We start from the raw sequence: 223,877 nt of genomic DNA, 5'->3' as shown, positions 1-223,877 counted from the left end.
TCTCGACGGCGACGTCGACGCCGTGGGAGTCGGCGAACGCCGCGAGGTCGGCCCAGTACTCCTCGGCGACGCCCCACTGGTACTCGTGGGCGTCGGCGTGTACGCTCGGCCACGGCGCCGTAATCCAGTTCGGCACCTCGTCGTTCGGGCCGCCCGCCGGGAGCCCGGAGAACGCCGTCACGGTGTTCACGTCGAGCTGGGCGGCGAGCTCGACGGCTTCGCGGAGTTCGGTGTCCGCGCGGTCGGCGGTGTCGTCGTCCGGGTGGAGCGGATTGTTGTGCGTCGCCAGCGCGGACACCGACAGGCCGTGTTCGTCGAGCGTGTCGCGGAGCGCCGCCCGTGCGTCCGGGTCGTGGAGGTGTCGCTCACGCGGGAGGTGCGCGTCGCCGGGGTGGCCGCCGCAGCCGAGTTCGACGGCGTCGACGCCGATGCCGGCGAGGTACTCCAGGGTGTCCTCGAGCGGTTCGTCATGGAACGGAACGGTGAGTACGCCGACGTTCATTGGTCGAGTGTCACGGCGGAACCGGCGTCCGCCGACCGGTAAATCGCGTCGATGACGCGCTGGACGTCGAGCGCCTGTTCGACCGTGTTTCGCGCGGGCGCCTCGCCGGCCCGAACCCCCTCGAAGAACCGGGCGAGTTCGCGTCGGTGCGTCGGTTCGTCGCGCGTCTCGACGGCGGTGTCGGTGAAGTGCGGGTCGCCGACGTCGGCGACCTCGTGGATGGTGAGATCGCCCGCGTGCCGGTCGAGGGTCGCTCCGCCGTCGGTGCCTTGCACGACGAAGTCGTGTTCGGGCGGCCGGTTCGTCGCCCAGGCGACTTCGAGCGAGACGGTCTGTCCGTCGGCGGTCCGGACGAACGCCGTGACGGAGTCGTCGACGTCGAACTGGCTCTCCTCGCCGTCTTCGCCCCACATGTCGAGGTAGGTGTAGTCCGCGCGACTCCCGAACGCCGACCGGGTCTGGCCCGAAACCTCGACGAGGTCCGGGAAGTCGAGGAAGTGAAGCGCGAGGTCGATGGCGTGGACGCCGATGTCGATGAGCGACCCGCCGCCCGACAGCTCTTTCGTCGTGAACCAGCCGCCGCGCCCGGGGACGCCGCGACGCCGGACGAAGTTCGCCTCGACGTGCGTCACGTCGCCGAACCGGCCCCGCTCCTGGTAGCCCTTGAACACCTCGACGGCCGGCAGGAACCGGTTGTTGAACCCGACCATGCAGAAGCCGTCCGCGTCGCGGGCGGCCGCGGCGATGCGTTCCGCGCTGTCGAGCCTGTGCGCCAGCGGCTTCTCACAGAGCACGTCGACGCCGGTTTCGAGCGCCTCGACGACGTACTGCTCGTGGAACTTGTTCGGCGTCGTCACGATGACCGCGTCGATGCCCTCGTCGGACAGTCCGGCGTACGTCTCGAACGTCGGCACGTCGTACTCCGCGGCGAACGCGTCGCGCGCGCTCTCGGCGACGTCGACGCCGCCGACGAGCGTCTCGCCGAGGTCGCGGACGTAGTCGGCGTGATGCGTGCCGATGCCGCCGAGCCCGACGATTCCGACGCGGACCGTGTCAGCTTTACCCATACGCCGACCACGTGAAGACGGATGTAGTAAGTTTTCATTCGTCACCGAGTTGCGCGTCCGGGAGCCGCTGCCGTCGCCGTCTCACTCGACCGTACCGACCGACTTGCCGAGGGATGCACACACCAATTCCACTTGTTCTAATTCAACCATAATTGTTTTAGGTTCCACCTGCGTTGTTCTCTGCGATGCCACGGACACGACTACCGCACGACGCGAAGGCCGGGCCCACGAAGCCGGAGGTGCGGGCCGTCCTTCGCGACAAACTCGCCCTCGGCCCCGACGACCACTTCGTGGAAGTCGGCTCCTGCACGGGCGCCGTCACGGCCGACGCCGCACGCGACGCGGGCCGCGTCACCGCGCTCGAACGACACGCAGACCGCGCCGACGTGACCCGGAAGAACCTCGCCGCGAACGGGCTCGAAGACGCGGTCACGGTCCGCACCGCCGAGGCGCCGGACGGCCTCCCGGACGACGCCGACGCCCTGTTCCTCGGCGGCAGCCGGAACTACGAGGGGGTCCTCGACCACGCGGTCGAAACCGGCGTCGACCGCGTCGTGATGAACGTCTCCCGGCTCGAAGTCGCCGGCGCCGCAGTCGAGGCGTTCCGCGAACGCGACCTCATGGACGAAGTCGTCCAGTTCCAGGTCAGCCACGGCTACGAACTCGCCGGCGCGACGTCGTTCGACTCGGACAACCCCGTCTACATGCTCGGCGGCGGAACCGGCGACGAGGACGCGGAGGAAACCGCATGACGCTGTACGGCGTCGGTCTCGGCCCTGGACGGCCCGACCTCGTCACTGTTCGCGGCAAGCGGGTTCTCGAAGCGGCGAGCGTCGTCTACTCGCCGGGCCGCCTCTCGCGGTCCGTCGCGACGCAGCACGTCCCCGAAGAGCGCATCGGCGACCTCGACTTCCCGATGACCCGCGACCGCGAGGAACTCCGCGCCGCGTGGAAGGAGGCGGCCGCGGAAGTCGCCCCGCTCGCCGCGGCGGACGACGTCGCGTTCGTCACCCTCGGGGACCCGAACGTCTACTCGACGTTCGGACACCTCCGCCGGACGCTCGACACGTTCCACCCCGACGTCGACGTCGAGGTCGTCCCGGGCGTGAGCGCGGTCACCGCGTTCACCGCGGCGCTCGGCGTCGAAGTCGACGCGGGCGCCGGGCTCGCGCTCCGGGAAGCCGCGAACGGCGACGCTCCGACCGGGCCGGACCGCATGGTCCTGTTCAAGGTGACCGACGCGCCGGCGACGCACGACGGCCTCGTCGACGCGGGCTACGACGTCACGTACGGCCGCCGGCTGTTCATGGAGCAGGGCGAGACGCTCGTCACTGACGACCCCGCCGACGTCGCGGACCGTGACTACTACACGCTCGCCTACGCCGAACGGCGGACGCTGGAGAAGGACCGCCCGACCGCGTTCACCCGCTCGGAGACAGAGGTGCGCGCCGATGACTGAGAGCGGCGCGACGGACCCGCAGGACGCCATCGACGCGGCGGCCGCGGAACGCGGACGCGGCCGCGACCCCCGCGTCTACGAGCACACCGCCGGCGACGTCCAGGACGGCGTCCCGTTCATCGGCGCCGGCCCCGGCGACCCCGGCCTCCTCACGGTGACCGGGAAGGAACTCGTCGAGGCGGCCGACCTCGTCGTGCACGCGGGGTCGCTCGTGAACAGCGACCTCATCGAGCGGTACTGCGCGGACGCGGAAACCGTCTCCTCTGTCGGCAAGGACCTGGAGGAACTGATTCCGCTGATGCGTGACGCTCACGAGGACGGCCGGACCGTCGCCCGCCTCCACAGCGGCGACCCGGCCATCTACGGGGCGGCGCTCGAACAGATGGACGCCCTCGAACACGAAGGCGTCCCGACGTACGTCGTCCCGGGCGTCACCTCGGCGTTCGCCGCGAGCGCGACGCTCCGGACGCAACTCACGCTCAACGGCACCGCGGACCACGTCGCCTTCACCCGGCCGCAGGGGAAGACCCTCGACCCGGCGGACGACCACATCTCCGAGTTCGTGGAGATGGGGGACGTGACGACCTGCATCTACCTCGGGACGCACGCCGTCCCCGACGTGATGGACCGACTCCGCGAGGACGGCCACGACCCGGACACCCCGGTGACCGTCGTCTACCACGCGTCGTGGCCGGACGAGGACGTCATCGAGGGCACCATCGACACCATCGGCGAGGCGGTCGAGGACGCCGGCTACCGCGCCTCAGCGCTCGTCATCATCGGCGAGGCGGGCGCGGGCACGGGCTACGAGCGCTCGTACCTCTACGGCGACTGGGCGAACCGCGGCGCCGACTCGAACGACGACCCAAAGGAGGCTGACGACTGACATGAGCACCGACAACGACGACGCAGGCGCGCACTGTTCGACGCCCGACTCCGACGGCGAGGTCGCCGAGGAGATAGCCATCGTCTCGTTCGGCCGGAAGATGGACACGGCCGAAGAAATCGTGGACGGCATCGGCGACCGCTACGCGTCCATCGACGTTCTGGAGTACCACGGCGAGGTCTTCGCCGAGCACTGGGGCGAGTACGACTGCTTCGTCGGCCTGATGGCCAGCGGCATCGCGATGCGGAAGACCGCGCCGCTGCTCGACGACAAGTGGGACGACCCCGCGGTCGTCGTGGTCGACGAGGAACTCACGTGGGCGATTCCGCTCACGGGCGGCCACCACGGCGCGAACCAGGTCGCCCGGGACCTCGCGTCGATGGGCGCGGTGCCCGCGATGACCACCGCGTCCGAGGCGGCCGGCAAACAGGGCGTCGAGGAGCGCGCGAAAGCCCTCGACACCCACGTCGTCAACGGCGACTCGACGGTCGCGACGAACCTCGCGGTGCTCGACGACGACCTCGGCCCGGTCGCCCGCCTCGACGGCCCGAAGGCGGTGCTGGCCGCCGACGACGTCACCGTCCTGAAGCGCAACGAGGCGGACGGCGTCGTCCTCGGGACGGGGAGCGTCTCCGGCGCCAAGAAGGAGCAGTTCCTCGACGCGTGGGAGTCCGTACTCGACGACACCGACTACGGCGTCGACGACGTGGAGTTCGTCGCCACCGGCACCCGCAAGGAGGACGAGGACGGCCTGCTCGAAGCCGCCGACGAACTCGGCGTCGGTGTCGTCGCCTTCGAGAAGGACACCCTGGAGGAGTTCGAGGGACCGACGCCGTCGCGGTCGAAGGAGCTCATCGGCTGGCCCGGAATCTCCGAGGCGTCGGCCATCGCCGGCGGCCGCGACCACGAACTGCTGGTGGAGAAGGAGCGGTACGACGACGCCGTGACCGTGGCGGTGGGACGATGAGCAGCGAGGCCGAACGGAGCGAGGCCTCGGAAGATGCGAGCGGTGCAACCGCGAGCAGCGAGGCCGAACGGAGCGAGGCCTCGGAAGATGCGAGCGGTGCAACCGCGAGCAGCGAGGCCGAACGGAGCGAGGCCTCGGAAGATGCGAGCGGTGCAACCGCGAGCAGCGAGGCCGAACGGAGCGAGGCCTCGGAAGATGCGAGCGGTGCAACCGCGAGCAGCGAGGCCGAACGGAGCGAGGCCCCGGAAGATGCGAGCGGTTCAACCGCGAGCAGCGAGGCCGAACCGGGCGCCGACGCCGTCGACGCAAGCGACTACGGCACCCTCTACGTCGTCGGCATCGGTCCCGGCCTCCCGGGCGGGATGACCCAGCGCGCGAAAGACGTCATCCGGACCGCGGACTGCGTCGTCGCGTCGAATCTCTACCAGGAGTTCCTCCGCCGGGACGGCACGCTTCCGCCGGAAGACTCCGACGACCGCCCCGACCAGGAGCTGGTCCGCTCGACGATGGGGCGTCAGGTCGAACTCGCGCGCGAGGCGTTCGAGCGCGTCCGCGACGGCGAGGACGTCGCGCACGTCTCCGGCGGCGACCCGAACGTCTACGGGAAGTCCGACCTGGTCTACCTGATGGCGGAGGAGGACGAGGCGTACGACGTCCCCATCGAAATCGTGCCCGGCGTCACCGCGGCGCTCGGCGGGGCGGCGAACCTCGGCGCGCCGCTCTCGAACGACTTCTGCACCGTCTCGCTGTCCGACAAGTGGCGCGGCTGGGCGGAGATCGAGGAGAAACTCCGCGCGGCGGCCATCAGCGGGTTCGTCGTCTTCCTCTACAACTGCTGGCGCGACTACGAGCGCGCAATCGAGGTGCTGCGCGAGGAGCGCGCGGACCACGTGCCCGTCGCCATCATCAACGACGCCGGCCGCGGCGAGGCCGGCCGCAACCGCGACGGCGAGACGAACACCATCACCACGCTCGGCGAAGCCACCGAACACGGCGACGAGGTCGGCGGGATGGGCGCGTCCATCCTCGTCGGCAACAGCGAGACGGCGGTCTGGGAGAACGACCACGGCGAACACCTCGTCACCCCGCGCGGCGGGCGTGACGTGGACGACTTCTAAGGACAATGAGCACTGACGACACCACCACGACGGACGAATCGGCTTCCGAGTGCGGCGCGACCACCGAGCGCAGTTCGGAGAGCGCGTGCGGCACGACGGCCGCCACGACCGACGACGCGAGCGACGCGTCGAAATGCGGAGGGTCGACCGACTCCGCGGACACCGGCTCCTCGTCGGATTCGGGGTGCGGCTCCGCCGCGGCCTCGAAGAAGGAGACGACCGAGGAGAACGTCGGCGCGTCCGCCGACGACTTCGACGCGGACCCCGGGACGCTCACGACGGTCGGGCTCGGCCCCGGCCGCCCGGAAGGCATGACCCAGCGCGCGAAGGCCGCGCTGCTGGACGCCGACCACATCGTCGGCTACACGACCTACACCGAACTCCTCCCCGACGAGGTCATCGAGCAGGCGGACGACGTCTACAACACGCCGATGTGCGGCGAGGTCTCCCGGACCGAGGAGGCGGTCGACCGGACGCTCGCCGGGAACGACGTCGCCATCATCGGCAGCGGCGACCCGAACGTCTACGCGCTGTCGGGGCTGGCGCTCGAAATCATCGAGTCGAAGGGCGCGACCGCGTCCGCGCTCGACTTCGAGGTCGTGCCCGGCGTCCCCGCCGCGCAGTCCTGCGGCGCCCGGCTCGGCGCCCCCCTCGTGAACGACTCCGTGAGCGTCTCGCTTTCGGACCACCTGACGCCGATGCCGGAGATTGAGTCCCGGCTTCACGCCGTCGCGAGCGAGTCGTTCACCATCACCATCTACAATCCGTGGAGCCGCAAGCGCCGCGAGAACTTCCAGAAGGCCTGCGAAATCCTGCTCACCCACCGCGACGAGGACACGCCGGTCGGCATCGTCCACGGCGCGAGCCGCGACGACGAAGCCGTCGAAATCACGACGCTCGGCGAACTGGAGGCGTACGGCGAAACGGACCTCGTGGACATGACGACGACCGTCGTCGTCGGCAACGAGGAGACGTACGTCTGGGACGGCCGGATGGTCACGCCCCGCGGCTACGAGAGCAAGTACGACTACTGATGTACCGAGTCACAATCGACCGCGAGGCGTGCGACGGCGTGTTCGCCTGCCTGACGCGCGACCCGCGGTTCGTCGAGGACGACGACGGCGTCGCGACGCTCGACCCGACGGCGGACCCGGTCCCGCCCGCGGACGCGGACGGCGGCACCGTCCGAACCGACTCGGAGACGGTCGTCGGGACGTTCGAGGACTCGCTCGTCGACGACGCGCGGCAGGCCGCCGAAGCCTGCCCCTTCGACGCCATCACCGTCGAAGAACTCGGGGGTGAGAACGCGTGAGCACCGAGCCCGTGACGCCGGACTCCCTCATCGCGAACCACCCCGAGACCGCGTACTTCTGGGGGCACGTCGCCGGCGCGGGCCGTCTGCGCGAGAACTCCGTCACCGTCGAGACGACCGACGAAGCCGCCGCCGAACGCCTCGTCGCCATCGCGGACGGCGGTGACGTCGACCACCGAAGCACCGAGCGCCGGTACGCGCACGACACGTCGATTACGCGCTCGGCGGACGAGTACACGGTCCAGGTCTTCGGCGACCTCGCGCGGCGCGCGGCCGCCGCGTTCGGGCTCCCGCTGGACGGCGAGGCCGGCGGCTACCGGTTCGACTCGTTCGACGGCCACGAGCGCCAACTCCTCCGCGGTCTCGTGGAGTCGAGCGGCACGGTCTGTTTCAAGTCGTCGTCCGGCACCGTCGGCGTGTCCTTCGTGCACCCCGACCGCCGGCTCCTCGAACGGATCCGGACGCTGCTCGCCGACGTCCCGGTGGACGCCCCGGCCGACGAGGTCTCGGAGGCGTCCTCGGGGTACTGGTTCGGCGTCGCCGACGAGGCGGTGCCCGAACTCGGTCCGTGGCTCTACGAGGGGGCGGCGGAGTCCGGGCTGTTCGCGCCGTCCAGGCGCCGGAAGCTCCGTCGGAGCCTCGAAGAAGCAGCCGGCTCGGAGGCGTGGTGCCGATGAGTCAGGCGGATACGGCTGCGGTCGAGGGGGGCGACGAAGCCGTGTTGCTGGTCGGGCACGGCTCGCGCCGCGAGAAGTCGAACGACCAGGTCCGGGAGCTCGCCGCGGCGCTCGAAACCCGGCTCGGACTCCCGGTCGACGCCGGGTTCCTCGAACTCGCGGACCCCTCGATTCCGGACGCCATCGCGGGGCTCGCGCCGTCGGTGTCGTCCATCGCGGTCGTCCACCTCTCGCTGTTCGCCGCGAGCCACGTGAAAAACGACGTGCCCGCGGCGCTCCAGCGCGCCCGCGAGAACTACCCGGACGTCTCGTTCGACAACGGCGCGCACCTCGGCGTTCACCCGGCCATCGTCGACCTGCTAGACGACCGCGCGGCGTCCGTCGAAGCCGACCTCGGCGTGGACCGAGAGCAAGACGACGTCGCGGTCGTGCTCTGCGCACGCGGGTCGAGCGACCCGGACGCCAACGCCGACGTCCACAAACTCGCTCGCCTGCTCTACGAGGGCCGCGCGTTCTCGCGGGTCGAAGCGACGTTCATCGGGGTCACGGAGCCGACGCTCTCCGAGACCCTGCACGACGTCGCCAAACACCGGCCGGACGGCGTGGTCGTCGTCCCCTACATGCTCGGCGACGGCGTGCTCACGGGCCGCATCCGAGCGGGCGCGGCCGAGTTCGACGCGGACTACCCCTACGTCGACGCCGCCTGCGGTGACCCGCTCGGCACGGACTCCCGGCTCCTGGACGTGCTCGGCGACCGCTGGCAGGAGGCCCGCACGGACAGCGTCGAGATGTCGTGTGACACCTGCAAGTACAAGGTGGAACTCGACGGCTACGAGGAGGACGTCGGCGGCGCGAAAGCGATGCTGCGGGCGCTGAACCACGAGGAGGCGCACGCCGACCGCGACGACGTCGCGGACGACCCGCACGCCCACGACGCCCCCGAAAAGCACGTCGCGGTCTGCACGAACCAGACCTGTGCGGCCGACGGCGCGCCCGCCGTCCTCGAACGCCTCCGGCAGAGCGCCCGCGACTCCGACGACTGCGACGTCCGCGTCACCCGGACGTCCTGCCTCGGGCAGTGTGGGGACGGCCCGAACGTCGCCGTCTACCCGGACGGCGTCTGGTACCAGCGCGTCGACGCCGACGACGCCGACCGCATCGTCTCGTCCCACCTCGACCGGGACCGCATCGTCGCCGACATCGACTCCCAACTCCTATGAGCTGTCACGAACTCGAAGCCCTCCGACTGGGGCTGATGAACGTCCTCGGAACCGACGACCGCAGCGCCCGCGAACACGCCGAAAAGGAACTGGAGGGGCACCTCGACGGCCCCATCGAGGGGCTGGCGACCGCCGAGAGTCTCTCGGCGCTCCGCAGACACCTCGACGCCGCGCTCGTCGACCTCGAAGAAGAGGTGGCTTCGGCAGACGAGTCGGCCCCCGGCTACGACTACCTCCGCGGCCGCCTCGTCGCAGTCCGCGACGCCGAGCGGTCACTCGCCCGGCTCGCAGACCACGGCGACTCCTTCCTCGACGACCTCGGCGAGACCCACCACTCGCTCCACGACGCCTTCCCGGCCGATGAGTGAGGTCGGCCTGGGCGGCGTCACACCGGCGGGGTCCCGCCAACTCGGCCGCCGGTCGAGCGTCTGTTTCGCGGGCGAGACCGTCGTCGTCGGCTGCGCCGACGGCAGCGTGCGCGCGTTCGACTCGTCCCTCGACGAGCTGTGGCGCGACGACGACCTCGCGGGGAGCGTCGTCGCACTCACCGATTTCGCGGGCGGCGTCCTCGCCGGCGAACGCGGCGCGAACGGCACGCTCACCTACTACGTCGACGGCGCGGTGCGGTGGCGGTACCGGACCGCGGCCGACCTCGGGGCTCCGCAGCAGGACACCCGGTTCTTCCTCCCGTTCGTCGCGGACGCCGCGGCGACCGGTGACCGCGTGTACGTCGCGTCACGCCGCTACGAGCGCGGCGACGACGGCAACAGGACGTTCGTGAGCGTCGTGTACGCGTTCGACGACGCGGGGGACGTCCAGTGGCGACACCGAACTGACGCGTCGCCGATTTCGCTGGCCGTCGACGACGGCCGCGTCGCCGTCGCGTACAACCGATGCCCCGGAACCCACCGGGACGGCCTCGCCGTGCTGGACGCGGAGACGGGCGAAGTGTCCCGACGCTGGGACCCGCCCGGTGACGGACAACGCCGGGTCGGAGACGTCGCGTTCCTGGACGGCCGACTCGCCGTCGCCAGCCACGCCGACTACCGCGGCTACGTCCTCGGCGGCGACGGCGTCGAGTGGTCGGTCGACCTCGCCCGGCCGGTCGAACGGGGCGACGAACGGGTGTACGCGTATCCGAACCACGTTCGCGCCACCGCCGACGGCGTCGTCTTCGTCACCGGGAACACGTTCCCGGAGGACGGCCGCGAAACCGACCGCCGCCACCCGAACGAACACACCGCGGTCGGGTTCGACGCCGACGGAAACCGACGCTGGCGGTCCTCCGTCGGCGGGTTCGCTCACGCCGTCGCGGCGGACGGCCACCGGGTAGTCGTGCCGGCCGCCCAGCACTTCCGCGACCGCGACCCGGGGCGACACGGATTCGACGTCTACGGCGTGCAGAGCGGCCCGGAGTCGAGCGAACGAACTCCGGGAGTCGTGACCGCAGTCGCGGTAGACGCGAACAGAATCGCGGCTGTCGAGGAACCGGTGGCGTACCACGACGGCGACGTCGAACACGGCGCCTACCGGCTTCGACTCGCAGAAACGTAGCGGTCGCTTTTCACAGAATCGTCAGGCGAGCAGGTGGACGGCGAACCCGAACACCACGACGCTCGCGACGAGTTCGACGGTGGCGTGGACCGCGTGGCCGCGGCGTTTCGCGAACGAGAAGACGCCGCCGAGCCCGAGTCCGACGAGCAGCATCGAGGCCGTGAGCGCGAGCGCGTACACGCCGACGCTGACGCCCGTGGCGCCGAGCCCCGCGGTCGGAAGTACGACGGAGACCAGCGCGAGCATACTCACGGGCGGTGAGAGGGCGAAGAGAGACCCGACGATGCCGGTCCGGAGGTAGTCCCGGGTGGTGTCGTGGTCGTGGCCGTGGACGTGCGTGTGCGCGTACGCGATGGTCCGCGAGACCGGCCCGGACGCACCGGCGGGCGTCGGATGCGGCGGGAGGCCGCGGAGCCGACGGGTCCCGGTGGTCGCGAGGAGCAGGGCGACCGCGACGAGGACGGTTCCCGCGAACAGCGTTCCGACGGTGTCGACCACCCCCGCCGCGGGCACGGCGGTGCGGTCGATGGCCGTGAGCAGGCCGACCCACGCGACGACCACGAGCACGTGTCCGAGGGCGAAACTCCCGCCGACGAACCCGGCGTGCCGCCAGCCGTCGGCGTCGTCCGTGAGCGCCGAGATGCCGGCGGCGTGGTCGGGTTCGAATCCGTGGGTGACGCCGAGGACCGCTGCGGCGGCGAACACACCCGCTTCGGAGCCCACCCCGAAGCCGGCCATCAGGCTCCACCTCCGGTGGTTTCGCGGACGGCGTCGGCGACTCGGTCGGGCGTGAGCGCATCGAGAGGAATGCGTTCGCCGTCCGCGGCGGCGACGACGTCCTCGACGAGGCTGGACCGGCCGCCCGTTCCGGGGTCCACGACGAGCACGTGCGCACCGTGGTCGGCGAGCGCGCGAGCGGCCGCCCGGGTGTCCGCGGTCGGCTGGTCGCTCCCGGCGTTCGCGCGGCCGTCCGTGACGACGACGACCACGCTCGCCGACGGGTCGGCGCGCGACAGGACGTCCGACGCGGCGCGAAGCCCCGCGGGAAGCGGCGTCCGGTCCCCCGTCGGGAGGGACTTGAGGTGGCGGGCCGCGTGGTCGACGTCGTCCGTCGGCGGGAGAACGACGTCGGCGTCGGTCCCCGCGAACGTGACGACGGAGACGGCGTCGCGGCGCTCGTAGGCGTCCTGCAGGAGGTCGAGCGCGACGCCTTTCGCAGCGCGCAGGGGACCGCGCATCGACGCGCTGGCGTCGACGGCGAAGACGACGAGCGCGGCGTCCGCACCGGACCGCACCGAACGCCTGAGGTCGCGTGACTCGACGCGGTCGCTTCCCCGGAGCGCTGCGGCGCGAACCGACGCCGCCGCGTCGACGCCGCCGCCCGAATCGGCTCGCTCCGTCCGGACCTGAACGCCCCGTCCACCGGCTGTCGGCCCGGCGTCGGCGCGACCACCGCCGCCGGCACGGTCCGCGGTCACGTCCAGTTCGGGAGCGCGACCGGACGCGGGGTCAGCGGAGTCGGCGACCGACTGCCCGGGAACGAGCGGCGCCGCTTCCTCGTCGTCTCCGCCGCCCCCGGATTCGTCGGCACCGCCGTCTCCCTTCTCCGCGGTCGAACTGGACGCGGCACCCCCGTCAGAACCCGGAGGCTCCGGCGCCTCACCAGACACGTCCTCGCCGTCGCCCGGTGGGCCTCCACGGTGTTCGTCGTCCCGCTCCTCGCCGTTCTCTTCCTCGCCGCTGCGTTCCTGGCTGTCGCGTCTCGCGGAATCCGCTTCGGGACCGGCCTCCGACGACTCCGTCTCTCCCTCGGGTGAGTCCCCGGGGCTCTCCTCCGCCTCGTCGCTGTTTTCGTTCCCCCCGTGGTCCTCGTTCTGCCGGTCGTCGTCGAAGTGGTCGTCGAGCAGTTCGTCGGCGTCCGGCTCGTCTTCGAACGGCCGGGTTTTGAGGCGGTGGGGGAGCGCGAGCGCCGCCGCGCGGCGGACGTCGGACTCGGCGACGGTGGGCCGGCCGTCGAGCGCTGCGAGTGTGCGCGCGGCGCGGGCGGTGGCGATGTCGGCGCGGTGTCCCTCGACGCCGGCGTCCCGACAGAGTTCCGCGACGTCTCGGCCGAGCGAGTCGGGGAGGGTCACGTCGTCGAGGAGGGCACGGGCGTCGGAAACGCGGTCGCGGATTCGGTCGGTTTCCGCGGCGTGGTCGCCGTCGAAGCCGTCGAGCGCCCGTCGAACGATTTCGAGTCGGTCGTCGAGGTCGGCCGTTCCGGCGACCTCCGCCTGGAGGGCGAACCGGTCGCGGAACTGGGGGCGGAGATCGCCCTCCTCCGGGTTCATCGTGCCGATGAGCGTGAACTCCGCCGGGTGAGTGACGCTGACGCCGTCGCGTTCGACGCGGTTGACGCCGGAGGCGGCGGCGTCCAGGAGGACGTCGACGAGGTGGTCGTCGAGCAGGTTCACTTCGTCGACGTAGAGGAAGCCGCGGTTCGCCCGCGCGAGTAAACCCGGGTTGAATTCGGCGGTCCCGGCGAGCGCGTCGGTGACGGAGAGCGAGCCGACGACGCGGTCGCGGGACGCGCCGAGCGGGAGCGTTACGAAGGGGACGGGTCGCTGTTCCACCGACGGATTCTCCCGGCTCTGGCACTCCTCGCACTGCCGGTCGGGGGCGTCGGGGGGACAGCCGTACGGACAGTCCGCGACCGCTCGCTGTTCGGGGAGGAGGTCGACGAGCGCCCGGGCCGTCGTCGACTTCGCCGTTCCCTTCTCGCCGCGGACGAGCAGGCCGTCGAGTTCGTCGTTCACGGCCAGCGCCGTGAGCGCCCGTTTCAGGCGGTGTTGGCCGACGACGGCGGGAAACGGAACGTCGCTCCGCCGGGACGGCGACAGTTTTTTCCCACCAGATAACTCAACCATAGTTGTAATAGAACAATGGAGGTTTAATAGATTTGTGACTACACTCGCCCTGTACACAGCGACGGAGAACGAACTGGGGGCCATCCAGGCTGCCGGCGAGCGGGTCGACGCCGACCTCGTCGTCCGCTCGGAGAGCGACCTCGAAGAAGCGGCCGACGTCGAGTCGTTCGTCGACGCCGCCGAGGACGCGAGCGCGGCCGTACTCTGGCTCCACGGCGCCGAGGACAGCATGCCCGGCTACGACCGCGTGACCGACCGACTCGACGCCGCAGGCGTCCCGCTCGTGGTGAAATCCACGGGTGACGCCTACGCCGTCGAGGACACGACCGCCGACGACGAGACGCGACGGACGGTATCGGACTACCTCGAACACGGCGGTGTCGCGAACATCGCGAACTGCGTCCGGTTTCTCACCGCGCAGTACTCGACGGACTCCCCCGACTACGACGACCCCGTCGCGCTCCCCACTGAAGGCGTCTACCACCCGGACCACCCGGGCGTCGAGTACGACGAACTCCGCGCCACGTTCGACCCGGAGGCGCCGACGGTCGCCGTCTGGTTCTACGAGTCCCACTGGACGCACGAGAACACCCGGTACGTGGACGCGGTCGTCCGCGCGCTCGAATCCGAAGGCGCGAACGCGCTCCCCGTCTTCTGTAACCCCGCGACCGACGCGGACGAACAGGAGGACGCCGAGTGGGTGACCGACGAGTGGCTCACCGACGCCGACGGCGACGCTGTCGTCGACGCCGTCCTCTCCTCGTTCATGTTCTCGCTCTCCATGGACGAGCGCGGCCGGTCCGCCAGCGACGAGGGCGAGAGCGCCGAAGACGTCTTCCTCGACCGCCTCGGCGTCCCGGTGTTACAGACCGTCACGACGATGCGCTCGCGCTCCCGGTACGAGTCGAGCGACACCGGCGTCATGGGGTTCGAACTCGCGCTCTCGGTCGCGCTCCCGGAGTTCGACGGGAACGTCATCACCCACCCCATCTCCGGGAAGGAGCGGATGGACGACGACGCCGGCATCGGCTCCGCGCCGAAGCAGCACTTCCCCATCGACGACCGCGTCGAACACGCGGTGCGCCTCGCGGTCAACTGGGCGCGCCTCCGCCACCTCGACAACGACGAGAAGAACGTCGCGGTCGTCCTCCACAACTACCCGCCGAGCGACGACGGCATCGGCACCGCGTTCGGCCTGGACACGCCCGAGAGCACCGTCAACCTCCTCGACGAACTCGACGAGAGAGGCTACGACCTCGGCGGGGCGGCTCCGTCGGACGGCCAGTCACTCATCGAGACGCTGACGAGTCAGTTGACGCTCGACGACCGCTGGGTCGCCCCGGAGGACGTCCGCGAGAAGAGCGTCGACGTCGTCTCGCCGGACGCGTACGACGAGTGGTGGCGCGACGCCGACCCGGGCTTCCGGGAGAACGTCGTCGCGGAGTGGGGAGACCCTCCGGACCGGCCGTTCGCGATTCCCGGCGCCGAGTTCGGGAACGTCCTCGTGACGGTCCAGCCGCCTCGAGGGTTCGGGATGGACCCGGAGAAGGTGTACCACGACTCCGACCTGCAGCCCCCGCACGACTACTACGCGTTCTACGCGTGGCTCCGCAACGACTTCGACGCTGACGCGGTCGTCCACCTCGGCACCCACGGGAGCCTGGAGTGGCTCCCCGGGAAGACCGTCGGGCTCGATTCGGAGAGCGCGCCGGACGCGCTCGTCGGCGACCTCCCGAACGTCTACCCGTACATCATCAACAACCCCGGCGAGGGGACGCAGGCGAAGCGCCGCTCGTACGCCGCCGTCGTCGACTACCTGACTCCGGTGATGCGGAACGCGGGTACGTACGACGAACTCGCCGAACTGGAGGAGCTCGCGTCGCGCTACCGTGAAGCCGGGACCGGTGCCGGCGCGGAGAGCGAAGAGCACCTCGCGGACCGCATCCGCGAGGCCGTCGACGACCTCGACCTCGCCGTGGAACTCGGCGTCGAAGGTGAGATTTCCGAGAGAGCGGACGTCCGCGGCCCGGACAGCGAGGCGCCACGCGCCTCGGGGAACGCGAGCGAGGAGCGAAGCGACTCGCGAGACGAGGTCGGTTCGACGCTCGCGGAGGGCGACGTGTCGGGCGACGACGTCTCCGTCGACGAACTGGTGGAGCGCGTCCACGAGTACGTGACGGACGTGAAGACGACGCAGATACGCCTCGGGCTGCACACGATGGGCGAGCCGCCGGCGGGCGAACGGCTCGTCGAGTACCTCGTCGCGCTCACGCGCCTCGAGAACCCCGGCGCGCCCTCCCTCCGCGAGAGCGTCGCCGGCGTGCTCGGCGTCGACTACGAGACGATGCTCGACGCGCCCGGCGAGTACGACGACCAGTTGGGCATGACGTACGCCGAGGCCGCCGACGAGGTGTACGAGACGAGCGTCGAACTCGTGGAGACGCTCGCGGACTACGGGTTCGACCTCGCCGCCTCCGAGGTCGAGGGCGGCCCGGACGACGAGGTGAACATGAACCTGCTCGTCGTCGACGTCGACACGCTCGGCGACTCGAAGGCGGAGTCGGGCGCCCACGGCGACCTCCGCGACGTCCTCCGGTTCATCTGCGAGGAAGCCGCCCCGCGGGTGTTCGACGCCGAGACCGAAATCCCGCAGACCGCGGACGCGCTGAACGGCGAGTACGTCGAACCGGGCGGCAGCGGCGCGCCCACCCGGGGCGGCGTCGACCTCCTCCCGACGGGACGCAACTTCTACACGCTCGACCCGCGGAAGGTGCCCGCGAAGACCGCGTGGGACGTCGGCAAGGAGGTCGCCGACGGCGTCGCCGAGCGCCACCGCGAGGACGAGGGCGACTACCCCGAGGAGGTCGGCGTGGTCGCGTGGGGCACCCCAACGGTCCGCACGCGCGGCGAGACCATCGCGCAGGTGGTCGGACTGATGGGCGTCCGACCCGTCTGGACCGACGCGGGCCGCGTCGACGACGTGGAGCCGATTCCGCTCGACGAACTCGGCCGGCCGCGCATCGACGTGACGACGCGCGTCTCCGGGCTGTTCCGGGACGCGTTCCCGCAGGCCGCCGGCGTGATTCACGACGCCGTCGACGCGCTCGTCGAACTCGACGAACCGCACGAGCTGAACTACGTGAAGAAACACGTCGAGGAGGAGGCGGACGAGCTCGACGCGGACGGCGTGGAGAGCCCCGAGGAAGCGGCGAAACACCGCGTGTTCACGACGCGACCCGGCGGGTACGGTGCCGGGACGAACAAGGCCGTCGACGAGGGGAACTGGGACGAGCGCTCGGACCTCGCCGACGTCTACGTCCAGTGGGGCGGCTACGCCATAGGCTCTCGGGGGCGCGTCTCCGACGCTCACGACGCCTTCGAGCGGCGCCTCGGGAACGTCGACGCCACGGTCAAAATCGAGGACACGATGGAGCAAGACGAGTTCGACTCCTCGGACTGGTACGCCTTCCACGGCGGCTTCATCACCGCCGTCGCGGACGCCGCGGGCGAGGAGCCGGCGTCGTACGTCGGCGACTCCTCGGACCCGGATAACGTCGACGTCTACACGAACGAGGAGAAGGTGCGGAAGGCGATGCGCGCCCGCGTCCTCAACCCGGACTGGCTCGACTCCATGGAGGAGCACGGCTACAAGGGCGCCGGCGACCTCTCGACGACGGTCGACGTCGTCCTCGGCTGGGACGCCACGGCGGGCGTCGTCTCCGACACGCTGTGGGCGGACGTCGCGGAGAAGTTCGCGTTCGACGACGACCGCCAGGAGTGGATGCGAGACGTCAATCCCTGGGCGCTCGACTCCATCACCGATACGCTCCTCGAGGCCATCGAGCGCGGCCTCTGGGACGCCGAGGACGGCGTCGAACAGCGGCTCCGGGACCTGAACCTCACAGTCGACGGGGACCTGGAGGCCAGAGCGAGTCCGGCCGAGGCCGCGACGCCCGAGGAGGTGCGTTCGGATGACGACTGAGGAGTTCGCGGAGTACGCGGACCTCGGCGCGACCACGAGCGAGGCGATGGACATCGCGGAGACCAGCATGGACCGCGTCCGCGAACTCGTCCCCGACGAGACGCTCGCGGACCGGATTCGGCAGAAGTCGGTGCACGCGACCGGCGACCCGGAGTTCCAGCACCTCGTTCGGTTCACCGGCGCCGACGACTCCGAACCGGTACGGGCGGGCGCCCGCGCGGTCCTCGATAGCGCGCCCATCGTGACCGACATCACGATGGTGCGGGCCGGAATCACCGGCCGCGGCCACGACTGCGAGGTCCGGAAGGCCATCGGGAACGGCGCCGACCTCGCCGCCGAAACGGGGATGACGCGGACGGCCGCGTCGGTCCTCGAACTCGACAAGCGCGGCGTGTACGACGGCGCGGTAGCCGCCGTCGGGAACGCGCCGACAGCCGCGCTCGCGCTCGCCGACTGCATCGAGGACGGGACGCGGCCAGCGGTCGTCGTCGCCACCCCGGTCGGGTTCGTGAAGGCCGCAGAGAGCCGGACGCGCCTGCGGTCGGTCGCGGCCGAACACGGCGTCCCCGCGATCACGAACGTCGGCCGACGCGGCGGGAGCGGTCTCGCCGCGGGGCTGACGAACGAGCTCGTCCACGTCGCGAGCGACGTCCGGGACGGGGAGGTGTCGCTCGACACCGCCGAAGCGGCGACCGACGACCCCGTCGGCGATGAGGTGGCGCGGTGAGCGATGAGTACGACCTCGACGCCGGGCCCGACCCGGCCGAGTTCGCCGCGCGGAACCCCGAAGCCCGGCGCGTCGACGACCCCGTCTACGCCGTCGGCATCGGCCCGGGGAACCGGGAGTTCCTGACGCCGCGCGGCGCGCGAGCCATCGAGGAGGCGGACGTCGTGGTCGGGTTCGAGACGGTCGTGGAGTTCGTCTCAGCGACGACCGACGCGGACCTCCTGACGTGCGGCTACCGCGACGAGGGCGAGACGCTCTCCCGGTTCGCGGACCGCGTCGCGGCCGGAGCGCGGGGCACCGCCGTCCTGATGGGCGACCCGAACCACTCCGGCTACCAGTTCCTCGGCAAGGTGGAGCGAGCCGTCGACCGGCCCGTGCGACTGGTTCCGGGCGTCTCGTCGCTCCAGGTGGCCGCGAGCCGCGCACGGACGCCGATGGAGGACACCGAGTTCGTCACGCTCCACAAGAGCGGCGACCTCTCCGACGACCTCGAACGGCTCCGCGCGGCGGCGGGCGACCGCCACCTCCTCGTCCTCCCGCGGCCGTTCGACCTGATGCCGGGGGACGTCGCCCGGGACCTGCTGGACGCCGGCGCGGCCCCGGACCTGACGGCGCTCGTTCTGGAGCGGCTGACGCACGACGACGAAGCGGTCACGACGACGACGCTCGAGTCGCTCGCCGAACACGCCGGCGAGGAGACGCCGTTCTCGGACCTCTCGGTACTCGCGGTGCGTCGGACCTAGCTCCGACCGGACGTTTTCGCAGAATTTCTCGGGAACAGCGCGGTTCCGTGGACGCGTCAGTCCTGCCGACGGTACTCGGGTTTCTTACAGGTGTTCGTCGCCGCGGCCGTCGGTCGCGACTGCGGCGGCGTCCGCCGTGAGCGACTGTTCGAAGGTGTCCGCCGCGGCTCCGTTCTCGGCGAGGACGCGCTGTTTCGCCAGTTCGGCGGCAGCGGCGTTCGTGAGCTGTGGGTGGTCGCCGAGTGGGGCCGCGTAGTCGAGGTTGCCGCGGTCGAGTTCGAGCCGGTCCGGGATGTCGTCGCTCGTCGCCTGACTCCCGACGACGAACAGCGGGAGGACGACGGCGCGGTCGGCGTCGACGTTGTACCGGAGGCACTCGACGGCGGGGTTCTGGACGACGTAGCTCGTCGTGACTTCCCCGTAGGCGCCGTGTCCGCGGAGGCGGCCGGCGTGGTACTCGGCGACCTGGCGGTGGTAGGGCTGTGAGCTACTCCCGAGGGCGACCAGTGCGAGCGCCTGCGGTTCCGTGGTGCTGGCTTCCTCGGCGCGGTCGCGGAGCGCGGCGGTGACCGCGGGGCTCCGACCGACGGGTTCGCCGTAGTGGACGGCCGCGTCGATGCGGTCGAGCGCCGCGGGGACGTCGACGGTGGTCTGGCGGTCGTGTGCGGCGACCATCGGGACGGCGAACACGCGGTCCGCCCGGACGTCCGCGAGCTGGTCGCGGAGGTCGTACTGTGCTTCGTGCCCGTAGTAGCACGTGTGAATCTCGTCGACGCTGCCGCGGCGGGCGAGTCGGTCGGCGTGCGTCGGTAGCGTCTCGCGGGCGTGGGGTGTGTCCCGGCTGAGCAGGACGAGCGCGTCGCGTGTCATTGTAGTAAATCTGAGTTTATCTATTTCAACTCAGCCTGAGTTATGCCGTTGGACGGGAAGCTCAAATACTTTTCGCTGGGGCCGACGAAGGACAACCAGAGGCGTCCACAACACCTCTAAATTAAAGTGGGCTTGTGTTGTCTGGGCTGCTGTGACACGCACTCCCCGGACGCTCTTCGCGCTCGCCGCCGGGACGACCCGGACGGCGGGCATCGACGGCATCAGCGCGGCCGGCGCGGACCCGGCGCTGCTGTCTCACACGCCGAGCGCCGACGCCGAGATTTTCGAGTACGGCCACCCCGTCCGGTCCCCCGTCGTCCCCGTCAGCCCGACGGGCTGCCCGACTCCGGCGGTCGTCACTCGCGCCGTCCGCGACTGCCTCGGCTTCGACAGCATCGTCGTCGACGCCGGGCTCGCGGAACCGACGGGCGCACCCACCGTCGACGTCGACGCCGCGCCCGGCGCGGACGTCCGCGAAGCCGTCGCAGTGGCCGACGCCGAACGGACGTTCGCGAACGCTCGTCGGCTCGGCACCGAACTCCCGGTCGACCGCCTCGTCCTCGGCGAAACGATTCCCGGCGGCACGACCACCGCGATGGGCGTCCTCGCCGCTCTCGGTGAGCGACGCGAGGTCTCCTCGTCGCTCCCGGAGAACCCGCTCGCACTCAAGCGCGACGTCGTCCGGGCGGGACTCGAAGCGAGCGGCCTCGACCCCGGCGGTCTCGCCGGCCAGCCGACCGAAGCGGTACGGCGGATGGGCGACCCCGTCCTCGCGACCCTCTCCGGACTCGCCGTCGGCGCGCTCGAAGCCGACACCGACGTGGTGCTGGCGGGCGGCACGCAGCTCGCCGCCGTGGCGGCGCTCGTCCGACACGCCGGCCGGAACGACTCGCTCGCACTCGCCACGACGTCCTTCGTCGCCGACGACGAGTCGGCCGGAATCCGCGACCTCGCCGCCGACCTGGCGCTCGACCTCACCGTGACCGACCCCGGATTCGAGGCGAACGAATCCCACCCCGCGATGGCCGCGTACCGCGCCGGCGAAGCGAAGGAGGGCGTCGGCATGGGGGGTGCGCTCGCGCTCGCTGACGAGGCGGGCGTCGAGATGGCGGCGGTTCGAGACGCGCTGGTTTCGGTCTACGACCGCGTCACCGAGACCGCAGAGGAACCCCGATGAGAGGCGTCGTTCTGGGCGGCACGGCGTCCGGCGTCGGCAAGACCGTCGCGACGCTCGCCGTGCTCCGCGCGCTCGACGACGCCGGCTACGACCCCCAGCCCGCGAAGGCCGGCCCGGACTTCATCGACCCGAGCCACCACGAAGCGGTCGTCGAGAAACCGTCGCGGACGCTCGACACGTGGCTCGTCGGCGAGGAGGGAACGCGGCGGAACTACTACGCCGGCGAGGGCGACGTCTGCGTCGTGGAGGGGATGATGGGGCTCTACGACGGGACGGTCGCCAGCACCGCCGGCGTGGCCGAGGCGCTCGACGTGCCCGTCGTGCTCGTCGTCGACGCGAGCGCCGGCATGCAGAGCGTCGCGGCGACGGCGCTCGGGTTCCGCGAGTACGCCGAGGCCGCCGGCTTCGACGTGGACGTCGTCGGCGTCCTCGCCCAACAGACTCACGGCGGCCGCCACGAGCGGGGCATCCGCGACGCGCTCCCCGAGTCGCTCGACTACCTCGGACGCATCCCGCCGATGGGGGAACTGGAGATACCCGACCGCCACCTCGGCCTCCACATGGGCGACGAGTCGCCGCTCGACCGGGACACGCTGAAATCGGCCGCAGAACACGTCGCGGTGGAGCGGCTGGTGGACGCCGCCCGAGAGCCGCCTCGCCCGGCCCCGGTCGACGCGCGAGCGCGCACCGAAAAGCGGGTCGCTGTCGCGGCCGACGCGGCGTTCTGCTTCGAGTACCCCGCGACCCGAGACCGCCTCGGGGACCGCGCGGCGGTGGTGACGTTCTCGCCGGTCGCGGGCGACGACCTCCCCGACTGCGACGGCGTCTACCTGCCCGGCGGCTACCCGGAACTGCACGCCGAGGCGCTCGCCGACTCGCCGGCGCTCGACGCGCTCGGCGACCGCGCCGCGGACGGTCTCCCCGTCCTGGGCGAGTGCGGCGGACTGATGGCGCTCTCCGAGTCGCTGACGACGAGCGACGGCGAACGCCACGGGATGGCCGGCGTCCTCCCCGCGGACGTGACGATGCGAGAGCGGTACCAGGCGCTCGACCACGTCGAACTCGTCGCCCGCGAGGACACGCTCACCGCCGACGCGGACGGGTCGCTCCGCGGCCACGAGTTCCACTACTCATCCGCGGACGTCGGCACCGACGCGCGGTTCGCGTTCGACGTCGAACGCGGGAGCGGCATCACCGGCGACGCGGACGGCCTGACCGAGTACGACACCCTCGGCACGTACGCGCACCTCCACGCCGAGAGCGGCGCCTTCGACGCATTCCTCGACAGACTATGAGCGAGAACACGGAGCCAACCGACCGACACGCACAGCCCCCCGGAGCGGGAGAGACGCCCACGGCCCGCGACATCGAACCCGACGCCCCCGACGAGTTCGGACTGGTCCAGGTCTGGTGGGGCGACGGGAAGGGGAAGACGACCGCCGCCATGGGGATGGGGTTCCGGGCCGCCGGCCACGGCTACCGCGTCCACATGCTCCAGTTCATGAAAGGCGGCGCCGCGAGCGTCGAGAACGTCCGCGGCGAGTACAACGCCATCGCGGCCATGCCGGGGTTCACGTACGAGAACTCGGGCCACTACGGCTGGCACGGGTTCCTCGACGGCTCCGACGAGGAGGAACACGAAGCCCGAGCGAAGGGCGGTCTCGCCCGCGCACGAGACCTGCTCGACGCCGCACGCGACGTCGACGGCCCGCTCGACCCGGACGCGCCGGCCGACGACGGCGTCCACATGCTCATCCTCGACGAACTCCTCTACGCCGCCAACCGCGGCCTCGTCGCCGCCGAAGACGTCGTCGCGCTCGTCGAGGACAAGCCGCCGAACCTCGAACTCGTGCTCACCGGCGGCCACGAGGAACCGACGTTCGTCACGGAGCGGGCCGACCTCGTGAGCGAGGTCCGCAAGCAACGCCACCCGATGGACGACGGCCAGCGCGCGCGCACCGGCACGGAGTTTTGAGCCGTGAGCGCTCGCACCATCCTCGTCGCGGGCACGGCGTCCCACGTCGGCAAGAGCACGGTCGCCACCGGCCTCTGCCGTCACCTCGCCGACCGCGGCGTCTCCGTCGCGCCGTTCAAGGCCCAGAACATGAGCAACAACGCCCGCGCGGTTCCGGACGGCGAGGGTGGCTGGGGGGAGATCGGCGTCTCGCAGTACGTCCAGGCGCGCGCCGCCCGCGTCCGGCCGACGACCGACTCGAACCCCGTGCTACTGAAGCCGCGAGGGGACGCCGAGAGCCAGCTCGTCGTCGACGGGCGAGCGGTCGGCCACTTCGACGCGGCGGACTACTACGAGACGCACTGGGAGACCGCCCGGGAAGCGGCCGAAGACGCCTACGAGCGACTCGCAGAGCAGCACGACGTCGTCGTCGCGGAGGGCGCGGGGAGCATCGCGGAGATCAACCTCCGGCACCGCGACCTCGCGAACCTCGAAACCGCGCGGTTCGCCGACGCCGACGTCCTCCTGGTCGCCGACATCGAGCGCGGCGGCGTGTTCGCCAGCCTCTACGGGACGCTCGAACTGCTGCCGGCGGACGTCCGCGAACGGGTGGTCGGCTGCGTCGTCACGAAGTTCCGTGGGGACGCATCCCTGCTCGACCCCGGTATCGCGGAGTTCGAAGACCGGACGGCCGTCCCGATTCTCGGCGTCGTCCCCCACGACGACCCGGGGTTACCTGAGGAGGACAGCCTCTCGCTGCCCGACGCGGACGGCAGCGAAGGCGGAGTCATCGGGGGCGGAGACGGCGTTCCGGCCGAGCGAACCGTGACCGTCGGCGTCGTGCGGCTGCCGCGCATCTCGAACTTCACGGACGTCGCGCCGCTCGCCCGCATCCCCGGAGTACGCGTGACGTACGTCCCACCGGACGGGTCGCTCGCGGACGCTGACGCCGTGGTACTCCCCGGCACGAAAAACACGGTCGACGACCTCCGCGCACTCCGAGAAGCCGGATTCGGCGCCGAACTTCGCTCCTTCTCGGGGCCGGTAGTCGGACTGTGCGGCGGCTACCAGTTGCTCGGCGACCGAATCACGGACGCGGACGTCGAGTCCACGACCGACGTCGACGCCGTGGAAGGGTTCGGTCTCCTCCCGGTGGAGACGCGCTTCCGCGAGGACAAGCGCGTCGAGTCCGTCACGCGGGAACTCGACGGTTGCGGGCCGCTCGCGGGGGCGTCCGGCACGGTGTCAGGCTACGAAATCCACATGGGTCGGACGACCGTCCACGGAGTTCCCCAGCCCGTCGGCCCCGAAAGCGCCGGCACCGACCGCGTCCTCGGAACGTACCTCCACGGCCTGTTCGAGAACGCTACCGCCCGGGAGGCGTTCGTCGACGCGGCGTATCGCCACGCCGGAATAGAGCGGCCGTCCACCGACACGACGCGGCGGTCGCCGTACGACGCGGCGGCCGAACTCCTCAGAGAGCACGTCGACCTCGCAGCGCTGGACGTAGGTTCGGAGGCCTGACCACCGCTCGCCGACGTCGGCGCAGACGTCCACGTCGACCAAACCGGTGAGCGGACGCAACTGGACGCACCTATTCTGTATCGCAGTATTCGGTGTATCACCTGGCGGCGACTAAACACGGTGCCACCGGAGCCAGCCGCCCACCAAGTCTACCGGTGGGACGACACGCCGGAGTCGCGGACGGCTCGTGTCCGCACCTTATTTGAGGAGGGACGGTGAGTTCACCCCATGACTGGCGCCCGCACAGGCCCGCTCTCCGACGTCCTCCGCCGCCCCCTCCGCGATGCGAGCGACACGGCCCTCCTGGCCTCCGCGTCACCGCTCGTCCTCCGCGAAGCAGTACTGGCGCTCGCAGCCCTCGACGACCCGACGCCGACACGGCTGCTCGGAACGGGGGACGCGCTCGACGCGCTCGTCGACGACTTCGCCGCCGCGACGCGAGCGGCCGACCTCCGAGCGAACGACGGACTCGAACTCCGGCGCGTGGACGACGCGACGCTCCCGTCCGTCGTCGTCGCGGACGAGACGGTGACGACCGTCGCGGCGCTCCCCGGCGGCGAGGACGTCGCCCTGGAGTCCGACGACGGCGGCGCGGTGGCCCGCGCGCGCGACGCGCTGGAAGCGGCGGCTCGCGGCGCCGACCCGTACGAGTTCAGCGCACCCGCGTACGCGGCGATGCTCGACCGGCTCGGCCGCGACGTCGACGAGGGCGCCCGCGCCGACGCGGAAGCCGTGCTGGACGCCGACGTCAGGATTCGGCGGTCCGCCGGCGACCTCGACGAGGTGGACCTGTTCATCCTGCTGGCCGCCCGCAACGACGCGCAGCTGTACACGCTGTCCGGGTGGGCCGAGGCGGTCGGTATCGCCAGCCGCGCGACCATCTCGGTCAGGAAGCGGCGCCTCGAGGACAGCGGGCTCGTCGCCACCGAGAAAGTCCCGACTGACGTCGGGCGGCCGCGGCAGCAGTTGACGCTCGGCGACGACGACCTCCGCGACGCCACGCCGACGGACGTCGTCCGGACCGCCCGCGGCGTCCTCGGCCGGCCCGACCCGTAGGGGCTGTTTCGTTACGAAACTCCTTTGACCCCGGTTGGGGTACCGTCCGTCCGAGTGTCCCGTCCGCCGAACCTGTTCCGTCTTGCGATACTCCACGTCGGCCTGCTGCTCGCCAGGGCCGGCCTCGTCGACCGCGAGCGCGCCGTGGAGACGACCGACCTCGCGTGGCCGCGCATCGTCACCGGCGTCGCGCGGATGTCGAAGAACGCCGTCGACGTCGCGATGGTCGGCATCGCGGTCGGCACCACCGCCGTCGCCGGCGTCGGCCTCGCCGGGCCGTTCTGGGGGCTCGCGTTCGCCGTCGGCGGCGGCGTCGCCGGCGGCACCATCGCGCTCGTCTCTCAGCGGCACGGCGCCGACGCCGACGAGGGACTCGGCCTCGCCGTCCGGTCGAGCACGCTGCTGGTCGTCGCGCTGAGCCTTCCGATTACCGCCGCCTTCTGGCTGTTCCCCCGCGAACTCGTGTCGCTTCTCACCGACGACGCCGCCACCATCCGGTACGGCGCTTCGTACCTCCGGGTGGTCGGGTTCGGCGTCCCGTTCGCCGGGCTGAACCTCGTCGGCAGCCGAATCCTCGTCGGCGTCGACGACGCCTACACGGCGATGCAGATTCGGGCGAGCGGCGCCGTGTTGAACGTCGCGCTGAACGCCGTGTTCCTGTTCGGGTTCGGCTGGGGCGTCTCCGGCGCCGCACTCGGCACCGTGCTGTCGAACGTCGCCCCGACAGCGGCGTTCGCCGTCGGCATCTCACTGGGCCGGCTCCCGGGCGTGACGTCGTTCCCGGTCCGCGTCGACCCGTTCGGGAGCTTCGTCGACCGCGGCACGCTCGCCGACCTCGTCAACATCGGGCTCCCGGTCGGCGCGCGGAACCTCGTCTGGACGGCCGCCGAGTTCCCGATGCTCGGCATCCTCGCCATCTTCGGGACGAACACGGTCGCCTCGTTCGTCATCGCGCGCCGCATCTGGGGCGTCATGAACACGCCGGGCTGGGGGTTCGGCCTGGCGTCGTCGAGCCTCGTCGGGCAGGCGCTCGGCCGCGGCGACGAGGAGGAGGCCGAGGCGTACGGCCGCGACATCATCCGGTTCGCCGTCGCGGTCTACCTCGTCTCCGCGGCGCTCATCGCCGTGTTCGCCGACGAACTGGTCGTGTTGTTCATGGGCGGTTCGTCCAGCGCCGCGGTGCCGCTGGCGACGAACCTCGTGTACGCCGCCTGCGTCGCGGTCGTCTTCCAGGGCGTCTCCGGCGCCAGCATCGGCCCGCTCGACGCCAGCGGCGACACCCGGACGCCGTTCGTCAGCCAGTTCCTCGGCATGTTCTGCGGGTCGATTCCGCTCGCGTACCTGGGCGCGACGACGGCGCTCGGCCACTGGGGCATCTACCTCGCGTTCCTCGCGGAGACGACGGTGCCGGCAGCCATCAACTACTGGCGGTTCCGCAGCGACCACTGGAAGGAAATCAGTCGCGCCTACCGACCGGATTCCTCGCCGGCCGGGTGAGCGCCGATGCTGCAGCCCGTCGCTACTCCAGTCTGTTCGGCGAGTCGGGGAGCGCCTCGAAGTCCGACCGGTCGTGCGCGAGCGTCAGCGTCGCGTCCTCCCGGCGCTTCAGGTCCCGAATCGCCCGCGCCGACTCCAGGGCGGCCTCGGTGTCCCACGCGAACGGCGGCTGGAGGTCCTCGGCGAGCGCCTGCTGCGTGAACGCGAGGTCGCCGCCGAGAATCACGGTCCCGAACTCCGGCAGTTCGACCTTCACGGACTGGTGGCCGGCGGAGTGGCCGGGCGTCGGGATGCACTCGACGGTGCCGTCGCCGAACACGTCGAAGCGGCCGGACAGCGCCGTCACGTCGTAGTCGGGTGACCGGAGGACGCCGAAGTCGCCTTCGAGGTAGAGCCGCCGCTGAATCGGGTCGGCCGGCCACCACGCGTACTCCAGTTCGTCCTGCTGGACGAGGAACTCGGACTCCGGGAAGTCGGCGACGCCGCCGGCGTGATCGAGGTGGAGGTGCGTGAGGACGACGTAGTCGACGTCGCCCGGGTCGTAGCCGAGGTCCGCCACCTGCCGGACGGCGCGCTGGTCGGCGGTCATCTCGATGTCGTCGGCCGCGAACTCCGACATGTGCGGCGCGCCGTAGGCGCCGTACTCCGCCGGGTCCTGGAGCATCTCGTGGCTCGTCCCGGTGTCCACGAGCACCGTCCCGTCCGGGTGGTCGACGAGGTAGAACGGGGTGAGCGACGGGTACGTTTCGCCGGGCCGTTCGAGCCGCATCATCGAACTGTACTCGTACTCCCAGTCGGCCGCGTTCATCGCGTACAGTGCGGGTCCCGCCATCGCCCGCCAGTTCGGCGAAGACCCGGAAAAGTGAACTGGCGGCGTCACCCCGGGCTTCCGGTTGCTGAACGTTTTTGCGGCGACGCGCCGAGCGGTGAAGTGAGAATGTCTGATTCAGTCGACCTCGAGTTCGTCCCGCTCGGCGACACCGGCCTGCAGACGAGCGAACTGCAGTTCGGCACCTGGCGGTTCGGCAAGGAGACCGAAGCCGGGAACGTCGAAATCGGCGAGGAGCGAGCCCACGAGCTGCTCGACGCCTACGACGCGGCGGGCGGCCGATACATCGACACCGCCGACGTGTACGGCGGCGGGAAGAGCGAGGAGTGGATCGGCGACTGGCTCGCCGACCGCGACCGCGAACGGTACACGGTCGCCTCGAAGATCTACTGGCAGATCCGCGACGGCGACCCGAACAGCCGCGGCACGAACCGGAAGAACGTCCGCGACCGCATCGACGCCCTCCTCGACCGGCTCGGCACCGACTACGTCGACGTCCTCTACATCCACCGCTGGGACGACGAGACGCCTGCCCGCGAGATGATGAAGACGCTGAACGGCCTCGTCGAGGACGGCAAGGTCCACTACCTCGGAGCGTCCACACACCGGCCGAACGCCTGGAAGGTCGCGAAGGCGAACGAGATCGCGCGCCGGGAGGGCTGGGAGCCGTTCACCGTCGCGCAGCCGCGGTACAACCTCGTCGACCGCGAGGTCGAGGGGGACTACCTCGAGATGACGCGGTCGTACGGCATGGCGGTCTGCCCGTGGAGCCCGCTCGGCCAGGGATTCCTCACCGGGAAGTACACCCGCGAGGACGGCCTGACCGGCGAGTCCCGCGCCTCGGAGTCGTCGCGGTTCGAGGAGGCGTACCTCACCGCGGAGAACTTCGACGTCCACGACGAACTGGACGCGGTCGCCGACGAGGTCGACGCCTCGCCCGCGCAGACGGCGCTCGCGTGGCTGATGCACCGCGACGGCGTCACCGCACCCATCGTCGGCGCGCGGACCGTCGAGCAGCTCGAAGAGAACCTCGCGGCCGCCGAAATCGACCTGACGGACGAGCAGGTCGACCGGCTGACGGCGGCGAAAGGCGGCCCGTACGCCGACATCTGAGGCCGCGCCCGGAGCCGCACGCCGGAGCCGCACGTCCGGTCGCCGGTCGTCGTCTCCGGCCGGAACGAGAGCGTGATTCGTCGCTGACAGTTCTTTTCGATGGACAGGTTTCTGAAGTATCGACGGGAGCCGCTGAATCCGGCGGAGTGAGGCCGTACCTTCATTATACTGGTTGCCAATGCGTTGACCAGAAGTGAACAATGCAGTCAGGGCCTCCTTCCGCGGCGGATCTGTACGTCGAGAACAGGACGAACCAGACACAGTCGGTGTCCGTGAGTTGCCGGACGGACACGGGGGTCGTCTTCACTGAGGAGGCGGACATCGACGCCGGGAAGTCCGCGCGGTGGTCGACCGAGACGACGAAGCCGTTCCAGGTCGGGATTCGAGTGCAGCAGGGCCCGAAAGGCTCAGAGCGGTTCTCCCCGGACCGACTGGACGGCGACGTCACCGCGACCATCTCCCGGACCGGCATCTCGTTCTCCACGGACGACGGCGGCCAGTCCGGCGGCGCGTCCGGGTTCGGCGGCGGGACGCAGAACACCGGTCGCTCAGGCGACTCCCGCGGTTCCCGCCGCTCTCGGACCTCCGGCGCTTCCGGGCGCTCGGGGGACTCCCGGGACGCCGGGGAGTCAGCGCGGTCGCAGCGGAGCCAGAACCGCGGATCGACCGGCGACCGGAGCGGGTCGTCCGCCTCGTCGTCGGAGTCCGGGTTCCGCAGCGAACCGCACGACGGCGGAAGCGACGACGAGCCCCGCGGAACCGGAGGGCGCGACAGAGACGACCGGTCGTCGCGTCAGGACGGCGACACCCGCGGTAGCAGCGGCAGCGACGGGCGCGGGTCCGGGAGCGACGACCGGCGCGACTCCGACCGGGAGTCGTCGGCGCCGGAGTCGGCGGGCGACCGCGGAAGCGACGACGCCGACGACCGCTCGCGGGAGCGCGGGCCGAGCGGCGACGAGATCTACTGCCGGAGCTGCGGCGAAATCATCAAGCAGAACGCCGAAATCTGCCCGAAGTGCGGCGTCCGCAACGCCGCCCAGAACATGCGGTCGGGGCGCAGCGGCGCCGGGTCGTCCGGCCAGCGCGGCGGCCAGCAGCGCCGGTCCGGCGGGTCGCGGCGGCAGTCCGCGGGCGCGAACGGCCAGTCGGCGTCGCGGCAACCGCAGCAGCAACAGCAGCAGACGCAGTCGGAGCCGTCGGGGACGTGGCGGTACGGCGTGATGTTCAGCGCGGGCCTGTGGCTGCTCGCCGGGGCGCTGCTCGCCGCCACGGCGCTGCTGTTCCAGAGTAGCGGCCTGTCGGGGATGACGCAGTCGCTCGGCCTCGCGGCGCTCATTCCGCCGGTACAGCTCCTCGGCTGGGTGGTGCTGCCGCTGTCGCTGTACTTCGACCTGAAGTACGTCGACTACCACGTCGACGACTGGCCGCTCAGCGGCCGCCTGTACATCGCCGCCGCCCTGATTCTGCCGGTGATGACGCAGATTCTGGGCGCGGTCGCGCTGTTCGTCGGCGGCGCCGGCCAACTCATCGGCGTCGTCATCCCGCTCATCCTGGTCGGCATCTGCGTCCGGCACCTCCGGACGCGGAGCCGCCTCATCGACTGACGGCTGAAACTCCCTCGCGTTAGTCGGCCGCACGAGGGGAGCCGGTTCGTTTCAGACTTACTGGACGTCCGTGAACGTCGTCCACACCTTCTGTTTGGACTCGTCGTACGGCTGGCTGGAGCCGCTGTTCAGGTTCCGGTAGTGAATCAGGCCCTCCAGCAGTAGGATGAACAGGTACGTCCCGACGGTGCTGAACGCGAGCACGATGTTGAACAGGTGTCGGAGCGGCCGCTGGTACTTCCACGAGTCGATGATGGAGAAGATGAGGCCGTAGCTCTGCTGTCCGGTCTGCTGCTGTTGCATCTGGGCGCCGCCGGCGTTACCGTGCCCTCCTTGACCAGCTCCCTGCCCGGCGTGTCCGCCGTGGTTCCCGCCGCCCTGCCCGGAGTCGGTCGGCTGTCGAACGCCGCACTCGGGGCAGATTTCTGCGCGCTCCTTGATGACTTCCCCGCAGTCGATGCAGTAGACCTCGTTCGGCCCTGGCTGAGATGGCATCGTACGCGAATACAAGTCGGATACCGTAACAGTACTGGAAAATTACAGGACAGGGTCGGTGAAACAGTCCGCCGCCGGCGCGCCGGTGGCCGGGAAAAGCGCCTTACCGCTCCCGGCCGACTGAGAGGGCATGGTGGTCCCGCTACACATGGGGTGGCGAAACGTCCTGTTCGCGAACTGGCCGGTCGACCCGGAGACGGTTCGGCCGCACGTCCCGGAGGCGCTCGCGCTGGACACGTTCGACGGCGACGCGTGGCTGTCGGTCGTCCCGTTCACGAACGTCGACGTCAGACCGGACGCGGCGCCGCCCGGAACCGGGCTACCGCTCCCGGAGTTGAACCTCCGGACGTACGTCAGCGACCGCGGTGGGGACGGCGGCGGAGACGACGGAGACCGCGACGGAGGCGACGCGGACGGCCGGCCCGGCGTCTACTTCTTCAGCCTCGACGCGCAGGGCATCTTGAGCGTGCTCGGCGCCCGCGCCTTCCACTACCTCCCGTACTACTACGCCAGAATCAGCCTCTCCGCGGCGGACGGCGGCGTCGAATTCCGGAGCCGACGCGTCCACCCCGGCGCCCGGCCCGTCCAGTTCCGCGCGACCTACGGGCCGACCGGCGAGCAGTTCCGCGCCGACGACGGGTCGCTCGCCGAGTTCCTCACCGAGCGGTACCGGTACTACACGGAGGACACCGCGGGCGCGATTCGGTACGCGGACATCGACCACGAACCCTGGGCGCTGTTCGACGCCGACGCGACGTTCGAGACGAACACGCTGTTCCGCGCGAACTGCTTCGACCCGCCGGAGTCGGAGCCGGTTCACTTCTACAGCCCCGGCGTCGACGTCGTCGCGTCGAAGAGCAAGCGCCGCTGAGCGGTCGCCGCAGTCTACGCCGCGTCGCCGTCTTCGGCTTCGACGGCCACGCCGCCGCCACTTCTGTCAGCACCCTCCGCGTCGCCGTCCGCGTCGTCGACGTCGCGCCAGTAGAACGACGGCCCGAGGAAGGTGTAGCCGAGCGCGAGGAACAGCAGCGCGAACGCGAACACGGCGCCCGGGCGGCCCGTGAGCAGGACGGCGAGCGCCTGCACGGCGCCCATGACTACCGCGTCCTGCGCGTGCAGGTCGGGGTAGCGGACCGGCGTCACCATCCCGGCGGCCAGGACGGCGCCGAGGGCGACGAGCACCGCCGGCGTCCCGAGGTGGGTCAGCACCGCGGCGGCGACGACCGTGGCCGCGAGCGTCGTCTGGACGCCGTGGGTCGTCTTCTCGCCCTCGTCTTCGACGTTGTAGACGCCGAGTCTGACGACGGCCATCGCGACGAACGCCGCGGCGACCGCGAGCGTCGCGGCGAACCGGAGCGGCGCGTCGGCCCACGGCCACCGCTCGGTTCCGGCGACGGCGACGACGAGCGCCGGGGCGACGCCGAAACTCGCGACGTCCGCGAGCGAATCCAGGTGCGGGCCGACCGCGGTGCCGCCGTACCGCCGGGCGAGGACGCCGTCGAGGCCGTCGGCGATGGCGGCGAGCAGCACGAGGCGTGCCGCCAGCGTCGGCGACACCGCGGCGGCGACGGCCGCGAGCGTCCCGACGGCGGCGTTGCCGACCGTAACCGCGTCCGCGACGCCGAGGCGAGTGAGGAACCGCGGCCGCTCGCTCATACCCGTACGGTCGACACACCGGACTTTACGTCTTTACATCCCCGGAGCGGCGCCGCGGCGACTCCGCGACCCGGGAGCGACGGTCGGCGGTCGACTCGGCGGCCGCAGAGCCGTCCGTGAGTTGCCTCGGGTGGCTTTTCCGCGTCGGCGCATAGTTCTGTGGCTCCCCGCGAACTCGTTCGCGTCCCCAAACGTCATCGGGTGCCGCCGAGACGCCGAGGCATGGAGAAGACGGTGTTCAGACGCGAGAATCGCGGCGACGACGCGGTGGCCGCGACCGCGGTCCGCCCCGGCACGACGACCACGACCAGGTCCAGCTCGACGGCGTCGTCGGCCCCGGCGAGACGCCGCGCGAGCAGGCCGAGCGGGTGCTGCACTTCGCCGAACGGTTCCTGCGGGAGTACTGCGACGGCGAGCTCTCGGACGTCACCATGATTCGGCACTTCGTCAGCGACGACGCGCTCCCGGAGGCCGAAGCGGAAATCGGCGCGGCGTGCCGCGAGTACTTCGCGCCGCCGGAACTCCCGGCGACGGTGATGGTCGGCGTCAGCGACGTCGTCGGCGGCGACCGCGACGTCAAAATCGAGATGGAGGCGACGGTGCCGCACGACCGCGACGGCCACGACGTCGACGTCGTCGAACTCCCGCCGCCGCCCGGCTCCGTCTGACTGAGACGCGCCCGGCGGACGGCTCAGGCCGGCGGCGAATCCGGAACCGCGGCCCATAAGCCCGCGCGGTGCCGACCCCCGGACATGGACAGACGCCGCTTTCTCGCGGGCGCCGGCGCCGCTGCGTCTGCGTCGCTCGCGGGCTGTCTGAATCTGACGCCCAACCCGGACGGCTACGACGTCGGCATGACCGCGCAGGCGTTCATGCCGTACAAGGTGTCCGTCAGCGTCGGCGACACCGTCGTCTGGAAGAACACGTCGACGCGGGCGCACTCCGTCACCGCCTACGGCGACGGGATTCCGGACGACGCCGAGTACTTCGCGACCGGCGGCTTCGACACCGAGCAGGCCGCCCGCGACGCGTGGGACGGCAAACGCGGCGCGATTACGACCGGGCAGACGTACAGCCACACGTTCGAAGTCGCCGGGACCTACCAGTACTTCTGCATCCCGCACGAGCAGGCCGGCATGCAGGGCGTCGTCGTCGTCGAAGAGTGAGGTACCGTCGGCTGTCTCGGCGGCGTCGCGCGACAAAAACGGGAGAACGAATCGTGAGCCGCGGAGCGGCGCGTCGACGCGCTACTCTTCGACGTCGACGTCCTCGTCGGCGACGTCGACTGCGGCTTCCTCCTCGGCGGCGACCTCTTCGGGGCGCGCTTCGAGGCTGAGCTTCTTCACTTCGACGCGGCGGAGCGGGTAGATCTGCTTCGCCTCGCCGTAGATGGCGGAGCTGAGCCGCCCTTCGACGACCGAGTCGACGAGCTGCTCGAAGGTGCGCTCCTCGGCGGCCTCCTCCACGAGGTCGATCATGACCGAGCGGATGGCCTGCTCCTGGCTGCGGTCGGCCTTCTTCGTCGTGAACGCGACCGGCTGGATGCGGACGCGGTAGTCGTCGGTCGTCAGCACCGTGATGGTGAGGTCGACCTTCGAGGCGCCGCGGCGGACGAGCGAACGCAGGTAGTCGCGCGTCAGCTCGTACTGCGTGAACTCCGTGTACGCGGAGTCCGAGCCGACGTCCGTGATCTTGAACGTCAGCTTCGTGTTGTTCTGTCCCTGGTCGCCGGTGAGTTCGCCGAGCGTCGTCTCGACGGTCCGTCCGATGACCTGATTCGGTTCCTCTGCCATGGTCTCACCCAGCTCCTCGCGGTCGAACTGCTCGGGGGCGAGCACTGTGTACCAGCGCTTGCCCTGTCGCTGTCGTGAGACTGAACGTTCACTCATTGTGTGTTGGTGTAGCTGCGTGCGGTTTCGATGACGTCCGTCGCCACTGCCACGTTCACGAGGTAGTCGTCGGTCGACGCCTGCAGGCCGCCGGTGCGCTCCCGGCTGATGCGGGTCTCGACGCGGTCGGCGTCCGCTTCGGTGTCGACGTCGGCGGTGTTGTCCGGGCTGACCGCGGCCGCGACGGTCGCGGCCGCGTCGGCGTCGCGGTGACGGGTCTCCACGACCGCGGAGCGTCGCTGCTCCCCGGTCACGGCTGCACCGCCTCCCTGAACGCCTGAACGAACGCCTGGACGTCGCCGTCGAACCGGGCGTCGCCGCGCCGACCATCGCCGGTCGCGTCGCCGCCGGTCGCGTCGGCCGCCGCCGCGAGCGCCGCGCTCACGTCGGCGTCGGGTGCTGCTGCGGCGGCGGCCGCGCCGCCGACCGCGTCGTCGCCAGCGCCGTCCGCCTCGTCGCCGCCGCCGTCTGCGACGCGGGCGACGACGAGCGCGACCGGCTCCGGCGACCGGTAGTCGCGAGCCAGCCGCGCCGCCGTCGCGAGCGCCGGCACCGCCGTCGGCTCCACGTCGACCCGGACGACGAACACGCCGTCGTAGCGGCCCGTCGTCGGGTCGTCGAGGAAGCCGTGGGCGGTGCCGGCGTGCGTCCGCCAGCACTCCAGCGCGTCAGCGCGCGCCGCGTCGGCACCGAGCGCCAGCGACACGCCGACGCCGGGCCGCTCCCGGGCGACGGCGTCCAGGACGTCCGCGTAGCCGCCGAGCGTCTCGAACGGCCCGGTCGGCGTCGCGTACGGCCGGAGCGCGCGTTCGACGGCCTCGGTCGCCCGCGGCGGCGCCTCGGCGGTCGCGTCCAGCGCCACCGTCGAAGCCAGCCGCCGATGCGCGTCGTCGTCCGGCTCGACCGGGAAGCCGAGGTCGGCGAGCAGCGCCCGCGCCGCCTCCGGGTCGCCGGAGCACGGCAGGCGGAGCAGCGTCGACGACGCGAGCCCGTCCGCGACGTCCGCGGTCGGAACCGCGACGCCCGGCCGGCGCCGAACGGCGCCGCGGCGCTCCGCCTCCTCCAGCAGCGCGCCGCTGCCCGCGCCGCCCGGAACCGCCTCCGCGGCGACGACGCCGGCCAACCCGACGACCGGGTCCGGCTCGGCGCCGAGCGCGTCGACGACCGACGCGGCGACGACCGACAGCGGCCGGTCCTCGCCGCGGACGGACTGCGCGTCCGGCGCGTCCCAGCCGAGCGCCACCGCGGTCCCGTCGCCGGCCGGCACCGACCCGTCGCGTGTGGTGCGGACGTGGAACGGCGTGCCGCGGTCGCGAAGCGCCCGCGCCAGCAGGCCCGCCGCCGCGAGCGCGTCCCCCGTCGGGCGCGCGCACAGCCGAACGAAGCCCGCGGTCGACAGCGCAGACGCTACCCGCTCCGGGTCTGCGTCCGCGCGGCCGGGCTGCGTCGACGACATATCGGTGTGGTCCTCGTGATTCGTGGGTCGTCTGTGGTTACTGCTCGTCGAGCAGGTCGACGGCGACGTCGTAGCTGTACGTGAAGTCCTCGTCGAGCTCGTCGCCCCGGTAGTAGTTCACCAGGCGGCGAATCTTCGACTCGGTGTTCTGGAGCGCGCGCTTGTTCTGCGCGTCCTGCGGATTCTCCTCCATGTGCTCGCGGAGCCGCACCGCGCGCTCGAAGAGATTCCGGAGGTCCTCCGGAATCTCCGGAGCAGCGTCGTGCTCCTCCAGAATCTCGGTGACCTTCTTGCCGGTCGCGAGCTTCACGTCCGGGACAGGCGTGCCTTTCACGCCCTCGTCGCGAAGCTTCAGACCGATCTGGCTGGGGTCGTGCCCCTGCTCTGCGAGTTCGACGACGCGCTCCTCCACCGCGTCCGCGTCGACGTCACTCCACTCCGGGGGTTCGTCTGCCGCCGGGTTGTCCGAACCGGACGACCCGCGGCGGCGTGTATGCATTCGTGCCATCGTTCTGAGATTGGAACAAGGGCCGCAGAAGCGAGCGAGCCGCCGCCAGTCACACCGACGCCGACGCGGATTCGCCGCGCTGCGCCGCTGACCGACGGGGGCACCTCCGCAATCCCAAGCCCGAACGGGCGAGTCAGATTTGCGGCCGTGCTGTTCCCAACGACCAATCGTCGCGGCGCGCAGTAAACCGTTTCGGGTTCGCCGTCGACCCGGGCCGTGCGCCCGCGTGCCGAACCGCCCCCCGAGTCGAAGGGCTTATCTATCGAACCGCGGTACGTCGATGTGCAGCGCGGGCTCGTAGATCAGTGGTAGATCACTCCCTTGGCATGGGAGAGGCCCCGGGTTCAAATCCCGGCGAGTCCACTCGTATTTTAGCGCGTGTGGAGTGACTTCGCCCCTCCGTTTTTCAGTCGCTTCAAGCCTCAACAGCGCCGAATACGTTTTTCGGGCCCGAATTCCGCGAAGCGATTAGATGCCGAGTCGGACTGCGCATCGGCGCCTTCGTTCGATTCGCCCGAGGGAAGGCGCCGGGGGCACTGACTAGTGCCGACAGCGACGCCATCCCGTGGCTCGTCTGTGAATCCTATCACCTCTGGTTACTCGTGGGGACGTGGAATCACCAGTATCGGGTGAAATAGCGGGTTTGACAGATTTACCGGGGAATCGAACGGCCGAAATCAGTCTTTGTGGTATTCCAGTAGGTAGTAGACGCTGATTCCGACAGGGACTAACAGTGCGGCCTGGCCCCTGACGTACATTCCGTTGATGAGCGCAACGAGACTTCCGACAAGGAAACTGATGACATATGACCAGTCCCCCATCTCAGATGTGCTTTTCAGGTAGTTACCCAACTGATTGTCCAGCGTTACGAATATGACACCGGATGATAACACGGGGAGCGTACGAAAAACGAGCCCGAACCACCACAAGCCCACCCCGCGGCGTACATTTAGGATTTCGGTGCCGATGTGGCCAATCAGTACCACGCTGGTGAGGAGCGCTGAGACTGTCGCAGCCTGTGCTTTCCACGACTCGTCATACTCCAAGTGTACTCGATAGACGTACGCCACGAGTACAATAAGAGGAATCAGCGTTTTGACGACGACGGGCTTCCGAACTGAACATAGTGTGAACTCCGTACCAGGGAGAAATCAGTGGCGGGTCGAGTCCGAATTTCGTCACCGTCGGGACAGCTCAAATTTCCAACTATTTCCGTCGGGTACCCGGTTCACCTGACGGCTCCGGTTCACTTCCGGGACTCCTCTCCCGCTGGCACGTCGGCGACCATCGTGTGGCGGACCGTCTCGAAGCCGAGTCGTTCGTAGAAGGCGCGGGCGCGGTCGTTGTCGACGTCGACGTCGAGCGTGAGTTCGGCGCAGCCGCGTTCGCGCGCCCGGGCGGTCGCTTGTTCGACCAGTTCGTCTGCGAGACCGGTGCCGCGGCGGGATTCGTCGACGTAGATGTCGCAGATGAGGAGGCGGTCGGGGCGGTCGAAGACGGTCGGCGCCTCGTCGACGTCGGTCGTGATGAAACCGACGGGGTCCGCCTGACTGTCCGCCGGGTCCGCGCGGTCTGGGGCGTCGTCGACGGCGACCCAGGCTTCGAACTGGTCGGAGTCGTGGCGGTCGGGCCGGTGGTCGAGTTCCTCCGCGACGACGTCCGCGTCGCTGTCGAGCGCGAACTCGTCGACGGTGGCTTCGAGTTCGCGTTTGTACGGGAGCCAGAGCGCCTCGATGAATCGGCGGATCGCTGGCTCGTCGCCGGGGAGTCGGCGGATGTCCATGCCGGGCAGTGCTCGGCGGGTGACTTCGGGGTGACGCTTTCACGTGTCCGTCGAAACGTACGGACCCGAACCGGAATCACACGGCGAGGCTCCCGGTCCGATTCGACGGAGTCGTCGCTGGCGGCGCCGAGCCGGTCAAAAGATTCGAGCGGCGGCGCCGCGGTGGAGTCCGGTTCGCCGTGGTGTATGTCAGGTCCAACAACCAATGCGGCCTCCGGGCGGCACCGGATGCATAACTGCACCGACCCTCCGTAAAAACAGTTACCGGGCCAACACTTGCCAGCGCCGGACCGAGTCGAGGGGCGAGGCGCAGACGGAGGCTCGCTCCGAGTCGTCCCTGCGTTCTCACCGGGCGTCGTCGAACAGGCCGGGCGCCACGAAGGCCACGACGAGAATCAGGGCGGAGACGACGACCAGCAGCGCCGGCCCGAGATGCGGGTCTGCGCCGACGGCGCCGGCGACGGCGCGAGCGACGGGGTCGGTTTTCGTCTCGACGGCTTCGCCGGCGACGCCGGCCGCGCCGGCGGCGATTCCGGCGGTGACGACGGCGGGCGCGCCGCCGGCTTTGGCGGCGCGCTTCGTTCTTTCGAGGGCATCGGGTGCGGGCACGGCCCTCACTGCGATATTCTTCCCACAAAAGCGTTCCCCGTCTACGCGGAACTCTGCTACCGGTACGTCCACCCACGTGCTCTGCACTGCTGGCTCTGCGCCCCGACGTGCCGCTCGCCACGCGGCGCTTTCCGCGTTCCGCCGAGTGATTTTTCGGCGTCACCGTCGTCGAGTCGGGTAGTGGACGTCGCGATACTCACCGTCGGCGACGAACTGCTCGCCGGCGACACGGAGAACACGAACGCGTCGTGGTTGGCGCGCCAACTCACGGAGCGCGGCGCGTCGGTGACCCGCATCCTGGTGGTGCCGGACGACACCGACGTCATCGTCGAGTACCTGCGCGAGTGGCGCGACCGGTTCGACGCAGTCGTCGCGACCGGCGGGCTCGGCGGGACGCACGACGACGTGACGATGCGCGCCGTCGCGGAGGCGTTCGACGTCGAACTGACGGTGCAGGGGTCGGTGCTGACGGACGTCACGGAGACGGCGCGGGCGTACGCCGAATCCAACCCCGACGTCGTCGACGAGTACGACCTCGACCTGGACCTCGAAGCGTGGGCGGCGCTGCCCGACGGCGCTCGGCCGCTCGACAACCCCGCGGGGCTCGCGCCGGGCTGTGTAGTCGGGGACGTCTACGTGCTGCCCGGAGTGCCCGAGGAGATGCGGGCAGTGTTCGACGGGGTCGCAGACGAGTTCGGCGGCGACGTCACGTCGACAGCGCTGTACACGCCGGCGCCGGAGGGGGCGCTGACGGAGCAGCTCTCGGCGGCGAACGACCGGTTCGACGTCGCAATCGGGAGTTATCCGTCGCCGGCCGACCAGCCGACGCGCGTCAAAGTCACCGGGACCGACGCCGACGAGGTTGCCGCAGCGGCCGCGTGGCTGCGCAGCGAACTCGACGTGATCGAGCAGGTCGGCGAGTAGCCGAATATCACTGGTGAGACCCAACGGGCGAATTCTTTTATTTGTCCGCGTCGACTGTACTACGTATGGACGCTGGGGACCGCGGACAATCCGAGGTCATCGGCGTTGTTCTTCTCTTCGGGCTGGTCATCGCCACGGCGGCGACTGTGACGCTCCTGGGCGGGATGGCGATTCAGGACGCGACACAGGAGGTGACGATGGAGCAGGCGGTCCTGGAGATGCGACAGGCCGACTCGCGGATGAGCCGCGTCGCGTACGGTCGGCAGGGGGGGCAGGTCGTCATCTTCGGTGAATCGGACTCGCCGGTGCGCGTCAGGAAGGGGTCGTCCGTCACGATCACCGTCAACGACCGCGCTACGTGCCGCGTGGAGATTACGATGGGGAGCATCGTCAAAACCGTCGAAGGCAGCGGCAAGGTCGCGTACGAAGGTGGCGGCGTGTGGCGGAAACGGAACGGGGACGTCAGCATGGTGTCTCCGCCGGCGCTCCAGTACAAAAACGGCACCATCACGTTCCCGATGGTGTCGCTCGCGAACGTGTCTATCGGCGAAGTTGACTCCCTGAAGGTCACGAAGAACGTCTCGGCTTCGCGGGCCCGCACCAGACAGATCAGGCAGACGTTCGCACAGCCCCCGTGCAATCCGCCGAGGAATCTGACGCTAACCGTTCACAGCCAGTTCTACAAAGGCTGGGGGAAGTACCTCAACGAGCGGATGTCCGACGACGTCACCTACGACCACGCGAATCGGAGCGTCACCGTCTCGCTCGTCCGGATGGGCGGCACCTGGGCAGCAGGAGACTCACAGGTGCAGGTCGACCGGAACTTCACGGCGTCCGTGAAAGTGCTCGGCACCGAACTGAACGGACGGATCTACGATTACATCCAGCATACGCCGATCACGATGTCGGTCATCGTCGACGGTGACCGCGTGACCCCGTGGGCGCCGAACGCCGGCGAGAGCGTGCCGTGGGCGATTCGCCACAACGTTAACGACCCTGACGCACCTGAACAATACACGTACCAGTTCTCGGGGAGCGCCGGCGCGAACGTGACGGTCGCGGCGACCTCGTGGTACGGTGAAGACTACGAGGAGGCCGACAACACGACGACTCGGAACGGTTACACCTACAGGCAGTTGCGCCCCACCGACACTTCAGGGAAGTGGATCACAGTGAACTCCTCGCAGGAGGGGGACGGCAACCTCGTCATTCTGACGGACGGCGAAAAGCTGCCGACCTGGGCGGAGGCCGCGGGGTACCAGCGGAACATCACCGAGATTATCGGTCAGGAGCGACTGTACGACGAGAACGGGTCGAAGCACGTTCAGCTGTCCGAGACGCAGGCGCTGTTCATCTACGAGCTGTCGACGGAGAACGCGAACCCGGACGACGCACGCGGCTCGGGCGACCCCGACTACAACGACGCCGTCGTGCTGTTCGAACTGGAGCGGGCCGACGAAGCGGAGAACAACTTCTTCGTGCACGTCACGGTCAGCCAGGTCCGCATCAACGACGGCGGCTAACCGCCCCCGGAAGCCACTGTCTCAGAGGAAGTCGACGACGATGGTGGTTCGCCTGACGACGACGCGGTCGGTGGTGCAGGTGAAGCTGTCGCCAGACCGGGTCCAGCCGCGCTCGGTTAGCGTCCGTCCCCACGCGTCCGCGTTCGCACCGACGGTGACCGAGACGGAGTCCGCGGAAGCGGTTTCGCCGGCGAACGGGTACAGCAGATCCGTCCCCCGGCCGTCAGCCTGAATCAGCACCGACCCCTGGCTGGATCGCCCGGAGGCGCTCCCGGCCGTCACGGTCACGAACGAGACGACCGCCTGCCGATCCGTACAGCGGAACCGCGGCCTGGCCGGCACGGTTGCGCCGCCGCGTCGCTGTTCTCGGATGACGGCACCAGCGGCGTACAGAACCGTGGTGTCGCCGACCGAGTACGCGATCGCACCGACCCGGTCGTCGTACACGACGGTGCCACCGCCGGCGTCGGCGACTGTGACTGTCAGACGCGGGCCCTCGTCGATCCACAGCGTTCCGCCGGCGAGGCGCACCTCGCCGTTCCGAGCGGGTGCGTCGCCGCGCTGAATGTCGTTGAGGCTCTCCGCGAGCGCGACGAACGCCCGCTCGGCGTTCTGCTCGATTTCGTGCTGCTGGTACTGCCGGGCGCTGTCCAATCCAGCGGTGTAGACCACGCCGATGGAGGCGACGACCACCGAAAACGCGAGGACGTACCCGATGAGCTCGGAGACTGCGCGGTCGTCTGCGGACAGCCAGCCGCTGAGTCGACGACGCATCAGACGCCCTCCAGCCGGAGCGTTCCGTCGTACACGATTCGGATTCGGCCGCCCGACACGGTTGACTCCGTCACCGGGAGCGCTGGCGTGACACTCACCGTCAGCGAAACCTCTGGGTCGTCCATGCGAAACGCGAGACACGGCGGCGACGCGCAGACCGCGGCGTCGCTGGTGAGCGTGACCCGGTAGCTACCGCCGACGACGCGGGCCGTGTGGTCCGTCAGAAGCGTGACGGTCGTCGACTCACCTGTCGCTGCCAGCGACGCCGCTCGTTCCAGTTCGAACGCGAGCCGCTGCCCGATCGTCGACAGCTGTGACTCTGCAGCCCGGTGTCGTTGCTCCGCGAGTGCCCCCGATGCGGCGATGACGAGACCCGTCATCAGCACCGCGGTGATCGTGATCGTCAGCGCGTGCGAAACAGTAACTGAGACGCCGCGGCGGTCGTCACGGAGGTGCGCGCGCTCCGAATCTCGACGCCGCATCAGGCCACCCCCGGACCCTGTCTCGCAGTGACCGGCGTCGTTCCGTTGATCGTCTGCCGCTCCAGTTGCTGCTCCGTCGGACTGCCGGTCCCGACGCCGTCGAGGAAGTACGCGGTCCCGCCTTTCAGGTAGACGATTTCGGCGTTGCCGTCACCGTCGACGTCTTCGACCGCGATCGGCGCTTTGTCGACCCCGCCGACGAGCGACACCGAGTTCCCGGCCGCGTCGATCAGTTTGAGGTTGTTGCTGCCACCGACGAACGGTATTCGGGCCTCACCGTTGTTGTCGAAGTCGTGAGGGCGACCGACGCCCGGTCCGTAGTTCTGGCCGACGCCCCCGTTGGTGATTTTCACGCCGACGGTTCCGTCGTCGTCGAGGTAGCGGAGCTGCTGGCTCCCATCGACGTAGACGAACTCCGGGGCGTCGTCGCCGTCGATGTCCCCCGGGCCGGAGACCGCTGAGACGCCGTTGTTCGAGTCTTGCAGCACCTCGAACGGCCCGGCGTCGCCAGTGACGCGATAGACGCGGTTGCCGCCGTCTCCAACGTAGAACACCGATGGTCCGCTGCCGTGCCACGTCCCCACCGCGAGCCGCGTGTCCACGGTTTCTGCGGTTCCAACCCCGGTGAGCGTCGCGGACTCGTTCGCCGCGTCGACCACGCGGACCGCGCCGTCCGAGTCCACGTACGGCACTTCCACCCGGGAATCCCCGTCGAGGTCGACGTCGGCTGCGCCGATAACCGGCACGTCAGTCACGTTGTACCAGCGGACCCGGCCCTCGTGGCTCGTCAGCGTTCCCAGCCGAGCGGTTGCGGTGTCGTTCACGAAGACGAGTCCGCGGCCGGTCAGCGCGGGCGACGGAACCGACGCGGGAACCGGCTCGGAGCGAATCGTCGTCGTGTACGTGAGTTGTGGCGTGGTGTACCGAACGTCGAGGTAGGCAGCCTCCACGTGCGGCACGACGTACGGGGACGCGTACGGGCTGTTGAATCGGCCGGACTGGATGGTTCCGTTCACCGCCAATCGGTACGTTCCCTCCGCACGAGCCGACTCCGGACCCGTCCGGTCGAACGAGAGTTCGTACGGTTCGTCGAGTGCATCCTGTGGTACCGGAACCGAACACGGTGCGCCGACGACGCTGCCGTTCTCGAGCGAGACGGTGACGCCGGAGCTGTTGGTTCTTCGCGCCTGTGAGAGGGCGCAGGTGTCAGTGACGCCCGTGGCGTCACGCGTCTGCACGTACGCCTGATTCGCAGACTGGTCCCAGTAGAAGTCGAGGTACCACTCGTCGTCCGGGTCGGTGGCGGAGACCGTGAACGTGGCCGTCTGTGAAGCGTTGTGCGTCGGGAACTCGAAGACAGTGACAGTCCCGTCGGTTTCGGTGACGTCGGTCGCGAGCGTCCAACTCGCGTCTGTGCCGGACGCCGGGTCGAACTCCGTCTCCGGGTTCTCGTCGACGAGGAGCCCCCCGCGTCCCCGGGTCCGATTCAACGACACCGAGACGCCTGCGGGCCGATTACTGCCGACCGATTTGTACAGGTAGCCCTCGTACGTGCCGAGTGCGTCGACGAGCGCCGGCTCGCGCAGGTACACTTCCCCCTCGACCGACTCCTCCGCGACCGCGCCCTGGAGGACTGCGACGTCGCTCCGGACGCTGCTGACGAACGTCTCGGCGCCCGTCGTCGTCGAGAGCCCGGCCCGCGGTGCGACGTTCGCCGTGAACAAGCCGGCGTTCAACACCGAGACCAGTCCGAGGAAGATGATGGCGATGGTGATCGCGCCGACGAGCATCAGCTGGCCGCGGTCCGCTTCGTCGACCACCATCACCACACCACCACCTTCACGGTCACGACGTTGTACACCGGGCCGTCGAGGTCCCCGGCGAAGTACCGGTCGTCGCTGAGACTCCCGAGTCGTGCCGAGTTTTCGTCCGGGACCAGTGTGCCGTTCGCCGCCAGCCGGGTCTGGTACTGGTAGTCGTACAGCGTCACTGTCAGCGACGCGACCGCGGCGTTGCTCGTCGGTTGGCCTCGCTTGATGAGCGGGTACGTCGTCGTCTCGGTCGGGTTAGACACGTCACGGGCTTCCAGGTACACGTTGACGACGTATCCGTTCTGGGTGAACGACTCGTTCAGGAGCCTGCCGAACCGGCCGGGTGGCGTGTCGAACTTGTATCCGAGGCCGCGCCGAACAGTCACTCCTGCAGGAGCCTTGAACGACCCGGTGCCGTTGTAGCCGGACGTGTTCCAGTACCGCATGACACGTGAGATAGCGCGGTCGTCGTTCGCCGCGCGCAACACGTCGCCGACGCGGGTGCCGAGATGAGCGGTGACGTCGCGGTCGACGGTGCCGGCCGTCGTCGGCGTCAACACGATCGCCTGATACGCCAGCAGTACGCCGATCACGACCAGCAACGCGGCCATGACGCCTTCGAGGGTGTGTGCCTGACCCCGCGACCGGCCGCCGAACAGCCCGCTGTTTCCGTCACCGGTCGGCCCGCGACGCGTCACCAGACCCGCACCTCCAGTTCACACGCCGGATCACAGCCCGTGCCGACGACGATGCGCCGAGCGATGACGACCGGGGCGTCACCGTACCGATGCCCCATCGTCTCCCCGCGTCCCTGTAGCGTCACGTTCACGTGAGAGAACGGCGGGAGCCCGTACCGTTCGCGGAGTTCGTCCGCGGACGTCTCGCTGAAAAACTCCGTCGTCGCTGTGGTGTTGAGTCGGACCCCCGGTCCGGTTATCTCCTCTTGTACCTGGTCAGCGACGCGCTGTGCGCCGACTGTTTCAGCGGTCGACACCGGCGTCTGGAACGGAGAGAACACGGCCGGGAACAACGCGAACACGAACGCGAGCGTGAGCAGGAACACACCGACGCCGATGGCGTAATCCAGCGTCGTCTGCGCGCGCTCGTCGCCGCCGCAGTTCATGCGACGACCACCCAGACACCGAGCGCGACCGTCAACAGCACGACGACGTACTTGACGCCGGAGATGATGTCCGCGCTCCGGATGTAGCCCGCGATGAACCCGGATATCATTGCCTGCAGCGTGACCGCGTGGAAGAACAGCACCGAGAGCTGTTTGACGTCGACGCCGCCGGCGAAGCCGCCGCTCGCGAGGCCGCCGCCGCCGACGCCGCTGGTCGCCCCGCCGCCGCCCGCCTGCGCCGTCAGCCCGGCCATCACGTCGAGGAACTTCACCTTCAGAATCGCCATGACGGCGAGCAGCGTCAGGTACGTCATCAGGATGATGGCGACCTGCATCCGGGTGCGCGACCGGCGTTCGCGCTCGATGTCGTCTTGGTTCTCCGACGCCTGCGCGGCCGTCGTCAGCACGTCCGTAATCTGGCTGGACGCCTCCTGCGCCTCCGAGATGAGCTTCACGGTGCGGGCGAGCCGCGGAATGTGGTACTTGTTGTTGAACTCGACGAGCGCCTCCCGGAGGCTCATCCCGTAGTTCACCTTCGCGTACATCACGTCGAACTCGTCGGCGAGGCTCCCCGAGGACGTCTCCGCGACCGTCTCGATGGATTCGAGCAGCGTCTGCCCGGTGTCGTTGGCCGACGAGAGCTTCCGGAGGTTCTCCGAGAGCTTCCCGGTGATGCCGGCGCGCCGCCGCTCGTTCCACTCGTGGAACGCCGCCAGCGGCACCAGCGTCACGTACACCGGAACGTACACCCACATGAACGTCCCCCACACCGGGTTCGCGACGAAGCCGTCCCACGACAGCGGCGCCGCGCCGGACGCCACCGCGAAGCCGACGAGCACCAGCGCGGCCGGCGCCGTCAGCGCCAGCGTGTACAGCGGATGCTCCCGGAAGAACAGGTGCGGCGCGCCGAGCAGCTCCTTCGTCTTGTGCGTCCCTTCGCGGTCGTGGATGCGGTCGAACAGGCCGAACCGACCGGTGAACGACTCGACGAGCCCGAGGTGGAACAGCCCCTGCTGCTGGGACTGCGTGAACTGCTCGTCGACGTCCTGCGGCGACAGGTAGCCGTTGCCGACCTCGTCCTGTTTCACCGTCGAGACGAGCACGAGGAAGCCGACGCCGATGAGCGGCGTCAACAGGTACACCGTCCCGAACAGCAGCCGCGTCTGGCTCTGCCCCAGCATCGACATGATGACGAGGATGATGATGAGCAGAAGCGGGAACAGCGACAGCGTCATGTACATCTCCCCGAACAGCTCCAGCGTCTCCAGCGTGAGCTCCTGCTGCTGTTTCGCGGTGCGGAGGTGCTTCTCCTTTTTGTCCTTCAGGAACGCCTCCATGTCGCCGCCGGAGTTGATGATGGAGAGCATGTCCGTCAGGAACTGGCTGAGTTCGTCCGACGGCGTCTCCACGGCCTGCTCGCGCACCGCGTTCCGGTAGTCGGTGCCGAAGTACTGCGTCTCCTGGACGATGCTCTGGAACTCCCGCGCGACTTCGCCGTACGTGTCGTCGGCCTTCGCCATCGACTCCAGGATTTCGAGCTGGTTCAGCCCGCCGACCGACAGCGCGTACATGAACGAGACGGAGTCCGCGAGCAGCATGTTTATCTCGCGCTCCCGGGTGTTCGCCCGCTGGTACGGGATGCCGGCGAGCGTCCCGAACCCGAGGCCGAAGCCGATGCTGCCGAACACGACGCCGCTGACCAGCACGGCCGCGGGAACCGTCAGGCTCCGCAGCAGCGCGGCGGCCTCCGGCGACGGCACCGGAATCCCGAGGCCGATTCCTTCGGCGGACAGGATGCCGAACGCGAACAGCGCCCAGCCGAACAGCGCGCCGACGACCCACAGCGCCCCGCCGACGAGGACGCCGACGCCGAGCGCCCGCGACAGGTACAGCTCGACCGGCTGCCCCATCCGCGCCTCCGTCAGCTTCTCCTCGACGTTCGCGACGAAGTCGCCGTCCTCGTCGAACAGCCGTGTGAACAGCGGGTAGAACGCGTCCGCGAACCGCTGCGTGTCGGCGAAGCTGCTGTTTGCGTCGAGACTCATCTACTCGTCCTCGCGCTCGCTTCCGTCCTCGTCCTCGGGGTGTTCGACCTCTCCGAAGCCCCACTCGTCGATTTCGCCAGGGTCGGCGTCGACGTCGTCGGAGTCGCCGCGTTCGTCGGACGCGTCGCCTCCGGAGGTCGGGCCGCCGTCCGCCGTCGCGGTGTCGTCACCGCCGACGTCGCCCGCCCCGCCGTCACCGAACTCGTCGACCGCGTCGAACGCGTCCTCGGGGGCTGCATCCGCGTCGCCGCCCGAGTTCGCGTCGCTGTCGGCGTCCGTGGTGCCACCTGAGTCCGCGTCGCTGCCGAGAGCCGGGTCGTCGCCGGCGTCCGTGGCGGCGTCGGTGTCGCTGCCGGCGTCGACGCCGGCGCCTTCGTCCGCGGGGTCGACGCCGCGGTCCGCCCCGGCCGAATCGTCGGAGTCGGTCCCGGAGCCGGCGGTCGACGCGCCGGTTTCGGCCGCGAGGTCCTCGCCGGCGCCCGGCTCGGCCTCCACGTCGCCCTCGGGCTCGACCGACAGCAGCGCCTCGGCGACGCTGTCCGGCATCTCGCCGCGGTACCGGTCGAGCAGGTCGTCGGCCTCCGAGAGGATGCGGTCGGTCTGTTCGAGCATCGTCTCGTCCGCCTCCGGCCGCGGCACCATCTCCTCTTTCTCCTGGTCGACGTCGATGAGCACGGACTCCATCTCCCGGAGGTCTTCGAGGCTCGCCTCCAGGCCGCCGTTCGCCATCAGCGCCAGAATCGTCTCCGGGTCGTTTATGAACGCCTGCAGCGTCGCCGCGACCTCCGTGTACGTGTTGAGCCCGCGGTCGATGAGGTACGCGAGCACCGCGCGGCGCTTCAACAGCTCCTCGTCGAGTTTCTCGCGGCTCCACCCGCGGTCGAACATGATCTCCTGCAGCGTGTTCGAGTCCCCCATCTTCAGGAACTCGTCCGTCTCCGCCTGCCACTGGTAGACGTCCTGAACGTTGATTTCGTCGTTCTCGGCGTCGTAGTGGTTGATTTCGGTGATGGACTTGTTCCGCCGCACCTTCTTCCCTTTCACCCGGGTCGCCGTCTGGATGGAGACGAGGTCCAGCGCCGTGAACATCGTCTTCGAGACGTTGATGGGGTCGGTCGTGAACCGCTTCAGCACCTCGCCGACGTTGTCGGCGTGGAACGTCGTGTACGTCGTGTGCCCCGTCGACATGACCTGGAACAGCGTCCGGCCCTCCTCGCCGCGCACCTCGCCCATCACGATGTAGTCGGGGCGCTGACGCAGCGCGGCCTCCAGCAGGTCGAACTCGTCGATGTCGCCCTTGTCGTCGTCGCTGAACGACGGCCGCGTCACCGACGCGATCCAGTTCCGCTGGGGCAGTTCGACCTCCCGGGTGTCCTCGATAGAGACGATTTTCGAGTTGCTCGGGATGAACAGCGAGACGGCGTTCAGGCTCGTGGTCTTCCCGGAGGCGGTGCCGCCGGCGAAGATGAGGCTCTTGTTGTTCTCGATGCAGAGCCACAGGAACGCCATCTCGTCGAGGCTGAACGTCGACCAGTTGATGAGGTCGATTGGCGTGAACGGGACGTCCTTGAACTGCCGAATCGTGTAGTTCGTCCCGTGGTCGGACACCTCCGTGCCGAGCGTCAACTGGGCGCGCGACCCGTCCGGAAGCGTCGCGTCGACCTGCGGCCGGCGCTTCGAGATACCCTTCCCGGAGCGCTGGGCGAGCTTCACGACGAAGTCGTCAAGTTCGGTCTCCTCGTGGTAGATGTTCGTGATGATCTGCTCGTAGTCCGAGTGGTAGACGAACACCGGGCTGTTGTAGCCGTCACACGAGATGTCCTCGACGTTGATGTCGTGTTTGATGCCGTCGATGCGCTCGTAGCCGATGAAGTCGCGTTCGAGGTAGTACAGCAGTTTCCTGACCGTGTACGCCGTCAGCGTGTCCGGGTCCTCCGCGACGACGGCCGGTTCGGGCCGCGCCGCGATGCCGTCGAGCCCTTCTTCGAGCCGCGGCTCTTCGAAGCCGAGCGCCTGAATCACGCGCCACGCGGCGCCGTCGCTCTCCTCGATACCGAGCGCGTCGGCCACCTGGTTTCCGAGCTGGCCGTCCCGTTCGCGCTCGTAGAGGTCGTACCGTTCGAGCAGGTCGTACGTCTCCTCGCGAATCGTCTCGCGGCGGTGCCCCTCGTCGGAGGCGACCGCGCCCTCGTCGGCGTACTTGATGGCGGCGCGAAGCTTCCCCTCCATGAACTCGGTGAGCTCGTCTTCGATCTCGTTGAGGTGGGGTTCGACGACGTAGTACTTCGTCTCGTTCTCCTTCGTGGAGTGGAACAGGATGACGAACGAGTACGGCTCGTTCACCCAGTACCGCTCGATCTCCTCGAAGTGCTGTTTCTTGCGGAGCGGCACGGACTTCTCCAGGTCGTACCGGTTCGTCACCGTCGTCTCGCCGGTCTCGTCGGAGAAGAAGTCGTCCTCGTCCAACTCCGGGTTGACGTCGACGGTGCGCTCGTCGACGACGTCGTCGAGTTCGGCGGCGCGGTCGCCGAGTCGGCTCACCACGTTCTCGGTGCCCGACGGGTCGAACCCGAGCGCCTCGGCCTTGTCCGCGTCGGTGAACTCGAGCGGCTCGTCCTCGTCGTCGGTCGGCGGATCGCCGTCCTCGTCGAGGAACTCCTGCCGCCGGTAGTCAGCCCAGCCGTAGATGTCCTTGATGACCGGCGTCTCGTCGTAGCCGATGAGCGGCGACTGAGCGGTGACGGATGCGGCGGCGCCGGCGGCTTCGGCGAGCCTGTCGGGGAGGTCCGCGAGCGGGAAGCCGAGGTGCGCCTCCGAGTCGACGCCGACGGCGTCGAGGTCCTCGTCGGTCACCGCCCGCGTCCCGCCGCCGACCGGTTCGTCGCCCGCGGCGTCGGCTGTCGGGGCACGGTCGCCGTCGCCCCGCTGTCCGGCGTCGATGCTGACGCGGTCGGCGAGGTCGTCCGCCGCGTCCGACTGTCCGTGTTCGCGGAGATACTCCACCCAGGTGTACTCGCCGACGACGTCGTTCGGGTCGTCCCCCCGACCCTCAGTCGCGTCGTCGTACCCGGTCGACGACGGTGCCTCCGCGTCGTCGGTTGCCATTACCGAACTACACTCCCGGTACGACGTTAAAGGCTTTCCCCAAGTATCACAGCAGAGAACGGGATTCCGCGGCGAGAAACGTCAAATCGTCCGAATCTCGGCTGAACCAACAGTTCTGAGACGCGGCGACCGAACCGCGCATCAGGTCGGTCCGAGGGCTGATTCCGCCGAGTCGACGCCGGCCGCGGTAGCCCATCGTCCCCACGTCGGTTCGGCGGTCGCTCCGCTCACCGGCTCACTGCACGGGCGTGACGGGATTCGAACCACGGTCGGAGCAGAGCTCCTCCCTGATTAGAATCCCGCCATTCCGGTTCGCTCACTACGTTCGCTGCACGGGCGTGACGGGATTCGAACCCGCGGTCTAGCGGTTAGGAACCGCTCGCCGTATCCGCTTGGCCACACGCCCCGGTCGAGGATGTGCGACCCGCAGTCAAAAACGGTCCGGAGCCCCGGCCGGTCAGTTGTTCTCGGTCGCCGTCTCGGTGGACGTCGTCTCGGAGTCCGACTCGCTCGGCGACACCGTCTCCTCGACGGTCTCGTTCGCGCCTTCCTGCATGTCCTGCAGCTCCTCTTCGATCTCTTCGCGGCCCTTCTTGAATTCGCCCATCGCCTGGCCGGTCGACCGTGCGAGCTTCGGAATCTTGTTCGCGCCGAACAGCAGCACGAGCACGAGGAGAATGATGAGCATCTCCGGCCCGCCGGGGATCGCGCCGAACAGGGGTACTGTGGTGAGCATCTCTACTCTCGGGTTACCCGGTGGCAATTATAGGCTTTTTGGACCGCTTAGAGTGACAATAACAACTCCAGTCCGGACGATAGCCTCCACGAGTGCCACAGCATCGGTCTGCCCCGTAGATTCCCGCGCTGCAGGACGCGGGTCCCCGGTGTATCCGACGACCGACGCCACCGCCCGGAAGTGTCGTCCGAGTGTTTCGTTCGGTCCCGCCTGCACGGCGTCGATTCCGGGTGCCACTGCTCGGGGCGTCGCGCTTCATGGCCCCGAGACCGTCCGGGGCACTCGTCTCCCCGTTCAGTCCGGATTCATACGAGCCGAAAAGAACTATGTCGCGTCGACCGTGTACACGGCGTATGGCGAGTGTTGAGTACTGGGTCAGCACGGTCCTGTCCCGCCCGAGGGAGGTGGGGACGCTGCTGGTCACTCTCGGGATACTCGGCGGCGTGGCGCTGAACTCCTCTGACGCGAGGGACGCCGTCGCCGTCGTCGTGGGCGCGGTCGGCGTGGCGGCCGCGACGGTGGTCCTCGGTCAGCCGTTCCGAGTCGAGTGGCACTACTGGTTCGGCGGGACGGTTCTCGCCGGCGCGGTAATCCTCGTCGTCGACGCCGAACGGAACGCCTGAGTGACCGGCTTTCGCCACCAGAGACGCACGAACCGCGTTCAGTCGGCGGACGAGCGCAGAATCGTGATGGTGACGGTCGAGCCGCGCGGCTCGGCCGAGCGGGTGTCGAGGGTCCCGTCGCACCGCCGAACGATCCAGTTCACCATCCACAGACCGAGGCCGCTGCTGTGTTTGAGTTGCGTCTCCTCGCCCTCGAGCAGGACGTCGACCTCCTCCGCCGGGATTCCCGGGCCGTTGTCGGTGACCGTGACGACGGCGTCCGTCGGCGTCTCGGTCACGGTGACGGACACCTCCGGTTTCCGGTCGTTGTGGACGACGGCGTTCTCGACGATCTGCTGGACCGCGTATCCGATGAGCGGGTGCGCCTCGACGACGAGGTCGTCCGGGGCCTCGACCGTGAACTCGGCGTCGCGGGCGCCGTCTCTGTTGGAGGTCGCGACCGCGTCGACCGCGTCGCGGACGCGGTCCGCGAGGTCGACCCGTTCGCGCTCGCCGGTCGTTCCGCGAATCGCGCGTTCGGCGGCGCGGGCCTTGTCGGCGAGGTCGATGACGTGTTCACAGCGCGTCTCGATGGTTTCGAGGTGGTCGTCTCCGTCCTCGGTCCGGTCTTCGACCAGCGCGGCGTAGCCCTGAATCACGTTGATGTCGGTCCGGATGTCGTGGCGAAGCACCCGGTTCAGGACGCTGAGCGACTCCGCGAGCTGCTCGGCTTTCGCCCGCTCGGTCGCCAGCGCGCGGCGCTGCCGGTCGGCCTTCGCGACGTGGACGCCGACGAACGACCCGACGATGAAGCCGCCGTTGAGCCAGCCGACGACGGTCGTCATGGTCGGGACGGTGTGCGCGCCGACGAGCACCTCGTAGTACTCCTCGGCGAGCGCCGCGGTCGCGAAGACGACCGCCCCGAACAGCGCGTACGTGACGATGGTGCTGACCTCCGAAGGAACGAGGTGTCTGACCTCCGAAGGAACGAGGTGTCTGACCTCCGAAGGAACGAGGTGTCTGCGGTGTATCCACCGCGTCGTCCAGGCCGCGATGAGCGCCGTTCCGAGCGGCCCGAGCGCTCAGTAGACGAGCGGCGCGCCGCTCACGACGTCGCCGTCGACGATGACGAGCACGCTCACGGCGAGCAGGCCGGCGGCGACCCCGAGATAGACGACTAGCCGTCCGCGGAGCCCGTCGACTCCGGCGTCGTCGGCCCCGACGGGCCCGAACGGAGTGACGGCGTCGCTGCCAGCGGTATCGCTACCGGCGGCGTCGCTGCCTGCCGCACCGCCGTCGGACGTTCGGGTGGCGACGTCGTCGGTCATCGTCCGGTCATCCTCGAAGCCTGCGCACCCGACAGGGAAAGCAATTTGGACGGTTCCCGGTCGGCGGCGCCGTTCGGCGACCGGGACACCAGCGTTTTTACCGGCGGTGGCGTCACCCGAGGTATGAGTGATTACGACGCCGGCAGCGACACCGGCGCGGACGGCGCCGACACGGAGGGCCGCCGGAAGTACGACCCCGACGGCACGCACGCCTTCCCGGACGACCGCGTGAACGAGGTGCTCGTCGCCATCGACGACGACCCGGAGATTCACACGTATCTGCGGGCGCAGAACGTCAACGCCGTCGAGCGGAAGGGCTACAACGACCACGGCGCGAAGCACATCGAAATCGTCCGGAACCGCGCGCTCCGGCTGTACGACCTGCTGAAACGCGGCGGCGTCGACTTCAACGGCGCGGCCCAGCAGGGGCTCGACGAGGCGGACGAGGCGGTCATCGTCGCGCTCGCCGCGACGCTGCACGACATCGGCCACGTCGTCCACCGCGACGAGCACGCCTACTACTCGATTCCGCTCGCCGCCGACCTGCTCGACCGGTTCCTTGAACAGTTCGACTTCTACGGCGTCGACGAGCGCGTCCGCGTGAAAGCGGAGGTGCTGCACGCCATCCTCTGTCACCACACCGAGGAGACGCCGCTGACCCGCGAGGCCGGCGTCATCCGCGTCGCCGACGCGCTCGACATGGAGCACGGCCGGTCGCGGATGCCCTACGAGAAGGGGGGCCGCGGCATCAACACGCTCTCGTCGCAGGCCATCCGGAACGTCGAACTCAAACCCGGCGACGAAGCCGACGGCGAAGGCGAACCGGTGCCGGTGCTCGTCGACATCGAGATGGTGAACGCCGCCGGCGTCTACCAGGTCGACAGCCTCCTGAAGGCGAAGCTCCGCGACTCGCTCATCGAGGAGTTCGTCCGCATCGTCGCCATCAACACGAAGGCCGACGACCAGCTCGTCGAACGAATCGAACTGTAACCGTCGCCGACGAGTCGCCGACCCGCCGCCGCCCACACCGACCCGCGTTCCGCCGACGGCCGCTCTGCGTCGAAGGCGTCTCCTCGCCTCCGCTTCGGCGTGTACGGAGGCCGCTCGGGGCTGGTCGCGTTCAGCAAGACTGATTAGCGCGACCCGGGTTTTTCGAGGCATGACTGACCACTTCGACGTGGTTATCGCCGGTGCCGGTCCCGCGGGCGCCCAGTGCGCCCGAGACCTCGCGGACCGCGACTACGACGTCCTCGTCTTGGAGACGGAGAACGAAGACGAGTTCCCGCGGCAGAGCAACAAGTCCACGGCCGGGACGTTCCCGTCGATGATGGGCGCGTTCGGCGTCCCCGACGACGTCGTGATGAACTTCACGGACAGCGTCGTCCTCGAGTCGCCGAACGACCACTTCGTCCAGGAGCAGCCCGGCGCCGTACTGGAGTTCGCCGACTTCAAGCGCTTCCTCGTCCGGGACGGCCGCGAGAACGGCGCCGAGTACCGGTTCGACTCGCGGGCGACCGCGCCCGTCACCGACGACGACGGCGCCGTCGTCGGCGTCCGCTACAACGGCGACGAGGAGGTCCGGGCGGACGTCGTCGTCGACGCGACCGGGCCCGCGGCGCCGCTCGCGAAGCAGGTCGGCGTCAGCGACCTCGAACGGGAGAACCAGGCCATCGGCATCGAGTGGGAGATGGAGGGCGTCGACGTCGACCACCCGGAGTACGCCGACCTGACGGACGGCATGATGCTGCGGCTCGACCACGACCTCGCGCCGGGCGGCTACTCGTGGATCTTCCACACCGGCGGCGACACCGCGAAGGTCGGGCTCTGCTACATCCAGAACGAGAAGTACCACTCGAACACGGACGGCATGAGCATCGACGACTACCTCGAACACTGGCTGGAGACCGACCCGCGGTTCGCGGACGCCGAGAAACTGGCCGGGAAACAGCACCGCGGCTCCGCGCACATCCAGCCGCCCGGCGAACTGTCGACGGCCGGCTTCATGGCCATCGGCGACACCGTCCCGAGCATCGACCCGCTGTGGGGCGAAGGCATCCACAAGGGCATGAAGTCCGCCCGCGCCGCCGCCGTCACCGCGGACCGCTGTCTCACCGGCGGCGTCGACACGTCCGCCGCCGAGATGTCGGTGTACGACGACCTCTGGCACAGCGAAGTCGCGCCCGACACCTCGATTCGGCTCCTCATGACGCATCTGCTGTACTACGCGCCGAACGACCGGTACGACCGGTTCATGCACGACATCAACCGGATGGACCTGTCGACGCTCGCTGACGCGAACGGCGGCAGCCTGCTCGCGATGTCGAAACTCCTCCACCTCGGCGACCTCCCGATGCTCCGGAACTTCGTCCGCGACCACCCCGACATCGTCAAGGGCGCGCTCTCCGACGCCGGCCCGCTGTCGTTCCGCCCCTCGTAGCCGTCGACCGACCGCTCGGCCGGTGATACGCGGCGGTACAAATCGCTCCCGTATCCGTCTCACAGCACAGTCGATTGTCTCGAAGCCGACCGTCTCACAGCACGGTCGACCGTTTCGGGACGGTTAGTCGTCCCCGACGTCGGCGGCGACGACGGCGTCCGCCCGGGACGCGCGCTGGAACACCAGCCAGAAGACGCCGGAGGCGACGACGATGAACGCGGCGGCGGTGTAGAAGGCGGCGGAGGTGGAGACGTAGTCGATGATGAGGCCGATGCCGACCGGGCCCGCGACCTGCCCGACCTTCCACGAGATGCTGCGGAGGCTCATCGCGGAGGCGACGGCGTCGTAGTGTTCGCCCTCCTCGACGAACAGCGACATCGACGCGGGGAGCCGGATGCTGTCGGCGACGCCGAGCACCATGTAGGCCGCGAACAGCGTGAAGAAGGCGCCGCCAAGCACCTGGTCGCCGCCGAAGACGTGCAGCCTGTACGGGTCGATCGCGCCTTCGAACCGGTAGCTCGCCGGAATCATCGCGGTTCCGAGGCCGTACAGCAGCGCGCCGACCACGACGAAGTACTCCTTCCGGCCGACCCGGTCGGCGAGTTCGCCGACGTACCCCTGCGTGAGCGCCTTCGTCAGTTTGCCGCCGGCGAGAATCCAGCCGATGGCGAACGTCGTGAGCCCGAACTCGGTGCGCGCCAGGATGGGGAGAAAGATGATGACCGCCATCTTCCCGACCGAGAACGCGAGCCGGAACAGCACGAGCGACCGAATCATCGGGAGGTCCAGCAGGTCACGGAGCGTGTCGAGGCCGCCGCTCTCCTCGCGGTCGGCGCCGCCGCCGGGGTCGTCGCGGAGGAACAGGTAGACGAGGACGAACGCGACGATGGTGACGCCGGTGAGGACGACGTACGTGAACGTGAACCCCTCGGCGTACAGCAGGTAGCCGCCGACGAGGTCGCCGGCGAGACTGGAGATGGCGGCGACCTGGTTGTACGAGCCGAGCCACCGGCCGTTCTCGCCGTCGGGCGCGATGGTGCCGACGACGGTCGACCCGGTTATCCAGAGGATGGAGGCGCCGACGCCCTGGAGGATGCGGACGAGGATGACGTGGACGGCGCTGTCGACCAGCATGAAGCCGAAGAAGACGACGACGTTGATGGCGAGGCCGGCGAGCAGCCAGTGTTTCGCGTTGCCGGTGTCGACCTTCCGGCCGAGCGGCAGCACGATGAGCAGCTGGACGACGGCGAACGCGGTGCCGAACAGCCCCTCGATGAACCCGGAGGTGTGGTAGAGTTCGGCGTACAGCGCGAGCGCGATGAGCAGCGTCGAATACGCCTGACTGCGGGCGAACGCCGTGCCGGCGAGCGCCGCGAACTCTCTGTCGCTCAGGAGCCTGACTGAACTACCGAACCGAGCCACGGTTACGTCTCGAAACACGGGGGGCGTGGTTAAACGGTGTCATTCCGGTCGGCTTCGCAGGGAGGTCACACCCCTCGCAGGACGGAGCCCGCTCGGCACGTCGACCGGATTCGGCGCAGAAAACACGGCGACCGCGACCCAGACCGCCGCTTTTCGGCTGTCTCACTAAGTCTCGGCAGCGGCGGCTCCGCGGTTCAAATCCCCCTGGGCGATTTTCGCCTCACTTCGTTCCGCAGAAAGTGCGCCGGCCGGGATTTGAACCCGGGTCGTTGGCTTGGAAGGCCAAAGTCATACCAGCTAGACCACCGGCGCGCTCGCCTCGCCGTCCGCGGCGTCTGCGCCGACCGTTCCGGTCGGATTCGGGCGCCGACGGCGCTTCGAGGCTACCCGTCTGTAGTCGCAGCGGGATTAAGGGGTTTGCCTTTTCGGTCAGTCGTCGGCGGCGGCGTCGGCCTCGTCTCTCGGGCCGGCGGCGTGGCCCTCGTGGGCGACGGCGGTCGCGAGCAGGTCCGCCGAAATCGCCGGGACGTCGTCGGCGCCGACGGGGCCGAGTTCGTCGATGTCGTCGGTGGAGCGCGGGAACTCCCGGAGGTCCATGTGGAGCGCGATACCGCACTTGGCGCCCTCGCCCATCGCGACCGGAATCTGGTTGTGGCCGGGCGTCAGGTCGCCGACCGCGTAGACGCCGTCGACCGAGGTGCGGCCGTGGTCGTCGACGGCGACCTCGCCGTCGTCGTCAACGCGGTCGAGTCCGAGCGCGTCCGCGAGTTCGGCGTGGTAGTCCGAACCGTACATCGGGAAGCCGCCGCGGTACTCGCGGACGGAGCCGTCCTCGAACTCGAACGACGCCAGCCAGCCGTCGTCGTCCTTGTTCATCGACGCGATCTCCTCGTGGACGACGTCGACCGGGTGGTTCTCCAGCATTTCGGCGGTGTCGTCGCTCCACGTCGGGTCGGCGCCGCGGGTCAGCACGTCCACCTCGTCGGTGAAGTTAAGCATGATCATCGCGACGTGGGCGGCGGCGTCGCCGGCGCCCATCACGTACACCGGTTCGTCGACGAACATGTACGCGTCACAGTGCAGGCAGTAGTGCAGTCCGCGGCCCGTCGGCGGCAGCGGCGGGTCGGGGCGCTCGTCCGAGAACCCGGTGGCGAGCACGACGCGTCGGACCGCGTGGTCGTCGTCGCCGGCGGAGACCGCGAATCCGTCGTCGGGGACGTCGCCGCGGGCGGCGACGTCGTCGACGTAGCCGCGGACGTAGTCGGCGCCGTAGCTCTCCACCTGTTCGCGGGCGGTCTGGAGGAACTCCGCGCCGGAGGTGTCCTCGGTGACGCCGATGACGTTGTGGGTGTCTTGCATCATCGCGGCGCGGCCGCCGCCGCGGTTGACGACGAGCGTGTCCAGGCCGAGGCGAGTCGCGTACAGCGCCGCAGTGAGTCCGGCGGGGCCGCCGCCGACGACGGCGACGTCGTAGTCGAATTCGGCGTTCGCACTCATGTACCGGCGTTGCGTCGCCCGCCGTATAAAGTCGTGTTCGGCTGTGCGGCGGCGCCGCGAACCCGGGCGGTTCCGCACCCCGAACAGTCCGCGCCCCGAAGCCGCGACTCGCCGCGGATTTCGGTCGCCGATTTCGGCGGCCGCGCTACCGGTCGCCGGGGGCGACGACGGCGTAGCAGTTCCCGCTGGAGACGAACTCGTCGACGACGCGGACGCCGGCGGCGTCGAGGTCGGCCCGGAACTCGGCTGGGTCGTAGACGTGGTAGAACCGCGGCTCCGTGTCGCCGCCGGGCAGCGTCCAGTCGACGGTCGTATCGAAGCCGTCGTCGCGGTCGAACCGGTCGTGTTCGGTGCTCCAGGCGCTCACGAGGCCGCGGCCGTCCGGCGCGAGCGCGCGGCCGAGTTCGGCGAGCGAGTCGACGCGGGCGTCGCGGGGCCGGAGGTGGTGGAGCGCGGCGACGTACACGGCGAGGTCCGCGGCACCGGCGCCGACCGGGAGCGCGGCGGCGTCGCCCCGCACCAGTTCGAGTCGGTCGGCGTACCCCCTGTCGGCGGCGCGGCGGCGCGCCTCGGCGAGCAGCCCGCCGCTGACGTCGACGCCGACGACGCGCTCGGCCGCGTCGACGAGGAGTTCGCTGTGCCGGCCGTTCCCGCAGCCGACGTCGAGTGCGACGTCCACGGCCGGGGCTCCCGACCCGTCTCCGCGGAACTCGTCGAGGAACGACTCGACCTCGGGCCACGGGTACTCCCGGGTCTTCGAGAAGTGCGCCGCGATGCGGTCGTAGACGGCCGCGACGCCTGGCGCGGCCCGGCTCCCGTCGCCGGGCGCCTCCTCGGCGGACGTGTCCTCGCTCGGTACGGCTGCGTCACCGTCCGCTGTGGTTCGTCGTGTCATCGTCAGATGTACGCGAAGACGGCGTACGTGATGGCGAGCATCACGGCCGCGTGTTTCACGCCGTCGCGGACGTCGCCCTCGCCGAGCTGGCCGGCGATGAGCCCCGAACAGACCGACTGAATCGCGGCTGCGTGGTAGAACAGCGTGACGTACGTCGACGTGTCGATGTCGCTGAGGCCGCTGAACACGCCGCCGGAGATGCCGGTGCCGGGGACGCCCTGTGCGGCGCCGCCCAGTTGTGCGTTCTCGACGGCCGGGATGAACGACACGGTGAGCGCGGCGACGATGCCGACGAACACGAAAAAGGAGACGTAGATGACGAGCAGGTACGTCACCATCACCTGCCGGCGTTCCCGGCGGAGCCGCCGGGTCGCGCGGGCCTCGTCCGCCGCGATTTCGAGCACCGGCGCGACGTCGCCGCTCGCCGCGATGGCGTTCGTGATGAGCGCGACGGCCCGCGACACCATCGGCGACCGCACCCGCTTTTCCATGCGTTCGAGCGCCGCCGAGGCGTCCGCGCCCCACTGGATGTCCCGCCACGTCCGCTGCACCTCCGGCGTCAGCCGTTCGAGGTCCGACTGCGTGAGCCGCTCGATGCTCTCGACGACCGTCATGCCGGCGTCGTTGATGCTCGCCATCCGGTCGAGGAAGTCCGGCACCGCCTCCTCCATGGCGCGCGTCCGCCGCTTGTCCGCCTCGTAGACGACGCCGAAGACGACGAACGCGAACAGCGTCGCCTCGAACACCGGCGAGTCGAGCGTGCGGAGCGCGGGCAGCGGCGCCAGCGGGACGGCGCCGGCGCGCAGCAGCACCCAGACGACGCCGACCGGAACCGTCACCGCCGCGGTCACGGCGGGCCGTTCGAGCAGCGCGTCCAGCGGCCGGTCCAGCCACGCGAGCAGCCGTTTCAGCCGGTCGTACATCGCCAGCCGCTCCCGGCTCGCCGTCCACCTGTCGCCCACCCAGTCCGCGCCGCCGACGCCGCCGAGCAGGCCGGCGTCCGCGCCGTCGACGACGCCGCCGTCTGTCCGGCCCGCCGTTTCGTCGCTGCTCCGCGCGTTCGCGACCTGCACCGTCCGCGGGTCGGTCGCCGCCTCGGGGCCGCTGACGCCGCCGGTCCGGTCGGCCGTCATGGAGTCGATGTAGACGACGAACGCGGCGCTCGCCAGCGGGACGCCGGCGTAGACGACGACCCGGAGCAGGTCCGTGGTGTCGCGCAGCACCAGGCCGATGACGACGAGAATCGTGATGAAAAACAGCGGCCCGGCGACCAGCACCGTGACGTACGCCTCCGCGAGCGTCGACAGCAGTTCGAGGTACTGCTCCTGCTGGGACTCGGCCTCCTCCTGATACCGCTCGTACTGGCCGCGGAGGAACTCGGAGAGGCTCTGCCCGCTGCCGAGCACCGACGCGAGGTTCTCGCCGAACTCCGAGAGGTTCTGCGAGGGCGACCGCGCCGCCATCCGTTCGAGCGCGGTCAGCACGTCCGTCCCGAACGTGTTCATGTCGCGGACGGCGACGCCGAGTTCGCTCGCGGCTTCGCCGTACACCGACTCGTTCTCGGCGAGCGTGTTCAGCGCCGCCGGAAACGACATCCCGGACCGGCTGAGCGCGTACATGAACGCGACCGTCCGGGGCAGCGTGGACTCGATTCGGCCGGCGCGGGCCTGCGCCCGCTGGTCGAGCAGCGCCCAGCGGAGGTAGTAGGTGCCGACTGCGGCGCCCGCGCCGACCGTCGCCGACGAGAGCAGCAGCAGCGGGAATAACTGCCCGGCGCCGAGTTCGCCGAGCCGAGTGAAGTTCGCGAGGAAGCCGAGCGCCGGCGGAAGCGCCGTCCGCAGCGCGGCGCCGCCGAGCCGGAGCAGCGCGAACAGCGCGGCGATGCCGTACACGCCGAGGACGGAGCCGGCGACGCCGAGCAGCCCGGCGTACAGCAGCGTCCGGGAGGCGTACGCCCGGTGGGTCGTCGCGACGTGCGCCGCCCGGAGCCGCTCTTGCTGCTCGCGCTTCCGCGGGCTCTGCTCCGCCACGTAGTCGCCGAACACGGCGAGCGCGACGCGCGTCGTCGCCAGACTCACCCGCGGGCTCGCCCACGCCGCGGCCGGCACCGCGAGCACCGCCAGCGACACGAGAAGCGGCACGTACTCGAGCATCGTCAGCGACCGCCACCGCCGTCGGCGTCGTCGTCAGCCCTCTCCCCGGACTCGTCGGCGTCGGGGCCACCGAAACCACGGTCGTCGAAGCCGCCGTCGAACCCGTCCTCGCCGAATCCGTCGTCGGTACCGAATCCGTCGTTGGAACCGTCGGTTTCGTCGCCTTCGGCCTCCGTTCGGTCGGCGTCCCAGTTGGCGGCCTCGCCGGCTTCGGCGTCCCTGTCGGTGGCCTCGCCCTCGCCGCCTTCGGCGCTTCGGTCCGCGTCGACGACGCCGGTGTCGACGTCGGCGTCGAGGTCGTCGGCTTCGGCCTCGATTCGGTCCATGACGCGGTCGCTGTCGGCGTAGTACTCGTTGACGAGCGCGGTGAACCGCCGGTAGTCGGTGACGTTGCGGTCGCGGAGGTGTTCGAGGAACCGCTGGCGGTCCCGCATCTCCCGGAGCAGCCGCGAGCGCGTCCAGCCGCGCTCCTCTTGAATCTCGCCGAGGAGGTCCGAGTCGCGCCGCCTGAACGAGTCGGTTTCGGGGTCCCAGTTGTACGCCGACGAGTAGTCGAGTTCGCCGGTGCGCTGGTCGATGCCGCCGATTTCGCCGACGGTCTTCACGCGGCGAACGCGCTCGCCGCCGAACCGGGTGAGCGTCTGCACCGACAGCATGTCGAGGCTCTGCACCATCGCCCGCGGAACGTTGATGGGCTCGTTTTCGAGGCGGTTGATGACGGTCTCGATGGAGTCGGCGTGCATCGTCGAGAACGTCGTGTGCCCCGTGTTCATCGCCTGGAACAGCGTCACGGCCTCCTCGCCGCGCACCTCGCCGACGATGATGTACTCCGGGCGGTGCCGGAGCGCAGAGCGCAGCAGGTCGTACATGTCGATGTCGGTGCCCTCGTGGAGGCGCTCTCTGGTGACCGACGACAGCCAGTTGTCGTGGTACAGCGACAGCTCCCGGGTGTCCTCGATGGTGAGCACCTTCGAGCGCGGCGGGATGAACATCGACACCGCGTTCATCGACGTGGTCTTCCCGGAGGCGGTGCCGCCGGCGAAGATGAGGCTCTTGTTGTGCTCGATGCACAGCCAGAAGTACGCCATCTGCTCGACGCTGAACGTGCCGTAGTTGATGAGGTCGATCGGCGTGAACGGCTCCTCGGCGTACTGCCGGATGGTGAACGCGGAGCCGCGCGGCGTCACCTCTTCGCCGAGCGCGAGTTCGGCGCGCGAGCCGTCCGGCAGCGTCGTCTCCACGATGGGGTCGCCGACGGAGATGTGCTGGCCGGACTGCTGAGCCAGCTGGATGACGTAGTTGTCGAGCTCCTCCTCCGTGAACGAGATGTTCGTCTCGATGTCGGTGTAGGTGTCGTGGTAGACGAAGATGGGGAGGTCGTAGCCGTCACAGGAGATGTCCTCGATGTGGCGGTCGTTCAACAGCGCGTCCACCTTGCCGTAGCCGCGGAAGTCCCGGTCGATGTAGTACAGCAGCGTGTAGTAGGTGTCCATCCCGGCGTCGACGCCGTACTGTTCGAGCAGCGACTCCAGCTCCTCGCGCAGCGTGTCCTCGTCGGCGCGGCCGACGTCGGACCGGTACAGAAGCGGGTCGCGGATGTCGTCGACGACTCGCTGCAGCAGCGCCAGTTCGAACCGGTCCAGTTCCGGCTCGACGACGTGGTAGCGGTGCGCGCTCTCGGCCTCCTCGTACGTGATGACGACGTAGGCGTACGGCGCGTTCACCCAGTACCGCTCGATTTCCTCGTGGCCCTCCGGCGGGTCGAACGACGCGAACGGGCCGTCCTCGCCGGGGCGGAACGGCCGGACGTCGATGTCGGCGCCGCGAAGCATCTCGATGGTGCGCGAGATGCGCCGCTTGAGCGCGTCCACGCGGCTCTCAGACGAGTCCGTGCCGGCCGCGAGGTCCCCGGACATGCGCGTAGTCACCGACCGTTCGGCCGTCCCGTACTTAAATCCGACACCACCGGTCTCGGCTGCGAGAACCGGAGTCGACGCGGGCAGCCGGAGAGGCAGCGGTCACTGGTCGGCTTCGACGGCGCTGGCGGCGCGGATGATGGCGTCTTCGCCGTACTTCGGCCCGACGAACTGCATACCGACCGGGAGGCCGTCGACGTCGCCGGCGGGCACCGAAATCGCGGGGAGGTTCGCGAGGTTCACGGGCACCGTGTTGGCGTCCATGAGGTACAGCGACAGCGGGTCGTCGAGGCTCTCGCCGCGCTCCGGGGGGAGCACCGGCATCGTCGGCGTCGCGAGGACGTCGGCGTCGCCGAGCGCGTCGTCGAAGTCCTGTGCGACCCAGGCGCGGGCGTCCTGCGCCTTCTTGTAGTACTTGTCGTGGTAGCCGGCGGAGAGCGCGTAGGTGCCGAGCAGAATCCGGCGTTTCACTTCGTCGCCGAAGCCCTCCTCGCGGACGCTGGCGAAGGCGTCGTTCCAGTTCTCGTCGCCGCTGCCGCCGCCGGCGGAGTCGCTGCCGGCGCCGCCGTAGCGGACGCCGTCGAACCGTGCGAGGTTCGAGGAGGCCTCCGACATCGCGATGACGTAGTACGCCTGCACGGCGTGTTCGACCGACGGCAGCGACACCTCGACGGTGTCGACGCCGCGGGCCTCCAGGTCGTCGACAGCTGCCTCGAACACGTCGACGACGGCGTCGTCGGCGCCCTCCACGAGTTCGGTCGGGATGCCGACGGTGAAGCCGTCCACGTCGGCGTCGGCGGCCGCCGCGTACGCCGAGTCGGCGCCGCGGTCCGTGGTCGTCGCGTCGTTCGGGTCCGGGCCGGCGATGACGTCGAGCAGCGCGGCGGCGTCCTCGACGGTCGGCGCCAGCGGCCCGACCTGTTCGAGGGAGTTCGCGTACGCGACGAGGCCGTACCGGGAGACGAGGCCGTACGTCGGCTTGATGCCGACGACGCCGCAGAACGCGGCCGGGTTCCGGACGGAGCCGCCGGTGTCGGAGCCGAGCGCGAGGTCGGCGTCACCGGCCGCGACGGCTGCCGCGGAACCGCCGGAGGAGCCGCCCGGGACGCGGTCGGTGTCCACGGGGTTCTCGACGGCGCCGAACGCCGACGTCTCGGTGGTGCCGCCCATCCCGAACTCGTCCATGTTCGCCTTGCCGACGATGGTGGCGCCGGCCGCCTTCAGGCGCTCGACGACTGTCGCGTCGTACGGCGGCACGTAGTCGGCGAGCATCTCGGAGCCGCACGTGGTGCGGACGCCCTCCGTCGAGATGTTGTCCTTGACCGCGACCGTCGCGTCCGCGAGCGGCCCGTCGTCGCTGCCCTCGACGACCTCCTCGGTGATGAAGGCGTTGTGCGACGCCATCACGACACCTTCGGGCCCTTGAAGAAGCCCTCCTCCGACTCCGGCGCGTTCGCCAGCGCCTCCTCCTGGCTCAGCCCCTCGCGGACCTCGTCGGGCCGCATCACGTTCACCAGGTCCGGCTCGGATTCGACAGCCGGCACCTCGTCGAGCGCCGCGAAGTAGTCGAGGACGTCGGAGAACTGCGACGCGAACGCCGCCGCCTCATCGTCGTCGAGGTCGACGCGCGCCAGGTCCGCGACGTGTCTGACCTCGTCGGGGTCGACGGCGTCGGCCTCGGCGTCAGCGTCGCCGTCGGCGCCGCCTCCGTCGTTCGTCTCGCTCATACCACAGCGGTGCCGCGGCCCGGGAGTAAGGGTTTCGATACCCCCGACCCGCCGCCGTCCCTGTCCGTTCCGCTCGGCCACGGTTCGCCACCGAGACGCGGTCGTTCTCCGGACGGTTCGTCGGGTGGGTCCGCGTCCGCGTCACGCCGGCCCGCACTCGCGCTCTAGCGCGCTCGCGTGTCCGCCTTCCCGGTGCCAGCAGACATAAGTCGCTTGCGGCGCAACACGATATCGTGGAACCGAGTACGGAGAGTTACTGCTCCGCGTCCACGGACCTGTAAACAATGAGTGAGAACGTCCGAAGTCACGCGGGCGAGCGAACGCGTACCGACTCCGAAGAGGAGACCGAGTCGGAGCAGGAGACGCTCGAGTGTCCCGAGTGCGGCGGTCAGCTGGTGAAAGACTCCGAGCGGGGTGAAACGGTGTGTACGGACTGCGGGCTCGTCGTCGACGAGGACGAAATCGACCGCGGCCCCGAGTGGCGGGCGTTCGACTCCAAGGAGAAAGACGAGAAGAGCCGCGTCGGCGCCCCGACGACCCAGATGATGCACGACAAGGGGCTGTCGACCAACATCGGCTGGCAGGACAAAGACGCCTACGGCAACCAGTTGTCGGGGCGGCAGCGCCAGAAGATGCAGCGGCTCCGCACCTGGAACGAGCGGTTCCGGACGCGCGACTCGAAAGAGCGGAACCTGAAGCAGGCGCTCGGCGAAATCGACCGGATGGCGTCCGCCCTCGGCCTCCCGGAGAACGTCCGCGAGACCGCCTCCGTCATCTATCGCCGCGCGCTCGACGATGACCTCCTCCCTGGACGCAGCATCGAAGGCGTCTCGACCGCGAGCCTCTATGCGGCCGCCCGGCAGGCCGGGACGCCGCGGAGCCTCGACGAAATATCGAACGTCTCGCGCGTCGGGAAGGACGAAATCGCGCGGACGTACCGGTACGTCGTCCGGGAGCTCGGCCTCGAAATCCAGCCGGCCGACCCCGAGAGCTACGTGCCGCGGTTCGCCTCCGAACTCGACTTGAGCGACGAGGCGGAGCGACGCGCCCGCCAGCTCCTCCAGACGGCGAAAGAGCAGGGCGTCCACTCCGGCAAGTCGCCGGTCGGGCTCGCCGCCGCCGCCATCTACGCCGCGGCGCTGCTCACCAACGAGAAGGTCACGCAGAACGAAGTGAGCGACGTCGCCAACATCTCGGAGGTCACCATCCGAAACCGGTATCACGAGCTGCTCGAAGCCGAAGAGCACGTCCAGATGCCCTGACTCCGGTTCTGACTCTGATTCTCGGCGGAAAGACGGAGAGTGCCGGAGGCCGCACCGACCCGACCCGGGACGACCTGGTCTGGCGAGAACCGGCCTGACCTGTCCCCTGACTATTCGACGCGCTGGACGTCCTGCTCGATGCGGTTCAGGCTCTGCTTGATGTCGTCGACGCGCTCGGTCTGCTGTTCGTTCGCCACCACTAACTCCCCGATTTCGTCGGTGAGTCCGCGGAGTTCGTCGATGACGTCGGTGAGCATCGTCGCGGCCTCCTCGGCGCTCGCCGCCTGGTCGTCGGTCGCCTCCACGATCTGGTCCATGCCGTCGACGGTTTCGCTGACCGCCTCCCGGATTTCCGCTTGATTCTCGCCGAGTTCCCGGACGCGCTCTGCGGTGTCCTCCACCCGCTCGCCGGTCGCCTCGACGCTGTCCGTCGTCGCCTCGATGGTCTCTGCGACCTCGGTGACGATGCGTTCGATCTCGTCCGCCTCCGCTTTCGACTGCCCGGCGAGGTCTTTGATCTCGTTCGCGACGACCGTGAATCCGCCGCCGGCCTCCCCCGCTCTCGCCGCCTCGATGTTGGCGTTCAGCGCGAGCATGTCGATCTGTTCGGTGATGTCGTCGATGCCGGCGACGATCTTGTCGATCTCGTCGAGTCGGTCCTGTAGCGCCGCGGTGTTGTCGGCGAGGTTCGTCGTCGCCTCGGTGACGGCGTCGACGTCCTCGACCACCTCGTCGGCGGTCTGTTCGGACTCGCGGGCGAGCCGTTCGGCGTCCTTGCTGCGGGCGCTCACCTCCTCAGCGCTCGCCGCGATTTCCTCGATTGTCGCCGACAGCGTCTCGACCTCCGTGCCGACCTCCTCGAGGTTCGACATCTGTTCGCGGGCGACGTCGTCGATCTCCTGTGAGCCGTCCGCGATGCTCTGGGTCGCCGTATGGAGTTCGTCGATGGCGTCGTCGACCTCCTCGGCCATCTGCTCTTGGAGGTTCTGGATGGCTCTGCGCTGCTCGACGATTTCTGTGACGCGGTACACCATCTCGAAGGCGCCCTCGATTTCGCCGTCCGGGCCGCGCAGCGGCGTGCCGGACGCCTGGACGTGCCACCGTTCACCCTCGTCGTTCTCGCTGCTCCGGACGGAGTTCTCGCTGACCGTCTCGCCGGTCCTGACGATCTGCTCGGCGAGCGTCTCGGCTTCCCCTTCGGTCTTGATGACCTCGTTCGCCTGCTTCCCGACGACGTCCTCGGCCGCCATCCCCGAGAGGTCCTCGTGCGCCTCGTTCCAGTGGGTGAGGGTGCCGTCCGCGTCGGTCACCAGAATCGGCTCCGGGAACGAGTCCAGCAGCGACTCGAACATGTGGCGCCAGTAGTCGCGCTCCTCGCGGAGCGCCTCGGTGGTCTCCGCGTCGTCGGCTCCGTCGTACAGCGATACGTCCGCGTTCGCAGTGTGTTTCGGTACGGTCATTCGTTCCAGGTTCGGTGGTTTGTCACGTCGTACTCCCCGGGTGTGGCGGCGTTCGACGGCTGCCGACCCTCCGCGGGCGGCCGCGTCGTTGCGGCGGTGCCACACGCCTTTGCGTACCCGCGAGAGCCAACCTACAAGAACGCTCCGGCGAAATTATCGGGATTGAAAGAGAGTGGAATCATCACCGGCGGCCGACCCCCCTCCCTCCGATGTTGACCCGGACCGGCCGCGGTGAACCGATAGCCACATCGGGTGCGCTGTCCGACCCCGGGTGTGGAAACCACACGTCACTTCACCGCGACGGCGTATCTGGTTCACGACGGCGCCACCGCGCTTCACCGCCACCCGCGGCTCGGAATCCGGATTCCGCCCGGCGGCCACCTCGACCGCGACGAACTCCCGCACGAGGCCGCCCTCAGAGAGGCGAGAGAGGAGACCGGGCTGGCGCCGACGCTCGTCGACGACACCGACGGCGTCGCGGCGCCCGCCGGCGAGTCGCTCCCCGACCCGCGGCACACGATGCTGTACGATATCAACGTCCACGGCGACGGCTCGGTCGGCCATCAGCACGTGGACTTCGTCTTCTTCGCGAGCGTCGAGCACCGCGACGTCGACCCGGCCGGGTCGGACGAAGCACCGGCAGACGCGTGGTCCTGGTACACGCCGGCTGACCTCCGCGCCGACGACCTGGACGGCGACACCGTCGAAATCGGCCTGGAAGCCATCGACGCAGTCGAGTCGAGCCTGTCGCGGTAGCGCCGACTCCAGATTCAAGTAGGAAGCCGCGGCCAGACGCCCCGTGAACTGAGAGCCGTCGGCCGACGGCCCACGGGTGTGCGGTGCACCGCCGGCCGGAGCGACGCCGCGCACCGCCTGTCAGCCTTCCGTCAGCAGCGACTCGACGTACTTGCCGACGTGGTTGTCCATCCGTCGCTTGAACCCGGCCTGCCGAGCCAGCCGGTCGAGTTCCCGAGAGACGTACGTCCCGTACTGAACGGCCTTCTTGTCCGCGGCCCTGACCGACTCCGGAACCAGCCCGTCCGCCGCGCGGCGGAGCGCCACCTTCCGTTCGTCCGGAGTCGCGATGCAGTCGGCGGGAAGCCGTCCCGCGGCGTCGACCACGCGGTCGTGCAGCAGCGGCGCCACCGGTTCGACGCCGGCCGCTCGGAGCGTCAGCACGTCGCGCTCCAGTTGGTCCGGGAGCGTCAGCACCGTCTCGCGGCGCGCTCCGCGAACCGTGTCCGCGTCGACGCGGTCGTCCGTCGCCGGGTCGACGACCTTCGCGTAGCCGCCGAACAGCTCGTCCGCCCCCTGCCCGACTGCGAGGCGGTCGTAGCCGTCGGCGGCGACGCGCTCCGCGACGAGAAACAGCGGCAGCGCGATCTGGACGTCCATCGGGTTCCGCCGGCCGGTCGCCCGAACGATTTCCGGGACGGCGCGTCGGAGGTCCTCGTGTCCGAGGTCGACGACGCGGAGGTCGCGGTTCATGGCCGCAGCCGCCTCGCGTGCCGCCGCGACGTCGTGGCATCCCTCGAATCCCGCGACGTACAGCGGCGCGTCCGGAACGCCGGCGGCGACGACGGCGGAGTCCACGCCGCCCGAGAACGCCACGGCGACCCCGTCGGCGTCGACCGACCGGACGCTCGCCCGGACGGCGTCTCTGACCGCAGCGAGCGCGTCTTCGGGCGCCGACGGCTCCGGGTCGGGGAGTGACCACACCGCCCGCTCGGTCGCGCCGTCACGGACGTGGCCGGCGGGCACGGCGACCGGCGCGCGCAACGCGGTCGGGTCGAAACTCCACGATTCAGGGGACTCGCGGTCGGAGAAGACGGGTCGGCGGCCGAGCACGTCGCGAACGAGCGCTCCGTCGAGTTCGCCGGCGAACCCGGCGGTTCCCGGAAACGGGTCACGCGAGCGCAGGGCGTCCCGGACGACGCCGGGGGCCGCGCCGTCGACGTCGGTCACGGCGACAGGAACTCGTCGACGCGGCGCTTGACGCGGCGTTTCGCGCCGCCGGCGGCCTGCCGGAACGAGATGTACCACGGCGTCCGCTTCCCGACGACGCTGGTTCTGCCCTCGCGTATCGCGTCGAGGACGGCGTCGACGCTGCGTTCCTCCGCGCCGACTTCGGTGACCGCCTGCCCGACCATCTCGGAGATGTGGGCGTCGCTCCCGGCCGTCATCGGGACGCCGTGGTCCAGCGCGAACGCCTCGGCCTGCCGGTTCGACCGACCGGTGAGGAGCCGAGAGTTGTACACTTCGATGGCGTCGGCGCCGGCGAGCTGCTCGTCGGTGACGTGCGGCGCGACGCCGTGCCGCGAACTCTGGAACGGGTGCGGGACGACCGCGATGCCGCCCTGTTCGCGGATGCGGTCGAGCGTGTCGTCGAACGACAGCCCGGGCGGGACGACTTCCTCGACGCCGAACGCCAGCACGTGACCGGCGGCGCTCGTCACCTCCATCCCCGGTATCCCGACGAGGCCGTAGTCGTCGGCTTTCTTGGCGGCTTCGAGGCTCGCGTCGATTTCGTCGTGGTCCGTGACGGCGAGGCCGTCGAGCCCGATGGCCGCCGCCTGTTCGAGCAGCAGGTCGACCGGGTCGCGGCCGTCGTGCGAGAGCGCGGAGTGACTGTGCAGCTCGACCGAAAGCACGTGTGGCCGTAGTCGCAGCCGGTAGAAAAGGTGTCCGGTCCGCCGCGCCACCGGTTCGCACGGGGCACGGTCACTCGCGGGCGCTGCGGAGCGCGTCGGCGACGCGGTCGGTGAGTCCGCTCAGCTTCGACCCGCCGAAGACGGCGACGACGACGGCGCCGGCGGCGTCGAACACGAGGTCGAGCAGCGTGTCGTCGATGCTGTACTGCACCAGAATCGGCTCGGCGCCGACGGCCTCGCCGACGAACCGGGCGGCGAACTCGGCGACCTCCCACAGGACCCCGGCGGCCAGCGTGACGACGAGGACGACGACCGACAGGAACGGCTGGGGGAGCCTGATGGCGTCGGAGTTCTCGTCGACCGCGCGGACGACGACGTAGCCCGCGGCGGCGACCATCGTCGCGGACAGCGCGTGCGTCAGGTGGTCCCACCACCAGATGGTCTCGTACGGCCCCGCCATCCCGACGACGTGCAGCACCGCGGCGGCCGTGACGGCGAGCGTGAGTCCGGGGCCGAGCGTCACCCGGAAGTCCCGCCGAAGGACGACCGGGACGAGCGTCACCGCGCCGGCGAGCGCGGCGTTGACGACGAGCGCGACGTTCGCCGTGAGGACGCCGACCGCGAACATCCCGACGAGGACGGCCTGGAGGAGCCTCGCCAGCACCAGACTGACCGGGGCGCCGCCGACGGTGCGAGTCACGGGTGTCGTGTCCGCACCCCGGCGTGAAGAAGTGTGGCGGTCGCCGAGAGGGCTAAGGCCGTCGGTGCCGTAGCGCCGGCCATGATGGCGACGACGCACGCGGCGGTCGGTGCCGCGGTCGGCGCTGCCGCGGCAGCGGTCGCGGCCGCCGCTCCCGAACTGACGCCGGTCCTGCTCGCCGCCGGCGCGGCGGGCGGCGTCTTCCCGGACTTCGACCTGTACGCCGGCCACCGGCGGACGCTGCACTTCCCGGTGTACTACTGGGTGGCCGCAGCGGTCGCCGTCGCGGTCGCCGTCGCGGCACCGTCGGCGCTGACGGTGGCCGCGTCCGTGTTCGTGGTTGCTGCGGCCGCACACTCCGCGATGGACGCGGTCGGCGGCGGCCTCGAACTCCGGCCGTGGGAGGCGACGTCCCAGCGCGCGGTGTACAACCACTTCCACGGGCGGTGGGAGCCGCCGCGCCGCTGGATTCGGTACGACGGAGCGCCGGAGGACCTGCTGCTCGCGGGCGCGGCGACTGCGCCGACGCTGTTCGTCGCCGGCGGCGACCCGGTCGTGGTTCGGGTTGCGCTCGGGGCGCTGGCGGTGTCTGCGGGCTACGTCGCGCTCCGGCGGCCGCTGGCGTCGGTCGCCGAACGCCTCGCCGCCGCGGCTCCGGCGCCGGTCAGGCCCTACGTCCCCGACCGGTTCCTGTAGCCCGTCGCCGCGTCCGCGGCCGCCGACCGCCGCAGCCGAAGACGATAGACACGTCCGTGCACATGGAAAGCCATTTGTGGACAGTTTCTGAACGAACACGTGAATGCCTCTCGCCGATTCGGACCGCGAACTCGTCGTCGCGGAGCTCGGCCGCGACCCGACGCGCGCCGAGGCCGCCCTGTTCGAGAACCTCTGGAGTGAGCACTGCGCCTACCGGTCCTCGCGGCCGCTGCTGTCGGCGTTCGACAGCGAGAGCGACGACGTCGTCGTCGGCCCCGGCGACGACGCCGCCGTGATTGCGGTGCCCGCAGCCGACGCCGACCGCGACGTCGACGAAGCGGGTGGCGTCGACGACGCGAACGGGTCAGACGTGTACATCACGCTCGGCATCGAGAGCCACAACCACCCGTCGTACGTCGACCCGTTCGACGGCGCGGCCACGGGCGTCGGCGGCATCGTCCGCGACACGATGAGCATGGGCGCCTACCCCGTCGCGCTCGCCGACTCGCTGTACTTCGGCGACTTCGACCGCGAGCACTCCCGCTACCTGCTCGACGGCGTCGTCGAGGGCATCAGCCACTACGGTAACTGCATCGGCGTCCCGACGGTCGCCGGCTCGGTGGCGTTCCACGACGGCTACGAGGGGAACCCGCTGGTGAACGTCGCCTGCGTCGGCGTCACGGACGCCGACCGGATGGTGACTGCGGTGGCCGAAGAACCCGGGAACAAGCTCGTGCTCGTCGGCAACGCGACCGGCCGCGACGGCCTCGGCGGCGCCTCGTTCGCCTCCGAGGACCTCGCGGAGGACGCCGAGACAGAGGACCGCCCCGCGGTGCAGGTCGGCGACCCGTACGCCGAAAAGCGGCTCATCGAGTGCAACGAGGCGCTCGTCGACGAGTCGCTCGTCGTCTCCGCCCGCGACCTCGGCGCAGCCGGCCTCGGCGGCGCGTCCTCCGAACTCGTCGCGAAAGGCGGGCTCGGCGCCCGCATCGACCTGAACCGGGTGCATCAGCGCGAGCCGAACATGAACGCAATGGAGATTCTGCTCGCCGAGAGCCAAGAGCGGATGTGCTACGAGGTTCGCCCGGGCGACGTGGCGCGCGTCGAGGCGCTCGCCGACCGGTTCGACCTCGGCTGCTCGGTCATCGGCGAGGTCAGCGAGGGGAACTACGTCTGCGAGTTCGACGGCGAAACCGTCGTCGACGTCCCCGCGGAGTACCTCGCGGACGGCGCGCCGATGAACGACCTCGCGCGGGCGGAGCCGGAGCGGGCCGAGCGCGACCTGCCGGACGCGGACGTCGAATCGGCGTTCGAAGCCGTCGTCGGCCACCCGAACACGGCGAGCAAGCGCTGGGTGTACCGGCAGTACGACCACGAGGTCGGCGCCCGCACCGGCGTGCTCCCCGGCGACGACGCCGCGGTGATGGCGCTCCGGGAAGCCGACACCGGCCTCGCGCTCTCGGCGGGGGCGGAGCCGCGCTGGACCGACGCGGCACCGTACGACGGCGCCCGCGCGGTCGCGCTGGAGAACGCGGCGAACCTCGCCGCCGTCGGCGCGACGCCGCTCGCCGCCGTCGACTGCCTGAACGGCGGGAACCCGGAGAAGCCGGCGGTGTACGGCGGCTTCGCGGCCGCCGTCGACGGCCTCGCGGAGATGTGCGGCGACCTCTCGGTGCCGGTCGTCGGGGGCAACGTCTCGCTGTACAACGACTCGCCGGCCGGCCCGATTCCGCCGACGCCGACGCTCGCGATGGTCGGGACGTCGCCGACGTACGACGCGCCGGGCACCGGGCTCGTCGGCGACGGCGACCTGCTGCTCGTCGGCGACGCCGGCGGCGCGCTCGGCGGCTCCGAGTACCTCGCGCAGACCGGCGGCACCGACGGCTTCCCGTCGCTCCCCGAGGACGCCTCCGACGTCGTGGCGGCGCTCGCGGACGTCGCCGGCGACGACGGGACGCTCGCGGTGCACGACGTGAGCCACGGCGGACTCGCCGTGACGCTCGCGGAGATGGTGACGCCGGACGCCGGCGCCGACGTCGCCGTCGACGACGCCGTCGCGCTGTTCGACGAGACGCCGGGCCGAGCGGTCGTCGAGACAACCGACCCGGACGCGGTGGCCGCGGCGTTCGACGGCGTCGCGTCCGTGGAGCGACTCGGCACGGCGACGGACAGCGGCGCGCTCTCGCTGACGGTCGGAGACGAACAACTCCGGTACGGCGCCGACGACATCGCGGAGCGGCGCGCGGTGCTCGAACGCGAACTCGACTAGTCGGCCGCTCGCGCCGACGCGTCAGTCGAGCACCGAGACGGCCTTCTGCGGTACGTCGACGGTGGTCGTAACGACCGCGCCGTCGTCGGCCGGAATCACGACGCCGAACTCATCGTCGTGGGTCAGTCCGTGCAGCGTCTCCTCGACGGGCAGGTCGAATCGGTGGACCTGCGGGGCCGCGGTGGAGCCGCGCGGCGGCAGCACGAACTGCGCGGCTGTTCCCGCGTCGCCCAGCGCGACCCCGAACACCTGGTCGTGCTTGTACGCGACGACGTCGCGGAGCGTGGCGTCGCCGACGGAGAACCGGCGCCAGCCGTTGGCGTCGCCGGTCAGCACCGTCCCGTTCCCGCCGACGACGGTCGCGCCACCGGGGCGACGCGCCATCCCGCAGTTCTCGTGGCGAAGCACCGGGCCGTGGGAGGCGACGCCGAAGTAGTTCACGTCCGCGTCATCGACGCCGATTCGGCTCCACGACAGGCCGCCCTTCCCCCGGTGGGCGGGGCAGCCGCACGCCTCGAACGCCGCGCCGTTGGTGTCGACGACGTGCATCCCGTGCCGGCAGTACGTGTCGAAGTCGGGTATCGTGGAGCCGCTGCCCGGCGTGAACTGGTTCCAGGTCCACGCGGCCGGCGGCTCGTCTTCGCCGCCGACGCCGACGGTGACGACCCCGGACTCGTCGGCGACGTACACCCGCTTGGTGTCGTCCGCTTCGACCGCCGCGACGTCGGTGACCGAGCTGTCGATTCCGGCGGTCGCGGAGTGGTCGGTGAACGAGCCGTCCTCCGGGTCGTACTCGGCGAGCGCCCCGCCGTCGCCGCCGACCCAGACGTCCTCGTCGAACTGCGTCGTCGCGGCGGCGGTGAGCGTGTGGCTGTTCCCGGTCGGGCCGTCCGCCGTCACCGTCTCCCACCGGTCGGTGTGCCGCAGCACCGTGCCGTCGCTCGCGACGAGGTACGCGTCGCCGTCGCTGCGGGCCGCGTCGGTCAGGGCCGCGTCGGTTGCCGATAGTTCGTGGACCGCGAACAGGCCCTCCTCCGCGTCGGCGTCGTCGCCGCCGTGGCTCGCGGCCGCGGTGCCTACGACGAGTCCGCCGCCCACCGCGCCTGCCGCGGCCGCTCCGACGCCGCGAAGCACCGCGCGTCGCCCGTAGCATCGGCTCATCGGTTCGGGCGTATCTGGACGAGCCGGTCGGAAAAGGCCGGTGGCCGGCGCGTCGACGCCGGCGCCGTCGGCGACTTACAGCAGGAGCAGCGGCAGTCCGAACGCGACGAGCAGCCCGACGAGCGTGACGACGGCGCCGGTGACGGCGTCGCCCGTCGAGATGTCCTGCATCGGCGACGTGACCCGCTCGTAATCGAACTCCTTGAAGTGCTCGTGCTCGTGGTGGTCGGCCATACCCGAGTCGTCGTCGGGCGGCTACTTAATCGCTCGTGGTTTTCGCTCGCGAGACCGCCCCGGTCGGCGCCGAACGGCCGGTGGTCGCAGCCGACGGAGCGGCCGCCGGGGGCGGAAACGCTGTGGCAGCCGAAACCGTGAAGCGCCACAGCGGACTACCGACTCGTAGTGACTCTCACGAAGCGCGTCATCCCCTGCATCGACGTCGACCTCGACGAGAACGGCGACGCGGCGGTCTACACCGGCGTGAACTTCGAGGACCTGGAGTACTCCGGGGACCCGGTCGAGATGGCGAAGAAGTACAACGAGGCCGGCGCCGACGAGTTCGTGTTCCTCGACATCACGGCGACAGCGGAGGGCCGCGAGACGATGCTCGACACGGTGTCCGCGGTCGCCGACGAGTGTTTCATTCCGCTGACAGTCGGCGGCGGCATCCGGACGACCGACGACATCAAAGAGACGCTCCGCGCCGGCGCCGACAAGGTGTCCATCAACTCCGGCGCAATCGCGAACCCGGAACTCATCACCGACGGCGCGGACGCCTTCGGCAGCCAGTGTATCGTCATCTCCGTCGACGCCCGCCGCCGCTTCGACGAGCAGGGCGAACACTACGTGGAGGTCGACGGCGAGTCCTGCTGGTTCGAATGCACCGTCAAGGGCGGTCGGGAAGGCACCGGGCTGGACGTCGTCGAGTGGGTCGCGGAGGCCGAAGCGCGCGGCGCCGGCGAACTGTTCGTGAACAGCATCGACGCCGACGGCACCAAAGACGGCTACGACGTCCCGCTGACCGCCGCGGTGTGCGACACCGTCTCGACGCCGGTCATCGCCTCCTCCGGCTGTGGCGGCCCCGAGGACATGTACGAGGTGTTCACGGAGGCGGACGCCGACGCCGCGCTCGCCGCCAGCATCTTCCACTTCGACGAGTACGGCATCGACGAGGTCAAAGCGTACCTCGACGACCACGGCGTCCCGGTTCGGCGCTGACGCCGCCCCGACGTCATGCGGAGACGGACCGAGCGAGTAGGTGGCCCGGGATACCAAAGGGACTGCTATCATCCATGAATTTTTAAGCGAAGCTTATTTCTCGGGAGTTCGGGTAGGTCCCGATATGTCGTGGGACTACCGTGTCGACGGAAGCGTCGTGGTCTGGGATTTGACGGGGTTTACCGACCCGTCGGCCGACGACTACGACCGACTCCTCGACCGGTACGAAGCCGAACTCGCCCGGAGCGGCGTCACGGGCACGGTAGTCCACATGCACGACCGCGACGAGGTGTCCGGCGTCACCTTCGACTTCCTGCAGGCGTTCGTGTCGGTGACCGAGGCGGTCGGCGTCGACCGGGTGGCGTGCGTCTCCGAAGGCGACGCGAAAGTCGCCGTGTTCGGCGGGATTCACGACGCCGACTTCGACACTCACGTCGGCGAGGACCTCGACGAGGCCGTCGCGTGGGCGCGCGGCAGCATGGGCGCGGCCGCCCCGAGCGAGGAGTCGGCGGAGCGAAGTCAGACGGACTGACCGGCAGCGACGGCAGACGGACCGGCGCTTATCCGAGCGAGAAACCGGTGCAACGACCGACCTTCGAGCCGACGGCTCGTCGGTGGAGAATCGCGGAGGACGGAGCGGTTCGCGGCCCGTGATCGACGGCGGCTATGCGGCTTCGGCGAACGCCGCGTCGATGTCGTCGTACAGCGTCGACATGTTCTCGGAGACGCCCTCGGCGGCGGCGCCGAGCGCGTCGAGCGGGTCGACGCCTGACTCGGTCTTGATCGACAGAATCGGCTCGGTCTGACCGCCCGACTGCTCGGGGTTCATGTCGTACGTCGCGGCGGTGACGCCGTCCGTCTGCAGCAGTTCGCCCTTCAGCACGTTCATGAACGTGTGGTCCTCGCCGGCGACCTCGATGCGGAGTTCATCGTCCGACTTCTCCAGCACGCGCAGTTCCATGTGTTCCGGTTGGCCTGTGACCCGTTTTAGTGTTGTGTTCGACGCCCGAACGGCGAGTCGCGCACGGCTCCGCCTCCGCGGCGCTCCGGCGGCTCAGCCGTCGGGGTCAGTGTTCGACGCTACGGTCCGCATCGTCGTCGGCGTCGACGTCCGGGAACAGCGCGTCCACGTCCGGGTCGTCGACGGCGAGGTCGTAGTCGCTGCCGGTGCGGTCGGCGACGCCGTGCGATTCGAGGTGGTCGAGGTGGGCGTACGCCTCGCCGGGGCCGTGGAGGATGTGGATGGTTTCGAGCGCGCCGAACAGCCGGTCGCTGACCTCCCACGGCGTCGCCGGGCCGTGGCGGTCGAGCACGTCGACGACGCGGCGCGTCCGCTCGCGGTGGTGGTCGAGGATCTCGGCGGCGCGGCCCGCCGGGTCGCCGATGCGGTCGCGGTGGCCCGGCCACGCGACGTCCCAGTCGCGCTCGACGACGGCGAGCAGGCTGTCGACGTAGGTGGACAGCGGCGCGTCGACTCTGACGTCCGCGCCGCCGACGTTCGGCGTGTACTCCGGGAGGATGACGTCGCCGACGAACGCCTCGCCGGCCGCCTCGTCGGCGAACGCGGACAGCCCGGCGGCGTGGCCGGGAAGGTGGACGGCCTCCAGCGTCCGGCCGTTCACGTCGAAGGTGTCGCCGTCGCTGAACGGCTCGACGTCGCACGGGTCGCCGACGAGGTCGTTGTGGCCGGCGAGAAACGAGTCGAGTTCCTGCCGCGGCTCCTCCGGGATGCCCCAGTCGACGAAGCGGTCGCGCTGCCGGCGGCGTTCCTCGCGGAGCGCGGCTTCGCCGCCCGCGATGAGTTCGGCGTCCGCCTCGTGGGCGTGCAGCGTCGCGCCCGATTCGGCCTGGACGAAACTGGCGAGCCCCGCGTGGTCGGCGTGCCAGTGGGTCAGGAACACGCGGTCGACGTCCGAGACGTCGTGGCCGTGCGCCGCGAGCCCGTCGACGAGCTCCGCCCGCACGTCGGGAATCGAGACGCCGAGGTCGACGAGCACCACCTCGTCGCCTGCGGCGGCGCCTCCGCTGCCGTCGTCGCCGTCGAGCAGGTAGACGTTGTTCAGGCCCTCGAAGTCGGTGTTGTGCAGCCGGATGCGGTTCACGTCGCCGTCTGCGGTCCGCGCTGAAATGAAAGGTCAACATCTGGTCGTTGACACGTATGGCGGCGTGCTCGCCGGCCGCCAGTGGGAACGGCGGCGAGCAGCCGCGGACGGCCGATTCCCATGACGAGTCGTTCGGTCGCGGTCTGACATCGGGACACGAACGGTCGGCCGTCACTGGGTACCACGTGGCGAGGGCGGCAAAAAGCTACCTCCGCGCGACAACACTTGCCCGGCCGGAGACGCGGTGAGCGGCCGGGACGCGGCCGTTTCGCGGTTTCGGTTCGAAAGCCGGACCTCGCGTGACGCCGCCGCAACGGCGCCTCCGCCTCCGCCGTCATCCTGCCGTCACCTGGCCGCGGCGTCCACGGTCGACGCGGACGCGTCCATCACCGGACGATGTACGGGTCGTCGCCGGCGACGAACCGGCCGAGGTCGGACTCCTGGCGGTAGTCGGTGGACCGAAGCGTTTCGAGCGCGTCCACGAGCGCGTCCGCGTCTCCGTCTCCCCACTCCGCGGGGTCCCGAATCGGGATGACGAGCCAGCCGGCACCGTGGATTTCGGTGGCGTGTAGCGCCGGCATGTCGACGTCGGTCTTCCACGCCTGCGCCGTGTACGTCTCGAGGACGTGTTCGGTGGCGCGGGCGCCGACCGGGAGGATGACGTGCGCCGCGATGGCGCGGAGTTCCGCGTCGAAGAAGCGCTCCATCTCGGCGTAGTCCGCAGCGGTCGGGTCGCCGTCCTCCGGGACGCACATGTGGAGGTACGACAGGAACGTCCGGTCGACCGCCGGCTCGTCGCCGGTCGCCTCGAGCAGGCCGCCGCGGACCAGTGCGTCCTGCAGCCGCCGAGCCGCGTCGGTCCCGGTGAACGGCACGCCGGTGTCGACGCCGCCGTGAACGCCGGGGTGGTCGCCGACGACGTGGAAGTCGGCGTTGGCGTCGCCGTAGCCCGGAACGAATCGGGCGCAGTCCGGTCGCATCCCGAACGGGTTCGAGACGCGGTCGGTGACGGTCTCCATGCACCTCCGTACGGTCGGTGCCGAAGATGGGCCTTGCGGTCCCGGCCGAACGGCCCGACGACCCGATTCCCGGCTGAAAGCCCCGGTCGTCCCGCTGTCGCCCCGCCGTCGGCCTGCTGTTGGCCCACTGTCGGTCTACGGCCGTCCCGCCGTCGGTCGCGTGGAATCGGCCGCCGAGCGTCCGGCGGTTTACGACGATTTATCCGCCGACCGGGTGTACGGCTGCACTGGTGACACGGCTTCGTGGTCGAGTTTACGTCCCCGCTCATCGTCGGACTGCTCCTCGATATGACCGGCGCGCTGCTGATGGCCGGCCCGGACCTCCCGCTGGTGCAGCGCGGCTTCGACCCGGAACTCATCGAGGAGGGCCGGAACCGGCTCGTGAACGTCGGCCACCTCGGCGCCGACCACCGCGCGTTCGACGCCGTCATGGGCGTCGTCGCTGACGCCTGGGACGGCACCGTCGAGCGGCCGCCGACCGGGCTGGTCGTCGACGACCACCCGGGGCGGCCCCGGCCCACGATGTGCCTGCTGTACACGGAGCGGCCGGAGACGCTCGACCGAGTCAGCATCCGGACGCGGCTCGACGCCGATGACTTCGACTGGGTCGCGCCCGCGCCGGACGTGTACGACTGGCTCGGCGAGTCCGTGACCGACACGCGGCAGCGCTCACAGCGGTTCCGCGGCGTCGGCGCCGTGATACTCGCCGTCGGCTACGCCATCCAGATCGGGCACTACGTGCTTCCGTGGATTCAGTAGCGACGAGAAACAGCGGTTCGGCGGCCGGTCCGCGGCGACCGTTCGGGCACTACAGTTCGACGCCGGATGGGATGAGGCTCTCGCGGCGGAGCAGATTCCCGTCGGCGTCGTACACCAGGAACGTCTCCTTCTCGTAAGCGACGAGCGGTTCGCCGTCCACGTCGATTTCGACGCGGTACCGGCCGTCGTCGCCGGCGGCGCGGCCGTACTCGCGGGCAGCCCGGATGAACGTCAGGACGTCCTCGGCGTCCTCGTTCAGCTCGAGGACGAAGTCGCCGGTGATGCGGTTCGTGACGCCGACGACGCCGGCCGCGTCCGGGTCCGACTCGTGGTTGCCCTGCAGCCGGAACGCGACGTCCGTCTCGCTGGCGTCGAGCAGGTCGTCGCCGCTTCCGGTGAGGCGCTCGCGGAGGAGGTCCTCGGGCCCGTGAAAGTCGATGTAGACGTGGGGTTTCTCCGGCTGGTCGCCCGTGTCAACCCAGTCGATGTGCTCCACAGCCAGCTCGAAGTAGTCGCGCCTCATTCCGTCTACCCGACGTAGGTGTTTCGCCGGTAAGTACGTAACGCCCCGACAGCTGCCGCTGAGAACGACGACTCGGCCCGCGCCGCTCCCACTGTTTTTATCCCGGCCGCCGTCGCCTGTCCGGTATGGTCTGGGTTCGCTCCGAGTACGCGGGGGAGCTCGCGGTGCTCTCGACGTGGTTCGCGGCGCTCATCCCGTGGAACGTCTTCTACGGCACCGTCGCCGGCGGGACCGTCCTGTTCGTCCGGTTCCCGCTGTTCCAGGTCCGGTACGCCTTCGGGGTGCCGCTGGCCGCGGCGACCTCCGTCGTCGACCCGGTGACCGCCTACCAGTTCCAGGCGGGGACGAGCGCGGGAATCGCCTACGCGGCCTGGCTGGTCGGCGCGGCGGTGTACCTCGCCGCGCTCGGTTTCTCGGTGTACTACTACCGCGAGGAGGAGCGCGCCGAGTCGCTGCCGGTCGACCCGGTGTCGATTCTCGGCGCGCTCTTAGCGACCGTCGGCGTCGTGTTCCTCGCTGCGACCGTGCTGCTCAGCGGCGGCGCGTTCGGCGTCGACCTCGGCGTCGGCGGCGGCTTCCCCGGCACGTCCGCACCGGTCGGCGTCCCCTTCTACGTCGCCTTCGGGGTCGTGCTCCTCCGCGCGGACCGCGTCGCCTAACGGTGTCGGTCAGCCGAATCGGGGGACAGAACGGTACCTTTTCGGCGGACGGCGACGAGGCCGGTTCCATGTATATCGTCATCGTTGGCGCGGGGGACATCGGGACGCCGCTCATCGAGATGGCGACCCACGGGGGGAACGAGGTCGTCGTCGTCGAGAAGAACGCCTCGAAGGCGGAGACGGCCGCCAACGAGTTCGACTGCCTCGTCATCAACGACGACGCGACCTCGAAGGAGGTGCTCGAAGACGCCGGCGTCGACCGGGCGGACGCGCTCATCTCGACGACGGACCACGACGCGACCAACATCATGGTGTGTCTGCTCGGCAAGGAACTGGCGGTGCCGGACATCGTCTCCGTCGTCCACAACCCCGAACACATGGGGATCTTCCGCCGGATCGGCGTCAACACGATGGAGAACCCGCAGCGGCTCATCGCCGAGTACCTCTACCGCGGCGTGAAGCGGCCGAGCGTCGTCGACTTCATGCGGGTCGGCGAGGAGGCGGAGGTGTTCGAAATCCGGGTCGGCCAGGAGGCGCCCATCGCCGGGATGACGATGCAGGACGCAACCGAGGAGGGGCTCCTCGCCGAGGACGTCCTCATCGTCGCCGTTGAGCGTGAAGGCGAGGAGAAGCCGATTACGCCCCGCGGCGGGACGAAGGCGCTCCCCGGCGACACGCTGACGGTCTACTCCGGCCGCGGCGCGACGCCGGAGGTGACCGACGTGTTCGGCCACTACGAGGACCACGCCGACGAACCGGCGTCGATCGCGGACACCAGCGAGGAATGAGCCGCCGACGGACGGTCCGCGGCGTCCCGGCCGACCTCGCGACCATCGCCCGGGACGTCGGGTCGCTGCTCGTGATTCAGGCGACGATGATGACCATCACCGTCGGCGTCGCGCTGCTGTTCCGCGAGTGGTACCAGGCGCTGTCGTTCCTCGTCGCCGGCGGCGTCACCGCCGCGGCGGGCTTCGCGGCGCGCCGAGCGTTCACCGAGGCGCCGACGCCGAAACTGAAACACGGCATGGTCATCGCGGCGGCCGGCTGGTTCGCGACGGCGGTGTTCGGTGCGACGCCGTTTCTGCTGTCCGCGTACGCGACGCCGCAGGCCGTGATGGCCGGCTTCGTCCCGGCCGGGGCGTCCTGGGAGCCGGCGACGGTGTACGGCGCGTCGTCGATGTCGTCGCTGGTGTACTTCCGCGACCCGCTGCACGCGCTGTTCGAGTCGATGTCGGGGTGGACCGGCTCCGGGCTGACGATGGCCGTCCACGAGCCGTCGCTGCCGCGGGCGCTGCAGTGGTGGCGGTCGTTCATCCAGTGGGTCGGCGGCGTCGGCGTCATCGTCCTCACGGTATCCATTCTCGCGCGGCCCGGCAGCGGGAGCTACGCGCTCTACCGGTCCGAGGCCCGCGAGGAACGCATCCACCCGAGCGTCGTCTCGACGGTCCGGACGGTTTGGAAGCTGTTTCTGGTGTTCACGGTGCTGTCGATTTCGGTGCTGTTCGCCGCGATCGTCACGAGCGACTACGGCTCGAAGCTCCCGCTGTGGCGCGCGGGCTGGCAGGCGGTGAACCACGCGATGACGGGGCTGTCGACCGGCGGGTTCTCCGTCACCGACAACTCCATCGCGACGTACGACTCGCCGCTCATCGAGGCGGTGCTGCTGCCGGTCATGACGGTCGGCGCCGTCGCGTTCCCGGTTCACTACGCCGTGTTGCACGACCGGGACTGGTCCGAGCTGTACGAGGACGTCCAGACGCGCTGGCTGTTCGTGCTGCTCGTCGTCGGGTCGGTCGTGCTGGTCGGACAGAACGCGCTCGCGATTTCCGGGACCGCCGACGCGTTCTCCGGCGGCTGGCTCAACGTCGGCGTCGCGTTCGAGGCGCTGAACGGCGTCGCCGCGACGCTCGGACTCGGGACGCCGTTCCGGTCGGCGGCGGCCGGTGACGCGGCCAGGGACTCGGTGTTTCAGTTCGTGAGCGCGCTGTCGTGCACCGGGTTTCAGTCGGCGCCCATCGGCTCGTGGAGCGCCGGCGGGAAACTGCTCGTCTCGACCGCGATGGTGGTCGGGGGCGCCGCCGGGTCGACCGTCGGCGGCATCAAGATCATCCGGGCGTACACCATCGGCCGCGGCATCGCCTGGCAGTTCCGCCGCGTGTTCCTCCCGGCGAACGCCGTCGTGAACGCGAAGTTCGGCGGCCGCACCCTGAACCGCGAGGAGATGGACCGCGAGTTCGCCGAGGCGGCCATCGTCTCGCTGCTGTGGGTGGGGCTGCTGGCGACGTCGTCGCTGGTGCTGGTGAACGTCGCGGGGCCGACGTTCAGCTACGCCGACGCGCTGTTCGAGGTGGCGTCGGCGCAGGGCAACGTCGGCCTGTCGACCGGGATTACGGGCCCGTCGATGCCGACGCTGGCCGAGGCGATGTTCCTCCTGAACATGTGGGTGGGACGGCTCGAAATCATCCCGATTCTGGTGTTCGCCCGGTCGCTGCTGTACGGCATGGAACCGTAAGCGGCCGACCGACACACCCCCGTATCAGCCCCGATAATTTGGCCGAACCGCTTTCATAGTCGGCGGTCCTCTCGGACGGTGCGCGGATTTCGCTGGGGTTTCGTCAGAGGCATCACTTGGCAGGAATATTTAGATAGTAATTTTTCATCAGGTCGCGTCTCGAAAAATGTCATGTCCGAGAACCCAGTGACAGCATACCTTGCGCAGCACCCGAAAGCATGCGGTGTCGTCTTCATGACGTGTCTGCTCCTCGCGAGTTCGGGGAGCGCCGCAGCCATGGGGTCAGCATTCGCCGGCCCGTAAGTCAGATTTCGTCGTAGTCGATCTCGTCAGACCAGTAGAGTTCGTAGTCGAGAATTACCGGATTCCTGTCGGCCTGTATCGTGTCTCGCAGCTTGCTCCGGCTAACAGTGAAATGTGGTGACTGAGCGCCGACCAAGTAGTGCACACCGCCATCGGTGAAGAAGTCGACGTATATACTTCCGACACCGTAGTTTCGCGTGGCGTACGCCGAGTAGTCGACCGGGAACTCATCACCGGTGGAGCCGTCGCCAGAGTCGATGTGTAGTATCATCGGAGTCCCGCCTTTCGCCTGACACAGCGTGACGCCGGCGTCGCCGACGACTGAGTAGGCGCCGCCGAAGACGTGGACTTCCTTGGCGACGTCGAGGACGCCGTGGAGGTCGAAGCCGTAGTCGAGCAGGCGGGCCATGGTGCGGCCGGTGTTCGTGGCGGTGGTGTTGCCGACGTCCGTCGTGGTGACCAGGCCGCCGATTGCGCCGGCTTCGACGAGCGCCATCCCCTGCCGGTAGGACGCGCAGGCGTTGAGGAGGAACGCCTTCACGCCGGTGTCGTCGACGGAGTCGAGGTCGAGGTAGCCGTCGTCGCACTTCATCCCCTCGGCGTCGACGTGGCCGACGAAGTGGAAGAAGTCGTGCTCGTCCGCGAGCGTCTCCCGCAGTTCGTCGACGGTGAGGTCGTGGACGATGTCGATGTCGAATTCGAGGTAGTCGCGGAACCCGTAGAGGTTCTCGGTCTCCTCGCGCATCTCCGCCTCGTTGCAGACGACGGTGACGTCGATGACGCTGGACTCCGAGACCGTCTCGTCGAGGCGGCGGCGGTAGGCGCCGACGGTCGGCTTGGAGGCGCCGACCGGGTAGCCGTCGCCGACCCAGATGTGGCCGACGGTGTCGGCCGGCGGCGGGGTCACGACGCGTTCGCCCGCCGGCGACGACTCCCCGGGAACGACCGCGGTTCCGTCACCGAGTCCGGCGGCCGCGTCGTCGGCACCGTCGTCGGCTTCGGACGCGACTGTCGCGTCGCGTATCGCCGCCATGTCGTTGACGAGGAACGGGAGGAGTTCGGCGCTCTCGACCGCCGGCTTCACGTCCGCCGTGAGGTGCCAGTCGAGGACGTCCGAAAGCGGCTCCACCGGAATCCGGAGGTACTCCGCGACCCGTTCGTCGAGCGGGAGCCCGTACAGCCGCGCGGGGTCGACGTCGACGCGTTCTTCCACCACGCGGCGTTCGTGGAGGTCGACGTCGTAGAACCCCTCCGTGCGGACCACGCAGTCGAGGAGGAACACGTGTTCGAGCAGCCGCTGCGCCTCGGTCGCGAGGCGGCCGTCGGACAGCGAGTACGTCTCCCCCGCGGCACGGACCGCCGGGTCGTCTCCGGGGACGACCTCGGCGCCGAGGTAATACGCGAGCGTCGCCACGGCGTACACGTCGCCCCAGGTCTCGGGGACCGTGATTCGGACGCCGGTGTCCGGCGGCTCGGCGAACTCGGGGACGTCGACGTCGCCCTCGACGTCGCCGCCGAACTCGACGAGCGGCGGGTGGCCGCGCAGCGTCGGGAACGACCGCTCCGGCGAGGTCGTCGCGAGCGCGGAGCCGAACGTCGACACGGCGCGCATCATGCCGCGCGGCGTCTCCGGGACCGTGACGGAGCCGGCGGGGTGGCCGTGGAACGACCGCGCACCGATTCGGACGGTCACCGCTCCGTCGAAGGCGATTCGGGTCCGCTCCCCGTCGTCTTCGACGCGGAACGGCCCCGGGAGCCTGATCGACAGCTTCATCGGCGCCGACGACACCTCGATTTCGAAGGTCCCGTCCGAGACCGACGCGGTGCCGCCGGGCGAGCAGGTGTCGAGCAGCGACCCGTCTCGCCGGACGTACAGCGTCACGAGTTGGTTGAACGCGAGCGTGTCCGTCTCGACGCGCACGGCGCTGTCGACCGGAAACGTGAACTGGTCGGTGTCGGTCGGCTCGGAGGCCGCACCGCCGACGTCGACCCTGAACAGGACTTCCTCGATTCGGTCGCGAACGACGACGTCGTCGCCGTCCCGGTCGAAGGATATCACGGTCGGCGCGTCTCCCGCGTCGTCGGCAGCGTCATCGTCATCGTCACCAGCGTTGTCAGGGATCCGTCAGGAACCTCGACGCCGCAGCGTCTCTCCATCTAATCTATCCTTTCGGAGGCCGGACTAAAACGTTACGCGGAGCGAGCCGACGGTCAGCGACGCCAGTACTCCGGGGTGAGACACACCAGGACGGGCAGGATTTCGAGCCGCCCGAACCACATCAAAAGGACCATGAACAGTTTCGAGACGTTCGAAAACGAGAGGTAGCTCCCCATCGGCCCGACGACGCCGAAGCCGGGGCCGACGTTGCCGAGCGTCGACGCGGCGGCGCTCATCGCCTCCAGCGTCGACAGGTGGATCCCGACTCTGACCGCGTCGAGGAACAGCACCAGGCCGCCGGCGAAGAACAGGACGATGTAGAGGACGGTGAACGCGTAGATGCCGCGGACGGCGCGTTCGTCGAGCGCGCGGCCGTTCAGCCTGACCGGCCGGACCGCGTTCGGGTGAGCGGTCGTGAACAGCTCCCGGCGGATGGACTTGAGGATGACGTACCACCGGACCATCTTGATTGCGCCGCCCGTCGACCCGGCGGAGCCGCCGACGAACATCGCGACCAGCAGGACGTACTGCGCCGGCTGGCTCCAGGCGTTGAAGTCCATGCTGGCGTAGCCGGTGGTCGTGACGATTGAGACCACTTGGAACGCGGCGTGCCGCACCGCCGGTTCGACGTGACCGACAAGCATCCCGGTCCACCGTGCGAGGTACTGCGCGTCGTACGTTCCGTCCGCCGGCGCGGCGTCGACGAGGCCGCCGCCGGTGAACAGCAGCACGGCGACCAGCGCGGTCAGGACGGCCATGACGCCGCCGTAAAACCGGAACTCCTCGTCTTCGAACAGCCGCCGCGGATCGCCGGTGAGCGCGTGCCAGAACAGCGCGAAGTTCGTCCCGGCGACGACCATGAACGGGATGATGACCCACTGCACCGCCGCGGAGAACGCCTCGATGCTCCGCGCCTCGGGCGAGAACCCGCCGGTCGGCATCGTGGTCAGCGCGTGGGCCACGGCGCTGTACAGCGCCGCAGCGTGGTCCGTTCCGGCGGCGACCCCGTCGAGCGCCGGCGCGAGCCCGCCGAGGTGCAGCCCGAACAGCAGCGTCATCTCCAGGACCGTGAATCCGACGTACGCTCCCCACAGCACCCGGGCGGTCTCGGCGATGCGCGGCGTCAGCTTCTCGATGCCGGGCCCCGGTGCCTCGGCGTCCATGAGCTGTGCGCCGCCGACCGACAGTTCCGGGAGGATGGCGACCGCGAGCACGACGATACCCATTCCGCCGAGCCACTGGGTGAGCTGGCGCCACAGCAGGACGCCGTGGGTGTGGCCGTCGAACGAGATGTCGCCGAGCACCGTCGCGCCGGTCGTCGTGAACCCGGACATGGACTCGAACAGCGCGTTCGCCGGGTTCGCGAGCGTCGAGGCGGGACGGGCCGCGGCGGTGACGCCCGGGACGCCGTGCGCCTCGACGAGGTACGGGACCGCGCCGACGCAGGCGACCGCGAACCACGTCACGGACACCATCAGGAAGCCTTCGCGCGCGCCGAGGTCCGGGTCGGGGTCGAGGCGTTCGAGCGCCGAGCCGACGCCCACGGTGACGGCCGCGGTGACGACGAACGGCGCGACCGGTTCGCCGTAGTACAGCGACACGAGCAACGGCGCGGCGAGCGGGACCGCGAGGTAGCGGAGCACGCTGCCGACCAGACTCAGGCTCGCCCGGTAGTCGACGCGAATCTTCACTGGCGGGGGTGGCGGGCGCCCGCGGTTTGAAACTGCCGCTCCGGCGTCGCGGCCGCCCGGGTCGGCCGTCGAAGACGGGGGGTCGTCGCCGGGCCGTGGGCGGTCATAGCTTCGCCGTGACCCTATCGGCGACGCCGCTCTCGAAGAAGACGACGACGTGGTCGCCGGGTTCGATGACGGTGTCGCCGCGCGGCACCACCAGTTCTCCGTCGCGGGTGATGGCGCCGATGACGAGACAGTCCGGGAAGTCCTGTATCGACTCCGAGATGGGGCGGTGAGCGAGCGCGCTCTCCTCGTCGACCTCCACCTCCATCACTTCGGCGCGGTCGGACTCGATGATGGCGACGTTCTCGGCGCCGCCCTCGCGGGTGAACCGCGTGATTTCCTCGGCGACGACGGCGCGCGGGCTGACGCCGATGTCGACGCCGACCGTCTCGAACAGCCCGACGTAGGCGGTCTGGTCGACGACGGCGACGGTCCGTTCGACGCCGAGTCGCTTCCCGAGCAGACACGACAGCAGGTTCTTCTCGTCGGAGTCGAGCGTGCTGACGAGCACGTCGGCCTCCCCGACGTGTTCGCGTTCGAGAAAGCCGACGTCGGTCGCGTCAGACTCCAGGACGACGGTCCGCGGGAGTTCTTCGGCGAGCGCGCGGGCGCGTTCGGGGTCGTTTTCGATGAGGCGCGGCGAGAAGCCGCGTTCGCCGAGCAGTCGCGCGATGTGGTAGCCGACCTCGGAGCCGCCGACGATGACGACGTCCTCGTCTTTCCCGATGCTCTCCGCGGGGGCGACGTCGGCGGCGAACGCCCGGACGCTCTCGGGGCTGCCGATGACGACGACGCGGTCGCCGACCTCGATGCGGGTCTCCCCGCGCGGGATGACGACTTCGTCGTCGCTGAGGAGGGCGGCGAACGTCAGCGACTCGAACCGGTCGGCCTCCCGGACCGTCTGGTCGGCTATCGGGCTGTCCGCGACCACTTCGAACTCCGCCATCTGGACGGTGCCTTCGGCGAACGGGTCGACGTCGCGGGCGGCGGGAAGCCCGATGACGCGGACGATGGACTCGGCGGCGAGCAGGTTCGTACACACCATGAAGTCGATGCCGAAGGCGGTGCCGGACCGCTCCCACGTGTGGAGGTACTCCGTGTTCTTGATGCGCGCGATGGTGAACGCGTCGCTGGTCGCTTTGACCGTCGAGCAGGCGACGATGTTGGTCTCGTCGTCGTCGGTGGAGGCGACGACCATGTCGGCGTTCTCGACGCCCGCCTCCTCCAGCGTCGACACCGACGTTCCGTCGCCGTTGACGGTCAGCACGTCGAGCCGGTAGGTGAGTTCGTCACAGACCTCGGGGTCCTGTTCGACCACGACGACGTCGTGGGCGTCCGCGAGGTCCGCGGCGATCGATTCACCCACCTGTCCGGCGCCGATGATGATGACGCGCATCGAGCCCGTCCCGCCACTCATTACACCGGTAGATTGGCCCGCGGCGTATCAGCGTTCCGAACTCCAGTACCGTCGCTGCGAGCGTCGCCTTCCTGTCCGCGCGCGAACCACCTCTGATTAGGCCGGCCGAAAAACCGACGGGCTTATCACCCTTTAGGGATGCCAAAACCATATGCGACGACGAGACTTCATCGGCATCGGCGCCGGTGCACTGACCGCCGGCCTCGCCGGCTGCACAGACTCCGCGGGCCAGAACAGCTCCCCGACGGCCGAGGACACGCCGACGGACTCGGCGGACGACACGCCGACGGCGACGCCCGAGGACACGAGCTACTCCGTCTCCATCGAGCCGATGGGCGAAGTGACGTTCGAGGACGTCCCGCAGACGTGGGCCGCCAACAACGGCAGCTGGGCGGACATGGGAGTCGCGCTCGGGCTCGACGCGCCGAAGGGCGTCTGGCTGCCGAGCCGCTACCACACGCAGTACTACGACGAGATCCCGGGCGTCAGCGTCGACGCCGGCAGCATCAAGAAGCTGTGGGGGAGCGGCGGCGTCAGCAAGGAGTCGTTCTTCGCGATGGACGCCGACGTCCACGTCATGGATCCGAACTTCCTGCTGAACCGCGGCAGCTGGGAGCAGAGCGACGTCGACCAGATCGAATCCGAGGTCGGACCGTTCTTCGGAAACAGCATCTTCTCGCGGAGCTACGGCTGGCACGAGGACTACCGCTACTACACCCTGTATCAGGCGTTCGAGAAGCTCGCGCAGGTGTTCCAGCGCACCGACCGCTTCGAGGCGTTCGAACAGCTTCACGCGGATTTCCAGGCGAAGCTCGCGCCCGTCGTCCCGCCGCGGTCCGAGCGGCCCGCCGCCGCGGTGTTCTGGGGGAGCGGCGACAAGCCCGAGAAGTTCTACCCGTACGTGATGAGCGGCGGCACGAGCTTCAAGCAGTGGCGCGACCTGAAGGTGAAAGACGCGCTCGCCAACAGCGACGTGAAGGACTTCCACGCGAGCCGCGGCGCCATCGACTTCGAGACGATGCTGGAGATCGACCCGGAGGTCATCCTGATGCGCGGCCAGGAGGCGAAGACCGCCGAGGAGTTCCAGAACACCGTCGTCGCGTTCATGAAGCAACACGACGTGGCGAGCAAACTGACCGCGGTGCAGAACGGCGACGTCTACCGCGGCGGCCCGCTCTACCAGGGCCCGATTTCGAACCTCGTGCTCACGGAGCGCGCGGCGAGCCAAGTGTACGGCGTCGACGAGCAGCTGTTCGACCGCCAGCGCGTCGCCGACATCGTCGCCGGCGAGGTCTGAGTTCGGACGCACGACGACAGCCGCTCCGGACCGCCGACGCACCGCTGCGCACACGGCCCCTCCCGTCCGCCGCTTTTTCTGCCCGTCGACGCGACTCACCACCACCGGGTCCGCCCAGCCACCCCCGGCCGTACCGAAGGCCTTTTGACTGATTAGGGGTGCCTAAATCACATGGACTGTCGGTACGTGGGTGAGCAGTAGATGGCCGGCGGAAACCGCTCGTTGCGGGCCGGGGACCTCCGCGAGTGGCTGAGTTGGTTCGACGCGTCGCTGGTCTCGCTCGTCGTCGGGGCCACCGCCATCACGGTGCTCGCCGGGCTGGTGCAGGTGAGCTTCGGGGCGTTCACGATGAGCCTCGGGACCGTGTGGGCGTCGGTGTTCGACCCGGTGGTCTGGACGAACCCGCAGGTGCTGTTACGGCTGTTCCTCGGGGACGGCTTCGGCACCGACGTCGCGCGGTTCCTCGGGCTCTCGACCGCCGAAGTGGAGATGTCGAAGGAGACGCTCATCGTCTGGCAGATTCGGATGCCGCGCGTCATCGTCGCGATGTTCGTCGGCGCGAACCTCTCGGTCTCCGGCGCCATCTTCCAGGCGGTGACGCGGAACGAACTCGCGTCCCCGTACATCCTCGGCGTCTCCTCCGGCGCCGGCCTCGCGATTCTGTTGACGCTCGTCGTGTTCAGCGGCCTCGCGTCGCTGCTTCCGGTGGTCGCCGCGCTCGGCGGCGCCGCCGCGTTCCTGCTGGTGTACGCCATCGCGTGGAAGGGCGGAACCAACCCGGTGCGGCTCGTCCTCGCCGGCGTCATCGTCTCGACGGTGTTCCAGTCGCTCCAGACGGGGCTGTTCTTCTTCGCCGACGACCTCGGCGTCGTCCAGACGGCCATCGCGTGGACGACCGGGTCGCTCACCGGCGTGGACTGGGAGCAGGTCCGGATGATTCTGCCGTGGACCGTCATCTCGATGGCGGCCGCGCTCGTCGGCGCGCGCCAGCTCAACGTCCTGCTACTCGGCGAGCGGACCGCGCGGTCGCTCGGCATGCGGGTCGAGCGGGCGCGGTTCATGCTGTCCGGCGTCGCCATCCTCGCGGCGGCCGCCGCCATCGCCGCCGCCGGCATCGTCGGCTTCATCGGGCTCATCGTCCCGCACATGGTGCGCCAGCTCGTCGGCAGCGACTACAAGCGGCTCGTCGTGGGCTGCCTGTTCGCCGGGCCGGCGCTGTTGACGGTGGCGGACGTGGGCGCGCGGCTGGCGCTCAGCCCGGCGCAGCTCCCGGTCGGCATCGTGACCGGGCTGGTCGGCGGCCCGTACTTCCTGTACCTGATGCGGAAAACGGACGCACTCGGTGACCTATGAGCACGTACGAAGACACCTCCGGTGACTCGGAGACGGACGGAACGAACCGCGACGAACGAACCGCGACGGACGGCCAGTCCGCGGAGGCGACGTCTGCGGCGAGCGCCGCGGCGTCGGCAGCCGACGCGGACGCGGGGAACGTCGACGTCGTCGACGCCGAACTCGCGGAGTCGACGGGGCCGGAGCTGTTCGTCGAGGACATCTCGCTGTCGTACGGCGACGACGACCCGGTCGTCGACGCCGAGACGGTCGTCGTCCCGGAGGGCGAAGTGACGGCGCTGGTCGGCCCGAACGGCTCCGGAAAGTCGACGCTGCTGCGCGCGATGTCCGCGGAGATGAAGCCGGACCGAGGCTCGGTGCTGCTCGACGGCGACGACGTTCAGTCGTTCGATACGAAGGCGCTGGCGAAGGAGCTCGGGATGCTCTCACAGGAGAACACGGCGCCGTCGTCGACGACGGTCCGCGACCTCGCGATGCACGGCCGGTACCCGCACCGCGGCTTCTTCGAGCGCACCTCCGAGGAGGACGAGCGCGCGGTGGAGCGCGCAATCGAGCGGGTCGGCGTCACGCACCTCGCGGACCGGCCGGTCGGCGACCTCTCCGGCGGCCAGAAGCAGCTCGCGTGGCTCGCGATGGTGCTCGCACAGGAGACGGACGTGCTGCTGCTGGACGAGCCGACGACGTACCTCGACTTGCACCACCAGCTCCGCGTCCTCGACGCCGTCAGGGAGCTGAACGAGGCCCGCGGCGTCACCGTCGCCGTCGTGCTCCACGACATCGGGCAGGCGGCGCGGTTCGCCGACAACCTCGTCGCGCTCCGCGACGGCGAGCCGTACGACTGGGGGCCGCCGGACGAGGTCGTCACCGACGACCTGCTGCGGGACGTCTTCGGCGTCGAGGCGGACGTCGGCTTCGGCCCGGACGGCCCGACCGTCACGCCGCGCCGCGCCCTCGACGAAGCCGACGGCGACGCCCGCGGCGACGACGACTGAGAGGGAGCCGCCGGCATCGCGTGAACGGACGAGCGACCACAGGCCGGCACAGCCGGAACTGCCTCGGTCGCCACGTCGACTCCCGCCCCGAGATTCACCGCCGATTGCGCGGGAAACGCCGTAACTAAGAGCGTCCGTCGAGTTTCGATTCGTAACGAATGAGCGCGGCGGAGGAGAGCGCGTTCGACGTCTACCGCGACCGCGTGGAGCGGCCGCTGTACCGGCTGTTCGTGGAGTACGGCACCGACGAGTGGCCGTGGCTGGTCGTCGGGATGACCGCGAACGTCATCGCCCGCGGCGCGAGCCTGCTGCCGCCGCTCGTCCTCGGCGTCGCCATCGACAGCGTGTTCGACGGCAATGCGCCGTACACGCTGCCGCTGGTGCCGGCGGGGATGCTGCCGACGGACGACGTCGGGCAGTTCTGGCTGTCCGCGGGCATCATCGCGGGGTCGTTCGTCGTGACGGCGGTGCTGACGTGGGTGTACGGCGTCGCCGCGAACAACTTCGCGCACCGCGTGATGCACGCCGTCAGGACGGACTCGTACGCGAAGATGCAGGAGCTGGACATGTGGTTCTTCGACGACAAGCAGACCGGCGAAGTGATGTCGGTGCTGAACAACGACGCGACGAACCTGGAGCGGTTCCTCGACGACGCGCTACAGAACTCGGTCCGGCTCGGCGTGATGCTCGTCGGCATCGGCGTCGTGCTGTTCGCGGAGAACTGGCAGCTCGCCGCGCTGACGCTCGTCGCGGTGCCGGGGATGGTGCTGTTCACGTACTGGTTCATGAAGAAGGTGGAGCCGCGGTACGCCGCACAGCGCGACGCGGTCGGCGACCTGAACACGCGGCTGGAGAACGCCCTCGGCGGCGTCCAGCTCGTGAAGACCGCCGGGACCGAGTCGTACGAGACCGACCGGGTGAGGGACGCCTCGCACACGTACTTCGAGCGGACGCTGGCGATGCTTCGGCTGAACTACGTCTACCGGCCCGGGATGGAGCTGCTCGCCGGCGTCTCGTTCGCCGTCACGTTCGTCGTCGGCGGGCTCTGGCTGATTCAGGGCTCCGGGCCCGGGCCGCTGACGGGCGAACTGAGCAGCGGCGCGTTCGTGACGTTCCTGCTTCTCACCCAGCGGTTCGTGACGCCGTTGTCGGAGGTGTCCACCATCGTCTCGCAGTACGAGAACGCGAAGGCGTCAAGCGAACGGGTGTTCGGGCTGCAGGACATCCCGCGGCGCGTCACCGACGAGCCGGACGCAGTCGACCTGACGGACGTCGAGGGTCGCGTCGAGTACGACCACGTCGACTTCCGGTACGACGACGACGGCGAACGGATACTGCGGGACGTGACGTTCGACGTCGACCCCGGGGAGACGGTGGCGCTCGTCGGCCCGACCGGCGCCGGGAAGTCGACGCTGCTGAAGCTGCTGCTCCGGCTGTACGACGTCGACGGCGGCGCCATCCGCGTCGACGGCCACGACGTCCGTGACGTGACCGCCAGCAGCCTGCGGAGTGCGGTCGGCTACGTCAGTCAGGACGCCTACCTGTTCGACGGCACCGTCGCGGAGAACATCCGGTACGGCCGGTTTGACGCCGCCGACGAGGCGGTCCGGGAGGCCGCCAACGCCGCCGAGGCGCACGAGTTCATCACGAACCTCCCGAAGGGGTACGACACCGAAATCGGCGAGCGGGGCGTGAAACTCTCCGGTGGGCAGCGCCAGCGGCTCTCCATCGCCCGGACGATGCTGCAGGAGCCTGACGTCCTCGTGCTCGACGAGGCGACGTCCGACGTCGACACGGAGACCGAGATGCTGATTCAGCGCAGCCTCGACCGGCTCTCGGCCGACCGCACCACGTTCGTCATCGCCCACCGCCTCTCGACGGTGAAAGACGCCGACGAGATTCTGGTGCTGGAAGACGGCGCGGTCGTCGAACGCGGCGACCACGGTGAACTCCTCGAAGCGGACGGCCTGTACGCCAAACTCTGGGGGGTGCAGGCCGGCGAAATCGACGAGCTTCCCGACGAGTTCGTCGAACGCGCCCGCGAGCGGCAGGCCGAAACCCTCGTCTCCGGCGACGGCGACGACTGACCTCGGAGGCGAGGACCGCACTGTCGCCGTCGCCGAACGAACGAATCCGTAGCGACCGGTCTGCGACGACCGCTGGCTGACGGCGTCGCCGCCGCCGAACGAACCGGTACATCGCTCCGTCCGTGACCGGAAACTACTTGCCCCGACCTCGTTTTAGGCTAGCCTAATGCACGGCGAACTCGCGACGGTTCGGCGGCGCGTGGAGTCGCTCGCCAGCGCGACCGGCGCGTACGTGGTCGCGTGTCCGGACAGCGGCGACCGACCGGTCCCGGTGTCGGGGCTCCGGTTCGCGGACCGGGCCGACGCCACGGCCGCCGCGCGCGCGGCCGAACGGTTCCGTCGGCTGCTCGGCCGATACGACCCCGCGGTACAGCAGTACGACCTCGTGGCTCGGCGGCTCGGCCACGCCTCGCCCTCCGCCGAGGACGGCGAGGCGTGCCACCGGCTCGTCGGTGCGCTGCTCGACGCGCTCGACGTGTTCGACCGCGGGGGCGTCGAGGCCGCGGCGCTCGACACCTACCGCACGCTGGCGCCGGTGACGGCGCGGCCGGCGCTCGCGCGGACGCTGCTGTGGGCCGTGACCACCGAAATCGACGGCCGCGTCCCGGCCTCCGAGACGCCGGAGTTGGTCGCGGCGGCCGCGGCGGAGCGCGGCACCGTCGACACCGCGACCCCCGTCGGCGACGCCGTCGGCGCGCTCAGCCGGCACGGGCTCGTCGCCGAGGCGGACGTGGAGCGCGCGGCGGCCGAGTGGGACGGCGCCAGCCGGCGGCGACGCGGCCGCGAACACCGCGTGTCGCTGTCGGGGTACGCGCTCGCCGAACCGACCGGCCACCTGCCGACGCTGCCGCTCGCGGTCGAACTCCGGCGGCGGCTCCCGTCCCGGTTCGGCGTACAGTTCGTCAAGGCGGCGGTCGAGGACGCCGGCTTCGCCGTCACGGTTCGGCTGGTCCCCGGCGGCGTCGACGCCGGACTGGTCCGGGTGCGCTGTGCGGACGCGCGGTCGACCGGAACCGAAACCGCAACGGAGCCGCGCGGGGACGGCCGAGCATGAGCGCGCTCGACACCGACGCGGCCTACGACGTCGTGGTCGCCGGCGGCGGCGTCGCCGGCCTCACCGCCGCGACGTACACCGCCCGCGCAGACTTCCGAACGCTCGTCGTCACCGGCGGAGAGTCCATCCTGCGGCGGAACGCGCACCTCGAAAACGTCCCCGGGTTCCCGGCCGGCGTGAACCCGCGGCTGTTCGCCGACATGCTGCGCGAGCAGGCCGAGCGGAACGGCGCGACGCTGGAATCAGGCCGCGTCACCGACGTCGACGGCGACGTCGAGGACGGATTCTCGGTGGCGGTCACGGACGACTCAGGCGGGCCGAAGTCCGTGACGACAGCCCGGGTCGTCGCGGCGTCGTGGTCCGACGCCGACTACCTGGACGGACTCGGCGTCGAAATCCGCGACGCCGGCAGCAAGCGGTACGTCGACGCCGACGACCACGGCCGCACGTCGGTCGACGGCGTCTACGTCGCCGGCCGGCTCGCGGAGGAGTACCACCAGGCCGTCGTCGCTGCCGGCCACGGCGCCGACGCCGCAATCACGCTGATCCACGACAGCGACGTGCCGTTCTACCACGACTGGGTCGTCCCAGAGGGCTACTTCTCCGACCGCGGCCGCGACGTCCCGCCGGGCTGTGAGGAGATCGGGCCGGCCGAGCAGGCCCGCCGCCAGCGCGAGTCGCGCGAGACGATGCGGTCGTTCTTCGCGGAGCCGCACGGCGACCGCCAGCGCACCCACCCGAGCCTCGTCGACGACGACCGCGGCCGCCTCGACGACTGGACGGCTGCCGCGGACAGCGGCGACGCACGGGACGCCGGAAGCGACGACAGCGATACAGGCACCGGCGCCGACGCCGACGCGGCGTCCGGCGACGGCGCCGACTGACCGGGCCGCCCGGGACGGCCACGATTTAACACGGCGTCGCGCGAACCGGGGCCACGTATGGGCGAACTCCTCGCTGACACCAACGTCGCGCTCGGCGTGACCGGCAGCATCGCGGCGGTGAAAACCGTCGAGTTGGCGCACGAACTGCGGCGGCACGACGCCTCGGTCCGGGCCGTGATGACCGACGCCGCGCGCAGCATCGTCCACCCGTGGGCCGTCGAGTTCGCCACCGACAGCGACGTCGTCACGGAGATCACGGGCGGCGTCGAACACGTCGACCTCTGCGGCCGGGACGGCTGGGCCGACGTGTTCGTGGTGGCGCCGGCGACCGCGAACACCGTCGGGAAGGTCGCGGCCGCCGTCGACGACTCGCCGGTGACGACGTGCGCGACGACCGCGCTCGGCGCCGACGTCCCCGTCGTGGTGGCGCCGGCGATGCACGAACCCATGTACGACCACCCCGGCGTCCTCGACGCCATCGACCGCGTCGAGTCGTGGGGCGTCGACTTCGTCGACCCGCGCGTCGAGGAGGGGAAAGCCAAAATCGCGACCGAGGAGGCCATCGTCAGCGACGTCGCCCGCGCGGCCGGCGACCGCCCGCTCGACGGCCGACGAATCGTCGTCACCTCCGGAGCGACCAGCGAGCGCGTCGACCCGATTCGCGTCCTCACGAACCGGGCGTCCGGCCGGACCGGCCGCGCGGTCGCCCGCGCCTGCTACGCCGCCGGCGCGGACGTGACGCTGCTGCACGACGACGGCGACGTGCCGTACGCCGACGTCGTCGACGTGGAGTCCGCCGCGGAGATGACCGACGCCGCCGTGGCGGCCTGCGCCGACGCCGACGCGCTGGTCTCGGCGGCCGCCATCTCCGATTACACCGTCGACGCCGCCCCGGAGAAAATCCGGTCCGGCCAGGAGTCGCTGACGCTCGAACTCGCGCCGACGCCGAAACTCATCGATACGGTGCGGGAGGCGTACCCGGAGCTCGCGGTCGTCGGCTTCAAGGCGGAGTCCGAAGGCGACGACGACGCGATGGTGGAGCGCGCCCGGGCGACGCTCCGCCGCGCCGACCTCTCGTTCGTCGTCGCGAACGACGCCTCCGTGATGGGCGCGGAGACCACCCGAGCCCTGCTGGTTCGCGAGGACGACGCCGCGGAGTTCCGCGGGTCGAAACTCGGCCTCGGCGTCCGGGTCGCCGCGGAGCTCGAAGCGGAACTCGGCGACGCGGCGTAGCGCGGCGGCGACGCCTCGCAGAGTTAGCAGCGTCGGTGCGACGCGGACTGGTTCCGCGTCACCGTGGACGCGTCAGTCGTCGGCCGGCTCTTCGACTTGTTCGTCGGCCGCGCCGGGCCAGCGGACCTGCGGTTCGAACTCGACGCCCATCCGCTGGGCGGCCCGCGAAATCATGTGCGCGCCGGTCGGCGCGGTCAGGAACAGGAACAGGATGGTGACCAGCGCCTTCAGGCCGTCGCCGCCCGGGCCGAAGTACGCCCACGTGGCGAGCGCGATGCTGGACGCGCCGAGCGTCGTCGCTTTCGAGGTCGCGTGCAGCCGGTTGTAGACGTTCGGGAGCCGGAGCAGCCCGACGGTCCCGACCGTCAGGAACGCGGCGCCGACGACGACGAGCACGGCAATCACCGCGGAGACGACCGGCGAGGGCGCGGCGGCCGCGCCGGAGGCAGCGGCGGTCATTCGATGATGTCCCCCTCCGTCACGTACCGCGCGACGGTGACGGTGCTGATAAAGCCGATGATGGCGAGTACGATGCTGACGTCGACGAAGAAGCCGGCGCCGGTGAGCATCGCGTACAGCAGCGCGATGGCGACGACGTTCGTCCCGATGACGTCGAGCGCGACGACGCGGTCGGGCGTCGTCGGGCCGACGATGACGCGGTAGCCGACGGCGAGCGTCAGCGCCGCCGACAGCGCCAGCGCGGCCTCCAACAGCAGCGCGAGCGGGTCACTCATCGGTGTCACCTCCGCGAGGCTCGACGTGTTCGTCGGCCGCGCCGGCGTCGTCGCCCTGCGCCGCGTCCGGGCCGGGAACCGGGTCGCCGGGCTTCAGTTCTTCGTTGAACACGACGAGCGCGTAGTCCTCCCACACCCGGACGGGTTCGAGGATGTCGTCGCCGCTGATGCTGTGCACGTACAGGCTGTTTCTGTCGGCGTTGTAGTCCATCGTCAGGGTTCCGGGGGTGAGCGTGATGCTGTTCGCGATGGTGGTGACGGCGGCGTCCGACTCGACGCGCAGCGGCACTTCGACGACCGCCGGGTCGATGGGCATCGACGGGCTGACGACCAGCCGCGCGACCGAGAGGTTCGCGACCAGCAGCTCCTTCACGAACGCGAGCACGTACAGCGCAGCGTACGGGACGGCGCTGAGGCTCCGCGCGGTCGGCCGGCCGCTGTAGAAGCGCCGGAGGCCGTACGCGACCGGCAGCGACACCGCGACGCCGATGAGGCCCTCCTCGGCGACGCGGATTGCGGCGGTGCCGGGCGGCCACAGCGGGACGCCGCGGACCACCAGCCACAGCAGCGTGAACCCCGCCGCGTTCAACAGCACGCGGCGCCAGTTGACGTCCGCCATCAGTGCCCACCTCCGTCGCCTGCGGCGGGCAGCGACGGGTCGACCGCGTCGACGTAGCCGGCGGTATCGGTCGCGGCGCGGGCGGCGTGGCCGGCGGCGTCGACGACGAACTCGACGCCGACGCCGAAGCCGACGAGACACAGCGCGAGCGCGACGACGACGGTGACCTGCACGGCGAGCGCGCGGCGCGGTGCCGCGACGCTGCCGCCGTCGGTCGCCGCCGCGCCGCCGCCGCCGGCCCACCGGGCGGGCAGCACGGCGTCGACGGTGTCGCTCGGCTCACCCCAGAAGACGGCGTTCCAGGCGCGCGTGACGTACGCGATGGTGAGCACGGCGCCGACGAGCGCGACCGCGAGCGCGGCCGGCGCGAGCGCGCCGGCGACGCCCGCGGCGGTCGCCTCCGTGGCGACGCGGAACACGAGCAGTTTCCCGAAGAAGCCGACGAGCGGCGGCAGCCCGACGAGCGACAGCGCGCCGAGCAGGAACGCCGCGGCGAGCAGCGGGGCGCGCCGCGCGAGGCCGCCGAGCCGGTCGAACTCGGTGGTTCCGACCGCGGTGTAGATGGCGCCGGACACCAAGAACAGCAGCGACTTCGCGACCGCGTGGTTGAACGCGTACACGAGCGCCGCGGCGACGCCGAGGACGGCGAGCGTCGACCCGCCGAAGAACGCCGTCGACGCCGTCGGCGCGGCCATCGCGACCGACAGCGGCAGCACGATGAAGCCGACCTGGCCGATGCTGGAGAACGCGAGCAGTCCGTCGACGTCCTCGCGGCCGACGGCGCCGACGCCGCCGTAGACGATGGACGCCGTCGCCATCACGAACAGCACGGGCGCGAGGTAGCCGAACGTCGAGGCGTCGGCGTAGGCGGCGCCGCCGAACACGGTGAAGAACAGCCGGATGACGGCGTACACGCCGACCTTCTTGACGACGCCTGCGAGCACCGCGGTCACCGGGGCCGGCGCGGCGCGGTACGCCGACGGCACCCAGAAGTGGAACGGGACGACGCCGGCTTTCAGCGCGAACACGGCGAGCAGCAGCGCGCCGAGGCCGAGCGTCGGCGCCAGTTCGACGTCGTACGCCGCCGGGTGGGCGAGCCGCACCGCCATGTCGGCCATGTTGAGCGTGCCGGTCGTCGCGTACAGCCCGCCGATGGCGACGAGCATGACGGCGCTCCCGACGAGGTTCAACACGACGTAGGTGAGCGCGGCGCGGGTGTGCGTCGGCCCCGAGTAGAACAGCACGAGCACGTAGCTCGACATCAGCATCACCTCGAACCAGACGAAGAGGTTGAACACGTCGCCGGTGAGGAACGCGCCGGAGACGCCGACGAGCATGAAGTGGAACAGCGGGTGGAACGACAGCCGCTGACCGACCTCGTCGATGTACACCGTGGCGTACACGAGCGCCGGCAGCGCGACCAGCCCGGCGACGCCGAGCATGAACGCCGACAGCGCGTCGGCGACGAGCGTGATGCCGAACGGCGCCGGCCAGTTCGAGACGTAGTACGGGACCGCCGCGGGGTTCGCCGGTTCGAGGACGATTCTGTTGAACAGCGCCGCGACGGCGACGAGGTATGCTGCGCCGCCGAGCAGGCTGACGGCGCGTTCGACCCGGCCGTCGAACCGGGTGAGCAGCGTCAGGATGGCGGTGCCGAGCGCGACCAGCAGCGGCGCGATTACGATGGTGTTCGTCATTGGTTCTCCCCCCGGTCAGTGCGGCCGAGGTCGAAGGTGTCGATTGTGCCGTGCTCCTCGTAGACGCGGTACGTCAACACGAGCGCGAGCGCGGTGGTCCCGAAGCCGATGACGATGGCGGTGAGCACGAGCGCCTGCACCAGCGGGTCCGTCGGCGCCGGCTCCGGGTTCGCGCCGAAGTGGCCGATGGGCGCGGCGCCCGAGAAGCCGCCCATCGTGACGAGGTAGACGTTCGCGGCCTGCGAGATGATGGAGACGCCCCAAACGACGCGGACGACGTCGCGGCGCAGCACGAGGAACGTGCCGAGCGCGAACAGCGTGCCGAGCACCGCGGCGAGAATCCACTGCGTCATTCGCTTCCCACCTCCCCGACGATGGTGAGCAGTCCGCCGACGACGGCGAAGAACACGCCGAGGTCGAACGCGAACGCCGACGCCACCTCGAACTCGCCGTACAGCGGGACGCCGTGCAGCAGCAGGACGCCCTGCGTCAGGAAGCCTTCGCCGACCAGCACCGGGACGAGCCCGGCGCCGGCGGCGAGCGCGAGGCCGGCGGAGAACAGCCACCGGTAGTACTCGACGGGCGGGTGCGCCGAGTCGGCGCTGCCGCGAACCGCGAGCAGGTCGGACTGCAGGAACTCGAGGCCGAAGACGACGTACACCAGCACGAACGCCGTCACGGTGAGGACCGCGCCGATGAAGCCGCCGCCGGGCTGATTGTGGCCCTGCAGCAGCAGCGCGACCGCCGTCACCAGGATGATGGGGACGACGATTCTGACGACCGTCCGCGAGATGACCGTGGTCCGGCGCTCGTACGACCGGCCCGGCGCGGTCGGCTCCGCGGACTCGGCGCCGTCCGGGACGTTCCCGTCCGCCGGCTCGCCGCCGTCGGCCCGGAGGGTCCGGTCGGTCACTGCGTCTCACCTCTGTCGCGCATCCGGACGAGCGTCAACACGGCCAGCGCGGCCATGGCGACCACCGAGATTTCGCCCATGGTGTCGAACGCGCGGAGGTCGACGAGGATGACGTTGACGACGTTCGCGCCGCCGCCGTAGTCCGTGAAGAACGACGCGTGGTGTTCGCCCGGCGGCAGCCCGGCTTTCTCGACGAGCGTCCCGGCGATGCTGTCGGGCGACCCGGCCGTCGCGAACACGACCGTCAGGAACACGGTGGCGCCGACGCCGACCGACAGCACCGTGTCGCGAGCGACCGTGAACCGGTCGGCTTCGCCGTAGAACGCCGGGAGCCGGTCGAGGACGAGCAGGAAGATGACGAGCACCAGCGTCTCCACGACCAGCTGCGTCAGCGCGAGGTCGGGCGCGTCCGCGAGGATGTAGAAGATGGCGACCATGAACCCGAGAATCGACAGCGTCAGGACGCCGGCGACGTGCGACGGCGCGTCCGTCACCGCGTACGCGCCGACGAGCGCGACCAGAAGCACCAGCACGAGCGCCGGCGTCATGCCGTCGGCGACGGCGAACGCCGGGAGCGAGACGCCGGCGACGACGTAGCCGCCGAGCGCCAGCGCCGCCGTGGCGGCGAGCCCCCACGCGACGTACGTCCGGACGAGCCCGGTCTGCACCGTCGGCGTGACGCGCTTGGACGCCGCGGTCAGCCCGTCGACGCCGTTGTCGTACCACCAGTTCGCGCGCACCGGGCCGGCGAGCAGCGACCGGACGGCGTCGTGGACGCGGTCGTACTGCGGCCACAGCAGCGCGCCGACGCCGATGGTGACCGCGCTCATCGCGACCGGCGGCGTCAACTCGGTCGGGAGGCCGACGTGGATGTCGTGGCCGTGACCGGCGACGCTGCTCTCGTACACCGACTGCACGAGCAGGTCGACGGCGGTCTGCGGGGAGACGCTGACGACGGCGACGACGACGCCGAGCACCACCGGCGGCGCGAGCATCGCGAGCGGCGGCCGGTGGACGTCCCCGAGCGCCTCGTTGCGGTCGCCGAGGAACAGCGAGAGGACCTTCACGGAGTAGAGGAAGGTGAACACCGACCCGGCGACGGCGACGACGGGGAACAGCCACGCGAGGCCGCCGACCGCGTGACCGAGTTCGTACGTCGCCTCGAACAGCAGCTCCTTGGAGTAGAAGCCGTTGAACGGCGGAATTCCGGCCATCGACAGCGACGCCAGTCCGGCGACGACGGCGGTGACCGGGAGGTCGTGCCGGAGCCCGCTGAGTTCGTCGATGCTGCGGGTGCCGGCCTCGTGTGCCACGATGCCGGCGACGAGGAACAGCGCGGCCTTGAACGACGCGTGGTTCAGGATGTGGAACGCGCCGGTCTCCGCGCCGTAGGTGTTGGCGGCGCCGTAGCCGGCGACGATGAGGCCGAGGTGGGACGCCGTCGAGTACGCGAGCAACTCTTTGATGTCGGTGGACTGCACCGCGAGCACCGCGGCGACGGTCATGGTGAGCAGCCCGAGCGTCGTCAACACGAGCGTCCACTCGGGGAGCGCGGCGAGCCCCGACGCAGCAGCGTGCGCCGCGTCCGCGGCTTCGCCCTCCGCCGCGGAGACGAAGAACGGCCGGAAGCGGCCGACGAGGTAGACGCCGGCTTTCACCATCGTCGCGGAGTGCAGGAACGCCGACACCGGCGTCGGCGCCTCCATCGCGTTCGGCAGCCAGACGTGGAACGGGACCTGCGCGGACTTGGTGGCCGCGCCGACGGTCAACAGCAGCAGCACCGGGACGAGCATGCCGGCGTCGCGGAGCGTCGCGGCGGTTTCGCCGGCGTTCGCGAGCAGCGACCCCGGCCCGGCAATCGTGGTCGTGCCGCCCGCCCACGCGAGCGCGAGGAAGCCGACGAGCATGAACAGGCCGCCGGACACCGTGATGAGCATCGACTTCCGGGCGGCGTACTGCGACGACTCCTCGCCGGTGTAGTGGCCGATGAGGACGAACGACGAGAGGCTCGTCAGCTCCCAGAACGTGAACAGCGCGAACAGGTCGGCGGCGAGCGCGACGCCGAGCATCGACCCCATGAACGCGAGCAGCGTCGCGTAGTACTTCATCTGCCCCGACTCGCCGTGCATGTAGCCGCCGGAGTAGGTGAGGATGAGGACGCCGACGCCGGAGGCGAGCACGGCGATGAGCAGCGCCAGCCCGTCGACGTAGAAGCCGAGCGAGACGCCGAGCGACGGCACCCACTCGACCGCGTAGCGCGTGCCGCCGTGCAGGTGGACGCCCGCCGCGTACAGCCGGGCGACCAGCCCGAGACAGACTGCCGCGACGGCCGCCGCGTAGTAGGCGGTGCGCTCGCCGAGCACCCGGTAGACGGCCGGGGTGAGCGCCGCCCCCACGAACGGGAGAAAGACGACGGCAAGGACGGTTTCGAGCACGACCGAACGGTCGGCCGACGCCGACTTAGATGTTGAGGAAACAGAAGCGCCGGGACAGCCGAGCGAACCGCGCTCACGACGCAGGGGGCAGAGCCCGGGGGGCTGCTCGAGTGAATCCGCAGTCTTTTACCCCGAGCTTGGAGTATCCGCGACATGGACCAACTGCGCCAGTCCCTGCTCGACGCGCCCATCATCGAGAAAGGCGACTACCAGTACTTCGTCCACCCGATCAGCGACGGCGTGCCGATGCTGGAGCCGGAGCTGCTCCGCGAAATCGTCATCCGAATCATTCGGAAGGCCGAACTGGAGGAGGTGGATAAGATCGTGACGCCCGCGGCGATGGGCATCCACATCTCGACGGCGCTGTCGCTGATGACGGACATCCCGCTGGTCGTCATCCGGAAGCGCGAGTACGGACTGGACGGCGAGGTGTCGCTGTCCCAGGAGACCGGCTATTCGGAGTCCGAGATGTACATCAACGACGTCTTCGAGGGCGACAAGGTGCTGGTGCTCGACGACGTGCTGTCGACCGGCGGGACGATGAAGGCGATTCTCGACGCACTCACCCACATTGGCGCCGACCCCGTCGACGTCGTCGCGGTCATCAAGAAGGCGGGGCCGAACCAGCTCGACGACACGGACTACGACGTGAAGACGCTCATCAACGTCACCGTCGAGGACGGCGAGGTCGTCATCGTCGACGAGCACGGCGACGGATAGCCCGGTTCGAGTCGGCCCGAATCGGCGCGGTCGCGGGACGCTTTTGGTTCCGGGCCGCCGACGCCACGTATGGTCTCGACGCGACTCCTCAGTCTCCTCAGCACGGTCTGTCTCGTCGTCGGCGCGCTCCTCGTCGGAGAGGCGCTGCACATCTCGCTGGTGACCGGCGAGGTCGCGGTGACGTCGGCGCCGGCCGTCATCCAGTTCGTCGGCGGCGCGGCGCTGGTGCTGGTCGGCTACCGGGCACGGCGTCCCGTCGCGGAGCGGCGCGGCCTGCTCAGCGACCAGGCGGACGACGACGCGCAGTCCGGACAGGCGGCCGCGTCGTCGACGCCGGAGCCGTCCGCCACCGACGCGGCCGGCGCGTCCGGGTCGGCGGCCGCGGCCGACGAGTCGTCGTTCGACCCGCAGCTGAGCCCGCTGGGCGACGCTGCGCCGGGCGACGCCGAACGCGACCGCCACCGCGACGCTGACGGCGACGCTGACGGCGTCGACCGCGAGGGCCGAGACGACACAGAACACCGAGAGACCTGACCCGACCTGACCGGACCGGAGCGGACCGGGCTGGACCGGAGTAGACCGAACTGGAGCGGACTGGGCCGGAGTAGACCGAACTAGACCGGACCTGTGGGCGGCGTCGGTCGGCCGTGGTGTACTGTCGCGTGAGAGGGAGTAACGAGAGATATAAGGCAGCGGAAGCCGGTGTGTCGGACACCCATGTCGGTGCAACAGCGCGTGCCTGATTCACTGGTCGGCCCGCTCGGGGTTCTCTCGCTCGGCGTCGGCGTCATCGGGCTCGTCGTCGGCTACATCTTCGTTCTCGTCGGAATCACGCTCTACTTCGACATGAACGGACTGACGGGGGTCTCGAACACCGAAGCGCTCACCGTGACGGCGTCCGGTATCGCCGCAATCGTCGTCGGCTACCTCGGCGGCCGCGGCTTCATGTCGTTCGCATACTGACCATGGCGGTCGACATTCGGAACCACGACGAAGTGCCGCCGCTGGAGGAACTGGAGGAGTTCACGCTCGTCCCGGTGAGCCGAGACGAAATCGAGTCCCGGTTCGACGACGGCGAACGGATCGAAGAGTGGAACGTCGCGGAGGAGCGCAACGACGTGTACGTGGAGCTGGTGCCGGACCCGACGGACACGCCGGGCGCGGACGACGACATCGGCACCGTCCTGTACCGGCTCGTCCAGCTGTTCGGGACGCCGCAGGTCCCCGGCTTCGACGCCGGCAGCGACGTCAGCGACCGCGAGGACACGACGTTCAAGTACCTGTTCCGGCTCGTCTCCACCGGCGACGACGGCGAACTCCCCGGGGAGTGGCTCGTCACGGTCCACGACTGGCACACCGAACTCGGCGTCTCGCTCGCCGCCTGGAGCGGCGACGACCCAGACCCGGCCGCGTACGACGACGCCGTCGGCATCGTCTCGCTCGGCCTCGTGACGAACATCGTCACGGAGCCGGTGCAGTGCGAGTACAAGGACAAGTGGTTCTGACCGCCGCCCGCTGAATCACGCCGACCGCCGCGATACGATACGATACGTGGCGATACACGGCGACAACGGGGATTCGCCGCCGTTCGTCTTTACCAGTTCTTCGGTGAGCCGTGCGTCAGCGGCCCGGGACGCGAGCCGTCACCGGCCGGTCGTGACGTGCATCACGGCGAAGGCGGCGAGCAGCGCGGCGACCAACAGGCCGGCGAACACCGGCACGACGGTCGGCTCCGGGTACAAGCCGGCCCAGTAGCCGGCGTACGCGCCGGTGACGAGCGTCGGCACCGAGAGCACGAAGAACAGCGACGAGAGGTACGACGCCAGCGTGGGGTCGTCGCCGTCGTTGGCGTACGTCCCGCGCTCGCGGACCGACTTCTCGCCCGTCGGAATCTCCTTCGGCATCGACCCGACGTTGCCCGCGGCCCGGGAAAGAACTGTCGTCGCCGACGCGGCCGCGGCAGCGACGGGGCGGCTACGCGTACATGCCGTCGTAGACGACGCCGACGAGGTAGCCGCCGGCCTGCAGCGGGAACTGTCCGAACAGCGCGAACGTGAGCGCGTTCCCGATCGCCGGCAGCATCACGAGGCCGCCGAGCGTCGGAATGTCCAGGAGGAAGTACGGCGCCGTGTTCACCGCGACCGCGACCGCGGCGCCGACCACCGAGGCGAGACACAGCGCAGCGATGCTGGCGCGGAGCTCCTCGCACAGCAGTTTCACGAGCAGCCCCGAAGCGACGGCGACGCCGGCCATCAGCGTCGACGACGCCCACGTCGGCGCGAACCCCTGAAGCCTGAACACGTACATCGACAGCGCGCCGACGACGCCGGCGACGACGCCGACGAACGCGACCGCGACGGCCCGTTCGAGCGTCCCGCCGTAGGAGGCCGCCGCCGGCCGCCGAACCGCTCGGCGAAGCCGGTCAGACGTCGACATCGAACTCCCTCCCGGCCAGTTGCAGCCGAAGCGACCCGGAGACGTCCGCTCGGCCCGAACGGACCGCCTGACGCGCCCGGTCGACGCCGCTGTTCGAGACGTCCATGACCACCGTCACGGTCCCGGTGTCGCCGGCCGGAACCGTCGTTCGCGGCACCGACGCCGACCGCGGCACCGTCAACGCCGCGTCGTCGCCGTGCGGTGCCGGGCCGTCGTAGGCGACGAGCGATGCGCCGACGACCGTGACCCGGCGCCGCGTCGGATTGTCGACGGCGAACGTGACGGTCATCGTCGGGGTCTCGCCGCCGTCGACGGTGTACTGCTCGGCCGAAACGGAGACGGTGTCCCTGTTCTGCCAGGTGAGCGCCGACCCGAACGTCGGGGCGAACGCGGCGGCCGTGAGGAGAGCGAGCGCGGCCAGCGCGGCCAGCAGGGCGGTCTGTGAGCGCGGGGACCGTACCATCCAGGTCAGTCCTCCGTCGGCGCCGCCGTGACACCGCCGTCGGTGCCGTCGCCGATGGAGTCGTCGCCGGCGTCGTAGAGGTGGCAGGCGACGCTGCGCGTGCCGACGGGCCGCGGCTCCGGATGCTCCGTCTCGCAGACCGTCGTGACGGTTCCGTCGAGCGCGTCGAGGGCGGCGTCGCGGTCGCCGTCGAGCAGGGACTCCGCGGCGTCGAACAGCGCGTCGCGGCCGTCCTGCGGCAGGTCGACGTCGGCGAGGTCGACGCGGTGCCCGCCGGTTTCGACCTCGGTCTCGCTGAGGTACTCATCGGGGACGTCGAGCGTCAGCCCCTGCTCGACGAGGTCCTGCGCCGGATTCGGCGCGTCTGCGTCGGCGGCGGAGGCGTCGAGGTCACCGCGCCGGGTTTTCAGCTTAAACTGGTACGCGCGCCGGAACGCCTCCTGGCTCCCCCGCCAGTCGTCCGGCGGGATGATGTGCGCGCACCGCGGATGGTACCGACAGCCGGACGGCGGATTCCGCGGCGACGGCACCTCGCCGGTCGCGTTCGCACGCCGGCGGTTCTCGCCGAGTTCGACGTCCGGCACCGCGTCGAACAGCGCCTCCGTGTACGGGTGCTGCGGGTCGTCGATGACGTCGTCCGTCGGGCCGCGCTCGATCATGTTGCCGAGGTACATGATGCCGGCGCGGTCGCACATGTACCGGATGAGCGAGAGGTCGTGGCTGATGAACAGGTACGTGAGGTCGTACTCGTCTTGAAGCTCCTTCATCAGGTTCAGGACGCCCGCCCGGATGGAGACGTCGAGCATCGACACCGGCTCGTCGGCGACGACGAAGTCCGGGTCGACGATGAGCGCCCGGGCGATGGCGACCCGCTGCCGCTCGCCGCCGGAGAGCTCGTCCGGGAATGCGTCGAGGTACACCTCCGCCGGGGCGAGCCCGACGTCGTTGAGCACGGTCCGGACGCGCTCGCGGCGCTCCTCGTAGTCCTGGACCATGTCGTTGATTTTCAGCGGCTCCGCGATGGTGTCGAACACCGTCATCCGCGGGTTCAGCGACTCGAACGGGTCCTGGAAGATCATCTGGACCCGCTGGCGGAAGTCGCGTTCCTCCTGTTTCGTCAGCTCCGTGATGTCCGTGCCGTCGAACCGAATCGTCCCCTCGGTCGGCTCGTACAGCTTCACGAGCAGCTTGCCGAGCGTCGTCTTCCCGCAGCCCGACTCGCCCGCGATGCCGACGATGTCGCCTTTGTTGATGGTGAACGACACGTCGTCGACGGCGCGGACCGGCTGCGGCTCGCGGCCCAGGATGGTGTCGACGACCCCCTGTGAGGTGCCGAACAGCTTCCTGACGCCCTCGACTTCGACTAGTGGCTCTCGATCGTCTGTTCCGTCCATGTTTCCTCCTGGATTGCTTGGCTGCGAAGCTGTTCGAGGTCACCGAGCCGGTAGCACGCCGACCGGTGGCTGCGTTCGTTCGCCGCCTCGGAGAGCCGCCCCGTCTCGGCGGCTTCCTCGACGCTGTACATCGGCGGGTGGCTGGTGTGACACTCCTCAACCGTGAACGGGCACCGTTCGCGGAACCGGCACCCCTCATCGGGGTCTCGGAGCGTCGGCGGCGTCCCCGGAATCGACACGAGGTCCTGGTCGGACTCCGTGATGGTTGGGAACGAGTTCTTCAGGCCGAGCGTGTACGGGTTCGACGTCGACTCGAAAATCTCGGATTTCGGGCCGGACTCCATCACCTTGCCGCCGTACATGACGGCCATCCGGTCGCAGATTTCGGCCATCACCGAGATGTCGTGGCTGATTGTGATGATGGAGACGCCGAACTCCTCCTGGAGGTTTTCGAGCTCCTCCAGGATGCGGTCCTGGATGATGACGTCCAGCGCCGTCGTCGGCTCGTCCGCGATGAGCATGTCCGGGCTGCACGCCATCGCCATCGCGATGACGGCGCGCTGTTTCATGCCGCCGGAGAACTGGTGGGCGTAGTCGTCGGCGCGGTCCGGTTCGATGCCGACCCGTTCGAGCAGGTCGCGTGCGCGGTCGTCGGCCTCCGCTTTAGTCGTCTCCGGCTCGTGCCGGAGAATCGCCTCCGTGATCTGGTCGCCGACCTTGTACACCGGGTTCAGCGCGTTCATCGCCGACTGCGGGATGAGCGCGATGTTCCGCCACCGGATGTCGCGGATCTGTTTGTCGGTGAGCTGTGCGAGGTCGGTCATTCCGTCCTCGCGGATCGGGTAGCTGTCGTCCTCGACGAGTTCGCGGCGCGGCTCGCCGGCGTCGTTCTCCCACTGCGGGAGCGTGCCGTCGAACCAGACGTTGCCGGACTCGATGTAGCCGTTCGAGTCCAGCAGGTGGATGAGGCTCTTCGCGAGCGTCGTCTTCCCGCAGCCGGACTCGCCGACGAGCCCGTACGTTTCGCCGCGCTCGACGGTGAACGAGACGCCGTCGGTGGCGTGCACCGCCGACCCGTCGTCCACCGCGTACCGTACCGAGAGGTCGTTGACTTCGAGTAGCGTCATAGATTATCGTTGAGGGTTGGTGACGTCCTCCATCGAGAAGCCGATGAAGTAGAACGCCGCGGCGAGCAGCATCAGCGCGATACCCGGCGGGATGAGCCACCACCACGCCTCGAACACGTAGCCGGCCGTTTTGATGTTCTGCAACATCAGCCCCCACGAGAACGCCGTGAAGTCGGCGAGCCCGAGGTAGGCCAGCGACGCCTGCGCCAGCACCGCGCCGGCGGCGTCCTGCGCCAGGTAGACGAACGACAGCGGCAGGACGTTCGGCATGATGTGCCGGAAGATGATGCGGGTGTCGCTCGCGCCCGCGACCTTCGCGGACTCGACGTACGACCGCTCTTTCAGCGACAGCGTCTCCCCGCGGACCGTGATGCAGTTGTTCAGCCACGACGTCACGGCGATGCCGATGATGATGTTCGTCGTCGTGATGCCGCGCACCGCGACGAGCACGATGAGGAACGGCAGGAACGGCAGGCCGTACATCACGTCGACGAACCGCTGAATCGTCTCGTCGATCCAGGTGTCGCCGTAGAACCCGGAGATGAGTCCGAGCGGAACGCCGACGAGACTCGACAGGAGGCCGGCGGCGATACCGATGTACATCGCGGTCTGCGCCGAGTACACGATGAGCGTCGCGATGCCGGTGCCGTTCGCGTTCGTGCCGAGCGGCGCGAAGAACGGGTCGCCGAACGCCGGCGGATGCGGCAGCGTCCGAATCTGTTCGGCCGTCAGCCGCGACTTAATCGGCGGCTCCCCGAGGTACGCGACCCACTCCGGCGAGTGTGGCGCGAACAGCGCCGGGAACAGCGACCACAGCGCGTAGATGACGAGGATGACGATGCCGAGGACGCCGATCTTGTGTTCGGTGTAGCGGTCCCAGCCCCGCCGGAACCGCTCGATTCGCGGCTCCCAGCGGCGCTTGATCGATTCGACGGCGGAGTCGTGGTCTGAGGTTTCTGCAGCCATTATTCACCTTCACCGAACTTGATGCGCGGGTCGAGGTACGTGTACACGACGTCCGTGACGAGCCGCATCAGGACGATGAGCACCGCGATCATGAAGAACGCGGCCTGTGCGACCGGGAAGTCGAGGTTCAGTACGGCCGAGACGATGATCTGCCCCATCCCCGGCCAGTTGAACACGTTCTCGACGATGACGGCGCCGTCGATGAGGAACGCCAGCCCGACGATGGCGCCGGTCGCCACCGGGATGAGCGCGTTCCGCGCGGCGTGTTTGATCATGACGGTTCGTTCGGACAGCCCCTTGGCTTCCGCGAGGAACACGTAGCCCTCGTCGGTCACCTGGTTCATCGTGGGGCGCATGATGAGCATGGCGCCGACCCAGCCGATGAACGTCAGGCTCATTATCGGGAGCGCGATGTGGTACAGGACGTCCCGCATCACGGTGAAGGCGGTCCACTCGAACTTCGGGAACTGCGTGAACATGTAGGCGCTCGGCAGCAGGTCGAAGTGGTAGTTGAACACCCAGATGAACATCCAGGAGATCCAGAAGCTCGGCATCGAGTACACCAGCAGCGAGCTGCTGAAGATGCTCTTGTCCCGGGTGGTTCCGCGCCACCAGCCGAGGTACATCCCGATGAGCGGGCCGATGATGTACCCCATGATGAACGTGGAGCCGAACAGGACGAGGGTCCGCGGCATCCGGCGGATGATGAGCTGCCACACCGGGACCTTGTAGGTCGGCGACCGGCCGAAGTTCCCGGTCTGGTAGTTCACCATGAAGTTGAGGTACTGCTTCCACAGCGGTTCGTTCAGTCCCCACGTCTCCCGGATGCGCTTCACCTGCGCCGCCGTCATGTCCGGCGTGATCATGCTGGAGATGAACGACCCCGGCATGCTGCGGAGCAGCACGAACAGGAGGCTCATGATGACGAGGAGCGTGAGGTACGAAATGACGATTCGTTTCGCGAGATACCGTCCACTGATTCTGGTCATGCGTTGTCAGACCGCGTGAGGTATGGATACATCGTTGCAGGCCGATATGAATGTGTTGAATCGGTTCGTAAAACCGGGGGTTCGAGCCGGCTGAAGCCGGCTGACCCGGCCTACTGTTTCTTGTGGATCTGCAGGAACTGCGTCCCCAGGTACGTGTCGCCGGGGCCGGCGATGTTACCGAGGAAGCCGGACCACTTCGCGCTGTTGACCGGCCAGTTCATCTTGTCGTAGCTGACGATCATCGACGGGAAGTCGAGGTAGATCCGTTCGATGGCCTGCCTCGCCAGCTTGTTCCGCTTCTTCGCGTCGAGCGACTGCTGCGCCTGCTCGATGAGCTTGTCGGCGGTCGCGTCCTCGAACAGCCCGTACCCCATGGCGTTCGAGCGGAACGAGTCCATGTTCTTCTTCTGCCCCTCGGATTCGGCGACCGAGTGGTCGTCGGCCTGGCTGCTGTGGAACAGGCCGTACATGGAACCGACGCCGAACGGTGAGAGGTTCGTCCAGCTCATCGGGTAGACGTCGAAGTCCTCCTCGTAGTACACACGCGTCGTCATGGTGTTGAACGACATCACTTTGCGCTTGATCGGAATGCCGACCTGCTGCAGCGCGTTGATGTAGTTCTCGACCATCTTCGCGGTCTGCGGCGAGTCCTTCGCCGGGTAGACGAGCAGCTTCATCGGCTCGCCGCGCATCTCCGTGATGGTCTTCCCGTTGACGCGGATCTCCTTGTCGACGTTCTGGTTCTCCTTCAGCACCTGCGACTTCACCGGGCCGAAGCTGTAGTCGTGTTTCGGCTCGCTCTGGGACGCGTTGACGCCGGTGTAGCTGCCGGGGTACTCCTTGCCGGCGTACGTGCCGCCGTCGCCGGTGATCATTTTGCCCTCGGTCAGGAACTTCCGTATCGCGGCGACGTCAGGGACGCCCGGCGCGCTCTGCCGGAAGTGGAACGCCTGCGACGCGCCGCCGTCGAGGACGCCGCTCTCGGAGTTGGCGTCCGGCCGGACGGACTTGTATCCCGGCGGAATCGGGAAGTCGCCCTCGTAGACGTAGCCGCGCTGGAGCCGCTGTGTCCAGTAGACGTCGTCGTAGCAGAAGCCGAACACCTGCCGGAACGGCAGGTCGTCGAGCGGCTTCCTGCGGAGGTTGAACGAGTAGTGCGAGTACGACGTCGCGGAGCCTTTGACGAGCGACTTGCCCTGGGCTTCCTTCACGTCGTCGACCTTCGAGGTCCGGATGGTGCTGTACAGCGAGTCGACGGTTCCCTCCATGAACGCCTGCGTCTTCGCGGAGGTGCTGCCGTAGATTTTGAACCGGACCGCGTCGAGGAACGGGCCGCCGGAGATGATTCCCTGGACGTCCTCGCGCCAGCTGAGCGAGCCGAGCTTGTAGTCGCCTTTCCGCTCGGCGAAGCTGACTTCGACCGCCGTGTCCGGCTGGTACTTCGTGACGACGCCCGGGCCGAGGCCGATGGGGCCGCCGTTCTTGCTGGGCTGGTACGTCTTGTAGTCGTCGACGTTCTCCCAGACGTGCTTCGGGAGGATCGGGATGCCGAGCTGCTGGTACGCGAACGTCCCGACCGGCTTGTTCATGTGGATGACCGCGTCCCAGTCGCTGCTGTCTGCGGCCTCCACGGAGTTGATCGGAGCGAGGTAGCTCGCCCAGTTCCCCGGGTTCGCCTCGATCATGTAGTTGTACGACCAGATGACCTGGTCGACGGTGAGCTCCTTCCCGTCGTTCCACGTCAGGCCGTCACGGACGTTGAAGAAGACGTCGACGTTGGTGTCTTCGTTGCTGTCGGCGTCCCCGTCGTCCACCTTCTCGTACTTCCAGTCGGTGAACACGTTGGGGTGCATCTCGAAGTTGACCGGGTCGATGGAAGCCCCTGACTCGTAACAGAGGTTGTACATGATGCTGGAGTACGCCGAGTTCGTCGACAGGGGGTTGAGCCCCTTCGGCGGGGTGCCGAGTCCCAGCGTGAAAATGCCTCCTTCTGGTACGTTACCGCCGGACGCCGCCGTCGGCGTCTGGTCCGCCGTCGTCGTCTGCGGCGGTGACGTCGTGTTCGAGTCGTCGCCACCCTGCGAACACCCGGCGAGGCCGAGTGACACAGCCGCGACGCCGGTCCCCTTGAGGAACCGCCGCCGCCCGGAGTCGGATTGGTTGTCGGACATACGCAACCCCGTTATTCCATGTCACACTTAACGTTGTGGATTCTACCCATGGGGTATCAATACATGTGGGTATGACAGCCCCACCTGACCGACCCGTCGCTGTCCGACGATTATGATGCCGCCATAGAGAGGAGTTGCCTGCTATTCCCGTCCGAACAGTTCTTTCCTCGATTCTATCGCGAAATAAAGGGCGAGTGTAAGTGCAGCGACCCCCGCCGCCAGATACGTCTCCGCCGGCGGGCCTGCAGCCCCCTGCCGTGCCAGCGCCGCGCTCATCAGGGCCCACCCGCCCGCCGTCAGAAAGCCCACGGCGAACGCCCCCAGCCCCGCCGCCTTCCGACCCGTCGCGTGGAGGAAGACGCCGACAGAGAGGACCACGCCGCCGATGAGCGCGAGAACCGTTCGCGTGCCGACTGCCATACCCGTCTTTCTCGGACGTGCCCGATAAATGAACCGGGCTGGCCGCCGCGTCGGGACCGAGCCCAGAATCGTGGTTCCCGAATCGGAGGACGCGAACGCGGGAACTTACCGGCTGGAACCCGAACAGGGAGTCGCCATGACGAACGCGCTGTTCATCGTCAGCGAATCGGGGTACTGGGGCGAAGAGTGTACGGCGCCGCTCACCGCGCTCACCGACGCCGGCGTCGACGTCACCGTCGCGACGCCGACCGGGTCGCCGCCGAGCATCGACGAGCGCTCGGTCGACCCGGAGAACGTCGGCGAAGAGACCGCCGAACGAGTCCGGGAAATCCACGAGACCGACGACCGGCTCGCCGACCCGGTTCCCGTCGCCGACGTCGACGCGGCGGACTACGACGCCGTCGTGTTCCCCGGCGGGCACGGCACCGAGTGGGACGTCAATCAGGACAGCCACGCACGCGCCGCGCTCCGGACCGCCGTCGACGGCGACGACGGGACCGCGCTCGTGGTGTGCCACGCCGTCGGGATTCTCGCGTACACGCGCGACGCGGACGGCGGCTTCCTCGTCGACGGCCGCGACGTCACCGGGTTCCCGAACGAGTGGGAGGAGGGAATCGTCGACGACCGCGACCGGCTTCCGGACGGCCGGAAGCTCCCGTACTGGGTCGAAGACGAAGTGGTGGCCGCCGGCGCGGACTGGGACGCCGAACTCGACGCCGACACCAGCGTCACCGTCGACGGCGACCTGGTCACGGCACGCGGGCCTGAGTCGTCTGCTGCGGCGGCTGACGCGCTGCTCGACGAACTCGGCGTCGACGACGACTGACCGGGCTGTCCGCGGTCCGACGTCCGGTCCGAGTCGGGTGTGTGAGCCGCGGTCCGCTCGCTATTCGATGGTGAACGTCGGCTCCGCGATTCGCTCGCTCTTGCATTCGGGGCAGCGCGACGGGTAGTTCAGCGGGTCGTCGAAGCCGTCGAAGCCGCAGTCTCGACACTCCGGCGGCGCCACCAGGAGCTCCTCCTCGTCGAGCGACTGGGCGACGTGCCGGAGGTGCTGGTACACCTGCGGGCGCGTCGTGTCGAACTCGTCGGCGAGGTCGCTGCCGGCCGCGGCGCGGTCGCGGAGCGCGTCCGCGATTCGTTGCCGGGTCGTCCGCTCGGGCATACCGCCGCTGAGGTGTCGCCGGCGTGAATCGGTTTCGGGTCGCGGCGGCGACGTCCTCGGGACTCCGATACAAAAAGGCCTTATTCACCCCCCGAGGAACTACCGGTCATGAAGGCAGTCGTGCTCGCTGGCGGCTACGCTACGCGGCTCTGGCCGATCACGCGGCACCGACCCAAGATGTTTCTCCCGGTCGGCGACGGCACCGTCATCGACGACGTGTTCGAGGACCTCGAAGCCGACGACCGAATCGACGAGGTGTTCGTCTCGACGAACGAGCGGTTCGCGCCGGAGTTCGAGACGTACCTCGCCGACTCCGACTTCGAGAAGCCGACGGTGTCCGTCGAGGACACCAGCGAGGAGTCCGAGAAGTTCGGCGTCGTCGGCGCGCTCGCACAGCTCATCGACCGCGAGGGCGTCGACGACGACCTGGTCGTGGTCGCCGGCGACAACCTCATTTCGTTCGACGTCGCCGACTTCGTCGACTTCTTCGAGACGAAGTCGGCGCCGACGCTCGCCGCCTACGACGTCGGCTCGAAGGAGCTCGCGAAGAGCTACGGCCTCGTGCAGCTCGACGGCGACCGCGTCGTCGACTTCCAGGAGAAACCGGAGAACCCGAACTCGACGCTCGTCTCCATCGCCTGCTACGCGTTCCCGGCGGAGACGCTGCCGCTGTTCGAGACGTACCTCTCGGACGGCAACAACCCCGACGAGCCGGGCTGGTTCATGCAGTGGCTCCAGGAGAACGACGAGGTGTACGCGTTCACGTTCGACGGCGCCTGGTTCGACATCGGGACGCCGGAGTCGTACCTCGACGCGGTCGCGTGGAGCCTCGACGGCGACACCCTGGTCGACCCGGACGCGACCGTGAAGAACACCGTGCTCGGCGAGAACGTCCACGTCATGGAAGGCGCGGAGGTCGTCGACTCGGCGCTCACCGAGTGCGTCGTGTTCCCGAACGCGACCATCCGGAACGCGGACGTCCGCCACAGCATCATCGACGAGGAGACCACCGTCGAGGGGCTCGACCTGTCGGGGGCGCTCATCGGCGCGCACTCGCAGTTGACGAACGGCGACTGAGACTCGGCCGCGCCTTCGCCGGACGAGCCGCTCCGGTCACTCGTCGAGGACGAGCCGCTCGATTTCGCCGTTGCCGCCGACGTGAGCCGCCAGCCACCGGGTCACCGCGTCGAACACCGACACGACGGGCGACAGGCCGCGTTCGACGTACCGGATCGGGTCGGTCGCGGTCAGCGCCCAAGTCTCCTTGTTGCCGAGCCCGTACGCCTTCGGCACGATTTCGCCGAACACCAGCACGATTGCGCTGACGACCACCGTCGCGACGGCGACGGCGAGACCGTTCGGCAGCGACGACACCAGAAGCGCCGTGACGATGCTCGAGACGGCGGCGTTCACGACGTTGTTGCCGACGAGGATGGTGACGAGGAGCCGGTGCGGGTCGCTCCGGAGCAGTTCGAGCCGTTCGGCGCGCCCGTCGCCCGACGCCGCGCGGTCGCGAATCCACTCCGGCGTCAGCGAGAACATCGCGATTTCCGCCGAGGAGAAGAACGCGCTGCACGCCGGCAGTAGCACGGTCGCAGTGACACCCGCGGCGACCACGATGAGTTCCGGCATACTCGGTGCTCGGGTGGTACGTACAAACCGGTTTGGTCGGCGCTTTTGGTCGCCGCTAGTCGAGGCGTGCGTCGGTGACGCGAATCCGGCCGCGGTTCCCGCTCCACTCGGTGTCGTACTCCAGTTCGATGCCGCGGTCCATGTGCGGGCCGTTCGTCACGAACGTCTCGAACTCGCCGCCCTCGCCGAGCACGTGGACGCCGTACTCGTCGTGGAGGTCGGCGAGGTCCGCGAGCGCGTCGCGGTCGAGGCTGCGGCCGAGCCAGGACTCGTCGAGGCCGGCGGCGGCGACCTGCAGAATCGTCACCTCGAAGCCGGCGTCCAGCATCTCCTCGGCGAGCGTCATCGGGTCGCGCTGCCACAGCGGCGCGAACAGGTCGATTCCGAGCCGGTCGCACATCGCCTCGATTCGGGACGTCTGGTACTCGCTTTCGACCGCGCCGGCCGTGACGCCGGCGACCGAAAGGTCCGCGTCGAGGTCGCGGAGCGCCGCCTCCATCGGTTCGAGTTCCGCGTCGCCCTGCGCCGCGGAGTCGACGGCGTCGGCGGCACGGAAGTCGTCCGGTTCGACCTCGACGAGCGGGATGCCGATGCTCTCCGCGGCGAGCCCGGCGAGTTCGGTCTCCGGGACGTGGTACATGTACGAGTCGCCGGTGGTGTGAACGGTCAGTAACCGCTCCACCGGGAGGCCGGATTCGAGCGCGCGGTACAGCGCCCACGAGGAGTCCTTGCCGCCGGAGAACAGGCTCACCCACGCGCCGTCGCGCGTCGCGTCGTCGGTCATACCGACTGTAGACGGCGGCGCCGATTTACCGGTGACGGTCACGGGCGCCTCCGGACCGGGTCGACGTGGCGGAATCGGTGAAGGTCGACGTGGCGGCATCGGTGAAAGTCACGGTCACGTGGCGGTGTGGCCGCTCGGCCGCTGGGCCGCGGGAGCGCGGCTCGGAGCCACCGACAGCGTTTCGGGTGAAACCCGCGTACGACGACCCATGGGACGCGTCAGTTTCGGCTTGCGCGCCGCGATGGCGACCGTCGGCGTCGCGACGATGACGGTGTACGCCGCGGCGGCGTACCTGCTGTACCTCCTCGCGCAGGTCGTCTGGGCGCACCGGCCGGACCTGCCGACGTTCGCCGCGTGGCTCGTCGCGATGACGCTGGTGTCGGGCTATCTCACGTACCGGTTCGGCACCGGACAGGCGCTCTCCGGGCTCGACGCCCGGGAGTTGCCGCGGGAGCGCGCGCCGGGCGTGTACGCGATTCGCGACCGGCTCGCCGAGGCGATGGACGTGTCGCCCCCGGTGTACGTGGCGCGGCTCGGCGAGCCGAACGCGCTCGCGCTCGGCGGCCGGAATCCGAGGCTCGTCGTCGACGCGTCGCTGTTCCGGCTGCTCGACCACGACGAACTGGAGGCGGTGCTCGCCCACGAGTTCGCGCACATCGAGGGTCGCGACGGCTTCGTCCAGACGCTCGGCTACAGCGCGGCTCAGACGCTCATCGGGGTCGTCGCGCTCGCGCTCGCCCCGGTCGGATTCGTCGCCGGCGGCTTCGCGAAGGGGCTCGCGCTGCTGTACGGCCGACCGGGGCAGTGGCACCGGACGGCTCCGGGCCGGCTGCGAATCTGGCTGGCGCAGGGGCTGACGCTGCTGCTGCTCGGACTGACCGTCGCGGTCCGGACGTACTCGCGGCGGCAGGAGCACGCCGCAGACGACCGCGCCGTCGAGGTGACGGGGAAGCCGCTGGCGCTGGCGCGGGCGCTCACGAAAATCGACCGGGCCGCGTCCGCGTCGTTCCCGCTCGCGCCGCTCTCGCCGAACGCGGGCGACCGGTCCGACAATCCGCTGGTGCGTCTGCTGTCGACGCATCCGCCGCTGGACGAACGCGTGGAGCGGCTCCGAGAGAAGGCGGAGCGGGCCGGCGCGTCGAACAGCGGCACCGAACAGGGTCGGTGGACGACGGTCCCGGTCCGGAGCAGGTAGCTCGCGTTGCCGGGGCGCTTCTGCGGAAAAGTCTACGGAGCGATTCGGGGTGTTCGACCCGACGGGTTCGAGTGGTGTCCGGCGGGCGTTACATGTAGCCGAGGTCGCGCAGGCGCTCCATCAGGTCCTCTTTGTCCTGGGCGCGGCCGGCGCGCTCGGTCGTGTTCTCGATGTCCTGGAGCCACGCGGGCTCTTTCGTCGTCTTCTCGGTGGAGACTTCGCTGCCGAGCGAGCGGAAGCCGGCGAAGTACTTCGGCGACACCGGGACGTCGCTCTGGGTGACGCCGTCGGGCAGGTCGGTGTCCGACTGCGGGACGTGGCCCTCCGGGTAGCCTTCGACGGTGTCCGGCACGACGAAGTTCCAGAAGGCGTCCCAGACCGCGCGTTCGTCGAACTGCAGAATCGGCTGGATGCGGTCGTGCGGCGGGTAGATGTCGGGGTCGTGCCGCGGCGAGAAGAACGTCTCGTCGGCGCGCGCCTCCTGTTCGTCCCAGCGGACGCCGGAGACGATGCCGTCGATGTCGTGCGACTCCAGCGTGTCGTTGAGCGCGACCGTCTTCAGCAGGTGGTTGCCGACGTAGGTGTCGAGCAGGAACGGGAACGTGTCCTCCTCGTATTCGAGGATGTCGCGGACGTGGTGCTGGTTGTGTTCGGAGAGCGCGTCGACCGGGATGTCGTCGCCCGGTTCGAGGTCGTTCTCCTCGACGTACTCGCCGACGTCCTCGTTGCGGGCGTAGATGACGTCGAGGTCCCACTCGTCGGCCCAGTGGTCGACGAAGTCGTGGATCTCCTCGAAGTGCTGGTAGTGGTCGATGAACACCGTCGGCGGCAGTTCGAGGTCGAACTGCTCGCACACCTCCTTCACGAAGTAGAGGGTGAGCGTGGAGTCCTTTCCGCCGGTCCACATCACCGCCGGGTTCTCGTACTCCTGCAGGCCGATGCGGGTGACCTCGATGGCCTTCTCCATCTTGTGTTCGAGCGACGGGTAGTCGCCCGGCGTCTCTCCCTCGCCGTCCGTGTAGTCGACGTCGAGGTACTCGGGGAAGTCCTCGGGCATAGTAATGAGATGTAATTACGGCGTAAAAGGTCTTGTGACTGCCGAATCCTGTGCCGTAGTATCATGCTACAGCACCACAAGACTCGCCCGACCGCACGCTCGGTGCCACTACCATATTAGTGGTGTATTATCACATAGTATCGACATAAGCCGTATGTAGACAGCGTTTATATTTACTCGTTCGCGAGTCCCGCCCATGGCAGCAAGCGCAACCTGGACCGACCCGAACACGTGCCCGTTCTGCGGCACCGAACTCCGCTCCCCCGGGAACGGATTCGTCAGCCACCTCGACGAGAACCCGGACTGCAACGCCGAGTTCGAGGAGTGGCGCAGCGCAGTCTCCGACGACATGACCGCCGGCTGGTCCGGCTGAACGGGGGGTCCCCCGCCGCACTGGCGGTCCAAGCGGCCCGAGGAGCGCTCGGTGCGCTGCGTTCGGACGGGCTCACTTCTGCGGCGGCTGTCGGACGCCGAGCAGCGCCGGCGACTAACAGGCTGGACTACGGCGGTCACGCCGTGACTGCTGCGGCTGCTCGCCGATTCGACGCCAGCGGGAGAAAACCGGTCGCGTCCGCCGTGAGGCCGCGGTTAGTCCGAGATGAACTTGTTTCTAGGACAGAGGTGCTTACCAACGATATACCAATACTGACCTAGCCTCGACTTATCTAATGAATACCGAGAAAATCCTTTGTTAACGGAATCTGAGTTCTATGGCATGCTTTGGGATTCCCCTCGATTCATATCGACTCCATCCCGTGGTCGAGAAGAATACGCGCTTAAGTCCATTAAAGACAACATTCGTGAGCGGAGCGGGTATACATGCGATTATTGCGGCGAAGATGCCAAACAAGTCGAACACATCAATCCGGTTTCTGGACAGGGAATCAATGACCCACGAAATTTGATTCTTGCATGTGGCAAATGCAACCGTGACAAAGGAGCTGCTCCTGTTACAGAGTTTCTGGACAGGCGGGATGACTTGGATATTTCTGTAGAGGACCTGCCTATCTACGGCGATTTAATCTTGGAGACACCACCACTACCAAGAGAATATCGGCGCGTCCGGCGGGCTACTATAGTTGAATTTCGCAAAGAGGGAGAGTTCTCAGGAGCCAACGCATATACAGAACTTGAGAGGCGATTTCGCCAGAACCTATGGACAACCGTGCTCGGGTACTGTTTATGCCTAAAGTATCCGACAAAACCGGCGGCGGGTTCTGGAATGCCGGGGCATCGACGTGCAGTAATTCCGCTCATTTACTCATTGGTTTCTGACACTCGCATACCGATATACAACCTATTGGTCTCACTTACATCATCAGCGGCTACACGACATTTAATCGACGACATGGTATATTATAGACACCATGAGTCCTACGGGCTTAAATCGGCAGTAAATAAAGCCTTAGAAGATACAGAGGGACAGGCCAAAAGTAAACTCGAAGAAAAAATCTCGAACACAGAATATTCTGATTTGACAGAGGAGCAGTTCAGGATTCCCGAGGAGTTAGAAGGGGTCCCCGTTCGGGAGCGTGAACTTCTACTCCTTGATATTGATGATTTCAGGGCAGCGGGTGGTCACATGCGAGGAGGTATTGATAGATACGAAATCCGCGTTCCAGACGCAGAACCTGGTTCTGACATTCCGGTTCGTATCACAGATATCTACCACAGCCATGCTGTGGGAGTTCCGTTATCAATCGAATCAACACCTGCTATTGAATACGTGGAGGACCGTGCTTCAAAGATTATTCGCGCGAAAGAACAGTAAGCACTCCGTCTAAAATGATAGGTACATGAATATTATACACCAAGAGGCTAAGCCGTCTGGCGGCTATGCCGGACAGCGACCAAGAATACGACAAAGAACAGGTCAACCTCTGGGTTGACCCGAAGCGAAAGGAAAACTGGCGAGAATACTTGGAGGAAGACAGCGAGTTCCAATACTTGTCACAACTCATCCGCCAAGCAGTTGAGCAAGAGATTAATCAGACCCATAATGGAACTGACTCCGCGAAACTCCCCAAGAATATCGCTGCGAACTTCGACGACCTTCGCGGCAGTATCGACCAGCTGGAACAGGTCATGCAGGAAGTCGAGAAGCGGCTGTCTGGACTTGAGCGGGAAGTGAGGGACGACCCCAAAGTGCGGAAGTTGGCCAACGAAGTATTCGAGATACTGCCGACACAAGCCGGCATCAAGGAGTACGAGCAGAAAGTTAGCGACGGAGCGAGCCTGCGGGAAATCGGTGCCACGCGAGCCGATTCCGGTCGCATTGGGCCGATTGCTGAGGCCCTCGACGTCAGGGAGTCCCAGGTCCGCGCCGCTCTCGACCGGCTTCAGGAGGACACCCACCAAGTCCACGAGATGGATTGGAACGATGAAACGCGCTACTACAAGGAGGGCTGAGTATGGACAACTGGATTTCTCGCCACCTCGACCGCGTGAAGGCCAAGAAAGCCGAATCCTCCTACGACACGCACCGCTCAAACCTCAAGAATTTCAACCGTTGGCTGGATGAGCAGGATAAAACGCTGACCGAACTCCGGGCGCTCGGGCTTGAGGACTACTTCGTGGGGCAAATGGAACAGGGCTACGCACCAAACACTATCGCGAGTCGTTATGAGTCCGTGCGGGCACTGTTCAATCGACTCTCGGGGCGGTTCGAGGTCATCGAGGAAAACCCGTTCAATAATTTGGAGCGGAAAGAGTTCGTCAAGAAGGACACGAAGAAGCACAATAACGCCGATATCGTCTACGTCACGCTGGAAGAGAAGGAGGCGATGTGCGAACACGTCCCTTCGCCCACCCTCCGAAACGAGTTGATTATCCGGCTAATGTGGCAGACGGGCATCCGGAAGGTCGAACTCAAAGAAATCGAACTGGACGACCTCGACCGCGACGAGCGCCGTATTGAGGTTTGGTCGAACAAGAGCAAGGAGTGGCGTACCGTGTTCTACCAGCCATCGCTCGACCTACTCCTTGACCAGTGGCTCGACGGCGGCCACCGGGATTCGTTCATACCTGCTGAGTCGTCGCCCTACCTGTTCGTTACCGAGCGGTCGGAACAGCTCCACGACTCGACGGTGACGGAGAAAGTCGTGAAGCCCGCTGCCGAAGCGGCCGGGATTCAAGAAGTGATGTACGAGGACCAGGGCGGATGCAAACGATATCGAGTCACGCCTCACGCGCTCAGGCACGGTCACGCCATTAACGCCCTGAAATCGGATATCGATGTGCGGCGCGTTCAGCAACACCTCGGCCACTCCTCGCTGGACATCACGATGGAGTACCTCCAGTTCATCGACGAGGACGTGAAAGAGGCCTACGAACGTTTCGACGCATAGGAGCTACCTACGTGACGCCAGCGACTCCCTTGAGTCACTGGTCCGTCACCCCCTTTCGGTGTTCTTGGGCGGGCAGGCCCGCCACCGCTGACTCTGTACGACTCTGGCGACTCTTGGGACAACCCTGCCGTACGGCGCTTTCTAAGGACATGAAAGATAAGTGCCAAGAAATAGTCGTACCAGGCAGGTGATACAAACTCGCCGGCGAAAACACCGCGAACGGCCAAACAGTGACCGCCCGCAAACCGACCCGAGAATCCCAACGAAACCATGAGCGAAACCGAATCCGACACGGAAGCAGAGTTCGAGAGCAAGGAGCAGTTCTTCGAGGCCGTCCGAGACGAGGGCGTGGTCCTCGGGGACCTGGAGTATTTCGCCGAGGGCAGTGGCTCCGCAACCTCCTACAAGGCCCGCACTGACGAGGGTGAGGTCGAGGACGTGAAGAAGGCAGACGTCGAGGCCGCGTGGGAGGAGCACCACGGTGGCGAGGACGCCGAGGAGCAGGAGGAAGAAGCCGAGTCAGAGGAAGTCCACCTCGGCACCTTCTACTTCAGCAAGGCCAACTGGGATACCGAGCAGGACCGGGAGACTCTGGAAGAAATGCTCGAAGAAGACGGCTGGTACATCGACGGCGAAGTGGACTCTGGCGGCTACCGCATCAAGACCGAGCGGGAGGGCCAGTGATGCAGCACGACAGATACAGCGGCGAGCCACTGGCCGTCTGCGACGAGTGCGAGGAGCAGTTCGTCTGGCGCTCTAGCAACCTCTCGGGCCTCTGCCCACGGTGCGCGAGGAGGCAGCGGCGATGACGCTCCACGACCTGCTCGACCGCTTCGGCCTTCGGGAGCATTTCGAGGTCGAGCAAGCGGACGCGATGCGTCTCCGGTGCATCCACTGCGGAGACACAGTGATGGTGGAGGAAGCGGACCTCCACCTCGCTGAGTGCCAGCGGTAGGCCGCACTGACTCTTTCCTTCTGTCAGATTTGACAGCGGGTAGCCGCGATAATGGACCGCCCGTTCTGCTATCGTACTGACCTCGTGGCGACACATAGGCGTCTCTCCGACCGAACACTATCCCTGTGTGCTTGGACGGAATATGCCTCAATCCACTGACTCTGCCAGATATCGTTTGACGGGCCAATACTTTTCTCGGTAATAGGAGAGCTAAGGGTATGTCAACTCAGCCTAAGGCCGGAGAGATGCTTGTTGGTGCCTATCTCAAACACGTTGAGGACTGTGAAATCGTCGCGTATGGCCAGCACTCACCAAATACAGGTGAGCAAATGGAACTCGATGTGATTGGCTTTCAGCCAGAGGGAGACCAAGAAATAATCGCTTGTGAGGTTGCGACTCATATCCGCGGATTGAACTATGGTAACGCAGACGAGAATCGGGACAAGGTAGTATCGAAGTTTAGGAATGCAGAGAAATATATCGACGACGTATTTGGTACGTCTCACCCGCGCTCCTACCAGTTCTGGAGTCCAATAGTGCGAGGTGGTTCCGCCACTAAGCTGGAAAGCCTGGAGAGCGAACTGTCCGAGAAGCTGGGCCACGAAGTAGAGATGGTCATCAATGAGGACTACACAGCGAGAATCCGCGAGCTCAAGTCTGCGGCAGCCTCGTCAACAGGACAGCAAAATGAACTCGCATTTCGTGTCCTCCAAATCTTAGGCCATATGCGATAAGTGGACCTCTATTAAGACCACGGTGCGGGCGAGGTTGACTCATCCGCTCAATCCGATGGTTGAACTGCCGAAAGCGAATTATCTTCGCTTCCTCCCCGTTCGTCCGTTGTCAACTGCGGCTGGCTCTGCTTCGATACGGTCTATCCAATTTCTAGGCACTGAGACCGATTTTCTCTGTTTTCTGATTGCTCACGGACTTAAAGCCGTAGACCATAGCGTTTCAACTGATAGACCTCCTAGACCGTAGCCGCGCCTCATATCAGACAGTGGCCTTCTGTCAATCATCGCGGAAGCCTAGACTGTTTTTCGGTTCCTTCCGGACCGCTTCTCCGTAGGTGTAGAATATCTCGTAAACGGTAGAGTAAGTGCCTGACACGTAACATCAGGCCCGCTTATACTCTTCGTCTATACGACCGTATAGATAGATAGGTGATAGATGATGGGTGATTGGGATGACCCCATCCCCGTACGGTTCCCGGAAGGCGACCGTGAACGAATCGAACAGTTTGCTGAAGAAGAAGGGATGTCCCAAGCAGAGGCTATCAGACGGTTGGTTGACCGTGGCCTGCTGGTTCGAGTGGACATGACTGTCACTCCTCAACCGGAGGGTACCCATGCCGCAGACTAAAGACACAAATGACACAGAGCCGACGGCAGACCACTTTACTAGTGGTGACTGGGCCTACATCTACGACTTGGAAGCGGAGGTAGATGCGTACATCAGGGTCGAACAAAGCATCCTGACGGAGGTGAAACCATGAGTGCCCGAGGCGGTAGCGAGCAAGGGCTGATTGAACAAGCCACTGTCAAGGTCGTCGGTGCTGCTACTACCCTGCTCGTCGGCATCTACATCTACTCGCAGGTCATCGGCGTGATGCCTACGCCTGAGTCAAGCCAGATGGCGAACGCCACGAATACTACTATCGCCACGACCTCACAGGCGTTCACTCTCGGAGCCGTAGCCCTCATCGTGCTGATGGCGACAGTGATGTTGCTTCTCATCACTGGAGGCCTCGGGGAGAAAGAACAGCCGCCTGAAGGTGGTAATAGGGGAAATGGTGGTACTCCGCCGATGCACTAAGGTGAACAGACATGCCAATAGCCGGGAATACTGACTTCGCAAGAGAGGGAAGTTCAGGCGCGACCAACTCCAACAGTTCGGGTCTAAGAGGAAGGTCGAATAGCAGTGCAAGTCCATCAGGAAACACGCAGAACCACGAACAGAACTATTCTTTCAGACGTCCACCACGACCTGCTCCAGTTGACGGCATAACTCGGGATACACACACAGAAAAGAATACACCGAATCAATCCTCCGAGCGTGTAGAATTGGACGACGAAGTTAGTGAAAACCGAAGTACCGAGCAGGACCCTGCTGTCTCACCCTCTGGCGAAGAATCATCAAGCCGTGGTCGTTCTCGGGCTCCGTCAAACAATTCTACAAATACAGAGGGATTCAAAGGACCAACGTCCAGCATTACGCAGAAAAGGAGTAGTCAAGTAAAACTCCTTGAGTCAGGTGCTGCTACCGAAGTTTTAGAGACCATCGAGACTTCGTTTGAGGTCACCAGCACCTACCTAGATGGCCTGGCGATGAAAGCTGATGAGGCAGTCGGCCGTTGGTCGAGGGCTACCGGTCGTGGTAACTTCCAGCAGGGCTACCAAGAGCTGACCCCGGGTGGTGTTGACACGTATACCCAGAACTACCGGAGTGAAATTCGCGAAGGAGACGTTTCGGGCTTCGCTGACCAGGCTGCTGGCGGCTTCGATGAGGCTGCCAGTGACTATGCAGGAGGAGCCGATGTTATCGCCGGGAGTACGGACGAGTCTCTTGGTCGTGCTGGCCGCGCCGTTTCGAGAGGGGACGTTGGCGGCGTTGGCGATGCGATAGCGGGCACTGGCGATGAAGCGTTCTATCGTGCTGGGGCCGCTGCCCGTCGTGGTGACCAAGCTGGCATCAGTGATGCTGCGGCAGGTGGGGTCGATGAAGCCGCATCTGGAGTCGTCGGTGGCACTCGTGAGTGGGCGGACGCTGCTGGCGGTTCTGCGGATGAGACAGTCAGGAGGACCTTCGATGAGCAACGTGGGGGTGGGTACGGTGACACTTCGACGTATAGAGGTGGTGCAGATGAACTTAGCGGGCAGGTTGACGAAGCTGTTTCGAGAGCCGCGGAGCAGGCTGGCCGTGGTAACTTCGCTGCCGCTGGTGACCAACTCGTCGGTGGGATGGACGAGGGGGTTAGCCAGATAGGCCAGATACTCGGTCGAGATTACGGCGGAAGTAGAGGCTGGCGTAGGGCTTGGAGCGGAGCATGGGAAGGCGATGTCGGGCAGACTGTCGGCGGCCTCGTCCAGTCAGGCGGCGCCGCGTATGCGAAGTCGTCGGCTATCGGTGATGTCGCTGCTGGTGGTACTGATGAATACGTCGGCTCGGCACAGGTAGACACTGGGTTCACTGACCGCTCGACCCAATCCGGTGGTTGGCTGACCGAGGAGCAAGAGCAGAAGCTTGGAGTTGCTTCTCAGAACTTCAGCGAAGATGCTCAGATGCTGGCTGATGTGGCCACCGACTACTCGCCCACTGCGATGACAAGCGAAGCTTTCAAAGGAGTCACTAGGGACTATGGAATCTCCACCAGCGCCACTATCGCTGGTCAGAATGTCTCCCTCTACAACCAGCAGGGTGAAGGCATCCGCGAAAGGGCGATAGAGGGCGCCATTTCAGGGGGGCTCGGCCTGGGTAACGTGTTCAGCTATGCGAGCACGGCTGAGACGGGAGCAGAGGTCGCAGCCAACGCTCCTCAAGCTGCTCGTCGTGCCGGGCCAGCGGCCACTGCTGCCACTGTCACTGCTATGGGGCGTATGATGACTGGGCAAGCCGCCCAATCCATCACTCAGAACCCGGCGCGGACGCTTGGCGGCGTGGGTAGTGAGTTCGTCTTCGGTATCGGGGCCGGAAAGGTAGCGGGTTCTCTCGGTCGGGTTACAAACGATAGACTTCGAACGATTGGAGGCGAGTACGTTGAGCCCGAGGGAATAACAAATCAAGATACAGTCGATTACTATGAAGGTCAGAGTCAGGAGAAGGGAGACAAATTCCCGGGTGCAGAGAGTCCGGAGAGATACCGAAACAGCCCGGCGGGCACTGTTCGTAGTCAAGCCGAGCGATTTACTCCTTCATCGGTTGAAAATTTCTTCCGCAGATATGGAGTCAATCAAGGAACGACGCTGAAGAAGGCAATTGAGGTAGAGCCCGAAGGTCCCGGTATTAGTCGAAGCCCGGGCAAATCTACTGGATTCAAGACTCAGAAAGGGGATTATGAATCTCCGGGTGCTTTCGCTGGTCCGGAGATGTCGCCTAATTTCCTCGGGATAGACCCGAATCAGGACTATACGCCTGACTTTAGTCTCCGTCCGGGTCTTCCGAGTACCGGCGGGAACCCCACAGGCGTACTAGTCCGTACAGATGTTCGGAATCCCGAGGCAGACACGATGGACGAGTTCCGCAACGAGATGCTGGAGCGGTCGGGTGAGACTACAGCTCGCACAAAGCCCGCGGGTTCGGACGAGCTTAACACAGGAGAAATCGAGGCAGTCATCCCTCCGGAAGCCAAGTTTGAACGTGTCGGAAATGGGCTGCGCGGGATGCTGGAACGAGTTGGCATCGGGTCGCGCTTCTACACGGAGATAGGCGGCCGCCGCGTACCGCTCCGGCCCGTTGCCCCGGAAGACCGTGGCGGTCCAAACGCACCAGACTCACCGGGGGACGCGGACGCGCCACAGTCCGGTAGCGGTGAGTCGCTGGATTACTACATACAGGAGCCGAGTCAGCCCGTTGACCGTTCAATGCCGCCTATCGGTGCTGGTGGTGGTGCTGCCTCGCAATCACAGAGCGGTCAGCCTCAACAGACCTACTCATCCAGCCCGTTTGGCTCCATCGAGCGGGATTTGCAGGACCTGTTTGGTGGCGGGCGACGTGTCACAAGCGGAGGTCGTGTCGGTGTGAATCAGCAAGAGTCGGCGGGAGACAGGGGGCGCGGTCGTGGTCCGTCCTCTAGCACTGGGGGAGGCACAGACCAAACGACTCGGCCTGACTCACCACGAGATAGCGGGCCAAGCGACACCCGGCCCGATGGCCGCAAGGTCCCGTCTGACGACGAGCTACCCGATGGATGGCGACGAAAGAAGCCCGGAGAGTATAGTAGTGGACGTCCCCGCGACCGAGACCGAGACGGGCAGCCGCGAGACTACGGCGATAGCAGCCGGCGAAACTATGGAGACCGTGATAGGAGTCGGACCACGCACCCGGATGACTCGAGCGGCTCTTCCAGAGTCTCGGAGAGTCACCGTCGCGTGACCAGTGGCGGCGGTGGAAGCTCCGTCGGCAGCCCGACCGGAGACAGTGAGCCGACGAGTCCACCGACCCACAATCCACCTGAAATCTATCCTCCGCCGGAGACGTATGGTCCGCCGAGCTATGGTACTCTCACACCATCTGGTGGTCCTGCTGAGTATGAGAGCGGTGGCTCAACGGGGGGTATCCTGTATAATCCCGTGTTGGAATACCCGAACCGTCCGATGCGTCGAGACCCCGATAACGAGGAGGAAGACAAGAATCCCCAGGCTGTGGAAATGCCGTTCGGCTACTGGGGCAAGGGCTGGGTCAATCCCGTCGCTTCAGCCCAAGAAGCCACTCAAGAAATCCTCGGCGGCATCGGTCAAGGCGGCGGTGACCCGCTGGAGTCAGTTGAAGAAGACCTACAAAGCCTCCGGTGATTAGCAACTGACAACCAAGGGACATCCTTTTCTTCAGGATGCAGTAATAAGGGAGTATGTTCGATTCGGAAGACATACTCGAGGAAATGAGGGAGGAAGCCGAACAAGCTATCTCGGAGGGTGAATTCGAATGCCAGGCAGAGGACTGCTCTTCCGAGAGCTTCGATGTGAATCTCTATGTAACCGATGACGGCCATTTTCAGGGAACGGCCATTTGCCGCGAGTGTAACACTCGCAACGAGGTCAATATGCCAGTAGAGGGAATGGACGACTTGGAGTCAGCATTTGATGACTTAGAGGGTACTCTAAACGACTTCTAATATCCACTCTGAAGATGGTTACACCACTTGAAACTGCGGTAGGTCTGGGAACTACGATATTGGGAGGTCTCCTGGTCAATGAGCTATGGCACCGGAGAAAGGGCAGCCTCGATGAGCAGTCAGAACACGAGGACTGGTATGCAGATGCTGTTTCTATTTGCGAACATGGCCTTCAGGCACTACGGGGCTTTGAGAATACTTCTCATCCAAATTATGATGAGACCCGTATGGAGATGAAGTCTGCATCATCCCAGTTGAGCCGTCACGCCGGGGATTCTGCTGGAATTGATATCGACGAGGACGTGGTAACTGCTCTGAGAGAGGCTTCCCAAGCGTGTCAGTCCCTGAATAACGCTCAGACTTACATCGGGAATACGAGTGAGTGGGACGAAGCATTCGACCGGGCGAAAGACGCCCTAAGCGAGGCCCGCGACAAAGCACAGGAACATCTGTAGGAACAAACGTCACGGAGACACAGGATACTGCTCGCCTTCCTTTCTATCGCCCATGGCATAGGACGGGTTCGGCTGGAACGGAGACAGCCCGCAGACGTCTGCTTCTGTCAAGGACTGGTCGTAGGGAAGCGGCTCGCCAAAGCGCCTTCAGCACACGGCTGAAAGTAGGAAGCCGCACAAAGGATATTGTAATCGCCCAAACAGTTACGCATATGGGGCTGATGGACAAGCTGACCGGCGGAGAAAACAGTGGACAGGAATCTGAGGACGACCGGGAAATGTACGGTCCCGACGACCTCAGTGATGAAGTGACTGCTTGGTTCGTAGACCCGTGGCCGTCGAATAAGCCTCTCGGAGAATACGAACTGATTTTCATGGTAGACGAGGCTGTAGAAGACCCAATCGTGCTCCATTGCGGGCGCGAACTGCCAATTCCTGATGGAACGCAGGTTCTTGCTTATGATGAGATGGTAGCAGTACCGTGGCAGGAGACGACTATCTACGTCACCCGCGGTCTGTTGGTTGACCCCGATATAGCGGACTTCACGGGTGAGGAGGACTTCTTTAGTATACCGGAGCCGATGCAAAAGCGGATTATCCCGCCTCGTGAAGGTAAGAAATCAGAGTTAGTGCAGATGTTAGCTTCAGGGATGGCCGCTGCCCACCAAGCAAATCAAGAAGAACAAGCAAAGCAGTCCTGAGTTATCTGGAGTGACGCACGGCGCGGTCTGGATTTGCCAGAGTCGAACTTTCTACCAGTCCGTCTATACACAGAGAACGGCCGTTCGTACTTTGACGGAATTTCGTGGTCTGAATGCCTCTCCTGCTTCCTGATGAAATCAATCCGTGGGGATTGGATATTGGACCATGCAACCGTTAGCCCCTCCACAGTCCAACCCGGCTTCTTATAACGAAATAATTAGAAACCGCCGGAAGATGGCTTGTCTCAAGCAGGAAGGCCGTGAGGCAGGCCGTGGCCGAACGCATCCATCAGCGGAGCGTCGAGACCGTAGCGGATGCCGGTTATCACGACCTGCGTAGAGCCGCGCGGTGGCACGTCCGGCACGACGACCACGATACTCGCGTCCACTCCCGGCTCGGCTACGCTCCCCGCGGTGAGGCCCGCGTAGGCCGCCTCATCCAGCGATACCATCACCACGTCACCGGCAGCGACGGGCAGCTCCTCCGTCATACCTCCTCTGCGATGGCGTAGTTGTCCGTGACCCGCTGGACCTCGAAATGTACCACGTCGCCAGTGGTCGCGTGACAGCCGTCGAGGATGACGGCGAAACCTTGGATAAACACCACTGGGTCGCCTTCTGGTCCGATTTTGTCCACTTCTCTCATCCACTCGCCGCCGGGCTTGACGGGTTTCTGATTCAGCATGGTCACACCACCACCAAGGCCGCGATTCCCCCGGCGATGAACGCCACGACCGCCGTGGCGAGGAAGGCTACTTTCACAGCACTCGGTCCATTAGCGGGTGGCCCAGTCCGCTTTCGCTTCCTCGCCCTGAGGAGGGCAAGGAGTTGGTTTTCGACCAGTTCTTTAGACTCAGGACTGCTGTCCTCTCTGAGTCTTTCTGCACACTCCTGAGTCACGTCAGTGAGTTCGTCGTAATCGGGCTTGACGGGTTTCTGCTTATCCATCCTCGACCACCTCCAGCGCGGCAGATACGCGGTCGTCGTCCGCTTCTCCGTCGAGATACCACGCTCTCCGCTCCTCGTCTTGGTCGATATTGGCGAGGGCTTGGCGCGTGATGTTCGGCGTATCCTTCGCCGCCTGATTGTACGACTTCCCGTTATCTATCTGCTCCAGCGCCTCCGCGATGTCGAAAAAGCCAGTCTCCTCGTCGTCGTAGTCCGGGTCAAGGTTGGGCTTCAGATAGCCATCGTCGGTGCGGATGAAGCCCGCAGGGACGTTGCCAACCCATTTCCCTTCCTCTCGTGCCCGCTTCATCCCGGCCTTGGTCCGTCGGATGAGTTGGCGGCGCTCCTCAGCCATGACCTCGGCGATGATGCCGGCGACCATTCGGCCAGTCCCATCCGGCTCGACTCTGCGAACAGCGCCATCAGTGACGTGGATGGTCACGCCGTTGTCTTCGCAGGCGTCGAAGAACTCCTGTGCGAGCTTGCCTTTCCGTGCTATCCGCGAAATCTCCCAGACCACTACGTCGGAGACCTCGCCATTCTGCACGGCGTCAAGGAGTTCTTGGAATTTGCTACGGTTTGGGTCGGCTCCGCTGGCCTGCTCCGCGTAGATGGCGACCTCGCCAAGCTCGACGCCCTGATAGTCCAACCAGTCCTTGATGGCCTGTCGTTGGTGCTGTTCCTCTTGCTCCTCGGTCGAGCGGCGAATGTATGCCGCTAGTTCTTCTAATTCTGCTGACATCAAGCGGCTTGGTTACACGACGACCTACTAATAAATAGGGCGGCCTCGTTACATCGTGTAACGAACCCTTCCCTTCATTGGGTGAATAAGTAATATGACAGAGGACGAGTCCGGGATTGACAATCCCTACACGCCGGAAAAGAAGCAGAATCGAAAGGAATGGTTCTTTGAGCAAGTCGAAGATGAACACGGCGACAGAGTTCTACTGCCTGATGGTGGGAACGAGACACAACACCTCTACGAAGACCTGATGGGCTGCTTCATCAACGGCCAGTTTGTCGCCTGCGTAATCCTCAGTGCTTCAATCATTGAACATCTACTGGTCCTAGAACTGGGATTCACCGACTTCTCGTACCCAGAAAAAGAGCCTACGTTAGGTCGCGCTATCGGAGACGCGGAAGACGCAGGTATCGTTACAGAAGACACCTCAGACCTCTATTGGCTCAACAATACCAGAAACGGCTACGTTCACTTTCGAGATGGGAGGACAGGGGATTCACCAACGATGGAGCAGATGCAGGAGATGGACCTAGGAGAGTTTAATCCGAACCGCATTGGTGAGGATGATGCGAGGAGAGCCATCAAAATTGCCATACGGCAGCAGGCTCGGCACTGGGAAGATTTCCATAAAGCGATGGATGAGGAGTTGGATATGAATGAACTCTACGAGCAGCGTAGGGGATAGCTGGATAGCGACCACCCAGCTCACCACTCGCTCAGAAGATGGTACGCGACAGCAGGAACACCAATCACGAGGACTGGAATCAGGAATTTAGCGGTTGCCGATAGTGAGGCGGTAAGTCCCGAAAACGCCCCAGACCTCGGAAGATATGGCCACAAGAAGGATAGAACGACCGCTACAGTGAGCGCGAATAGCACTGATTTCCCAATATCTATGGAATTCAACGTCCGGCCCCCTGAAGAATCAAAATGGCAGTGACGGCGATGCCGGTTCCACCGACTGCTAACACAAGCGCGTCAGCACCATCAATCAGCAGCTCTTCCCCGGTCTCGGCGAGTGACCCATTTATCGTGATGGTCTGATTTAATTCGGAGAACAGATAGATGCCGAGCAGGGCGATTATCGCCACGATGATGGCACCAACGACCGCGCCCACAGGGTCAGCCTGTCCACGAGCACCTGTCATTTTAGCGATACGTAAGGTGCAGTGTCTTTTGAGTCTTTCCCGCACATGATGAGTCGTACGGGGACTGCGATTGGTACACTTAACGCCATAGTCTCGACGCCCTGCTGTGGTTGGATTCATGAATTTCAACATCCCAACCGGCGTCCTCCAGAAGTCCAGGTAAACGACGAAGGTGCATATTACCGCAGGAAACGATGACCGTGTCAAATCCCTTCTTCTCAGAAATATCTATGATTGAATTTGCCATGTCCTCGTCTCGACTGCCCATATTCTGTTCCTCAAAGTAAATCAGTATTCCAGAGAACAAGACTGGCGCACCCACTACCATAACCAGCTTCATGACCACTGTGTAAATGAAGTCGCCAGTAGATGGTGCGGAGAGAAAGGGAATGGCCATTTTCGGGATGAAGATTCCATACAGGAAGAACCCGGCTGTGAACAGCCCAGCTGCCACAATCCAGGATAACGGGAATCGAGAATAGAGTTCGGGAAGGGGAGTATCTATTTCATCGAATACCGGAACATCCACTTCATCCTCGATTCGACTACCGTTGTCGAAAAACGCCTGAAACCAATAGAAGATTAGAGTGCTGACAAGGAACGACAAGTACCCAAAGCTCCACTCGTTAGGGCTAACGCTATCCTCCCGCTGTTCAACGAACAGGGCGTCCACGTCTTCGTCTATATGGTCGAGCAGAGATTCTTTATCCGAACTGGATATGTGGAACTCGCCCTGGAGTATCGCTTTCATACTCTATCTGGTTACCGTCAGTCCAGTATCTTACAATTTGTCCACGACATGGGAGTGTATCGCCAGTTGAGTACGTTGGTTAGTAGTTGCGGACGGGCCATCCCTGCCTCCGCTGACTCGGCGGCTGTCGTACGAGTCGGTATGAGTGACTATCGCCCTATATCTCATCATTCGTGTGAACCACAACTTTTCTGGGGCTAATACGCCGTCTAGTCGCCTCTGAGGTGCCCAAAGCTTTTCACAACGGCCTCGAAATCGTTGCTCAAGGAGGTGACGAACACGAGAGGAAACAGTTCGCCCGGATGAGCTTTGGACGGGTCACCGGGCGACCGTTCACTGTTTACGGAGCATCACGCCCCGCAGTAGCTCCTACGGCTCTCTATGGCCATAGTTTCTGCGGGTGAGCCAACCAGCAGCAGGAATCAAGACCGTGAGCGAAGCCAACGAACTCATCGAACTGTTCGAGGAATGTGAGGAAGAAACGAGCCAGCAGTTGACGCCAAACGCGCCGCCAACACACGGTACTGAGAGCTTCCCCCAGGAGATACCATGGAAGTTCTTGTTCCGTCTCGCTGGGACACCGAGTGATGCCGAATTCAGCACTACGGAGCTGTCAGAAAGTACCTCAAACGAGCGTCTCCTGAGGGAGCTACCTGATGAGCGTGTCGCCCCAGCTACTGAACTCGGAAAGCTCCTCGGAGCGAGGACTGGACTTGAGGGCCCTGCTCTCTGGGAGAACTATCACGGTGCCGAGATGCAGGGATATTTCCACGAAGTCCGAGAAGTAGCAGTGTTAGCCGAGAATCCTCCTGAATCGCCCGAATCAGACGCCACTGAGTGGTGAATAGCCACTTCACTATTTATTCAAAACAGTGACAGTCACAAACTCGGTGAAAGGCCAGCGAGAGCAGGGGGATTTGCTGACCGGACGGAACGGGAGGCGGAGGGGCGAAGCCAAGCCCTCGTGGATGGTACGCCAACCGTTTGGCAGAGTACGTCGGGCCGTTGCGGCCCATTAGACCGTGATAGCCGCGAGCGTAGTAATCGTCACGCAGTCTTGGGTTGTGGCCGTGCCTATGGCCGTGGTTGAGCAGGACTGCGACATCGCCACAATTCGCCGCGTGAGGGCTTTGCTGGGTGAGTGTTATCTGCCGTATATGTCGCGGGCCACCTCGCAGGATTCAGAAAAGCGAGTATCAGTGTGTCAGGAGTGCGGCAAGGAGTTCGAGCATGAATACGGCCTTGATGAGAGGTCGTACTGCTCCAGAGAATGCTTCGTGGCAGCGGTAAAAGCAGTGCAACGGACTTCGGTATGCGAACAGTGCGGGACAGAGTTTGAACACGAGCAAAAGGAGCGAACCTACTGCTCGATGGAGTGTCTGGCAGAATCAAATAAGAGCGGCACGTCAAGCGAAGCCACCAGTATCTGCAAGAGATGCGGTGAAGAGTTTACTCATCCCCGGTACCAGGACCGGACCTACTGCTCTAAACAGTGCTATCTCGACACCGCTCGACCCAGAGCGGAGGGGACTGAATATCCAGAGGTGTACGAGGCTCTGGAAGGGCTCGGTACTCAGTCCACTACTACGCAGATTCTTGCGGAAGCTGGCTACGAAACAGAGGAAGACCTACGGCGAGCAAATCCTCAAGACCTGCTGGCAATCAGGGGAATCGGCAAGGTGACGGTATCTGAGTTGTGGCGAAATCTGGACAACCCGTGGCCGACGCCGTTCAAACACGGGTCCGGCCAGTCCGACAATCCCGACCAGACTCAGCCGCCACAGGAGGCTACGTCAGAGACAGAGGTACAGCAAGAGCCGGACAATGGCGAGGAAGGAGGCGAGAGGGTCAAAGTCTGCCCCTTCTGTAGGAAAGAAAAGGCAGAAGAGGAGTATGAGGTACACTTACGACGGTGTCAAGAGGCGTAACTGGCTCTGCTGGTTTTCGCCCGCGAGTCCTGCTGGTAGCGCCTTAGGGCCGCTCGTCCGCTCTGCTCCTTTCGCCCGCATGAGGTATAATTACATAGAGTTTAATAATTCGATGTGCCAAAATCAGAAACTAATACTGGGACAAAAGACCAGTTCGAGATTCACGGTGACGAAGTGGTCGAAGGTGAAATCAAACCTATCGGCGGCTCTGCCCACGTCACCCTCAAGAAGAAGCACAGAGGAAAGCGGGCGAAAGTGGTCATCATCGACGATTCTGACGGTGGTGAATAAAGATGCCATGGCAGGAAGTCGTCGGAGTTAACCGAGAAACGGGAGGCCTCGTGGTTGAGAACTCCAACGGCGAGGTATACGAAGTCCACCTCATCCCCAGAGTGGAGGAGCTGTTGGACGAGGACGTAGAGTTGTACGTCAAAGTCGAGAGATACCCAGAGTGGCAACCATCCCGGTTCCAAGCTTGGTGGTCGCCCGACCGGCAAGAAAAGGTGAGTAGAGTTGTTTGAAGCGGAACCATTCCGAGCGCCGCCGGAGTGCCAAATCTGCTTGCGAACGCTTGAGCAGTCGTACGGTTGCCGAGACGACCGCTCCATTAAGTTCGCGTGTGGGGAGGTACGCGAGCCGGTGGCCTACGGCGAGGAAGAGGAGTATCAGCCGTTCGAGGTACAGCCTGTCAAGCCGTGCGAGGCCTGTGGTGTCATGCCGGGTCGTTACCATCATCCCGGTTGTCCCGAGGAGGCTTGTCCCAAATGCAGAGAGCAGTACCAAATGTGCGACTGCTCGACGGACGAGAAGCTCCGTATCTCGGAAATCTGGATGACTCAGGAACAAAGCCACAGCTCACCAAGATGACCTCGAAAGGAACCGCACGGGCCGTGCTGCCACACGGCCGCGAGGTGGAACCCGCCGTGCCAGGACTGGTAAGCTATCTGGCAGCTACGGAGGTCCGAACCTATGCGATACGACACGTTCACGCACAATAGTCCTAACGCAGTTTCAAGTAGAAGCACAGAGTCAGCCGACGACCTTACCGAAAAAGGCCGGCGCATCTTGAGCGGTCTGTACCAAACGGCGGTTGAAGACGCCAGCATCATCGGCGCACAGGCTCCGACCGGCCTAGGTAAAACCGGGACGGCCATCAGGACGCTGGCGAATGCGGGAGAGGACGTGACCGGCTGCGAGCCAGTGGTCGTCGCACTCCCGACTACTGACGCCCGCGACGGAAAGACCGCGTTCGCGGAGCAGTTCGGTATTGACACGCTCGTACTGGAAGGCCGCCACGACGCCTGCGCGGCCTCCGACGGTCTTCACGACGAGGAGCTACCGAACATGAAGAGCCTGCCAGTCAGCGACTGGATAGCGGAGCAGGCAGAGAAGGGCTTGACCATCCGTGAGATACACACTCGGCTGAAGGAGAAGCTGGGCCGGGAACCACCCTGCCGTCAAGACGGCGAGTGTCCGGCACTGAAGCAGTGGGGTGAGTTCCACCAGGAGGAGTTTGACGTGGCTCTTTGCACTCACGAAATGCTCCACGCAAAGATGCTCCGCGACTCCACGAATCTCGTTATCGACGAGATGCCTCACTACACGATGGGGCTGTCCGGGAGCGGCCCGAGTCGGCAGCACATCCGCGAGGCCCTAACTCTCCGGCTCCAGAAAGCGGATGCACCGCTTGAGTCGTGGACCGAACTCCGCGATAAGCTACGCCACAATCCGGACAGCCAGCTCCTCGAAGAAACCAGAGACGCCATACTCTCAAGCCCCCAGCCCAAGACGGACTGGTACTTCCAACAAGCAAACAGTCACCGGCTGGACGAGGGGATGCTGCTCGCCATACTCAACGGCGAGGCCACTGCGTGCGGAACGATGTACTCCGGGTCAACCACCTACCCACAGACTCCCGAAGCAGGGACGGCCCGCGAGGTCGTGACTGTGGTGCTGGACGAGGATTACACACTCCAGCGTATCTGGCAGGTCCCGTTGTTCGAGGAAGTCCGGTCACTGGTCTGCTTAGACGCGCATCCGTACGAGCAGCGGTGGGCCGCGAATATCGGTATGGACGTTCCGTTCCTGAGTGTCTTGGACGAGCAGGAAGAGTCGCGGTGGCGTCACCAGGAACGTGGCCTAACCGTGGTGCAGGTTGGGGATGCCAGACGGCCGCTGACAAACGGCGACAACCTTAGCGAAACGAAGGCCAAGGCGCTGCTCGCAGAAATCGTGGAGGAGTCGGAAGGCGACTTCTGCTCCGTGGTCGCGCCACAGTCCGTTGAGGACGAAATCAGCGGATGGCTCGACCAAATGACTCCGAGAGATGCTAAGTCGATGCACTACGGGGAGGAGATGGGCCGCGACGACTTCGGCAACGAGGACTGGGGCGCGGTGTTCGGCCATATCGACCCCGGCGATGAGGACGTGATGGACTACGTGGCCTACCACCGCCTCGACGCGAAGCCGGAGATGAAGACGTGTGACAAGTGCGGAGACAATAGCGTCCCGTCGAGCACCTGCATCCACTGTAACGATGATGGTAAGGTCAGGGCCAGAGGCCGAGGTTTCGACGGGGCGGACGCGGATGCTGCTGAGGAGATTCTGAAAGGCGTTACGGAGCGCCACGTCGCCCAATCCATCGGCCGTTTCGCACGGAACGCCGGCGAGGACAATGGAGGCGCCACAGTCTATGCGTGGACCAGCGTAATCCCGGACAAGCTCGTGGACGTGCGAGCGGAAGGCGTGGAGACGACCTTCGGTGAGGAGCAGGTGGAGATGCTGGAAGTCCTGAAATCACAGGGTGACTGGGTTAGCACTCGTGAACTCACAGACGAAGTGGGCTGCACCAGAAAGCACATCACTGAATCACTTGGTCAGATGGTGGACCGCGGTCTCGTTGAGAGGGAGAAGGGGCGCGGGCCAAATCCTGACCGTTGGAAATGGTCGGGAAGCCTTCAGACCTATGGAGAAGTGGACCTCAACAGTCTGGAGATGGGGCGGAGAAAGCGTTACTTCACCCGTACTAAGACTATTAGTACGCCAGAAGTAACGCTTTCGAGACAGCAGGGTTCGGTGCCGTCGAAGCCGAAGGATACGGAGCAGAGTCAACAGGAACCAGACCAGGCTGCATACTTCGAGGCTGAGAGGAAGAAGCGAGAGGAAGCGAGGAAAGCCTTAGACGGCGGCTGACGGCAGCTGCCGTCACGTTTCCCATGCGTACACGGGGCCGGGTAGGCCAGTAGGCCACCGCCGTCACTTGGGACAAACGACGCAGGGAGACTGCTTGTCAGCACGAGTCAGTATATCAGACCACGAGGAAGCGGGCCGCACACAAACAGTCCACCTGCTGACCTCGCGTATCGCGACGGGTGCGGGCCGGTATCCTTCGTATCAGTGTTGTGCGACGTCGTGACAACCTCAGGACCTCCCTAGAGCAGGAGGTCGGCAGTCTGTATTACCCGGCTGCTCACTTCGAGACTCAGTCGAGGGAATAGCAAGAAACAAAATAGTTATTGACCGCAGTCGGTCAAATCCATGTGTAGAAATATATGACTATTCTCCATACAACCTTTGGATTATTTTATCAAGTTCTTCAGCCCCACGCTGATGTCTCGGAATGGTTTTACCAGAGAATTTCTCCGGGAATCTCTCGATGCAAGAGTTACCATGGTTCCGACCGGCCGCTTTATCCCCAGTTAGTAGCCGGTACTTCTCAATATCAACGACGCGGCCACCGACCTTCATGAAGCTATCTACACTAACTCGCTCTAAAACTACTCCTTCGTCAATTCTCCTCTCCCGGTCATTCCGGAGAAGAACAGGCTCAACAGTCTCTTTGGAGTCAACTAGAATCTGAAGCTCGCAATGAGAGGATTCGACTTCTCCGGGGTTTTCGTCAATTGCCCAGATGACTGGTTTCGTCTTTGAGCGTAGTCTTGGCAATCGAGGCCTATACTGGCTGATTAGTTCAAATATCCCCATGGATTAGAATAGGAGGTATCGACATATAAATGTCATTTGTCAGTCCCCTACTGAATGAATAGGGGGAGAAAATATGGACTGCATAGAAACCATCCGCCTTAGGATTGTATTCTTACAAACTCGTTGACGAAGGAGATGTCACGGAGGAAGATACTCAGCACGGGGCAAAACAATAGATTACGGGGAGTTGACCCGCAGCATATTGGACCTCTCCGTGACGGAGGGTAATCTTAAACGGAGTCTGACCTCGACGCCGACTTCCCTGAACGGTTCGCACTCGGTACTACGTTCCTAAAGGCGTGGTCCAGGGTCAGCTTCAAAGACATGGAGTAAAATATGCACCACACTGCCCTCGCAAACCCTAAAGGCGCGTATAGTTAGTTAGCACTAAGGACCGCATACATACATACTAGAATTCCGGGTATTGTGGTGGGAAAACGCTTCTGTCTACCCGCGTAACCGTGTTCCGCACGTAGATAGTTTCTACCTGCAGGCTATCGAGGACAGAATCCGGTATGTTGCTTCCGGCCGCAGTAATCGTGGATAATGCTGACGTATGGTCCCTACACGGTCTGATAGGTCTACTATGCATCCTCTGCCTGTCGTCGGACTGCCGTTCCGGTTGCGAGCCGTGCGGCTGGTTGTTTAGCGAATGTTTATCGCGGGAGAATTGGTCTGGAAACGGTCTGTGGACGGTCTCCCTGTTGATGGCTATCGCTGTCCTTTGGCGGCTGTTTAGAAGGTGATTGGTCGGAGCGAAGCCGTCCAGAAGTGCTGGGTCGTGGTCTGGTACGGTCTCCGGGCCAAGGTTAAAGTCGAATGTCGGTTAGATAATGGGAAACCAGAGTTATCCATGGGGAACCAAGAGAAGGGCCAGCACTGCCCGAGTTGTGGGGGTCGAGTCTGGCGACTATCAGGCGATAAGTTTCTGAAGTGCCATCGTTGTGGCTGGACGGTAGGGTATCCGGTTCTTCGGTGGGTACTCCATCCAACGTGGATTCTATACTATCTGCACCGTCTTCGCAAGTATCCAGTTTCGTCCCTGTGGTCACTGGCAAAGATAGGCACTATCTTGCTCATCGGCGGTCTCCTAATTACTGGAGCCATACCTACCAGTGATGTATTGAGTGGGGTCGATTCCGCTTCAAGCGGAGGTTCGAATGGGCCCCCAGAGGACGCGATTGTCCAAGAGGGATACAATCTCAACCGTACAGAAACCCTGTTCATCCAGTATCTGAACCGGGAACGGAGTAGTAGAGGACTCCAAAACGTCTCGAAGTGGTCAGTCCTGACAGAGATGGGGCGAGCCCATAGTCGGGATATGGCCGAGAAAGGGTATTTCGCCCACAAAGAGCCAGATGGAGACACGATTAAGGACCGATACAACCAGCGAGGATTACTACCGAAATGTAGATTGCCGATTTCAGGCACGGACCGCTACTACGCCGGAGCAGAGAACATCGCCAAGACGCACATCAACACACAGGTGAGGGCGGAGTGGGCTGACGGAGGTACGTATTCGGTTTACGGCGAGCAGGACTTGGCAAGGGCGATATTCCAGATGTGGATGCACTCCCCCGAACACAGGAAAGCCATGCTGGTCGCTTCAGCGGACCAAGCCGGGCTTGGGCTCTACATCACCGAAAACGGCACAGTCTACGCCAGTCTGGAACTCTGCTGAAGAAGCAGACGCCAATTCGTGAACCAAGGCAAATGCTCATAACATTAGAAACAACAAACTCTATTGATATATGGTTGTAGAGCGGGAGAAAGTGGCCTACGCTGGGTCAGCAATCCTAATAATCGCTGGAGGAGTGCTCTATGTCACTGGTGCCCCTGCGGCCATCACTCTCCTATCATTCCTATTTAGTGTCGGGAGCGGAGTCTTCGGATGGAGGAAACAGAGGGAGGTCAAGACGCTCGAATCAGCAATGGACAGCCTTCTCGAGGAGAAGAAAGGCCTAAAAGAAGAACTGGAGGCCACAGAGGAGAGGAAACAGCTGAAAAGCCAAAGACTCCGTAATTTGAAGCAAGTCTTAGACCGAGAAGGAATTGATGCGGACTATCTCATCGAAAAATATGGTCAACCGCTCAAAGCGCCACTCTTGGTACTAACCCATTTTAATTCAGATAAGGGTTGGAATACGGAGGAGGGAGAGCAGTATATCAGAAATCGATTGGAGGAGTTAGATGCCAAGGTACTGCACGGAGCAACCCGAGTAATTCCTCCAAGGAGTGTTGACCAAGAGATAGAAACCCGGGAAGAATTAGAAGATTGGTTTCATGATGAAGTCCTTGGAGGACGTGATGACCTGACATACAAATTGGAACTCATGTCTATCGTAGACCTGCGCCAAGTTTTCGGACAAGATAGGGCAGGAGACGACGGCGGGCAATTTGAGATGAACACTATAGACGAACTTTTCGACACGGACCCTGTTGTCCCTACAGACGACCTCCTCGATATCTTGGCACGGAGTGACCGTATTTCGATGGAAGATGAATTACGGGAGAATGTGGCTCTTCTCGCCATTCCCTATGCCTCTGAGAGTCAAATGAGAGATATTATCCAACATCAACCTTCTATCCAAAGCAATCTGGGCGATATTACTCAAATCGGAAATACAGATATTGAGCGAATTGAGCAAGTGCTGGAGGAGCATGATGTACAGGGTGCTGAAGAATTGGCTACTGGAATTCAAGAAGAAGCGAGGTCTCTACGACCAATTCTGGACGGAGAGTTAAGCGAAACTCAAGAGGATATAGCGACTGAACGGGCAACGGAACTGACTGGTACCTAACGGTTAGGTACCGTCAGTCCGAGATGAACTTGTTGTCGCGCCAGTTCACGCCGCCGTTTCCGGCTTCGTTCTGCGCCGGGTTCTCGACGACTTCGACGCTCGCGGGCCGCTCTTCGCCCTCGACGATGCGGTGTGCGTGCAGCTGGTCGTCGTACTCGGTGATGGCCGTGAGAGTGCCCTTCTCCGAGAGCAGCGCGATGTTCCGCAGCACCTCGAACATCGGGTACTGCAGCGCCGTGTTCTGGAGCACGGTCTCGCGGTCGCCCTTGAAGCAGGCGAACTCGACGAGTTCACTCGGAATCTCCTCCTCTTCCTCCTGCATCCAGCCGCCGCCTGTTTTCGGCGGCTCCTCCTCGTACACCCGGGTTTCGGAGACGCTGGCTTTGAGCTGAGCGGTGGGCGTGTACTTGCTGATCTCCTCGTCGTCGGAGACGGCTTTCAGTATCAGCGTGTTGTTTCGCCGGGTGATGTCGACCGCGTCGATGGCGTCGGGAAGCTCCGGGTCGTCGTCGAAGTAGTCCTGAAGGTCTTCGAGTGGCAGTTCGAGCGTCGAATGTAGTCGGAATACGCGACCTGTCATTGTGGGTGGATGAGTGGGAACGGTGGGGGGTTCGTGACCGGGTCGGACAGCTGTTCAGCTGTACGTACGCGCCGTGGGCTTATATCGTCTGCCCTCCGCGTCAGGCGTCGCCGGCCAGCGTCTCGCCGAGTTCGCCGCGCTCGTCCAGCTCCGCCAGGATGTCGCTGCCGCCGACGAACTCGCCGTCGACGAACGTCTGCGGAATGGTCTCCCAGTCGCTGTGTTCCGACAGCGCCGCGCGGTACTCGTCGAGTGCCGGGAGCACGTCGATGGTCTCGAACTCGTCGACGTGGCCGCTGATGAGTTCGACGGCGCGCTTGGAGTAGCCGCACTGCGGCATCAGCCGGTTCCCCTTCATGAACAGCACGACGTCGTTGTTCGCGATGGCGTCGTCGACGTTTTCGCGGACCTCGTCCGCCGACAGTTCGCTCTCCGGCTGGAATGTCATACCCGTAAGTTGGTCGCACGTCCTGAAAGACGTTGCGACGCGGTGCGGAACGACGCGGTTCCCGACGCTGACCTTGCGGCCGCGTCCCTCGCCGTTCCGCCTCACCCAGTCGTGGCGTACCAGAGGAAGACGCCGCCGAACAGCCCGGCGAACGCCGCCGCGTAGACGGCCACCGGGTTTCCGGCCCGGGGAGCCACGAGCAGCACCGCAGCGCCGACCCCGAGACAGCCGACGCCGAACAGGGCTGCGACGGTCCGGACCGGTCGCGGAAGGCGGGCCGGGTCCGAATCCGGTTCGTCGTCCGGGTCCGTCGGGCGCAACAGCGGCTCCGCCGCGTCGAACGCGGCCGCCGAGAACGTCGCGTACCGGGCGGATTCGGGGACTCCCGGGCGGAACCGCAGCAACACGGCCACCCGGTCGCCGACGCGAAGCGACCGCAGCGACCGAACCGAGTCGACCGGCAGTTCGACTCCCGCGTACTCGACTGTCCCGGCGGCCGGGTCGACGGAGCCCTCACCGGCGAGGAGGCCCGCGAGGACGGCGAGCGCTGCGCCGAGCCCGAGCAGCGGCCAGAGCGGCGGAACGCCGAGTGCGGCTGCGGCGGCGTGGACGCCGGCGCCGACGAGCAGCGCGGCGGCGGCGCGCCACCGACCGACGGCCGGGAGCGACACGTCCGACTCGCGGAGCGCTGCGAGCTGCGCGCGGTTGAGAGCGATTCCGACGGCGACGACCGCGGCGGCGGCGGCGACGAGCGTGAAATCACCGCCGAGCGCGGCGGTGAACGCGGCCCACGTCAGCGCCGCGAGGAGGGCGACGACCGGCCCGGCGAGCAGGCCGAATCCGGCGAGGAGAAGCGTTCGGACGACCGGGTCGGCGTCGGCTGCGAATTCCCAGGTGACTGCGGACGGTGCTCCGTCGTCAGTCACGGCCGACGCCGACGACGTTGATGAGCGAGTAGACCGGGACGCCCGCCACGGAGTCGAGCCCCTGCTTGTCGACGATGACGACGCAGGCGACCGGTTTGCCGCCCTCCTCTTTGACCGCTTCGACGGTCTCGGTGAGCGTCGTCCCGGAGGTGACGGTATCGTCGACGACGTAGCACTCGCGGCCGCGGATGGTCGCGAAGTTCCGGGAGAAGCCGCCGCCGCGCTCGTCGATGTCGCCCTCCTCCCACTGGTGTTTCGCGGGCGCGTACGCGGCCATGTCCGTGTCTAGTTCGCGAGCGATGGTCGTCGCCAGCGGCGTCCCAGCTTTCTCGATGCCGACCGTGAGGTCGACCGACTCGCCTTCCTTGTCGAGCAGGTCGGCCATCGCGCGTCCGACGTGGGTGAGCCGCGTGGAGTCCCGGCCGACCGCGGACCAGTCGACGTGGATGTCCTGCGGGCCGTTGGCGGCCTGCGGCGGTTCGGCGGACTCGCCCGCGCCGGCGGTGTCGGCGCCGGAGCGTTCGACGAGCCACGACGCGGTCTCCCGGGAGACGTTGAGTTCGTCCGCGATCTCGCCCTTCGAGAGTCCGCGTTCGGCCAACTCCGCAGCGTCGTCGATGAGGTCGTCGACGTTCTTCATAGCGTACCGAGTTCGACGGCCGTCTTGATAGTGGTGTCGTCGTCCCGGAACGCCCGGTCGACGTCGTCGAGTCCGTAGACGCCGGTGACGAGGTCGTCGAGGAACGACCGGTCCATGGCGTCGAGCGTTTCGGCGGCCGCCTCGAAGTGGCCGACGTTGGAGTTCACGGAGCCGACGAGCGCCTTGTTGTGCAACACCAGTTCCTCGTGGATGGCGCCGCCGTCGACCTCGAACTCCCACGAACTCGGGACGCCGAGCAGCGCGCCGACGCCGTTCGGTGCGAGGGCGTGGACCGTCTCGAAGGCGTGTTTCGCGTAGCCGGTCGCCTCGTAGACGAAGTCCATCCCCTCGTGCTCGTCGGCGACGTCGCCGACCGGGGTCTCGCGGGAGTCGACGTACGTCGCGCCGACGGACTCGATGACGTCGATGGTCGGGTCCGGGCGGTCGCGGCGGCCGAGACAGTACAGCCGGTCGAAGTCGTCCCGGAGCATTTCGAGCGTGAGAAGGCCGAGGCTGCCGTTGCCGAGCACCATCGCCGACGAGGGCTCCCAGTCGAAGGCGCTCCGGCTCGCGTAGGCGTGTTCGACGGCCTTCTCGGTGATGGAGGCCGGTTCGACGAGGAAGCCGTACTCGGCGAGCGACTCCGGAACCGGGACGAGGTACTCGGCGGGGCTGGTGAAGTATTCGGCCATGAAGCCGTGCGCGCCGACGATGCCGCGTTCGACGTAGTCGCCCTCCGGCGCCATGTCGGGTTCGCCGCGCGCGAAGTAGTCGTTCTCGCCGTTCGGTCGGCGGCGGACGGTCGGCGCGACCAGCGACCCCTCAGCCAGGTCGGTGCCGTTGGCGTCGACGACGACGCCGACGGCCTCGTGGCCGAGCACCAGGTGGTCTTCGCCCTCCGGGAAGCCGCCGTGGCCCCCGGAGAGCACTTCGTGGTCGGTGCCGTCGACGCCGACGCGGAGCGTCCGGACGAGCGCCTCGCCGTCCGCCGGCTCCGGCTCGGGCTTCTCGATGACTGTCGGCGCGGTCTCGCCGCGCCGGACAGCGACTGCGTGCATGCGTGGACCGAACCGACCCCTCGACAAAAGGTTTATTCTATCGTGAGTAAAGAACAGGCCGTCGGCGGGCGTCGGCCGTCCAGCGCCGAGTCGTCCACTCCCATCACCTGACGGCGGACGGCCGCCCCCGAACCCGTGTCGCCGCGGCCCGACGCGTCCGCCGACCCTCACTCCTCCCGGAGAAACATCCCTTTCGACGCCGGCCGGGTTTCCCGAAAACCGAACCGCTCGTAGAAGCCGTCGACGTCCGCCATGAGATTGACGTACGCGCCGGCCGGGGCGTCGTCGCGGAGCCAGTCGACGACGGCCTCCATCATCCGGGTGCCGAGTCCGCTGCGCTGGTGGTCCGGGTGGACCGCCGTGTCACAGACGTGGTAGACGCTGCCGCCGTCGCCGACGACGCGCGCCATCCCGACGACCTCCCCGTCGGCGTCGGCGACGTCCGGAACGGCGACGGCTCTGACCGCGTACAGGCTGTTCGGGAGGCCGCGTTCGACGCCGCCGCGGGGCCGAGCGGCCATGTCGGCCGCGGCGCGGAGCCGCTGGAAGTCGTCGACCGACGGCGCGCCGTCCCGGAGTTCGTACCTCGACATGCCCGCTCGTGGGCGCCGGCCGCGCAAAAAGGTCGGCGTCGGAGCGACGCCCGGTCCGCGTCGTTACTGGTCGTCCGCGTCGCCGTCCTCGGCGACGTCCTGCTCTTCGGTCTCGTCAGCGAGGAGGTCGAACTCGTCGAGGTAGCCCTCGACGCTCGCCTCGTCGTGGGCGACGTACTGCGGCGCCTCGGCCTCGATGGTGGCGAGGCCGACGCCGTCGGGCTGGAAGCTCCCGTCGTTCGTCTCGGCGAGCGCGGAGAGCGCCAGTTCGATGCCGGCCTCGAGACCCATGTCCTCGCTGTACCCCGCTTCGAGCCGGTCGCGGACGTCGGTGCGGTCGGCGCCGATGGACAGCGCCTTCCACTCGTAGGGCGTCCCGGACGGGTCCGTCTCGAACAGCCGCGGCTCGCCGTTCTCGACGCCGCCGACGATGAGCGCGACGCCGAACGGGCGCGCGCCGCCGACCTGCGTGTACTGCTGGATGTGGTCGGTGACGGTCTTCGTCAGCGTCTCGATGCCCATCGCCTCGCCGTAGCGCAGCCGGTTGACCTGCGCCTGCCGGCGCGCGAAGTCGATGAGCTGCCGGGCGTCGGCGACGTGGCCGGCGGAGGCGATGCCGATGTGGTCGTCGACCTTGTGGAGCTTCTCGATGCTTTCGGGCTCCATCAGCGACGACCGCGAGCGCTTGTCCGCCGCCAGCACGACGCCGTCAGCCGTTCGTACACCGATGCTCGCCGTCCCGCGCTTCACCGCTTCGCGGGCGTACTCGACCTGGTAGAGACGTCCGTCCGGGGAGAAGATGGTAATCCCGCGGTCGTACGCCTGCTGTTGGGCTTGACCCTGCATGATATCACTCGGAGATGTCGGCGTCCGTCGCGCCCACGACCCCCGCCGGGGTGTCGACGTCGACCGCGCCCGCCCGGCGCTCGTACCCGGTTCGGCGGTCGCCCGCGAACACGACGGTTCTCTCGTCAGTTACTCCGCCCGCGTGTCCTAAATACCTTTCTTCACACGCACGAATCGTGCCGGAGACGCCGCGCACCCGGACGCCGACCGCGTCGTCGCCGACCGCGGAGACGCACGCCAGCGCGGCCCGGGTGGCGTCCACCTCCCCGCGCCGGGCGCGGACGACGCACTCGCCGGCGCCGTCGTCGAACCGGAAGCGGACGAGCGTCGCGTCCGCGTCGGCGCTCCCCGGGTCGCCGAGGAGGTTCTGAGCGGCGTACCAGATTTCGCGCTGCATCGCGCCGCGCGAAATCGAGGCGTCCGGCTCCGCTTCGAGGCCGACGGCGAGATACCGCCACCGCGGCCGGAGGTGCTTCGGGAGGTGTTTCACGGCTCGGTCACCCCGGTCACTCCTCCCGGCCGCTGGCGACGACGCGCTCGGCCGTGATGACGCCGACCTGGTCGTGGACGCGGTCGACGTTCGTGACGGCGTAGCCGGCGTCCGTGAACTGCTCGACGAGCGTCCCGACGGTCGCGGGGTCGTCGACCTCCGGGCTGTAGAACGGCTCGTCGGGGTCAGGCTCCTCGAAGAACATGACGTCGCCCAGGACGACGCGGCGCGGCCCGACGGAGTCGTTCCGTGAGGGCGTCGTGTCGCCGTCGAGCGCCGCGACGGTCTCGATCGCGTCGCGCTTCTCGTCGTCGCTGAGGTGGTGGAGCGCGAAGTTCGACGTGACCACGTGCACCGGCTCGTCCACGTTCGGGTCGCGGAACTCGCCGTAGTCGAACGAGACGTTCGTCAGGCCGCGCTCCTCCGCTTTGGCGCGGGCCTGCTCCAGCATCCCGTCGGCGATGTCGCGGCCGAGGACGCGGTTCGCGTCGTCCGCGAGCGCCAGCGCGATGGCGCCGGTTCCGCAGCCGAGGTCCAACACCGTGTCGGCCGGCCCCGGGTTCGCTCGCTCGACGACGAGGTCGGCGCAGGCGCGGTACTCAGGGGTCTGGGAGTCGTCGTACTCGGCGGCCAGTTCGGAGAACCGTTCGGCGTGCTCCTCAACCGTCTTCTTCATACCTGCCACGTCGGACCCCCGGGGAAATGAACTCCTCGGACATCCGGTCGCGGTTCCGCGCCGCGACCCGTCCCCACTCGGCGAGGCCGTCGCGGAGCCACGCCGCGTCGAAGCCGAGTCGCTCGCCGACGGCCACCAGTTCCCGCGGCGACCGGACCTGGAGGTGCGAATGCGGCGTGGCGCTCACGACGTACGGCGCCTCACAGGCCGCCACGATTTCGCGGAGCTTCCGCAGCCCCTTCAGCGCCTGCACGCGGCCGCCGCCGGTCGCCCGGAGCGCCGGCCCGAGGTCGAACTCGATGCGGGTGCCGTGCTCCCGCGCCGCGTTCGCGAGCACGTGGTTCACGTCGCCGTCGCCGTCCATCGGCCGGGCGAGCACGTCGACGCGGTCCTGTTCAACGGCGAACCGGTTCAGCGCGTCCGTGCCGCCGCGCACCAGCACCACCGGGAACTCCGGGCGGAAGTTCCCGACCGCGCCGCTGGCGGACGTCGGTTCGTCGGCGTCGACCTCGACCGCCGGGACGACGTCGACGTCGTAGCGGCCGCGGAGCGCCGCCGCGTCGAACTCGCTTCCGCGGCTGCGGACGACGACGCCGTCGAAGCCGTACTCGCGGGCCGTCTTCGCGTACCGCGACGCGGTGGCGTCGCCTTCCGGGTAGGCGTAGACGGCCTCGTACGGCCCGGCAGCGTTAGGGTCTCGGGGCGCGCCGTCGGGACGACCGGCCTCGGCGTCGCCGTTCGAGGGGGCCGCCGCGTCGTCGTCGCGGTCGGTCACGGTTCGTCGACCTCGAAGCCGTACGGGTCCGCGGCGGCCGCGGCGATACGGACCGCGCGGACGTTCTCGGCGGCGTCGTGCACACGGACGATGTCGGCGCCGTTGGCGGCGGCGAGCGCGGTGCCCGCCACGGTTTCGGCGCCGGCGTCCCCGGTTTCGCCGCCGACCAGTTCGAACATCGACTTGTGCGAGTGCCCGAACAGCACCGGGCAGCCGAGCGCCGCGAACTCGCCGAGTCGGCCGAGGATGTCGAAGTTCTCGCGCTTCGACTTCCCGAAGCCGACGCCGGGGTCGACGATGACGTTCTCGCGCGGAATCCCGGCCTTCTCGGCGAGCAGCACGCGCTCGGTGAGTTCGTCGACGACGTCCTCGACGACGTCGTCGTACTCCGCGTCGGTCGACGGGTCGACGGGCGCGTCGATGCTGTGCATCACGATAACCGGGACGTCGCGCTCGGCGGCGAGAAACCGCATCTCGGGGTCTTCGAGCCCCGTGACGTCGTTGAGGATGTCGGCGCCGGCGTCCAGCGCCGCCTCCCCGACCTCGGCGCGCCGCGTGTCCACCGAAATCAGGGCGTCCACGTCCGAGATGGCGTCGATGACGGGGGTGACGCGCTGAATCTCCTCGTCGACCGGGACCGCCTCGGCGCCCGGTCGGGTGGACTCGCCGCCGACGTCGATGACGTCGACGCCAGCGTCGACGAGCCGCTCCGCGCCGGCGACGGCGTCCTCGTAACTGAAGTGTTCGCCGCCGTCGTGGAACGAGTCCGGCGTCACGTTCAGCACGCCCATCACCGCGGTCCCGTCCTCCCACGGATACGCGTCGTCGGCCGTGCCGGTGTCGGCGTCCGAGTCGTCGTCGAGGCCGACTCGGCCGCGGAGGTCGGCCGCGACGCCTGCGAGGCCGTCGCCGCGGTCCTCGACGGCGGCGAGCGCCTCGCGGAACTCGGCGCGCGTGCCGAGCAGGACGACGTCGTGGAGTTCGCCGCCGCCGTCGACGCCGCTCCTGACGCAGTCGCCGCCGGCCGCGACGAACGCGGTTTCGAGCGTCTCGGCCTGCCGGGCGGAGACGCGGGTCTTCACCGTCTCGTGGACCGCGTCGTCGACGTGGCGTTCGACGGCGTCGGGCGCCGCGTCGGTGCCGCCGAGCACGCGCTCGGCGTCGGCGCGCGACTCCACCCGCTTCGGGAGTTCGTTCCGGGTCCAGTCGGCGCGGGCCTCGGCGACGCAGAACAGCGACCCGGTGAGCAGCACGCAGTCGCCGGGTTCGGCGGCGTCGCGGGCGGCGGCGACCGCGTCCGCGACGGCGTCCGCGGCGGTCACGTCGGCGCCGGTCTCCCGCTCGAAGACGCGGGCGAGCACCTCCGGGTCCTCCGCGCGGTCGATTCGGGGCGCGCAGGTCCGGACCGTCGCCGGGTCGGGGAGCGCCGCCGCCATCTCGTCGTGGTCCTTGTCGTGCATGGCGCCGAAGACGAGGTGGAGGTCGTCGTGGTCGAACTCGGCGAGCGTCGACGCGAGCGTCCCGCAGGCGTCCGGGTTGTGCGCGCCGTCCAGCACGACCAGCGGGTCGGTGCGCATCACTTCGAACCGGCCGGGCCAGTGGGCTTTCCGGAGGCCGCGGCGCAGCACGGCCGCGTCGTCGACGCCGAGCTGGCGCGCGAGCGCCGCGGCGACGCCGGCGTTCGTCGCCTGGTACGCGCCGAGCAGCGGAATCCTGGCGTCGACCGACCAGTCGTCGCCGGCGAGCGACACCGCCGCCTCCTGGTGGCTGACGCGGCCCTCGTACCGGGCCGTCACGTCGGGCGCGGCGCCGTCGCCGGCCTCGGCGCCGCCTCCGGGAGCGCCGTCGCCGACCGTGACCACGTCGCCGGCGACGTCGCGGACCGTGTCGAGCGCGACGCCGTCGGTGGCCGTGACGAGCGGCGCGTCCGCCGGCGCCACCTTCGCTTTCGTCCGCGCGATCTCCTCGACGGTGTCGCCGAGGACGGACGTGTGCTCCAGCGAGACGTTCGTGACCGCGGCGGCGACGGGGTCGACGACGCTGGTGGCGTCGAACTCGCCGCCCATCCCGACTTCCAGCACCGCGACGTCGACGTCGGCGCGGCCGAACCGCCACAGCGCCATCGCCGTCAGGACCTCGAAGAACGTCAGCGGTTCGCCGTCGGCGGCCCGGTCGACGAGCCACGGCTTCACCTCGTCGACGAACGCCGCGACTTCGCTCGCCGGCACCTTCCGGCCGTCGACGCGGACGCGCTCGCGGAGGTCGTCGAAGTGCGGCGACGTGTACAGGCCGACGCGGCGGCCGTCCGCGCGGAGCGTCGCCTCCAGCATCCGGGCGACGCTCCCCTTCCCGTTCGACCCGGCGACCTGGACGAAGTCGGTGCCGTCGTGCGGGTCACCGAGGTGCGCCAGCAGGTCGCGCACCGAGTCGGTGCCCGGCTTGACCTGGAAGCGCCGGAGGTCGAAGAGGAAGTTCGCTGCCTCGTAGTACTCCATACCCGACGGTTTCGCGGCGCGCGCTTATGGCTAACGGGACTCCGTCGACGTCACCGTCGCCGCCGCCGTCACCGCCGCCGCCCCGTCGGCTCAGAACCGGAACGCGAACCGGGCGCCGCCGTCCGCCGTCTCGTCGACGTCGACGGTCCAGCCGTGCGCCGCGGCGATGTCGCCGACGACGGCCAGCCCGAACCCGGTGCCGTCGTCGTCCGTCGAGTACCCCCAGTCGAGCACCCGGTCGGCGTCCTCGGCCGGCAGCCCCGGGCCGTCGTCGGACACCGCAAAACCCACCGCGTCGGCCGCCGCGTCGCCGTCGCGGTCGCCGTCGCGGTTGCCGTCGGCGTCGCCGTCGCAGTTGCCGTCGGCGTTGTCGTCGCCGTCGATGCGTTCGACGCGAACGGCGACGTCGGTGCCGGCGTGCTCGACGCTGTTCCGGAACAGGTTCTCGAACAGCGTCCGGAGGCGCTCGGGGTCGGCCGGCACCGTCGGGAGGGCGTCGACGTCGAGCGTCGCGTCGGCGGTCTCGACGGTCCCCCACGCCTGCCGTGCGACGAGGCCGACGTCGGTCGGCTCCGGCGACTCCACGGCCTCGCCCTGCCGGGCGAGCGCGAGCGTCGAGTCGATGAGCGAATCCATCCGGTCGAGCGCCTCGGCCGCCTCGGGGAGCCGGTCGGTCTCCCCGGTCTCCGCGGCGAGTTCGACGTAGCCCGCGGCGACGTTCAGCGGGTTCCGGAGGTCGTGGCTCAGGATGGACGCGAACCGGTCGAGCCGCTCGTTCTGCCGCTCCAGCCGCTCTGTGCGTTCCCGGAGCGTCCGGCGGCGCTCGGCGCGGTCCATCGCGGCTTCGACGTTCGCGGCGAGCAGCCGCGCCAACTCGACGTCGGCGGCGTCAATGTCGTCGGTCGTCTGCGAGCCGAGCGTGAGCACGCCGTGTTCGCCGAGCGGCGCGACGAGCATGCTCCCTTCGCCCGACCGCGGGACGTCGTCGTCTATCTCGGTGATGTCCGGGAAGACGAGCAGTTCGCCGCCGTCGAAGGCGTCCCACTGCACGGTTTCGCCGCGGTCGTACGGGTACCGCTCGCCGGCCAACTCTTCGACCGCGGGCGAGACGGCGGCCGGGACGAGCTGTTCGGCCTCGGGGTCGTACAGCCTGACGGTGTTGAGCGTGAACCCGAGGATGTGGGTCGCCGCCGACGCCGCGGTTTCGGCGGCCTCGGTGCGCGAGAACGCACGCATCAGGTCGCGGGTCGCGGCGTGGAGCCGTTCGAGCTTCTCCTCGGTCGTCGTCGCCGCCGATTCGTCGACGGCTGGCGTGTTCGGACTCACGGAAAGGGGTCGGCGGGTCCGTCCCGCTGTTGATGTCAGTGCTCCGACGCCAATCAGTATGAATTATTCGCTTGGGTTCCGACCACACATCGACGAATAAAACAGAGCACTCCGGAGCGCTCCGGGGGAATCCGGAGCGAACGAGCGAACGAGTGAACGAACGGGCGAACGGACGAGCGGACGAGCGGACGAACAGACGAATACGACCAGTGGTGCCGACCGTCGGCTGCGCGGTCGCGACGACGCCGTCGCGACACCGACGCGACGGCTCGGGCCGGGGAGATTTCCGTGCTCGCCGGGTCAGTCGTGCCGGAAACTGCGGCTACCGGTGAACGCCATCGCCATGCCGTGTTCGTTCGCCGCCTCGATGACGTCGTCGTCGTTGACGGAGCCGCCCGGCTGGATGACGGCGTCGATGCCGGCGGCTGCGGCCTCCTCGATGCCGTCCGGGAACGGGAAGAACGCGTCCGACGCCATCACGGCGCCGTCGGCGGACTTGCCGTCGGCGTCCTTCTCGGCTTTCATCGCGGCGAGCGTCACGGCGTCGACGCGGCTCACCTGCCCCATGCCGACGCCGACCGTCTCGGTGCCCGTCGCGAACAGGATGCCGTTCGACTTCACGTGCTTCAGGACGCGCCACGCGAACAGCATCGTCTCCACCTCGTCGTCGGTCGGTTCGCGCGCCGTCACGAACTCCAGGTCGTCGCGGGTCGGCGCCTGCAGGTCGCGCTCCTGGACGAGCCGCCCGCCGACGAGCGGCTTCTCCGTGTACCGCTCCGTGACGTCGCCGAGCGCGTCCGCGTCGCCGACGTCGAGCAGCCGGAGGTTGTCCTTGCCGCGCAGCACCGCGAGCGCCGCGTCCGTGAACCCCGGCGCGACGACGACCTCCTTGAACGACTCGGCGATTCGCTCGGCGGTCGCCTCGTCGCACTCGCGGTTCAGCGCGACGATGCCGCCGAAAGCCGACTTCGCGTCGGTGGAGAGCGCGTCGGCGTACGCCGCCGACAGCGTGTCCGCGGTGGCACAGCCGGCGGGGTTGGTGTGCTTGATGACCGCGGCGGCCGGCTCGTCGAACTCCTTGACGAGGTTCAGCGCCGCGTCGGCGTCGTTGTAGTTGTTGTACGACAGCGCCTTCGCGCCCTCGTTCAACTGGTCGGCGCCGACGACGTTCGCCTCCTCGCAGGTCGCGTCGGCGTACAGCGCGGCGTCCTGGTGCGGGTTCTCGCCGTACCGGAGTTCGCGGACGCGGTCCTCGCTGACGGTGCGGCGCGCCGGCAGGTCGCCGCCGACGTCGCCCTCGACCGACACCTCGCCGGCCTCGCGGTCCACGTCGACGCGGCCCTCGGCGAACCACTCGACCGCGCGCGGATACGCGCGGAACTCGGCGTCGAACAGCACCCGCGTCTTCAGGTCCTCGTGGCTGTCGTCGTCGTACACCGGGACGGCCTCCTGGGTCACGATCGGGCCGCCGTCCACCTCCTCGGTGACGACGTGGACCGTACAGCCGGTCTGCCGGACGCCGGCGTCGAGCACCTGCCGGTGGGCGTCGGTGCCGGGGAACGCCGGGAGCAGCGACGGGTGGACGTTCAGCGTCGTCGGCGCCCGGTCGATGAACGCCTCGGTGAGCACCCGCATATAGCCGTCGAGACAGACGATGTCGACGTCGTAGTCGTCGAGCGCGTCGAGCACGCGGCGCTCGTGCGACTCGCGCGGCTCGTCGTCGTCGCGTTCGACGACCTCCGTCGGGACGTCGCGCTCGGCCGCGCCGTCCAGCACGGGCGCGTCGGCGTGGTTCGACAGCACCACCGACAGCGACGCGCCGCCGGGCGCTCGGTCGGCGATGTGCAGCAGGTTCCGTCCGCGGTTGCTCGCCAGGCCGGCAATCTTCATGGTCGAACGCTCCGGCGGCGACGGAAAAACGGTTGCGGTCCGCGCCGGCGCCGTATGCAGCAACGCGGATAGAATCCCCCAGATAATCGGCGTAATCCGCTCGCTGTATGCACGGCTGTGGTGGTTCGCGACCGGAACGCCTTTGCCGGCGGCGGCGGGAGCGCCGGTATGGACCTGCCCCGCGAGGACCCCCTCGCCGCCGTCTCGCCGCTCGACGGCCGGTACGCCGGCCGAACCGAGCCGCTCGTCCCGTACGCCAGCGAAGCCGGCCTCGTCCGCGCTCGCGTCCGCGTCGAAGTCGAGTACCTGCTCGCGCTCGCCGACGAGGACGCCGTCGCGCTCGACCTGGCCCGCGACGAACGCGACCACCTCCGCGGCGTCGCCGACGAGTTCGACGCCGACGACGCGCGGCTCGTGAAGCGGCTTGAAACGGAGGGCGCCGCCGGCTACAGCGCCACGAACCACGACGTCAAGGCCGTCGAGTACTTCCTGCGCACCGAGACCGACGAGCGCGTCCACCCGTGGATTCACTTCGGGCTGACCAGCGAGGACGTCAACAACCTCGCCCAGCGGCTGCTCGTGAAGCCCGCCGTCGAGGAGGTGCTGCTCCCCCGGCTCCGCGGCCTCCGCGACGACCTGGCCGACGAGGCCCGCGCCCACCGCGACGTCCCGATGCTCGCGCGGACGCACGGCCAGCCCGCGACGCCGACGACGTACGGCAAAGAGCTCGCCGTCTACGCCGCGCGGCTCGGCCGCGCCGCCGCCCGCGTCGCCGACGCCGCCGAGGGCCTGTCCGGGAAGCTCGCCGGCGCCTCCGGCACCTACGCCGCCCACCGCGCCGCCTACCCCGACGTCGACTGGCGGGGGTTCTCCCGGCGGTTCGTCGAGTCGCTCGGCCTGAACCACACCGCGCTGACGACGCAGGTGAACCCGTGCGACGACCTCGCGGCGCTGTTCGACGCGCTCCGCGGCGCCAACAACGTCCTTTTGGATTTCGACCGGGACGTCTGGCTGTACGTCTCCGACCGCTACCTCGGCCAGGAGGCCGCCGCGGGCGAAACCGGGTCGTCGACGATGCCGCACAAGGTGAACCCGATCGACTTCGAGAACAGCGAAGGCAACCTCTCGAAGGCGAACAGCGACCTGACGTTCCTCGCCGACTACGTCACGACCTCCCGGCTCCAGCGCGACCTCTCCGACTCCACGGTGAAGCGCAACGTCGGCGCCGCGTTCGCACACTGCCTCATCGGCTACGGCAAAACCGCCGACGGCCTCGCGAAGGTCGCGCCGAACGAGCGGGTGATGCGCGAGGAACTCGACGCGAACCCGGAGGTCATCGGCGAGGCCGTCCAGACGATTCTGCGCCGCGAAGGCGACACGGACGCCTACGAGCGCGTGAAGGCGCTCACCCGCGGCTCCCGGACGACGCTCGACGACTTCCACGACCTGTTCGACGACCTCGACGTCGACGACGACGTCCGCGAGGAACTCCGGGCGCTCACCCCCCCGACCTACGTCGGCTACGGCGGCGCACTCGTCGACGACGTCGACGCCGACGTCGACGCGGAGTAATCGTCGACGCCAATATTGCCACCGCGTAGTCACCGGCGCGACCGCAGACTACGCACTCCGGCTGTCGGAACGCCGGGCGCGCGGCTTCGGATTCGCCAAGCCGCGAAGCAACGATTTCTCAGCGGTTCGGGTGAGATGAGCCGGTCTGTCTCCGGACGAATCAGAGACGCTTTGTGGCTTCCGTAACGACTGGGCGTCGTGACCGAACTCGACGACGTCGACCGGCGGGTGCTGTACCGACTGATGGAGGACGCCCGGACGACGAGCGCGCCCGAAATCGCCGAGGAGGTCGGCGTCTCGGCCGGCACCGTCCGGAACCGCATCGACAAACTGGAGGACGCCGGCGTCATCCGCGGCTACCACGCCGACGTGGACTTCGAGCGCGCGGAGGGCAGGCTGACCTACCTGTTCATCTGCTCGGCGCCGATTCCGGAGCGCTCCCACCTCGCGAGGCAGGTCAGGGAGGTCCCCGGCGTCGTGCAGGTCCGCGAACTGATGGCCGGCCAGCGGAACCTCCACGTCACCGTCGTCGGCGAGGACACCGACGAAATCACGACGGTCGCGCGCGCCATCGCGAACCTCGACGTCGACATCGAAGACGAGAACGTGGTCGAGACGGACTACTTCCGGCCGTACGGCCCGTTCGGGCCGCCGGAGCAGCGCAACCGCGCCGCGCCGTCGGACGCCGCCAGCCTCACCGCGGAGGGCGAGTTCTGCGAGGTCGTCGTCGACGAGGACGCGCGGGCGGCGAACCGGACCATCGCCGACCTGGGCGAGTCCGACCTGGCTGACGGCGTCCTCGTGCTGCTCGTCGAACGCGGCGACGAGCCGATTCACCCGGTCGCGGAGACGGAACTGCGGGCCGGTGACCGCGTCACGCTGTTCGCGCCGCGCGGCGCCGACGACCCGTCGACCGGGCTGTTCACCGCGACCGACGCCTGAGCGCGGCGCCGACGCTGGCGGACCGAAGCGGCTCGTGAAAACGGTGGCGTCGCGGCGTTCCGACGCGGCGACTCTCTACGACCGACGGTCTCGACGCCCGTCAGTACTCCTCGTACGCGAGGTTCATCAGCCACTGCGTGAACGCGTCGCCGTTCGGGTCGATCTCCTCCTCGCCGATGAACGGCGACAGCATGTCGCCGGCCATCAGCAGCGAGAAGTCGAGGTCCGCGGCGGTCGGTTCGAGGTAGTACGTGTTGTGGCCGCTGTAGACGGCTTCTTCGCGTTCGATGAGGCCGAGGTCCGAGAGCTTCTCCGCGATGCGGCTCCCCTTCCGGGAGGAGACGTCAAGCTCCTTCCAGAAGTCGCTCTGGTGGATTCCGCCGGACTCGCGGACGAGTTCGAGCCCCGCGCGCTCGTCCTCCGACAGCTCGGCTTCGACGTCGACGGCGCTCATACCGTCACGTTCTCGCGCCCCCCGTTTAACCTTGGCTTTCCTGAAACGGCGACGACGACGACGATGACGCGCGACGACGATTCCCGGGGCGGGTTCCGGCGGCGCCCGAGCGGGCCGTCGGTCACTCGTCGTAGACGACTTCGTACGGCGTCTCGCAGGGCGGCCCGGCGGCGTACTCGTAGCGCCGGCTCCCGTCGGCGCCGAGCAGCAGCAGCGACGACGAGACGGTGCCGTAGCCGTCGCCGTGGACGCAGACGCCGAACTCGTGGTCGCCGAGCGCGTCGCCGGCGCGGCGCAGCCACGACGACGCCGACTCGTCCGGGCGGACCTGGAGGTGGTCGCGGAGCCGCCGGGCGTTCGCCGCCTGCTCCGGGCCGACGTCGGGCCGGTCCGGCGGTTCGACGAAAGCGCCGTCGGCGCCGACGTTGACGACGACGTGGACGCCGGGCTCGAACGGCGTCACGCTGAGGTGGCCGTCCCACTCGAGCAGCAGCGCGGCGTCCGCGTCGGCGACGACGAGGTTGAAGCCGTCGTACTCGTGGTCGCGGCACCGCGACTCGACGAGCCTCGCGGCCGCCTCCGCCGACTCGGCGTGCAGGCAGTCGTCGACGAGGAGGCCGCGGGAGCGCTCGCCGGCGAGCCCCTCCACCCATCGGTTCGTGACGCCGACGAACAGGCCGTCGCGGGTCGCCCCCATCCAGGTGCCGCCGGCTTCGGCGTCCCGCGGCGCCACGATTCCCTCGTCGCGTTCCGCCGGCGGTTCGGCGGGCCGGTCGACGGCCTCGTCGCGGTTCGCGGCGACGACGACCGGCGCGTCTCGGAACGTCCGCCACGCGATGGTGAGCGTGCACATGGGGCGCGGTTCGGCCCGGCCCGTGAAAGCGACGGTGGTCCCGGCACCGCCGCCGGCGGACGGGCAGGCGCGCGAGAAAACCGGTCAGTCGAGCAGGTCGCCGACGGCGTCCGTGGCGGCCGCGGCGGCCGTCCGGACGCGCGAGAGCCTGACGTATTCGCGGTCGGCGTGCGCCACCGCGCCGTCGTCGTCGGCGACGTGACCGGGGCCGAACACGACCGTCGGAGCGGGCGAGAAGTACGACGCCTCGGTCGCCGCCCCGAACGGCCTGACGTCGCCGTCGGCGCTCGGCTCGGCGCCGTCCGACCGTTCTGCATCTCCGTGCCCCGAATCCGCCTGTTCCGCGTCCGACCGCTCGGCCTCGACTGCCCCCGCGGCCGCGGCGGCGTCCGCGAAGGTCCGGACGAGTTCGTGGTCCGGGTCGGTGTCGAACGCTTCGAGGAACGGCGTGGACCGCTCGGTCAGGTCGAACGAGACGCCGACGTCGTCCGGGACGGCGCCGCGGACCGCGGCCGCCAGTTCCGCGCGGAACTCCTCGGCGGTCTCCGGCGGGACGGAGCGCCGGTCGAGCGTCAGCGTCGCCGTCGCGGGCACCTGATTCGTGGCTTCGCCGCCGCCGGCGCCCGTGGCGACGAGCGTCGGCGGGCCGAGCCGCGGATGCGGGTCGCGGTCCGCGTCGAACCCGCGAATCGCGCCGAGCGCCCCTTCGAGCGCCGCGACGGCGTTGACGCCGGCGTCCGGTTCGGCGGCGTGGGCGGCGCTCCCGGTGAGCGTGAGCGTCCCCTCGAACCGGCCGCGGGCGGCGGTGCAGACGTCGCAGTCCGTCGGCTCGCCGACGACGAACAGGTCGCCGTCGACCGGGTCGACGCCGCCGGTGCCGCGGACGAGCGCGTCCGCGCCGGTGGACAGCGTCTCCTCGTCGGGCGTCACCGCGAGCGTCAGCCGGCCGCGGGTCGGCGTCGTCGCGAGGAAGGCGGCGAGCAGCGCGGCGAGCGGGCCTTTCGCGTCGCAGGCGCCGCGGCCGCGGAGCACGTCGCCGTCGCGGTCGGCCGGGACGTGCGGCGGCACCGTGTCGATGTGCGTGTTCAACACGAGGTGCGGGCCGTCGGCGTCGCCCGATTTCGTCGCGCGGACGTTGCCGGCGGCGTCGACGCGGACGGACTCGCCGTGCCGGTCGAGCGTCTCCACGAGCAGGTCCCGCATCGCGTCGACGGACTCGTGCGACTCGGTTCGGACCGCGGCGTCGAGGAACTCCACCGGGTCGAAGTCGGCGTCCGCGTCAGCGTCCGCGTCCGCGTCGGCGTTGGCGCCGGTCATGGGTCTGTCGGGAGTTCGCCGTCGAACTCGTGTTCGGCGGGGCCGACGAGGACCGCCGGGCCGTCGGCCGGAAGTTCGACGCCGAGGTCGCCGCCGGGCGGCGACACGGTGAGTTCGGCGCGGTCGGTGTGGCCGAGGCGCCGCGCGGCCGCCGCGACGGCGACCGCGCCGGTGCCGCAGGCGCGCGTCTCGCCTTCGACGCCGCGTTCGTAGGTGCGCTGCCGGAACCGGCCGTCGTCGACGCGGTGGGCGAGCGTGACGTTCGCGCCCTCCGGGAACACGTCGGCGTGCCTGACCGGCGGGGCGGCCGCGTCGAGGTCGACGCCGTCGACGTCGTCGACGAACGCGACGGCGTGCGGGACGCCGGTGTCGACGGCGGTGACGGTGAGGCCCTCGACGGACTCCTCGACGAGCGGGTCCGTGCGGTCGGCGGCGAGCGGGACGTCGGCCGGCGCGAACGACGGCCGGCCCATCTCGACGCGGACCTCGTCGCCGTCGACGACGGTCCGCCTGCTGCCGGCGGGCGTGTCCAGCATGAACTCGGCGGCGCCGGTGCGGTCGGCCGCCCAGCGCGCGGCGCAGCGGGCGCCGTTCCCGCACATCTCGGCGACGGAGCCGTCGGGCTGGACCAGCGTCATGACGACGCGGGCGGGCGAGAACTGCTGGTCGAGCGTCAAGAACAGGACGCCATCGGCGCCGCGTCGGCCGTCGCCGACGTCGACGCCGGTGTCGCGGTCGCAGTGGGCGGCGGCGAACGCGCCGCGGTCTGACACCGGGGCGTGGCCGTCGACGACGAGGAAGTCGTTGTCGGTGCCGTGGTACTTCTCGAACGCGACGGTGGTGGCTGCGTCTGTCATCGGTCCTCCGGGGTGACTTCGAGGCGGGTGAGGTCGGCGAGCGGTTCGCGGCGCCGCAGCGGTTCGCCGTCGAGGCTGACCTCGGCGGGCCGCGGCCGCGAGTTGTACGTCGACGCCATCTCGTAGCCGTACGCGCCGGCGTTGCCGACGGTGAGCAGGTCGCCGCGCTCGGCGGCGGGCAGCGGCCGGCCCTCGCAGAACACGTCGCCGGACTCGCAGATGGGGCCGGCGACCGTCGTCGGCGCCGCGTCGCGGTCGGCGGCGTCGGCGGCGAGCGACCGAATCGGGTGGTGGGCGTCGTACATCGCGGGCCGGAGCAGCGTCGTCATGCCGGCGTCGACGCCGGCGACGACCTCGTCGGCGTCGGCGCCCGCCGGCTTCACCGTGTTCACCGCGGTGAGCAGGACGGCGGCGTCGGCGACGAGGTACCGGCCGGGTTCGACAGCGAGGTCGGCGTCGACGTCGCCGAGGGCGTCGCGGGTCGCCGCCGCGACGGCGGCGAGGTCCAGCGGCGCGTCCGCGTCGCGGTACGGGACGCCGAAGCCGCCGCCGACGTTCACGTACTCCAGTCCGTCACCGTCGGCGTCGCCGGCGGCGTCGCGCGCGATGTCGCCGACGCGGGAGACGAACTCCCGGTGGGCCGCGAGGTCGTCGGCGCCGTGGATGCCGGAGCCGGCGTGCGCGTGGACGCCGACGAACTCGAAGTCGGCGCGGGCGGCGGCGACGACGTCGTCGACGCGGTCGACGGGGACGCCGAACTTCGCGGCGGCGCCGGTCCGCACCTTCTCGTGGTGGCCGGCGCCCACGCCGGGGTTGACGCGGACGCAGACGCGGCCGTCGTAGCCGCGTTCGGCGAGGCGGTCGAGCGTGTCCGCGGCGCCGACCGTGACGGTCAGGCCGGGGTCGTCGCGCCACCAGTCGACGAAGCCGTCGAGGTCGCGCGCCGGCGGATTCACGGCGGTGTAGTCGACGCGGTCGCCGGGGAAGCCGGCGTCGAGCGCGCGGCGCACCTCGCCGGCGGAGGCGCACTCGGCGCCGAAGCCGGCGTCGCGGACCGCGTCGAGGACGGCGCGGCCGGTGTGCGCCTTCACGGCGTACCGGACGTCGGCGTCCGGGAACGCGGCGCGGAACCGGGTGCAGTTCTCCGCGACGCGGTCGAGGTCCGTGACGTACAGCGGCGTGCCGTGCTGCTCTGCGAGGTCGCGGAGCCGCGCGGCGTCCCAGTCGCCGACGCGGCGCACCGGCGGGTTCGGCGCGGCGACCGCTTCGGCGTCGGCGGCACCGGCCTCCTGGTCGGCGTCGACGCCGGCGGACTCGTCGGTCATTCGCGGAGCGCGTCCTCGCGCTGGGTCGCTTCGAGCGTCTGCTCTTCGACGTGGGTGGCGACGACCGCCGGCTTGTACGCGCCGCCGTCGAACAGGTCGTGGTCGGAGACGCTGGACTCGACCATCCGGGCGAACGCGCGGCGGTTCTCCGGGAGGTGGCCGTAGATAATCTCCTCCTCGACGAGGTCGTACACCGGGATGCGGGGCGTGAGCAGCGTGTTCTCGCCGACGACGCTGTTCGCGCCGACGCGGAACCCGGAGGTGACGCGGCAGCCGGCGCCGAGCGAGACGCCGTCTTCGACGACGACCGGCGCGTCCTCGACGGGTTCGAGGACGCCGCCGATGAGCGTGTTCGCGCCGAGTTTCACGTCGCTGCCGAGCTGGGCGCACGACCCGACGGTGTCACAGGAGTCGACGAGCGTGCCGTCGCCGACGTACGCGCCGACGTTGACGAACGACGGGCTCATCATGATGGCGTCGGCGCCGAGGTGCGCGCCGCGGCGCAGCACGGTTCCGTCGGGCGTGTTCCGGGCGCCGTTGTCGGCGAGGCCGGACGTGTCCCGCAGCGGCAGCACGTCGTGGTAGCCGACGTCGCCGTACTCGCGGCGGTGCGTCTCGCGCAGCCCGAAGTTGAGGAGGACGCCGCGTTTCACCCACTCGTTGGCCGCCCACGTGGTGACGTCGTCGCCGGTCTTCTCGGCGGCGCGCACCGACCCGGCTTCGAGTTCGTCGAGGAACTCGTCGAGGACGGCGAGGTCCGTGTCGTCGGCGTCGGCAGCGGTCAGTCCGTCGTCGTAGCGGTTCCACAGGTCGTCGATGTCGGATTCCAGGCTCATTCGAGTACCTCCGAGAAGTCGTAGGCGCCGGCGTCGCGGCCGGCGAGCCACGCGGCGGCGTCGAGCGCGCCGGCGGCGAAGACGCGCCGGGAGCCGGCGCGGTGGGTCAGTTCGAGGACGTTCTCGTCGCCCGCGAGCAGTACCTCGTGTTCGCCGGCGACGTCGCCGGCGCGGCGCGCGTGCACGCCGATTTCGCCGTCGGTCCGCGGCGCGTCGCCCTCGCGGCCGTGGACGCGGTCGGTGAGGTCGTCGCGTTCGGCTTCGACGTCGTCGAGGAGCGTGAGCGCGGTGCCGCTCGGCGCGTCGCGCTTCCCGTTGTGGTGCGTCTCGGTCACCTCGACGTCGTAGCCGGGGAGCGCGCCGACGGCGGCGCGGACGGCGCGGCGGAGCGCCGCGACGCCGCGGGAGAAGTTCGACGCGCGCAGCACCGGCGTCTCGTCGGCGGCGTCGGCGAGCCGGTCGAGCTGGTCGTCGTCGAACCCGGTGGTGCCGACGACGGCCGCGACGCCGGCGTCTGCGGCGGCCGCGACGTACTCGACGCTCGACGCCGGCACCGTGAAGTCGACGAGGACGTCCGGCTCGCGGGCGGCGAGCAGCGACGGGAGGTCCGCCGCGTCCGCGACGTCGACGCCCGCGACTGCGCCGTCGACGGCCGACGGGGTGCGCGTCACCGCGGCGGCGACGTCGACGTCGTCGCGGTCGGCGGCCGCCTCGATGACCTCTCGGCCCATGCGGCCGGTCGCGCCGGTGACGGCGACGCTGACTGCCCCGGTCATGCGTCGGCGTCCGCGACCGGTCGGTCTCGGAGGTCGGCGAGCACCGATTCGAGGACGTCGCGCGTCTCGTCGGTGGCGCGGGTGAGCGGCTGCCGGAGTTCGGCCGGGCCGTAGCCGCGTATCTCCATCGCCTCCTTGATCGGAATCGGGTTGGTTTCGCGGAACGCGGCGCGCATCAGCGGGCCGAGTTCGTGGTGGACCGCGCGGGCGCCGGCGAAGTCGCCGTCGAGCGCGCGGTGGACGAGCGCGTGCGTCCGCTCGGGTTCGACGTTCGCGACGACGCTGATGGTGCCGGTGGCGCCGACGCTCATGATGGGGAGCGTCATCGGGCCGTCGCCGGAGAGCACGTCGAACGTCTCCTCGCGGGTGCGCTCGACGAGTTCGGAGATGCGGCCGACGTCGCCCGACGCCGCCTTGTACCCCTGGATGTTCGGGTGTTCCGCCAGTTCGACGACCGTGTCGAGGTCGAGGTTCGACCCGGTGCGCGACGGGACGTTGTAGACGACCTGCGGCAGGTCGACGGCGTCCGCGACGGCGGTGTAGTGTTCGTACTGCCCCTGCGGCTCGGGCTTGTTGTAGTACGGCGAGATGAGCAGCAGGCCGTCGGCGCCGGCCTCCTCGGCGCGCTCGGAGAGCCACACGGCCTCCCGCGTCGAGTTCGAGCCGGAGCCCGCGATGACGTCGACGTCGACGGCGTCGACGACGGTCTCGACGACCTCGGCGTGTTCGTCGTGGGTGAGCGTCGCGGACTCGCCGGTGGAGCCGACCGGGACGAGGCCGTCGACGCCGGCGGCTTCGAGCCGGCGGGCGTCCGCGGCGAGCTGTTCGTGGTCGACTTCGTCTGTACCGTCGGTGAACGGGGTCGTCATCGCCGGGTAGACGCCGGCGAACGTGTCGTGGTCGATGGACATTCGGTGTGGGTTCGTCTGTAGTGTCTCGGGTGAGTGGTGAGCGCGCGTCGCTTCGGGCAAGAATCGCCCACGACGGGGGTGCCACTCCCGCCGAAAGCGTCAGTTACGCGCGTTTCGGTTTCGAGCGGCGGAGAAGAGGAGACACGCCGAACTCACGGGCCGTGAGCGGCTGGCGCTGCGGCGCGTCTCGCATGGGCGTAGCAAACGCCCCGACCGGTAAATACGTTGCGCTGCTCCGGACGGACGCGACTGTCGCCGTTCGGCGAATGAACAGCTATTTCGGTCGGCGCGGCGGAACCGACTCGGGAACCAATGCTGCTCTCCGGGACGGTCATCGTCGACGCGGAAACGGTCATCGACGACGGCGCGGTCGTCGTCGACGGCGACACCATCGCTGCGGTCGGCGAGCGACGCGACCTCGTCGACCGCTTCCCGGGGCACGACCGCCGCGAGTTCGGCATCGTCGCGCCTGGCGTCGTCGGCGCGCACGTCCACTCCGTGCAGTCGCTTGGCCGCGGCATCGCCGACGACGCGTCGCTTCTCGACTGGCTGTTCGACCACGTCCTGCCGATGGAGGCCGGCCTCGGCGCGGAAGGGATGCGGCTCGCCGCCGAACTCGGCTACCTCGAATGCATCGAGTCCGGCGTCACCACCGTCGTCGACCACCTGTCGGTCGCGCACGCGGACGAGGCGTTCGACGCCGCCGTCGACCTCGGCATCCGCGCCCGGATGGGGAAGGTGCTGATGGACACCGAGTCCCCCGACGGCCTGCAGGAGGACACCGACGCCGGGCTCCGCGAGTCCGAGCGGCTCATCCGGGAGTACCACGGCGCCGCCGACGGCCGCATCCGCTACGCGCTGACGCCGCGGTTCGCCGTCTCCTGCACCGAGGCGTGTCTGCGCGGCTGCCGCGACCTCGCCGACGAGTACGACGGCGTCCGCATCCACACGCACGCCTCGGAGAACCGCGACGAAATTGCGGCCGTCGAGAAGGAGACCGGGATGCGGAACGTCCACTGGCTCGACGAGGTCGGCCTGACCGGCGAGGACGTCGTGCTCGCCCACTGCGTCCACACCGACGAGTCCGAACGCGAGGTGCTCGCCGACACCGGGACGAACGTCACGTACTGCCCGTCGTCGAACATGAAACTCGCCTCCGGCGTCGCGCCGATTCCGGACTACCTCGACCGCGGCATCACGGTCGCGCTCGGCAACGACGGCCCGCCCTGTAACAACACGCTCGACCCGTTCACGGAGATGCGGCAGGCGAGCCTCCTCCAGAAGGTCGACGCGCTCGACCCGCGGACGACGCCCGCCGAAACCGTCTTCGAGATGGCGACGCTGAACGGCGCCGAGGCCGCCGGGTTCGACCGGGTCGGCGCGCTCCGCGAGGGATGGACGGCGGACGTCGTCGGCGTCGACACCGACGTGACGCGCGCGACGCCGCTGCACGACCCGCTGAGCCACCTCGTCTTCGCCGCCCACGGCGACGACGTCGCGTTCACGATGGTCGACGGCGACGTCCTGTACGACGACGGCGAACTGCTGACCGCCGACGCCGACGACATCCGCAGACGCGCCCGCGAGTTCGACGTCCCCGGCGCCTGACGCTCTCCGTCGCCGAGTCCGGTCGGTCTCGGCTCGCCCTTCTCAGCCGGGCCGTGCGTCGCGGTATCACCTGTGAGGAGGGTTCAAGACGGGGTGACGCGTCTACTCGCCATGAGTTCCCCGCACTCCGGAGCCCGCGCCTCGGAGTTGACGGACGGCGACCTCCTCCGTCCGATGCTTCGCGTGGCGTGGCCGCTCGTGCTGATTCAGCTGCTCCAGGTGATGTACAACGTCGGCGACACGTTCTGGCTCGGCCGGCTCTCCGCGGACGCCGTCGGCGCGCTCTCGCTGGCGTTCCCCATCGTCTTCCTGTTCATCTCGGTCGGCGCCGGCTTCACCGCGGCCGGCGCGATTCTCGTCGCCCAGCACACCGGCGCCGGCGTCGACCGCGAGGCCGGCCGCATCGCCGGGACGACGCTCGGGTACGTCATGCTGGTGTCGCTAGTCATCGCCGCCGTCGGCTACGTCGCCGTCGAGCCACTGCTCGACCTGCTGCCCGCCGACGCCGCCACCGCCGCGAACGTCGTGCCGCTCGCCGCCGACTACATGCGGGTGTTCTTCCTCGCGACGCCGTTCCTGTTCGGCTTCTTCGTGTTCGTCTCGCTGATGCGCGGCTACGGCGACACCCGCGGCCCGCTCCGCGTCATGGTGGTGTCGGTGGCGCTGAACCTCGCGCTCGACCCGCTGCTCATCTTCGGCTACGGCCCGATTCCCGGCTTCGGCATCGAGGGCGCCGCGTGGGCGACGCTGTTCGCGCGGCTCGTCGCGACCGCCGTCGGCTGGTACGTCCTGTTCGGCACCGACCGCGGCCCCGCCGTCCGAGTCGGCGACCTCGTCCCGGACCTCGACATCGTCCGCGACGTCGTGAAACTCGGCGTGCCGTCGGCGCTCGAACAGTCGAGCACGTCGTTCGCATTCGTCGTCCTGACGGCGATGGTGTCGACGTTCCCGCCGGCCATCGTCGCCGCCTACGGCCTCGGGAACCGGCTCATCTCGCTGGCGTTCCTGCCGGCGATGGGGCTGTCGCAAGCCGTCAACACCGTCGTCGGGCAGAACCTCGGGGCGCACAAGCCCGACCGGGCGTGGCGCGCCGTCCGCGCCGCGTTGACGGTCGCCGTCGCCGTGATGATTCCGGTCAGCCTGCTCACCTGGCTGTTCCCGACCGCCATCGTCTCCGTGTTCCTCCCGCCGGACGCGCCGGACGCCGCGACCACCGTCGGCTACGCCACGTCGTACCTCGGCGTCGCCGCCGTCATGTTCGCGTTCACCGGCGTCTTCGAAATCGGCCGCGGGGCGCTCCGCGGCGCCGGCCGGACCACGTCGGCGCTCGCGTTCGCGTTCCTCGGGCTGTGGGGCGTCCGCGTCCCCGCGACGTACCTGCTGGTGTTCGAGTACGGCTGGGGAACCACCGGAATCTGGTGGGCCGTCGTCGCCGGCGACGTCGTCGGCGCGGTCGCCGTGCTCGCGTGGCTGCTCCACGGCACGTGGACGACCAGCATCGTCGACCCGGCGGAACACGCCCCCGCGGACGACTAGCTGGCCGGAGGCGGCGCCACAGCGGCCGTTCGCACCGGAGACGCCGGAGCCGACGGAGACGCCGAAGCCGACGGAGTCGCTCGGCGCCTCACAGAATCGCGCCGCTCTGGAGCAGCGAGATGAAGACCGTGAGCACCGGAAGCGACACGAGCGTCGACACCAGCACGACGGTGCTGACGTACTCAGGGACGGTGACGTCGCCGATGCGGAGGTCGTCGGCGAACTCGCCGACGAGAATCACCGGGGTCACGGCCGCCGGCATCGACGCTTCGAGCGCGAACACGCGGCCGACCTCCGGGTTCGAAAAGCCGATGACGGTCGCGATGCCGACGGCGACGACGGGCGCGACGCCCATCTTCAGCACCGTCGGCGTCGTCGCCTGCGAGAGCGCCGCGCCGTAGTCCGTCCGGGAGAGCTGGATGCCGAGGATGAGCAGCATCACCGGGATGGCGGAGTCGCCGACGAGCTGCAGCGTCGTCATCGCGGAGGTGCCGGTCGGCGGGACGACGCCGAGCCAGCGCGCGCCGAGCGCCGCCGGAACGGCCCACACAAGCGGAATCCGGACGACGCGCTTCACGCCCGCGAAGCCGCCGCTGCCGCCGGCACGCGAGGCGATGTAGACGCCGAGCGTGTAGACGAGCACCGAGTAAATCGCCATGAACAGCACCGCGACGGCGCGGCCCGTCGCCGGGAACGCGAACGCCGACAGCGGAATCCCGTAGTTGCCGCAGTTCGGGAACGTCGCGGCGAGCACCAGCGCGGAGAGCCGCGGTTCGTCGGCGCCGAGCAGCCGACCCACCGCCTCCGCGAGGACCGCCATCACGACGGTGTAGCCGACGATAGCCAACGCGAGATTCGCGATTGTTTCGCCGGAGAGCGACGCCGTCATCAGGCTGTGGAAGACGAGCGCCGGCGCGAGCACGTAGACGCAGATGGTGTTCAGCGGCCCCGGGTCGACGCCGCGAACGCGGCCGAGCAGGAACCCGATGGCCGCGACCGCGACGATGGGGAGGACAGCGCCGGCGAAGATGTCGAGCAGCGCCACAGCGGCGAATCACCGGCGTCGGTAAAGAGGGGTTCGGAACCGGCACGGCACCGACGAGACGAGACGACGCGGACCGGACGCTCGGCGCCACCGGCAGTCACGGGCTGCTCGGGCAGCGCGGCGTTACTCCTCGACGTCGATGAGCCGGTAGCCCTCCGGCGTCTGCCGGACGACGTCGCGCCGCTCCATCTCCGAGAGCACCTCGCCGAGCCGGCTCGGCTGAGCGATCTCCATCTCGATGCGGTTCACGTCGTGGTACTCCGCGAGGTAGTGCCGGATGTCGTCGCGCGTGAACGTCCGGTCGTCGGCGCGCTCCATCACGCCCGAGATGAGGTCGACCATGTCCTCGATGAAGTTCCACGGGTAGACGACCCACGTCCACTCCTCCAGCTGTTCGCCGACGTAGTCCGGGTCGAACTCCGAGGTCTGGAGCAGCTGCAGCGTCGCGGTCCGGATGTCGCCGGCGCCGCGCTCCTCCACGTACTCCTGGGCGCGCTTGATGGAGCCGCCGGTGTCGGCGATGTCGTCGATGATGAGGACGTCTTTGTCCTGCACGCTCCCCTCCGGCATCGGGTAGCGGACGGTCGGCTCGCCGGACTGCTGGGCTGCGCCGACGTAGTGCTCCATCTTCAGGCTCGTGAGGTCGTTCAGCCCGAGGAAGTCGCAGATGCATCGGCCCGCGAACCAGCCGCCGCGCGCCAGCGCGACGACGACGTCCGGCTCGAACTCGGCGGCCTTCACGTCGTTGCTCACCTGCCGGCAGAGGTCGTAGATGTACTCCCAGTTCGTGACGGTGCAGTCGAAGTCGTCCGGGAGGTCGCTCATTACGTAGTTCCTCGCGCCGGCCCCCCTAAAAGGGTTTACAGCCGCGCCTGAACGTGTGTTCAGGCTGTGGTGAACGCCGACCCCGGCTCGTCCGAGCGCCGGCGGCCGAATACCGCGGTTCAGGCGGTCGTCGCGGCCGCGGTCAGTCGGGGGTCGGGTCGAACGGCTGCCAGTCGCGCGGCTGCCCGGGGAGACCGCGGACGCGGAGTTCGGGGGCGTCGTCGGCGTCCCGCACCTGAATCCGGCCGGTGCAGAACTGCGAAATCGTGCTGACGGTGCGGTCGTCGTGGATGGCCGGGTCGATGAGGAACACGCCGATGCCGTCGACGGCGTCGATTCGGCCGACGAGCGTGTGGACGAACCGGGAGACGGTCTGGAGGTCGCCGAACGACAGCAGCGTCGACAGCGAGCAGAGCCCGGTCCGGACGCGGTCGAGCCCGGAGTGGTTGAACTCCCGGTAGACGTCCGAGTAGCGCATGCCGATGCCGGTGAGGTCCGACGGGCTGGCGACCGACAGCACCCGCGCCGGCGTCCGCTGGTCCGCCTGGCCGACGCAGTCGAGGATGGCGGTGCGGTCGGACGCGAGTTCGAGGCCGACGCGCCGGCAGTCCTCGCTGATTCGCCGCGCGCGCCGGTTCGTGGTGATGACGATGGCGCCCTGGTCGTCTCCGCCGGCGAGCATCCGCAGTGCGAGGTCGCGGGTGCCGACGTGCGTCGGCCCCTCGACGAGCACGGTCGAGCCGGGGCTGACCTCGGAGAGCGGCAGCCCCTCGAAGGAGTACGGGTCAGTCATCGGTCTCACCGACGAATTCGTCGAGTCGGCGGCGCAGTTCCAACTGCTCCATCGCCTCGTCCGCGAGCAGTTCGAGGAGTTCGCGGTCGCGCTCGGAGAACGCCCGCGGGTCGTCGTGGTAGACGCAGAACGTCCCGATTGGCTGGCCGCTCGGCGTCACGAGAGAGGCGCTGGCGTAAAACCGGATGTCGGCGGCGGCCAGCCCCTCGTTCCCGTCGAACCGCGGGTCGTCGGCGACGTCCTCGATGACCGTCACGTCGTCTTCGAGGATGGCGTAGGTGCAGACGGTGTCCTCGCGGTCGAGCGGGTCGAACGAGACGCCGTGACAGGAGAGGAAGCGCTGCTCGCGCTCGTCGACGAGTCCGACCGCGGCGGCGTTGACGCCGAACAGCGCCGTCGCGAGTTCGGTGAGCCGGCCGAGGGACGCGCTCAGCGCCGCCGGGTCGGCCGCGTACCGGTCGAGCGCCTCCAGCCGTGCCTCCTCGGTCTCCGGCAGCGGATAGGCGGTCTGCGCGCGGAACGCGAGGCTGTGTTCGACCAGGTCGACCAGGTCGTCGAGGGCGTCCGGGTCGTCCTTCGGGAGGTACTCCGCGACGACGTCGCTGAACGCGGCCGTGTCGACGTCGTCGAGCGGCGTCGAAGTGAAGAGGACGCAGGCGGCGTCGGCGGCGGCCGAGCGCGCCTCCGCGATGAGGTCGAGCCCCGTCCCGTCGGGCAGTTCGTACTCGGTGACGAGGCAGTCGACGTCGGCCTCGGGGTTGGTGTCGGCGGTAGCGTCGGCTCCGGCATCGACGTCGCCGTCTCCACCGAGCGCGGCGCGGGCCTCGGTGAGAGAGCCCGCGGCTCGAACGTCGAAGCCGGCGTCGCGGAGCCGCGCGCCGGCCTCCCGGCGCGCCGCCGAGTCAGGGTCAACGCAGAGTATCATGTCGAAGTCACCGCTTCGTTCGTAGTCGTCTCGGTTCCGGGATATACGTGACGGCGACGACCGTCGAGAATGGGGGAGAATCGCCGTGCGGCGCGCCGACTAATTTCCGCGACGAGCGCAGTGATATTTCGGGCGCCCAGCGGCCACGGCCGAGCCGAGGAGGCCGACGAGGAAGCCCGCGAGCACCAGCCAGACGCCGACGCGCGCCGGGAGTTCGACGACCGGTCGCAGTCGGAGGAACCCGCCCGTAGCCATCGTGAGCAGGCCAGCGATGGGCCATGTTGGTTCGTCCATCCCGCCGCATCCGACCGCCGCGAGCAATACGGTGCGAACCCGTGGAGAAGCGGGAGCCGGAGCGGCCGGTCGCAATCCACACGCTTTAGCGCCGCTCGGACGAACGGCCGAGCAGAACGATGACCATCGGCTTCATCGGCGGCAGCGGAATCTACGAGGCGCTGCCCCTGACGAACACGCGGACCGAGTCGGTGACGACGCCGTTCGGCGAGCCGTCCGCGCCGCTCGAAATCGGCGAGTTCGGCGACACCGGACGCGAAATCGTGTTCCTGCCGCGGCACGGCCCGGACCACCAGCGGTCGCCGACGGACCTGCCGTACAAGGCGAACATCTACGCGCTGAAGCAGGCCGGCGTCGAGTACGTGTTCGCGAGCAACGCCGTCGGGTCGCTCCGCGAGGACCTCGCACCGCAGACGCTCGTCGTCCCGGACCAGATTTACGACCGGACCAAGCTCCGTGACCTGTCGTACTTCGGCGACGGCGTCGTCGTCCACCAGCAGTTCACGCGGCCGTACAGCCCGAAGCTCGCAGAGCACCTCGCGGCGTCGGCGAAGGCGGCGACCGAGGGCGGCGTCGTCGACGAAGGCACGTACGTCTGCATCGAGGGGCCGCAGTACTCGACGCGCGCGGAGTCAGAGTTCTACCGCGAGCAGGGCTGGGACGTCGTCGGCATGACCGCGGTGCCGGAGGCGAAACTGGCGCGGGAAGCCGAGATGGCGTACGCCACCGTCGCCGGCGTCACCGACTACGACGTCTGGAAGCAGGACGCCGAGGTGTCGCTCGAGGAGGTGCTGGAGAACGCCGCGGCCAACGAGGAGGCCATCAAGAACACGGTCGAACACGCCATCCGGACGTTCCCGGACGGCCTGGAGTGTGAGGCGCACGGGTCGCTCGAAGGCACCATCAACACGCCGACGGAAGCGATTCCGGACGAGACCCGCGAGAAACTGGACCTGTTCATCGGCGACTACCTGTAGCCGGCCGACGGCGACCCGGGTCAGTCCGCGGTCGCCTCGTCGCCGACGGTGGGCGCGGAGCCGTCTTTCACCCACAGGTCGCCGAACAGGTCGTCCTGCTGCAGCCTGATTTCGCCGCGGTGTGCGAGGAACAGCAGCGCCAGGTACGTCATGACGGGGGTCTGCCCGGCGCCCCGAATCTCCCGGAACAGCACTTCGGTGCGGCCGCGGTCGTACTGCGGCCGGAGTTCGCCGCGGACGTCGTCGATGACGGCGTCGATGTCCTCCTCGTGGGTCGTGCCGGTGACGTCGTCCTCGCCGGGTTCCCCCTCGCGGCGCAGGTCGTCGGCGCCGTGGTACTCCAGCGTCTGCGTGCCGCGGGAGAAGCCGCGCGGCGACTCCGAGGTGTCGTACTCGCGGGACTCCTTCCACCACGAGCCGCGCTCCGCCTCCCGGAGTTCGCGGACGAGTTCGTCCAGCGTCTCCGGGGAGCCGCGGGTGGACTTGCGGTCCAGCCGGCGGTTCATCTCGTCTTCGAGCGCCGACACCGGGTCGAAGCCGTCGTCCGCCGGGGCGTCACCGGCCTCCATCGGGCCGTCGCGGAACGCCTCCTCCCACGGCTCCACCTCGTCGTCGTCTTCGTCGTCGTCGTCGCCGAGCATCGCGTCGGACTTCATGCGGAGCAGCACCGACGCGTAAAACAGCGCGCGGCCGCTTGTCCGCAGGTCGGTCGAGTCGAGCCGGTCGAGGAACGCGTCCGTCACCTCGACGACGTCGATGTCCCACGGGTCGATTTCGCCGTCCTCGGCGAGCTGGACGAGCAGCTCGACCGGCTCGACCTCGTCGTCGTCCGTCGCGTCCGCGGGGGCGACGTCGCCGGGCGCCTCAATCATCCGCGGACACCTCCGGCTCCGGCCCGGGCGTCTCGCCGTCCTCGCCGAGCTGGATGCCGGTGACGGCGGAGATGTTGTTCTCCTGCATCGTCACGCCGATGGCGCGCTCGGAGCGTTCGAGCAGCGCCGACCGGTGGCTGACGACGACGAACTGGGCGTCGCCGGCGAGTTCGTGCACCATCTCGCCGACGCGGTCCGCGTTGACGGCGTCGAGGAACGCGTCGACCTCGTCGAGCGCGTAAAACGGCGCCGGGTTGTGCCGCTGAATCGCGAAGATGAACGCGAGCGCAGTCAGCGACTTCTCGCCGCCGGACATCGCGTCGAGCCGCTGTACCGGCTTGTCCGCCGGCTGCGCCTTCATCGTCAGGCCGCCCTCGAACGGGTCGTCCGGGTCCTCGAGGACGAGTTCGCCGCTGCCGGCGGACAGCCGCTCGAAGATGTCGCGGAACTGCTCGTCGATGGCCTCGAAGGCGTCCATGAACGTCTGCTTTTTCTGCTTGTCGAACCGGTCGATGCGGTCTTCGATGGCGTCGCGCTCGTCCGCGAGGACGCTCCGGCGCTCCTGGAAGTCCTCCAGGTCGGCCTTCACGTCGTCGTACTCGTCGATGGCGAGCATGTTCACAGGTTCGAGCGCCTCCATCTCGGATTCGAGCCGCGAAATCTCCGATTCGACGGTGTCGTGGTCCGGGATGTCGTCGGCGTCGTAGTCGCCGACCTCCGCTTCGAGCTCTTCGATCTCCCACTCGAGCCGCTCGGCGGTCTCGCGGAGCGACTCGAGTTTCGACGCGACGCGGTCGACCTTCGCCTCCTGGTCGTCGCGCGCCGACTTCGCCTCGCGGAGCTCCTCCTTGACGGCTTCGCGGTCCTCTTTCAGGTCGGACAGCTCGTCTTCGAGCTCGGCGATGGCGTCCCGCTTCTCCTCCAGGGACGCCTCCTTGTCGGCGATGGCGTCCTCGAACTCCGCGATGCGTTCTTCGGCGTCCGCCTTCTTGTTCTGCGCCTCCTCGACGGTGTCGTGGAGGGCGTCGACGGCGTCCTCCGCGTACTGCTTTTCGAGCTGCAGCTCGTTCAGCTCGCCGTTGAGGTCGTCCATCCGGGTTTCGAGTTCGTCGATTTCCTCGCGGATCTCGTCGGCGCGGCTGGACAGCTCCGGGATCTTCGAGTCGGCCAGCTCCGCCTCGATGTCCGCGATTTCGGACTCCACCGACTCGATTTCGGATTCGTGCTCCGCGATGTCCTCGTCGAGCGCCGTCATCTCCTCGTCGACGGATTCGCGCTCGGCGCGGAGCTCCTCGAGCCGGTCTTCGAGCTCGCCGATGCGGTCTTGCTTCTCCTCTAACTTCTCCTCGGCGCGCGCGACGTCCGCCTCGATGTCGCGGACCTTGTCTGCGGCTTCGGAGGCGCGCGACCGCGCGTCGTCGAGGTCGCTCTCGACCGCGGAAATCTCGGTTTTCAGTTCCTGCCGGTCGTCCTCCAGTTCGTGAATCTCCTCGGCGACCCGCTCCAGTTTGCCCTTGCCGCTCTTGGAGAAGCTGTAGCGGGACCCGCCGCCGGAGCCGCCGGTCATGGCGCCGGACTTCTCGACGAGGTCGCCGTCGAGCGTCACCATCCGGTAGTCGCCCATGAACTGCCGCGCGGTCTGCATGTCCTCGACGACGAGCGTCGACCCGAGCACGTACGAGAAGATGGGGTCGTACTGCGCGTCGTAGTCGACGAGGTTCCGCGCGAAGTCGACGACGCCGGGGTCGTTCGGCTGCCGCGGCAGGCTCCGGTCGTCCATCTTCGTGATGGGGAGGAACGTGGCGCGGCCGGCGTTCCGCTGTTTCAGGTAGTCGATGCAGTCGGAGCCGACGCCGTCGTCGTCGACGACGACGTTCGCCAGCCGGCCGCCCGCCGCGGTCTCGCACGCCTTCGCGTACTCCGCGTCGACGGACGCGAGTTCGCCGACCGGGCCGTGGACGCCCGAGAACTCGGCGTTCGTGATGGTGGTGACGGCGCGCGGCCACGACGTGTCGCCCGACGAGTCCGCGCGCGCTTCGAGCTGTGAGTACTCCTGCTGTCTCTCCCGTATCTCCTCTTCGACGTCGTCGAGTTCGTCCTGCAGCTCCTTCTTTTCAGCCTGGAGGTCGTCGATGACGTCGTTTGCGGTCTGCTCGTTCTTCTGCGCCTTGTCGAGTTCGGAGTGCAGGTCGGAGATGCGGCGCTTCAGGTCCGGAATCGCCTCCTCCGCCTCCTGAATCTCGGCTTCGACCTCCGAAATCTCGTTCGACCGGCGGCGCGCGTCGTCGAGCAGCCGGTCCTTCTCGCGCTGCAGCTCGTTCTTGTCGGCCTTCAGCGACTCCAGCCGCTCTTTCTCGTCGGCGAGGTCGGATTTCAGCTCGTCGAACTCGGTGTCGGCGTTGTCGATTTCGGACTGAATCTCCGCGACCTCGGTCTGCTTCGAGGTGAGCGTCGACTTCAGGTTCGCCTTCTCCACCTTGATTTCGCGGATGTCGGCGTCGAGTTCGTCGATTTCCTCTTGCTTCCGGTCGATGGCGATGAACGCCTCGCGGCGCTCGGTTTCGGCCTCCTCGACGCGCTCCTCCTGGTTTTCGATCTTGCCTTCGAGCCGGGAGATGTCGCCTTTCACCTCCTCGATTTCCGACTTGATGGCGAGCTGTTCGTCCTCGCCTTTCCGCTCGATTTCGGCGTTCAGCTCGTCCAGTTCGGCGTCGAGGTCGTCGACCGCGGCCTGCCGCTCGTCCAGTTCGGCGCGCAGCGTTTCGAGCCGCTCGGACCGCTCGTCGAGCTCGTCGCGGGTGTCTGCGAGGTCCGACCGTTTCTCTTCGAGTTCGGCGGCCTGCAGGTAGCCCTCGTACTCCTGTTTCTCGTCGCGGAGCTCCTGGTACTGCAGCGCGGTTTCGCGCTCGTCCGAGAGCTGTTCGAGCCGCTCCTCTTTCTCCTCGATGCGGAGGTCGGCCTCGTCGATGCGGTCCTCGACGGTGTCGAGTTCGGCGAACGCGTCCTCTTTTTTCGCGTCGAACTCGGCGACGCCGGCGATTTCGTCGATGATTTCGCGGCGCTGCCCCGGCGTCATGTTGATGATTTCGGTGACGTCGCCCTGCATGACGACGTTGTACCCCTCCGGCGTGACGCCGGCCTGCGCGAGCAGGTCCTGGATGTCAGAGAGGTTGACCGACCGCTCGTTCAGGTAGTAGTACGAGTAGTAGTTGTCGTCTGTCTCCTTGACGCGGCGCCGAATCGAGATTTCGTCGACGTCGCCGACGTTGTCGGTGCCGGCGGCGTTGACGACCTGCGACCGGTCGAGTTTGCCGTCCGTGTTGTCGAGGATGACTTCGACGCTGGCCTCCCGCTCCCCGCCGCCGGCTGACTCGTCGCCGTCGTGGCCGGGGTTGTAGATGAGGTCGGTGAGTTTCTCTGCGCGGATGCCGCGCGTCCGCGCGAGGCCCAGCGCGAACAGCACGCCGTCGATGATGTTCGACTTCCCGGAGCCGTTCGGGCCGGTGATGACCGTGAAGTCCTCGTAAAACGGGATGCGGGTCTTCCGCCCGAAGCTCTTGAAGTTGTCCAGAACGAGTTCCTTGATGTGCATGAGTGGTGGCTGTGCGACGGTCGTCGCACGGGGAGGGCCGCTTACGCGACGATGATGTCGTCGGAGTCCTCGGCGTCGCCGTCGTCGCCGTCGTCGCCGTCAGCGTCGGCGTCCTCCTCGGAGCCGCCGCGGGCGGCGGTCTGCGCCGACCCTTCCGACTCGACCGGCCCGTCGTCGTCGGCGGCGGACTGCTCGGTCGCCGACTCGTTCGGCACGAACTCGGCGTGGCTGTCGCCCGACTCCGACCCGGACTCCTCGACGGTCGTCGCCGCTTCGAGCTGACTGATTCGCTCCTTCGTCTCGACGAGCTCCTCGGTCAGTCCGTCGACTGCTGCTTGCAGTTCGGCGACCTGCTTCTCGAGGTCCTCAACCCTGTTTCCCATACCCGGTTTGGCACGCTCCAGGCGTATAAACCCGCGTCAGACATCCGGATGACGCCCCACGAGCTCCCTATCGCCTGAATACGGCCGTTTCAGCCCGGAACGCTGCGCCGCACACCGCGGTTCGATAAACCGGATGCGACGATACGAAATGGGCCGACTACTGCGAAACCGGCCGGCGCGACTCGTCGACGCAGGGGGTGAACCACAACCACCAAACCCGGCGGCGACGAACCGCGAGGCGATGAACACCCGCGCGGCCCGCGGCGTCGCCATCGCCGCCGTCGTCTTCCTCGTCGTCCAGCTCGGCGCGGTTGCGCTCGTGCCGACGTTCGACGCGATGAACTACCAGACCGTCGAGAACCCGCAGAACCCGACGAACAGCGCCGTCTACCTCCTCGCGATTCTCGTCGTCACCGGGCTGATGCTGGCGGCGTTCAGGTTCGACCTCGACAACGTCGTCCGCGGCGTCATCCTGCTGTCCTCCGGGATGCTGTCGTGGTACGTGTTCTCCGTCTTCCTGCCCGGCGTCGGCGCCGTCGCGGCCTCCGCGGTCGTCGTCGCGGCGCTGTGGCTGTACCCGGAGTGGTACGTCATCGACGCCGCGGGCGCCATCATCGGCGCCGGCGCGGCCGGCCTGTTCGGCATCAGCTTCGGGCTGCTCCCCGCGGTGTTGCTGCTGTCGGTGCTCGCGGTGTACGACGCCATCTCAGTCTACGGCACCGAGCACATGCTGGACCTCGCGGAGGGCGTCCTCGAACTCAACATCCCGGTGGTGCTGGTGATTCCGCTGTCGCTGTCGTTCTCGCTGCTCGACCAGGACGACGTGACCGACGCGACGGAGGGCACCGACGAGGCGGACCGGGAGGTGTTCTTCATCGGCCTCGGTGACGCCGTCATGCCGGCCGTCATGGTCGCCTCCGCGGCGTTCTTCTCGCCGGCCCCGGCGCTCGGCGTCCCCGGTCTCCCCGCGATGGGGCTGCCGTCGCTGCTCGCCGTCGTCGGCACCTTCGCGGGGCTCGGCGTCCTCCTCCGGATGGTGCTGAAGGGGCGGCCGCACGCCGGACTGCCGCTGCTGAACGGCGGCGCCATCGGCGGCTACCTGCTCGGCTCGGTCGCGGTCGGCGTCCCGCTGGTGGAAGCGCTCGGGCTGGCGCCGTACCTGTGAGCCGTCTGCCCGGGGCGCTGGGCGGACCGCGCGTCCGCGGCGTCCTCGGAACCGCGGCGCTGTTCGGCGCCGTCCAGCTCCTCGCGGTGCTCGTCGCGCCGCGACTCGCGTCGTCCGGGCTCCGGTACGGCGACGGCGGCGACGCGCTGCTTCCGCTCGTGCTCGGCGTGGCGTTCGGCACCGCGCTGTCGCTCGCCGTCGCCCGGTTCGGCGTGAGTCGGCGCGCCGTCCGCGCGGTCATGGTGGCGTCCGTCGGCGCGGCGCTCTGGTTCGCGCTGTCCGCGTTCGTCGGCGACGTCGTCGGCGCGGTGCTGGCCGCGGCGGGCGTCGGCCTCGTCTGGTTCGTGCCGCGTCCGGCGGTCAGGAACGCCGTCGCCGTCGTCGCCGTCGCGGGCGCCGCGGGCCTGTTCGGCGCGAGTCTCGACCCGGCGTACGCGGCGGCCGCGCTCGTCGCCGTCGCTGCGTACGACGTCTACGCGGTGTACGGCTCGGGCCACATGGGGGCGATGGCGGACGCGGCCTCGGACCTCCGGCTCCCGTCGATGTTCGTGGTTCCGACGAGCGACGACTACGACGACGCGGCGTTCACCGTCGACGCCGGCGACCGGGACGGCGCGCCGGCACGCGCGCCCACCGCCGCGATTCTCGGCGCCGGCGACGCGCTGTTCCCGGCGCTTCTGACGTCGAGCGCCGCCGTCCACGGCGCCGCCGCCCTCGGCGATTGGTCGGTCGAAGCGGCGCCGTCCCTGGTGCCGGTGCTCCCCGCCCCGGCGGTCGGAGCGCTCGTCGGGTCGTTCGCCGGGTTCGCGGCGCTTCAGGTGCTCGTCCACCGACGGCGCGGCCTGCACGCGGGGCTCCCGTGGGTGAACGGCGGCGCCGTGGCCGGGTGGCTCGCCGCGCTGCTGCTCTGAGGCCGGGGCGACGCCGGACGCGTCGTCCGCGGGGACGACTCGGTCGTTTCAGTCGTCGGCGCCGTTTCGGACTTTCACGGCCATGCCGCTGTCGAAGTCGCGCATCCCGTCGGCGGAGAGTTCGGCGCGGCCGACCGCGAGCAGCGTGCCGTCCTCGTGGACGACGGCGACTTCGTCGGTCGGGCGGACGCGGTCGTCGACGGCGGAGACGAACTTCGCGAACACGTTCTTGCCGTCGCGGACGAACGGCGCGGACTCGTCGCCGACGACGACGCTGTACCCGGGGTGTTCGAGCGCGTCGCGGAGCCGGCGGCCGCCTTCGAGGCCGAGCGTGAACCGGCCGTCGGTGCCGTACGAGACGATGCGGCCGGCGTCACAGACGACCTGGCGGGGCCGGCCGCTGGTGGACCGGCGGACCTCGAGGTCGGTCGCCTCGGGCGGGAACAGCGCGTCGCCGACGCCGCGGCCGAACTGGTAGTCGGCGACGGTGCGGAGCGACGGGAGGCCTCGCGTCGAGCTCACAGCAGGAAGGTGTCTTCGCGCTCGCTCATGTCGATGAACGAGTCCGCGGCCTCCTTCAGTTCGCTGGCGGTCGACTCCTCGAAGCCGAGCACTTCGACGCGGACGCCCTCGTGTCTGAGGTGCGAGCAGAGCCGCGCGAAGTCGCCGTCGCCGGTGCACAGCACGACCGTGTCGACGTGGTCCGCGAGCGTCACCGCGTCGAGGCTCATCCCGAGGTCCCAGTCTGCCTTCTTCGAGCCGTCGCCGAACGTCTTGATGTCCTTGATCTTCGTCTCGAACCCGATGTCGCGAAGCGCCTCGAAGAACGACTGCTCGTCCGGCGAGTCCGCCCGGATGACGTACGCGATGGCGCGCGTCAGCGTCCGCTCCTGGACGCCCTTGTCGAGCATCGCCGAGTAGTCGATGTTCCGCGAGTAGACGCTCTGGGCCGAGTGATAGAGGTTCTGCGAGTCCGCGAGAACCGCGACCCGCTGGCCCGGATGAATCTCGGTCATTGTTCGTGCATGTGGGCTCCGCGATTTAGTCGTGTCGGGCGAGCGTCGACCGAATCCGCGCCCCGAATCGGCGACGAGAGACAGAGAACCGCAGGACTGCGCGGCTATTCGGAGCGCGAGGCCGCGTCGCCGTCGGCGTCTTGCACCCAGACGGTTTTCCGGTTCGTGAACTCGCGGATGCCGTCGCGGCCGAGTTCGCGGCCGTAGCCGGAGTCGCCGACGCCGCCGAACGGGAGCCGCGGGTCGGACTTCACGAGTTCGTTCACGAAGACGGCGCCGGCGTCGATGCGGCGGGCGAGCGCGCGGCCGCGGTCGCGGTCGGCGGTCCAGACGGAGGCGCCGAGGCCGAGGTCGGTGTCGTTCGCGAGCGCGACCGCCTCCGCCTCGTCGTCGACCTCAAAGACGGCGGCGACGGGGCCGAACACCTCCTCGACGGCCGCGGCGGCGTCGCGCGGCACGTCGGTGAGCACCGTCGGCGGGTAGTAGAAGCCGTCGCGGTCGAGCGGTTCGCCGCCGAGTTCGAGGGTCGCGCCGGCGTCGACGCTGCGCTCCACCTGGTCGTGGAGGTCCGCCATGAGGTCGGCGCGGGCCTGCGGGCCGACGTCGGTGTCCTCGTCGGTCGGGTCGCCGACGGTGAGCCCCGCGAGTTCGTCGACGAAGCGGTCGAGGAACTCGTCGTAGACGTCGGCGTGCACCACGAACCGCTTGGCCGCGATGCAGGACTGCCCTGAGTTGATGGTTCGCGCGCGGGCGCCGGTCCGTGCCGCGGCGGCGACGTCGGCGTCGTCGAGGACGACGAACGGGTCGCTGCCCCCGAGTTCGAGCACCGTCTTCTTGAGTTCGCGGCCGGCGGTCTCGGCGACGGCGCGGCCGGCCGGTTCGCTGCCCGTGAGCGTGACGGCGGCGACGCGGTCGTCGCGGATGACGTCCTCGGCGGTGTCGGCGTCGACGACGAGGCTCTGGAAGACGCCGTCGGGGTAGCCCGCCTCGGCGAACACGTCCTCGATGGCGCGGGCGCACCCGGGGACGTTCGAGGCGTGTTTCAGCAGGCCGACGTTGCCGGCGGTGAGGTGCGGCGCGGCGAACCGGAACACCTGCCAGAACGGGAAGTTCCACGGCATGACCGCGAGCACCGCACCGAGCGGTTCGTGCGCGACGAACGTCTCCGCGTCGGGCGGCCCGGGCTGGTGGTCGTCCTGGAGGTAGTCGGCAGCGTGTTCGGCGTAGTGGTCACAGACCCACGCGCACTTTTCGACCTCCGAGCGCGCGGCGTCGACGGGCTTCCCCATCTCGCGCGTCATCAGTTCGGCGTACTCGTCGGCGTTGTCGCGGAGCGCCTCCGCGGCGTTCGCGAGCAGCGACCGGCGCTCGTCGATGCCGCGGGCCGCCCACGACGGGAACGTCTCCGCCGCGTCCGTCAGCGCGGCCTCCACGTCGGCGTCGCTATCCGACGGCACCGGGTCGAGTTCGGCGCCGGTCGCAGGGTTGATTCGAGCCATGCCAGTGACCTACACACCCACTCACAAAAGCGGTTCGCGCACGGAGCCGTCGCGCCGAGGGCAGTTCGGCATCGAACCGCGAGACGGGGGCGCGAATCGGAGACACCACTGGCCCGTCAGCACCGTCGGCGGCGGTGGCCGCTGTCCGCGTCCGAGACAGTCCCGAGTTTAAGGGGACGGCAGCCGAATCCGTCCGCATGGACAGCGACACGGATTCGGTCGGCGGTGAGAGTCGGGCAGCGCTGCTCGTGGACGCGTTCACGACCGAGCCGCTCGCCGGAAACGCCGCCGGCGTCGTCCCGGACGCCGACGGGCTGACCGACGACCAGATGCAGGCCGTCGCCCGAGAGCTCTCGGTGAGCGAGACGGCGTTCGTGCTGCCGTCGGCGGACGCCGACCGCCGCGTCCGGTACTTCACGCCGACGACGGAGGTCGACCTGTGCGGGCACGCGACCATCGCGACCCACGCCCACCTCGCCGAAACCGGCGCGGTCGACCCCGGGGCGCACACGCTGGAGACCAACGTCGGCGTGCTCGACGTGGAAGTCACCGACGACGGCCGCGTCTGGATGACCCAGAACAGCCCGGAGGTGTACGAGGTCGACGTCGACTACGACCGCGTCGGCGACGCGCTCGGCTGCGACCCGAACGCCTTCCGCGACGTCGGCGCGGAACTCCCGGTCGCGTACGCCACCTCGGGGCTCCCGTTCCTCGTCGTCCCGGTGAACTTCCTCGAACGCGTCGGGAACATGGACCCCGACTTCGCCGCGGTGGAGGCGCTCGCGGCCGACCACGATGCCGCCGGCGTCTACGCGTTCACGTTCGACGCGCTCGACGCGGAGTCGACGCTGCACGGCCGGTGTTTCGTCCCCGGCGCCGGCGTCCCCGAGGACCCGGTGACCGGGACCGCCTCCGGCGCCTGCGGCGCCTACCTCGACCACTTCGGCGCGTTCGACGGGACGCCCGACGTGATGACGTTCGAGCAGGGCCACTTCGTCGACCGCCCGGGCCACGTGTACGTCCGCGCCGCAGGCGGCCGGAAGCCGACCGTCGGCGGCGACGCCGTGACCGCCTTCGACGGCACTATCCGCGTCCCCGACCCCGAAGAAGACGACATCATCGAGGCCTGAGTCGAATCCTCCGATTCGCCCCTTAGTCACCGACTTTCTCTGAGTGACTCCTCAGAATGAAATCGTCCGACTGCATTGGTATTCGGAGCTTTTCTGAGGGCTCGTTCTGTCGGGCCGGTACCGTCTCCGATGCCGGCCGGAAAAGAGGTACTCGGTCGCGAGTACGAAAATTTCGCGTTTGCGTGCGTCGGAAGGTTCTTTAGCGAGTCAGGGAACCCCTCGTATACGAGATGGCTGTACTTTGGCTGGATGACGTCGCCGCCGACGACGTCGAAACCGTCGGCGGCAAGGCGGCCTCGCTCGGAGAACTCACGACCGCGGGCCTGCCCGTGCCACCGGGATTCGTCGTGACGGCCGAAACGTACCGGACGTTCATCGAGGAAGCCGGAATCGACGAGGAACTGTTCGAGGCGGTCGACATCGACCCGGAGGACTCGGCGGCGCTCGCCGAGGCCGAACGCACCGCCCACGAACTCATCACGAACACGGACCTGCCGGAGTCCGTCAAGGAGGAGGTGCTGTCCGCCTACCGGAGCGTCGGCGACGACGGCGAGGAGGCGTTCGTCGCGGTCCGGTCGTCCGCGACCGCCGAGGACCTGCCGGACGCGTCGTTCGCGGGCCAGCAGGAGACGTTCCTGAACGTCACCGAAGACCAGCTGCTCGACCGCGTCAAGGAGTGCTGGGCGTCGCTGTTCAGCCAGCGCGCCATCTACTACCGGCAGCGACAGGGGTTCCCGCACGACGAGGTCGACATCGCGGTGGTCGTCCAGCTGATGGTCGACGCCGAGAAGTCCGGCGTCATGTTCACGAGCCACCCGTCGACCGGCGAGCCGCGCATCATCATCGAGGCGGCGTGGGGGCTCGGCGAAGCCGTCGTCTCCGGCACCGTCTCGCCGGACAACTACGTCGTCGACCGCGAGACCGCAGAAACCGAGGAGGTGACGGTCGCCGACAAGAAACTGCTGCTGGAGAAGGACCCCGAGACCGGCGAGACGGTCGAACGCGACGTCCCCGAGGAGAAACGCGAACAGCGCGTGCTCTCCGACGAGGAGATCGAGCGGCTCGTCGAACTCGGCCGGACCGTCGAGGAGCACTACGGCTCCCCGCAGGACGTCGAGTGGGCGATGGTCGACGGCGAGGTGTACATGCTCCAGTCGCGGCCCATCACCACGATTTCGGAGTCCTCCGAGTCGGGCGGGACGTCGCCGGCCGAAGCCGAACGCGAGTCCGCCGACGCCTCCGCGGACGTGCTCGGCGGGAACGGCGGAGCCGCCGGCGCCGCGGGCGCGACTGACGGCGGCGACGGCAACGGCAACGGCGACGGCGACGACGTCCTGCTGAGCGGGCTGGGTGCGTCGCCGGGCGTCGTCTCCGGGACGGTGCGCGTCGTCACGAAACTCGACCACCTCGACCAGGTCGCCGAGGGCGACGTCATCGTCACCGAGATGACGATGCCGGACATGGTGCCGGCGATGAAGCGCGCCGTCGGCATCGTCACCGACGAGGGCGGCATGACCAGCCACGCCGCCATCGTCTCCCGCGAACTCGGCGTGCCGGCCGTCGTCGGCACCGGGTCGGGGACGCGCGAACTCGAAGACGGCCAGGCCATCACGCTCGACGGCGACAAGGGGACGATTCGCCGCGGCACCCCCGACGAGTCGGAGGGCGAAGAGTACGAGCCGGTCGAGGCCGTGCGGCCGGAGACGCCGGTGAAGCCGATGACGGCGACGGAGGTGAAGGTGAACGTCTCGATTCCGGAGGCCGCAGAGCGCGCCGCGGCGACCGGCGCTGACGGCGTCGGGCTGCTCCGCATCGAGCACATGGTGCTGTCGCTCGGCAAGACCCCGGAGAAGTACATCGCGGACAACGGCGCCGACGCCTACGTCGACGAACTCGTCTCCGGCATCCGGACCGCCGCCGAGGAGTTCTATCCGCGGCCGGTCCGCGCCCGGACGCTCGACGCGCCGACCGACGAGTTCCGCGAACTCGAAGGCGGCGACGACGAGCCCACAGAGCACAACCCGATGCTCGGGTGGCGCGGCGTCCGCCGGTCGCTCGACAAGCAGGACGTCTTCAAACAGGAGCTGGAGGCGTTCCGCCGGCTCTGGGAGATGGGGTACGACAACGTCGAACTGATGTTGCCGCTCGTCACGGACGCCGACGACGTCGAGCGCGCGAAGGCCGCGATGCGCGACGTCGGCATCTCGCCGGAGGCGCAGCGCTGGGGCGTCATGATCGAGACGCCGGCGGCGGCGCTCAGCATCGACGAACTCATCGACACCGGCATCGACTTCGCGTCGTTCGGGACGAACGACCTCACGCAGTACACGCTCGCCGTCGACCGGAACAACGCCGCCGTCGCCGACCGGTTCGACGAGCTCCACCCGTCGGTGCTCGAACTGATGGGCGACGTCATCGAGACGTGCCGCGCGAACGACGTCGACACCAGCATCTGCGGGCAGGCCGCCTCGAAGCCGGCGATGGTGGACTTCCTCGTGGAGGAGGGCGTCTCGTCCATCTCCGCGAACATCGACGCCGTCCGCGACGTCCAGCACGAAGTGAAACGCACCGAGCAGAAACTCATCCTCGATTCGGTCCGCTGACCCCGGCCGTCGGCTGACTCTCCGAAATCAGCCAGGCCGGACGGACCCGCTGGATTTCGTCGCTCCGATTCCCGCCGCCTTCTATCGGTTTTCTTTCCGCGAATCCCTCGTCGCGTCCTTCCTCGGCGACCGGCAGCGACGGGGTTTCGGGCGGCGACTCCGCGCCGCCTCGTCGACGCCGGCGGTCGCGGCCCGTGCCGAAGCGGAACCGCTAACAGGACGCCGCTCCGTCCCGGATGTATGCGAACGCCGGTCGCCGAGCGCCGCCCGCAGTCGTTTGAGCGCGTGCTGTCGTCGATGTGTACCGAGCCGCACCCGGCGGCCCGGGCGGCCGCGGACCGGTTCCTGACGTCGAATCCGGGCGACCCGGCGACGTACGGCGAAATCGGCGACATCGAGGCCGACGTCGTCGACGCGCTCGGCGACCTCGCCGGGCTGTCGGAGCCGAACGGCTACGTCGCGAGCGGCGGGACGGAGGCGAACATCCAGGCGATGCACGCGGCCCGGAACCTCGCGGAGACCGCGGAGCCGAACGTTGTCGCGCCGACATCCGCGCACTTCAGTTTCCACAAGGCCGCGGAGTTGCTGGGCGTCGAACTCCGAACCGTCCCGACCGACGCTGACCACCGCGCGGACGTCGACGCCGTGACCGCGGCCGTCGACGAGGACACCGCGCTGGTCGTCGGCGTCGCCGGCAGCACCGAGTACGGCCGCGTCGACCCGATTCCGGCGCTCGCCGACGTGGCGGCGGACGCCGGGGCGCGGTTCCACGTCGACGCGGCGTGGGGCGGGTTCTACCTCCCGTTCTCCGGGCACGACTGGGGGTTCGCGGACGCCGACGTCGACACGCTGACCGTCGACCCCCACAAGGCCGGCCGGGCGGTCGTTCCGTCCGGCGGGATTCTCGCGCGGGAGCAGGAGACGCTGGACGCGCTCGCCGTCGAGACGCCGTATCTGGAGACGCAGTCGCAGGCGACGCTCACCGGGACGCGGTCGGGGGCCGGCGTCGCGGCGGCCGCGGCCGCGATGGAGGCGCTGTGGCCGGACGGCTACCGCGAGGAGTACGAGCGCGCCGCGTCGCTCGCCGACTGGCTCGCCGCGGAGCTGCGCGGCCGCGGCTGCCGCGTCGTCGACCCGGAGCTGCCGCTCGTCGCGTTCGAACTCCCGGAGGCCGCCTTCAGCGCGGTTCGCGAGGCGGGCTGGCGGCTCGCCCGCACCGGCGCCGGGGAGGCCCGCGTCGTCGTCATGCCGCACGTCACGCGCGAGATGCTGACCGCGTTCCTCGCCGACCTCGACGCGCACCTCGACTAGCAAACGGGGCGGAGCCGGGGAACTGTCAGCCCGCGCGACCCGCCGTCCGGAACCGTCGGAGTTTACTTGTGGCCCGCGTCACCTCCGGACGTGCTTCCCCCGGATTCGGCGGTGCACGCCGCCGACCTCGCCCTCCAGCAGTCCGCGGCGGTGCCGCTGTCCGCGGAGGCGTCCGTCTGGCCGGACTTCACGTGGCTCTCCGAGCTCGTCCGGGAGTTCGCCGAGTGGATGGCCGGCTTCGTCGAACACGCGACCGGGTGGGTCGGCCTCGGAATCATCGCCGTCTACTCGTTTCTCATCGCGTTCGCGATTCCCGGCGTCAGCGAAGTCGTCCTCGCCGCACCGCTCGACCTCGGCATCGGGTTCTGGCCGCAGATGGCGGTCATCGTCCTCGTCTCCGGCGTCGCGAAGGCGCTCGGCTCCGTGTTCGCGTTCCACATCGGCCAGGAGGCGAAGCAGTCGGGGCCGATTATCAGGTGGCTGCGGCGCTCGCGGTTCGACATCGTCGAGTGGTCGGAGACGAAGACGCTGCAGCTCGCACGGGAGTACGGCTACGGCGGGCTCGCGCTGGCGCTCTGCGTCCCGGGGTTCCCGGACACGCTCTCGATTTACGCGTTCGCGGTGCTGGAACGCGACTACACGAAGTTCGCCATCGCGACGTTCGTCGGCAGCGTCGGCCGACTCGTCTTGACGCTCGCGCTCTGGCAGCTCGGCCTCACCGCGCTCGAAGTCGCGTAGACCACCGCCACCCGACTTTTGGGGGTCGGCGGCGAACGTCGCGGCATGGACGTCGAGACCGCGTTGCGCGAGATCGACGAGGCGAACAGCAAACACGTCGGGAGCGAGACGTACGAACGACAGCGCGAGGAGTACGAGCAGACGCTCCGGGAGGTCAACCGCATCGGGGACGCGGAGACGGTCGAGGAGCTCACGAAGTGGATCTGCGCGTTCATCCGCGACGAGGAGGAGCGCCCCAGCATCGGCCGGGTCGACAAGCAGGCGTCTGACCGCCTCGAGGCCGCCGGCTACGACGTGCCGCTGGAATCGCACCTCGACCCCGCCTGACGCCGGGGTTGCCGCGACGACGCCGTCATCCGGTCGGCTCGGCTGGGCGAATCGTTCCCGTCGCGCCTCCACGTCGACGCGGCGACGCGGTGAGTGGCGATGTGGTGACGTGGCGACACGTGACTCCGCAAAACAGGAGCAGCAAAAGTCGGGGACGGCGAAGCGAATCGGAGAAGTCTACTCCGGGTCGACGACGGAGTGGTGGGCGCGGTACCCGCCGGTGATGCGGTCGACGTCGTCCGCGGCGACGACGCGGAGCCGTCGTTCGCGTTTCGTGACGACGCCGAAGCCGTAGTGTTCGTGGTCGTAGCCGGCCGGCTCGTCGCGGTCGGCGAGGAACGCGCGGTGGTCTCGGAGGCGGCCGCGGGCGCGGTCGCGAGAGCGCTCCGGGAGGTCCGCGAGCCTGTCCTCGAAGTCGGCGGCGAACCCGGGGTCGCGTTCGACGCCGACGGAGTTCCGGCCGGCGGCCATCGCCGCGAGCGTCGTCGTCCCGGTGCCCCAGAACGGGTCGAGCACCGTGTCGCCGTACACCGAGTACATGTTGAGGAGGCGGTACGGCAGTTCGACGGGGAACGCGGCGGCGCGGTCGCGGGGCGCGTCGTCGCCGAGCCGCTGGCCCTCGCCGCGGAGCCCCTCCCACGCCTCCGAGAACCACCTGTTCCGCTCCTCCCAGAAGTACGCCGCGCCGTACCGGTCCGGGTCGCCGGGGTCGAATCTGCGGCCGTCGCCGTTCCGGAACACCATGACGTGTTCGTGTTCCAGCGTGACGTAGGCGTTCGGCGGGAGCGTCCCCGACCCCATGAACTTCGTCGGCGCGTTCGTCGGTTTCCGCCAGAGAACGCCCGGGAGCTGGTCGAGCCCGCGGTCGCGGAGCGCCTCGCTCATCCGGGCGTGGTTCGGGTAGAGCCGGAAGCGGCCGCCGATGGACCGCGTCGCGTCGCCGACGTTGACGCAGGCGACGCCGCCGTCGACGAGCACGCGGCTCAGTTCGTCCCAGGCGGGCGCGAGCGCCTCGTGCATCAGGTCGAAGGCGTCGTCGCCGTCCCCGGCGTCGAGCGCCGCGGCGACGTCGGGGTCGAGGTCGGCGAAGAGGTCGTCCCACTGCTCTATCATCGGGTACGGCGGCGACGTGACGACGAGCTCGACGCTGTCGTCGGGGAGCGGCAGCGACCGCGCGTCGCCGACGCCGACGGCGTGCGTCGTCGCGAACGATTCGGGGACCGACTCCATCGACTCGACACGCGGCGGCGGCGCGAATAAAACCCGCTATCCTCGCGACGGACCGACGGTGCAGCCCGGAGACGAGCGGCCGGTCACTCGGCGCAGGCGTCGAGCCACTCGCCCGCCCAGCCTTCGATCTCCTCGAACACGGGCTCGAGCGACTCGCCCTTCTCGGTGAGCGAGTAGTACGTCGCGACCGGAGCGTCCGGCTCCATCCGCTTGTGGACGAATCCGAGTTCCTGGAGGTCGTCGAGGACGCGCGAGAGCGTCCGCGCGCTGGAGTCGGTGGAGCGCTTCAGTTCGTTGAAACGCTTTTCGCCGTCCTGCAGGTCGTGCAGTACGACGAGTCGCCACTGCGAGCCGACCTGTTCGAGCGCGTCGATGACCGGGCACGGCCCGGGGTCCGCTGCCGCCAGTTCCTGTTCTACTGCCATCACCGGGGAAACGCTCCCCGGGGATATAGCAGTTCGGTTCCGAACCCGGTATCGGCGGGACACCACCTATCGGGACGCCACCGGTTCCTCGCTAAGGCGGTCGCTCGGACGCGGTCGGCCACAGAATCGTTGCTCCGAGAGTCAGTCGTCGGACCGTTTGGCGTCCCAGTTCTTCAGCGAGTCGCGGACGGCCGCGAGGTCTTCCGGGTCGGCGGCCTCCCGGGTGTCGACTTCGGTCCAGCCGTCGGCGTCATCGTAGCCCAGTCCGAACAGTCGGTCACCGACCTGTATCGCCAGGGCCCGGATTTCGTCGTCCGCGACGCCGAGCGGCGCGGCCTCCACGACGCTGTCCGCCTCGCGGAGCGACTCCAGTTCGGACTCCCGGAGCGGCCGGTCCGGGAGAGATTCGATATAGCGCATCGAGGTTTACGCCTCCGTGAACGCCGCGACCGGTTCGGGAGACGCGATACGCCGCAGCGCGTCCGGAGCCACCGCGAACACCGCTTCAGGCGTGCCGGCCGCCGCCCAGACGGTGTCGTGAGCGGTCAGCGACTCGTCCAGGTACACCGGGAGGTCGGTGTCGTGACAGAACGGGGGGACGCCGCCGATACTCCACCCAGTGGCGGCTTTCACCTCGTCGGCGTCGGCCATCTCGACGGCGTCGGCGCCGACGGCTGCCGCGAATCCGTCCTCGTCCACGCGGTGGTCGCCGGCGGTCAACACGACGACCGGGTCGCCGTCGGCGGTGAGGACGATGCTCTTGACGATCTGGCCGACGGTGCAGCCGACGGCGTCAGCCGCGTCGGCCGCGGTTTTCGTTCCGTCCGGGAACTCCTCGACGGACGCTTCGAAGTCGTACTCCGCGCGTGCGCGGTCGGCGAACCGCTCCGCAGTCGGGTGCATGGCCGACCGTCGTCGGCGACGCTGAAATAGCCGCGGACAGCCGCCGAATTTCCCGCCACCCGCGGCGAGTCGCTCACCGAGGGCTTCGCCAGTTTCGGCGGGCTTTAGGCCCGCATCCACGTCAGGGAAAGTATGAGCACTCACGACGACTTCCCCACCGACGCGCCGACGGTGGTGACCTGCGGGCTGCCGTACGCGAACGGCGACCTGCACATCGGCCACCTCCGGACGTACGTCGGCGGCGACGTCTACTCGCGCGCGCTCGAAACGCTCGGCCAACAGACCGCGTTCGTGTCGGGCTCCGACATGCACGGCACCCCGGTCGCAGTCAACGCCGAACAGGAGGGGAAAGACCCCGAGGAGTTCGCGCTCGCGTGGCACGAACAGTACCGGGAGACGTTCCCGAAGTTCGGCGTCGACTTCGACAACTACGGCCACACCCACGACGAGACGAACACCGAACTCACCCAGGAGTTCGTCCACGTCCTCGAGGAGAACGGCCACGTCTACGAGAAGGAGATTCCGGTCGCGTACGACCCGAAGGCGGACCAGTCGCTCCCGGACCGCTACGTCGAAGGCACCTGCCCGTACTGCGGCGAGAAGGCCCGCGGTGACGAGTGCGACGAGGGCTGCGGCCGGCACCTCGAACCGGGCGAAATCGAAGAGCCGACGTCGACGGTCACCGGGAACCCCGCCGAGTACCGCGAACAGACCCACAAGTTCTTCCGGGTCTCGGAGTTCAAGGAGTACCTCTCGGGGTTCCTCGACCGGCTCGAAGGCACCTCGAACGCCCAGAACCAGCCGCGCGAGTGGGTGGAGGGCGAGCTCCGCGACTGGTGTATCACCCGCGACATGGACTGGGGAATCGACTACCCCGGCGACGGCGACGACGACCTGGTGCTGTACGTCTGGGTCGACGCGCCCATCGAGTACGTCTCCTCCACGAAGCAGTACTCCGACCGCGTCGGCGCCGACGAGTACGACTGGGCGGAAGTGTGGCAGGAGGACGGCGAAATCGTCCACGTCATCGGCCGCGACATCATCCAGCACCACACCGTGTTCTGGCCGGCGATGCTGCACGGCGTCGACTACGAGGAGCCGCGCGCCGTCATGGCGTCCGGGTTCATGACGCTCGACGGCCAGGGCTTTTCGACCAGTCGGAACCGCGCCGTCTGGGCGCGCGAGTACCTCGACGAGGGGTTCCACCCGGACCTGCTCCGGTACTACCTCGCGACGAACGGCGGCTTCCAGCAGGACGTCGACTTCTCGTGGGAGAAGTTCCGCGACCGCGTGAACAACGAACTGGTCGGGACGGTCGGCAACTTCATCTACCGGTCGCTGCTGTTCGCCCACCGGAACTTCGACGGAACGCCCGCGGCGGACACGAGCGACGAAGTCGCGTCCAGAATCGAGGAGGCGGTCGACGAGTTCGCCGCCGGCGTCAACGACTACTCGGTGCGGGCCGTCGGGAACGCCGCCGTCGACCTCGCGCGGTTCGGGAACGAGTACATTCAGCGCGAGGAGCCGTGGAACCTCGTCGGCGAAGACGAGGCCACAGCCGCGCAGGTCATCCGCGACTGCGTCCAGCTCGCGAAGGCCGTCGCGGTGCTGTTCGAGCCGGTCGCCCCCGGCAAGAGCCAGGCGCTCTGGGAGCAGCTCGGCGAGACCGGTTCGGTGCACGACGCGACGACCGACGCCGCCCTCGAAGCGCCGCCGGCGGAGTTCGGCGCGCCCGAGGAGTTATACGAGAAGATCGAGCCGGAGCGCGTCGACGAACTGAACGCGAAGCTCGAACAGCGCGTCGCCGAATCGGCCGCCGAACAGGAAAGCGAAAGCGATGAGTCCGGCGAGGGCGCGGAGGCTGACGTGAGCGACCTCGAACCAATCGCAGAGAACCGCATCAGCTTCGACGAGTTCCAGGAGCTCGACCTCCGCGTCGGCGAGATTCTCGACGCCGAGCCCATCGAGGACGCCGACAAACTCGTGAAGCTCACCGTCGACATCGGCGTAGAGGAGCGCCAGATCGTCGCCGGCATCAAACAGCTCCACGACGTCGACGACCTCCCCGGCACGAAAGTCGTCATCGTCGCGAACCTCGAACAGGCGGAGCTGTTCGGCACCGAGTCCAACGGGATGCTGCTCGCCGCCGGCGACGACGCCGACCTCCTGACCACGCACGGCGACGCACCGGTCGGCACGAAAATCCGGTAAGCGACTCCGATTTCACGTCGGCTGTTCCTTCTCGGTCCCGGTCACAGCCGGTCCGTTTGACGCTCTTCGAATACCGTTCTGACCGTCGCTGTGCGACGAGGTGATGCAACAGAGACAGCTCCGTGTCGCACAGGCCAGACCAGACATACACTGGATAATGCGATATCAAATCCGGTGCTCGGCGGATTCCGGGTAGGAGGCGGAAAGTAAACGTAAGCCGTTCAAGGATTTCACCGAGTACGTCGCATTCAATCTGATCAGCAGTAATGACCGAGTTTCAGACGAAATCTGGAACTGTGGGTCCGGTCTTGGGACTGACGTGACGGAACTGCGTGCCCGGGTCCGGATCGGTTCACCGACCTACAGCCGCTGAGGTGGGCATGGGGAGTATTCTTTCCCGGTATATTTGTCAGCCCAAAACCAAAACAGCCTTAATGTTTTAGGTCAGCCTAAATCACATGGTTCAGGACGAAGCGGAACACGAGGAAACGACGCGACGAGACTACGTGAAGTACGGGGGCGCAGTCGTCGGGAGCGGCCTGCTAGGCGGATGTTCGAGTCGTTCGGACACCACTCCAACCCCCACCGACACACCGACTGAAACGGACACCGCGACACCCACCGAGACCGGCTACTCCGTCCAGATGGCGCCGGCGGGCGAAGTGCGGTTCGAAGACGTGCCCCAGGACGTGTTTACCATTCTGGGGCATCACGTAGACATGTTGCTGGCGCTCGGCCGCGGTGACGACATCAACGCGATGCACGCTCCAGGGTACCACGAGTCGCTGTACCAGAAGTTCGTTGATCGCCTCGATGGCGTCACGGTCGACTGGGAAGGGCTGTACTCGTCGTGGCCCCCGACGAAAGAGAAGCTGTACGAACTCGACAGTGACGTCCATATTGCCGACCCTGCGAAGGTCTCGACGGCCGACGGGTGGAGCGACGACGACCTCACGGAGATCGAAGAGAACGTCGGACCGTGGTTCGGGAACACACTCAGTGGAACCAACCAGACACCGCCACCAGGCTGGGCAGACCAGTACCAGTACTACACGCTCTGGGAGATCTTCGGCAAGGTCGCGCAGGTGTTCCAGGAAACCGACCGCTACGAGGCGCTCGCGTCCGTCCACGAGTCAGTGATTCAGACTATCAAAGCTGGCCTGCCGCCAGAGCGCGAGCGGCCGAGTGCGGCGTTGGTGTTGTTCTCGTCGTCGAAGGAGAAAGCGTGGGGATACAAGCTGAACCATCCGGGCTACTACGCCGCACACACGCGTCCGATGGGTGTCACCGACGCACTGGCCGACGCCGTCGGGGAGGGATACGGTGACGACGGGCGGAACATCACCCTCGATTACGAGCTGCTGCTCGAAGCAGATCCGGACGTGCTGCTCGTGTTCGGCCCGATGGCGGAGTACCACGATCTCGACGAGATCCGAACGAGATTAGAGGAACACGACATCGCAAGAGAGATCACGGCCGTTCAGGAAGGCGACGTCTACGCCCAAGGTGCGCGGCGCCAGGGCCCGATACTGAATCTGTTCCAGCTGGAGATGACGGCGAAGGAGCTCTACCCCGACGTGTTCGGTGAGTGGCCGGGCTACGTCGACGGCGAGCCGTACCCCGAGGTCCCTGGGGACGAACGGCTGTTCGACCGTCAGCGCGTCGCGGACATCATCAACGGAGATGTTTAACCGATGAGCCAGTCAGATGGTGACAACCGCGTTCCCCTGCACTTGCAGCCCCTGAAGAGACCGGTCCGGACCCGTACCGCTGATACTGACCGCACTGAGGAAGCCCCGGATGGCGGCCGTGCGAAGCGACCGGCAGAGACATCCCGGAGAAGCGGCGTTCGCTCGGCGTCTCCGGTCGTCGAAGTCACCGACGCGGAGGTGTTGGCGCGATGGTAGAGGTCACAATCCTGTCGGACAACAGAGTTGCGAAACCGTATCCGCGCGGCTTACGCGGCGAATGGGGCTTTTCGGCCGCAATCGGAAACGTGCTTCTCGATACCGGCCAGTCAGTCGCCGTCCACAACGCGAAACTGCTCGACGTGCCGGTCGAAACGCTCGACTCGATCGTCGTGAGCCACTCCCATTTCGACCACACGAGCGGAATGCTGGACCTGTTAAACGTCATGGACCGGCCCGACGTCTACTGTCACCCGGAGGTCTGGGCGCCGCGGTATCTCGACCGAGAGGGGGAGTTCGAGGGTGCGCCGCTCGGCATCCCGTACACCAAATCGACCATCGAAGCGAAAGCGAACGTCGTCGAACGGCGTGCGCCAGTCGAGGTCGCTGACGGCGTTCACGCACTCGGAGAGATTCCGCGCCCGCATCAGGACTACGTGATCGGAACAGTCGAGCGGGACGACGGGGTCGTGGATGACCCAATCGTCGACGACCAGTCAGTCGTCGTCGAGACGGCGGAGGGGTTGGCGCTGGTCTTAGGCTGTTGCCACGCCGGACTGCGCAACACGGTCGAGCACGCCGAGTCAGTCTTCGACGACGACGTCCGATACGTCATCGGCGGCACCCACCTCATCGCCGTCGACGACGAGCGAATCCGCGAAATCACGGACTGGCTGTCGGAGAAACTCGACGTGCTCATCGGGGCACACTGTACCGGAACGGCGGCGAGCGGAATCCTGCGCAAGTGCCTTCCGGACGTCTACGAGCCGGCGGGCGTTGGAAAAACGATACAGATTGAATGAGCCACTTCGGCTCGACCACTCGTCACTGCCCCGAATTTGGCGTCTCGGAATCCCGATGAGACTGTCCGCGATGTCCACGCGAGCGGATTAGTTAACACGTCGCTGGGCCGACGGGGACGCATGTCCGGCGAACAACCGCGTCCGTTCCGGTTCGAGGCGGAGGTCGACCCCGGCGAAAAGCGGCAGTTCCGCTACGAGGTGAGCGAGACGTACCTCGGCGACCCGGTCGAACTCCCGGTCACCGTCATCAACGGCGCCGGCGACGGTCCGCGCGTGTTCATGACGGCGGCGGTTCACGGCGACGAACTCAACGGCGTCAAGGTGCTTCAGGAGGTCGCAGCCCGGTACCGGCCCAGCGACGTCGACGGGACGCTCGTCCTGCTCCACGTCGTCAACGTCCCGGGGTACCAGAGCCAGCAGCGATACCTCCCGATTTACGACCAGGACATCAACAGGTCGTTCCCGGGCAAAGAGCGGTCGAACACGGCCGAGCGGATGGCGCATCACGTGTATCAGCGGTTCGTGAGTCAGTGCGACTTCGGGCTGGACTTCCATACGTCGACGCGGAACCGGACGACGATGTATCACGCCCGTGCGGACGTCGAGAATCCGGAGGTCGAACGGCTCGCGGAGGCCTTCGGGACGAACGTGATTCTGTCCGGCGAAGGCGACGAAGGGTCGCTCCGGGCGGTGGCGTCCCGGAACGGGATTCCGACGCTCACCGTCGAGATGGGGAAGGCCCACCGGTTCCAGCCGGCGCTCATCGAGAAGGCGCTCGACGGCGTCGAGAGCGTCCTCGCGGAGTACGGCGTCTACCCCGGCGGCGACGTCGCGGAGCCGTCGTGGCGGAAAGTGATGGGGCCGACCGAGGAGAAGCGGTGGATTCGCGCCGACAGCGGCGGCCTCGTGGAGATGCAGCGGGGGCCGAACCCGCTCGTCCACGAGGGCGACGCCATCTGTACGGTTTCGGACCACTTCAAATCGGAGGAGCGGGTCGTCGAGGCGCCGTTCACCGGGCTCATCGTCGGCGTCCTCGAGAACCCGGTCGCGCTCCCCGGCCACCCGCTGTGTCACCTCGTCCGCATCAGCGCGGAGACCCGCGAAGAGATCGAGCGGGAGATCAGCCGCGGCGAGTTCGACGGCTACCGGTCGTACGGGCAGCGCTGGATGGCGGACGAGGAGGAAGCGGAGTAGGTCGCGTCGGCGGCGGCGCGGGCGGCGCGGAGTCAGTCGTCGCAGTCGCAGCCGCCGCGGGCGAACAGGTCGGTGACCGGGTAGTCGGCGCCGCAGTCGGCGCAGAACACGCGGACGTCGACGAGCACGTCGAAGTCGCCGAGGGTGAGTCGGTCGCCGTCGCGGAGCGATTCGAGCGTGTTTCGGGTGACGGCTTCGAGCCGGCCGCGGAGCCGGGCGACCGTGGATTCGCTTCGTTCGAGGACGTCTTCGTCGGACGGTTCGGCCTTTTCGGCGCCGCGGTACTCCGTGAGGTAGGTGTGGATGGACTGGTGGGAAACGAAGTCCGCGGTGAGTTCGTCCGCGTCGACGCCGCGGTCTTCGAGCGCGCGGACGACCTGCGTCCGGACGCCCTCGCTGACGTCGTCGCCGGTGAGCGCCTCGTACGTCTGGCCGGTGTCGCGCTGGACGTCGGCGTCCCGGAGCGCGGCGTCGAGGACGCGACGGTTGAACAGGTCCGCGAGGTCGCGGAGGCTCCGTGACTCCTCGCCGTCGCCGACCCAGAGCCGCTCCAGTTCGGCGCCGAGGCCATCGAGCTCGTACTCGTCGATGACGCGCGCCACCTTGACGTTCGGCCGACTGTCGTCGCTCATGCGTGGGCCGTAGACCCCGCAGGAAATAAACCGCTCCCTCGCCGGCGACGACGCGGCCGTCCCGGTCAGATGTCGGTGACGCGGTGGTAGTCGTCGTCGAGCGCTTCGGCGTCCTCCGGGAGCAGCGCGACCACGAGGTAGTCCGCGAACTCGCGCAGGTAGTCGACCAGCCGCGCGATGCGCTCGGAGTCGATCGCCTCCAGCGAGTCCAACAGCATCACCGGCACCTCCTCGTAGACGTCGTGCACCAGATAGCCGGCCAGCGCGAACACCAGCCCCGTCACTTCCCGCTCGGACTCGCTCAGGTGCTCCACCCGGTCCTCGTACGCCGTTCCCGACCGCGTCCGCCGCACGATGTGCAGCTCGAACTCCGTCTTCGACACCTTCCGCCGCCCCTCCCGCACCTCCGTCTCGACGCGCTCCAGCCAGATCCGGTCGAGGTTCTCGTAGTCCAGAATCTCCAGCACCGACGACATGTGGTCGTTGAACTCCTCGACCGCCTCCTCTTCGATCCGGTCGATCCGCGTCCGCAGCTCCACCAACTCCTCGCTGATCTCCTCCCGGCGCGACTGCAGCTCCTCCTCGCGGCCGAGCTCCGACTCCACCTCCTCGATTTCCGACTCCACCGACGCCAGGTCGTCCTCCAGCCGGCCGATCTCGAACTCCACCTCGTTCGCCTCCCGGTGCAGCTCCAGAATGTCCTCGTACGTCTCGTTTTCCAGCTCCGCCACCTCCGTCTCCAGCTGCTCGACCTCCGCTTTCAGCGACTCCCGCCGCTCTTCCAGGTCGGCCAGCCGGTCTTCGCGCCGCTCGATCTCCTGGGTGGTCTGTTCGAGCGACCGCTCCAGCCGGTCCCGCCGGTCCCGCCGGTCGGTGATGTCCGCGCGCTCGTCGTTCAACGCGGAAATCCGGTCGTCGAGCTCGCGCCGGTCGCTCAGCAGCTCCGACCGACTCTCTTTCAGCCGGTCGATCGTCGCCTCGATGGCGTCCCGCTCGACGTCGCTGCCGCACGTCCAGCACGTCACCGACTCGTCGGACAGCAGCTTGTCCGTCGGCGCGCCCGTCTCCGCCGAGTCGCCGTCCGCACCGAGGTCGAGGCCGCCGTCGGCGGCGTCTTCGAGCCGGTCTTCGTTGAACCGGATGATGTTCTGCAGCTCGGAGGTCCGCGAGTCCAGCGACTGCTTCTGCTCGCGCAGCTCCGCGATCTCCGCTTCGATCTCGTCGAGCCGCGACTCGTCCACCGCGTCGACGTCGTCGAGGTCGGCCTCCGTCTCCCGCTTTTCCGACCGCAGCGACTCCAGGCTCTCTTTTTCGGTTTCGATGTCGAACCGGACCTCTTCGAGCGTCGACCGGACGTCGCGGAGTTCTTCGAGCGTCGCTTCGAGGTCCGACCGGCTGTCGCGCGTCTCGTCGAGGTCGGCGTCCGCCTCGTCGATTTCCGCCTCCAGCTCGGTGAGCGCGTCGCGTTTCTGCTCGATGTCGTCTTGGAGGTCGGTGCGGCGCTGTTCGAGCGTCGGGAGCCGCTGTTTGAGCGTGTCGAGGTCGTCGAGCTCCGCTTCGACCTCGCGTTTTTCGGCTTCGAGCCGGTCGATGTCGGCCTGGATGGAGGCGGTGTCGACCGGCTCCATGATGAGTTCGCGGAGGTCGCCGCCCGTCGCGACGGCGCGCCGCGCAGGGTTGTCTTCGAGCAGGAACGCGAACAGGTCGGCGAGCGTCGGGTCGTCGAAGTACGGGTCGCCGCCGAACGCGACGGTGTCGCCGGTCCTGGTGAGCGTCCGGGTGTACGTTTCGCCGTCGACGTCGAGCCGGACGCGGCCCTCGTCGGCGTCGCCTTTCAGCGAGACGCGGTCGCTGCCCATAGCGGCCATGAGCGCCTGCAGGAACGACGTCCGGTTCGTCGCGTTCCGGCCGTGCAGGACGTTCACGCCGGGCGCGAGTTCCACATCCGTCTCGTCGATTCCCCCGACGTTCTCCGCGTGCACGAGAGGGGAATCCGTAAGCCCACGCTGTTTCACACCTGTACTCAGTCCGAAACCTACTAAGGTCTTGTTTCTATTGCCGACACGAACGGACGCGCGCGTCCGCGGTCGGCCCGACCCGCCGAGCCCGGCTCGGCGAGTAGACTTTTCGGGACGACGACACCAGTTCACACCCGCACCCATGTCGTACGAACTCCACGAGCCCGAGTTCGACGGAACGACGACGGAACGATGGAAGCCGGCGTCGCCGTCGGACCTCGGCGACTCCGCGCTCGACTCGCCGGCGGACCACTTCCTGCTGTCGGAATCGGGGTTCCCGCCGGAGTCGCCCGACGACCTCGCGCTGCAGGTGGTCGACCGGGTCGGCAGGCTGAACCGGAACGCGCTCGCGAACGCCGCTTACGGCGCGGACAGCGTCGAGACGATGGACGTCGACGACTCCACCGAGGAGTCAGTGCAGACGCTGTGCCGCGAGCTGCTGCGCGAGGAGTTCGAGTCGATGCCGGAGACCGAGCAGGGCGTCGACGAGCAGCTGCTGGCGTGGGAGGAGCGGCTGTACGAGCAGAAACACGAGACGCGCCAGAAGCTCCACACTGACGACGAACAGCGGTACCACGAGGCGGAGGCGGCGGACGCGCCGAACGAGGAGGAGCGACCCGAGACGGGCCGCTGAGCCGATGGGCGACTCCGTCCAAGTCGGCACCTGCGGCTACCGGTGGTACGAGCCGCCGGAGGGGTGGAAGTCGGAGTACGAGAGCAAGCTGCACGCGTACTCCGACGACCCGGCGTTCGACCTCGTCGAACTGAACACGACGTTCTACTCGCTGCCGCAGGTGTCGACGGCGGAGCGGTGGCGCCGGGAGGCCGTCGACGGATTCGAGTTCGCCGTCAAGGGGTGGCAGGCGCTGACCCACGAGTGGGCGAGTCCCACCTGGAACGGCGAGCGCGACGACGTCGAGGCGGACGACGCGCTCGACAGCGACGAGGTCGGCGGACTCCGACCGACCGACTCCGTAGAGGCGGCGTGGGACCGTACAGCCGCCCGCGCCGACGCGCTGGACGCTCCGGTGGTGCTCTTGCAGACGCCGCCGAGCTTCGGCGCCTCCGCGGACCACGAGGCGGCGATGCGGGAGTTCCTCGGCGACGTCGACCGCGGCGGGCTGACGGTGGCGTGGGAGCCGCGGGGCGACTGGCACGACCAACCGGGGCGCGTCGCCGACGTCTGTGACGACCTCGACCTCGTCCACGTCGTCGACCCGCTCCGCGACGACCCGGTGTCGAGCCACCCGACCGCGTACCTCCGGCTGCACGGACTGAACGAGGACCGGTACGACTACGACCGGTCGGAGCTCCGCGAACTCGACGACGCCGTCAGCGACCTCCGCGACGACCACGAAACCGTCTCCGTCCTGTTCAACAACGACGCTATGTTCGAGAACGCCCGGTCGTTCCGGGCGGTCCGGGCGGACTGAAAACCCCCGAAACGAGCGATTATCTCGACGAGCCCGGACCGGCTACGCGGCCGGCTACGCGGCCGACTACACCGTCCCGGCTACACCGTCGTCGCAGGCGCGAGCAGCGCGTCGTACGAGTCCGGAAGCTGTGCGGCGGCCCGCTCGAGTTCCCGGTCCGGAACGACGCCGGCCAGCGTGGTCGCGACCGCGTCGACGTACTCGCGGGCGCGGTCCTCGTCGACCTCGGCGCGGGCGGCGACCCGGCTCACGAACTCCTCGGGCGGGAACGCCTCGGCGTCGGCGTCGCCGGACAGAATCCACCGGTTCGCCGCGCCGCGGAGGTAGTGTGCGAGGTCCTCGCTCTCGCCGCGGGTGAGCCGCTCGCTGAGCGTTTCGAGCGTCGCGCGCGCCGCAGCCGACGACTCCGGCTCGGAGAGGTCGGTGGCGTCGGCGACGGCGGCGCCGAACGACTCGTCGGTGAGTCCGCCGGCCGTCTCGAACGCGCGGCCGTACTCCGGCGGAAGCTGCGCCCGAGCGTCGCCCAGCTCCGGCTCCCCGACGACCTGCGCGAGCGCCGCCATCACCGCTCGGACACGGCGCTCCGCGCGCTCTTCGGTGACGTCGAGGTCGTCGGCGACCCGGCCGAGGAACTCGTCGTACGACAGCGGCTCCGGCTCCGCCGTGCCGCTCGACAGGAACGCGTCCGCGAACCGCCCGGGGAGGAACTCGGCGACGTCCCGTTTCTCCCCGGTCGAGATGCTGGCGCCGAGCGCCGAAAGCGTCGCGTCGATGGTGGCTTCGACGTCCTCCTCGGAGTCGAACGCCGCTCCGTCCCGCGTCAGACTGACCAGGTTTCGTGTCATGGCTGTGACCGAACGGACGGAAGTCCGCCCGGCCGCCGGGTAAAGTTCGTGGCCGCTGTCACGCGCCGTTACGCGCCGTTACGCACCGTCACGCCCCGTCGAACCGCGGTGCGGCGTCGTCGCCGTCGACGGACGCGCCGTCGAGCGCCGCGAAGGCCTCGCGGACGCGCTCCCAGGTGTCGTCGAGCGCCTCGACGATGACTTTCGTGTCGCCGACGACCGCCATGAAGTTCGTGTCGCCGTCCCAGCGCGGCACGACGTGCGTGTGGACGTGGTCGCCGATTGACCCGCCGGCGGCCGACCCGCCGTGGTTCATGCCGGCGTTGAAGCCGTCGGGGTCGAGCGCCTCGCGGAGCGCCGTGAAGGTGCGCTGTTTCATCCGGGCGTGCTCCAGCAGCGTCGCCTCCTCGAGCGCCGCGTAGTCCCCCTCGTGGACCCGCGGAATCACCATCGCGTGCCCCGGGTTGTACGGGTAGTTGTTGAGCAGCACGAACGTCCGCGGCGACCGCGCGACGATGCGGGACGCCCGGTCGTCGTCGCGACCCGGCAGCACGCAGAACGGGCAGCCGTCGATGTCCTCGTTCCGGTCGTCGCGCTCGACCCAGTCGATGCGCCACGGGGCGAACACCTGTTCCATACCCGGGTCGTCGCGGCCCCGTCCCTTGAACCCCGACGCTTTCGGCGGTCTGCTGTCGGCTCCGCTCCGCCGCCGACCCCGGCGTGGAGCGGCTATTCGGGGGAGCCGCCGTCGTGCATCGCCGCGTTCGCCCGCCCGGCGGATGCGTCGGCGCCACCGGCCGTCGCGTCGACGCCGCCGACGTCGAACGCCCCGAGGAGCCGTTCGAGTTTCTCCGCGCGCACCGCGACCGACTCGGCTTCGTCGCTCACCGCCGACATCGTCGACACCTGGCCGGCGGCCGTCTCCGAAACCTCCGCGGCGTCCGTCGCCGTGGTCCTGCTGATCTCCGTGACCGGTTCGATCATCGCGACGGCCTCCTCGGTGCTCGCCGCCTGGTCGTCGGTCGCGCGGTTGATCTCCTGGATTCCCTGGTTCGTCTCCCGGGCGTTGTCGGCGACCTCAGAGAGCGCCGCCGCGGCGTCCGTGACCGCGTCCGCGCCGGCTTCGATGTCCGCTTCGGCGGTCCGAACGCCGCTGACCGTCTCCGCTGTCTGCCGTTGGGTGTCCGTGATGAGCGACTCGATGTCGGCGGCGGCGTCCTGCGTCTCCTCGGCGAGCTGTTTCACTTCGTCCGCGACGACCGCGAAGCCGCCGCTGCTCCCCGCGCCGCCGCTCGCGCCGGCGCGCGCCGCCTCGATGTTGGCGTTGAGCGCGAGCATGTTCGTCTGCTCGGCGATGTCGCTGATGAGGTCGACGATGTCGCCGATTTCGTCCATCTGGGATTCGAGCGACTGGACGTTGTCGACGGTCGAGTCGATGGCGTCCTGGACGTCGGCCATCCGGTCGATGGCGTCCTCCGCGGTGGACTCGCCGGCGTCAGCAACTTCGGCGGTCGTCTCGGAGGTGTCGGCGACGGTCTGGGCCGACGAGGCGACCTCCTCGATGGTCGCCGAGAGGTTGTTCATCTCGCTCGCCACCTCCTCGAGCATGCCGCGCTGCTCGTCGGCGCTCGCCGCGATGGCTTCCGTGGCGGCGTTCACGGACTCGGCGGCCCGTTCTGCCTCGTCGACGCCGGCGGTCGTCGTGTCGCTCGCGGCGGCGACCTCGTCGGCGAACACCTGGATGTCCGCCATCGCCGACTCGATCTCGTCGAGCATCTCGTTGCACGCGGTCGCGATCTGCGTCATCGCCGCCGAGTCGCTCTCCGCGTCGAGCCGCACCGTCAGTTCGCCGTCGGCGGCCCGCGCCATCGCCGCGCTGTAGTCGTCCGCCTTCGATTCGAGGTGCGCGTTCAGCTGTTCGACCTCCTGCCGCCGCGCCTCCGCCTGCTCGACGGCCTCCTCGACGTCCTGAATCTCTTCGGTCTGCGCGGCGACCTGCTGGAGCCGCTGTTCGGACTCCTCGCGGGACTTCTCGATGGAGTACCAGTTCGACATCAGCGCCCCGGAGAGCGCGAGGATGAACGCGGCGTGAATGCCCGCCCACGCCCACGGGTAGTTGATGGCGGCCGGGTGGTTGTAGACGTTCGTCGGGTCGATCATGCTGAAGACGACGTGGCCGGTCGCGACGTAGCCGAGGCCGATGGCGAACGGGAGCCAGTCCTCGTAGACGGCGATGACGGCCATGACGACGAAGAAGTGGAAGTGCGCCTCGATGTAGCCGCCCGAGAACTGCACGAGCAGCGTCGACATCGTCATCAGCCCGACGGACGCGAGCGCGGTCCGCGTTCGCCTGCTCGGCCGCGACCACGCGGCGAGGGCGGCGAGCGCGACGACGATTCCGAGTTCCCCGACGACGAGCCACGTCGGAGTCGCCGGAATCGTCGCGCCGGTGACCGCCGACTCGGTGCCCTCGTACAGCCCGAGTGCCAACAGCAGCGGCACGTGCGCCACGAGCGACACCAGGATTTTTCGGTGACGGGAGCGCCACCGCTCGGCCGGAATCGTATCTCCGCTGGGCGTGTACCTGACGAACGTCGCTAGCTTCCGCCGGACGCGGTCGATGATCGAACGGCCCGACTGACTCCCCCGAATCGCGTGTGCCATGCCGAAGCCGACACACACCCCGCATAAGGGTTCAGCGCCCCAAAAACGAGTTCTGATACTTTCACACTAGATTTACGGGATTTCATCGCGGACGAATAGTGAACTGTCGATGCAGACAGCTGGATCGACAATCCGTCAACGCGGTTACGACTGCGTCGGGTACCACGCGAGCGCGTGGTCGGCGACCAGCTCCAGGTCGACGCCCGACCCGACCGGGTAGCTCTCCGTGTGGTTCTGTCGACACCGAACTCGGTCTCCGTTCGCTAACTCGACGTCGTAGACGAACGACGGCCCGGTGTACTGCCTGCGGGTGACGAAGCCGTCCGGCTCCCCGACCGCCGGGGCGAGTGCGACGTCGTCGGGGCGGACGAGGACGTCGACCATGGCGCCGACGTACGGCTCCACGGTCCCGGTGAGTTGGGTTCGCGGTATCGGGCCGACCTGCGTCTCTACCGTTTCCTCGCCGATGTTTCCGGAGAGGAAACCGGCGTGTCCGAGGAAGGACGCGACGAACCGCGACTCGGGGTTCTCGAAGACGGCCTCGGGCGGGCCGACCTGCTCGAGCTGGCCGTCGTGCATCACTGCGACCCGGTCAGAGAGGCTCAACGCCTCCTCCTGGTCGTGCGTGACGGAGACCGCGGTGACCCCCGCAGCCGACAGAATCCGTTTGAGCTCCTCGCGCATCTCCACGCGGAGCCGGACGTCGAGACTCGAGAACGGCTCGTCGAGCAGCAACACGTCAGGTTCGGGAGCGAGCGCGCGAGCGAGCGCCACGCGCTGCTGCTGCCCTCCGGAGAGCTCACTCGGGTCCCGTTCTTCGAAGCCCGCCAGGTCGACCAGATCGAGAAGTTCCTCGACGCGGCCGGCCTGCGCCTCGTCGCTCGCGTCCGCGATCCCGTAGGCGACGTTCTCCGCGACCGAAAGGTGGGGGAACAGCGCGAAGTCCTGGAACACGAGTCCGACGTTCCGCTCGTTCGGTGGCCTGGCAGCGTCGGCGTCCGCGACGCGCCGCCCCTCGATGTGAACCGTTCCTTCGGAGGGCGCTTCGAGCCCGGCGAGCAGGCGAAGCGTCGTCGTCTTCCCGCATCCCGACGGGCCGAGGATGGTGAGCAGTTCCCCCTCGCGAACCCGGAGTGAGAGGTTCTCCACCGCGGTTTCGCTACCGTAGTGCTTGCTCACGCTGTCAGTTTCGAGGGCGACGTCCTCGTCGGGAATTTCAGCGTCGCGCCAGGGTTCGCCTGCCGCGTTCTCTGCGTGTTCGTCCTCCGCTTCGAGATGTGTGTCGGTCATTTTATCGCTGTGTGCGTTCACGTGTGAGGATGACGACCATCGAGAGCGCGGAAACTCCGAGCAGTATGAGTGCCGGGACGGCGATGCGGCCGTAGAACCCGGACTCACGGGCCGTCCAGATGTAGGTCACGAGCGTTCGAAAGTTCGCCGGTTGAAGCAGCAGCGTCGCGGGTAACTCCTTCATCGTCGTCAGGAAGACGAGCGCCGCGCCCGCGGAGACGCCCGGAAGGATGAGCGGAAGCGTGACGCGCCGAAACGCCGCGACCGACGAGTCCCCGAGCGTCCGCGCCGCCTCCACGAGGCGGCGGTCGACCTGCACGACGCTCGACCGCGTCGTACCGACCGCCTGGGGCAGGAACCGCACGACGTACGCGAAGACGAGTAGCGGGAGCGTCTGGTAGAGCCCGCGGACGTAACGCACACCGACGTAGACGAGCGCGAGCGCGATGACGATTCCGGGGACGGCGTAGCCCGCGTAGGTGACGCGTTCGAGGAGCCGCGCGAGCCGCGAGTCCGCGTAGCGGCCGGAGAGATATCCGACGGGGACGGCCGCGACCACGGCGACGCCGGCGGTGAGTGCGGCGGCGTAGACCGAGTTCCACGCGTACTCCAAGGAGAAACCGCCGCCGTAGGCAGGGACGTCCCGGAAGAACCACTGCGTGAAGACGCCGAGCGGCACGAGGAGCGCGAGCGCGACGACGGCCGCGCAGGTAAGGAGGACTGGGGCTTTCAGCCACCCCAGCTGGAGGCGACTCGCCGAACGGATCTGTCCGGTCGCGTAGCCGGAGCCGTCCGTTCCGGAGACGCGCGACTCCAGCAGGAGGACGACCGCCGTGACGAACAAGAGCTGCACGGAGAGGAGCGCAGCGGTGTCCCGAGAGTAGGAGTACTCGACGTAGATGACGCGGGTGAAGACGTCGACGTGCATGATCGCCGGAGTGCCGAAGTCGCTGAGAGCGTACAGCGCGACGAGGAGTGCACCGGCAGTGATGCCGGGGAGTATCTGCGGGAGCGTGACGCGGCGGAACGCGGCGACCGGCGAGTCCCCGAGCGTCCGCGCTGCCTCCACGAGCGAGGCGTCCATCGTGAGCAGCGCGGCGCGCGTCCCGAGGAAGACGTAGGGGTAGACGTACAGCGTGAGGACGAACGTCGCTCCGGGGAAGCCGTAGATGGACGGGAGACCGACGACGCCGAGCGGGGCAAGGGCGTCGGCGAGCGTCCCGTTCGGTCCGAACGCGGCGACGTACGCGAACGCGCCGAGGTAGCTCGGTACCACCAGCGGCAGCGCCAGGGCGACCGTCCAGAATCGCGAGAACGGGAGGTCGGTGCGGGCGGTGGCGACGGCGAGCGGGACGCCGAGCGCGGTGGATGCGGCCGTGACGGCTGCGACGAGACCGATACTGTTTACGAGGACGGTGAGCGTCGACCTGCTGGTGAGCAGATGGATCGCCCGTGGCCTCGGGACTTCGAGTGCACGGACGACCAGCCAGCCGACGGGTGCGAGTACGGCGAGTGCAACGACGACGCCGGCGGCGAGCAGCGCGAGCGGCGGTGCGCCTCGGTCCCGGACGCGGCGAATCGTCTCTCCGGGTCCGTGGAGCGGGCTGACGCCGTCACCGTCTCGCTGGCTCTCGCTCATCTCTCAGAGGACGCCGGTGTCGCGCAGGAGTCTGATAGTTTCTTTGACGTTACCGAGTGCTGCAAGATCGATGTCCGGCGGGTCGAGTTCGGCGATCGACGGGAGTTCGATATCGCCGCCGTCCGGCGGTGCGACGCCGGAAGCGAGCGGGTACGAGTAGACGTGTTCGACCAGGTACCGCTGAACCTCCCTGGTGAGGAAGTGGCGGACGAAGTTCGTCGCGAGGTCGAACCGGTCGCTCGACCGTAAAACGAGCGCGCCGGCGACGTTGATGAGCGCGCCCGGCCCGCCGTGCGTGAACGCGAGGTCGACAGGCGCGTCTGGGTTCGCTTGCTTCAACCGGAGGGCGTAGTAGTGATTTGCGAATCCGGCGCTCACGGTTCCTTGTGCGACGTCGTACGTGACGCCGAATTCGCCCGGATACGACTTGACGCCGGTTTCCTGAACGCCGTTGAGCCACTGGCGGGTGCGGCTGTCGCCTTCGAGGTGCCGCATCGCCGTAACGAACGCCTGAAACGACCCGTAAGAGGGCGCCCAGCCCAGCGCGTCCTGAAATCGCTTCTTGCCCGGGATGTCGAAGACTGAGGCAGGGATATCGTCAGCGGTCAGTCTGTCCGTGTTGTACGGGATTGCACGTGCGCGGCCGGTGAGGCCGACCCAGCGGCGCTTCGAGTCGCGGAACTTCCCGGCGACGATACCTGTGAGGTCGGCGGGAAGTGTCGCCGCGAGGCCGTTTCGAGCGACGAGAGCGAGCGACGCAGCGTCGATAGACCAGAACACGTCGGCGGGTGATTCGCCGTTGGCGGCCTCCGTGAGAATCGTGTTCGCCAGCCCCGACGACGGACCGCGCTTGAGCGTGACCGAGAAGTCCTCGTAGCGAGTGTCTTCGAGGTACGAGACGAGGTCGCTGTACGCGCCGCCTTCGCCGCGCCCCAGGTAGACCGTGAGGTCGCCCTCGAGATCCGGCAGGTCGTCGATAGAGGGGGCTCCGCCTTCCGGGGTCCGCGTCGACGCGGTTCCGGTCTCGACTACCGGGTCGTCGGTCGTCCCACTCCGTGACGACCCCGAAATGCCGCTACAGCCGGCGAGCAGGCTGGCGGTTCCTACGGTGCCCGCGATGAACGTGCGACGGTCTGTGAGTCGGGATGTCCAGTCGGAGGTCATGAGTATCGATGTCGTCAGTTCGAGCGTCGGCGTAGCGCGAGGAACGCGCCGGCGAGTGCACAGAGCGTGACGCCGACGCCGAATCCGGGCGTGGAGGTGGTCGTGGTGGTCTCTGACTCGGTCGTCGCTGCCGACTGCGTCGTCGTGGCTGTCTCGGTTTCGTTGCCGAGACTGATGGTTTTCTCGCTTTCGGTCGACAGTACTGTCTCGACTTCGGCGAGTTTCTTCTCCATCGACTCGACCTCGCTGCGGACCTTGCTCACGGAGGCGTTTCGTTCGATGAGGCCCGGGAGGTCCTCGTTGAAGTCGGCTTCGAGTTCCTCGACCAGTTCGGGGCGCTTCTCGATGAGTTCGCCCTCGAGCCCCTCGAAGTAGGAGAGGTAGGTCTGCCGAATGATCTGCTTGGCCTTCGCCTCGTTCCCGTTCGCGTAGGCTTCGACCGCCTCGTGGAGGTGTTCCGTTATTTCAGCTACGACTTTTTCGACCCCCGACCCGTTCGTCTCGGCATCGATTCCGGTATACTCGCTGTATTCGGCGGCGATTCCGTTCGTGATGCTTTTCACGTCGCTCGGAGCCTTCGAGTCGCCGATAGCGCTGTGGAGCGTCTCAAACATCTCGTCGAGTTCCGCGCGGGCGTGTTCGGACAGCGTCGCACGGACGTGGTTCGCGTACAGCGACTCGGCGCGGATGACGAAGCCGCGGGCGTCGTCGTACTCCATCCGATTGACGACGGTTCCGTTCGCGGCGACACCCTCCCCGTACTCCTGCACTGCACGCTGGAGGAGGTCGCGCGAGACCTTCGCGTTGAACGTCGCGTTCTCCACCCGGTCGCCGACGACGGCGCGCTCGGCGCGGTCGAGCATGTCGAACACCGTCTCGTTGAGGTAGGTCGCGTACTCGCTCGCGGAGTCGTTGCGTGCGTGGTTCGGCGCGGCGAGAAGCGCGGCCTCGAGTTCCGACGCCAGCGTCGCATTCGCCTCACGGAGCGTCGCGTTGACGGCCGTCCAGTACTCCCGGTGTGGGTGGCCGGCGTGGAGGATGGCGAGCTTCGTATTCCCCGCTTTCGCGTACTGGCGCGACACAGCGAGGTGCCCCTTCATCTCTTCAATCGTGCGGACGAACGCGACGTCTTCGGACGTGCTCGCGGTCGTCTGGGCCGCCCGTTCGGTGTTGAGCTGTGTCGCCGAACTGCCTCCGACGACCGGTTCTCCGGGAGCGAACGCGACGGCCCCGGTGGGCACTACGAGTAATGCGGCGAACGCAACTGCGGTCAGCGTGCGGAGCGTCCCGGTTTCTCTCTCCATACAGACCAATTTTTAGGCTTGCCTAAAACATTTCTGGTTCGTTCGACGACGCCGGGCAGTCCGCTGGAGTCGACACATCGACGGTTACGATTAGGTCGCCCTAAATGTGTTGGTCGGTGTGGCTTCGCGTTCGGACTGCCCGCCGAATCACCACGCTGGACGCCGGCGGCCGTTTCGACCGGCCGTCGGGAGCCAGCCGGACCGGTCGGGAACTGCCAGCCCCACGCATCTTCGCAACGCTGAAAACAGCGGCTGTGCGCAGCCACCCAAACCTTTTTGTGCCACCTCCTATCTTTAAGCAGGAATCCGGTGTACCCCGTGGTGCATGGCGACTCAACCCTCCGACCCCCAGAGCGTTCACGAATCGTGTTCGCAGTGCGGCGGAGAGACGGCTCACGACGTGCGGGTGGAAATCCGCACCGAGAGCGACAAAGAGGAGAACAGCGCGTTCTCCCGTGAGCCGTACCGCGTCGTCACCTGCAACGAGTGCGGCGCAGAGTCGGCGACGCGGATGAACAACGCCTGAGCCTGCGACCCGCTCGGGAGCACCGGAGCGGCGCAGCCTCAGGGGCGCCCATGCAGTTCCACTGACCCGGCCGTCGAGTCGGCGGCCGTCCGCAGAGCCGCGGGCCGCCGTTACTCGAACAGGCCGGCGGTGGTTACTTCGACGCCGTCTTCGGTGACGACGAGCGTGTGCTCCGCCTGCGAGACGAGCGTACCGTCCGCTTCTTTGAGTACCGGGTAGCCCTTGACGACGCCGTTCGTCTTCAGGCGGCGGAGCGCCATCTCGGCGCGCGACGACGAGAGCCACCGCGCCGCGAACGGCAGGCCGTCGAACTCCCGGATCTCTTCGAGTGCCTGCCGCGCCGCGCGGTTCCGCACCGACCGGTCGTTCGTCAACTCGAAGATCTCCTCCTCGCTGCCCTCGCCGACCTTGCCGCGGCCGTCGGTCGCGAACGGCTCGATGGCGACGACCTGCCCCGGCTCCAGTTCCACCGACCGGTCGACGCCGCGATTCGGGACGTTCGGGCCGGTGTGCGCGTCGAACCGCTCGACGCCGTGCCCGGAGAGGTTGTAGACGGGCGTGTAGCCGTACGCCTCGATGACGTCCTCGATTTCGGCGCCGATTTCGCCGACCGGGACGCCCGGGCCGGCGGCGTCGACGGCGGCCTCCAGCGCCTCCTCGGCGGCCTCCTTCAGTTCGACTTCGCCGGCGAGGTCGACCGTCGTGGCCGCGTCGGCGATGTAGCCGTCGACGTGGACGCCGACGTCGAGACAGACGACGTCCTCGCCGAACTCCGCGTCGTCGTCGCGGCCGGGCGTCGCGTGGCTGGCCTCCTCGTCGACGGAGATGTTGACGGGGAAGGCGATGCCGGCGCCCTCCTCACGGATGCGGTCCTCCGCGAACTCGGCGACTTCCAGGTGCGTGACGCCCGGCTCGATTTTCTCGCGGGCCTCCGCCATCACCGTCGTCAGCACGTCGCCGGCTTCGCGGTACTTCGCCAGAACGTCCTCGTCGAGCGCGCTCATACTCGGTCGTTCGACTGAACGCGGGAAAGGGATTGCGCTACCTGCGCGGTCGTCGGTGTTAGGCAGCGAGAGGAGTCGGCGGGAGCCGTGAGTCGACTCGGCCGCTGGTGCGACCCAGTCAGCGAGTGAAGCGGCGGGAAGCCAGCGACCTCCGCGAGAAGGAGACCCCGTGTCTACGGGTCTCACAGTACCACTATTCGGCGACGTTTTTACGGGATGGGGGCGTCGTATTGACCGATGAGTGTACCGCGATTCGGCCGGGACGTCGAACCGCACCACAGACGGGTCGACGTCTCCGAGTGGGAGGACGTCCACGTCGTGGGCGACGTGCACGGCTGCGACGGGGAGGTGGACCGGCTGCTCGACGCGCTGGACGTAACCGACGATGACCTCGTGGTGTTCGTCGGCGACCTCGTCCGGAAGGGACCGGACAGCAAGGCCGTCGTCGACCGCGTCCGCGCGGCCGACAACCTCCTGACCGTCCGCGGCAACAACGAGGAGAAGCTGCTGCGCGGCGAGAAGCGACTCCCCGAATTGACGGACGACGACCTCGACTGGATCGCCTCGCTCCCCGTCGCGATTTCGTGGCCGGGTTCGGGCGGCACGCCGGGTACGCTGGTAGTCCACGGCGGCGTCGACCCGCGCGTCCCCCTCGACGAGCACGGGATCGACGACCTCCAGACCACCCGGTCGCTCGTTCCCGGCGGGAGCTACGGCGACCGCCCGTACTGGTGGGAGGAGTACGGCGGCCCCCAGCGCGTCTTTTTCGGCCACACGGTGCTCGCCCGCCCGGTCGTCCGCGAGTTCGCGGTCGGACTCGACACCGGCTGCGTGTACGGCGGCGACCTCACCGCCTACGACTGGCGGGCCGACCGGTTCCGCTCGGTCGCTCCGAACGGGTCCGCCGAGGAGCGCGCGGACCGAAAAGTCCTGAACCCTCCGTTCACAACGGCGATGGACGGCGGCGAACAGTCGATGACGACCGGAAGCGAGTCTGACTGACCGCCGCGACCGTCGCAGGATGATTGCTCACGCGGCCAACAGGAGTTCCCGTCGATGACCCGATTTCGCCGCTGATTCTGTATCGGAGAGATTTCCCGTCAGTCCGACTGGTGCGGTGAAATCGCTATTAGACGTGGGGAGTGCTACATAGTGGAATGGATAAGTACGGATGAGTGAGTAGCAAACTGACAGGAACACTTACCAGCCGTCGGGTTTCTCTCTGTACCAACGAACAGATGGACGACAGCTCGACCCCCGTGGCCGACTCCGACGACCCCGATGGACACGGTGCCGACTCGTCGAAAGAGCCCGTCGACTCCGTGGACCCGTTGGCAGCGAGGCCATCCGACGGGCCCTCCGTCCTGTCGCTCGGCGAGGCCGACCAGAGATGGTCGCCCGGAGACGACGACGGCACCGCCGAATGCCCGGTTCCGTGGGCGCAGTACGGTGCGGAGACGCCGGCGATCGCGAGCGGCCAGGTCCCGTCGGCGACGGACGCGTCGGTCGACGATGAGCGCTTCCAGCTCAGCCGTGAGCTGAGCGAACTCGCGTTTCAGCGACGCGTGCTCCACGAGGCCGAGGACGACCGAAACCCGGTCCTCCACCGGCTTCGGTTCCTCGGAATCACGACGAAGAACATGGACGAGTTCTTCATGAAACGCGTCGGCGGCCTGAAACAGCAGCTCGCCGCAGGCGTCACGGAGACCACGCCCGACGGACGCACGCCGCGTGAGCAGTGGGAGGCGGTTCTCGAACACGCCCGCGAGATATTCGAGCGGCAGTCGCGGTGTTTCGCGGAGTCGGTCGAGCCGGCGCTGCGCGAGGCCGGCATCGAGATAGAGTCGTGGGGGGACCTGACGTCCCGCGAGCGCGACCGGCTGTCGGAGCACTTCGAGCGGCAGGTGATGCCGACGCTGACGCCGCTGACGTTCGACCCTGCCCACCCGTTCCCCTTCATTTCGAACCTCTCGCTGTCGGTCGCCGTGTTGACCCGCGACGACGACGGTGAAGAACGGTTCTCGCGGATCAAGGTGCCGCAGAACCGGCCGCGGCTCGTCCCCGTCGATGCGGTCTGCGCGAACCCCGGTGGAACGCAGACGGCCGAAGCGGCGGCGTCGACGGACACGGAGACGAACCGATTCCTCCCACTGGAGCGGCTCATCGAGGCGAACCTCGACGACCTGTTTCCGGACACCGAAGTGTGTCACTCCTCGACGTTCCGGGTGACCCGGAACGCCGAGGTGCGCCGAAACGAGGAGGTCGCCGAGGGCCTCATCGAGATGATCGAGGACGTGCTCCGCCAGCGGCGCTTCGCGACGGTCGTCCGGCTGGAGATTGCCGACGACATGCCGGCGGAGGTGCGCGACCTGCTCGTGGAACACCTCGACGTGAGCGAGCGAGAGGTGTTCGTGCGACCGGAACCGCTCGCGCTCGATGGGTTCGACGCCGTCGTCGATCTCGACCGGTCTGACCAGAAACTGGAGCCGTGGACGCCGCAGCGACACCCGCGGTTCGAGGGGATCGACGCCGACCGCCCCGACGACCTGTTCGCGGAGCTGCGCCGCGACGACGTACTCCTCCACCATCCGTACCACTCGTTCAGCGGCACCGTGCAGACGTTCCTCGACGCGGCCGCTCACGACCCGGACGTGCTCGCGATCAAGGCGGCAATCTACCGCACCGCGCCGGACTCGAAGGTAATCGGGAGCCTGATCGACGCCGCGAAGAACGGCAAGCAGGTCGCGGTGATGGTGGAGCTGAAGGCGCGCTTCGATGAGGAGAACAACCTCCGGTGGGTGAAGCGGCTCGAGGAGGAGGGGATTCACGTCGCCTACGGCACCATCGGGCTGAAGACGCACTCGAAGGTCGCACTCGTCGTCCGGGAGGAGGACGGCGACGTGGCGACGTACTCGCACGTCGGTACCGGGAACTACCACTCCGAGACGGCGAAAGGCTACGTCGATCTCGGGCTGGTCACCGCCGACGAGGCCATCGGCGGCGACCTGGTGAACCTGTTTAACTCCTTTACGACTCACGCCCGCAACCGCGAGTACGACCGGCTGCTCGTCGCGCCGGAGAACCTCCGCTCGCGGGTCACCGAACTGATCAGCAACGAAGCGACGGTCGCCCGCGCCGGCGGCGACGCCCGAATCGTCGCGAAGATGAACGCGCTCGAAGACCCCGAAATCGTCCGTGAACTGTACCGGGCCGCCCGTGCTGGCGTCGAAATCGATTTGCTGGTGCGCGGGATCTGTCGGCTTCGCCCCGGAGTCGAGGGGCTGTCCGAGAGCGTCCGCGTGCACAGCGTCGTCGGGCGATTCCTCGAACACTCCCGCATCTACTACTTCGCCAACGGCGAGAACGAGCAGGGCGGCGAGCGTGACGCGGCGTACTTCGTCGGGTCGGCAGACTGGATGACGCGAAACCTCGACCGGCGGGTCGAAGCGGTCGCGCCCGTCGACGACCCGGCGATCCGCGCGGAACTGGAGACCGTGTTGGCGTCCATGCTGACCGACAACCGTCGGCGGTGGCTGATGCGCTCGGACGGGAGCTACGTCCAGCTCGAACCGGTCGAGGACGGCCCGACGCTCGACACCCACGAGCGGCTCGCCGAACGGGCCCGGGAGTCTGCGCCGGACCCCGACGGCCGGCCGTCCCGCGGCGAACCGGGACGCGACCCGGAGGTCGACCTCGAGGAAGTGTACACTGACAGCGGCGAATCGTAGCCCGGTCGGCGCCGTCGCTTCCGCGGGCTTTTTGCCTCGACCGGCGGACGCTCCGGTATGGCAAAACAGCCGCATCTCCTCGTCGAGGAGGGCGACGTCCACGACATCGCGCTCATCCCGGGGAACCCCGACCGCGTCGACCGCATCGCCGACCAGTGCGACGACGCGGAACTGGTCTCGGAGAACCGCGAGTACCGCATCGTCAACGCCGAGTACGAGGGCTGTGAACTCACCATCTGTTCGACCGGAATCGGCTGCCCGTCAGCCGCCATCGCCGTCGAGGAGCTGCACAGCGTCGGCGTCGACACCGTCATCCGCGTCGGCACCTGCGGCGCGCTCCAGACCGACATCGAAATCGGCGACATGGTGGTCGCGACCGGCGCCGCCAAGGAGGAGGGGACGTCGAAGCGGTACGAGTCGGAGACGTATCCGGCCGTCCCGGACTACGAGACCCTGACGGCGCTCGTCGACTCGGCGGAGGCGCGCGACGAGACCGTGCAGGTCGGCCCCATCGTCTCCGACGACGCCTTCTACAACGAGTCGGACGCGTACGTCGAAGACTGGGAGGAGGCCGGGCTGCTCGCCATCGAGATGGAGGCGGCGGCCGTGTTCTCGCTGGCGCGGCGCCGCGGCATGCGCGCCGGCGCCATCTGCACCGCCGACGGCAACCTCGTCGAGGGCACCCAGAAGGGCGCCGACTCCGACGAGGAGCTCCCGGAGAAGGCGAAGAACAACGTCGGCCGTGCCATCTCCATCGCGCTCGACACCGTCACCCGGCTGTAGCACCGACCCACCGCCATGTTCGACCGGTTCGTCGACGCCCTCACCGACGCCGCCCGGCGGCTCCGCCGAGTCGAGCGGCGCGAACTCGCCGCGTTCGCCCGCTGGGTCGAGAACACCGACAACCTCGTCCACCTGTCGGTGCTGCTGTTCGTGCCGCTGCTCGTCGCGGTCGTCACGGAGCTGTCGAACGTGGTTCAGCGGTTCTCGTTCCTGCTGTTCCCGCCGCTCGCCTCCGGCACCTACACGCTGTTCGCGAACCCGGAGGGTGAGTACTCGGAGCCGGTCCGGTTCGTCGCGGGGCTCACCGCCGGCGCGGCCTGCGGCTGGGCGGCGCTCCGCATCGAGGCGCTCCTGTTCGGCGGCGGCGGCGAGGTGCTGGTGACGCCGACGGCGGCGGCGTTCTCCATCCTGCTGGCCGGCGTCGTCACCTGGGGGTTCGGCGTCGAGGAGCCGTCGGCGTTCTCGTCGGCGCTGCTGGTCCTCGCGGCGCCCGAACGGCCGGCGCTGTACGTCGGCTTCATCTTCGCCGGCAGCGTCTTCGTCGCCGCCGCGTTCGCGGTGTGGCGCCGACAGTTCTACCAGCAGCGCGCCGAACTGCTGTACGGCACGATGCGCGCGGACGACCACGTCCTGGTCCCGGTCCGCGGCGACGACCCGCGGCGGACCGCGCTGTTCGGCGCGCGGCTCGCCGCCGCACACGAGGCGGGAAAGGTGGTGCTGCTCGACGTCGTCAGCGACGAACGGGTCGCCGAGGCGGAACACTCCGCGCTCGGCAGCCCGACGCCGATAGCACCCGACGATGGCGGCTTCTCCGACATCGACGACCCGGAAGTCGAGTCCGCGGCGGTCGAAGCGGCCGAGCGGCTCGACCGGCTCGCGTCGACGATTCGGACCCGGGTCGGCATCCCGTGCGAGACGGTCGTGACGTCGGGCGACCCGCTGCAGTCCGTCCGGGAGACGGTGACGGCGACGAACTGCGACCTCGTGGTGACTCAGTACGAGGAGGACCGCGGGCTGCTCTCGGAGTTCGTCAGGAGCGTGTTCAGGTTCCCGGTCGACGCAGTGGCGTTCAGGCCGTCCACGGACCGCGAGCGGTGGCGTCGCGTGCTCGTCCCGGTTGCCCGCCCCGGCGACTCGGCGCACGCCATGGTCGACTTCGCGACGAGGCTCGCCGGGCGAAGCGGCAGCGTCTCGGTGTGCACCTGCATCGACCGCGAAGTGGAGCGTCGGCGCGCCGAAGAACGGCTCGCGGACGTCGTCGAGACGGTCGACGGCCCCGTCGAGACCAGGGTCGCGCGCTCTGACGTCCTCCAGTTCATCGAGGCGAACGCCGACGCGTACGACCTCGTGATGCTCGGCTCCTCCCGGGACCGGTCGCCGGCGTCCCGGGTCCTCTCGCCGCCGACGTTCGAGAAGGTCCGCGACCTCGACTGCGACGTCGCCGTCGTCGACCGCGCCGACGTCGGCCGGTTCGGCCGCGACCGAATCGGCGGGAACTGACGGCGCGGCCCCGGGCGAGGCGGCAGCGACGGTTCGTTTGGGTTAGCCGACATTTTGATGGTGGTCGCCGCCGAACCAACAGGCATGGAGGGACTGCCACGCGACGACCGGCGCCGCACGGACCTGGACGACGTGGCGACAGCGCGGACGCTGCGCGACGTCCTCCACGAACTTCCGGTCGACGCAGTCGTCCCGGGCGGCTGGCGCGTCGGCGTCGAGGTGGTGCAGTTCGGCGACGCCCTGCCGGCCGACGCGGTCACGCTCCGCCACGAGGAGTACGGCCGCGACCTGCTCGTCACGCCGGCGGGCGCGGCGGGCGAGCAGGCGCTTGTCGTGTACGAACGCGACCGGACAGCCGGCGACCGCGTCGCCGTCGCCGCAGTCCCGAACGCGGACTCCGACCGAGCGGTCCTCCGGGACGCGCTCGCTGCCGCGGCGCGCCACGCCGACAGAATCGCCGGCGGCGACCCCGACGAGCGGGCCGTCGACGGCGACGGAGCCGTGACGGTTCAGGCGGGCGACAGAGACGGCGACGACTCACGGCTCACGTTCTACTGACCGTCGTCCGCGGCGTCGGCGGACCCTCCCTCGGAGTCCGGCTCTGATTCGGCCGCGGCGACGCGGGCGTCGTCGTCCTCTTTCCACTCGCCGAGCTCCTTCGGGTCGACGTGGACGAACACGTCGTCGACGGCCGGGATGTCCCGGATGCGCTGGACGACGGACGATTCGATGTCGTGCGCCTCGAACAGCGACAGGTCGCCCTCGACTTCGATGTGGAGGCTGACGTCGACCTCGGGGCCGACGTAGTGAGCGACGACGTCGTGGGCGCCGCGCACCTGCGGGTGTTCGAGCGCGCGCGTGAGGATGTCCTCGCGGAGCTCGGGCGGCGGTGCGGCGCCGACGAGGTAGGCGACGTTGTCCCGGACGATTTCGTAGCCGGTGTAGAGGATGCCGAGCGAGACGACGCCGGCGGCGAGCGGGTCGAGAATCGGGTAGCCGGCGGCCGACCCGACCACGCCGACGATGGCGGCGGCCGCGGTCAGCGTGTCGTTGCGGTTATCGAGCGCGGTCGCGACCAGCGCCGGCGACTCCCGGCGCTCGCCGACGCGGCGGCAGTACCGGTACAGCAGGAGTTTCACGGCGCCCGCGGCGACGAGGACGCCGACGGCGAGCGGGCTGTTGACCGGCGTCGTGGTTCCGCCGCGGAGCGCGGCCTGCGTCGCCGTGTACAGGACGCCGGCGCCGGCGGCGAACACGCCGACCGCGACGAACAGCGACACGAACGGCTCGATGCGTTCGTGGCCGTGCGGATGCTCGAAGTCCGGCGGCTGCGTCGTCAGGTACAGCCCCGCGAGGACGACGAACGAGTACGCCGTGTCCGCGAACGAGTTCACCGCCTCCGAGCCGAGCGCGAGGCTCCCCGTCGCGGACCAGACGGCGGCCTTCGCGAGCGCGAGCAGGACGTTCGCGACGAGCAGGACGAGCCCGACGCGTCGCACCGCAGTCTTCCGATTCATGGGAGCGTCAGCGGCAGCGCGCGGAGGCGGCGCCGAGCCGAATCACGCGTCGGCTCGGTCGGGCAGCGAGCGGAGTTGTGCGGGCGGCTCAGGCCGCGTCGGCGTCGCCGAGCGCGTCGCTGAGCTCGCGGGCGGCCGGGATGAGCACCCAGAACGTGAGCGCCCCCAGGATGGCGGTCCAGAAGAACACGTAGTTGAGGAAGATGCCGATCGCGTCGAACACCGTCGCCGGCTCTGGCGGCGCCGCGATGAGCTGGTGGGAGCTCTCGAACGACTCCGTCCGGTACCATCCCGCGAGCACCATCCACGCGAGTCCGCCCCCCGTGAACAGGCCGAGACCCTTGATGAACTCGTCAGCCATTATTCGACTGTTCGTCGGTGTCTTCTTGAGCGTTTCCCATTCCCCCCGCCCGGAACCGCGAACCGAGCACGTACACGGCGGCGCCGAACAGAATCGACGCGAGGCCGAACACGGCGAAGACGCCCGAGAGGACGCCGCTCGGCGGCTGCACGCCGAGCCAGCCGAGCGCGGCCACCACGAGGTTCCGGACCGTCGACACCTGCAGCGTCGCCGCGTCGAGCAGCACGAACCCCGCGACGACGCAGACGACGGCGACCAGCGTGGCGTACGTCGTCACGCGCTTGTACAGCGCCAGCGGAACGACGACCTCGCGGCTCCGGCCGTCGCCGCCGCGAACCGACGGAGCCGCCACGTCGCCGGGTGATTCCTCCGGCTGTTCGTCGGCCGTCTCCGTCGACGCCGCGGACTCGGCCGCGTCGGCGTCGCCCGCGCCGCCCGCGCGTGCCGCGTCGTCACCGGTCCCGTCGCTCATACCGGCACTCGGGGCCGCTGCTACAACTGTCCTGCGGACCGACGCCACCGGACCTGCCGGTGCTGGCCCGGTGGCGGCGAGGAAGCGCGCCGCTCGCGACGGGAAGCACGTGGAAACTGAAAAACAGCAGTTCGGGCGGCGCCGTCGGAGAGTCCGCGGGCGCTACTTCGGCGGCCGGAGCCGGTAGTAGCGACGGTTGAGGTCGTACATGTAGCCCTCGCGCATCGTCTTCAGCACCGCGTACGCGACGCAGCCGGCGATCGGCGGCACGAGGAACGTCAGGTCGAACAGCAGGTGGACGTTCATCGGCATCAGGTTCTTGACGGACAGCATCGAGATGGTGAGCGCGAACGTGACGCCGGTGATCCCGACGGCGGCCCAGAACGGCTGCTCGACGGGGCGGCGCGCGCTCCCCTTGTTCACGAACGGGACGATGGCGATGAAGCTCACCACGACGACGTTCGCGAGGACGCCGAACGTGCGGTCCGCCATCAGCTTCTTCCCGCCGAGGATGGCGAGTTCGGGGTTGAGCGGGC

The 223,877-nt window shown here is 68.2% G+C and carries 218 protein-coding genes, 3 tRNA genes and 2 pseudogenes (1 of these 223 running past the window's edge); 100 read left to right on the top strand and 123 right to left on the bottom strand.

What is annotated here, in order from left to right; genetic code table 11:
* A protein-coding gene (locus ACQUST_RS12010; RefSeq protein WP_435128758.1) for a sugar phosphate isomerase/epimerase family protein crosses the window boundary here: on the bottom strand, positions 1-502 show its 5' portion. Its footprint begins 464 nt before the window's first position; the window shows 502 of its 966 coding nt (coding positions 1-502); it begins with the start codon at positions 500-502; its stop codon lies beyond the left edge, outside the window.
* Positions 499-1,569 carry a Gfo/Idh/MocA family protein gene (locus ACQUST_RS12005; RefSeq protein ID WP_435128755.1) on the bottom strand — a complete coding sequence of 357 codons (1,071 nt, stop codon included), beginning with the start codon at positions 1,567-1,569 and terminating at the stop codon, positions 499-501. Before ACQUST_RS12005 ends, ACQUST_RS12010 begins: the two co-directional genes overlap by 4 nt.
* 185 nt (positions 1,570-1,754) lie before the next feature.
* On the opposite strand from ACQUST_RS12005, the gene cbiT reads away from it, so the two are divergent.
* The 11 genes and pseudogenes from cbiT to ACQUST_RS11950 all read left to right on the top strand — a co-directional run bounded on the left by cbiT (position 1,755) and on the right by ACQUST_RS11950 (position 10,762).
* Entirely contained in the window at positions 1,755-2,321 is a 567-nt protein-coding gene (gene cbiT, locus ACQUST_RS12000) for a precorrin-6Y C5,15-methyltransferase (decarboxylating) subunit CbiT (protein ID WP_435128752.1), read from the top strand.
* Positions 2,318-2,989, top strand: a pseudogene (locus tag ACQUST_RS11995) (cobalt-factor II C(20)-methyltransferase); the annotation flags it as partial. The gene cbiT and the pseudogene ACQUST_RS11995, both read left to right, overlap by 4 nt.
* A 31-nt stretch (positions 2,990-3,020) precedes the next feature.
* Positions 3,021-3,914 carry a cobalt-precorrin-4/precorrin-4 C(11)-methyltransferase gene (locus tag ACQUST_RS11990; protein ID WP_435128749.1) on the top strand — a complete coding sequence of 298 codons (894 nt, stop codon included), beginning with the start codon at positions 3,021-3,023 and terminating at the stop codon, positions 3,912-3,914.
* Position 3,915: 1 nt separating this feature from the next.
* Positions 3,916-4,881, top strand: coding sequence for a cobalt-precorrin 5A hydrolase (gene cbiG, locus ACQUST_RS11985; RefSeq protein ID WP_435128746.1), 966 nt, complete (start codon positions 3,916-3,918; stop codon positions 4,879-4,881).
* The gene (locus tag ACQUST_RS11980) at positions 4,878-5,999 is read left to right on the top strand and encodes an SAM-dependent methyltransferase (protein ID WP_435128743.1); all 1,122 of its coding nucleotides are present in this window, start codon (positions 4,878-4,880) and stop codon (positions 5,997-5,999) included. The genes cbiG and ACQUST_RS11980 overlap by 4 nt, the downstream gene beginning before the upstream one ends.
* 5 nt (positions 6,000-6,004) lie before the next feature.
* Positions 6,005-7,033, top strand: a complete 1,029-nt coding sequence (gene cobJ / locus ACQUST_RS11975) for a precorrin-3B C(17)-methyltransferase (protein ID WP_435128740.1) — start codon at positions 6,005-6,007, stop codon at positions 7,031-7,033.
* On the top strand, positions 7,033-7,311 hold the full coding sequence (locus ACQUST_RS11970) for a ferredoxin (protein ID WP_435128733.1): 279 nt from the start codon (positions 7,033-7,035) through the stop codon (positions 7,309-7,311). Before cobJ ends, ACQUST_RS11970 begins: the two co-directional genes overlap by 1 nt.
* The gene (locus ACQUST_RS11965) at positions 7,308-7,988 is read left to right on the top strand and encodes a cobalamin biosynthesis protein (protein WP_435128730.1); all 681 of its coding nucleotides are present in this window, start codon (positions 7,308-7,310) and stop codon (positions 7,986-7,988) included. The genes ACQUST_RS11970 and ACQUST_RS11965 overlap by 4 nt, the downstream gene beginning before the upstream one ends.
* Positions 7,985-9,208 (top strand): CbiX/SirB N-terminal domain-containing protein, encoded by a 1,224-nt coding sequence (locus tag ACQUST_RS11960; RefSeq protein ID WP_435128728.1) that lies wholly within the window; start codon positions 7,985-7,987, stop codon positions 9,206-9,208. The genes ACQUST_RS11965 and ACQUST_RS11960 overlap by 4 nt, the downstream gene beginning before the upstream one ends.
* On the top strand, positions 9,205-9,576 hold the full coding sequence (locus ACQUST_RS11955) for a DUF3209 family protein (RefSeq protein WP_435128726.1): 372 nt from the start codon (positions 9,205-9,207) through the stop codon (positions 9,574-9,576). The genes ACQUST_RS11960 and ACQUST_RS11955 overlap by 4 nt, the downstream gene beginning before the upstream one ends.
* On the top strand, positions 9,569-10,762 hold the full coding sequence (locus ACQUST_RS11950) for a PQQ-binding-like beta-propeller repeat protein (protein WP_435128723.1): 1,194 nt from the start codon (positions 9,569-9,571) through the stop codon (positions 10,760-10,762). The genes ACQUST_RS11955 and ACQUST_RS11950 overlap by 8 nt, the downstream gene beginning before the upstream one ends.
* Before the next feature lie 21 nt (positions 10,763-10,783).
* On the opposite strand, the gene ACQUST_RS11945 is transcribed toward ACQUST_RS11950, so the two are convergent.
* Positions 10,784-11,500 carry a hypothetical protein gene (locus ACQUST_RS11945; RefSeq protein WP_435128720.1) on the bottom strand — a complete coding sequence of 239 codons (717 nt, stop codon included), beginning with the start codon at positions 11,498-11,500 and terminating at the stop codon, positions 10,784-10,786.
* Entirely contained in the window at positions 11,500-13,668 is a 2,169-nt protein-coding gene (locus ACQUST_RS11940) for a VWA domain-containing protein (protein WP_435128717.1), read from the bottom strand. Before ACQUST_RS11940 ends, ACQUST_RS11945 begins: the two co-directional genes overlap by 1 nt.
* A 34-nt stretch (positions 13,669-13,702) precedes the next feature.
* On the opposite strand from ACQUST_RS11940, the gene ACQUST_RS11935 reads away from it, so the two are divergent.
* Genes ACQUST_RS11935 through ACQUST_RS11925 form a run of 3 tightly spaced genes read left to right on the top strand, consistent with a single transcriptional unit; the run spans position 13,703 to position 19,120 of the window.
* Positions 13,703-17,650, top strand: a complete 3,948-nt coding sequence (locus ACQUST_RS11935; protein WP_435128714.1) for a cobaltochelatase subunit CobN — start codon at positions 13,703-13,705, stop codon at positions 17,648-17,650.
* Positions 17,640-18,377 carry a precorrin-8X methylmutase gene (locus ACQUST_RS11930; protein ID WP_435128711.1) on the top strand — a complete coding sequence of 246 codons (738 nt, stop codon included), beginning with the start codon at positions 17,640-17,642 and terminating at the stop codon, positions 18,375-18,377. Before ACQUST_RS11935 ends, ACQUST_RS11930 begins: the two co-directional genes overlap by 11 nt.
* Positions 18,374-19,120: a cobalt-precorrin-7 (C(5))-methyltransferase gene (locus ACQUST_RS11925; protein ID WP_435128708.1), complete on the top strand. Its 747-nt coding sequence runs from the start codon at positions 18,374-18,376 to the stop codon at positions 19,118-19,120. The genes ACQUST_RS11930 and ACQUST_RS11925 overlap by 4 nt, the downstream gene beginning before the upstream one ends.
* 84 nt (positions 19,121-19,204) lie before the next feature.
* Here ACQUST_RS11925 and ACQUST_RS11920 read toward each other — a convergent pair whose 3' ends face one another.
* Complete coding sequence (locus ACQUST_RS11920; protein ID WP_435128705.1) at positions 19,205-19,990, bottom strand: CbiX/SirB N-terminal domain-containing protein; 786 nt, start codon at positions 19,988-19,990, stop codon at positions 19,205-19,207.
* A 151-nt stretch (positions 19,991-20,141) separates the two neighbouring features.
* Between ACQUST_RS11920 and cobT the strand changes: the two genes are divergently transcribed.
* The 6 genes from cobT to ACQUST_RS11890 all read left to right on the top strand — a co-directional run bounded on the left by cobT (position 20,142) and on the right by ACQUST_RS11890 (position 27,198).
* The gene (cobT, locus tag ACQUST_RS11915) at positions 20,142-21,167 is read left to right on the top strand and encodes a nicotinate mononucleotide-dependent phosphoribosyltransferase CobT (protein ID WP_435128702.1); all 1,026 of its coding nucleotides are present in this window, start codon (positions 20,142-20,144) and stop codon (positions 21,165-21,167) included.
* Complete coding sequence (locus ACQUST_RS11910; protein ID WP_435128699.1) at positions 21,164-22,462, top strand: cobyrinic acid a,c-diamide synthase; 1,299 nt, start codon at positions 21,164-21,166, stop codon at positions 22,460-22,462. Before cobT ends, ACQUST_RS11910 begins: the two co-directional genes overlap by 4 nt.
* Entirely contained in the window at positions 22,459-23,142 is a 684-nt protein-coding gene (locus ACQUST_RS11905) for a cob(I)yrinic acid a,c-diamide adenosyltransferase (protein ID WP_435128696.1), read from the top strand. The genes ACQUST_RS11910 and ACQUST_RS11905 overlap by 4 nt, the downstream gene beginning before the upstream one ends.
* 3 nt (positions 23,143-23,145) lie before the next feature.
* Entirely contained in the window at positions 23,146-24,645 is a 1,500-nt protein-coding gene (locus ACQUST_RS11900) for a cobyric acid synthase (RefSeq protein ID WP_435128693.1), read from the top strand.
* 228 nt (positions 24,646-24,873) lie between these two features.
* Positions 24,874-25,701: a transcriptional regulator TbsP domain-containing protein gene (locus ACQUST_RS11895; RefSeq protein WP_435128690.1), complete on the top strand. Its 828-nt coding sequence runs from the start codon at positions 24,874-24,876 to the stop codon at positions 25,699-25,701.
* A 54-nt stretch (positions 25,702-25,755) separates the two neighbouring features.
* Positions 25,756-27,198 carry an MATE family efflux transporter gene (locus ACQUST_RS11890; RefSeq protein ID WP_435128688.1) on the top strand — a complete coding sequence of 481 codons (1,443 nt, stop codon included), beginning with the start codon at positions 25,756-25,758 and terminating at the stop codon, positions 27,196-27,198.
* Between the two features lie 22 nt (positions 27,199-27,220).
* On the opposite strand, the gene ACQUST_RS11885 is transcribed toward ACQUST_RS11890, so the two are convergent.
* Complete coding sequence (locus tag ACQUST_RS11885) at positions 27,221-28,030, bottom strand: N-acyl homoserine lactonase family protein (RefSeq protein ID WP_435128685.1); 810 nt, start codon at positions 28,028-28,030, stop codon at positions 27,221-27,223.
* A gap of 105 nt (positions 28,031-28,135) precedes the next feature.
* Between ACQUST_RS11885 and ACQUST_RS11880 the strand changes: the two genes are divergently transcribed.
* Together ACQUST_RS11880 and ACQUST_RS11875 are read left to right on the top strand one after the other, a co-directional pair.
* The gene (locus ACQUST_RS11880) at positions 28,136-29,140 is read left to right on the top strand and encodes an aldo/keto reductase (protein WP_435128682.1); all 1,005 of its coding nucleotides are present in this window, start codon (positions 28,136-28,138) and stop codon (positions 29,138-29,140) included.
* 272 nt (positions 29,141-29,412) lie between these two features.
* Entirely contained in the window at positions 29,413-30,744 is a 1,332-nt protein-coding gene (locus tag ACQUST_RS11875; RefSeq protein ID WP_435128679.1) for a hypothetical protein, read from the top strand.
* A gap of 57 nt (positions 30,745-30,801) precedes the next feature.
* On the opposite strand, the gene ACQUST_RS11870 is transcribed toward ACQUST_RS11875, so the two are convergent.
* A complete protein-coding gene (locus ACQUST_RS11870) occupies positions 30,802-31,239 on the bottom strand; it encodes a hypothetical protein (RefSeq protein ID WP_435128677.1) in 438 nt (145 codons plus the stop codon).
* A 130-nt stretch (positions 31,240-31,369) separates the two neighbouring features.
* Between ACQUST_RS11870 and ACQUST_RS11865 the strand changes: the two genes are divergently transcribed.
* On the top strand, positions 31,370-32,110 hold the full coding sequence (locus ACQUST_RS11865) for a YqjF family protein (RefSeq protein ID WP_435128674.1): 741 nt from the start codon (positions 31,370-31,372) through the stop codon (positions 32,108-32,110).
* A 14-nt stretch (positions 32,111-32,124) separates the two neighbouring features.
* On the opposite strand, the gene ACQUST_RS11860 is transcribed toward ACQUST_RS11865, so the two are convergent.
* Positions 32,125-32,895: a protein sorting system archaetidylserine synthase gene (locus ACQUST_RS11860; protein WP_435128671.1), complete on the bottom strand. Its 771-nt coding sequence runs from the start codon at positions 32,893-32,895 to the stop codon at positions 32,125-32,127.
* A gap of 368 nt (positions 32,896-33,263) precedes the next feature.
* Here ACQUST_RS11860 and ACQUST_RS11855 point away from each other — a divergent pair, with 368 nt between their 5' ends.
* Both ACQUST_RS11855 and ACQUST_RS11850 read left to right on the top strand, forming a co-directional pair.
* Entirely contained in the window at positions 33,264-33,563 is a 300-nt protein-coding gene (locus ACQUST_RS11855) for a RidA family protein (RefSeq protein ID WP_435128668.1), read from the top strand.
* A gap of 84 nt (positions 33,564-33,647) precedes the next feature.
* Positions 33,648-34,061 carry a plastocyanin/azurin family copper-binding protein gene (locus ACQUST_RS11850; protein ID WP_435128665.1) on the top strand — a complete coding sequence of 138 codons (414 nt, stop codon included), beginning with the start codon at positions 33,648-33,650 and terminating at the stop codon, positions 34,059-34,061.
* 81 nt (positions 34,062-34,142) lie between these two features.
* On the opposite strand, the gene ACQUST_RS11845 is transcribed toward ACQUST_RS11850, so the two are convergent.
* Genes ACQUST_RS11845 through ACQUST_RS11830 form a run of 4 tightly spaced genes read right to left on the bottom strand, consistent with a single transcriptional unit; the run spans position 34,143 to position 36,748 of the window.
* Positions 34,143-34,784, bottom strand: a complete 642-nt coding sequence (locus tag ACQUST_RS11845; RefSeq protein WP_435128662.1) for a 30S ribosomal protein S3ae — start codon at positions 34,782-34,784, stop codon at positions 34,143-34,145.
* Positions 34,781-35,038: a KEOPS complex subunit Pcc1 gene (locus ACQUST_RS11840; RefSeq protein ID WP_435128659.1), complete on the bottom strand. Its 258-nt coding sequence runs from the start codon at positions 35,036-35,038 to the stop codon at positions 34,781-34,783. The genes ACQUST_RS11845 and ACQUST_RS11840 overlap by 4 nt, the downstream gene beginning before the upstream one ends.
* Entirely contained in the window at positions 35,035-36,240 is a 1,206-nt protein-coding gene (locus tag ACQUST_RS11835) for an exonuclease RecJ (RefSeq protein WP_435128656.1), read from the bottom strand. Before ACQUST_RS11835 ends, ACQUST_RS11840 begins: the two co-directional genes overlap by 4 nt.
* A gap of 37 nt (positions 36,241-36,277) precedes the next feature.
* Complete coding sequence (locus ACQUST_RS11830) at positions 36,278-36,748, bottom strand: 30S ribosomal protein S15 (protein WP_435128653.1); 471 nt, start codon at positions 36,746-36,748, stop codon at positions 36,278-36,280.
* Positions 36,749-37,039: 291 nt separating this feature from the next.
* Between ACQUST_RS11830 and ACQUST_RS11825 the strand changes: the two genes are divergently transcribed.
* Positions 37,040-37,111: transfer RNA gene (locus ACQUST_RS11825), tRNA-Ala, on the top strand.
* 314 nt (positions 37,112-37,425) lie between these two features.
* Here ACQUST_RS11825 and ACQUST_RS11820 read toward each other — a convergent pair.
* The 3 genes from ACQUST_RS11820 to ACQUST_RS11810 all read right to left on the bottom strand — a co-directional run bounded on the left by ACQUST_RS11820 (position 37,426) and on the right by ACQUST_RS11810 (position 39,140).
* On the bottom strand, positions 37,426-37,794 hold the full coding sequence (locus ACQUST_RS11820) for a hypothetical protein (RefSeq protein WP_435128650.1): 369 nt from the start codon (positions 37,792-37,794) through the stop codon (positions 37,426-37,428).
* Between the two features lie 200 nt (positions 37,795-37,994).
* Positions 37,995-38,531: a GNAT family N-acetyltransferase gene (locus ACQUST_RS11815; protein WP_435128647.1), complete on the bottom strand. Its 537-nt coding sequence runs from the start codon at positions 38,529-38,531 to the stop codon at positions 37,995-37,997.
* A gap of 345 nt (positions 38,532-38,876) precedes the next feature.
* Positions 38,877-39,140: a hypothetical protein gene (locus tag ACQUST_RS11810; protein ID WP_435128644.1), complete on the bottom strand. Its 264-nt coding sequence runs from the start codon at positions 39,138-39,140 to the stop codon at positions 38,877-38,879.
* A 180-nt stretch (positions 39,141-39,320) separates the two neighbouring features.
* Between ACQUST_RS11810 and ACQUST_RS11805 the strand changes: the two genes are divergently transcribed.
* Positions 39,321-40,064, top strand: coding sequence for a competence/damage-inducible protein A (locus ACQUST_RS11805; protein WP_435128641.1), 744 nt, complete (start codon positions 39,321-39,323; stop codon positions 40,062-40,064).
* A gap of 65 nt (positions 40,065-40,129) precedes the next feature.
* On the top strand, positions 40,130-41,587 hold the full coding sequence (locus ACQUST_RS11800; RefSeq protein WP_435128638.1) for a DUF7289 family protein: 1,458 nt from the start codon (positions 40,130-40,132) through the stop codon (positions 41,585-41,587).
* A gap of 21 nt (positions 41,588-41,608) precedes the next feature.
* On the opposite strand, the gene ACQUST_RS11795 is transcribed toward ACQUST_RS11800, so the two are convergent.
* The 9 genes from ACQUST_RS11795 to ACQUST_RS11755 all read right to left on the bottom strand — a co-directional run bounded on the left by ACQUST_RS11795 (position 41,609) and on the right by ACQUST_RS11755 (position 51,663).
* A complete protein-coding gene (locus ACQUST_RS11795; protein WP_435128635.1) occupies positions 41,609-42,361 on the bottom strand; it encodes a DUF7289 family protein in 753 nt (250 codons plus the stop codon).
* Positions 42,361-42,843: a DUF7266 family protein gene (locus tag ACQUST_RS11790; RefSeq protein ID WP_435128632.1), complete on the bottom strand. Its 483-nt coding sequence runs from the start codon at positions 42,841-42,843 to the stop codon at positions 42,361-42,363. Before ACQUST_RS11790 ends, ACQUST_RS11795 begins: the two co-directional genes overlap by 1 nt.
* On the bottom strand, positions 42,843-44,666 hold the full coding sequence (locus ACQUST_RS11785) for a hypothetical protein (RefSeq protein WP_435128629.1): 1,824 nt from the start codon (positions 44,664-44,666) through the stop codon (positions 42,843-42,845). The genes ACQUST_RS11790 and ACQUST_RS11785 overlap by 1 nt, the downstream gene beginning before the upstream one ends.
* Positions 44,666-45,352 (bottom strand): DUF7288 family protein, encoded by a 687-nt coding sequence (locus ACQUST_RS11780; protein ID WP_435128626.1) that lies wholly within the window; start codon positions 45,350-45,352, stop codon positions 44,666-44,668. The genes ACQUST_RS11785 and ACQUST_RS11780 overlap by 1 nt, the downstream gene beginning before the upstream one ends.
* A complete protein-coding gene (locus ACQUST_RS11775; RefSeq protein ID WP_435128623.1) occupies positions 45,349-45,777 on the bottom strand; it encodes a DUF7287 family protein in 429 nt (142 codons plus the stop codon). The genes ACQUST_RS11780 and ACQUST_RS11775 overlap by 4 nt, the downstream gene beginning before the upstream one ends.
* The gene (locus ACQUST_RS11770; RefSeq protein ID WP_435128620.1) at positions 45,774-47,822 is read right to left on the bottom strand and encodes a type II secretion system F family protein; all 2,049 of its coding nucleotides are present in this window, start codon (positions 47,820-47,822) and stop codon (positions 45,774-45,776) included. Before ACQUST_RS11770 ends, ACQUST_RS11775 begins: the two co-directional genes overlap by 4 nt.
* Positions 47,823-50,927, bottom strand: coding sequence for an ATPase, T2SS/T4P/T4SS family (locus tag ACQUST_RS11765; protein WP_435128617.1), 3,105 nt, complete (start codon positions 50,925-50,927; stop codon positions 47,823-47,825).
* 333 nt (positions 50,928-51,260) lie between these two features.
* A tRNA-Arg gene (locus ACQUST_RS11760) sits at positions 51,261-51,333 on the bottom strand.
* A gap of 51 nt (positions 51,334-51,384) precedes the next feature.
* Positions 51,385-51,663: a Sec-independent protein translocase subunit TatA/TatB gene (locus ACQUST_RS11755; protein WP_435128614.1), complete on the bottom strand. Its 279-nt coding sequence runs from the start codon at positions 51,661-51,663 to the stop codon at positions 51,385-51,387.
* 353 nt (positions 51,664-52,016) lie between these two features.
* Between ACQUST_RS11755 and ACQUST_RS11750 the strand changes: the two genes are divergently transcribed.
* Positions 52,017-52,286: a hypothetical protein gene (locus ACQUST_RS11750; RefSeq protein ID WP_435128611.1), complete on the top strand. Its 270-nt coding sequence runs from the start codon at positions 52,017-52,019 to the stop codon at positions 52,284-52,286.
* 38 nt (positions 52,287-52,324) lie between these two features.
* Here ACQUST_RS11750 and ACQUST_RS11745 read toward each other — a convergent pair whose 3' ends face one another.
* Both ACQUST_RS11745 and ACQUST_RS11740 read right to left on the bottom strand, forming a co-directional pair.
* The gene (locus ACQUST_RS11745) at positions 52,325-53,140 is read right to left on the bottom strand and encodes a sensor histidine kinase (RefSeq protein WP_435128608.1); all 816 of its coding nucleotides are present in this window, start codon (positions 53,138-53,140) and stop codon (positions 52,325-52,327) included.
* Positions 53,141-53,347: 207 nt separating this feature from the next.
* Complete coding sequence (locus tag ACQUST_RS11740) at positions 53,348-53,593, bottom strand: hypothetical protein (RefSeq protein WP_435128605.1); 246 nt, start codon at positions 53,591-53,593, stop codon at positions 53,348-53,350.
* A 123-nt stretch (positions 53,594-53,716) separates the two neighbouring features.
* On the opposite strand from ACQUST_RS11740, the gene ACQUST_RS11735 reads away from it, so the two are divergent.
* Both ACQUST_RS11735 and ACQUST_RS11730 read left to right on the top strand, forming a co-directional pair.
* Positions 53,717-54,583, top strand: a complete 867-nt coding sequence (locus tag ACQUST_RS11735) for an HD domain-containing protein (RefSeq protein ID WP_435128602.1) — start codon at positions 53,717-53,719, stop codon at positions 54,581-54,583.
* Positions 54,584-54,752: 169 nt separating this feature from the next.
* On the top strand, positions 54,753-56,030 hold the full coding sequence (locus ACQUST_RS11730; RefSeq protein WP_435128599.1) for a digeranylgeranylglycerophospholipid reductase: 1,278 nt from the start codon (positions 54,753-54,755) through the stop codon (positions 56,028-56,030).
* 123 nt (positions 56,031-56,153) lie between these two features.
* Here the strand turns inward: ACQUST_RS11730 and ACQUST_RS11725 are convergent, their stop codons facing one another.
* The 8 genes from ACQUST_RS11725 to gatC form a co-directional block, all read right to left on the bottom strand.
* A complete protein-coding gene (locus ACQUST_RS11725) occupies positions 56,154-57,452 on the bottom strand; it encodes an MFS transporter (protein ID WP_435128597.1) in 1,299 nt (432 codons plus the stop codon).
* 240 nt (positions 57,453-57,692) lie between these two features.
* A tRNA-Gly gene (locus ACQUST_RS11720) sits at positions 57,693-57,764 on the bottom strand.
* Positions 57,765-57,881: 117 nt separating this feature from the next.
* On the bottom strand, positions 57,882-58,949 hold the full coding sequence (locus ACQUST_RS11715) for an NAD(P)/FAD-dependent oxidoreductase (protein ID WP_435128594.1): 1,068 nt from the start codon (positions 58,947-58,949) through the stop codon (positions 57,882-57,884).
* A gap of 145 nt (positions 58,950-59,094) precedes the next feature.
* Positions 59,095-59,844, bottom strand: coding sequence for a class I SAM-dependent methyltransferase (locus ACQUST_RS11710; protein WP_435128591.1), 750 nt, complete (start codon positions 59,842-59,844; stop codon positions 59,095-59,097).
* Between the two features lie 2 nt (positions 59,845-59,846).
* Complete coding sequence (locus ACQUST_RS11705) at positions 59,847-61,997, bottom strand: type II secretion system F family protein (RefSeq protein ID WP_435128588.1); 2,151 nt, start codon at positions 61,995-61,997, stop codon at positions 59,847-59,849.
* A 2-nt stretch (positions 61,998-61,999) separates the two neighbouring features.
* Positions 62,000-63,913 carry a type II/IV secretion system ATPase subunit gene (locus tag ACQUST_RS11700; protein WP_435128586.1) on the bottom strand — a complete coding sequence of 638 codons (1,914 nt, stop codon included), beginning with the start codon at positions 63,911-63,913 and terminating at the stop codon, positions 62,000-62,002.
* A 102-nt stretch (positions 63,914-64,015) separates the two neighbouring features.
* On the bottom strand, positions 64,016-65,317 hold the full coding sequence (gatA, locus tag ACQUST_RS11695) for an Asp-tRNA(Asn)/Glu-tRNA(Gln) amidotransferase subunit GatA (protein ID WP_435128583.1): 1,302 nt from the start codon (positions 65,315-65,317) through the stop codon (positions 64,016-64,018).
* Entirely contained in the window at positions 65,317-65,640 is a 324-nt protein-coding gene (gene gatC / locus ACQUST_RS11690) for an Asp-tRNA(Asn)/Glu-tRNA(Gln) amidotransferase subunit GatC (protein WP_435128580.1), read from the bottom strand. The genes gatA and gatC overlap by 1 nt, the downstream gene beginning before the upstream one ends.
* Before the next feature lie 284 nt (positions 65,641-65,924).
* Here gatC and ACQUST_RS11685 point away from each other — a divergent pair, with 284 nt between their 5' ends.
* Positions 65,925-66,902: a transcription initiation factor IIB gene (locus ACQUST_RS11685; protein WP_435128577.1), complete on the top strand. Its 978-nt coding sequence runs from the start codon at positions 65,925-65,927 to the stop codon at positions 66,900-66,902.
* A 110-nt stretch (positions 66,903-67,012) separates the two neighbouring features.
* Here ACQUST_RS11685 and ACQUST_RS11680 read toward each other — a convergent pair whose 3' ends face one another.
* Positions 67,013-68,362, bottom strand: a complete 1,350-nt coding sequence (locus ACQUST_RS11680; protein ID WP_435128574.1) for a methyl-accepting chemotaxis protein — start codon at positions 68,360-68,362, stop codon at positions 67,013-67,015.
* Between the two features lie 273 nt (positions 68,363-68,635).
* Here ACQUST_RS11680 and ACQUST_RS11675 point away from each other — a divergent pair, with 273 nt between their 5' ends.
* Positions 68,636-69,118: an NUDIX hydrolase gene (locus ACQUST_RS11675; RefSeq protein WP_435128571.1), complete on the top strand. Its 483-nt coding sequence runs from the start codon at positions 68,636-68,638 to the stop codon at positions 69,116-69,118.
* Positions 69,119-69,238: 120 nt separating this feature from the next.
* Here the strand turns inward: ACQUST_RS11675 and ACQUST_RS11670 are convergent, their stop codons facing one another.
* The 3 genes from ACQUST_RS11670 to ACQUST_RS11660 form a co-directional block, all read right to left on the bottom strand.
* On the bottom strand, positions 69,239-70,327 hold the full coding sequence (locus ACQUST_RS11670; protein ID WP_435128568.1) for an asparagine synthase-related protein: 1,089 nt from the start codon (positions 70,325-70,327) through the stop codon (positions 69,239-69,241).
* Positions 70,324-71,013 (bottom strand): PHP domain-containing protein, encoded by a 690-nt coding sequence (locus ACQUST_RS11665; protein WP_435128565.1) that lies wholly within the window; start codon positions 71,011-71,013, stop codon positions 70,324-70,326. Before ACQUST_RS11665 ends, ACQUST_RS11670 begins: the two co-directional genes overlap by 4 nt.
* A 70-nt stretch (positions 71,014-71,083) precedes the next feature.
* Complete coding sequence (locus tag ACQUST_RS11660) at positions 71,084-71,713, bottom strand: hypothetical protein (protein ID WP_435128562.1); 630 nt, start codon at positions 71,711-71,713, stop codon at positions 71,084-71,086.
* An 81-nt stretch (positions 71,714-71,794) separates the two neighbouring features.
* Between ACQUST_RS11660 and ACQUST_RS11655 the strand changes: the two genes are divergently transcribed.
* Positions 71,795-72,409, top strand: coding sequence for a metal-dependent hydrolase (locus ACQUST_RS11655; RefSeq protein WP_435128559.1), 615 nt, complete (start codon positions 71,795-71,797; stop codon positions 72,407-72,409).
* 103 nt (positions 72,410-72,512) lie between these two features.
* On the top strand, positions 72,513-74,678 hold the full coding sequence (gene purL, locus ACQUST_RS11650) for a phosphoribosylformylglycinamidine synthase subunit PurL (protein WP_435128557.1): 2,166 nt from the start codon (positions 72,513-72,515) through the stop codon (positions 74,676-74,678).
* Positions 74,679-74,699: 21 nt separating this feature from the next.
* Here the strand turns inward: purL and ACQUST_RS11645 are convergent, their stop codons facing one another.
* Both ACQUST_RS11645 and ACQUST_RS11640 read right to left on the bottom strand, forming a co-directional pair.
* Positions 74,700-75,839 carry a hypothetical protein gene (locus tag ACQUST_RS11645; RefSeq protein WP_435128554.1) on the bottom strand — a complete coding sequence of 380 codons (1,140 nt, stop codon included), beginning with the start codon at positions 75,837-75,839 and terminating at the stop codon, positions 74,700-74,702.
* Positions 75,840-75,914: 75 nt separating this feature from the next.
* Entirely contained in the window at positions 75,915-76,073 is a 159-nt protein-coding gene (locus ACQUST_RS11640) for a DUF7550 family protein (protein WP_435128551.1), read from the bottom strand.
* A 168-nt stretch (positions 76,074-76,241) separates the two neighbouring features.
* Here ACQUST_RS11640 and hisF point away from each other — a divergent pair, with 168 nt between their 5' ends.
* Together hisF and ACQUST_RS11630 are read left to right on the top strand one after the other, a co-directional pair.
* Entirely contained in the window at positions 76,242-77,057 is an 816-nt protein-coding gene (gene hisF, locus ACQUST_RS11635) for an imidazole glycerol phosphate synthase subunit HisF (RefSeq protein ID WP_435128548.1), read from the top strand.
* Positions 77,058-77,181: 124 nt separating this feature from the next.
* Positions 77,182-77,589: a hypothetical protein gene (locus tag ACQUST_RS11630; protein WP_435128545.1), complete on the top strand. Its 408-nt coding sequence runs from the start codon at positions 77,182-77,184 to the stop codon at positions 77,587-77,589.
* Between the two features lie 132 nt (positions 77,590-77,721).
* On the opposite strand, the gene ACQUST_RS11625 is transcribed toward ACQUST_RS11630, so the two are convergent.
* From ACQUST_RS11625 to ACQUST_RS11615, 3 genes are all read right to left on the bottom strand, one after another.
* Positions 77,722-78,018, bottom strand: a complete 297-nt coding sequence (locus tag ACQUST_RS11625) for a DNA-directed RNA polymerase subunit L (protein ID WP_435128542.1) — start codon at positions 78,016-78,018, stop codon at positions 77,722-77,724.
* Between the two features lie 106 nt (positions 78,019-78,124).
* Positions 78,125-79,159: an MBL fold metallo-hydrolase gene (locus ACQUST_RS11620; RefSeq protein ID WP_435128539.1), complete on the bottom strand. Its 1,035-nt coding sequence runs from the start codon at positions 79,157-79,159 to the stop codon at positions 78,125-78,127.
* Positions 79,160-79,545: 386 nt separating this feature from the next.
* Positions 79,546-80,178 carry a uracil-DNA glycosylase family protein gene (locus ACQUST_RS11615; RefSeq protein WP_435128536.1) on the bottom strand — a complete coding sequence of 211 codons (633 nt, stop codon included), beginning with the start codon at positions 80,176-80,178 and terminating at the stop codon, positions 79,546-79,548.
* Positions 80,179-80,421: 243 nt separating this feature from the next.
* Between ACQUST_RS11615 and ACQUST_RS11610 the strand changes: the two genes are divergently transcribed.
* Positions 80,422-80,937, top strand: a complete 516-nt coding sequence (locus ACQUST_RS11610; protein ID WP_435128533.1) for a hypothetical protein — start codon at positions 80,422-80,424, stop codon at positions 80,935-80,937.
* A 49-nt stretch (positions 80,938-80,986) separates the two neighbouring features.
* Here the strand turns inward: ACQUST_RS11610 and ACQUST_RS11605 are convergent, their stop codons facing one another.
* Positions 80,987-81,460 carry a DUF5793 family protein gene (locus ACQUST_RS11605; protein WP_435128530.1) on the bottom strand — a complete coding sequence of 158 codons (474 nt, stop codon included), beginning with the start codon at positions 81,458-81,460 and terminating at the stop codon, positions 80,987-80,989.
* 125 nt (positions 81,461-81,585) lie between these two features.
* Here ACQUST_RS11605 and ACQUST_RS11600 point away from each other — a divergent pair, with 125 nt between their 5' ends.
* From ACQUST_RS11600 to ACQUST_RS11585, 4 genes are all read left to right on the top strand, one after another.
* Positions 81,586-82,119: a DUF7549 family protein gene (locus ACQUST_RS11600; protein ID WP_435128528.1), complete on the top strand. Its 534-nt coding sequence runs from the start codon at positions 81,586-81,588 to the stop codon at positions 82,117-82,119.
* Between the two features lie 68 nt (positions 82,120-82,187).
* The gene (locus tag ACQUST_RS11595; RefSeq protein WP_435128525.1) at positions 82,188-82,907 is read left to right on the top strand and encodes a potassium channel family protein; all 720 of its coding nucleotides are present in this window, start codon (positions 82,188-82,190) and stop codon (positions 82,905-82,907) included.
* Complete coding sequence (locus ACQUST_RS11590; RefSeq protein ID WP_435128523.1) at positions 82,904-84,631, top strand: TrkH family potassium uptake protein; 1,728 nt, start codon at positions 82,904-82,906, stop codon at positions 84,629-84,631. Before ACQUST_RS11595 ends, ACQUST_RS11590 begins: the two co-directional genes overlap by 4 nt.
* Positions 84,632-84,802: 171 nt before the next feature.
* Positions 84,803-84,934 carry a DUF7503 family protein gene (locus ACQUST_RS11585; protein ID WP_435128520.1) on the top strand — a complete coding sequence of 44 codons (132 nt, stop codon included), beginning with the start codon at positions 84,803-84,805 and terminating at the stop codon, positions 84,932-84,934.
* A gap of 1 nt (position 84,935) precedes the next feature.
* Here ACQUST_RS11585 and ACQUST_RS11580 read toward each other — a convergent pair whose 3' ends face one another.
* From ACQUST_RS11580 to trkA, 3 genes are all read right to left on the bottom strand, one after another.
* Positions 84,936-86,993 (bottom strand): hypothetical protein, encoded by a 2,058-nt coding sequence (locus ACQUST_RS11580; protein ID WP_435128517.1) that lies wholly within the window; start codon positions 86,991-86,993, stop codon positions 84,936-84,938.
* A gap of 152 nt (positions 86,994-87,145) precedes the next feature.
* A complete protein-coding gene (locus tag ACQUST_RS11575; RefSeq protein ID WP_435128514.1) occupies positions 87,146-88,783 on the bottom strand; it encodes a TrkH family potassium uptake protein in 1,638 nt (545 codons plus the stop codon).
* A gap of 103 nt (positions 88,784-88,886) precedes the next feature.
* Positions 88,887-90,224: a Trk system potassium transporter TrkA gene (gene trkA / locus ACQUST_RS11570; RefSeq protein WP_435129346.1), complete on the bottom strand. Its 1,338-nt coding sequence runs from the start codon at positions 90,222-90,224 to the stop codon at positions 88,887-88,889.
* A 172-nt stretch (positions 90,225-90,396) separates the two neighbouring features.
* Between trkA and ACQUST_RS11565 the strand changes: the two genes are divergently transcribed.
* The 7 genes from ACQUST_RS11565 to coaBC all read left to right on the top strand — a co-directional run bounded on the left by ACQUST_RS11565 (position 90,397) and on the right by coaBC (position 99,145).
* Positions 90,397-91,542 (top strand): ABC transporter substrate-binding protein, encoded by a 1,146-nt coding sequence (locus ACQUST_RS11565; protein WP_435128511.1) that lies wholly within the window; start codon positions 90,397-90,399, stop codon positions 91,540-91,542.
* 201 nt (positions 91,543-91,743) lie between these two features.
* The gene (locus ACQUST_RS11560; protein WP_435128508.1) at positions 91,744-92,895 is read left to right on the top strand and encodes a FecCD family ABC transporter permease; all 1,152 of its coding nucleotides are present in this window, start codon (positions 91,744-91,746) and stop codon (positions 92,893-92,895) included.
* Positions 92,892-93,887, top strand: a complete 996-nt coding sequence (locus tag ACQUST_RS11555; RefSeq protein WP_435128505.1) for an ABC transporter ATP-binding protein — start codon at positions 92,892-92,894, stop codon at positions 93,885-93,887. The genes ACQUST_RS11560 and ACQUST_RS11555 overlap by 4 nt, the downstream gene beginning before the upstream one ends.
* A 158-nt stretch (positions 93,888-94,045) precedes the next feature.
* Entirely contained in the window at positions 94,046-95,974 is a 1,929-nt protein-coding gene (locus ACQUST_RS11550; RefSeq protein WP_435128502.1) for an ABC transporter ATP-binding protein, read from the top strand.
* 166 nt (positions 95,975-96,140) lie between these two features.
* A complete protein-coding gene (locus ACQUST_RS11545) occupies positions 96,141-97,028 on the top strand; it encodes a DUF7551 domain-containing protein (RefSeq protein ID WP_435128499.1) in 888 nt (295 codons plus the stop codon).
* Entirely contained in the window at positions 97,025-97,912 is an 888-nt protein-coding gene (locus ACQUST_RS11540) for an FAD-binding protein (protein ID WP_435128496.1), read from the top strand. The genes ACQUST_RS11545 and ACQUST_RS11540 overlap by 4 nt, the downstream gene beginning before the upstream one ends.
* Before the next feature lie 57 nt (positions 97,913-97,969).
* On the top strand, positions 97,970-99,145 hold the full coding sequence (gene coaBC / locus ACQUST_RS11535) for a bifunctional phosphopantothenoylcysteine decarboxylase/phosphopantothenate--cysteine ligase CoaBC (RefSeq protein WP_435128493.1): 1,176 nt from the start codon (positions 97,970-97,972) through the stop codon (positions 99,143-99,145).
* A gap of 72 nt (positions 99,146-99,217) precedes the next feature.
* Here the strand turns inward: coaBC and mnhG are convergent, their stop codons facing one another.
* The 7 genes from mnhG to mbhE form a co-directional block, all read right to left on the bottom strand.
* A complete protein-coding gene (gene mnhG, locus ACQUST_RS11530) occupies positions 99,218-99,604 on the bottom strand; it encodes a monovalent cation/H(+) antiporter subunit G (protein ID WP_435128491.1) in 387 nt (128 codons plus the stop codon).
* Positions 99,601-99,879, bottom strand: coding sequence for a monovalent cation/H+ antiporter complex subunit F (locus ACQUST_RS11525; protein ID WP_435128488.1), 279 nt, complete (start codon positions 99,877-99,879; stop codon positions 99,601-99,603). Before ACQUST_RS11525 ends, mnhG begins: the two co-directional genes overlap by 4 nt.
* A complete protein-coding gene (locus ACQUST_RS11520) occupies positions 99,872-100,498 on the bottom strand; it encodes a Na+/H+ antiporter subunit E (RefSeq protein WP_435128485.1) in 627 nt (208 codons plus the stop codon). The genes ACQUST_RS11525 and ACQUST_RS11520 overlap by 8 nt, the downstream gene beginning before the upstream one ends.
* Entirely contained in the window at positions 100,498-102,195 is a 1,698-nt protein-coding gene (locus tag ACQUST_RS11515) for a complex I subunit 5 family protein (RefSeq protein WP_435128482.1), read from the bottom strand. The genes ACQUST_RS11520 and ACQUST_RS11515 overlap by 1 nt, the downstream gene beginning before the upstream one ends.
* Entirely contained in the window at positions 102,192-102,548 is a 357-nt protein-coding gene (locus tag ACQUST_RS11510; protein ID WP_435128479.1) for a sodium:proton antiporter, read from the bottom strand. The genes ACQUST_RS11515 and ACQUST_RS11510 overlap by 4 nt, the downstream gene beginning before the upstream one ends.
* Positions 102,545-102,988, bottom strand: a complete 444-nt coding sequence (locus tag ACQUST_RS11505; RefSeq protein ID WP_435129343.1) for an MnhB domain-containing protein — start codon at positions 102,986-102,988, stop codon at positions 102,545-102,547. The genes ACQUST_RS11510 and ACQUST_RS11505 overlap by 4 nt, the downstream gene beginning before the upstream one ends.
* 116 nt (positions 102,989-103,104) lie before the next feature.
* Complete coding sequence (gene mbhE / locus ACQUST_RS11500; protein ID WP_435128476.1) at positions 103,105-105,543, bottom strand: hydrogen gas-evolving membrane-bound hydrogenase subunit E; 2,439 nt, start codon at positions 105,541-105,543, stop codon at positions 103,105-103,107.
* 153 nt (positions 105,544-105,696) lie between these two features.
* Here mbhE and hpt point away from each other — a divergent pair, with 153 nt between their 5' ends.
* The 4 genes from hpt (at position 105,697) to ACQUST_RS11480 (ending at position 107,768) form a co-directional block, all read left to right on the top strand.
* Entirely contained in the window at positions 105,697-106,263 is a 567-nt protein-coding gene (gene hpt / locus ACQUST_RS11495; RefSeq protein WP_435128473.1) for a hypoxanthine/guanine phosphoribosyltransferase, read from the top strand.
* Between the two features lie 69 nt (positions 106,264-106,332).
* A complete protein-coding gene (locus ACQUST_RS11490) occupies positions 106,333-106,797 on the top strand; it encodes a hypothetical protein (protein ID WP_435128471.1) in 465 nt (154 codons plus the stop codon).
* Between the two features lie 183 nt (positions 106,798-106,980).
* Complete coding sequence (locus ACQUST_RS11485; RefSeq protein WP_435128468.1) at positions 106,981-107,226, top strand: hypothetical protein; 246 nt, start codon at positions 106,981-106,983, stop codon at positions 107,224-107,226.
* A 2-nt stretch (positions 107,227-107,228) separates the two neighbouring features.
* Positions 107,229-107,768, top strand: coding sequence for a hypothetical protein (locus ACQUST_RS11480; RefSeq protein ID WP_435128465.1), 540 nt, complete (start codon positions 107,229-107,231; stop codon positions 107,766-107,768).
* Positions 107,769-107,906: 138 nt separating this feature from the next.
* Here ACQUST_RS11480 and ACQUST_RS11475 read toward each other — a convergent pair whose 3' ends face one another.
* The 9 genes from ACQUST_RS11475 to ACQUST_RS11435 form a co-directional block, all read right to left on the bottom strand.
* Entirely contained in the window at positions 107,907-108,167 is a 261-nt protein-coding gene (locus ACQUST_RS11475) for a hypothetical protein (protein ID WP_435128462.1), read from the bottom strand.
* Positions 108,168-108,237: 70 nt separating this feature from the next.
* Entirely contained in the window at positions 108,238-108,699 is a 462-nt protein-coding gene (locus ACQUST_RS11470; protein WP_435128459.1) for a hypothetical protein, read from the bottom strand.
* Entirely contained in the window at positions 108,686-109,162 is a 477-nt protein-coding gene (locus ACQUST_RS11465; protein ID WP_435128456.1) for a hypothetical protein, read from the bottom strand. The genes ACQUST_RS11470 and ACQUST_RS11465 overlap by 14 nt, the downstream gene beginning before the upstream one ends.
* A gap of 5 nt (positions 109,163-109,167) precedes the next feature.
* Positions 109,168-110,556, bottom strand: a complete 1,389-nt coding sequence (locus ACQUST_RS11460) for an ABC transporter ATP-binding protein (protein ID WP_435128453.1) — start codon at positions 110,554-110,556, stop codon at positions 109,168-109,170.
* Positions 110,526-111,683, bottom strand: coding sequence for an ABC transporter ATP-binding protein (locus ACQUST_RS11455; protein WP_435128450.1), 1,158 nt, complete (start codon positions 111,681-111,683; stop codon positions 110,526-110,528). The genes ACQUST_RS11460 and ACQUST_RS11455 overlap by 31 nt, the downstream gene beginning before the upstream one ends.
* 3 nt (positions 111,684-111,686) lie before the next feature.
* Positions 111,687-112,649: an ABC transporter permease gene (locus ACQUST_RS11450; protein ID WP_435128447.1), complete on the bottom strand. Its 963-nt coding sequence runs from the start codon at positions 112,647-112,649 to the stop codon at positions 111,687-111,689.
* Entirely contained in the window at positions 112,649-113,638 is a 990-nt protein-coding gene (locus tag ACQUST_RS11445) for an ABC transporter permease (RefSeq protein ID WP_435128444.1), read from the bottom strand. The genes ACQUST_RS11450 and ACQUST_RS11445 overlap by 1 nt, the downstream gene beginning before the upstream one ends.
* A 110-nt stretch (positions 113,639-113,748) precedes the next feature.
* Complete coding sequence (locus tag ACQUST_RS11440) at positions 113,749-115,809, bottom strand: ABC transporter substrate-binding protein (protein WP_435128441.1); 2,061 nt, start codon at positions 115,807-115,809, stop codon at positions 113,749-113,751.
* Positions 115,810-115,950: 141 nt separating this feature from the next.
* Complete coding sequence (locus tag ACQUST_RS11435; RefSeq protein ID WP_435128438.1) at positions 115,951-116,229, bottom strand: hypothetical protein; 279 nt, start codon at positions 116,227-116,229, stop codon at positions 115,951-115,953.
* Positions 116,230-116,365: 136 nt separating this feature from the next.
* On the opposite strand from ACQUST_RS11435, the gene ACQUST_RS11430 reads away from it, so the two are divergent.
* Complete coding sequence (locus ACQUST_RS11430) at positions 116,366-117,055, top strand: DJ-1/PfpI family protein (RefSeq protein ID WP_435129340.1); 690 nt, start codon at positions 116,366-116,368, stop codon at positions 117,053-117,055.
* A gap of 60 nt (positions 117,056-117,115) precedes the next feature.
* Here the strand turns inward: ACQUST_RS11430 and ACQUST_RS11425 are convergent, their stop codons facing one another.
* Entirely contained in the window at positions 117,116-117,394 is a 279-nt protein-coding gene (locus tag ACQUST_RS11425; RefSeq protein ID WP_435128435.1) for a transcriptional regulator, read from the bottom strand.
* 108 nt (positions 117,395-117,502) lie between these two features.
* Here ACQUST_RS11425 and ACQUST_RS11420 point away from each other — a divergent pair, with 108 nt between their 5' ends.
* The gene (locus ACQUST_RS11420; protein ID WP_435128433.1) at positions 117,503-118,471 is read left to right on the top strand and encodes a sugar phosphate nucleotidyltransferase; all 969 of its coding nucleotides are present in this window, start codon (positions 117,503-117,505) and stop codon (positions 118,469-118,471) included.
* A 36-nt stretch (positions 118,472-118,507) separates the two neighbouring features.
* On the opposite strand, the gene ACQUST_RS11415 is transcribed toward ACQUST_RS11420, so the two are convergent.
* Positions 118,508-119,026, bottom strand: coding sequence for a DUF21 domain-containing protein (locus tag ACQUST_RS11415; protein WP_435128430.1), 519 nt, complete (start codon positions 119,024-119,026; stop codon positions 118,508-118,510).
* Between the two features lie 55 nt (positions 119,027-119,081).
* Positions 119,082-119,810 (bottom strand): diphthine--ammonia ligase, encoded by a 729-nt coding sequence (locus ACQUST_RS11410; protein ID WP_435128427.1) that lies wholly within the window; start codon positions 119,808-119,810, stop codon positions 119,082-119,084.
* A 208-nt stretch (positions 119,811-120,018) separates the two neighbouring features.
* Here ACQUST_RS11410 and ACQUST_RS11405 point away from each other — a divergent pair, with 208 nt between their 5' ends.
* Positions 120,019-121,005 carry a M48 family metallopeptidase gene (locus tag ACQUST_RS11405; RefSeq protein ID WP_435128424.1) on the top strand — a complete coding sequence of 329 codons (987 nt, stop codon included), beginning with the start codon at positions 120,019-120,021 and terminating at the stop codon, positions 121,003-121,005.
* Between the two features lie 88 nt (positions 121,006-121,093).
* Here the strand turns inward: ACQUST_RS11405 and ACQUST_RS11400 are convergent, their stop codons facing one another.
* Positions 121,094-122,062, bottom strand: a complete 969-nt coding sequence (locus tag ACQUST_RS11400; RefSeq protein WP_435128421.1) for a phosphoadenosine phosphosulfate reductase family protein — start codon at positions 122,060-122,062, stop codon at positions 121,094-121,096.
* 196 nt (positions 122,063-122,258) lie between these two features.
* On the opposite strand from ACQUST_RS11400, the gene ACQUST_RS11395 reads away from it, so the two are divergent.
* The 12 genes from ACQUST_RS11395 to ACQUST_RS11340 all read left to right on the top strand — a co-directional run bounded on the left by ACQUST_RS11395 (position 122,259) and on the right by ACQUST_RS11340 (position 133,350).
* On the top strand, positions 122,259-122,435 hold the full coding sequence (locus tag ACQUST_RS11395; protein ID WP_435128418.1) for a DUF7501 family protein: 177 nt from the start codon (positions 122,259-122,261) through the stop codon (positions 122,433-122,435).
* A 342-nt stretch (positions 122,436-122,777) separates the two neighbouring features.
* Positions 122,778-123,833 carry an HNH endonuclease gene (locus ACQUST_RS11390; RefSeq protein WP_435128415.1) on the top strand — a complete coding sequence of 352 codons (1,056 nt, stop codon included), beginning with the start codon at positions 122,778-122,780 and terminating at the stop codon, positions 123,831-123,833.
* Between the two features lie 65 nt (positions 123,834-123,898).
* Positions 123,899-124,471, top strand: coding sequence for a hypothetical protein (locus ACQUST_RS11385; RefSeq protein WP_435128412.1), 573 nt, complete (start codon positions 123,899-123,901; stop codon positions 124,469-124,471).
* Positions 124,472-124,473: 2 nt separating this feature from the next.
* Positions 124,474-125,409 (top strand): tyrosine-type recombinase/integrase, encoded by a 936-nt coding sequence (locus ACQUST_RS11380; RefSeq protein WP_435128409.1) that lies wholly within the window; start codon positions 124,474-124,476, stop codon positions 125,407-125,409.
* Between the two features lie 270 nt (positions 125,410-125,679).
* Complete coding sequence (locus ACQUST_RS11375) at positions 125,680-126,093, top strand: hypothetical protein (RefSeq protein WP_435128406.1); 414 nt, start codon at positions 125,680-125,682, stop codon at positions 126,091-126,093.
* 121 nt (positions 126,094-126,214) lie between these two features.
* Positions 126,215-126,364 (top strand): hypothetical protein, encoded by a 150-nt coding sequence (locus ACQUST_RS11370; RefSeq protein ID WP_435128403.1) that lies wholly within the window; start codon positions 126,215-126,217, stop codon positions 126,362-126,364.
* Between the two features lie 218 nt (positions 126,365-126,582).
* Positions 126,583-127,098 carry a hypothetical protein gene (locus ACQUST_RS11365; RefSeq protein WP_435128400.1) on the top strand — a complete coding sequence of 172 codons (516 nt, stop codon included), beginning with the start codon at positions 126,583-126,585 and terminating at the stop codon, positions 127,096-127,098.
* A 757-nt stretch (positions 127,099-127,855) separates the two neighbouring features.
* The gene (locus ACQUST_RS11360; RefSeq protein ID WP_435128397.1) at positions 127,856-128,179 is read left to right on the top strand and encodes a hypothetical protein; all 324 of its coding nucleotides are present in this window, start codon (positions 127,856-127,858) and stop codon (positions 128,177-128,179) included.
* Between the two features lie 512 nt (positions 128,180-128,691).
* Complete coding sequence (locus ACQUST_RS11355) at positions 128,692-131,874, top strand: hypothetical protein (RefSeq protein ID WP_435128395.1); 3,183 nt, start codon at positions 128,692-128,694, stop codon at positions 131,872-131,874.
* 56 nt (positions 131,875-131,930) lie between these two features.
* A complete protein-coding gene (locus tag ACQUST_RS11350; protein ID WP_435128392.1) occupies positions 131,931-132,194 on the top strand; it encodes a hypothetical protein in 264 nt (87 codons plus the stop codon).
* Between the two features lie 14 nt (positions 132,195-132,208).
* Complete coding sequence (locus tag ACQUST_RS11345; RefSeq protein WP_435128389.1) at positions 132,209-132,649, top strand: hypothetical protein; 441 nt, start codon at positions 132,209-132,211, stop codon at positions 132,647-132,649.
* A gap of 212 nt (positions 132,650-132,861) precedes the next feature.
* Positions 132,862-133,350 (top strand): hypothetical protein, encoded by a 489-nt coding sequence (locus tag ACQUST_RS11340; protein ID WP_435128386.1) that lies wholly within the window; start codon positions 132,862-132,864, stop codon positions 133,348-133,350.
* A 245-nt stretch (positions 133,351-133,595) separates the two neighbouring features.
* Here ACQUST_RS11340 and ACQUST_RS11335 read toward each other — a convergent pair whose 3' ends face one another.
* The 4 genes from ACQUST_RS11335 to ACQUST_RS11320 are packed head-to-tail and all read right to left on the bottom strand — an operon-like array spanning position 133,596 to position 135,040.
* Entirely contained in the window at positions 133,596-133,841 is a 246-nt protein-coding gene (locus ACQUST_RS11335; protein WP_435128384.1) for a hypothetical protein, read from the bottom strand.
* Positions 133,838-134,041 carry a hypothetical protein gene (locus ACQUST_RS11330; protein ID WP_435128381.1) on the bottom strand — a complete coding sequence of 68 codons (204 nt, stop codon included), beginning with the start codon at positions 134,039-134,041 and terminating at the stop codon, positions 133,838-133,840. Before ACQUST_RS11330 ends, ACQUST_RS11335 begins: the two co-directional genes overlap by 4 nt.
* The gene (locus tag ACQUST_RS11325; RefSeq protein ID WP_435128378.1) at positions 134,038-134,298 is read right to left on the bottom strand and encodes a hypothetical protein; all 261 of its coding nucleotides are present in this window, start codon (positions 134,296-134,298) and stop codon (positions 134,038-134,040) included. The genes ACQUST_RS11330 and ACQUST_RS11325 overlap by 4 nt, the downstream gene beginning before the upstream one ends.
* A complete protein-coding gene (locus tag ACQUST_RS11320) occupies positions 134,291-135,040 on the bottom strand; it encodes a recombinase family protein (RefSeq protein ID WP_435128375.1) in 750 nt (249 codons plus the stop codon). The genes ACQUST_RS11325 and ACQUST_RS11320 overlap by 8 nt, the downstream gene beginning before the upstream one ends.
* Before the next feature lie 94 nt (positions 135,041-135,134).
* Here ACQUST_RS11320 and ACQUST_RS11315 point away from each other — a divergent pair, with 94 nt between their 5' ends.
* On the top strand, positions 135,135-135,725 hold the full coding sequence (locus tag ACQUST_RS11315; RefSeq protein ID WP_435128372.1) for a hypothetical protein: 591 nt from the start codon (positions 135,135-135,137) through the stop codon (positions 135,723-135,725).
* Positions 135,726-135,942: 217 nt separating this feature from the next.
* On the opposite strand, the gene ACQUST_RS11310 is transcribed toward ACQUST_RS11315, so the two are convergent.
* Complete coding sequence (locus ACQUST_RS11310) at positions 135,943-136,188, bottom strand: hypothetical protein (protein WP_435128369.1); 246 nt, start codon at positions 136,186-136,188, stop codon at positions 135,943-135,945.
* Between the two features lie 79 nt (positions 136,189-136,267).
* Positions 136,268-136,939 (bottom strand): hypothetical protein, encoded by a 672-nt coding sequence (locus ACQUST_RS11305; protein WP_435128366.1) that lies wholly within the window; start codon positions 136,937-136,939, stop codon positions 136,268-136,270.
* Positions 136,940-137,369: 430 nt separating this feature from the next.
* On the opposite strand from ACQUST_RS11305, the gene ACQUST_RS11300 reads away from it, so the two are divergent.
* The 5 genes from ACQUST_RS11300 to ACQUST_RS11280 all read left to right on the top strand — a co-directional run bounded on the left by ACQUST_RS11300 (position 137,370) and on the right by ACQUST_RS11280 (position 142,059).
* On the top strand, positions 137,370-137,783 hold the full coding sequence (locus ACQUST_RS11300) for a hypothetical protein (protein WP_435128363.1): 414 nt from the start codon (positions 137,370-137,372) through the stop codon (positions 137,781-137,783).
* 238 nt (positions 137,784-138,021) lie between these two features.
* Entirely contained in the window at positions 138,022-138,867 is an 846-nt protein-coding gene (locus tag ACQUST_RS11295) for a helix-hairpin-helix domain-containing protein (RefSeq protein ID WP_435128361.1), read from the top strand.
* 114 nt (positions 138,868-138,981) lie between these two features.
* Complete coding sequence (locus tag ACQUST_RS11290; RefSeq protein ID WP_435128359.1) at positions 138,982-139,158, top strand: DUF2080 family transposase-associated protein; 177 nt, start codon at positions 138,982-138,984, stop codon at positions 139,156-139,158.
* Positions 139,159-139,160: 2 nt separating this feature from the next.
* Positions 139,161-139,388, top strand: a complete 228-nt coding sequence (locus tag ACQUST_RS11285; RefSeq protein ID WP_435128356.1) for a hypothetical protein — start codon at positions 139,161-139,163, stop codon at positions 139,386-139,388.
* A gap of 448 nt (positions 139,389-139,836) precedes the next feature.
* Positions 139,837-142,059, top strand: coding sequence for a hypothetical protein (locus ACQUST_RS11280; RefSeq protein WP_435128353.1), 2,223 nt, complete (start codon positions 139,837-139,839; stop codon positions 142,057-142,059).
* 363 nt (positions 142,060-142,422) lie between these two features.
* On the opposite strand, the gene ACQUST_RS11275 is transcribed toward ACQUST_RS11280, so the two are convergent.
* A complete protein-coding gene (locus ACQUST_RS11275; RefSeq protein WP_435128350.1) occupies positions 142,423-142,851 on the bottom strand; it encodes a hypothetical protein in 429 nt (142 codons plus the stop codon).
* Positions 142,852-143,704: 853 nt separating this feature from the next.
* Between ACQUST_RS11275 and ACQUST_RS11270 the strand changes: the two genes are divergently transcribed.
* Both ACQUST_RS11270 and ACQUST_RS11265 read left to right on the top strand, forming a co-directional pair.
* The gene (locus ACQUST_RS11270) at positions 143,705-144,532 is read left to right on the top strand and encodes a CAP domain-containing protein (protein ID WP_435128347.1); all 828 of its coding nucleotides are present in this window, start codon (positions 143,705-143,707) and stop codon (positions 144,530-144,532) included.
* Positions 144,533-144,602: 70 nt separating this feature from the next.
* Complete coding sequence (locus ACQUST_RS11265; RefSeq protein WP_435128344.1) at positions 144,603-145,652, top strand: hypothetical protein; 1,050 nt, start codon at positions 144,603-144,605, stop codon at positions 145,650-145,652.
* Between the two features lie 13 nt (positions 145,653-145,665).
* Here the strand turns inward: ACQUST_RS11265 and ACQUST_RS11260 are convergent, their stop codons facing one another.
* The 13 genes from ACQUST_RS11260 to purH form a co-directional block, all read right to left on the bottom strand.
* On the bottom strand, positions 145,666-146,232 hold the full coding sequence (locus ACQUST_RS11260) for a DUF7110 family protein (RefSeq protein ID WP_435128341.1): 567 nt from the start codon (positions 146,230-146,232) through the stop codon (positions 145,666-145,668).
* A 100-nt stretch (positions 146,233-146,332) separates the two neighbouring features.
* Complete coding sequence (locus tag ACQUST_RS11255; protein ID WP_435128339.1) at positions 146,333-146,680, bottom strand: glutaredoxin family protein; 348 nt, start codon at positions 146,678-146,680, stop codon at positions 146,333-146,335.
* Between the two features lie 101 nt (positions 146,681-146,781).
* Complete coding sequence (locus ACQUST_RS11250; protein WP_435128337.1) at positions 146,782-147,606, bottom strand: hypothetical protein; 825 nt, start codon at positions 147,604-147,606, stop codon at positions 146,782-146,784.
* Positions 147,599-148,246 (bottom strand): transcriptional regulator GfcR, encoded by a 648-nt coding sequence (gene gfcR, locus ACQUST_RS11245; protein ID WP_435128334.1) that lies wholly within the window; start codon positions 148,244-148,246, stop codon positions 147,599-147,601. The genes ACQUST_RS11250 and gfcR overlap by 8 nt, the downstream gene beginning before the upstream one ends.
* Positions 148,243-149,304, bottom strand: coding sequence for a glucose 1-dehydrogenase (locus tag ACQUST_RS11240; RefSeq protein WP_435128332.1), 1,062 nt, complete (start codon positions 149,302-149,304; stop codon positions 148,243-148,245). Before ACQUST_RS11240 ends, gfcR begins: the two co-directional genes overlap by 4 nt.
* A gap of 167 nt (positions 149,305-149,471) precedes the next feature.
* Complete coding sequence (locus ACQUST_RS11235) at positions 149,472-149,897, bottom strand: GNAT family N-acetyltransferase (RefSeq protein WP_435128329.1); 426 nt, start codon at positions 149,895-149,897, stop codon at positions 149,472-149,474.
* Between the two features lie 63 nt (positions 149,898-149,960).
* On the bottom strand, positions 149,961-150,743 hold the full coding sequence (gene psmA, locus ACQUST_RS11230) for an archaeal proteasome endopeptidase complex subunit alpha (protein ID WP_435128326.1): 783 nt from the start codon (positions 150,741-150,743) through the stop codon (positions 149,961-149,963).
* Between the two features lie 4 nt (positions 150,744-150,747).
* A complete protein-coding gene (locus tag ACQUST_RS11225; protein ID WP_435128323.1) occupies positions 150,748-151,233 on the bottom strand; it encodes an Rpp14/Pop5 family protein in 486 nt (161 codons plus the stop codon).
* Between the two features lie 16 nt (positions 151,234-151,249).
* Positions 151,250-151,909 carry a class I SAM-dependent methyltransferase gene (locus ACQUST_RS11220; RefSeq protein WP_435128320.1) on the bottom strand — a complete coding sequence of 220 codons (660 nt, stop codon included), beginning with the start codon at positions 151,907-151,909 and terminating at the stop codon, positions 151,250-151,252.
* Positions 151,893-152,684 (bottom strand): RNase P subunit p30 family protein, encoded by a 792-nt coding sequence (locus tag ACQUST_RS11215; protein WP_435128318.1) that lies wholly within the window; start codon positions 152,682-152,684, stop codon positions 151,893-151,895. The genes ACQUST_RS11220 and ACQUST_RS11215 overlap by 17 nt, the downstream gene beginning before the upstream one ends.
* Positions 152,681-155,179, bottom strand: coding sequence for a dihydropteroate synthase (gene folP, locus ACQUST_RS11210; protein ID WP_435128315.1), 2,499 nt, complete (start codon positions 155,177-155,179; stop codon positions 152,681-152,683). The genes ACQUST_RS11215 and folP overlap by 4 nt, the downstream gene beginning before the upstream one ends.
* A 90-nt stretch (positions 155,180-155,269) precedes the next feature.
* Positions 155,270-156,505, bottom strand: a complete 1,236-nt coding sequence (locus tag ACQUST_RS11205; RefSeq protein WP_435128312.1) for a sensor histidine kinase — start codon at positions 156,503-156,505, stop codon at positions 155,270-155,272.
* A 300-nt stretch (positions 156,506-156,805) separates the two neighbouring features.
* Positions 156,806-158,395, bottom strand: a complete 1,590-nt coding sequence (gene purH, locus ACQUST_RS11200; protein ID WP_435128309.1) for a bifunctional phosphoribosylaminoimidazolecarboxamide formyltransferase/IMP cyclohydrolase — start codon at positions 158,393-158,395, stop codon at positions 156,806-156,808.
* Positions 158,396-158,563: 168 nt separating this feature from the next.
* Here purH and purB point away from each other — a divergent pair, with 168 nt between their 5' ends.
* Together purB and ACQUST_RS11190 are read left to right on the top strand one after the other, a co-directional pair.
* On the top strand, positions 158,564-159,967 hold the full coding sequence (purB, locus tag ACQUST_RS11195) for an adenylosuccinate lyase (protein WP_435128306.1): 1,404 nt from the start codon (positions 158,564-158,566) through the stop codon (positions 159,965-159,967).
* 198 nt (positions 159,968-160,165) lie between these two features.
* Complete coding sequence (locus ACQUST_RS11190; RefSeq protein ID WP_435128303.1) at positions 160,166-160,909, top strand: winged helix-turn-helix transcriptional regulator; 744 nt, start codon at positions 160,166-160,168, stop codon at positions 160,907-160,909.
* A 100-nt stretch (positions 160,910-161,009) separates the two neighbouring features.
* On the opposite strand, the gene ACQUST_RS11185 is transcribed toward ACQUST_RS11190, so the two are convergent.
* The 8 genes from ACQUST_RS11185 to dapA all read right to left on the bottom strand — a co-directional run bounded on the left by ACQUST_RS11185 (position 161,010) and on the right by dapA (position 168,238).
* Positions 161,010-161,363 (bottom strand): helix-turn-helix transcriptional regulator, encoded by a 354-nt coding sequence (locus tag ACQUST_RS11185; RefSeq protein WP_435128300.1) that lies wholly within the window; start codon positions 161,361-161,363, stop codon positions 161,010-161,012.
* A gap of 121 nt (positions 161,364-161,484) precedes the next feature.
* Positions 161,485-162,216, bottom strand: coding sequence for an NRDE family protein (locus tag ACQUST_RS11180; RefSeq protein WP_435128297.1), 732 nt, complete (start codon positions 162,214-162,216; stop codon positions 161,485-161,487).
* 84 nt (positions 162,217-162,300) lie between these two features.
* The gene (locus tag ACQUST_RS11175; protein ID WP_435128294.1) at positions 162,301-163,533 is read right to left on the bottom strand and encodes a M20/M25/M40 family metallo-hydrolase; all 1,233 of its coding nucleotides are present in this window, start codon (positions 163,531-163,533) and stop codon (positions 162,301-162,303) included.
* Entirely contained in the window at positions 163,530-164,390 is an 861-nt protein-coding gene (gene dapF, locus ACQUST_RS11170; RefSeq protein ID WP_435128291.1) for a diaminopimelate epimerase, read from the bottom strand. Before dapF ends, ACQUST_RS11175 begins: the two co-directional genes overlap by 4 nt.
* Positions 164,387-165,715 (bottom strand): diaminopimelate decarboxylase, encoded by a 1,329-nt coding sequence (gene lysA / locus ACQUST_RS11165; protein WP_435128288.1) that lies wholly within the window; start codon positions 165,713-165,715, stop codon positions 164,387-164,389. Before lysA ends, dapF begins: the two co-directional genes overlap by 4 nt.
* Positions 165,712-166,551 (bottom strand): 2,3,4,5-tetrahydropyridine-2,6-dicarboxylate N-succinyltransferase, encoded by an 840-nt coding sequence (locus tag ACQUST_RS11160; RefSeq protein WP_435128285.1) that lies wholly within the window; start codon positions 166,549-166,551, stop codon positions 165,712-165,714. Before ACQUST_RS11160 ends, lysA begins: the two co-directional genes overlap by 4 nt.
* On the bottom strand, positions 166,548-167,327 hold the full coding sequence (dapB, locus tag ACQUST_RS11155; RefSeq protein ID WP_435128282.1) for a 4-hydroxy-tetrahydrodipicolinate reductase: 780 nt from the start codon (positions 167,325-167,327) through the stop codon (positions 166,548-166,550). The genes ACQUST_RS11160 and dapB overlap by 4 nt, the downstream gene beginning before the upstream one ends.
* Entirely contained in the window at positions 167,324-168,238 is a 915-nt protein-coding gene (gene dapA / locus ACQUST_RS11150) for a 4-hydroxy-tetrahydrodipicolinate synthase (RefSeq protein ID WP_435128280.1), read from the bottom strand. Before dapA ends, dapB begins: the two co-directional genes overlap by 4 nt.
* Before the next feature lie 312 nt (positions 168,239-168,550).
* On the opposite strand from dapA, the gene ACQUST_RS11145 reads away from it, so the two are divergent.
* Positions 168,551-169,846 carry a 5'-deoxyadenosine deaminase gene (locus ACQUST_RS11145; protein ID WP_435128277.1) on the top strand — a complete coding sequence of 432 codons (1,296 nt, stop codon included), beginning with the start codon at positions 168,551-168,553 and terminating at the stop codon, positions 169,844-169,846.
* Positions 169,847-169,957: 111 nt separating this feature from the next.
* Complete coding sequence (locus ACQUST_RS11140) at positions 169,958-171,382, top strand: MATE family efflux transporter (RefSeq protein WP_435128274.1); 1,425 nt, start codon at positions 169,958-169,960, stop codon at positions 171,380-171,382.
* An 88-nt stretch (positions 171,383-171,470) separates the two neighbouring features.
* On the opposite strand, the gene ACQUST_RS11135 is transcribed toward ACQUST_RS11140, so the two are convergent.
* The 4 genes from ACQUST_RS11135 to ACQUST_RS11120 form a co-directional block, all read right to left on the bottom strand.
* Entirely contained in the window at positions 171,471-172,427 is a 957-nt protein-coding gene (locus tag ACQUST_RS11135; protein WP_435128271.1) for an AEC family transporter, read from the bottom strand.
* A 123-nt stretch (positions 172,428-172,550) separates the two neighbouring features.
* On the bottom strand, positions 172,551-173,252 hold the full coding sequence (locus tag ACQUST_RS11130; protein ID WP_435128269.1) for a phosphoribosyltransferase: 702 nt from the start codon (positions 173,250-173,252) through the stop codon (positions 172,551-172,553).
* A gap of 142 nt (positions 173,253-173,394) precedes the next feature.
* The gene (locus ACQUST_RS11125) at positions 173,395-174,045 is read right to left on the bottom strand and encodes a DUF7504 family protein (RefSeq protein WP_435128267.1); all 651 of its coding nucleotides are present in this window, start codon (positions 174,043-174,045) and stop codon (positions 173,395-173,397) included.
* The gene (locus ACQUST_RS11120; protein ID WP_435128265.1) at positions 174,038-174,970 is read right to left on the bottom strand and encodes a GAF domain-containing protein; all 933 of its coding nucleotides are present in this window, start codon (positions 174,968-174,970) and stop codon (positions 174,038-174,040) included. Before ACQUST_RS11120 ends, ACQUST_RS11125 begins: the two co-directional genes overlap by 8 nt.
* Before the next feature lie 413 nt (positions 174,971-175,383).
* On the opposite strand from ACQUST_RS11120, the gene mtnP reads away from it, so the two are divergent.
* Positions 175,384-176,241, top strand: a complete 858-nt coding sequence (mtnP, locus tag ACQUST_RS11115; protein ID WP_435128264.1) for an S-methyl-5'-thioadenosine phosphorylase — start codon at positions 175,384-175,386, stop codon at positions 176,239-176,241.
* Between the two features lie 20 nt (positions 176,242-176,261).
* Here the strand turns inward: mtnP and ACQUST_RS11110 are convergent, their stop codons facing one another.
* From ACQUST_RS11110 to ACQUST_RS11100, 3 genes are read right to left on the bottom strand one after another with little or no spacing between them, the layout of a single operon-like run.
* Positions 176,262-177,113: a segregation/condensation protein A gene (locus ACQUST_RS11110; RefSeq protein WP_435128263.1), complete on the bottom strand. Its 852-nt coding sequence runs from the start codon at positions 177,111-177,113 to the stop codon at positions 176,262-176,264.
* Positions 177,106-180,705, bottom strand: a complete 3,600-nt coding sequence (gene smc / locus ACQUST_RS11105) for a chromosome segregation protein SMC (RefSeq protein ID WP_435128261.1) — start codon at positions 180,703-180,705, stop codon at positions 177,106-177,108. The genes ACQUST_RS11110 and smc overlap by 8 nt, the downstream gene beginning before the upstream one ends.
* A gap of 41 nt (positions 180,706-180,746) precedes the next feature.
* A complete protein-coding gene (locus ACQUST_RS11100; RefSeq protein ID WP_435128260.1) occupies positions 180,747-181,088 on the bottom strand; it encodes a DUF7518 family protein in 342 nt (113 codons plus the stop codon).
* A 241-nt stretch (positions 181,089-181,329) separates the two neighbouring features.
* Here ACQUST_RS11100 and ACQUST_RS11095 point away from each other — a divergent pair, with 241 nt between their 5' ends.
* Together ACQUST_RS11095 and ACQUST_RS11090 are read left to right on the top strand one after the other, a co-directional pair.
* Positions 181,330-182,253, top strand: a complete 924-nt coding sequence (locus tag ACQUST_RS11095; RefSeq protein WP_435129337.1) for a presenilin family intramembrane aspartyl protease PSH — start codon at positions 181,330-181,332, stop codon at positions 182,251-182,253.
* A complete protein-coding gene (locus tag ACQUST_RS11090; protein WP_435128259.1) occupies positions 182,250-183,164 on the top strand; it encodes a presenilin family intramembrane aspartyl protease PSH in 915 nt (304 codons plus the stop codon). Before ACQUST_RS11095 ends, ACQUST_RS11090 begins: the two co-directional genes overlap by 4 nt.
* A 48-nt stretch (positions 183,165-183,212) precedes the next feature.
* Here the strand turns inward: ACQUST_RS11090 and ACQUST_RS11085 are convergent, their stop codons facing one another.
* The 3 genes from ACQUST_RS11085 to ACQUST_RS11075 all read right to left on the bottom strand — a co-directional run bounded on the left by ACQUST_RS11085 (position 183,213) and on the right by ACQUST_RS11075 (position 185,679).
* Positions 183,213-183,686, bottom strand: a complete 474-nt coding sequence (locus ACQUST_RS11085) for a PUA domain-containing protein (RefSeq protein ID WP_435128257.1) — start codon at positions 183,684-183,686, stop codon at positions 183,213-183,215.
* Positions 183,683-184,180 carry an NYN domain-containing protein gene (locus ACQUST_RS11080; RefSeq protein WP_435128255.1) on the bottom strand — a complete coding sequence of 166 codons (498 nt, stop codon included), beginning with the start codon at positions 184,178-184,180 and terminating at the stop codon, positions 183,683-183,685. The genes ACQUST_RS11085 and ACQUST_RS11080 overlap by 4 nt, the downstream gene beginning before the upstream one ends.
* A gap of 104 nt (positions 184,181-184,284) precedes the next feature.
* Positions 184,285-185,679, bottom strand: a complete 1,395-nt coding sequence (locus tag ACQUST_RS11075) for an NAD-dependent succinate-semialdehyde dehydrogenase (protein WP_435128253.1) — start codon at positions 185,677-185,679, stop codon at positions 184,285-184,287.
* Between the two features lie 197 nt (positions 185,680-185,876).
* Here ACQUST_RS11075 and ACQUST_RS11070 point away from each other — a divergent pair, with 197 nt between their 5' ends.
* The 5 genes from ACQUST_RS11070 to ACQUST_RS11050 all read left to right on the top strand — a co-directional run bounded on the left by ACQUST_RS11070 (position 185,877) and on the right by ACQUST_RS11050 (position 191,788).
* The gene (locus tag ACQUST_RS11070; RefSeq protein WP_435128252.1) at positions 185,877-186,809 is read left to right on the top strand and encodes a PhzF family phenazine biosynthesis protein; all 933 of its coding nucleotides are present in this window, start codon (positions 185,877-185,879) and stop codon (positions 186,807-186,809) included.
* A 230-nt stretch (positions 186,810-187,039) separates the two neighbouring features.
* Complete coding sequence (gene ppsA, locus ACQUST_RS11065) at positions 187,040-189,412, top strand: phosphoenolpyruvate synthase (RefSeq protein WP_435128250.1); 2,373 nt, start codon at positions 187,040-187,042, stop codon at positions 189,410-189,412.
* A gap of 240 nt (positions 189,413-189,652) precedes the next feature.
* Positions 189,653-190,723, top strand: coding sequence for a tyrosine decarboxylase MfnA (gene mfnA / locus ACQUST_RS11060; RefSeq protein ID WP_435128249.1), 1,071 nt, complete (start codon positions 189,653-189,655; stop codon positions 190,721-190,723).
* Positions 190,724-190,951: 228 nt separating this feature from the next.
* Positions 190,952-191,461 (top strand): YqaA family protein, encoded by a 510-nt coding sequence (locus ACQUST_RS11055; RefSeq protein WP_435129334.1) that lies wholly within the window; start codon positions 190,952-190,954, stop codon positions 191,459-191,461.
* Positions 191,462-191,506: 45 nt separating this feature from the next.
* The gene (locus ACQUST_RS11050) at positions 191,507-191,788 is read left to right on the top strand and encodes a hypothetical protein (protein WP_435128247.1); all 282 of its coding nucleotides are present in this window, start codon (positions 191,507-191,509) and stop codon (positions 191,786-191,788) included.
* A 177-nt stretch (positions 191,789-191,965) separates the two neighbouring features.
* Here the strand turns inward: ACQUST_RS11050 and ACQUST_RS11045 are convergent, their stop codons facing one another.
* From ACQUST_RS11045 to ACQUST_RS11030, 4 genes are all read right to left on the bottom strand, one after another.
* A complete protein-coding gene (locus tag ACQUST_RS11045; RefSeq protein WP_435128245.1) occupies positions 191,966-193,018 on the bottom strand; it encodes a DNA-methyltransferase in 1,053 nt (350 codons plus the stop codon).
* A gap of 83 nt (positions 193,019-193,101) precedes the next feature.
* Complete coding sequence (locus tag ACQUST_RS11040) at positions 193,102-193,443, bottom strand: winged helix-turn-helix transcriptional regulator (protein ID WP_435128243.1); 342 nt, start codon at positions 193,441-193,443, stop codon at positions 193,102-193,104.
* 141 nt (positions 193,444-193,584) lie between these two features.
* Positions 193,585-193,863, bottom strand: coding sequence for a hypothetical protein (locus ACQUST_RS11035; RefSeq protein WP_435128242.1), 279 nt, complete (start codon positions 193,861-193,863; stop codon positions 193,585-193,587).
* Positions 193,864-193,869: 6 nt separating this feature from the next.
* The gene (locus ACQUST_RS11030; RefSeq protein WP_435128240.1) at positions 193,870-194,346 is read right to left on the bottom strand and encodes a YbaK/EbsC family protein; all 477 of its coding nucleotides are present in this window, start codon (positions 194,344-194,346) and stop codon (positions 193,870-193,872) included.
* Positions 194,347-194,478: 132 nt separating this feature from the next.
* Here ACQUST_RS11030 and metG point away from each other — a divergent pair, with 132 nt between their 5' ends.
* The 4 genes from metG (at position 194,479) to ACQUST_RS11010 (ending at position 200,461) form a co-directional block, all read left to right on the top strand.
* Complete coding sequence (gene metG, locus ACQUST_RS11025; RefSeq protein WP_435128238.1) at positions 194,479-196,557, top strand: methionine--tRNA ligase; 2,079 nt, start codon at positions 194,479-194,481, stop codon at positions 196,555-196,557.
* Positions 196,558-197,015: 458 nt separating this feature from the next.
* Positions 197,016-198,248 (top strand): ABC transporter substrate-binding protein, encoded by a 1,233-nt coding sequence (locus tag ACQUST_RS11020; protein ID WP_435128236.1) that lies wholly within the window; start codon positions 197,016-197,018, stop codon positions 198,246-198,248.
* Positions 198,249-198,457: 209 nt separating this feature from the next.
* Entirely contained in the window at positions 198,458-199,267 is an 810-nt protein-coding gene (locus ACQUST_RS11015; protein ID WP_435128234.1) for an MBL fold metallo-hydrolase, read from the top strand.
* 120 nt (positions 199,268-199,387) lie between these two features.
* Positions 199,388-200,461, top strand: a complete 1,074-nt coding sequence (locus ACQUST_RS11010) for a succinylglutamate desuccinylase/aspartoacylase family protein (protein WP_435128232.1) — start codon at positions 199,388-199,390, stop codon at positions 200,459-200,461.
* A gap of 32 nt (positions 200,462-200,493) precedes the next feature.
* Here ACQUST_RS11010 and rdfA read toward each other — a convergent pair whose 3' ends face one another.
* On the bottom strand, positions 200,494-201,093 hold the full coding sequence (gene rdfA / locus ACQUST_RS11005; protein WP_435128230.1) for a rod-determining factor RdfA: 600 nt from the start codon (positions 201,091-201,093) through the stop codon (positions 200,494-200,496).
* 65 nt (positions 201,094-201,158) lie between these two features.
* Entirely contained in the window at positions 201,159-203,108 is a 1,950-nt protein-coding gene (locus ACQUST_RS11000) for an archaea-specific SMC-related protein (RefSeq protein ID WP_435128228.1), read from the bottom strand.
* A 145-nt stretch (positions 203,109-203,253) separates the two neighbouring features.
* Between ACQUST_RS11000 and ACQUST_RS10995 the strand changes: the two genes are divergently transcribed.
* Together ACQUST_RS10995 and ACQUST_RS10990 are read left to right on the top strand one after the other, a co-directional pair.
* On the top strand, positions 203,254-203,745 hold the full coding sequence (locus ACQUST_RS10995; protein WP_435128226.1) for a hypothetical protein: 492 nt from the start codon (positions 203,254-203,256) through the stop codon (positions 203,743-203,745).
* Positions 203,746-203,749: 4 nt separating this feature from the next.
* Entirely contained in the window at positions 203,750-204,544 is a 795-nt protein-coding gene (locus tag ACQUST_RS10990) for a DUF72 domain-containing protein (protein WP_435128224.1), read from the top strand.
* Between the two features lie 80 nt (positions 204,545-204,624).
* Here ACQUST_RS10990 and ACQUST_RS10985 read toward each other — a convergent pair whose 3' ends face one another.
* The 7 genes from ACQUST_RS10985 to ACQUST_RS10955 all read right to left on the bottom strand — a co-directional run bounded on the left by ACQUST_RS10985 (position 204,625) and on the right by ACQUST_RS10955 (position 213,450).
* The gene (locus ACQUST_RS10985; protein ID WP_435128222.1) at positions 204,625-205,389 is read right to left on the bottom strand and encodes a DUF2267 domain-containing protein; all 765 of its coding nucleotides are present in this window, start codon (positions 205,387-205,389) and stop codon (positions 204,625-204,627) included.
* Between the two features lie 88 nt (positions 205,390-205,477).
* Entirely contained in the window at positions 205,478-206,026 is a 549-nt protein-coding gene (locus tag ACQUST_RS10980) for an HIT family protein (RefSeq protein WP_435128220.1), read from the bottom strand.
* A 92-nt stretch (positions 206,027-206,118) separates the two neighbouring features.
* Positions 206,119-208,053, bottom strand: coding sequence for a methyl-accepting chemotaxis protein (locus tag ACQUST_RS10975; protein WP_435128218.1), 1,935 nt, complete (start codon positions 208,051-208,053; stop codon positions 206,119-206,121).
* 144 nt (positions 208,054-208,197) lie between these two features.
* Positions 208,198-209,343 (bottom strand): ABC transporter ATP-binding protein, encoded by a 1,146-nt coding sequence (locus ACQUST_RS10970; protein ID WP_435128216.1) that lies wholly within the window; start codon positions 209,341-209,343, stop codon positions 208,198-208,200.
* Between the two features lies 1 nt (position 209,344).
* Positions 209,345-210,982 (bottom strand): ABC transporter permease, encoded by a 1,638-nt coding sequence (locus tag ACQUST_RS10965; RefSeq protein WP_435128214.1) that lies wholly within the window; start codon positions 210,980-210,982, stop codon positions 209,345-209,347.
* A gap of 3 nt (positions 210,983-210,985) precedes the next feature.
* Complete coding sequence (locus ACQUST_RS10960) at positions 210,986-212,146, bottom strand: extracellular solute-binding protein (RefSeq protein WP_435128212.1); 1,161 nt, start codon at positions 212,144-212,146, stop codon at positions 210,986-210,988.
* Positions 212,147-212,160: 14 nt separating this feature from the next.
* Positions 212,161-213,450, bottom strand: a complete 1,290-nt coding sequence (locus tag ACQUST_RS10955; protein ID WP_435128210.1) for a PGF-CTERM sorting domain-containing protein — start codon at positions 213,448-213,450, stop codon at positions 212,161-212,163.
* Positions 213,451-213,775: 325 nt separating this feature from the next.
* Between ACQUST_RS10955 and ACQUST_RS10950 the strand changes: the two genes are divergently transcribed.
* The gene (locus tag ACQUST_RS10950; RefSeq protein WP_435128208.1) at positions 213,776-213,976 is read left to right on the top strand and encodes a hypothetical protein; all 201 of its coding nucleotides are present in this window, start codon (positions 213,776-213,778) and stop codon (positions 213,974-213,976) included.
* 110 nt (positions 213,977-214,086) lie between these two features.
* On the opposite strand, the gene map is transcribed toward ACQUST_RS10950, so the two are convergent.
* Positions 214,087-214,980 carry a type II methionyl aminopeptidase gene (gene map / locus ACQUST_RS10945; protein ID WP_435128206.1) on the bottom strand — a complete coding sequence of 298 codons (894 nt, stop codon included), beginning with the start codon at positions 214,978-214,980 and terminating at the stop codon, positions 214,087-214,089.
* A gap of 237 nt (positions 214,981-215,217) precedes the next feature.
* Here map and ACQUST_RS10940 point away from each other — a divergent pair, with 237 nt between their 5' ends.
* The 5 genes from ACQUST_RS10940 (at position 215,218) to ACQUST_RS10920 (ending at position 221,549) form a co-directional block, all read left to right on the top strand.
* Positions 215,218-215,982 (top strand): metallophosphoesterase family protein, encoded by a 765-nt coding sequence (locus tag ACQUST_RS10940; protein WP_435128205.1) that lies wholly within the window; start codon positions 215,218-215,220, stop codon positions 215,980-215,982.
* A gap of 257 nt (positions 215,983-216,239) precedes the next feature.
* Positions 216,240-218,708, top strand: coding sequence for a polyphosphate kinase 1 (gene ppk1, locus ACQUST_RS10935; RefSeq protein WP_435128203.1), 2,469 nt, complete (start codon positions 216,240-216,242; stop codon positions 218,706-218,708).
* A 57-nt stretch (positions 218,709-218,765) separates the two neighbouring features.
* A complete protein-coding gene (locus ACQUST_RS10930; RefSeq protein WP_435128201.1) occupies positions 218,766-219,491 on the top strand; it encodes a nucleoside phosphorylase in 726 nt (241 codons plus the stop codon).
* A 15-nt stretch (positions 219,492-219,506) separates the two neighbouring features.
* Positions 219,507-220,991 carry an HPP family protein gene (locus tag ACQUST_RS10925; RefSeq protein WP_435128199.1) on the top strand — a complete coding sequence of 495 codons (1,485 nt, stop codon included), beginning with the start codon at positions 219,507-219,509 and terminating at the stop codon, positions 220,989-220,991.
* 84 nt (positions 220,992-221,075) lie between these two features.
* Complete coding sequence (locus tag ACQUST_RS10920) at positions 221,076-221,549, top strand: hypothetical protein (RefSeq protein WP_435128197.1); 474 nt, start codon at positions 221,076-221,078, stop codon at positions 221,547-221,549.
* Here ACQUST_RS10920 and ACQUST_RS10915 read toward each other — a convergent pair.
* From ACQUST_RS10915 to ACQUST_RS10900, 4 genes and pseudogenes are all read right to left on the bottom strand, one after another.
* Positions 221,543-222,508, bottom strand: a complete 966-nt coding sequence (locus ACQUST_RS10915; RefSeq protein WP_435128195.1) for a cation diffusion facilitator family transporter — start codon at positions 222,506-222,508, stop codon at positions 221,543-221,545. The genes ACQUST_RS10920 and ACQUST_RS10915 overlap by 7 nt on opposite strands.
* Before the next feature lie 88 nt (positions 222,509-222,596).
* Complete coding sequence (locus ACQUST_RS10910) at positions 222,597-222,869, bottom strand: DUF7314 family protein (RefSeq protein ID WP_435128194.1); 273 nt, start codon at positions 222,867-222,869, stop codon at positions 222,597-222,599.
* Positions 222,862-223,341: a DUF7315 family membrane protein gene (locus ACQUST_RS10905; RefSeq protein ID WP_435128192.1), complete on the bottom strand. Its 480-nt coding sequence runs from the start codon at positions 223,339-223,341 to the stop codon at positions 222,862-222,864. Before ACQUST_RS10905 ends, ACQUST_RS10910 begins: the two co-directional genes overlap by 8 nt.
* Before the next feature lie 162 nt (positions 223,342-223,503).
* Positions 223,504-223,877, bottom strand: a pseudogene (locus ACQUST_RS10900) (cytochrome bc complex cytochrome b subunit); the annotation flags it as partial.

It is taken from the genome of Halobaculum sp. D14, assembly GCF_051195135.1.
Lineage (GTDB): Archaea > Halobacteriota > Halobacteria > Halobacteriales > Haloferacaceae > JBNTKA01.
Note: the sequence above shows the minus strand (reverse complement) of the source record. Positions and strands in the feature narration are given on the sequence as shown.

What these genes read in the sequence shown, in the direction of transcription:
- ACQUST_RS12005 (WP_435128755.1), bottom strand. Translation starts at nt 1,569, where the DNA reads ATGGGTAAAGCTGACACGGTCCGCGTCGGAATCGTCGGGCTCGGCGGC.
- cbiT (WP_435128752.1), top strand. Translation starts at nt 1,755, where the DNA reads ATGCCACGGACACGACTACCGCACGACGCGAAGGCCGGGCCCACGAAG.
- ACQUST_RS11990 (WP_435128749.1), top strand. Translation starts at nt 3,021, where the DNA reads ATGACTGAGAGCGGCGCGACGGACCCGCAGGACGCCATCGACGCGGCG.
- cbiG (WP_435128746.1), top strand. Translation starts at nt 3,916, where the DNA reads ATGAGCACCGACAACGACGACGCAGGCGCGCACTGTTCGACGCCCGAC.
- ACQUST_RS11980 (WP_435128743.1), top strand. Translation starts at nt 4,878, where the DNA reads ATGAGCAGCGAGGCCGAACGGAGCGAGGCCTCGGAAGATGCGAGCGGT.
- cobJ (WP_435128740.1), top strand. Translation starts at nt 6,005, where the DNA reads ATGAGCACTGACGACACCACCACGACGGACGAATCGGCTTCCGAGTGC.
- ACQUST_RS11970 (WP_435128733.1), top strand. Translation starts at nt 7,033, where the DNA reads ATGTACCGAGTCACAATCGACCGCGAGGCGTGCGACGGCGTGTTCGCC.
- ACQUST_RS11960 (WP_435128728.1), top strand. Translation starts at nt 7,985, where the DNA reads ATGAGTCAGGCGGATACGGCTGCGGTCGAGGGGGGCGACGAAGCCGTG.
- ACQUST_RS11955 (WP_435128726.1), top strand. Translation starts at nt 9,205, where the DNA reads ATGAGCTGTCACGAACTCGAAGCCCTCCGACTGGGGCTGATGAACGTC.
- ACQUST_RS11950 (WP_435128723.1), top strand. Translation starts at nt 9,569, where the DNA reads ATGAGTGAGGTCGGCCTGGGCGGCGTCACACCGGCGGGGTCCCGCCAA.
- ACQUST_RS11945 (WP_435128720.1), bottom strand. Translation starts at nt 11,500, where the DNA reads ATGGCCGGCTTCGGGGTGGGCTCCGAAGCGGGTGTGTTCGCCGCCGCA.
- ACQUST_RS11940 (WP_435128717.1), bottom strand. Translation starts at nt 13,668, where the DNA reads ATGGTTGAGTTATCTGGTGGGAAAAAACTGTCGCCGTCCCGGCGGAGC.
- ACQUST_RS11930 (WP_435128711.1), top strand. Translation starts at nt 17,640, where the DNA reads ATGACGACTGAGGAGTTCGCGGAGTACGCGGACCTCGGCGCGACCACG.
- ACQUST_RS11920 (WP_435128705.1), bottom strand. Translation starts at nt 19,990, where the DNA reads ATGACACGCGACGCGCTCGTCCTGCTCAGCCGGGACACACCCCACGCC.
- ACQUST_RS11910 (WP_435128699.1), top strand. Translation starts at nt 21,164, where the DNA reads ATGAGAGGCGTCGTTCTGGGCGGCACGGCGTCCGGCGTCGGCAAGACC.
- ACQUST_RS11905 (WP_435128696.1), top strand. Translation starts at nt 22,459, where the DNA reads ATGAGCGAGAACACGGAGCCAACCGACCGACACGCACAGCCCCCCGGA.
- ACQUST_RS11895 (WP_435128690.1), top strand. Translation starts at nt 24,874, where the DNA reads ATGACTGGCGCCCGCACAGGCCCGCTCTCCGACGTCCTCCGCCGCCCC.
- ACQUST_RS11885 (WP_435128685.1), bottom strand. Translation starts at nt 28,030, where the DNA reads ATGGCGGGACCCGCACTGTACGCGATGAACGCGGCCGACTGGGAGTAC.
- ACQUST_RS11880 (WP_435128682.1), top strand. Translation starts at nt 28,136, where the DNA reads ATGTCTGATTCAGTCGACCTCGAGTTCGTCCCGCTCGGCGACACCGGC.
- ACQUST_RS11870 (WP_435128677.1), bottom strand. Translation starts at nt 31,239, where the DNA reads ATGCCATCTCAGCCAGGGCCGAACGAGGTCTACTGCATCGACTGCGGG.
- ACQUST_RS11865 (WP_435128674.1), top strand. Translation starts at nt 31,370, where the DNA reads ATGGTGGTCCCGCTACACATGGGGTGGCGAAACGTCCTGTTCGCGAAC.
- ACQUST_RS11860 (WP_435128671.1), bottom strand. Translation starts at nt 32,895, where the DNA reads ATGAGCGAGCGGCCGCGGTTCCTCACTCGCCTCGGCGTCGCGGACGCG.
- ACQUST_RS11850 (WP_435128665.1), top strand. Translation starts at nt 33,648, where the DNA reads ATGGACAGACGCCGCTTTCTCGCGGGCGCCGGCGCCGCTGCGTCTGCG.
- ACQUST_RS11845 (WP_435128662.1), bottom strand. Translation starts at nt 34,784, where the DNA reads ATGAGTGAACGTTCAGTCTCACGACAGCGACAGGGCAAGCGCTGGTAC.
- ACQUST_RS11835 (WP_435128656.1), bottom strand. Translation starts at nt 36,240, where the DNA reads ATGTCGTCGACGCAGCCCGGCCGCGCGGACGCAGACCCGGAGCGGGTA.
- ACQUST_RS11830 (WP_435128653.1), bottom strand. Translation starts at nt 36,748, where the DNA reads ATGGCACGAATGCATACACGCCGCCGCGGGTCGTCCGGTTCGGACAAC.
- ACQUST_RS11815 (WP_435128647.1), bottom strand. Translation starts at nt 38,531, where the DNA reads ATGGACATCCGCCGACTCCCCGGCGACGAGCCAGCGATCCGCCGATTC.
- ACQUST_RS11800 (WP_435128638.1), top strand. Translation starts at nt 40,130, where the DNA reads ATGGACGCTGGGGACCGCGGACAATCCGAGGTCATCGGCGTTGTTCTT.
- ACQUST_RS11795 (WP_435128635.1), bottom strand. Translation starts at nt 42,361, where the DNA reads ATGCGTCGTCGACTCAGCGGCTGGCTGTCCGCAGACGACCGCGCAGTC.
- ACQUST_RS11790 (WP_435128632.1), bottom strand. Translation starts at nt 42,843, where the DNA reads ATGCGGCGTCGAGATTCGGAGCGCGCGCACCTCCGTGACGACCGCCGC.
- ACQUST_RS11785 (WP_435128629.1), bottom strand. Translation starts at nt 44,666, where the DNA reads ATGGTGGTCGACGAAGCGGACCGCGGCCAGCTGATGCTCGTCGGCGCG.
- ACQUST_RS11775 (WP_435128623.1), bottom strand. Translation starts at nt 45,777, where the DNA reads ATGAACTGCGGCGGCGACGAGCGCGCGCAGACGACGCTGGATTACGCC.
- ACQUST_RS11770 (WP_435128620.1), bottom strand. Translation starts at nt 47,822, where the DNA reads ATGAGTCTCGACGCAAACAGCAGCTTCGCCGACACGCAGCGGTTCGCG.
- ACQUST_RS11765 (WP_435128617.1), bottom strand. Translation starts at nt 50,927, where the DNA reads ATGGCAACCGACGACGCGGAGGCACCGTCGTCGACCGGGTACGACGAC.
- ACQUST_RS11755 (WP_435128614.1), bottom strand. Translation starts at nt 51,663, where the DNA reads ATGCTCACCACAGTACCCCTGTTCGGCGCGATCCCCGGCGGGCCGGAG.
- ACQUST_RS11750 (WP_435128611.1), top strand. Translation starts at nt 52,017, where the DNA reads ATGGCGAGTGTTGAGTACTGGGTCAGCACGGTCCTGTCCCGCCCGAGG.
- ACQUST_RS11740 (WP_435128605.1), bottom strand. Translation starts at nt 53,593, where the DNA reads ATGACCGACGACGTCGCCACCCGAACGTCCGACGGCGGTGCGGCAGGC.
- ACQUST_RS11735 (WP_435128602.1), top strand. Translation starts at nt 53,717, where the DNA reads ATGAGTGATTACGACGCCGGCAGCGACACCGGCGCGGACGGCGCCGAC.
- ACQUST_RS11730 (WP_435128599.1), top strand. Translation starts at nt 54,753, where the DNA reads ATGACTGACCACTTCGACGTGGTTATCGCCGGTGCCGGTCCCGCGGGC.
- ACQUST_RS11715 (WP_435128594.1), bottom strand. Translation starts at nt 58,949, where the DNA reads ATGAGTGCGAACGCCGAATTCGACTACGACGTCGCCGTCGTCGGCGGC.
- ACQUST_RS11710 (WP_435128591.1), bottom strand. Translation starts at nt 59,844, where the DNA reads ATGACACGACGAACCACAGCGGACGGTGACGCAGCCGTACCGAGCGAG.
- ACQUST_RS11705 (WP_435128588.1), bottom strand. Translation starts at nt 61,997, where the DNA reads ATGCTCGAGTACGTGCCGCTTCTCGTGTCGCTGGCGGTGCTCGCGGTG.
- ACQUST_RS11700 (WP_435128586.1), bottom strand. Translation starts at nt 63,913, where the DNA reads ATGTCCGGGGACCTCGCGGCCGGCACGGACTCGTCTGAGAGCCGCGTG.
- gatA (WP_435128583.1), bottom strand. Translation starts at nt 65,317, where the DNA reads ATGGCGTCGCACAACGCCTTCATCACCGAGGAGGTCGTCGAGGGCAGC.
- gatC (WP_435128580.1), bottom strand. Translation starts at nt 65,640, where the DNA reads ATGAGCGAGACGAACGACGGAGGCGGCGCCGACGGCGACGCTGACGCC.
- ACQUST_RS11685 (WP_435128577.1), top strand. Translation starts at nt 65,925, where the DNA reads ATGAGTGAGAACGTCCGAAGTCACGCGGGCGAGCGAACGCGTACCGAC.
- ACQUST_RS11680 (WP_435128574.1), bottom strand. Translation starts at nt 68,362, where the DNA reads ATGACCGTACCGAAACACACTGCGAACGCGGACGTATCGCTGTACGAC.
- ACQUST_RS11655 (WP_435128559.1), top strand. Translation starts at nt 71,795, where the DNA reads ATGATGGCGACGACGCACGCGGCGGTCGGTGCCGCGGTCGGCGCTGCC.
- purL (WP_435128557.1), top strand. Translation starts at nt 72,513, where the DNA reads ATGCCTCTCGCCGATTCGGACCGCGAACTCGTCGTCGCGGAGCTCGGC.
- ACQUST_RS11645 (WP_435128554.1), bottom strand. Translation starts at nt 75,839, where the DNA reads ATGAGCCGATGCTACGGGCGACGCGCGGTGCTTCGCGGCGTCGGAGCG.
- ACQUST_RS11640 (WP_435128551.1), bottom strand. Translation starts at nt 76,073, where the DNA reads ATGGCCGACCACCACGAGCACGAGCACTTCAAGGAGTTCGATTACGAG.
- ACQUST_RS11630 (WP_435128545.1), top strand. Translation starts at nt 77,182, where the DNA reads ATGTCGTGGGACTACCGTGTCGACGGAAGCGTCGTGGTCTGGGATTTG.
- ACQUST_RS11625 (WP_435128542.1), bottom strand. Translation starts at nt 78,018, where the DNA reads ATGGAACTGCGCGTGCTGGAGAAGTCGGACGATGAACTCCGCATCGAG.
- ACQUST_RS11615 (WP_435128536.1), bottom strand. Translation starts at nt 80,178, where the DNA reads ATGGAGACCGTCACCGACCGCGTCTCGAACCCGTTCGGGATGCGACCG.
- ACQUST_RS11605 (WP_435128530.1), bottom strand. Translation starts at nt 81,460, where the DNA reads ATGAGGCGCGACTACTTCGAGCTGGCTGTGGAGCACATCGACTGGGTT.
- ACQUST_RS11600 (WP_435128528.1), top strand. Translation starts at nt 81,586, where the DNA reads ATGGTCTGGGTTCGCTCCGAGTACGCGGGGGAGCTCGCGGTGCTCTCG.
- ACQUST_RS11595 (WP_435128525.1), top strand. Translation starts at nt 82,188, where the DNA reads ATGTATATCGTCATCGTTGGCGCGGGGGACATCGGGACGCCGCTCATC.
- ACQUST_RS11590 (WP_435128523.1), top strand. Translation starts at nt 82,904, where the DNA reads ATGAGCCGCCGACGGACGGTCCGCGGCGTCCCGGCCGACCTCGCGACC.
- ACQUST_RS11585 (WP_435128520.1), top strand. Translation starts at nt 84,803, where the DNA reads ATGTCCGAGAACCCAGTGACAGCATACCTTGCGCAGCACCCGAAAGCA.
- trkA (WP_435129346.1), bottom strand. Translation starts at nt 90,224, where the DNA reads ATGCGCGTCATCATCATCGGCGCCGGACAGGTGGGTGAATCGATCGCC.
- ACQUST_RS11565 (WP_435128511.1), top strand. Translation starts at nt 90,397, where the DNA reads ATGCGACGACGAGACTTCATCGGCATCGGCGCCGGTGCACTGACCGCC.
- ACQUST_RS11560 (WP_435128508.1), top strand. Translation starts at nt 91,744, where the DNA reads ATGGCCGGCGGAAACCGCTCGTTGCGGGCCGGGGACCTCCGCGAGTGG.
- ACQUST_RS11555 (WP_435128505.1), top strand. Translation starts at nt 92,892, where the DNA reads ATGAGCACGTACGAAGACACCTCCGGTGACTCGGAGACGGACGGAACG.
- ACQUST_RS11550 (WP_435128502.1), top strand. Translation starts at nt 94,046, where the DNA reads ATGAGCGCGGCGGAGGAGAGCGCGTTCGACGTCTACCGCGACCGCGTG.
- ACQUST_RS11545 (WP_435128499.1), top strand. Translation starts at nt 96,141, where the DNA reads ATGCACGGCGAACTCGCGACGGTTCGGCGGCGCGTGGAGTCGCTCGCC.
- ACQUST_RS11540 (WP_435128496.1), top strand. Translation starts at nt 97,025, where the DNA reads ATGAGCGCGCTCGACACCGACGCGGCCTACGACGTCGTGGTCGCCGGC.
- coaBC (WP_435128493.1), top strand. Translation starts at nt 97,970, where the DNA reads ATGGGCGAACTCCTCGCTGACACCAACGTCGCGCTCGGCGTGACCGGC.
- mnhG (WP_435128491.1), bottom strand. Translation starts at nt 99,604, where the DNA reads ATGACCGCCGCTGCCTCCGGCGCGGCCGCCGCGCCCTCGCCGGTCGTC.
- ACQUST_RS11525 (WP_435128488.1), bottom strand. Translation starts at nt 99,879, where the DNA reads ATGAGTGACCCGCTCGCGCTGCTGTTGGAGGCCGCGCTGGCGCTGTCG.
- ACQUST_RS11520 (WP_435128485.1), bottom strand. Translation starts at nt 100,498, where the DNA reads ATGGCGGACGTCAACTGGCGCCGCGTGCTGTTGAACGCGGCGGGGTTC.
- ACQUST_RS11515 (WP_435128482.1), bottom strand. Translation starts at nt 102,195, where the DNA reads ATGACGAACACCATCGTAATCGCGCCGCTGCTGGTCGCGCTCGGCACC.
- ACQUST_RS11510 (WP_435128479.1), bottom strand. Translation starts at nt 102,548, where the DNA reads ATGACGCAGTGGATTCTCGCCGCGGTGCTCGGCACGCTGTTCGCGCTC.
- hpt (WP_435128473.1), top strand. Translation starts at nt 105,697, where the DNA reads ATGGACCAACTGCGCCAGTCCCTGCTCGACGCGCCCATCATCGAGAAA.
- ACQUST_RS11490 (WP_435128471.1), top strand. Translation starts at nt 106,333, where the DNA reads ATGGTCTCGACGCGACTCCTCAGTCTCCTCAGCACGGTCTGTCTCGTC.
- ACQUST_RS11485 (WP_435128468.1), top strand. Translation starts at nt 106,981, where the DNA reads ATGTCGGTGCAACAGCGCGTGCCTGATTCACTGGTCGGCCCGCTCGGG.
- ACQUST_RS11480 (WP_435128465.1), top strand. Translation starts at nt 107,229, where the DNA reads ATGGCGGTCGACATTCGGAACCACGACGAAGTGCCGCCGCTGGAGGAA.
- ACQUST_RS11475 (WP_435128462.1), bottom strand. Translation starts at nt 108,167, where the DNA reads ATGCCGAAGGAGATTCCGACGGGCGAGAAGTCGGTCCGCGAGCGCGGG.
- ACQUST_RS11470 (WP_435128459.1), bottom strand. Translation starts at nt 108,699, where the DNA reads ATGTCGACGTCTGACCGGCTTCGCCGAGCGGTTCGGCGGCCGGCGGCG.
- ACQUST_RS11465 (WP_435128456.1), bottom strand. Translation starts at nt 109,162, where the DNA reads ATGGTACGGTCCCCGCGCTCACAGACCGCCCTGCTGGCCGCGCTGGCC.
- ACQUST_RS11460 (WP_435128453.1), bottom strand. Translation starts at nt 110,556, where the DNA reads ATGGACGGAACAGACGATCGAGAGCCACTAGTCGAAGTCGAGGGCGTC.
- ACQUST_RS11455 (WP_435128450.1), bottom strand. Translation starts at nt 111,683, where the DNA reads ATGACGCTACTCGAAGTCAACGACCTCTCGGTACGGTACGCGGTGGAC.
- ACQUST_RS11450 (WP_435128447.1), bottom strand. Translation starts at nt 112,649, where the DNA reads ATGGCTGCAGAAACCTCAGACCACGACTCCGCCGTCGAATCGATCAAG.
- ACQUST_RS11445 (WP_435128444.1), bottom strand. Translation starts at nt 113,638, where the DNA reads ATGACCAGAATCAGTGGACGGTATCTCGCGAAACGAATCGTCATTTCG.
- ACQUST_RS11440 (WP_435128441.1), bottom strand. Translation starts at nt 115,809, where the DNA reads ATGTCCGACAACCAATCCGACTCCGGGCGGCGGCGGTTCCTCAAGGGG.
- ACQUST_RS11435 (WP_435128438.1), bottom strand. Translation starts at nt 116,229, where the DNA reads ATGGCAGTCGGCACGCGAACGGTTCTCGCGCTCATCGGCGGCGTGGTC.
- ACQUST_RS11430 (WP_435129340.1), top strand. Translation starts at nt 116,366, where the DNA reads ATGACGAACGCGCTGTTCATCGTCAGCGAATCGGGGTACTGGGGCGAA.
- ACQUST_RS11425 (WP_435128435.1), bottom strand. Translation starts at nt 117,394, where the DNA reads ATGCCCGAGCGGACGACCCGGCAACGAATCGCGGACGCGCTCCGCGAC.
- ACQUST_RS11420 (WP_435128433.1), top strand. Translation starts at nt 117,503, where the DNA reads ATGAAGGCAGTCGTGCTCGCTGGCGGCTACGCTACGCGGCTCTGGCCG.
- ACQUST_RS11415 (WP_435128430.1), bottom strand. Translation starts at nt 119,026, where the DNA reads ATGCCGGAACTCATCGTGGTCGCCGCGGGTGTCACTGCGACCGTGCTA.
- ACQUST_RS11410 (WP_435128427.1), bottom strand. Translation starts at nt 119,810, where the DNA reads ATGACCGACGACGCGACGCGCGACGGCGCGTGGGTGAGCCTGTTCTCC.
- ACQUST_RS11405 (WP_435128424.1), top strand. Translation starts at nt 120,019, where the DNA reads ATGGGACGCGTCAGTTTCGGCTTGCGCGCCGCGATGGCGACCGTCGGC.
- ACQUST_RS11400 (WP_435128421.1), bottom strand. Translation starts at nt 122,062, where the DNA reads ATGCCCGAGGACTTCCCCGAGTACCTCGACGTCGACTACACGGACGGC.
- ACQUST_RS11395 (WP_435128418.1), top strand. Translation starts at nt 122,259, where the DNA reads ATGGCAGCAAGCGCAACCTGGACCGACCCGAACACGTGCCCGTTCTGC.
- ACQUST_RS11390 (WP_435128415.1), top strand. Translation starts at nt 122,778, where the DNA reads ATGCTTTGGGATTCCCCTCGATTCATATCGACTCCATCCCGTGGTCGA.
- ACQUST_RS11385 (WP_435128412.1), top strand. Translation starts at nt 123,899, where the DNA reads ATGCCGGACAGCGACCAAGAATACGACAAAGAACAGGTCAACCTCTGG.
- ACQUST_RS11380 (WP_435128409.1), top strand. Translation starts at nt 124,474, where the DNA reads ATGGACAACTGGATTTCTCGCCACCTCGACCGCGTGAAGGCCAAGAAA.
- ACQUST_RS11375 (WP_435128406.1), top strand. Translation starts at nt 125,680, where the DNA reads ATGAGCGAAACCGAATCCGACACGGAAGCAGAGTTCGAGAGCAAGGAG.
- ACQUST_RS11370 (WP_435128403.1), top strand. Translation starts at nt 126,215, where the DNA reads ATGACGCTCCACGACCTGCTCGACCGCTTCGGCCTTCGGGAGCATTTC.
- ACQUST_RS11365 (WP_435128400.1), top strand. Translation starts at nt 126,583, where the DNA reads ATGTCAACTCAGCCTAAGGCCGGAGAGATGCTTGTTGGTGCCTATCTC.
- ACQUST_RS11360 (WP_435128397.1), top strand. Translation starts at nt 127,856, where the DNA reads ATGAGTGCCCGAGGCGGTAGCGAGCAAGGGCTGATTGAACAAGCCACT.
- ACQUST_RS11355 (WP_435128395.1), top strand. Translation starts at nt 128,692, where the DNA reads ATGAAAGCTGATGAGGCAGTCGGCCGTTGGTCGAGGGCTACCGGTCGT.
- ACQUST_RS11350 (WP_435128392.1), top strand. Translation starts at nt 131,931, where the DNA reads ATGTTCGATTCGGAAGACATACTCGAGGAAATGAGGGAGGAAGCCGAA.
- ACQUST_RS11345 (WP_435128389.1), top strand. Translation starts at nt 132,209, where the DNA reads ATGGTTACACCACTTGAAACTGCGGTAGGTCTGGGAACTACGATATTG.
- ACQUST_RS11340 (WP_435128386.1), top strand. Translation starts at nt 132,862, where the DNA reads ATGGGGCTGATGGACAAGCTGACCGGCGGAGAAAACAGTGGACAGGAA.
- ACQUST_RS11335 (WP_435128384.1), bottom strand. Translation starts at nt 133,841, where the DNA reads ATGACGGAGGAGCTGCCCGTCGCTGCCGGTGACGTGGTGATGGTATCG.
- ACQUST_RS11325 (WP_435128378.1), bottom strand. Translation starts at nt 134,298, where the DNA reads ATGGATAAGCAGAAACCCGTCAAGCCCGATTACGACGAACTCACTGAC.
- ACQUST_RS11320 (WP_435128375.1), bottom strand. Translation starts at nt 135,040, where the DNA reads ATGTCAGCAGAATTAGAAGAACTAGCGGCATACATTCGCCGCTCGACC.
- ACQUST_RS11315 (WP_435128372.1), top strand. Translation starts at nt 135,135, where the DNA reads ATGACAGAGGACGAGTCCGGGATTGACAATCCCTACACGCCGGAAAAG.
- ACQUST_RS11310 (WP_435128369.1), bottom strand. Translation starts at nt 136,188, where the DNA reads ATGACAGGTGCTCGTGGACAGGCTGACCCTGTGGGCGCGGTCGTTGGT.
- ACQUST_RS11305 (WP_435128366.1), bottom strand. Translation starts at nt 136,939, where the DNA reads ATGAAAGCGATACTCCAGGGCGAGTTCCACATATCCAGTTCGGATAAA.
- ACQUST_RS11285 (WP_435128356.1), top strand. Translation starts at nt 139,161, where the DNA reads ATGCCATGGCAGGAAGTCGTCGGAGTTAACCGAGAAACGGGAGGCCTC.
- ACQUST_RS11280 (WP_435128353.1), top strand. Translation starts at nt 139,837, where the DNA reads ATGCGATACGACACGTTCACGCACAATAGTCCTAACGCAGTTTCAAGT.
- ACQUST_RS11275 (WP_435128350.1), bottom strand. Translation starts at nt 142,851, where the DNA reads ATGGGGATATTTGAACTAATCAGCCAGTATAGGCCTCGATTGCCAAGA.
- ACQUST_RS11270 (WP_435128347.1), top strand. Translation starts at nt 143,705, where the DNA reads ATGGGGAACCAAGAGAAGGGCCAGCACTGCCCGAGTTGTGGGGGTCGA.
- ACQUST_RS11265 (WP_435128344.1), top strand. Translation starts at nt 144,603, where the DNA reads ATGGTTGTAGAGCGGGAGAAAGTGGCCTACGCTGGGTCAGCAATCCTA.
- ACQUST_RS11260 (WP_435128341.1), bottom strand. Translation starts at nt 146,232, where the DNA reads ATGACAGGTCGCGTATTCCGACTACATTCGACGCTCGAACTGCCACTC.
- ACQUST_RS11255 (WP_435128339.1), bottom strand. Translation starts at nt 146,680, where the DNA reads ATGACATTCCAGCCGGAGAGCGAACTGTCGGCGGACGAGGTCCGCGAA.
- gfcR (WP_435128334.1), bottom strand. Translation starts at nt 148,246, where the DNA reads ATGAAGAACGTCGACGACCTCATCGACGACGCTGCGGAGTTGGCCGAA.
- ACQUST_RS11240 (WP_435128332.1), bottom strand. Translation starts at nt 149,304, where the DNA reads ATGCACGCAGTCGCTGTCCGGCGCGGCGAGACCGCGCCGACAGTCATC.
- ACQUST_RS11235 (WP_435128329.1), bottom strand. Translation starts at nt 149,897, where the DNA reads ATGTCGAGGTACGAACTCCGGGACGGCGCGCCGTCGGTCGACGACTTC.
- psmA (WP_435128326.1), bottom strand. Translation starts at nt 150,743, where the DNA reads ATGCAGGGTCAAGCCCAACAGCAGGCGTACGACCGCGGGATTACCATC.
- ACQUST_RS11220 (WP_435128320.1), bottom strand. Translation starts at nt 151,909, where the DNA reads ATGAAGAAGACGGTTGAGGAGCACGCCGAACGGTTCTCCGAACTGGCC.
- folP (WP_435128315.1), bottom strand. Translation starts at nt 155,179, where the DNA reads ATGGAGTACTACGAGGCAGCGAACTTCCTCTTCGACCTCCGGCGCTTC.
- purH (WP_435128309.1), bottom strand. Translation starts at nt 158,395, where the DNA reads ATGAAGATTGCCGGCCTGGCGAGCAACCGCGGACGGAACCTGCTGCAC.
- purB (WP_435128306.1), top strand. Translation starts at nt 158,564, where the DNA reads ATGGACCTGCCCCGCGAGGACCCCCTCGCCGCCGTCTCGCCGCTCGAC.
- ACQUST_RS11185 (WP_435128300.1), bottom strand. Translation starts at nt 161,363, where the DNA reads ATGAGCGCCGTCGACGTCGAAGCCGAGCTGTCGGAGGACGAGCGCGCG.
- ACQUST_RS11180 (WP_435128297.1), bottom strand. Translation starts at nt 162,216, where the DNA reads ATGTGCACGCTCACCATCGCGTGGCGGACGTTCCGAGACGCGCCGGTC.
- ACQUST_RS11175 (WP_435128294.1), bottom strand. Translation starts at nt 163,533, where the DNA reads ATGACCGGCGCCAACGCCGACGCGGACGCGGACGCTGACGCGGACGCC.
- dapF (WP_435128291.1), bottom strand. Translation starts at nt 164,390, where the DNA reads ATGACAGACGCAGCCACCACCGTCGCGTTCGAGAAGTACCACGGCACC.
- lysA (WP_435128288.1), bottom strand. Translation starts at nt 165,715, where the DNA reads ATGACCGACGAGTCCGCCGGCGTCGACGCCGACCAGGAGGCCGGTGCC.
- ACQUST_RS11160 (WP_435128285.1), bottom strand. Translation starts at nt 166,551, where the DNA reads ATGAGCCTGGAATCCGACATCGACGACCTGTGGAACCGCTACGACGAC.
- dapB (WP_435128282.1), bottom strand. Translation starts at nt 167,327, where the DNA reads ATGACCGGGGCAGTCAGCGTCGCCGTCACCGGCGCGACCGGCCGCATG.
- dapA (WP_435128280.1), bottom strand. Translation starts at nt 168,238, where the DNA reads ATGTCCATCGACCACGACACGTTCGCCGGCGTCTACCCGGCGATGACG.
- ACQUST_RS11145 (WP_435128277.1), top strand. Translation starts at nt 168,551, where the DNA reads ATGCTGCTCTCCGGGACGGTCATCGTCGACGCGGAAACGGTCATCGAC.
- ACQUST_RS11140 (WP_435128274.1), top strand. Translation starts at nt 169,958, where the DNA reads ATGAGTTCCCCGCACTCCGGAGCCCGCGCCTCGGAGTTGACGGACGGC.
- ACQUST_RS11130 (WP_435128269.1), bottom strand. Translation starts at nt 173,252, where the DNA reads ATGAGCGACCTCCCGGACGACTTCGACTGCACCGTCACGAACTGGGAG.
- ACQUST_RS11125 (WP_435128267.1), bottom strand. Translation starts at nt 174,045, where the DNA reads ATGACTGACCCGTACTCCTTCGAGGGGCTGCCGCTCTCCGAGGTCAGC.
- ACQUST_RS11120 (WP_435128265.1), bottom strand. Translation starts at nt 174,970, where the DNA reads ATGATACTCTGCGTTGACCCTGACTCGGCGGCGCGCCGGGAGGCCGGC.
- mtnP (WP_435128264.1), top strand. Translation starts at nt 175,384, where the DNA reads ATGACCATCGGCTTCATCGGCGGCAGCGGAATCTACGAGGCGCTGCCC.
- ACQUST_RS11110 (WP_435128263.1), bottom strand. Translation starts at nt 177,113, where the DNA reads ATGATTGAGGCGCCCGGCGACGTCGCCCCCGCGGACGCGACGGACGAC.
- smc (WP_435128261.1), bottom strand. Translation starts at nt 180,705, where the DNA reads ATGCACATCAAGGAACTCGTTCTGGACAACTTCAAGAGCTTCGGGCGG.
- ACQUST_RS11100 (WP_435128260.1), bottom strand. Translation starts at nt 181,088, where the DNA reads ATGGGAAACAGGGTTGAGGACCTCGAGAAGCAGGTCGCCGAACTGCAA.
- ACQUST_RS11095 (WP_435129337.1), top strand. Translation starts at nt 181,330, where the DNA reads ATGAACACCCGCGCGGCCCGCGGCGTCGCCATCGCCGCCGTCGTCTTC.
- ACQUST_RS11080 (WP_435128255.1), bottom strand. Translation starts at nt 184,180, where the DNA reads ATGACCGAGATTCATCCGGGCCAGCGGGTCGCGGTTCTCGCGGACTCG.
- ACQUST_RS11075 (WP_435128253.1), bottom strand. Translation starts at nt 185,679, where the DNA reads ATGGCTCGAATCAACCCTGCGACCGGCGCCGAACTCGACCCGGTGCCG.
- ACQUST_RS11070 (WP_435128252.1), top strand. Translation starts at nt 185,877, where the DNA reads ATGGACAGCGACACGGATTCGGTCGGCGGTGAGAGTCGGGCAGCGCTG.
- ppsA (WP_435128250.1), top strand. Translation starts at nt 187,040, where the DNA reads ATGGCTGTACTTTGGCTGGATGACGTCGCCGCCGACGACGTCGAAACC.
- mfnA (WP_435128249.1), top strand. Translation starts at nt 189,653, where the DNA reads ATGCGAACGCCGGTCGCCGAGCGCCGCCCGCAGTCGTTTGAGCGCGTG.
- ACQUST_RS11055 (WP_435129334.1), top strand. Translation starts at nt 190,952, where the DNA reads ATGGCCGGCTTCGTCGAACACGCGACCGGGTGGGTCGGCCTCGGAATC.
- ACQUST_RS11050 (WP_435128247.1), top strand. Translation starts at nt 191,507, where the DNA reads ATGGACGTCGAGACCGCGTTGCGCGAGATCGACGAGGCGAACAGCAAA.
- ACQUST_RS11045 (WP_435128245.1), bottom strand. Translation starts at nt 193,018, where the DNA reads ATGGAGTCGGTCCCCGAATCGTTCGCGACGACGCACGCCGTCGGCGTC.
- ACQUST_RS11040 (WP_435128243.1), bottom strand. Translation starts at nt 193,443, where the DNA reads ATGGCAGTAGAACAGGAACTGGCGGCAGCGGACCCCGGGCCGTGCCCG.
- ACQUST_RS11035 (WP_435128242.1), bottom strand. Translation starts at nt 193,863, where the DNA reads ATGCGCTATATCGAATCTCTCCCGGACCGGCCGCTCCGGGAGTCCGAA.
- ACQUST_RS11030 (WP_435128240.1), bottom strand. Translation starts at nt 194,346, where the DNA reads ATGCACCCGACTGCGGAGCGGTTCGCCGACCGCGCACGCGCGGAGTAC.
- metG (WP_435128238.1), top strand. Translation starts at nt 194,479, where the DNA reads ATGAGCACTCACGACGACTTCCCCACCGACGCGCCGACGGTGGTGACC.
- ACQUST_RS11020 (WP_435128236.1), top strand. Translation starts at nt 197,016, where the DNA reads ATGGTTCAGGACGAAGCGGAACACGAGGAAACGACGCGACGAGACTAC.
- ACQUST_RS11015 (WP_435128234.1), top strand. Translation starts at nt 198,458, where the DNA reads ATGGTAGAGGTCACAATCCTGTCGGACAACAGAGTTGCGAAACCGTAT.
- ACQUST_RS11010 (WP_435128232.1), top strand. Translation starts at nt 199,388, where the DNA reads ATGTCCGGCGAACAACCGCGTCCGTTCCGGTTCGAGGCGGAGGTCGAC.
- rdfA (WP_435128230.1), bottom strand. Translation starts at nt 201,093, where the DNA reads ATGAGCGACGACAGTCGGCCGAACGTCAAGGTGGCGCGCGTCATCGAC.
- ACQUST_RS10995 (WP_435128226.1), top strand. Translation starts at nt 203,254, where the DNA reads ATGTCGTACGAACTCCACGAGCCCGAGTTCGACGGAACGACGACGGAA.
- ACQUST_RS10990 (WP_435128224.1), top strand. Translation starts at nt 203,750, where the DNA reads ATGGGCGACTCCGTCCAAGTCGGCACCTGCGGCTACCGGTGGTACGAG.
- ACQUST_RS10985 (WP_435128222.1), bottom strand. Translation starts at nt 205,389, where the DNA reads ATGACACGAAACCTGGTCAGTCTGACGCGGGACGGAGCGGCGTTCGAC.
- ACQUST_RS10980 (WP_435128220.1), bottom strand. Translation starts at nt 206,026, where the DNA reads ATGGAACAGGTGTTCGCCCCGTGGCGCATCGACTGGGTCGAGCGCGAC.
- ACQUST_RS10975 (WP_435128218.1), bottom strand. Translation starts at nt 208,053, where the DNA reads ATGGCACACGCGATTCGGGGGAGTCAGTCGGGCCGTTCGATCATCGAC.
- ACQUST_RS10970 (WP_435128216.1), bottom strand. Translation starts at nt 209,343, where the DNA reads ATGACCGACACACATCTCGAAGCGGAGGACGAACACGCAGAGAACGCG.
- ACQUST_RS10965 (WP_435128214.1), bottom strand. Translation starts at nt 210,982, where the DNA reads ATGAGCGAGAGCCAGCGAGACGGTGACGGCGTCAGCCCGCTCCACGGA.
- ACQUST_RS10960 (WP_435128212.1), bottom strand. Translation starts at nt 212,146, where the DNA reads ATGACCTCCGACTGGACATCCCGACTCACAGACCGTCGCACGTTCATC.
- ACQUST_RS10955 (WP_435128210.1), bottom strand. Translation starts at nt 213,450, where the DNA reads ATGGAGAGAGAAACCGGGACGCTCCGCACGCTGACCGCAGTTGCGTTC.
- ACQUST_RS10950 (WP_435128208.1), top strand. Translation starts at nt 213,776, where the DNA reads ATGGCGACTCAACCCTCCGACCCCCAGAGCGTTCACGAATCGTGTTCG.
- map (WP_435128206.1), bottom strand. Translation starts at nt 214,980, where the DNA reads ATGAGCGCGCTCGACGAGGACGTTCTGGCGAAGTACCGCGAAGCCGGC.
- ACQUST_RS10940 (WP_435128205.1), top strand. Translation starts at nt 215,218, where the DNA reads ATGAGTGTACCGCGATTCGGCCGGGACGTCGAACCGCACCACAGACGG.
- ACQUST_RS10930 (WP_435128201.1), top strand. Translation starts at nt 218,766, where the DNA reads ATGGCAAAACAGCCGCATCTCCTCGTCGAGGAGGGCGACGTCCACGAC.
- ACQUST_RS10925 (WP_435128199.1), top strand. Translation starts at nt 219,507, where the DNA reads ATGTTCGACCGGTTCGTCGACGCCCTCACCGACGCCGCCCGGCGGCTC.
- ACQUST_RS10920 (WP_435128197.1), top strand. Translation starts at nt 221,076, where the DNA reads ATGGAGGGACTGCCACGCGACGACCGGCGCCGCACGGACCTGGACGAC.
- ACQUST_RS10915 (WP_435128195.1), bottom strand. Translation starts at nt 222,508, where the DNA reads ATGAATCGGAAGACTGCGGTGCGACGCGTCGGGCTCGTCCTGCTCGTC.
- ACQUST_RS10910 (WP_435128194.1), bottom strand. Translation starts at nt 222,869, where the DNA reads ATGGCTGACGAGTTCATCAAGGGTCTCGGCCTGTTCACGGGGGGCGGA.
- ACQUST_RS10905 (WP_435128192.1), bottom strand. Translation starts at nt 223,341, where the DNA reads ATGAGCGACGGGACCGGTGACGACGCGGCACGCGCGGGCGGCGCGGGC.